Consider the following 165,884-nt stretch of genomic DNA (forward strand, 5'->3'; position numbering starts at 1 on the left):
CATTGGCATAGAGCCGCTGCCGCAGTGCATCGCCGTTCTCGATCAGGTCGAAGACCGTGAGCGAGGCGGCGGCAATCACCGGCGCCAGCGTGTTGGAGAACAGATAGGGCCGCGAGCGCTGCCTCAGCCACTCGACGACCTCGGCCCTGGCCGAGGTATAGCCGCCGGAGGCGCCGCCGAGCGCCTTGCCGAGCGTGCCGGTGATGATGTCGATGCGGCCCTCGACGCCGCAATGTTCGGCCGAGCCGCGGCCATTCTTGCCGACGAAGCCGACCGCATGGCTGTCGTCGACCATGACCATGGCGCCGTATTTGTCGGCGAGGTCGCAGACGCCTTGCAGGTTGGCGATGATGCCGTCCATCGAGAACACGCCGTCGGTGGCGATCAGCTTGAAGCGGCTGCCCTCGGCCTTCTTCAGTTCCTCCTCCAGCGCCGCCATGTCGTTGTTGGCATAGCGGAAGCGTTTGGCCTTGGAGAGCCGCACGCCGTCGATGATCGAGGCGTGGTTGAGCGCGTCGGAGATGATCGCGTCCTCTTCGCCCAGCAGCGTTTCGAACAGGCCGCCATTGGCATCGAAGCAGGAGGAATAGAGGATGGTGTCTTCCAGGCCGAGGAACGACGAGATGCGGGCCTCGAGTTGCTTATGCTCCTCCTGCGTGCCGCAGATGAAGCGCACCGAGGCCATGCCGTAGCCGTAACGGTCGAGCGCCTGTTTGCCGGCCTCGGCGAGTTCCGCGTTGTCGGCAAGGCCGAGATAGTTGTTGGCGCAGAAGTTGAGCACGCGGTCGCCCGAGGCGACCTCGATCGCGCCCGCCTGCTTCGAGGTGATGACACGCTCCGACTTGTACAGCCCGGCCGTCTTCAGGCCCTCGAGTTCAGAACGAAGATGGGACAGAAAGGCTGAAGTCATGGCGCTCTCGCTCACAGAAAACATCGCGTTCCTGACGAGTATCATGACGGCTTTCGACTTGCAGCAAATTCCAGCGCGCCGAGGAGGCCGGCGCAAAAACGACAGGGCATTTCACGGCGAGATGGCGTGAGGGATATATTGTGTCGCCGCAGGCGCGCTCACGGACATATTCCTTCGCCGCGTCAGCACCCGCCGTGCGCGAACTCACCCGTCCACATACCCGTCGATGACCGCCAGGAACGCTTCGCCGTAGCGCTCGCGTTTGCTTTCGCCGATGCCGGGGATGTCGAGCAGTTCGTCGAAGTCCCGCGGGCGCTCCTTGGCGAGCGCGATCAAGGTCGCGTCGGGGAAGACGACATAGGGCGGGACGTTCAGCTCCTTGGCGATCGAGAAGCGCTCGGCACGAAGGAGTTCGAACAGTTCGAGGTCGGAACCCGCGAGGTCGGCGCGTTCGCGTTGCGAGCCCGATTTTGCCCCCCGTGCGGCCTTGCCCGAGGTCGGACGGTCCTTGCGGAAGAACACCTGGCGTTCGCGCTTGAAGACGGCGCGCGCATCCGGCTCCAGCTTCATCGCCCCGAAGGCAGCATGATCGACGCTGATCAGCCCCGCTGCTAGCAACTGCCGGAAGACCGATTGCCAGGTACGAACAGGAAGATCCTTGCCGGCGCCGAAGACGGGCATATCGACATGGCCGAAACGCTCGGTCTTTTCGTTGACCGTGCCGATCAGTACATCGATCACGTGCCCGGTGCCGAAGCGCTCGCCGGTGCGATAAACGGCGGCAAGCGCCTTGATTGCGGCCTCCGTGCCATCCCAGGTCTCGACCGGTTTCAGGCAGGTGTCGCAATGGCCGCAGCGTCCGGGATGGGCTTCGCCGAAATGCGCAAGGATCGCCTGACGGCGGCAGCCGGCGGTCTCGCAGATCGCCAAGAGCGCGTTGAGCTTGCCGCGCTCGATGCGCTTGATGTCGTCGGCCGCCCCGCCCTCGTCGATCATCCGGCGGCGCTGCAGTACGTCGGCCATGCCATAGGCCATCCAGACGTCGGAGGGCTCGCCGTCGCGGCCGGCACGCCCGGTTTCCTGGTAATAGGCCTCTACCGATCCCGGCAGATCGAGATGGGCGACGTAGCGCACGTCGGGCTTGTCGATGCCCATGCCGAAGGCGACGGTCGCGACAAGGCAGAGGCTCTCTTCCTTGAGAAACGCGTCCTGATGCTTGTCTCTGAGCGTCCGGTCCATGCCGGCGTGATAGGGCAGTGCCCGGATACCCTGGGCATTCAGCCACTCGGCCGTATCTTCGACCTTGGCACGCGACAGGCAATAGACGATACCGGACGAACCCTTGAAGCGCGAAAGGAAGCGCAGCAATTGTTGGCGCGGCTGGTCGCGCTCGACGATTTCATAGGCGATGTTCGGCCGGTCGAAGCTGGTGGTGAAGACCTTGGCATTGGTCAGCGCCAGCCGCTCGACGATATCGTCGCGCGTGTGCGGATCGGCGGTGGCCGTGAGCGCGATGCGTGGCACGCCGGGATAACGCTCCGCCAAAAGCCCAAGCGCGCGGTACTCCGGGCGAAAATCATGGCCCCATTGCGAAACGCAATGCGCCTCGTCGATGGCAAAGAGCGCGATGCGGGCATCGCCGAGAAGATCTGCGAAGCCATCGGTGACGATCCGCTCCGGCGTCACATATAGAAGGTCGAGCGTGCCGTCGTAGATCTGTCGCCGCACGGCGATCGCCTCCTCGCGGGTCAGCGACGAGTTGAGGGCCGCGGCATTGACGCCGAGCTGCTTCAACGCCTCCACCTGGTCGCGCATCAGCGCAATCAAAGGCGAGACGACCACGCCGAGCCCAGGACGGCAGAGCGCCGGGATCTGGAAGCAGAGCGATTTTCCGGCGCCGGTCGGAAAAAGAACGACGGCATCGCCGCCACCGGTCACGTGCTCGACCACTTCCTGTTGTCTGCCGCGAAAGGCGGAATAGCCATAGACGCGCTTCAGCACATCGAGCGGCGCCGGGCCGGCGTCGTCGAAGAGATGGCTGGCAGCGCTTGCGCCGCGCTTCGCCCTTTCGACAAACTCCATCACGTCTCCTTCACGGGAATCACTGCCTGCAATCATCGCAAGATGTGACCGCAATGCCATAGCCGTCAGGGCAAATGAAGAGAACGCCGTGATAATCCCGCACCATCAGCAGGCTTTTCAAGGTCGGGGATTGAGCTTTTGCCAGCTTGACCTTGCCAACGCAGCAGTACTTTAGTGGCTCCCAAAAATCAGGAAGTCATCATGGCGAACATTTTAGCGGCGAGCGGCGGCGTCAAGCAGATCATCTGCATCAACTGGGGTACGAAGTACGGCGCTCCGTTCATCAACCGGCTTTATGCCATGGTGGCGCGCAACATCACCCCGCCCTTCACCTTCACCTGCTTCACCGACAACTTCGAAGGACTGCGTCCGGAAATTCTCTGCGAGGACCTGCCGCCGCTCAACATCGCGGACATGCCCACGAACACGCCGGGCATCTGGCAGAAGTCGCGGCTCTGGGGACCGAAGCTCGGCAATCTCCAGGGCCCGGTCCTCTTTCTCGACCTCGACATCGTCATCGTCGGATCGCTCGATTCCTTCTTCGAGGTCGGCGAACCCGACGACGTGATCCTCGCCAGAAATCAGACAACGCCCTTCGAGCGCCTCGGCCAGACCTCGCTGTTCCGCTTCCCGGTGGGCAAACTCGTGCCCCTGCAGCAGAAGTTTGGCGCCAATCCTCAGGCGATTGCCGACGAGTATCGCTTCGAGCAGCGTTTCGTCACGCGCAATGCGCCCGGTGGCGTGAAGCTCTTCCCAAGGCGCTGGGTCCTGCATTACCGGCAGGACTGCCATTGGACCTTCCCGCTCAACTATTTCTTCACACCGCGCCTGCCGGCCGATGCGCGTGTGGTGCTTTTCCCGCGCAGCCTGCTGCCGCAACATGCGATCGACGGGCAATATGGCTATCGCGGACGCGTCGACACGCCGCTTGGACATATTCGACGCCTGTTCAACGGCGACCGCCGTGAGAAGAACCCGTTCCGCTACCTGCGCCACTATATCCGCCCTGCTCCATGGGTGGCCGAACATTGGCGCGAATAGTCGGCGTTCTGTTAAGATCGGGCAGGATTTCAGCGTGGCAGCGTAAGTTTTTAGATTAACGCGCCGCCGGCCCCTTCACGCGACCGGAAAGCACCCCGAAACCCTCGATGATCGCCTCCTGGTTCTCAAGACGAGTCACTTCGAGCTGCACTTCCTGAAGCGTGCGCAGCAGTTGCGGCACCGCTTCGAGGTCGCCTTCCTCCGTCGCATGCGCAAGCTCACGCTCGAGTTCACGCCGCTGCCAGTGCAGCGCCTTGGACCGCTGGTGCAAAGCCAGAGCCTGCAGATAACCTTCGCGCGCATCCTCGGGGGCTGCAGCCGTCGTCGCGGTCCAGAGCCGCGCATAGCGGATCTGCTGGTCGATCGCGGCGAGCAGTGCGCCGAAGCCTTCCCCATCCAGTTGCTCGATCAGGCCTTCGCGCGTCAGGCGCGGCCCCTGCGCGGCAGCAGCATTCAGCACCGCCGCCCAGCAGCGCTGCAGGTCGCGATGGTCGAACTCGATCGTCGAGATTTCGTCATACTCGTCGAACAGCAGCTGCGGGTGGTTGACGATGGTGAACGCCAGCACGCTTTCGCGTAACTCTGGCGGCCTCGTTGAGCGGTCAGCTTTCAACAACTGATTAAGCTTCGAACTGGCCGCAGTCCCCGCCTCGACAATAGCGCCCTTCAACGCGTCCGCGGGCTGCATCGACCGTTTGCCCCCTACGCGGCCGCCGCCACGCTCGAATGGGCGACGCTCGCCCCCCCGCCCCGATCCCGACGATTGCAGGAAGGCGTTCAGCCGGTCGCGCATGTCCTGGCCGTAGTGGCGGCGCACGCTTTCGTCGGCGATGACGGAAGTGACCTGCTTCAGCCGCGCTTCGAGCTCGGCGCGTTTCTCAGGCGTGTCGAACGATCCACCCTGGATCTCGCGCTGCCAGACCATGTCGGCAAGGGATCGCGCATTGGCGAGCACCTTGTCGAAGGGCGCGCGACCCTCGTGGCGCACCAGATCGTCCGGATCCTTGCCGTCAGGCAGCATCGCGAAACGCACCGAGCGGCCAGGCTTCAGGTGCGGCAACGCCAGGTCGACGCCACGATTGGCGGCACGGATGCCGGCGCCATCGCCGTCGAAGCAGAGCACCGGCTGCGACGTCATCTTCCAGAGAAGGTCGAGCTGGTTTTCGGTCAATGCCGTGCCGAGCGGCGCAACCGCGTTCTCGACGCCCGCCTGGTGCAGCGCGATCACGTCCATGTAGCCTTCGACGGCGATGATCGTTCCGGCGGCATCGTCCGGCCCGGCGTCACCCAGGCGGGCGGCCCCTTGCGAGGCCCGGCGGGCGCGGGCGAAATTGTAGAGCACGTTGCCCTTGTGGAAGAGCTCGGTCTCGTTGGAGTTCAGATATTTCGCCGGCGCATCCGGAGACATCGCGCGACCGCCGAAGGCGATGACCTTTTCGCGTGACGACAGGATCGGGAACATGATGCGGTCGCGGAAACGGTCGTAGGAAACCGGCACATCGGGCCCGTGCACGACGAGACCGCAGGCTTCGATCTGCTCCTTGCCGATACCCTTGCCAGCGAGAAATTCCTTGAGCGCGTTGCGGCTGTCGGGCGCAAAGCCTAGGCGGAAGGTCTCGATCGTGCGGCCTGTCAGGCCGCGTTCGCGCAGATAGGCGCGGGCCTTGGCGCCGCCCGCGGTCTGGAGCTGATCCTCAAAAAACGCGGTCGCCAGCTCCATGACGTCGAGAAGGCTGGTGCGCTCTTTCTCGCGCCGCTCGGCCTGCGGGTCGGGCTGCGGCATGGCAACGCCCGCCATGTCGGCGATCTGCTGCACGGCCTCCGGGAAGCTCAAGCCTTCGAGATCGGTCAGGAAGCGAAAATGGTCGCCGGAGACGCCGCAGCCGAAACAATGGTACCGGCCCTTGCGATCCTCGCAGTGGAAGCTCGGCGACTTCTCCCCATGGAAGGGGCAGCAGGCCCAATAGTCGCCGCGCGAGACATTGGTCTTGCGCCGATCCCAGGTGACGCGTTTGGCGATCACGTCCGAAATCGGCACGCGATCGCGTATCTCGTCGAGAAAGGATGGTGAAAAGCGCATGAAAACCTCTGGTCGATCTTCCATATAGGCGGCAAGGCCGCTGGACGCCACAACAGTGATCCGGCTTGCCCGCTATTCACAGGACGGAAACGGGATTCACGCCCGCTTCCACAACCAAAAGACGCAATTGAGATCTTCCAAGGACCAAAAGTAGAGCTTGACTCGCCGAAGGTGAATGGCATCAATTCGGCGTCCCGAACTGGAACACCCATCATGGCCATCGCCGTCGAAGCGCTCGCGTCCAGTCCCGTCTTCTTCAGCACCGTGCTGGATTACGCCCGCGGCATGGTCTCCATGTATGGGGACAACCCGCGCCTCGCTTCGATCTTTGCCTCGCAGCAACGCTGGCTGATGGCCCAATCCGGCCCTGCCCTCCATCACGACCGCGATCCCCAAGATCTGTCGAGCGGCCTCTATAGCGGTCGTTTCATCAACTATGTCGTCGCCAACGATATCGCCAGCCGCAACACCGCGGATCGATCGCGCGTTCGAAAACGAAATCCTTGCGAACGCCGAGGAGGCGACGCCCGTCACCTATGGCCGGGCGTGCGCAGTTACTTGAACGAGCTCTTACTTGAGCAGTTCCTTCACGAGACCGGACGCCTTGGCGAAGTCCATCTGACCCGGATAGCGCTCCTTGAGCACGTTCATGCACTTGCCCATGTCGCGCAAGCCTTGCGCGCCGGTTTCCTGGATCACCGAGGCGCAGAGTTCACGCACCGTCTCTTCCGGAAGCTGGGCCGGAAGGAACTGGTTGATGATCACGATTTCCTGGCGCTCCTGCTCGGCAAGCTCCGGCCGGCCGCCCTCGTCATAGATGCGGGCCGACTCTTCGCGCTGCTTGATCATCTTGGCGAGGATCTGCAGGATGTCGTCGTCGCTGACCGGGTCCTTGCCCAGGCCACGATTGGCGATGTCCCGGTCCTTGATCGCCGCCTGGATCAGCCGCACGGTCGAGGTACGCCGTGTGTCCTTGGCTTTCAGGGCTTCCTTCAGTGCGTCAGCGAACTGGTCGCGCATGTCCATACTCCATGTCGAAACCGGCCCGCGGTGCTCTGCCCGGAACCGGCTCGAAACCATCATTGTTGTCGTCGTCTTAAACCAGTGTGACAGGCGCAATCAAACGGAATACGCAACCGCTTGAATTAAAAGGAATTTTATTTCCTGACAATTCACAGCGGCCGGTTGACCCGGATCAGCGCTTTGGCTATTTTCCCGCACCTGCACGACATCGGCATGAGAGCACTTTCCGCGGGGATTCCGCGCGTCCATGCCTGAGCACATGAAATGGCGATCGACCGCCGGGCTTTCAAGCCCCGCTTCACGCCGCAACGGGATAGGAACGATGACCGCGACACCGGCATGGACCACTGAAAAACCAACCGCACTGCTCGTTCTGGCCGACGGCACCGTGATCGAAGGCAAGGGCATCGGCGCGACTGGCAAGGTGCAGGCGGAAGTCTGCTTCAACACGGCGCTGACGGGCTATCAGGAAATCCTGACGGACCCCTCCTATCTCGGCCAGATCGTCACCTTCACCTTCCCGCACATCGGCAATATCGGCGCCAATGACGAAGACATCGAAGACCTGACGCCGGCGGCACGCCACGGCGCGGTCGGCGTCATCTTCAAGGCCGACATCACCGAGCCGTCGAACTACCGCGCCGTCAAGCACCTCGACGCCTGGCTGAAGGCCCGCGGCATCATCGGCCTCTGCGGCATCGACACCCGCGCGCTCACCGCCTGGATCCGCGAAAACGGCATGCCGAACGCCGTCATCGCCCACGACCCCGCCGGCGTCTTCGACATCGACACGCTGAAGGCCGAAGCCAAGGCCTGGAGCGGGCTTGAAGGCCTCGACCTCGCCAAGGTCGCGACCTCGGGCCAGTCCTCGCGCTGGGACGAGAAGCCCTGGGTCTGGGACGAGGGCTATTCGACGCTCGGCGAAACCGATGCCGCCTACCATATCGTCGCGCTCGACTATGGCGTGAAGCGCAACATTCTGCGCCTCTTCGCCGGCCTCAACGCCCGCGTCACCATCATGCCGGCTTCGACCAGCGCCGATGAAGTACTGGCGCAGAAGCCGGATGGCATCTTCCTGTCCAACGGCCCGGGCGACCCGGCGGCTACCGGCGAATATGCCGTGCCTGTCATCCAGAACCTGCTGAAGAGCGATATCCCGGTCTTCGGCATCTGCCTCGGCCACCAGATGCTGGCGCTTGCCCTCGGCGGCAAGACCGAGAAGATGCACCAGGGCCACCACGGCGCCAACCACCCGGTCAAGGATCACACGACGGGCAAGGTCGAGATCGTCTCGATGAATCACGGCTTCGCGGTCGATTCGAAGTCGCTGCCGGAAGGCGTTGAAGAGACTCACATTTCGCTCTTCGACGGCACGAACTGCGGCCTGCGGGTTGCCGGCAAGCCGGTGTTCTCGGTCCAGCACCACCCGGAAGCCTCGCCCGGCCCGCAGGACAGCCACTACCTCTTCCGCCGCTTCATGAACCTTGTGCGCGAGAAGAAGGGCGAGCCGGCATTGGCCGAGCGCTAAGCGCAACAAACATTCGGACAAAAGGCCCGCCTCGCGCGGGCCTTTTCTTTGGCGACAGGGCATCGGCCGATATCGCCAATCGCGTCCACCGAGGCGGGAGTACAGCTCGTCGTTTTGTCTGTCAGCCGTCGGCGAGACGGTCGGCAATGAAGTCGACAACCGCCCGGACCGACGGGAGCTGGCCGCGCCGATGCGGCATCAAAAGCGTTGTCGTGACCAGCCCCCCCTGCCAGTCGGGCAGCACCCGCACGAGGCTGCCATTGTCGATCTCGGCATGACAGAGCTTGCGCGGCAGCGCGGTGATGCCGAGCCCGGACAATGCCGCCTCGAGCAGCACACGCGATTCGTCTGCGACGAAGCGTGGCTGCGGCTTCAGCGAGATGGTGGCGTCGTCCGCGTTGCGCAGCGTCCAACCATCGCTTACGAGCGACGTGAGCAGGCCATCATGGTCGTCGACGTCAGCGGGCTCGGCAGGCGTGCCGCGTCGGGCGAGATAGCCGGGTGCGGCAACGAGCCAGATGACTTCCGAGGCGACCCGCCGCTGGACGAGACCGGAATCGGGCAAGGGCGCGAAATGATCGCGCACGGCGATATCGAAGCCTTCCTGGATCAGATCGACGAAGCGGTCGGTCGCATGCAGCACCACCCGCATCTTCGGATAGGCTAGCGCCAGCTGAGGCAGCAGCCCCGAAAGCGTCATCTGCGCAGTCGGCACCGAAGCGGTGATGCGCACCGTGCCGCTTGGTTCTGCAAGCCTGCCCTTGACCACGGCTTCAGCCGCTTCCGCCTCGATCAGCATCGCGGCCGCATGGCGATAGAAGTCCTCGCCGATCTCGGTCACCGTGAAGCGGCGGGACGTGCGGTTGATGAGCCGGACGCCAAGCATCTTCTCAAGCTCCGCCACGCGCTTGCTGAGCGTCGATTTCGGCACGTTGAGCACACGCGCAGCCGGCGCGAAGCCCCTATGGTCGACCACATGGGCGAAGATGATGAAGTCGTTGAGATTGCGCATCGCGGCTCCCGATGTCCACGCCTATGGATGACATGTCCGTATTTGGCCAAATTTCAAAAGGCCGTCCACAAATTCATCGCCCCGCATTGAAACCGAATATCCAGGGAGAGGCTGGGCCCCTTCGCAATGCTGACCCGCTGACGGATGAGGTCACGGACGTGACTTGCGGTTGACCCTTCGCCGGGCTTCGCGCATCCTCCCGTGCAACTGGAGGTGACGATGATTACAGGTCCGCCTCTCGATCCTGGAAAGCGAGGGTGGCGTCGTCGGCGACGACGAGGTTCCCGGTGCGTGAATTTCTGACAAAATTTCAATGCCTTGGCCGATCCGCCTGAATAAGATTGGCCACCGCTTGAATCGATCTGCGAACAAAAAAGCCCGCCGTTTCCGGCGGGCTTTTTGTGATGCGATTGCCAGCGCTTACTTGCAGGCGGCGCAGAAACGCTGGATGCGGCGGCAAGCCTCTTCGAGCTGAGCTTCCGAGGTTGCGTAAGAAATGCGGAAGTTCGGGCCGAGACCGAAGGCCGAACCATGCACGACGGCAACGCCTTCGGATTCGAGCAGCTCGGAGACGAAATCTTCGTCCGTCTCGATGACCTTGCCCGACGGCGCGGTCTTGCCGATCAGGCCGGCGCAGGACGGGTAGACGTAGAAGGCGCCTTCCGGCGTCGGGCACGCAATGCCCTTGGCCTGGTTCAGCATCGAGACGACCAGATCGCGGCGGCCTTCGAAGATCTTCTTGTTCTCGGGGATGAAGTCCTGCGTGCCGTTCAGCGCCTCGACGGCCGCCCACTGCGCGATCGAGGTGGCGCCCGAGGTCTGCTGACCCTGGATCATGTCCATGGCCTTGATGAGCTGAAGCGGACCGGCAGCGTAGCCGATGCGCCAGCCGGTCATGGCATAGGCCTTGGAGACGCCGTTCATCGTCAGCGTGCGGTCATAAAGGCCGGGCTCGACTTCGACCGGGGTCGCGAACTTGAAGTCGCCATAGGTCAGGTGCTCGTACATGTCGTCGGTCAGCACCCAGACATGCGGATGCTTCATCAGCACGTCCGTCAGCGCCTTCAGTTCGGCATGGCTGTAGGCAGCGCCCGACGGGTTGGACGGCGAGTTGAAGACGAACCACTTGGTCTTCGGCGTAATCGCCTTGTCCAGGTCCTCCGCCGTGAGTTTGAAGTTGTTTTCCTGGGTGGCCGAGACGAACACCGGCGTGCCGCCGCACAGCGCCACCATTTCCGGATAGGAGACCCAGTAGGGCGCCGGGATGACGACTTCATCGCCCGCGTTCAGGGTCGCCATGAACGCGTTGAAAAGAATCTGCTTTCCGCCGGTGCCGACGATCGTCTGGGCGGCGGTGTAATCAAGGTTGTTCTCGCGCTTGAACTTCTTGGCGATCGCTTCGCGCAGTTCCGGAATGCCGGAGACCGGCGTGTACTTCGTCTCGCCGCGGTTGATGGCGTCGATCGCCGCCTTCTTGATATTGTCGGGCGTATCGAAGTCCGGCTCCCCGGCGCCGAGGCCGATCACATCACGACCTTTCGCTTTCAGCTCACGGGCTTTCTGCGAAACGGCGATAGTGGCGGAAGGCTTTACACGGGAGAGGGCATCGGCAAGGAAGGCCATGGGTGAAGGTCCTGATCGTTTCGAGACGAGGTGATCGCTACGGAACGTAAAAAGCCAGGCTCCATAGCGGTTAGGTCTATGTCGAAAGACGCCCGGTCTTGCAAGCGCCGGAACGGCAAAAACGCCGGAAACGCGGGCAAAAAGCGTCACCATGACAAAGTTTCATGAGTGCGATCAGCGTTGTCGATCGCCAGTCGCGATCCCGAGGCGATCCTCGCCCACAAGTCCAGCGCCGAAAAAAGGAATTATGGCGGTCGTTTGAACGGCCACGAAACGTATCAGTCGGAAACGGTTCTTGATCGCGATTTATTCAAAAAAATCAGCGGCGTTCGGCATTTTTTGAAATGCCATAATTTGGCCATCACAACTGTCGCGGTCCGCCGCAATTCCGTCCTGCAACAGCCGGTTTCCGGGCCTTTTCTTCGATCATCCGAACACATTCGCATTACGGGGGTTATGCAATGTTTCTCGACGACGAAATCGCCTCATTGAAAACCGGGCAGAACGAAGCGCGCTGGGGCATGTATCTGGCGATCGCAGCGCTCGCCGCCTGCATCCTGATGATCATCGGCCTGATGACCCAGGCCGCGGCCGAAACTGCCGACGCCAAGCCTCAGCAGATGGCAGGTTATGTTCGCCCCAACGATATCGGCGCGGGCGCCCTGCTCTTCCCGTCGAAGGAACCCGGCTACTTCGTCGAGGCGCCGCGGCTGGCGACGGACGTGACGATCGACGTCAACGGCCCGATCATGCTCACCCGCGTGACCCAGCGCTTCGAGAACCCCAGCAAGGGCTGGGTCGAAGGCACCTATGTCTTCCCCCTGCCCGAGGATTCGGCGGTCGATACGCTGAAGATGCAGATCGGCGACCGCTTCATCGAGGGCCAGATAAAGCCGCGCCAGGAAGCCAAGGAGATCTACGAACAGGCGAAGGCCGAGGGCAAGAAGGCGGCACTGCTCGAGCAACAGCGCCCGAACATCTTCACCAACCAGGTCGCCAATATCGGCCCCGGCGAAACGGTCGTCATACAGATCGAGTACCAGAGCGCGGTCCGCCAATCGAACGGCCTCTATTCTCTCCGTTTCCCGATGGTGGTCGCGCCCCGCCATAACCCGCAGCCGATCGTTCAGACCGTCGATCTCGACAGCCGCACCGGCTATGCCGTCAACGATCCGGTCCCCAATCGCGAAAAGATCGAAGCGCCGGTTCTCGACCCCAAGCAAAACGCTAAGGTCAACCCCGTCACGCTGACGGTGAACCTGAAGGCAGGCTTCCCGCTCGGCGAAGTCAAGTCCGGCTACCACGACGTCGATATCGCCAACCTCGATGATCTCAGCCGCCGCGTCACGCTGAAGGGTGACAGCGTTCCGGCCGACCGCGATTTCGAGCTCACCTGGAATGCGATCGACGGCAAGAGCCCCTATGCCGGCCTCTTCCGCGAGACGGTCGGAAACAAGACCTACCTGCTCATCCGCTTCGACGACACGATGTCGGTGCATTTTCCTGATCTCGTCGAGGCAACGCCGGACAAGCGCGAGGATGCGATCGCCTATGTCCGCGGTCTCACCGCCGACGGCGGCACGGAAATGCTGCCCGCGCTGGAAGCTGCACTGCGTACGCAAGGGCCGGTTCAGGCCGGCGCGCTTCGCCAGGTGGTCTTCCTGACCGATGGCGCGATCGGCAATGAGGCGCAGCTCTTCGACGAGATCCAGAAAAACCGCGGCGACGCCCGCGTCTTCACCGTCGGCATCGGTTCGGCCCCGAACAGTCACTTCATGACCAAGGCCGCCGAATACGGCCGCGGCACCTTCACGCTGATCGGCTCCGAGAGCCAGGTGGCGACACGCATGGGCGAGCTCTTCACCAAGCTCGAAAGCCCCGCGATGACCGATATCTCCGCGAGCTTCGAGGCCGCATCGGCAAGCGACATCACCCCAAACCCCATGCCCGATCTCTATCGCGGCGAGCCGGTGGTGCTGACGGCCCAACTCGATGGCACCGCACCCGAAGGCAAGCTGCAGATTCTCGGCAAGGCCGGCGACCAGCCCTGGCGCGTCGAGATGGATATCGCCAAGGCCTCCATCGGCCAGGGTATCGCCAAGCTCTGGGCGCGCCGCAAGATCGATGATCTCGAGGCAAGTGCCGCTGCAATTGCCGATCCCGCCACGCTCGACAAGCGGATCGAGACCGTCGCGCTTGCCCATCACCTCGTCTCCCGCGTCACCAGCCTCGTCGCCGTCGACGCGACGCCGTCGCGTCCGGCCGGCGAGCCACAGGCCGAAACGAAGCTGCCGCTCAACCTTCCGGCCGGCTGGGACTTCGGCAAGGTCTTTGGTGAAACGCCCGCTGAGAGCGCCCCCGGGAAGGTCGACGAACGCGACGCTGCGGTCGAGAGCCGGACCAAGCTTGCCATGGTGACGGCGGACCGCATGCTGGCGGCACCAACCGCACGGGCGGCAGGCATGATCGCCGAGGCCAACAACCAAGTGACCCTGCCGCAGACGGCAACGGAAGCGGACAAGCAGATCCTGGTCGGCCTGATGCTCCTCGCCTTCGCCCTGCTCGCAGGCACGACCTTCGTCTTTTGGCGCGCGCCGATCGCCGCCGTCGTGCTTGCGGGAGTGCGCCGCCGTGGCCGCTGACAACGAAAGGCCCGAGCCAGGCCCGGGCTTTCTCGCCCGCCTCTCGGCGGTCGAGACGATCGTGCTCGCGATCATCGCGCTCATTGCCCTTGCCGGTCTCCTGCTGATCGGCAAGGGTTTCTACATGAAGGCCAAGGCCGAGGTCTCGCAGGTGCTTCTGAAACGCACTTTCGAGGCGCAATTGCACGGCAACCCGGATGGCAGGCCCTGGCCCTGGGCTGACTTCCAGACGGCGGCAGAAATCTCGGCGCCCCGGATCAATCGCTCTGCGGTCGTGCTCGAAGGCGCGAGCGGCGAAGCGCTCGCCTTCGGCCCCGCCTGGCTGACGACGACGCCCTTGCCCGGCGACGAAGGCACCTCCGTCATCGCCGCGCACCGCGACACGCATTTCCGTTGGCTGAAGGACGTCAATCCCGGCGACCTCCTGGTGCTGACGCGCAAGGACGGTCGCCGCTTCCTGTTCCGGGCCGGCGAAAGCCGCGTCGCCCGCTGGGACGAAAGCGGCATCAACGCATCGGCCACCGGCCACCATCTGGCGCTTGCCACCTGCTGGCCCTTCGATGCGATCGAACAGGGGCCGATGCGCTATATCGTCAATGCCGAACTCATCGGCGAACAACGGCCAGTGCCGCTGACGACAGGATCGATCTCGAAATAAACCGCTTTTGATCGGATGTGACTTGAACCGCTCCGTCTCCCGCTCCAGCTTGCCAGTTGAACGAATCGGCCCGGAGAAGCGCAATGCCGCGAGCGGATGCAGCAGTGTCGAAACAGGTAGGCACGCGGCGGCACACCCGATCGCTCGCGGTGCTCGTCGCTTTGGCCACGATGGCCGCCCCCTTGGGCGCTCACGCCGAAGAGACGCGCGAATTCCCGAGCCAGAACGGCACCCTGCGCGTCGAGACCTTGGCGGCCGGCCTCGAACACCCCTGGTCCGTCGAAGCGCTACCCGATGGAGGGCTGATCGTCAGCGAACGCCCCGGCCGGCTGAGGATCGTGCGCGACGGCAAGGTGTCGAAGCCGCTGAAGGGGGTACCCAAGGTCGCTGAACGTGGCCAGGGCGGCCTGCTCGACATCGCACTTGACCCTGGTTTCGCAAAGAACAGGACGCTCTATCTGACATTGGCCGCCAATGGCAAAGGCGGCTACGGCACCGCCGTCGTGCGGGCGAAACTCGCTGATGACGAGAGCGGTCTTGCCGAGGTCAAGGAACTCTTCCGGATGAGCAAGTTCACCGGCAAGGGACAGCATTTCGGTTCGCGCATTGCGATCGCGCCCGACGGCAGCCTGTATTTCGGTATCGGCGACCGCGGTGAACGCGATCGGGCGCAGGACCCGCGCGATCATGCCGGCGCCATCCTGCACATCAACGCCGATGGCAGCGTTCCCGGATCGAACCCCTATCGCGGCGGCACCGGCGGCCTGGCGGAGATCTGGTCGAAGGGTCACCGCAATCCGCAAGGGATCACCTTCGACCCGAAGGACGGCACGCTTTTGACGGTCGAGCACGGCGCGCGCGGCGGCGATGAGGTCAACAATCCGCAGGCCGGCCACAACTACGGTTGGCCGGTCATCACCTACGGCAAGGACTATTCCGGCGCCGAGATCGGCGAAGGCACGGCGAAGGACGGCCTCGATCAGCCCCTCTTCTATTGGGATCCCTCGATCGCCCCCGGCGCGCTCGCCATCTATCGCGGCAAGATGTTTCCCGAGTGGGACGGCGACCTTTTGGTTGCCGCTTTGAAGTACCAGCTTCTCGCGCGGTTGGAGCGTGACGACAACGGTGCCATCGGCGCCGAGGAACGGCTGTTCGACGGCGAGTTCGGCCGCATCCGCGACGTCGTCGTCGCGCCAGATGGCGCATTGCTGATGGTGACCGACGAGGAAAATGGCGCCGTTCTCCGCGTCTCCAAGGGCGCGACGCAATAGCAATTGAGCCCGTCGCTGCCGCCTCACGACAGTTGGCCGCGGAACTCCTTGCGGAACATGAACTTCAGTCCCGACCAGACGGCATCGACGGCGCAGACTTTCACGTCGACGAGGCCAAGCGGCAGGAAGATATCGCGCAGCACGTCCTCGCTCAGCGTCGTCGCCACCTTCGACGCCTTCTTCGGCCAGGAAATCCAGAGCATGCCGTCAGGCCGTAGCCGGGCCGCAACCTCCGGCGCGAGCCCGTCCAATACGGACCTCTGCGTCTCGAACACATGGACATAGTCGTAGCTGCGCCCGCCGGCCGGACCGAGCACGATTTCGCAAGTCGAGAAGCCGGAAAAGTCCGTGATTTCGCTGAGCCCGGGCGGAACGCCGAGAAGCAGCGCCGCCTGCCCGTCCTTCAAACCCAGCTTGCGGGCCAGCGGCGTGCCGGAATATCCGCTGTCATTCATCGCCATCTCCGACGCCCATGACGCTGACGATGAGCCTTGCCCGCCCAGAACGCAACTGCTAGACGGCGCCTGTCCGAGGAGAACCGACATGCCCCGCATTCAGGCCAATCTGCTGCTGTTGATATCAGGCGCGATCTGGGGCGCCGGCTTCGTTGCACAGTCGACGGCCATGGATGCGATCAGCCCGCTGTGGTTCATCACGCTCAGATTTGCGATCGCGACGCTGGTTGCCATGCCCTTGGCCATTTTGGAAACGAAGCGGGCGGCCGAACCGCTCAAGCTGACGACCGTGCGCAATTTCATCTTCATCGGCCTGGCACTCTTTGCCGGCGCAGCGACCCAGCAGTTCGGCCTGCTCGACACCAGCGTCACCAATTCCGGCTTCCTCACCGGGCTCTATGTCGTCTTCGTGCCCGTGCTGACGGTCATCTTCCTGCGCCGCAAGCCGCATTGGGTCATCTGGCCCGGTGCGCTGATGGCTCTCTTCGGCATCTTCCTTTTGAGCGGCGGCACCTTGTCGGCGCTGACCGGCGGTGACTACCTGACGATCCTGTGCGCCCTGTTCTGGGCGGTGCAAATGCTGCTCGTTGGCCTTTTCGCGCCCAGCAGCGGCCGGCCGATGTTGCTGTCGATGACGCAGTTCGCCGTCTGCGCAGTGCTCGGCTTGCTTTTCGCAGTGAAGATGGAGCCGCTGAGCTTTGCGGCTGTCGAAGGCGCTCTCTTCGAAATCCTCTATGCCGGCATCTTCTCGAGCGGCCTCGCCTTCATCCTGCAGGTGGTGGGCCAGCGCTATACCACGGCGCCGCAGGCCGCCATCTTCCTGTCGAGCGAGGCGCTCTTTGCTGCCCTCTTCGGTGTCCTGTTGCTCGGCGAGATCATCACCCCGATCGGCTATGCCGGCTGCGCGATCATCTTCGCGGCAATGCTTGCCGTCGAGATCATTCCCGAACTGACCAAAAATCGGCGCGCGGAAGCTGCGGCCTGAACTGGCCTCTGCGAGCGCAACCGACACTGCGCCATGAACTATATCAGCGACCGGTCCAAACGCCGGACTGGCGCTTTACTTGCTATTGTACCAGGCCACCAAATCGTTGCTTCGCCGCCAGGCGCGAAGCGGGGCGCACTCGACCGGTCCAATTCAATACCTGTAGGTTTTCTGCAAGAATCGTACGTAAGAAACGTACGACGCGAGAAGCATCAAACATATCAGAGAGTTGCGAATACCGGACGGCGCCGGCATTCGACTGGCCTCCTTGCGGCTGCATCGAAAAACAGCAAAAACCCACTCAATTTTGCGGCGTTCATTTTCAAAAAGCTGTGATTTCAACAGCTTGCGATATATCTTGAAGAAGGGGCAACAGCTGCGGAAATGACCGATTTTTGAGCAATGACAAGACGCAATACCACGCTCGAAAAGTTTTGCTTGCCAATTCAAAATAAACCCATCACTCTTACTCTGTTCGGGCAATCTGCGAACACGGGAAGATCTTGAAATAAAAGCGGGCCGGAGACGCAAAACTCCGGGCGGCCAGACCGGGAAGACGCATGAAAATGCAACTTCTCCAATGGCTGGCTGCGGTAACAGGACCCTTTCCTCAAACGTCGAGAACTGCCTGCCAACGCCCATTCGGGCAAAACTGCAATGCTGCCCGTCCGTCAAACGGGTGGAGAGAAAAGGACCTGACGCATGGCCGAAACTGGCACTGTAAAATTCTTCAACACCGACAAGGGCTTTGGTTTCATCAAGCCTGACAACGGTGGTGCAGATATCTTCGTACACATTTCCGCAGTCCAGGCCTCCGGCCTGAACGGTCTGACGGAAAACCAGAAGGTGAGCTTCGACACCGAACCGGATCGCCGCGGCAAAGGCCCGAAGGCGGTCAACCTGCAGATCGCCGGCTAACGCCGACGTCCGCTGACAGATTCAAAGTTGAAGCCCGGCAGGCTTGCCGGGTTTTTTTTGTTCAGGCTCGGTTCACAGTGGCGGCATTAACGTCCTCTCATGAAATCCGGATTGATCCGGTCCATGCGATAGGATTTGAAGCCCATGAACACGTTCATCAAAGCCGCCGTTCTTTCGATCGCCGCAGCCGCCATGATCGTCCCGACCTCCGGCGCCGCGCTGGCAGACCATCGCCATTACCACAACAATGACGATGCATGGGTGGCAGGCGCAGCGGGCCTTGCCGCTGGCGCGCTGATCGGCGGCGCGATCGCCTCGCAGCCACGTTACAACAGCGGCTACGGCGAACGCGTCTATATCGATCCGGAACCGGAATACGATTATTATGAGCCGCGCCCGGTCTATCGCCCCCGCCCGGTCTATCAGGCCCGTCCCGTTGTCGTCGATAACTACGGCGGCGGCAGCTATGGCGGCGGTTACCGCTCGCTCGAGCCCTGGACTCCGTCCTGGTACCGTTACTGCTCGCAGCGCTACCGTTCGTTCAATCCGGACAACGGCACCTTCCGCGGTTACGACGGCCGCAGCTACTTCTGCACCGCCGGCTGATCGGCGCAGAGCATCCGGAATCAAAAAGCCCATGCCTCGATCAAGGCATGGGCTTTTTTCGTGATTACAACGGCAAGCCGTCCTTCTTCAGAGCCCGCGCAGATAGGGATTGGTGCGGCGCTCCTCGCCGATCTGCCCGCCTGGACCGTGGCCGCAGATGAAGCCGACAGTGTCACCGAGCGGCAGGATCTTGTCGCGGATGGAATCGAGCAATTGCTGGTGATTGCCGCCCGGCAGGTCGGTGCGCCCGATCGAACCGTGGAAGAGGACGTCGCCGACATGGGCGAAATTCTGTGCCCGGTTGAAATAGACGACATGGCCGGGTGCGTGGCCGGGGCAATGCAGGACCTCGAAGACATGGTCGCCGAAGGAAACGGTATCGCCCTCTTCGAGCCAACGATCCGGAATGACGTTCTGGACCTTCATCGCCAGCCCAAAACGCTCGGCCTGGCTCTCGAGCCTTTCGAGCAGCGGCAGATCGTCCTTGTGCGGGCCGATGATTTCAAGCCCGAGCGCATCCTTCAATTCCTTGGCGCCGCCAGCGTGGTCGATATGGCCATGGGTGATCCAGATCGCCTTCAGCGTGATGCCGTTCTCGCGGACCGTCTGCAGGATGAGGTCGACATCGCCACCGGGATCGACGATCACGCCTTCCTTGGTCTCGCTGTCGAACAGCACCGTACAATTCTGCTCGAAATGGGTAACCGGAATGATGCCCGCCTGTAACATGTGCGCCTGCCTCTATGGGATCTGCTGCATGTTTCCTTGCATCGTCGCCGATTGAGGGACAACCCATGCAGCACTTCAAAGTTCTACAGCGATCTTAGCGCGCCCGGCGGGACGCGCGACGCTGTAAACTCTCCTATAGCGGCAATTGGCGCCGGTGACAGCGCCAATCAGCGCAGAACGGCGACTTGGCTAGTGGCGGAGGGCTGCGGTGCGGGCCATTGCACTGTGGTCATCAACAGCGCCGAAATTGCCAGTTCCGCGGCAACGACGATCCTGACCACCGGCTTGAGGCTGCGGGCAGTGAAATTGCTCTGATCCGGCTGAATGTCCTGCATCTTCGTCGCCTCTCCCGCTGCTTGTTTCTTCGGGCCTTGGGCCGCGGCAGCAGAGGAAGAATGTCACGGCGTCACATTTCGTGACGTTCCCGGGGGAACATCCGCGCGCGCGGAGGCGTTTCGCCCTCACCACTAAAGGAGAAAGATAATGTTGAAACTTACCCGCCCCCTGCTGCGAGCCACTGCGGCCGCGGGTTTTGTGCTGACGCTCGGCATACCTGCCGCCTTTGCCGCCATGACAGCAACGACAGTCACGGACCTCAACATCCGCACGGGTCCGGGCCCTCAGTATCCGACAGTCGGGCTTGCGGCCCGCGGTAGCACCGCGGTCATCGACGGCTGCATCGAAGGCAGCAAATGGTGCCGCATCGACATCAATGGCGTGCGCGGCTGGGTCTATGCGCAATATCTGACGACTGATTTCGGCGGTTCGGCCGTCGTGGTTCAGGAACGTCGCGCCGACCTCGCTATTCCCGCCGTCACCTATGAGGCGCAGCCGAACGATCCGGTGATCGTCAGCAGCGGCGATGAGTTGATCGGCCCGGTCGAAGAGATCGATCCGATCGTGCCGCCGGACACCGTGCGCACCTACGTCACGGCGAACCCTGGCGAGACCGTCTATCTCGACGGCGAAGTCGTGGTCGGCGCCGCGCTGCCGCAGACCGTCGCGGTCCGCCGCGTGCCTGACTATAACTACGACTATGTCAGCATCAACGGCCAGCCCGTGCTGGTCGAGCCGGCGACGCGACGCATCGTCTACGTCTATCGATAGGCATTTGTTTCTCCGGCGACCGAGCGGTCGCCGGAGCTTACGGCGCATGCACGAATCATCCGCTTCATTGTGCGAAGACTGAAACCGATCCTTCTCGACGCCGGCGCAAGCTTCTCTGTCTGGCGCCACGAAACGCCGCTTCCAGCTGAAATCAAACCATTTCAATGGGCTAGGATCCGGTCACCGGGGCGGTCATTTCATTCAAATTGACAATAATCCAGATTCGGCTTCAACCTATCGGTGCCGGATCATCGGCTTTAGTGGCCCGTCCACGACGAGCCACGACACGGAGGGATCAATGGAAGCATTAATGCCTATCATTACCCAATTGATCGCGGGGGCGGCCGGCGGCAACGCGGCCAGCGCAGTGTTGAAGCAGCAGGCATTTGGTGTCGTCGCACGGACCATCGTCGGCGCGATCGGCGGCCTGGGCGGAGGTTTCCTCATTCAGATGCTCGGCGGCGAAGCAGCCGCGACAGGCCTTGCCATGCAGGCCATCGGCGGCCTCGTCGGCGGCGGCGTGCTGAGCGGTATCGTCGGGCAATTCCTCGGCAAGACGGCCTGAACTGCGATTATCTCCGTAGTTAGACAAAAGGCGGCCAATGGCCGCCTTTTCTGCATTCGAACCGATTGCGGATGCCGTTACTCGGCGGCCGCGGCAACCGGGTAGACTTCCTTCATGTAGTCGTTCATCAGCGTTTCGCAGATCGTCGCCGGCGTGAAGCGATGGGGACCGATTTCGGAAACCGGCGTCACTTCGGCAGCGGACCCCGTGAGGAAGCACTCGCTGAAGCTGGACAGTTCCTCCGGCATGATCGCCCGCTCGACGACCTCGTAGCCGCGGCGCTTGGCAAGCTCGATGACCGTGCGGCGGGTGATGCCGTCGAGGAAGCAATCCGGTACCGGCGTGTGGATGACACCGTCCTTGACGAAGAAGATGTTGGCGCCCGTCGCTTCGGCCACCCGGCCGCGATAGTCGAGCATCATCGCATCCGCATAGCCCTTGGCTTCCGCCGCATGCTTGGAGATGGTGCAGATCATGTAGAGACCGGCCGCCTTGGACTTGGAAGGTGCCGTCTGAGGATCCGGGCGGCGATACTCGGCGATGTCGAGGCGAATGCCCTTCAGTTTCTCCGCCGGGTTGAAGTAACTGCCCCACTGCCAGATGGCGATGGCGACATTGATGCGGTTGTTCTGCGCCGAAACGCCCATGCTTTCGCTGCCACGCCAGGCGATCGGCCGCACATAGGCTTCGGAGAAGCCTTGGCGCTTCAGAAGCTCCACGCTTGCGGCGTCCAGCTCTTCCACCGAATAGGGAATCTTGAAGCCAAGAATGTCAGCCGAGTTATGAAGGCGCTGGTTGTGCTCGCTCAGCTTGAAGATACGTCCGCCATAGGCGCGCTCGCCCTCGAAGACCGCGCTGGCATAGTGCAGGCCGTGGGTCAGCACATGTACCTTGGCGTCCTTCCATGCGACGAATTCGCCGTTGAACCAGATCTCTCCGTCCAACTGATCAAAAGGAACCGCTGCCATGGTGTCATCCTCCGGCGCATATGCGCCATTCTTAGTTGATTATCGTCCTGCTTTCAGTTTATCGGCAAACTGATTGAGGGAAAATTCAATTTCGTGATTTTGGATTTGCGATCGGAACGGCGCGGCATATCCTCCTACAGCGCCGCGCGTCTTACGAGACGCGCAAAGGTCGCTGTAGCACTTTGAATTGCTGCATGTTTCTATCCTTAAATCGGCTACGATTTAAGGGAACATGCAGCGAGGTGTTGCCAACGCCAAATGTCTCGCTTACCGAGCAAGGACGCTAACGATGCGGTAAAAATATGTCAATAAAGCTGACGTATTTTTCCGAATGTTTCGCAAGTTGCAATCTGGCTGAAAGGAAATGACCGCGTGGCCGGCCAATCCAAAGAGAACACCCGGTATCTCACCGATGCCGCCGCCGATGATGACACGATCGATTTCGAGATCATCGAGTTGCTCTTCTTTGCCTATCGCGACTTCACCTCCGACCCGGATGCGATCCTCGAGAAGAGCGGCTTCGGGCGGGCGCATCACCGGGTCGTCCACTTCGTCGACCGCGAGCCCGGCATGACCGTCGCCGACCTCTTGGACACACTGAAGATCACCAAGCAGAGCCTCGCTCGCGTGCTCAAGCAACTGATCGACTCCGGCTATATCCGCCAGGAGACCGGCCCTGAAGACCGACGCCAGCGCATGCTCTATACGACAGAGGAAGGCAAGGCGCTGGCGCGTGCGCTGGCCGAGCCACAGTCCCGCCGCATAGCCGATGCATTGGCAAGAACGGGTCCGGGCGCGCGGGAGACGGTCAAACGCTTTCTCGCCGGAATGAAGAACGCCGCAGACTGACACGAGGCTCGCCGCCGGCAGACGGCTCGGGAGCCTGGAACCAGGGAAGCGTGGAATGACGACAAAAGCGACTGTCTCGGACGATGCGGCTCACCTTCTGGTCGTCGACGACGACCGGCGCATCCGCGATCTCCTCAACCGCTATCTGGTCGAGCAGGGATTTCGCGTGACGACCGCGTCCGACGCGGACGAAGCACGGCGCAAGCTGGTCGGCCTCGACTTCGATCTTCTGATCGTCGATGTGATGATGCCGGGCGAAAGCGGCATCTCGCTGACGAATAGCCTGCGCCAGATCAAGACCGTGCCGATCCTGATGCTGACGGCGCTGGCGGAATCGAACTCCCGCATCGAGGGCCTCGAGGCCGGCGCCGACGACTATCTGTCGAAGCCCTTCGAACCGCGCGAACTGGTGCTGCGCATCAACAATATCCTGCGCCGCAACCAGCCGGCCCAAGCGCCCAAGGTCGACCAGGTGATCTTCGGCCCCTACACCTTCTCGGTGGTGCGCAAGGAACTGAGGCGCGGCGCCGATCACATCCGGCTCACCGATCGCGAGCAGGAGATCATGACGCTGTTTTCGCAGCGCGCCGGCGAGACCATCCCGCGCCACGAACTGATCGGCGACGATGCAGAGGTCGGCGAGCGCACGATCGACGTGCAGATCAATCGCCTCCGGCGCAAGATCGAGGATGATCCGTCCAATCCGGTCTGGCTGCAGACGGTGCGCGGCATCGGCTACCGGTTGAGCGTGGACTGAAATGGCGGGCCTTCCGATGAGCGCGGCAAACCATGGCAAGCTTTGACGGCATAGAGCACGGGGCAACCGGATCGAGCGACAACGCCTGGAGGCGCTTTACCCGTTGGTTGCGCCGCCGCCTGCCGATGGGGCTATACGCCCGTTCGCTGCTGATCGTCATCATTCCGATGGTGCTCTTGCAGTCGGTCGTCGCCTTCATCTTCATGGAGCGCCACTGGCAGCTGGTAACGCAGCGCCTGTCAGCCGCCGTCACCAGCGATATCGCCGCAATCGTCGACCTCATCGACACCTTCCCCGCTGACCGCGACATCAGCGAGATCATCCGCATCGCGCGGGATCAGCTTGATCTCAGCATCTCCGTCGACCCGCCCGGCGAGCTGCCACCACCCAGGCCTAGTCCCTTCTTCGAAATCCTCGACCAGATCCTCGGCGAGGAGATTTCCAACCAGGTCCGCCGCCCCTTCTGGATCGATACGGTCGGCAACTCCAAGCTCGTCGAGATCCGCATCAAGCTCGATGACGGCCGCATCCTGCGGGTATATGCTCGGCGAAACCAGGCCTATGCCTCCAACACCCACATCTTCCTCGTCTGGATGGTGGCCGCATCGCTGGTGCTGCTGGCGATCGCAATCCTGTTCCTGCGCGGCCAAATCCGGCCGATCCTGGCGCTGACCAAGGCGGCCGAAAGCTTCGGCAAGGGCCAGAAGATCGACGACTTCGCGCCGCGCGGGGCCGACGAGATCCGCCGCGCCGGCCTTGCCTTCATCCTGATGCGCGAACGCATCGAGCGCCAGATCGAACAGCGCACCGCGATGCTGACCGGTGTCAGCCACGACCTCAGAACCATCCTCACCCGCTTCAAGCTGCAGCTGGCGCTCGCCGGCAACAATCCGGATCTCGAAAGCTTGAACCAGGATGTCGAGGACATGCAGAACATGCTGGAGGGCTACCTCGCCTTCGCCCGCAGCGAAGCCGAGGAAGATGTCGGCCAGCTGAAACTCAGCGACCTGATGACTCGGCTTGCGGCGGAGGCCGAACTGCTCGGGAAGACACTGACCACCTCGGTCGAGGGCGAAGATGAGGTTCGGGTCAGGCCAAACGCCTTTACCCGCCTCGTCGCCAATCTCGCTTCGAACGCCTATCGCTACGCCAACACGGTCAACATCGATGCGCGCCACAGCGCCAAATGGGTCACCATCACCGTCGACGATGACGGTCCGGGCATCCCTGAGCGATCGCGCGAGGACGTGTTCAAGCCGTTCTTCCGTCTCGACGAGGCGCGCAATCTCGACAGCTCCGGCACCGGCCTTGGCCTTGCGATCGCCCGCGACATCGCCCGCAGCCACGGCGGCAACGTCACCCTTGGCGACAGCCCGCTCGGCGGCCTGAGGGCAACAGTGCGCGTACCGGCTTGACCTTCACGTATTGACGGGCCACTGCTCGCCCGGGAATTGGGACCGAGGGAGAGAGCTGTGTCGAACGTTGTCGATTGGAACGACTGGGAACGACGGCTGGCCGAACTATGGGCTGCCTTCGACACCGTGGACGCCAAAACCTTCATCGCGCGTATCGAGGCGCTTGCAGCCGAATTGCCGGCGGGACACGCCATAGGCCTGTTCGAACAAGCGTCAGCGCAGGATTCGACCGGCCATGAGACGGAAGCCGAACCTCTCTATCGGCAGGCATTGGAAAACGGTCTCACGGGAATTCGCCGGCGCCGCGCCACCATCCAGCTCGCCAGCACGCTCCGCAATCTCGGCCGCGCTGGCGAAGGCGTCGCCCTGCTCACCGCGGAGCAGACCAAGCCGTCAGACGAGCTCGACGATGCGGTCGCCGCATTCCTGGCCCTGTGTCTGGTCGACGTGGGGCATGCGAAAGAAGCAGCAGCGCTTGCGCTTGGCAGCCTCTCGCGCCACCTCCCCCGCTACAACCGGTCGCTCAAACGCTACGCTGACGCGTTGCTGGCAGACGCGTAAGCGCTAGCGCTGATAGATCGACGTCAGGCCACGGCGTTCGTTGAAGCGATGCCAGGCGTCGATGCGCCGCGGATGGCGGGCGCGCATGACATCGAGCGGCGCGAGCAGTCGGCCCTTACGACCGAGGGCTTTGTCGAGGATCTCGATGATCCGCCGGTTCGGCCAGGGCTTGCGCGTGATCGTCAGTAGCGCCCGGAAGGCTTCATCCTCGCGGCCCGCGCCAAGTTGATGGGCAATCAGCCCATAGGCAAAAGCCGTGGAGCGGCTGACGCCGGCGTGGCAATGCACGAGAATGCGGCTCGAAGCATCCTCCGCCGCCGGCCGCATCGCCTCGAACACCTCGAGGACCAGATCCGGGAAATGCTGCGTGGCGGTCGGGTTTTCCTGGTCGCGCATGCGCACCACCCGGTGGCTGGCATCGGCAATAACGGGCACGTTGGCGTCAGGCAGTTCCGGATCGAGCAGAGACAGCACATGGCTTGCGCGCCAATCGCGCGCGGCATCGGCGGCGCGCCACAGGCAGGAGACCTTGACGCGTTCGGGGATCACTTCGAAGGCGATGGTCATTGGGATCACATCAATTTTTTGCCGTTGGGAACTGGCCGCTCGGTGGCAGCCAGCACGATCGCGCCGGCCTCGTCTGTAAAACCCAGCGTCAGCACTTCGGAGCGAACGGGCCCGATCTGGCGCGGTGGAAAATTGACCACGCCCAACACCTGCCGCCCGACGAGATCTTCCGGACGATAATGCACCGTGATTTGCGCCGATGACTTTTTAATGCCGATCTCTGGCCCGAAATCGATTTTCAGCTTGAAGGCCGGCTTGCGCGCTTCCGGAAAGGGTTCGGCTTCGACGATCGTGCCCACGCGAATGTCGACACGCTCGAAATCAGCAAATTCAATCGTTTCAGTCACGGCAATTCCCTTTGTGAAAAGTACTCAGTCGCCGGGCTTAAAGCATCGGGCGAGATTCCGGAAGCGCACCGGTATCGGCAGGCTCCCCGTGAAATCTTGCCTCTTCCCAGGGGCGGCGCGCGAACTGCTCGGCAAGGAAATCGACGAAGACGCGCACACGCGGCGGCAGGAAACGCCGGTGCGGATAAACCACGGTGATCGGTTCCGCCTCGGCATAATTACAATCGGTCAGAAGCGGCACCAGCAAGCCCGCCCGGATATCTCCACCGACAAGAATTTCGGAGAGCCGCACGATCCCGATGCCGGCGAGCGCGAGGTGCCTCAGCGCTTCCGTGCTGTTGGCTTCGACGGAACCACGAACACGGATCGCATGCCGGCCGTTGCCATCCTGGAACTCCCAGACGTTGAGGCGGCCATGGGCGGTAATGGCAAGGCAGACGTGCCGTTGCAGGTCATCAGGCGTCTTGGGAACGCCGTGCCTTTCGAGATATCCCGGCGCCGCACAAATGACACGACGGTTCGATGCCAGGCGCCGCGTCACCAGCGTACTGTCGCTTTGCGCCGCAACCCGTATGGCGACATCCGCGTCACCGTTCATGAGATCGACGATCGCGTCGCTGAAATCGAGCTCCAGATCGATCGCCGGGAACCGCTCGATGAAGGCCGGCAGCATGGGCACGATCAGGCGATGACCGAAGGCGCTCGGCAGGCTGACCCGCAGGCGGCCGCGCGGCTCAGCGCCCGGCTGGATCGCAAACTCAGCATCCTCGATATCGCCGAGGATGCGACGGGCCGACTCCGCATAGGCGCTGCCTTCGCTGGTGAGGCTGATGCTGCGCGTCGATCGCTGCAGCAGCCGCACGCCGAGGCGCGCCTCCAGTCGGCCGATGATCTTGCTGACGGCCGATGGTGTCATGCGCAGCCGCCGCGCCGCCGCCGAGAAATCCCCCTCCTCGACGACGGCGAGAAACACCGCCATGGCTTCCTGCCGGTCCATTTGCATCTATTCCATTTCGTCACAGATGAACGGAACTTAACATGGATTATCGCGGCCGGCGATAGGCTGTAGTTTGGACCTGGAACTCAGACAGCGGAGCCCGAGGGGTGACGGAAATGGATGAGCAGCGGAAGAATATGCCGGCGAGCTACCAGCTACATTCCTGGGCGCGACGTCAGCGCGACGCCGCGATCCGCGACATGTGTCGCCGGGCAATAGGCGCGATCTGGAGGTGCCTGTTCGACCGGCATAAAGGTCCTGGACAAGGCGCAGGCGCCTCCCCCACGCGCGTCGTCGTAGAGCGAACCTCACGCCGGCGCCGTTACGGCACCGGAGTTTCGTGAGCTCAGCCCGCCAGCTCTTCCGCGCGCTTGCGCGCGGCGGCGATCGCCTTGTCGAAAAGCGGCTGCATACCGTCGTCCGCCATCAGCACGGAGAGTGCTGCCGCTGTCGTACCGCCGGGCGAGGTCACGTTCTGGCGCAGCCGCGCCGCCTCGTCGGCGGACTGATGCAACAATTCGCCAGCGCCCGCGACGGTTTCCCGCGCGAGCCGCATGGCGAGGTCCGCCTCGAGGCCGGCCTTGCGGCCCGCCTCCGCCATGCACTCGACGAGGTAGAAGACATAGGCCGGACCGCTGCCCGAAACCGCGGTTACCGCATCGATTTCGGCTTCGGTCCGGACCCATTCGACGGGCCCGCTGACCTTCAGCAGATCGTGAACCTGGCTGCGCTGCGCTTCGCTGACGCGCGCATTGGCAAAGGCACCGGTAACGCCGCGGCCGATCATCGCCGGCGTGTTCGGCATGGCGCGAACCGTGGCGGCAGCAGCAAGGTGGGTTTCGATGAAGGCGAGCGTCTTGCCGGCGGCAACCGAGACAATGACGGTATCCGCACCGACGAGCGGCTTCAACGGCGGCAGCACGGCGTCCATCACCTGCGGCTTGACCGCGAGGAAGATCACGCCCGCCTGAACACCGGATGGCGCCTGGGCCGCATATGTCACGCCGTTGTCGGCAATGAGTTTGGCCATGGCCGGTGGCGGGCCGGGATCGACGACGAGCACGTTGGCACCCCTAACGCCGCTCTTCAGCCAGCCGGAAAGCATGGCGCCGCCCATATTGCCGGCGCCGACGAGGACGATGGGACCGGAAGCGGCATTCGCCATGATCAAGCCTCTCCAACCGTTTCGAACAGGACCGCATCGACGGCGCGCTGCGCGTCCATGCCGGACCAAACGACGAATTGAAACGCCTGATAATAGGATTCGCAAGCGTCGAGTGCGCTCGAAAGCAGAACTTCGACCTGCTGATTGGTCGGCTCGGCGCCGCCGGCGAGCAGCAGCGACTGGCGGAAGATCACCACTTCCTCCTGGCGCCACAGGTCGAAGTGGCCCATCAGCACCTGCCCGTTGATATGGGAGAGCAGGCGGATGACTTCGTTGACCCGGCTTTCCGGCACCTTGATGTCGAAGGCGCAGGCAAGGTGCAGAGCCTCGAACTCCTCCATCCAGGAGAAGGAAACGTGGTAGTCTGCCCACTTGCCTTCGACCGTCATGGCGATTTCGTCTTCGCCGGATCGCTCGAACGACCAGTCGTTATTTGCGGCCACGAACTCGATCATATCGACCGGGTTGGATTGGCGCTCGACTTCCATTTCCAAAAGGCTCATGCATCACCCTGTATAGGTGTGGCGCAGACGTGCATCATCACGCTCACAAGACGCAACGCTGCAAACCCAACACCGATTACAAACACACTATGATTGCTGAACTCACATCCATCCTGGCTGACTTACCCTGCCCGGAGCTTGCGTGGTTCGTTTCGAATCATCATTTAAAATCAGTGTATAATGGCGGAGTCAGGCTGCCAGCCCCCGGGCCGAAAAATAGCCGGGATGAATCGCGTCCACGTTGTCATTTGGATGAAGCGCGAGAGCTTAACTGACTCTGCCATAAGGGTTTTTTGGCAGTGTCCACAGGTGGAAAACTTTTCAGGTTTTATTAACCAGCCTTAACGCCGTTTCAATCGATCCAGGATTAACGACAGCAAAACGCCCGCGAAACCAGTTCGCGGGCGAAGTAAAAACGCCAAAATACCGTTATTTCGGCGGAATCGCGTTACTTGCCGGCCTCGGCGAGACGCGCTTCCAAAGCCTCAATGCGGGCGAGCAGCGCATCGTTTTCCTCGCGCGCCTTGATCGCCATTTCCTTGACCATCTCGAACTCCTCGCGCTTGACCACGTCGAGCGAGTTCAGTGCGCGTTCGGCCTGTGCGCGGAAGGCGGTCTCGACCTCGCGGCGCACGCCCTGGGCGGCACCTGCGGCATCGGTCATGATCTTGGCAAAGTCATCCAGAATGCGGTTAGCGCCTGTGCTCATCGTCGCGATCTCCATTTCAGCCATCGCCTCGCATTGCGATGCGGTCATGAATTTCAGGTAGGGTCAGCGGCGAGCGGATGCAAGGAAAATCACGTGCCAAATCACGCCGCTGTGTCCGAAGCGCCCCCATCGGCGCCTTGACCCGGCGGAAATCGCTCGCCATGTTCCGCCGAAACGACCGGCCCCTGCACGAGAAATAGGCACGAGAACATATCTTGGAAACTCTAGCGACCCGTCTCGCCATCCTTCCCTTCCCCGAAATCGACCCCGTCATCTTCCAGATCGGGCCTCTCGCCGTCCACTGGTACGGGCTCGCCTATGTCGCGGGCATCCTGATCGGCTGGTTCTATGCGCGCCGCCTGGCGATGAACAACGCGCTCTGGCGCAACGAGACGCCGGCGGTCACGCTGCAGCAACTCGACGACTTCCTGCTCTGGGCCGCCGGCGGTATCGTGCTCGGCGGCCGCATCGGCTACATCCTCTTCTACGACCTCGGCTCCGTTCTCGCCAATCCGATCCGCGCCATTGAGATCTGGAACGGCGGTATGTCGTTCCATGGCGGCTTTCTCGGCACGACGCTCGCCATGATCATCTTCGCGCGGCGCAACGGCATCGTTCTCTGGAGCCTGTTCGACATCGTCGCGGCCGTCGTCCCGATCGGCCTGTTTTTCGGCCGCATTGCCAATTTCATCAATGGCGAACTCTGGGGCCGTCTCTCTTCGATGCCCTGGGCAATCGTCTTCCCGACCGGCGGGCCCTTTGCCCGTCACCCGAGCCAGCTTTATGAAGCAGCCCTCGAGGGCCTCGTGCTGCTCGGCGTGCTTTCCTGGTTCATCTACCGTCGCCAGGCGTTGAAATCCCCGGGCCTCGTCACCGGCATCTTCGTGCTTGGCTATGCCTTGAGCCGCATTTTCGTCGAATTCTTCCGCGAACCGGACGCGCAGATCGGCTATCTTGTCGGTGGCTGGCTGACGATGGGCATGGTGCTTTCGCTGCCGATGGCGCTCGCCGGCATCTGGGCGATAACCCGGGCGCGGCGCGCAGCCGCCTGAGAGCGGATAAGGCAAGGGCGTGCGGCTTCCGGCCGCCTCCCGCTAACTGGACGAAGGCATGACGACACCACTTGCGGACAAGATCAAGGCGCTGATCAAGGCTCACGGGCCGATCAGCGTCACCGATTACTTCTCGCTTTGCCTCGCGGATCCTGAACACGGCTACTACCGGGTTCATGAACCCTTCGGCAAAGAGGGCGATTTCACCACGGCGCCGGAGATCAGCCAGCTCTTCGGAGAGATGATCGGCGTCTTTCTCGTCCACGCCTGGCAGCAACACGGCAAGCCCGAAGGCGCGGTGATCGCCGAGATCGGCCCCGGCCGCGGCACGATGATGGCCGACATGCTGCGTGTGGTGCGTCGCCTCGCACCCGAGCTCTATGCCTCCGCCAGCATGCATCTCGTCGAGACCAGCGAGCGCCTGCGCAAGATTCAGTCCGAAACCCTGGTCGCCCATGGCAACAAGGTCGAGTGGCATGCAAGCTTCGAGACTTTGCCCGATGGCTTCCTGCTGCTTGCCGCCAACGAGCTGTTCGATGCCATTCCGATCCGGCAATTCGTGCGCACCGCGCAAGGGTTCCGCGAGCGCATGGTCGGGCTTGATGCCGATGACCAACTGACCTTTGCTGCCGGCGTCGCCGGCATCGATCCGGGCCTCTTGCCGACGCCGGCGCAGGGTTTGGCCGAAGGCACGATCTTCGAGATCGCCCCTGCCCGCGATGCTGTCATGTCCGCCCTTTGCGAGCGGCTGAAGATCAGCGGCGGCACCGCCGTGATCATCGATTACGGCCATCTTGCCACCGGCTATGGCGATACGCTGCAGGCCGTTCGCGATCACGAATATGATCCGCCACTCGCCAATCCGGGCCGGGCCGATCTCACCAGCCATGTCGATTTCGAGCAGCTCGCCCGCCGCGCCAAGACCGACGACGTGCAGATCAACGGCCTTGCGCACCAGGGCGATTTCCTGGTCGGTCTCGGTCTGCTGGACCGCGCCGCGGCACTCGGTCGCGACAAGGATGCGCTCACCCAAGAGGGCATTCGCCAGGACGTGGAAAGGCTCGCCGGCGCCGGTGTCGGAAAAATGGGGGAATTGTTCAAGGTTCTCGCCGTGAGCAGCCCTCCGGTGCCGCTGTCGCCCTTCCGCAAGCCGAAGCCCTGAGCGCACAGCCTACAGCGCCGCGCGTCTTATCGGACGCGCAAAGGTCGCTGTGGCACTTTGAGTTGTTGCATGTTTTTATCCTTAAATCGGCTAGGATTTAAGGAAATATGCAGTAGCGCACGGTTCAGCCGTAAAGATAGTTCGGGAGCCAGAGAGTTATCCCGGGCCAGAGATACATGATGACCATGCAGAGCACGACGATCAGCATATAGGGCATCATGCCGGCGAAGATCTGGTTGATCGTCACATGCGGCGGCGCGACACCCTTCAGATAAAAAGCTGACATCGCGACTGGGGGCGACAGAAATGCCGCCTGCAGGTTGACGAAGACGAGAACGCCCCAAATCACCGGATCGATGTCGAAGTGCTTTAGCAGCGGCAGAAAAATCGGCACAAAGATGATGATGATCTCGGTCCACTCGAGCGGCCAGCCGAGCAGGAAGATGATCGCCTGCGAAAGAATCATGAATTGTACCGGCGTCAGATCGAGCGATAGCACCCATTGCTCGATCAGCGCCTGGCCGCCAAGTATGGCGAAGACGGCAGAAAACAAGGCCGAGCCCACGAAGAGCCAGCACACCATGGCCGTTGTCTTCGCCGTCAGGAATACCGCTTCCTTTGTGCGCTTCCAGTTGAGCGTCCGGGCCTGGAATGCGAGCAGGAAAGCCCCCGCCGCGCCGACGGCCGCAGACTCGGTCGCCGTGGTGATCCCGAAGAGGATTACGCCGAGCACGACTATGGTGAGGATGGCGAGCGGCATGACGGAGGAGATCAAAAGCTTCACCACCTGCAGCCGCTCCGCACTCATATTGCGGTAGTAGCGGACGAGCACCACCGCAGCGATCGTGGCAATCAACCAGAAGGACACGTAGAAGCTTGTCGCCGGCCCGTTGATCGCGGTCGGCGCGGCATCCGCCGCCGGTGCCCCGAGCTGTTCCAGCCCTTCCGGCGCCTCCGCCTCCGCCGATGCCTGCGGATGGATGACGACATACCACCATACGAGCGCCATCGTAAAAGCCGTCAGTGCTAGCGGGACCAAGGCAGCGCAGAAATTCTTGACGAGAGCCCAATAGGTGAGAGACCCCTCCTCGGTTTCGAGAGCCAGCGCCCTTGCCGGTGAGACTAGTGCGCGAGAGAGCCCGGCCAGCATGTTGTGCGAGTACGACGCTTGCAGGCCCCGCATCCACGCGCTGACGGGCACCTTGGTCTGCTCCGCAGGCAGCGGCGGAGCGATCTTGGGGCTGATGAGCGCCCAGCCGAGAATATAGGCGAGGTAGAGCAGCGCGAGGAAAAACCCGGGGAACATGGCAGCGGCGTAGAGCTTGACAACGGATTGTCCCGCGACTGCGGCATAGACGATGATCATCACCGAGGGCGGGATCAGAATGCCGAGGGTACCGCCCGCCGTGATCACACCCGAGGCAAGCTTCACGTCATAGCCGGCGCGTAACATCGGATTGAACGCAATCACGCCCATCAGCACGACCACCGCACCGACGAGGCCGCTGGCGATGCCCCAGAAGGTACAGACGATGAGGGTAGCGACGGCGAGCGACGCAGGCACCCGCTTGAATGCGAGCTGAATGCTGTAGAACATTTTGTCGACCAGCGCACCCCGCTCCATCACGTAGCCCATGAGCACGAACAACGGGATCGAGATGAGAACGTCATTGGTCATCGCCCCATAGGTACGCTGCACCATCAGGTCGAAGACGCGATTGTCGATCCAGTGCTCGGCCGGATTGTAGAAGGCGTAGAAGCCGAAGAGCATGCCAAGCCCCATCAGGGTAAACGCCGTCGGAAACCCCATCATGATGACCACCACGATGAGCATCAGCATCGTCAGTCCGAGGAGTGGATCGCTCACGTCTCGCCGTCTCCCCCCATTCCCCGTTGCCGCGCCGCCCTGTCGATCGCCTGCGCACGCTCGATCGCAGCCTCGCGCGTTTCCGCGTCGACATGCTCGCTGTGCTCGAGTTGCTCGGCGACGACGTCGAGCTCCTCCACATCCTTGAGCCGACTTGGCCATTCGCCGGTCCGCAGGCAAACGATGCAGCGCGTGATCTCGGCCAGCCCCTGAAGCAGGACGAAGCCGCCAGCGACCGGAATGACGGTTTTGAAATAGTAGATAGGCGGCCCCTCCGCCGTCACGGTCGAATGCTCGCCGATCCGCCAGGAAAGTGCTGCATAATCGTAGCCGGCGTAAACGAGCGCGGCGACGCCGGGCAGGAAGAAGAGGACGTAGAGGACCAGATCGAGGGCGGCTTGCGTGCGCGGCCTCATGGAGCTGTAGAGGAAGTCGCCGCGTACATGAGCATTCTGCGCCAAGGCGTATGCCCCCGCGAGCATGAACAGCGAGCCATAGAACATGTTGCTGGCATCGAATATCCAGGCCGTCGGCATGTTCAGGATGTAGCGTTTGACGACCTCTATGCAGACCATCGTCATCAGCCCGATAATCAGCCAGGCTGCGGCTTTGCCGATCCACACGCTGGTCGCATCGACCCTAAGCAGAAAATGCTGAACGTTCACGCATGCCCCCCGCTGCAAGAGGGGCGCTACAGCGGCGCGCCTTTCAAGAACGCACAGAGTTCGCTGTAACGCTTTGATTTATCGAATAGTGATCCTTCGACTGTCTCCGATGTGCGAAATGAGATGAGCCGGTCTTCCGCCTGAATCCCGTCTGATTGACGCGAAGCGGCCGTGCCTCAGAGATCCTTCGCCACGCCTTCCTGTCCGAAGTAGTGGTCGAATGCCAGCCGCCGACTGACGACGGTGTCCTGTTCCCAGCGCGTGGCCCGCTCGGCAAAAACGAGCTGGGACTGGAGCACTTCCTTGAACAGCGGGTTTTCCGCTGCCTTCTTCTTTACCACCTCGTCGTAGACCTCCAGTTGCTTCTTGAGAATTGCCTCCGGGGTCTTGTAGAACTTGACCTTGTCGACGGTCTGCATCTCCCGGTAGTCCGTGGAATAGCGATCGATCGCCTTCCAGGCCATATCCTGAGATGCCGCCTCGACGGCGTTGGTGATGATCGCCTTCATCTGATCAGGTAGGCCGTCGTACTTCGGCTTGTTGAACATCACTTCGAACTGCTCGCCATTCTGGTGGTAGCTCTGCAGCATGCAAATCTTCGATACATCCGGGAAACCGAGCACCCGGTCGGACGAGGCGTTGTTGAACTCGGCCGCGTCGATCAGGCCTCGATCGAGCGCCGCAACGATTTCGCCGGCCGGCAGCGCGTTGACCGCCGCGCCGAGGCCGGTGAAGACATCGATCGAGATGCCCACGGTACGGAACTTCAGGCCCTGAAGATCCTCGGGCTTTGCGACTGGCTTCTTGAACCAGCCAAGCGGCTGGGTCGGCATCGGCCCATAGGGGAACGAGACCACGTTGGCGCCAATGGATTCATACAGTTTTGCGAGTAGTTCCTTGCCGCCGCCGTATTTGTGCCAGGCGAGCAGCATGTTGGCATCCATGGCGAAACCCGGGCCAGAGCCCCATAGCGCGAGCGCCGCCTGCTTGCCGTAATGGTAGACGAGGACGCCGTGACCGCCGTCCAACGTTCCTTGCGATACGGCGTCGAGCAGGCCGAAGGCCGGCACCACGGCACCAGCGGGCAGCACTTCTATCTTCAAATCGCCACCGGTCATATCATTGACCTTCTTGGCGAAGTCGAGCGCGAATTCGTGAAAGATATCCTTGGATGGCCAGGTGCTTTGCCAGCGCATGCTGATCGGCCCCTGCGCCTTGACAACGCTAGGCGCGGCGACCGTTGCGACCCCCGCTATTGCCGCACCGCCCAGGAATTTGCGACGCGAAATCCGTCCCTCGATATGGGTTCTTCGCTTCATATGCTCCTCCCGAAAGCACAAGCATTTCTTGCTATATTAGATAATACTCTTATGCAGAGCCCCACGCAAAGATTGCACGCAGCGTCGCTCAAAAGCCTGCAGGTAAGGCGCCATCCCGACCTCTTGTTTTTCCGCGGGCCTCGTGCAGATGCGGGCGTCGAAGGAAGGCGTTTTCGTCAGCGCGTAGCGGCGGTGGCCGAGCGATGACTGCCCCTCGAAATCACAGGCCGCTGGCTCCCCCTATCGTTCGGGAATTGACAGCCCAGCCATCGCGGGTCAACATCGCGCCGGCAAATCAGCCGCCAGTCGCCGGGCCGGAGCGCGCCCCCAAACCCATTGAATTTATTCATAAAGCAAAGGCAAATATACCGATGCAGCATGACGCCGCGCTTTCTCCCGTGCAGAGCTCGCTTTTCGGCGAGAAGGCCGGGCCGGCAATCGCCCACGGTTATTTCACCCGCCAGGGCGGCGTTTCCGAAGGGCTCTATCGCGGCCTCAATGTCGGCCTCGGTTCGAAGGACGAAAGAGCCCATATCAACGAGAACCGCACCCGCGTCGCGGGCTGGTTCGGCGCGCCGCTGGAACGGCTGGCAACGGTTCATCAGGTCCATTCGCCCAACGCCATCGTGGTCGACGAAAGCTATGACGGTAGCCGCCCCGAGGCTGATGCGCTGGTGACGGCGACGCCCGGTATCGTGCTCGGCGTGCTCTCGGCCGATTGCGGCCCGATCCTCTTTGCCGACGCAGAAACCAAAATCATCGGCGCCGCCCATGCCGGCTGGAAGGGCGCGCTTGGCGGCGTGCTCGAGAGCACCATCGACGCGATGGTCTCGCTCGGCGCCCGGCGCGAGCGCATCGTCGCCTGCCTCGGCCCATCGATCAGCCATCGCAACTACGAAGTCGGTGCCGAATTCGTCGAGCGCTTCGTCTCGGCGAACGACAGCTACGCAACCTATTTCAGGCCGTCAGACCGCGACGGCCACGCTATGTTCGACCTGCCGGGTCTCACGATCCAGCGGTTGACCGAAGCAGGCGTAACAGCCGAAAATCTCGATATTTGTACCTATGCCGACGAGGAGCGCTTCTTCTCCTACCGTCGGACGACACACAGGCAGGAACCGGACTACGGCCGACAGATTTCCGCCATTTGCATACGGGGGACCTGACATGGCGCTTCAATTTGCCCAGGAAGAATATGCAAGCCGTCTCGAGCGGCTGACGGAGAAGATGCGCGAGGAGAAGCTCGATGCCGTGCTGCTCTTCGCCCAGGAAAGCATGTACTGGCTGACGGGCTACGATAGCTTCGGCTACTGCTTCTTCCAGACGCTGGTCGTGAAGAAGGACGGCTCGATGGTCTTGCTGACGCGCTCGGCCGACCTGCGCCAGGCACGCCACACCTCCAATATCGAGCGCATCGAGATCTGGGTGGACCGGGCCAATGCCGACCCGACCCTGGATCTCAAGAACCTCTTGAGCGAACTCGACCTGCTCGGCTGCCGCATCGGCGTCGAATACGATACGCACGGCATGACCGGCCGCGTCGCCCGCCTGCTCGACCGCCAGATCCAGACCTTCGGCGAGATAATCGACGCCTCGTACCTCGTCAGCCGTCTGCGGCTTATCAAGAGCGACGCCGAGATCGCCTATGTCGAGAAGGCGGCAAGCCTGGCCGACGATGCGCTCGCTGCCGCGCTGCCGCTGATCCGTCCCGGCGGCAACGAAGCCGACATCCTCGCCGCGATGCAGGGCAAGATTCTGGCCGGCGGCGGCGACTATCCGGCCAACGAATTCATCATCGGCTCCGGCGCCGACGCGCTGCTCTGCCGCTACAAGTCCGGGCGCCGCGTGCTCGACAGCCAGGACCAACTCACCCTCGAATGGGCCGGCGTCAGCGCCCACTATCATGCGGCGATGATGCGCACCGTCGTCATCGGCGAGCCGACCAACCGTCACCGCGAACTCTACAGCGCCTGCCGCGAAACCATCCAGGCGATCGAGATGGTGCTTCGTCCCGGCAACACCTTCGGCACCGTCTTCGACATGCATGCCAAGATCATGGACGAGCGCGGCCTCGCCCGCCACCGCCTCAACGCCTGCGGCTACTCGCTCGGCGCCCGCTTCTCGCCCTCCTGGATGGAGCACCAGATGTTCCATCTGGGCAACCCGCAGGAGATCGAGCCGAACATGTCGCTGTTCGTGCACATGATCATCATGGATTCCGACAGCGGCACCGCCATGACCCTCGGCCAGACCTATCTCACCACCACGGATACTCCGCGCGCGCTGTCGCGCTATGGCTTGGACTTCATTTCTGCTTAGGGAAATCCGCCTAGACTTGCTTTGAACTGGCAGACGACAGGAGACGTTTCAAAAACTGCCGCGAAGAAAACGGACGGTTTGAACATGCGAAAGCTCACCACGCCTACTGTTGGCCTCGGCCTCCTCGTTGCCCTGGCCGGCTGCAACAGCACCGACATGCTGACGCCGCAGGTCGACGTCGGCGCGGGAACCTTTCGCTCGCCGCCGGTGACGCAATCCGACCTCGACGCCATGTCGGCCCAGACCGCCGTCGCCCCGGTGCAGCGCGAACCCGTCAGCCAGACCACCGCCTACTCTCCTCAGCCGGCCCCTACGAACACGCCGACGGCCTATGCCAGCGGGGATGCGACCTATACCGATCCGGCCGGCACATTCGAGGCCCAGGCGAGCCGGCTTGCCGCCGGTGCAGCACCTGTCCAGAACACGATCCAGAACCAACCGACCCCGGCACAACAGACACCAGTGCAGCAGACGGCAGCCGCTGCCGAAGAGATCCAGAACCAGCCGAGCGTCGCTTCGCTGCCGAAGGCAAGTGCCGCCGCCAGCGGCACGATCCGGTTCCTGCCGATCATCGGCGCGCCGGTCCAGGCGGTCACGCCGCTCTCCAAGCAGCTTGGGGCCGAAGCGCGCGCACACGGCCTGACGATCAAGGGCTCTGGCGATGCCAGCAGCGAACATATCCTCAAGGGCTACTTCTCGACGCTGAAGGACGGCGACAAGACCACGGTCGTCTATGTCTGGGACGTGCTCGACGGCAGCGGAAACCGCCTGCACCGTATCCAGGGACAGGACTCGGTTCCCGGCGGCGGCGCGGACTTGTGGAGCGGCGTGCCGGCGGCAACCATGCAGGGAATCGCGACGAAAACCATCAATGCCTACCTCGAATGGCGGCAATCTCAGGCCGGTTGATGCAAAGTTTTTAGGATATTGGCCTTCGCGGCGCAGCATTCCCCTTGCATTCAAGTTCAGTCTCGCTAAAAAGCGGCCGATCAGCTCTGAACGGCGGCCATCCGCAAAGAATGTCCGCGATTGGAATGGCTCTCGGAATCTGCGCGGAACACACCGCTCCCGGAAAAGTACCGGACGGTGACCGCGCCAGCTCAAGGCGGTCCGTCAATGAAGGTTTTCGCAGGCAATTCGAACCGGCTGCTGGCCGAAGCGATCTGCAACTATCTCAACCTGCCTCTCGGCAAAGCGGCGGTACGCCGGTTCGCCGATCAGGAAATCTTCGTCGAGATCGGCGAAAACGTGCGCGGCGAGGATGTGTTCATCATCCAGTCGACCTCTTTCCCCACCAACGATCACCTGATGGAACTGCTCATCATGATCGACGCGGTGCGCCGCTCTTCCGCTCGCCGCATCACCGCAGTGCTTCCCTATTTCGGCTATGCCCGCCAGGATCGCAAAGCCGGTCCGCGCACGCCGATCTCCGCGAAGCTCGTTGCCAACCTGATCACCGAAGCCGGCGCCGACCGCGTGCTGACCCTTGATCTTCACGCCGGGCAGATCCAGGGCTTCTTCGACATCCCGACCGACAATCTCTATGCGATCCCGATCCTGGCTCGCGACGTCAAGGAAAACTACGACCTCAAGAACGTCATGGTCGTTTCGCCCGACGTCGGCGGCGTGGTGCGTGCCCGCGCACTCGCCAAGCGCCTCGACTGTCTGCTGGCAATCGTCGACAAGCGCCGCGACCGTCCGGGTGAATCGGAAGTCATGAACGTCATCGGCGACGTGAAGGGCAAGGACTGCCTGCTGATCGACGACATCGTCGACTCGGGTGGCACGCTCTGCAACGCGGCCGAAGCGCTCCTAAAGAACGGCGCAACCAGCGTCACGGCCTATATCACCCACGGCGTTCTCTCCGGCGGCGCGGTTGCCCGCGTCACTTCGTCGATGCTGAAGGAACTGGTCATCACCGACTCGATCCAGCCGACCACGGCCGTCCAGTCCGCCCACAACATCCGCGTGATCACCACCGCTGGCCTGCTTGGCGAAGCCATCAGCCGCACCAGCCAGGAAGAGTCGGTTTCGAGCCTCTTCGACTGAGGCCATTCCCAACTCGGCAATTCATGAACGCCGGCGCCATGCGCCGGCGTTTTTCTTTGTGGGATGCGATTACCTGCCCAGCGCCTGCACCAGCGGCTGGTCAACGAGATTGTCGATGAACCAGTTCGGATAAACCGGCGTCGGCACCGTCTCGGCATCGAGCGCCGAGATTTCCGCCTGCGTCAGAACAAGATCGGCCGAACCAAGATTGTCCTTGAGCTGGTGCGGCTTGGAGGCGCCGAGCAGCACGCTCGTCACCGCCTTCTTCGAAAGCAGCCAGGCGATCGCCACCTGTGCCACGCTTGCCCCATGCTGATCGGCGATCGCCCGCATGCGCTCCACCAGCTTGAAGCCCTGTTCCTTGTCGAAGGGCAGGATGTCGAAATCGGAATAGCGGTTGTCGGGGTCGCCGAGATTTTCGCGCGTGTATTTGCCCGAAAGAAAGCCCGAAGCGAGGGGGCTCCAGACAGTCAGCCCCAGCCCGTAGCGCTGCATCATCGGGATGACGTCACGCTCCACGTCGCGGCCGAGCAGCGAATAGTGCATCTGGCCATGGGTGAAGGGAGCGAGGCCGTTGGCCTTCTGGATCTCAAGCGCGGCCGCCACCTTCCAGGCGGACCAGTTGGAAAAGCCAATGTAGCGCACCTTGCCGGAACGCACGACCGCATCGAGCGCGAGAAGCGTTTCCTCGAGCGGCGTGTGCGGATCTTCCTTATGAACGATGTAGGCGTCGATCCAGTCGGTGCCGAGACGCTTCAGGCTCTGATCGACCGACCAGAGGATGTGGCGGCGCGAAAGGCCGGCCTGGCTGAGTGGCGTTCCGGTGCGGAAGCCGACCTTGGTGGCGATCATCACCTCGTCGCGACGGGACTTGAGCGCCTCGCCGAGGATGCGTTCCGACTGCCCGGAGGCATAGGCGTCGGCCGTATCGAAGAAGTTGATGCCGGCATCCAGCGCCTGTCCCACAAGGGCATCGGCCGCTTCGGCATCGGTCTTGTAGACGGCGCCGAGGCTGCGGTCGCCGGCGGTGAAGGTCATGGCGCCGAAAGCAAGGCGCGAGACCACCAGACCGGTGTTTCCAAGCGTCGTGTATTGCATGTCGTTCTCCATTGCTCGAAGGAAGCGGTGTGAGGAGACCATGCCAAAGTTGATTGCCACAAAAAACTACCGTCACCTTGATAGGTTTGGAAGATATGCTTCATTATCGACGGATGGCAAACGACCCTTTCAACGGACTGAGAGAATTTCTGGCGGTTGCCGAGAGCAGCAGCTTCACAGCCGCGGCAGCGACGCTCGGCGTTACGCCCAATGCGGTCAGCCAGACGATCAGGGCGCTCGAAGCCCGTCTCGGCCTCCAGCTCTTCGTGCGCACCACACGGCGCGTCGCCCTCACCGAAGCCGGTAGCGCCTTCTTGAAGCGCGTGCGCCCTGCTGCCTCCGAGATCGCCGATGCCTATGAGTTGCTCGGCGACTTTCGCGACCGGCCCATGGGCAACCTGCGGCTGACCGTGCCGCACATGGCGATCCCGCTGGTGCTGACGCCGCTCCTGCCGCGCTTCCGCCAGGCCTATCCGGACGTTTCCGTGGAAATCTCGATTCGATAACATCCGCTCCAGTTTTCTGCCGCTTATCATTCGCGAAGCATCGGCGCTCGGCACCGCTTCCATCAAACGTGTTTATGGAGACTTTGGCCGCCCTGCGATGGCCATCTGGCAGCCGCTGCTCCATAAATATGCATTCTTGCCGGTTCACGTCGCACCAGCAGCGAAAAGCAAGAACGCCACCGATTTGAAGCTGGCGATCGACGCGATCGATATCCTGCATCGCGGACAAGTCGATGGCTTCTGCATTGCCTCCAGCGACAGCGATTTCACCTCGCTCGCAAGCCGGATCCGGGAGGATGGCCTGTCCGTCTACGGCTTTGGCGAAAAGAAGGCGCCCAAACCCTACGCGAATTCATGCAACCGATTCATTTATTGCGATCTCCTTCTTGTGGAAGGTACAAAAGGCGATTGTAAATCGAGTAAGCCGGCAAAGCTGCCTCTGAAAGAAATCTTGGCGGCAATTGACGACACATTGGGCGACGACGGGTGGGCTCACCTCGGCACAGTCGGTAGCGTACTCAACAAACGAATACCGAATTTCGATCCCCGAAAACACGATTTCAAGAACCTCAAGGCGCTGATTAAGAGCATTTCGTGCCTGGAGCACCGGGAGACCAGCCGCACTTCGTTCCACGTAAGGCGGAAATGAGTTGGTGTTGGCGCGTATGGGAGCGCTATCCACGCACGACGACGCAAGCCTCGCCGCCGCCAAACAGACGCGAACGGGTGAGGAATCGCTTCTCCCGCCCGTTGTCGAGCGAGAACATCCCGCCCCGCCCCGGCACCACGTCGATGATCAGTTGCGTGTGCTTCCAGACCTCGAACTGGCTGGCGCTGATATAGACCGGCACGCCGCCGATCTCGCCGAGCTTCACGTCGTTGTCGCCGACGATGTAATCATCCGCCGGGTAGCACATCGGCGACGAGCCATCGCAGCAGCCGCCGGACTGGTGAAACAGGATATCCGGATGGTCGCGCCGGATTTCGGCAATGAAATCGAGCGCTGCGTCCGTTGCAAGCACGCGCGGTTCGTTGATCCCGATGGTTCCTGTCACCTCGGCGGACATCGCAAGCCTCCCTGCTCCCACTGCGTATCGTTTGATGTTGGTCGGCTGAGGCGCGGGTGGAGAGCACACCTCAGCCGCCGCACGAGCCAGAGGAAAGGTGGAGATTACCTTCCCTCTGGCTTTTGTTGCCCTCCCCGACGGCGGGGAAGGCAGGGTCCGATCAGAAGAAGCCGAGCGCCTTCGGGCTGTAGCTCACCAGCATGTTCTTCGTCTGCTGGTAGTGATCGAGCATCATCTTATGGGTCTCGCGGCCGATGCCGGACTGCTTGTAACCGCCGAAGGCCGCATGCGCTGGATAGGCGTGGTAGCAATTGGTCCAAACGCGGCCGGCCTGGATTTCGCGGCCGAAGCGGTAGCAACGGTTGGCATCACGGCTCCAGACACCGGCACCGAGGCCATAGAGGGTGTCGTTGGCGATCTCCAGCGCTTCTGCCTCGGTCTTGAAGGTGGTGACCGAAACCACGGGCCCGAAGATCTCCTCCTGGAAGACCCGCATTTTGTTGTGCCCGCGGAAAACCGTCGGCTTGACGTAGAAGCCTTCCGACAGTTCGCCTTCGAGCACGTTGCGGCCACCGCCGGTGAGCACTTCGGCGCCTTCTTGGCGGCCGATGTCGATGTAGGAGAGGATCTTTTCGAGCTGTTCGCTCGATGCCTGCGCGCCGATCATCGTGGCGCTGTCGAGCGGATTGCCCTGGCGGATCGCCTCGACGCGTTTCACCGCCCGCTCCATGAAGCGGTCATAGATGCTCTCCTGCACCAGCGCGCGGCTCGGGCAGGTGCAGACCTCGCCCTGGTTCAGCGCGAACATGGCAAAGCCTTCGAGCGCCTTGTCGAAGTAATCGTCATCCTCCGCGAGCACGTCGGCAAAGAAGATGTTCGGCGACTTGCCGCCGAGCTCCAGCGTCACCGGAATAAGGTTCTGGCTGGCATATTGCATGATCAGCCGGCCGGTGGTCGTTTCGCCGGTAAAGGCGATCTTGGCGATGCGCGGGCTGGTAGCGAGCGGCTTGCCGGCTTCAAGACCGAAGCCGTTGACGATGTTGAGCACGCCCGCCGGCAAGAGATCACCGACGAGATCGGCCCAGACGAGGATCGAGGCCGGCGTCTGTTCGGCCGGCTTCAGGACGACGCAATTGCCGGCGGCCAGCGCCGGAGCCAGTTTCCAGGCGGCCATCAGGATCGGGAAATTCCAGGGGATGATCTGGCCGACGACGCCGAGCGGTTCGTGGAAGTGATAGGCGACCGTGTCGTGGTCGATCTCGCCGATCGTGCCTTCCTGGGCACGAATGCAGGCGGCGAAGTAGCGGAAATGGTCGATAGCAAGCGGAATGTCGGCCGCCATGGTCTCGCGGATCGGCTTGCCGTTGTCGAAGGTTTCGGCCCGCGCCAGCAGTTCGAGATTGTCCTCCATGCGGCCCGCGATCTTCATCAGGATGTTGGAGCGCTCGGCGGCAGACGTCCGGCCCCATTTCTCTCGGACGGCGTGGGCGGCGTCGAGCGCCAGCTCGATATCGGCGACGTCCGAGCGCGCCACCTGGCAAAGCACGCCGCCGGTCACCGGCGTCGTGTTGTCGAAATAGCGTCCGGCCACCGGCTCGCGCCATTCGCCGCCGATGAAGTTGCCGTATTTCTGCCTGAACGGGCTTTCGACGATCTTCTGATGCAACATGGTCTTTCCTCCCTGAGAACCAGCAACGGGGCTGTGAGAAGGAAGGTGCGACTGAACGTGCGTCTTCGATAGTGAGGCGCAAGCACCAGCGACGCGATGTGTTTCAGAATTGAGACAGGCGGGCTTGGATACCGTGCTGCAGTGCAGCAAACTGGGCGGCAAGTCTGCGGTTGCTTCAGTCAACGTTTGCCCCTCATCCCCCTGCCGGGACCTTCTCCCCGTCGTCACGGGGAGAAGGGGCAAGCGGCATGCTCCCCATTCCCCCAAGGATCAGGGCCACCACAATCGCAAAGACCGCTCGGGGCCACGTCCCCTCTCCCCGTCTGCGGGGAGAGGGTTAGGGTGAGGGGCAGCCTTCAGATGGGTAGGAAGATCAGTTGACCTGGAGCCGCTTCATCTTGCGGTAAAGGGTGGCGCGGCTGATGCCGAGCAGCTCGGCCGCCATGGAGACGTTGCCGCTGGCACGGGAAAGAACACGCCGGAGCGCCGCGCGCTCCGCATCGGGAAGCTCGGCGGCATCACCTGACGTGTCCTCTCCAAGAAGGTCGGAGGCCGGAACCCCGGCGGCGATGCGCCGGTCGTCGAGGTCGAGCCATTGCCGTGCGGCACGCGTCGCGCCGAGCACGAGGTCGTCGCGGTCGACAGCAAGGAGCGCCGGCCCGGCTCGATCCACTGGCACCAGCACGATGCGCGCACCGGCGAAGGCACGACGGAAGAGGCCGGCCTCGATGCGCGCGGCGGCGTCACGAACCGCCTGCGACAGGATCGACATGGTGATCTCGGAGGCATCGTCACGGCAGGTTGAAATGTCGATGGCCGCCGCCAATCGCCCGCGATGATCGCGGATCGGCGCGGTCGCGCAGCTCAAGCCGATATTGCTGCTCAGGAAATGCTGATCGCGCTGGATGACGACGGCGCGCTCATCGGCGATCGCCGTGCCGATGCCGTTGGTGCCCACATTCGCCTCGCTCCAGACCGTTCCCGACCAGAGCCCGACGCCGCGAAATTCAGCGTCGTCGCCGACCGCTCCGCGCCGCTCGAGCGCCACGCCGTCATTGTCGGTGAGGAGCAGGCAGCAGCCAGCCCTGCCGACGGTCGCAAACAACCGGTCGAGTTCGATGCCGGCCTCCGCCAGCAGCTCACCGGAGCGCTCGCGGACGGAGCGAAACTCGCTGTCCGACAGCCGAAGCGGCGTACGGGCTTCCTCCGGAGCAAGCTTATGCAGGGTCATGCAGCGCCGCCACGACGCGGCCACCGATGAGCTCGCCGCCGCCGAAGACTGGTGCGCGACCCGATAGACAAGTTCCGAATGATCCCTGACGGCAGGCATCGGCTTCCTCCCTGAAAGCGTCGACCGGCGGAAGGCGGATGCGACCGATCTCCCAAACGGCGCACCTGCTTGGGCGGCACTATAGCCAACGATCTCCGCAAAGGTCCAGCCAGACGAAGGTTCGAGGGTCAGCCCCCCTCAGCGAGTTTGATCGGTGCATCACGCGGCCGATATCGACAGCGCGCCCGAATGTGATACGCGAAAGGATCAGATCGCCGCGACTCACCCCCACAACAGCCGGTTGCCGCCATGTTTCGTGACTTCTCGCCCCAGAGCCTCTTCATGGGCCTGCTGATCGCCTTCGTCGGCTTCGCCAGTTCCTTCGCCGTCGTGTTGCACGGCCTGACCGGAGTCGGCGCCAGCGAAGCACAGGCTGCCTCCGGGCTGATGGCGTTGTCGATCTCCATGGGCGTCTGCGCGATTGTCATCAGCGCCATCACGCGGCTGCCGGTCAGCATCGCCTGGTCGACGCCGGGTGCCGCACTGCTCGCGAGCGCGGGCGTCGTCGAAGGCGGCTTCAACGCTGCCGTCGGCGCCTTCCTCGTCTGTGGGCTGCTCGTCGTCGTCGCCGGCCTCTGGAAACCGCTCGGCCGCCTGGTTTCGGGCATTCCTGCCCCGCTCGCCAATGCCATGCTCGCGGGGGTGTTGCTCAGCCTCTGCTTCGCGCCGGTCAAGGCGATCGCCTTCAATCCGCTTCTCGGCTTGCCGATCCTCATCGCCTGGGCGGTCGTCGGCAGCGTCAACAAGCTCTATGCGGTGCCGGCCGCGCTCGTCGCTTTCGTACTCGTCATCGCCTTCGGCGTCGAAGTCCCGGCGGGCGCCTTCTCTACCCTGTCCTCGGCGCTGGTGCCGACCGTCGAGTTCGTGACCCCACAGTTCAATGTCGCAGCCATGGTCAGCATTGCGCTGCCGCTCTTCATCGTCACCATGGCCTCGCAGAACATCCCCGGCATCGCGGTGTTGAAGGTCAACGACTATCACCCCGCCCCCGGGCCGCTGTTTGCGACCACCGGCCTCTTTTCCATGCTGAGCGCGCCGTTCGGCGGCCACGCGGTCAATCTGGCGGCGATCACCGCCGCCATGTGCGCCGGAAGCGATTCCCATCCCGATCGCAACCGACGCTACTGGTCGGCGATCAATGCCGGCGCCTTCTACATTCTCTTCGGGCTGCTTGCCGGCGCCGTCACCACCTTCGTCAGCCTTGCGCCTTCCATCCTGATCGAGGCGGTGGCCGGCCTCGCGCTCGTCGGCGCCTTCGCCAGTTCCGCCATGGCCGCCTTCACCGAGGCAAAGACACGCGAGGCGGCCGCCATCACCTTTCTGGTGACGGCATCGGGCGTCAGTTTCGCCGGTGTTTCCGGGGCCTTCTGGGGTCTGATTGCCGGTGGGCTGATGCTGGCGCTTGCGCGTCTTACCCAGAAAAAGGCCTGAACCCGCGGCAAAGCTTGCATTTCAAGCCGATCTCGTCTATGCACCGCCCCGTCCGCGTAGACACCCTTGGAGGCAACGCGGATGAAGCCCATGTGGCTTCGGTTCATCCGCCATGTCGGATGAGCTCTCCAGATTTAGACATAGAAAGGTCTACCCATGAGCCACGCAACTTACGAGCTCAAGGCCGAGACGCGCGAACGGGTTGGTAAGGGGTCCTCCCGTGAACTTCGTCGCAACGGTCTTATCCCGGCTGTCATCTACGGTGACAAGCAGGCCCCCGTTTCCATCGCACTCTCCACCAAGGAAGTGACGATGAAGATCCACGCCGGCGGTTTCATGACCACCGTCGCGGTCATCGACGTCAACGGCGAAAAGATCCGCGTCCTGCCGAAGGACTACCAGCTGGATCCGGTCCGTGACTTCACCATGCATGTCGACTTCCTGCGCGTCTCCAAGGACAGCCAGGTTACCGTTGAAGTTCCGGTTCACTTCGAAAACGAAGAGAAGTCCCCGGGCCTGAAGGCTGGCGGCGTTCTGAACATCGTTCGCCACGAAGTCGAACTCAACGTTTCGGCCAACGACATTCCGGAATTCCTCAGCGTCGATCTCTCCGGCCTCAAGGTCGGCGATGCCGTTCACATTTCCAACATCAAGCTGCCGAAGGGCGCGACCCCGGTCATCACCGACCGCGACTTCACCATTGCAACGATCGTTGCTCCGGCCGGTGGCGTGAAGGAAGAAGCCGAAGGCGAAGCAGAAGCCTGATTGGCTTTTGGGTGACTGGCGAAAAGCCAGTCCCGCTGCACTTCATCGAAAGCCCGTCCCATTCGTTTGGGGCGGGCTTTTTGCATTGGTCCACCGGCCTGTGGCCACACAGCGCCGGCATCGCATCTCATCATTTATCACGAAGCGATTTCAGCAACATTTAAGGTTTTGATGATGTTCTTCTGTCGGGGAAACTGGGGCTCAGACTGAAGAGAATCCGAATATGAAATGCGTGGCAGCACCTTCCGAGGCGTGCATCCGATGATGCATTCCGTGGAGAACCGATTTATTGCGATTGTCTGTGGCGCAATGCTCGTTTTCATTGCCCCTCTGCTCGTTCTCTTCCTGAGTATCTCCAGCGACCGCATCGCACGCGAGCGGATTCACAACATCGAACTGCTGATGGCCGCAAGCGCCGAGGCGCTGGGCAAACCCATCTGGGACTTCGACAGCGACGGCATAAAGCACATCGCCCGATCGCTGATAAACGGCACCGATATCCTCTCTGTCACCGTCCGCGACCAGACCGGCTCGATCCTCGCCCAGATGCCGCTCGGCGGCGCTGTGCCCGGCACCAAGGACCGCATCCTCAGCCTGCCCATTTCCTATCAGTCCATGGATGGGATGAAGGAGATCGGTCGCATCGAGGTGAGAGTGCCGACGCCCGGCCTTCTGTCGCAATTCAGCAAGGACGAGCTGGCGATCCTCGCCATCCTGCTCTTCGCCGTCGCAATCGTCTTCGCCGCAGCCCTCGTCGGCAATCGCTTCACGGTGATGCGCCCGCTGATGCGCCTGACGGCGGCGATCGAGGCGACGCGCCGGCTCGGCTCACGCCACCGGGTCGACTGGACCTCCGACGACGAAATGGGCGCGCTTGCCGCCAATTTCAACGAGATGCAGGACCGGCTCGAGCGCGAAGAGACCGAACTGAAGAGTGCGCACGAACGCGTCACCGATATCTACAACCTGACGCCCGCCATGCTGTTCTCGCTCGACGTAGACGGACGCCTGCTCGCCGTCAGCGACTACTGGCTGCTGGCGACCGGTTACGATCGGGACGACGTCATCGGCCGCGACTTCGTCGATTTCATCGATCAGCACTGGCACGAAACCTATCGCAGCCATGCCAAAACGATCGCGGTCGGCGACCATGAGATCCGGGAGGTCACCGTTCCTTTCCGCAAGACGGATAGCGAGCTGATGACGGTGCTGATCCAGGAGACGAAGGCGACCGGTGAAGGCAGCCTGTCGCTCTCCGTCATGACCGATGTCACGGCGCTGAAGCAGGCGGAAAGCCGCAACCACACCCAGGCGATCACCGACCACCTCACCGGCCTGCTCAACCGCCAGGGGTTCGAAGGGGCACTCGATGACGCGATCCGGCAGGCCGACGAATGCGGCATGCAGCTTGGCTGCCTGTTCATCGATCTCGACCGCTTCAAGTGGATCAACGACAATTTCGGCCACGCGGCCGGCGACGAAGTATTGCGCCACACGGTCGAGCTCATCCATGACGCGCTGCGCCCCGGCGACATCATGGCCCGCCTCGGCGGCGACGAATTCGCCATCCTGATTTCCGACCGGGATGCGGCTGCGCTCGCAAGCGAGATCGGCGAACGCATCGTTTCGGCCCTGCGCGAGCCGATGCCGATTGCCGGCAACGAACTCCTCGTCAGTGCCAGTGTCGGCATCTCGGTCTACCCGGCCCATGCGGAAAACGCCTCCGACCTCTTGCTCAAGGCGGATATGGCCATGTATGCGCGCAAGCACGATGGCAAGAACGGCCTGCAGCTCTTTGATGCCAGCATGCTCGACGCTTCCCGCGAGCGCCATGAGATCGAACAGTGCATCGAGGCTGGGCTGAAGGACGACCACTTCGAGGCCTGGCTGCAGCCGATCGTCAGCCTTGCCGACGGGCAGATCGCCGGCTTCGAGGCGCTGATGCGCCTCAACCACCCGGAAAAGGGCCTGATGCCGCCCGGCAAGATCATCGGCATTGCCGAGGAAACCGGCACGATCGCCCGCATCGGCGACCACATCCTCGAAAAGGCGATCCGCCATCTGGCTGCGATCTCCGAGCTGGACGGCACGCAGAACACCTATCTGGCCGTCAATTTCTCGCCGCTGCAATTCGAGCTGACGCTGCCGCACAAGCTCGCCGCCCTGCTCCTGAAGCACCATATTTCGCCAAGCCGGATCGTCGTCGAGATCACCGAAGCCGTCCTCATGCTCGACAATCCGGAAGTGCACGCGGTGCTGAAGCAACTCAACGAATTCGGCTGCCGGATCGCGCTCGACGATTTCGGCACCGGCTATTCATCACTGAGCTACCTCAACCGTTTCCCGGTCGATATCGTCAAGGTCGACCAGTCCTTCACCCGTTCGCTGAGTTCCGGCACCGTCGACATCCGCCGCAAGAGCCGCATGCTGATCAAGGGCATCCGCACCATCTCGCACCAGATGGGCTGCACCGTCGTTGCCGAAGGCATCGAGACGAAGGAGCAATGGCAGCTGCTGCGCAAGCTGGGTGTCGATTGCGGCCAGGGCTATCTCTTCAGCCGGCCGATGCAGATCGACAGCATGCTGAAGATGCTGGAAAACGACTCGGAGGCAAAGACGGCGGCGGTGGCAGACAGGCGGGCATGATGTTCGCTGCCAGCGGTCGCGCTCTCCCATGGAGGTTCGGGACGCGGCAGCACCGCACGGATACCGCAAGGCATGCAGCAAAAGGAGGAAAGCACGTGAAGGCGCTGATCCCAATATTTTTCCTCGGTCTCTTCACGACCGCTGAGGCACAGACGATCAAGTTCGTCACCGAGGAGTACCCCCCTTACAATTTTTCGACCGAGAACGGTCCGAGCGGTGCTGCGGTAGATCAGGTCAAGCGGATCATGGAGCGGCTGAAACAGCCTTACACGATCGAGGTTCTGCCCTGGGCGCGGGCTTTCATGCTGGCCGAAACCGATCCTGCCTATTGCGTTTTCACCACCGGCCACGACGCCAAACGCGACAAGAAGTTTCAATGGGTCGAACCTCTGCTGGTCGATCATATGGTTATGGTTCGCCACGCCGGCTCAGACATAGCACCGGCTTCGCTGGAAGCAGCACGTCAGTACACCGTAGGCACCCAGCGCGAGGATTTTTCCGCAACCTATCTCAGGGACCACGACTTTCCGAAGATCGACTATGCCGCAAACCTCGATTCGAGCGTGAAGAAGCTGATCGCCGGACGCGTCGATCTGCTGATGACGTCAGAGAAAACCTTCCAGAGCATGCGCGCCGAGGGCAAACCGGTCGAGGCGGCGCTGGTGCTTGAAGGCAAGCTCTACGGCATCGCCTGCCACCGCGATGTATCGCGGGCAACCGTCGCCGCGATGCAGCGCGAACTGGACCGGTTGGTCGGCAACGGCACCCAGGACGAAATCTTCAAGCACTACGGCCTCACGCCGAATGCCAGCCTGCGCGCCGAGAAATAAGCGTTGACTTCCCCCGGGCACGATGATCTTGGATGGCCCCACCCCGAAATCATCGACGCGTGACGACATGCTGATCATCGTAGGGCTTGGCAATCCAGGTTCGAAATACGCCACCAACCGGCACAATATCGGCTTCATGGCGGTCGACGTCATTCACCGCCGGCACAGCTTTTCCTCCTGGTCGAAGAAGTTCAAGGCCGAGATCGCCGAAGGCGAGATCGGCGGCGAACGCGTGCTCCTGATGAAGCCGCAGACCTTCATGAACCTCTCAGGCGAAGCGGTCGGCGAGGCCATGCGCTTCTACAAGCTGCAGCCGAAGGATATTACCGTCATCTATGACGAACTCGACCTGCCGGCCGCCAAGGCGCGGCTCAAGGTCGGCGGCGGCCATGGCGGCCACAACGGCATCAAGTCGATCGATGCCCATTGCGGCAAGGAGTATCGCCGCCTGCGTCTGGGCATCGGCCATCCCGGCGTCAAGGACCTCGTTCACGCCCACGTTCTCGGCGATTTCGCCAAGGCCGACCAAGCCTGGCTGATACCGCTGCTCGACGCCATCGCCGACAATGCCGACATGCTGGTGCGCGGCGAGGATTCCCAGCTTCTGAACAAGATCGCGCTCGCGACCGGCGGCAAGCCGGAAGCGGACAAGCCCGAAACCCCGAAGAAGCAGAGCGCGCAATCGCACATCCACCAGGCGCGCAATTCAGCCCAGCCAAAGAAGCTGCCGGCGACCGGCCCGATGGCCGACATGCTGAAGAAGATGTTCGGCTCGAAGGGCGACTAGCTTCCCGTTTCCGGAGCGAGCACTAGTTTTCGCTCAGGTCGGCTTTGAAGACCGGCCTGGAGCACGCCCTATGAGCCTCCCGGTGATTGACTGGCTTCTCGCTTCGGATCCTTCGATCCGCTGGCAAGTGATGCGTGACCTGCTGGATGCCCCGGAACCTGTGTGGAGGGCCGAGCGAGCCAAGGTGGAGACCGAAGGCTGGGGCTCCAGACTGCTTTCGCATCAGGACGACGACGGCCAATGGGCGGGCGGCGCCTTCGTTCCGGCTGGTTTTGACGCGCGCGAGTGGTCCGAGCGCGGTCAACCCTAGACGGCCACGTGCTTTTCGCTGTCGCAGCTTGACTTCTTCCGCATCAAACGGATAGCCGCGAACCTGAAAGAGACCCGAACGCCTAGGCGGCTCTGTGCGCTGCCAGAAAGATCCGCACCGCCTCGGCCGCATGGGCCTGCAGAACCTCCGGCGCCGGAATGGCGCCGTCGCCGAGCAGCATGGCGTCGTTCACCGGCCCACCCATGACGAGCCAGTTGAAGAACCCGCCAGCGACCTGCACATCCTTCACCCGGATGTCGCCCTTCTCGCCATAGCGCTTGAAGGCGACGGCAAGCCGCCTGATCGAGCGCATCGGTCCGCGCTCGTGCAGCGCTTCGCCAAGCTGCGGAAAGCGCTCGACCTCGGCAATCACCAGGCGCCGCACCTGCATCAGCCGCGGCGTCATCACGATCGTCAGCAGCTGGGTGGCATAGTCGAGCAGGAATTCCTCGATCGGCTCATCGCCGTCAGGATCGGCGACCTGCTCCTGGAACTCATCGCCTGCCCCACCCGTCATGCTGCGCACGACCTCCAGAAACAACGCCTCCTTGCTCTGGAAATGGGAATAGACGGTTTGCTTCGACACTTCCGCGGTCGCCGCGATCTCATCCATGTTCGTGCCGAGAAAGCCGTGTTTCAGGAAGAGATCGCTTGCCGCCGCCACGATCCCCTTGCGGGTACGCTCCATGCGCGTCTTTGCGCCATTGCTCAATTCTGCCCCTCCGCCTTGCTGCACGTCACAAATCATCTGCCCCACACAATAGGCCAGTCGGATTGACAAATCAAACTGGACGGTACAGTCTAGTTAATGAGCCGATATCGGGAGAGGGCCATGGTGAAACCACAAGCAAGAATTCGGATTGCCGCCTGTCGCTGCGGTCAGGTTGCCTTTGAAGCCGTCGGCGAGCCGATTGTCGGCGCCGCCTGCTATTGCACCAGTTGCCGCACCGCCGGCGAGCGCTTCGAGGCCCTGCCCGAAGCGTCGCCTGTGCTGGAAGCCGACGGCTCGACGCGCTTCGCGCTCTACCGGAAGGACAGGATCCGCTGCATCCGGGGCAGCGAGCTTTTGCGCGAGCATCGGTTGACGCCCGAGGCGCCGACGCGAAGGGTGATTGCGAGTTGCTGCAACGCCGCCATGTTCCTCGAATTCAAAGGCGGCCACTGGCTGAGCGTCTACAATCAGCGTTTCGCCCCGGACGAACAGCCGCCGCTCGAAATGCGGACCATGACGAAAGATCGCAAGGCAGGCGTCGAGTTCAACGACACACTGCCGAGCTACAAGACGCATTCGGGCCGCTTCATGTGGCGGCTTTTGACCGCCTGGGCGGCCATGGGATTCAAGGCGCCCAGGATCGACTATGTGAAAGGTGAGGCCAATGGCATCTCAGGCTGAGAAGATCGAGATCGAAAACATCGTCTCGCCCGGCCACAAATACCGTGTCGACCGGGTAAAGTACGAGGCAATGCGCGAAGCCCTGCTCGCGGTCCTGCCGGCCACACCGGGGCTGACCGTCGCGGAAGCGAAGGAGCGGCTATTGCCGTTGTTGCCGCAGGACCTTTTCCCCGAGGGTGCAAAGGCCGGCTGGTGGCTGAAGGCGGTTCAGCTCGATCTCGAAGCCAAGGGCACGATCAAGCGGGAAGCAAGCAAGCCGCTTCGTCTACATAAGAAAACATAAAGCGAACCGGCGACCCCCGCCATCCTTCGTACCGGCCGCTCGTTATTCCTCGGGTTCGGTGGTGAAGAGCAGCGGAAAACCCGCTTCCTTGGCAAGATCGGTCGCCGCCTTGGCCTTGGTTTCCGCAATGTCGCGCACACAGACGACGACCACCGAAGTGCCCATCTTGTGCGCCGTCATCATCACGCGGTAGCCGGCCTCCTCGCTCATATGGAACACGGCCTTGAGCACGCCGACGACAAACTCGCGCGGCGTATAATCGTCGTTGAGCAGCATGACTTTGTAAAGTTTCGGCCGTTCGAGCTTCGGCTTGACCTTCACTTTGACTTTTCTGGCAACCTCGTTGTCACTCATCGGAACCACCCCGTTGATGACAGAAAGAACGGAAATTCCTTAAACCAGAACCGATTTAGGGACAAAATCGTGAAGCAGATCTAAATGTTACAGCGACGCGCGGCGCTATATGCGCACTATCCTACGGGCGGGCGCACCGATCAAGCAAAAGCAGGGGCGGCAGTCACCGTCGGTCAGTTGGCGGGCCAGTGCCCGACGAACATCGTCGCCGCCTCGTCATAGGAGCGGGCCCGCTCCAGTGCCGCCTCGGGCGCCTGCTTGCGCGCAAGAAGCGCATGATAGAAGCAATGCACGAAGAGCGGCGCATCGGCCCCTTCGGGCGAACCATCGGGAGCGACGTAGAGGGCTGCGCCACCCGCCCCGACAAAGGCATCGCCGTATGCCTTGCCGCCGGTTTCGCAGCAGGTGCTGAGAACGATCTTGCCGCCGAGCCTGGCATGCTCGGCAACGACCGAAGGCGGCAGGCTACCGTCGACTAGCATCGATGTGTCGATGCCTTCGCAATACTCGCCGAAGACGAAACCATTTTCGTCGCCGTGACCGCAAATGACCAGATGCTGATGCACGAACTCGCCGCCGGCGATCAAGGTCAGGAAGTCCCCGGGTGTCCCCGGCAGATGCAGCGTGACGACGGCGCTAAGGCTCTCCAGCATGGAACGGATCAGCAGGGCTTCAAGCGTGTCGCCGATATCGACGACGGCCACCGGCACGCGCGGGAACATGAATTTCTGATCGATCAATGTGGGCTCCTCAGACTTTTCGCCGCGACGGGACCGGCGGATTTCTGAGGGCATATGCGGCCCAAATACCGCGCGTTCAACGGCGCAAGCCCCTTATTTACCGTGAACGGGGTGTCCACCCTTGACCAGGAAGCGCCCTTCCCGCATAGCCACGCCAACGGAATTTAAGGATACGGACGAGACCCCATGGGCTTCAAATGCGGTATTGTCGGGCTGCCGAACGTCGGCAAGTCCACGCTCTTCAACGCACTCACCAAGACGGCGGCCGCCCAGGCAGCCAACTACCCGTTCTGCACCATCGAGCCGAACACCGGCGAAGTGGCGGTGCCGGACCCGCGCATGCGCAAGCTTGCCGACATTGCCAAGTCGAAGGAAATCATCCCGACGCGCATCTCCTTCGTCGATATCGCCGGCCTCGTGCGTGGCGCGTCGAAGGGTGAAGGCCTCGGCAACCAGTTCCTCGCCAACATCCGCGAAGTGGATGCCGTCGTGCATGTGCTGCGCTGCTTCGAGGATGACGACATCACCCACGTCGAAGGCCGCATCCACCCGGTCGCCGATGCCGAGACGATCGAGACCGAGCTGATGCTCGCCGACCTCGACAGCCTCGAGCGCCGCACCGAGCAGACCCGCAAGCGCGCCGGCGGCAAGGACAAGGACTCCATGGCGCAGTTGCCGATCATGGAAGCCTCGCTGAAGCTGCTGCAGGACGGCAAGCCGGTACGCACGCTGCTTGCCACGCTCGATGCCGAAGAGCTGCGCATCCTGCAGGGCCTCAACCTCCTGACCGCCCATCCGGTGCTCTACGTCTGCAACGTCGCCGAAAGCGATGCGGTCGACGGCAACGAACACACCCGCGCGGTTGCCGAAATGGCAAAGGCGCAGGGGGCCGAAAGCGTCGTGATCTCGGCGGCGATCGAATCCGAAGTGGCACAGCTGCCGGAAGAAGAATCCAAGGAGTTCCTGAGCGCGCTCGGCCTAGAAGAAGCCGGTCTCGACCGTCTGATCCGCGCCGGCTACAAGCTGCTCGACCTCATCACCTACTTCACCGTCGGCCCCAAGGAAACCCGCGCCTGGACGATCCAGCGCGGCACCAAGGCACCGCAGGCGGCCGGCGTCATCCACACCGACTTCGAGCGCGGATTCATCCGTGCCAACACGATCGCCTACGAGGATTACATCACGCTCGGCGGCGAAGTGGGCGCCAAGGAAGCCGGCAAGGCGCGCGACGAAGGCAAGGAATACGTCGTCCAGGACGGCGACGTCATCCACTTCCGCTTCAACACGTAAGACGTGGCGCGGCGATCTTGCGTAGCAGGCGCAAGATCAAAGAGACAAGGTGCGCTGCAACGGTGCAGCGCACGCAGAGAACTCGGTATCACGGCGCGGCATGCAACCGCGCCGTTATCGTTTCCGGTAGCAGGTCCATGACCATACGGCGCAACCGCTGCCAGAAGATGCCGATGAAGAGTACGGTCACGCCGACCACCGCGAAGGCGACGAAGACGTAGCTGTCGAGCGACGCGCCGGTCTGGCTCAGCATCGTCCACACCGCGCCCCCGAGCGACACCAGCCCCGACGTGACGAACGCACGCCGGTCGATGACCAGCCCGACCAGCATGAAGGCCGCAACGATCAGGATCGCGGCAACCGCTTGGCCGAAGCCGGCCTGACCGTCCCACCAGGTGCTGCCACCGTTCGACAGGAAAACCAGGCCCATCAGTGCGTAGAGCAATGCCGGTGCTGCGGCCAGGTGCAGCCAGAATGCCGTATCGGAGCGCGCGGTCTCACGCTGTGGATCGGAAACGTCGTAGCGCATGGCGGCCGCAAAAAGGCCCAGGGCTCCAACAAGAACAGTGAGCGCGAGAAGCATGAAATGGTCTTCGTTGGCAAGGTCGATCCCCAGGATCTTCTCGAGGGCAAGAAGGATCGCGACCACGCAGATGAGTGCGATCGATACCATCAGACCGGCCAGCGCCAGTGGTACACGATAGCGCCAGTAGAACAGGCCCAGCGGGATCGGGAACGCCGATAGGTAGGCGAGTGCAAAGATCAGCGGTTTCCAGGCATCCTCCTGCTCGCTCACGAACATCAGCGACGTCGTTCCGACCCAATGCACGAGCGCGACCGTCAGCGCCACCGACGGCAGTGCCAGCCGCTGGCGTCGCACCAGGATTTCGGCAAGAACGAGAATGACCGGCAGCGTTGCGAACGGACCACCCAGACCCCAAAGGCCGATCAGCACGACAATGACGCCGATGGTGATCAGGATATCGTGAAATCCCCGCACGAACCGCGGCTGCTCGCTGTCTTCGGCTGCACGCGCATCAAGCGCAGCGTCATGTCGCTCCGCGGCGGCATCCGGCGCCGTCGGCCCGAAGATCATGCCGCGGTCCGCAAGATAGGCTTCCAGATCTCTCACCTGGTTCGCTGAGATGATCCCTTTTTCGGCAGCGCCTGCGAGCGCTCTGTTCAGTTCGGTCACGAATGCTCCTCGATCAAGCGCCGGCGGATGCGGCAGCTAGACAGGTGGTTGCATGAACGTCCGGCATGCGCAACCTGGAAATTCAGCCCGCGCTGCCTCGCAACAGATCCGCTCAAATGGATTCCGCTTCGATAAATTATGCAGTAGGTAGACGGCAGCAAATCAGACGGGACAACTCAAGCATGCTGTATTTCGAGGATTTTTCCGAAGGGCGCCGTTTCGACTACACGCCGGTCGAGATGAAGCCGGCGGAGATGATCGCCTTCGCCAGTGAGTTCGACCAGCAGCCGATGCATCTCGATGAGGAAGCGGGAAAACGCAGCATTCTTGGCGGCCTTGCCGCGTCCGGCTGGCACACCAGCGCCGTCGGCATGCGCATGATGCTCGACGCCTTCATGGGCAATTCGACGTCTCAAGGGTCGCCCGGCATCGACTTCATGGACTGGAGGAAGCCGGTCATCGCCGGCGATATCCTCAATGGCTTCAGCCTCGTGCTCGAGGCGCGGCGGTCGAATTCGAAGCCCGATCTCGGCATCGTCAAATTCCGCAACGAAATCACCAACCAGGCGGGTGAGCCCATGGCGGTCTCCGAATGCACCGTTCTCTTTCGCTGCCGCGAGAAGGGGCAAGCCTGATGATGACGATGGAAGAATTTTACGCCGCCAGGGCCAGGACCGCCATCGGCAGCCTGACCTTCACGGCCGAAGACATCATCCGCTTCGCCCGCGACTTCGACCCGCAGCCTTTTCATCTCGATGAGGAAGCGGCACGGCATTCGCTGTTCGGCGGGCTTTGCGCATCGGGCTGGCATACCAGCGCCGGATGGATGCAATGCTTCGTCCGCTTCTGGAGGAACGAGCAGCGCCGGCTCGCCGCCGAGGGTCTGCGTGCGCCGAACCTCGGCCCCTCGCCCGGTTTTCGCGATCTCAAATGGTTGAAGCCGGTCTATGCCGGCGACACAGTCACCTATTTCGTGACCTTCCTCGAAAGCCGCTCGCTCACCTCGAAACCCGGCTGGCGGATCAACACGATCCTGTGCGAAGGCGACAACCAGCACGGCGAGGCGGTGATCCGCTTTGAGAGCAAGGTGATCGAGTTCGTGTAGCAACGAGCGCCGCCTTCGGGCGACGCACCTCCAGAGACATCTTAATTCCAGCGCGGTTTGCGCGTAAAATCAGCACCAGACAAAGCGCGGTGCCGACTGTCACTTACCCCGTGCGGGATGCCCGCCTTGCATCAAGGAAACGGGAGTGTTGGCCATGGAAAAAACCCATGTCTGTGAACTGGCGGACGCCTATCTGCGTCTTGGCGGCCATCGCCGTGTCGTGATCGACGATAACGAGACATCCGTCAGAAGTTGGGAAGACGAGCCTCCGGAAGCCGAACAGTTTTGGCAAAAGGAAGTAGAGACACTGCCACCCGCCACACAGCGTGAAGTTCAGCTGATGTTGCGGACGATCAATCGCCTCTGAAGCGATCGAAAATGATCCGGTGCGGAACGCGCGGATTTCGATCCGCAATGCCGCTATCGCCCGTCAGGATCAGTGGCCTTCGAATTCGATCAGCGTGCGGACATTGACGCCGAGCGCTTCGAGCTTCTTGCGTCCACCGAGATCGGGGAGATCGATGACGAAGCAGGCGGCGACGATATCGGCGCCCATCTGCTTCAGAAGCTTGGTGGCCGCTTCCGCCGTCCCGCCGGTCGCAATCAGATCGTCGACGAGAATCACCTTCTCGCCCGGCTTGATGGCGTCCTTGTGCATCTCCATTTCGTCGACGCCGTATTCCAGGCTGTAGGCGATGCGCACGGTGTCGTGCGGCAGCTTGCCCTTCTTGCGGATCGGAACGAAGCCGGAAGAAAGCTGGTGTGCAATCGCGCCACCGAGGATGAAACCGCGCGCTTCGATGCCGGCGATCTTGTCGATCTTGGTACCGGCGTAGGGATGCACCAGCTCATCGATCGCACGGCGGAATGCGCGCGGATTGCCGAGCAGCGTGGTGATATCGCGAAACATCACGCCCGGCTTCGGATAATCAGGAATGTTCCGGATGGCGGAGATCAGTTCCGATTGAACGGTGGTCATGGGCAAAAGGGCCTTTGCGTCTCTTGTTACCGCAAACCCATAACACCATCGGCCTCTTTGTCTATAACGGTTTCTTCTCGCGTCGTCGGCGGGAACAATTGGCCGCCCTTGGGGGTTGATGCTACTCTAATCGTGCGGTCGCCCGAAAGGCGCGCCGCGCTCTCGCATCAAACTTTAGACAGGGAAGGAAGCACCATGCGCCTGTTTGAATGCGGTTCCCTCGTCCCGGGTTGCGAATGGCACACGCGCGCCGACAACGATGCCGAAATCGTGCGCCGCGCCGTCGAGCACATGCGCGAAACGCACGGCGAGACGGTTATTCGCGAAAACATGATCGACAACATCAAGGCCCGGATCACCGACGAATCCAAGGCGGCGTAACCGTCCGGCCAAGGCGGCGTAAGCCGTCCGGCCAAGGCAGGCTAGCCGTCCTCAAGGCGGCGCTAGCCGTCCGATTAGTCCGGCTGCACCATGGCTTCGAGCCGGGCGATGAGGTTTGCCCGGTCGAGACTGAAGTTGCGCTCGATCCAGAGATTTTCGAGTTCGCTGAGGATTTCTCCCACGCGCGGGCCGGCCGGAACGCCGGCCTTCAGCACATCGCCGCCATTCAGCGGGAAGCTCGGCCGCTTCCAGGCGTCGGCGCGTGCCAGCAGCCGGCGCAGCGCAGCGGTTTCGGACAGCAGCGCCGGATCGCCTTCCGACTTGCGCCGTGCCGTTGCCAGCGCCAGCCGCAGCCCTGTGACAATCCCCTCCACTCCATGACGATAGAGCAACCGATCGAAGGCCGTATCGACGGTGGTCGCGGGGACCGCCGGCGCCTTGGCCCAGCGGCTGAAATAGGCAGCTTCCGCCTTCGACAGACGCAGACGCTCCGCCATTGCCTCCAGCCGCTCTTCGTCCGGCGGCACGATCGCGGCCAGGCGCAGAAGCGGATCCGGCGCCCAGCCAAAGGCCCGCTCGGCGGCAACGATATCCGGGATCGCGTCGATGCCCCATTTTTCCGTTTCCGGCAGAACTTCGGTCAGCACGCCTGCCTGGCGCATCCACAGCAGCGCGCGGCCGGGATCGGCGGCGGAAAGCAACTTCTTTGTTTCGGCCCAGACCCGCTCGGCCGAAAGCGTTGCAAGCTTCGAGCGCGCCCTGGCACAGGCGCGCAGGCCCTCGGCATCCGGCCTGCCGCTGCCGTAATGCGCGAAGAACCGGAAGAAACGCAGGATGCGCAGATAGTCCTCGGCAACCCGCTCTGAAGCATCGCCGATGAAGCGCAGCGTGCGCGTCTCGATGTCCGAGAGCCCGCCGACATCGTCGAACACGTCGCCGCGGTCGTTCGCGTAAAGTGCATTGATGGTGAAATCCCGCCGTTCTGCATCCGCCTTCCAGTCGCTGCCGAAGGCGACTTCCGCGCGGCGGCCATCAGTCGAAACATCACGCCGGAGCGTCGTCACCTCATAGGGCGTACCGTCGATGACGAGCGTCACGGTGCCGTGATCGATGCCTGTCGGCACCACCTTGATGCCTGCCGCCTTCGCCCGCTCGGACACTTCGTCCGGACGCCAGGTGGTCGCCATATCGATGTCGCCGGCCGGCAGACCCATCAGGCTGTTGCGTACCGCGCCGCCGACGACCCGGACCTCGCCGCCCTCGACGTTCAGGACCTCGAAAACACGGCGGAGAGAGGGCGATGAAAACCAGCCTTCGCCGGCAACGGAAGTCATGCGTAAAGCCTTTCATAAAGCATGCGGAGAATGCCGGCGGTGATACCCCAGATGTTATGGTCACCATAGGGCATTCGATAGAAATGCCGCTCCTCGCCCTGCCAATGCCCGCGACCGCGGGCGTGATTGCTGGGGTTCATCAGGAAGGACAGCGGCACCTCAAAGACGCTTTCGACCTCGTCCGGATTGGCGATCAATTCGAAGCCGGGCTTGACCACCGCCAGCACCGGGGTAATGCGGAAACCGGACATGGCCATGTAATGCGGCAGCCGACCGATGGTCTCGACGAAGCGCGGATCGAGACCGATCTCCTCCTGCGCTTCGCGAAGCGCCGCCACTTCGACGGACCGGTCTTCGGGATCGACGGCCCCGCCGGGAAAGGCGACCTGACCGGAATGCTTGCGCAGGCTCGCCGTGCGCTGGGTCAGGATGACGCTCGCATCGTCACCATCGTCGACGACGGGCACGAGGACTGCGGCATCCTTCAGATGCAGCGTCTCCAGATAGGGCACGATGCCCGGATTGAGCAGGAAATCGCCATGGTCGCGCCAGGAGGTTTCCACAGGTCCGCCCATCTGGGTAAGCGCACGTCGACGGAATTCGTCAGCGGAGAAGAGATGCCGGTTCATCGCGACAGCGCTTCCAGCTCTGCCGCCGGCATGATCGGGAAGACGGCGCCGCCCGAGCGCACGCAGAACATCTCGGTGCCATCGACTTCAAGCGTCTCACCGAGTTCGACGATGTCATACATGACGGGCCGGGAGACCAGCGCCTCCAGACGCCCGCGCACATGCAGATATGGTTTCAGCTCCCGGTTCTCACCGTGGATGACGAAGCGCAGCGGATGCTCCGGCCCGGCTTCGACCACATCGCCGACATTGGTGCGGAAGGTCAGGAGCTGGCCCTGTTCTCCTTGGGTCATGCTCATTTCGACGGCCACGAAGGGCGCATCGACGATGCGGATGCCGACCTTTTCCACAGGAGTCACGAGATAGGTGTGCCCATCCTCGTCCTTGCGCAAAACGGTGGAAAACAGCCTGACCAAGGGCTGCCGGCCGATCGGTGTGCCGAGATAGAACCAGGTGCCGTCGGCGCGGATCTCCATGTCGATGTCGCCGCAGAACGGCGGATTCCAGCGGTCCACCGGCGGCAGGCCGCGCGCCTTTTCGCCGGTCTGCCCCGCAGCACGCGCAATCAGTGCCGCCAGTCCGGCGGCATCGCCGGTTTGCTGAATTTCGGCTTCTGCCATTGTTCCGTCCCGTTTGACCCCGATTTTCAGATCGAGACCTTTGATATGTCACGAGATAGTGCGTCGGCGCCGACTTGTCAGCCGTCCGGCAGGGTCTAAATTGGAATTTGGCAACTGAAATCCCGGTATAGGGCGATTCGGTTTAACAACGGGCGACCGGGGAGTACGACCATGACTGTCATGAAGGGCGCGGCCGACGCGATCGACGAGAAGACGATTGTCGCCGCGGCCGAAAGCGCACTCGGCGAAATCGCCCGGGTGCGTGCGGAAGTCGGCAAGGTTATTTTCGGTCAGGAGAGCGTTGTCGAGCAGACCCTGCTCGCCGTTCTCTCCGGCGGCCATGCCCTGCTCGTCGGCGTTCCCGGCCTTGCCAAGACGAAGCTCGTCGCCACACTCGGCACGGTCCTCGGCCTTGATTCCAGCCGCGTGCAATTCACGCCCGACCTGATGCCCTCCGACATCCTCGGCTCGGAAGTCATGGACCAGGATGCGGCCGGCCATCGCTCGTTCCGTTTCATTCCCGGCCCGATCTTCACGCAATTGCTGATGGCCGACGAAATCAACCGCGCCTCGCCGCGCACGCAATCGGCGCTGCTGCAGGCGATGCAGGAGTATCACATCACGGTGGCCGGCGCCCGCAAGGACCTGCCGGCGCCCTTCCACGTGCTTGCCACCCAGAACCCGCTGGAGCAGGAGGGCACCTATCCACTGCCCGAGGCGCAGCTCGACCGCTTTCTGATGCAGGTCGATGTCGGCTATCCCGACCTTGCGGCCGAGCGGCAGATCCTGCTCGAGACCACAGGTGTCAGCGAAGCAACCGCTCACCCGGTCATCGATGCAGCGCGGCTGCAGCAGATCCAGGCCCTCATCCGACAGATGCCGATGGGGGAAAAGGTGGTCGACGCGATCCTGTCGCTCGTGCGCTCCGCCCGTCCGGGCAACGGCAATGCCGCGACCGACAAGAACGTTGCTTGGGGTCCCGGCCCACGCGCCGGCCAGGCACTGATGCTTTGCGCCCGCGCCCGCGCGCTTTACGACGGGCGCCTGGCGCCGTCGATCGACGACATCCTGGCGCTTGCCGAGCCCGTGCTTCAGCACCGCATGGCGCTCACTTTCGCTGCCCGCGCCGAAGGCATGACCGTGCGCGACGTCATCGCCGATCTGGTGAAACAGGCCAGAGGCTGACGAATGGCCACCGTCGGGCACATAGTCTCGCGTACTCCTGCTGGTGAAGTACTTTCCCGCGCGCAACAGCGCGCCATGCTCGTTCCCGATTGCTTGGTGGAGGCGCGGCGGATCGCCAATACCGTGATCTCTGGCTGGCATGGCCGGCGCAAGCGCGGCATCGGCGAGAATTTCTGGCAGTTCCGGCCCTATAGCGACGGCGAGAGCCTGTCGCGCATCGACTGGCGCCGCTCGGCCCGCGACGACCACACCTATGTCCGCGACCGCGAATGGGAGGCCGCGCACACCATCTGGCTGTGGGCGGATCTTTCCCCGTCGATGATGTACAAGTCGAGGCTCGGCGCCGTCTCCAAGGAGAGCCGCGCGCTCGTGCTGATGCTGGCGCTCGCCGAGATCCTCGCGCGCTCTGGCGAACGCATCGGCTGCCCCGGCATCATGGAGCCGATCTCGGCCCGCAATGCCGCCGAACGGCTGGCGACCGCAATCATGCTGAGCCCGCTTGCGGAAGGCCTCCCCAATACCGGGATGATCCGCAGCGCCAGCGATCTCGTGCTGATCGGCGATTTTCTCGATCCGGCGGAAAAGATCATGGACCGCCTCGGCCCGCTGGCACGCCGGGGTTTGCGCGGCCATGTGGTCGAGATCGCCGACCCTGCGGAAGAGGTGTTTCCCTATAGCGGCCGCACCGAATTCACCGACCCGGAGACCGGCGAGAAGTTGACGGCCGGCCGCGCCGAAGTGCTGCGCGAGGACTATCAGCGCGCCTATGTCGGCCGCCGCGACAGCCTGGGCGTGACGCTCCGCCACCTCGGCTGGACCTTCACCCCGCACAGAACCGACCGGCCCGCCTCGGAGGCGCTCGTCGCCGTGCATACCTATCTCTCCGGCATGCCGGGACGCGCGACGCACGGGGGCCAGCTATGAGCAGCTTGCCCTTCCTGTTCACCAATCCCGCCATCCTCGCCGCCCTCGTTGCCCTGCCCGTCATCTGGTGGCTGCTGCGCATGACGCCGCCAAGGCCCGCGGCCGAAGTCTTCCCGCCGCTGCGCATCCTGGCGTCCGTGATGAAGCGCGAGGAAACCCCGGCGCAAAGCCCCTGGTGGCTGACGCTGCTGCGCATGCTGATGGCCGCGGCGGTGATCCTGGCGATCGCCGATCCGGTGTTCAACCCGCGGCAGAACACGCTTTCCTCCGCTGGCCCGCTGGCGCTCGTCATCGACAACAGCTGGGCGACGGTCTCCGATTGGGATCGGCGGGTCGAGGCCGCCAATGCGCTCATCGACGATGCGGAGGCGAAGGATCTGCCGGTTTCGATCGTCTTCACGACCGATCGACAGCACGATGCGACCCCGGCTTCCGCCACCACCGCGCGAGACCGGCTGGCCGCGGCGCAGCCGCAACCGCTGCCAGCCGCGCGCGATCGGGCGCTTGCCGCCATGAAAGCCGCCCTCGCGAACTCGCCGCCTGGCACGCTTGCGTTCCTCAGTGACGGGATCGAGGCTGGGGACGGTCAGACGATGCGCCAAGTCGCGGAGATCGGCGCGGCCAACGTCCGCCGGATCGAAGGCAATGCGGAAAGCGCCATCGCGCTGACATCCGCGACCAACGAAAACGAAGGCATGCGGGTCACGGCATCGCGGCTGCCGCTTGGCGAGCCACGCGCCTATTACGTCTTTGCCCGCGACGCGCGCGGCACCGCCATTGCCGAAGGCGAACTCCGCTTCGCCTCAGGCGCCACGGCAGCGAATGCCCTGTTGAGGGCCCCCTTCGAGCTGCGCAACGATTTCGCACGTCTGACGATCGAGGGCCAGGCGACAGCCGGCGGCATCCACCTGCTCGACGATGGCAATCGCCGTCGTCGCGTGGCGCTGCTGAGCGGCGAGGTTCACCAGTCGCAGCCGCTGCTTTCACCGCTCTATTACATCAAGCGGGCGCTCGAACCTCACGCCGACCTGATCGAGCCGCGAGAGGAAGCGATCGGCAAGGCGATTGCCGAACTTCTCGCTCAAAATCCGTCGATCCTGGTCATGGCCGACGTCGGCCGGTTGCCGGACGAAAGCTATCCGCTGGTGACGCGCTGGCTGGAGAATGGCGGCATGCTCGTTCGCTTTGCCGGCCCGAGGCTGGCCGGCGCGCCTGCCGACGACCCGCTCGTCCCCGTCATGCTCAGGCAGGGCGAACGGTCCCTCGACGGCGCGCTCTCCTGGTCAGAGCCGCAGCCGCTTGCCGACTACCCATCTTCCAGCCCCTTTGCCGGTCTCGAGCATCCGCGCGATGTGCTTGTCAAACGCCAGGTTCTGGCGCAGCCGACACCGGACCTTGCCGAACGGACCTGGGCCAACCTCGCCGATGGCACGCCGCTGGTCACCACAGCCGAACGCGGACGTGGACGCATCGTGCTCTTCCACGTGAGCGCCGACCCGGGCTGGTCGAACCTGCCGATTTCAGGCTCCTTCGTCGACATGCTGCGCCGGTCCATCCAGCTTTCACGTGCCGGCGGCATTGCCGGTGACCAGACAAGCAAGGCGCAGACCCTGCCGCCCTATCGCCTGGTAAACGCCCGGGGCGAACTGACCACGGAGACGGGCAGCGCCCGGCCGCTTGAGATCGCCCCCGGAGTTGCGCCGATTGTTTCCGCAGACACACCGCCCGGCCTCTACGGCTCGGAAGAGGGTTTTGTTGCCAACAATCTTCTCCCCGACGGCGGCAGCATCGCTCCGATCAGAGGCAACCTCGTCAGCGAACGCGCGGAAGGGCTGGAAGGCGTGCGCCCGTTCTCGATCCGGCCCTATCTCTTCGGGCTCGCGCTGATGCTTTTCCTGATCGACACGTTGATCGTGCTTTCCATGGCCGGCGGCCTCACAGGATTGCGCCGCCGCGCTGCCGGTGGCGCCGCCACGGCAGCCGTGCTTGCAACCCTTGGCCTTGCCACCCTTGGTGTTGCTGCCCTGGCACCCACGATTGTTCACGCGCAGGATAGCCAGCCAAGCGACGCGCAGACACTGCAACGCCTCGACACGACCCACCTCGCCTATGTCATCACCGGCGAGGCCGAGGTCGATCGATTGTCGGAACAGGGCCTCCTGGGCCTCAGCAACTACCTGACCTATCGCACGGCTCTGGAACCGGGCGCCCCCGTTGGCGTCGATCTGGAACAGGACGAGCTGGCGTTCTACCCGATCATCTATTGGCCGGTATCCGCCACGGCGCCGATGCCGAGCAGCAGAGTGATGAGCCGGATCGACGCCTATATGCGCAACGGCGGGACCGTGCTCTTCGACACGCGCGACCAGTTCTCCTCGCTCACGCCTTCGACGGCGGGCGACAGCCCCAATGTGCAGCGCCTGCAGGAGATGCTGAACGGCCTAGACATTCCGCCGCTGGAACCGGTGCCTTCCGACCACGTGCTGACAAAGGCCTTCTACCTGCTTTCGAATTTTCCCGGGCGTTACACCGAGAGCCAGTTGTGGGTGGAAGCCGCCCCCCATGACGCCGAGGAGCAGAGCAACCGACCGGTGCGCGGCGGCGATGGCGTCACGCCGATCATGATCACCGGTAACGACTTCGCCGGCGCCTGGGCTGTCGACGCCAACGGCGCGCCGCTTCTGCCGACGGTACCGCCGGACGAAATGCAGCGCGAATATGCCTATCGGGCGGGCGTCAACATCATGATGTACATGCTGACCGGCAACTACAAGTCCGATCAGGTTCATGTGCCGGACCTCCTCCAGAGGCTTGGGCAGTGAGGGCTGATCGATGACTTATGGTTTTGCTCCGCTGCTTCCACTGGTGTTCTTCGTGCCGCTTCTGATCGTCGCGGCGCTGTTCATCGGCTACGGTCTGTGGCGAAAGATACGCGGCGCCTGGCTGCGCGCCCTCGCCTTGGCCGCACTCGCCCTGGCGATCGCCAATCCTTCCATCTTCGTCGAACTGCGTGATCCGCTCTCGACGATCGTCGCGATCGTGGTTGACCGCAGCCAGAGCCAGCAGAATGGCGACCGCACCGAGCAGACCGATCGTGCGGTCGAGGGCCTGAAGGCGCGGCTGGCGGCGATACCGCTCATCGAGCCGCGTATCGTCGAGGCCAAGACCGATCCGGCGAGCGTCTCGCCGGCGACCAACCTCTTCACCACACTTACGACAGCGCTCTCCGATGTTCCGCCAGCGCGCATCGGCGGCGCCATCTTCGTGACCGATGGCCAGATCCACGACGTGCCCGATGTCAGCCGCAAACTGGGTTTCGACGCCCCGGTTCATGGCCTGATCACCGGCAAGCCTGATGAGTTCGACCGGCGCGTCGAGCTCATCAACCCGCCGCGTTTCGGCATCGTCGGCGAAGAGCAGAAGCTCTCGTTCCGGGTTGTCGACGACGGCGCCGCACCCGGCGGGACCGCGGAAGTCAGCATCCGCCTCAACGGCAACGAAATCGCCCGGGAACGGGCCGAGCCGGGCACCGACGTTCCCTTCAGCTTCAAGGTTACGCGCGGCGGCAACAACGTGCTCGAATTTGCGGTGGATGCGGTTCCAGGCGAAGTGACCACGACCAACAACCGTGCGGTTCACGTGCTCGACGGCATTCGCGAAAATCTGCGCGTGCTGCTTGTGTCCGGCGAGCCTCATGCCGGTGAGCGTGCCTGGCGTAATCTCCTGAAATCCGACGCCGCGGTCGATCTCGTGCACTTCACCATTCTGCGCCCGCAGGAAAAGCAGGATGGTACGCCGATCAACGAACTGTCGCTGATCGCGTTCCCGACGCGTGAACTGTTCGTCGACAAGATCAACGAGTTCGACCTGATCATCCTCGATCGCTACCAGCATCGTGGCCTGCTGCCGATCCTCTACTACGACAACATCGCGCAATATGTGGAGAACGGCGGCGCGCTTCTGATTGCCGCCGGGCCGGAACACGCCGGCGACGATTCGATCGCCGCAACGCCGCTCTCGGCCGTGCTGCCGGCCGCACCCACGGGTGTGATGAACGAGAAGGCCTTCTTCCCCCGCCTGTCGGAGGAAGGGAAGAAACATCCGGTAACCCGCGGCCTCGAAGGCTCCGACAGCGAGCCGCCGCACTGGGGCCGTTGGTTCCGCACGGTCGATGTCGACAGGCCTGAGGGCAATACGGTGATGGAAGCGGCCGACGGCAAGCCGCTGCTCGTGCTCAACCGCGTCGGCAAGGGCCGCGTCGCCATGCTGCTCTCCGACCAGGGTTGGCTTTGGGCCCGCGGCTTTGAAGGCGGCGGTCCGCATGTCTCGCTCTATCGCCGCACCGCCCATTGGTTGATGCAGGAGCCCTCGCTCGAGGAAGAGGCGCTGACGGCACGCGCCCGGGGCCGCACGCTGGAAATCACCCGTCAGACGATCGACGGCGACCCGGGTCCCGTTTCGCTCGTCTCACCCTCGGGTCAAAAGCAGGACGTGAAGTTGACGGAGCGCCAGCCGGGTCTCTATTCGGCAGAACTCGCCACGACCGAGACCGGTCTGTTCGAGATGGCCAATGGTGAACTCACGGCCCTTGCCCATGTCGGCGATCCCAATGCGCCCGAGTTCAAGGCGGCGATCTCGACCGAGGACAAGTTGCGCCCGTGGGCGGAGAAGACCAAGGGACTGGTGCGGCGTCTCGCAAGCGCCGACGGGCCGCTCGATCTGCCCACGGTCCTGCCGGTCAGGGGCTCGATACGCTCGGCCGACGACCAGCGCCTCTCGATCCGCATGACCGACGAAACCGTGCTGAAGGGCATCAACTCGCTGCCGCTGTTTACCGGCCTCCTCGGGCTTGCGGCACTGCTCTTCCTGATCTCCGCCACCTGGTATCGCGAGGGACGATGACCGAACGGACCGTCGTCGTCAGCGACCTTCGCGACACACCACATTTCTTCGATGCCGTGGCCGACCGCATCTGGCGCGCCTGGTGGGAACCGCAGGGCTTTCCTCTGAGCCATATTACCTGCCTGCTGCAGGAGAGCCTCACCGAAGATGCAGAATCCCTTTGCCTGGTGGCGCACGCCGGAGATCGCTTCGTCGGCACCGCCTCGGTGATCGCCTCGGACCTCGAGGAGCGGCCGGATCTCACCCCTTGGGTGGCGGCCGTCTGGGTCGACCCGCCGTTCCGCGGCACCGGCATCGGCGGCGACATCGTGCTGAAGGCCGCCCGTGCGGCGCTCGATTCCGGCGCGGAGGCCGTGCATCTCTGCGCCCTTCCCGGCAAGCGCGCCTTCTACGAGCGCCTCGGCTGGCGGCTCGATGAAAAGGACGTGGGCGAGGATCGCCTCGACGTCTTCAGCATGCGCCGTGCGTGAAAGGTTTTCGATGTTCGAGGTAACGGACGCGCCTCCGGCCGAGGCGCTGGAAGCGATCGGCAATGGCCTCACGGCCTTCAATGCCGCCGATGTCGGCCCGTCGGAGCGGCGACCGCTCGCCATTCTCGTCGGCGGTCCCCAGGCGAAGGGGCAACGCGGTGGCTTGAACGGCCACACCGGCTGGGGCTGGCTCTTCGTGCAGTGGCTGTGGCTGCCGGAGGATCTTCGTGGCCAGGGCCTTGCCGGCAAGCTGCTTCAGGCGGCGGAAGACGAAGCTCGACGCCGCGGCTGCCACAGTGCCTGGATCGATACCTTCAACCCGCAAGCCCGGCGGGCCTACGAACGCCAGGGTTACCAGGCCTTCGGTGAACTGGTCGATTTCCCCATCGGCCGCACCCGGGTCTTCCTGAAGAAATCGCCCGCCGCCAGCTAGAGCGTCGTGCGTTCAATTGAACGCACAAAGGTCGCTGTAATCTCAGACCGCGAGCAGCAGATCGAGCGGCACGGCGGACGCCGCCGCATCGTCCCGCCAGCCGATGATACCGGCAAGGCCGGCATGCACGCCCTCGGCCATCGGCACGACGAGCACCCGCGCTGGGTCGACCGGCCCCGGAAACTCGAGCGCGGCGTAGCGCACCTTCTCGAAACCGAGTGGCTGATAATAGGGCGGGTCACCGACGAGGATCACCGCTTCCGAACCCTTCCGCCGCGCCGCCTCGACGGCGATGCGCACCAGTTCCCGGCCGATGCCCTGGTTCTTGTGCGACGGCCGGACAGCGAGTGGCCCGAGTAGATGACCTCTGACAGTGCCCGCAAACACAGGCGTCATCCTGACCGATGCGATCGTCTCGCCATAGTCGGTACAGATGAAGGAGAGCGACCGATCATGCGGCCCCTGCTCGCGGATGCGCGCGGCCGCCCGGGCAAACCGGCCGGGGCCGAAGGCTTCTTCATTGATGATTTCGATGGCTGCGTCATGGGACGCGTCTTCGGTCAGGTAGACGAGATCGTGCTTTTTCATGGGATCGAGAAACCAGGCATGCGAACAGACATAGGGATGGCTTCGCCCGAAGCGGGCGTTGGCAGCATCAGCGTCGTCGCAGGTTTCCCGAGAACATCATCAGTGCGGTTTCTTCCAACACGAAAAAAGTTGTGAGTTCGCCGATATCAGAAAAATGCCCGCTGTCAAAGTCTAAAACGCACTGTTCGGATTTCGCCATCTATCGGACGCCGCTGGAAGCGCTATCTATGAGCGCAAGGATCACGAAGGAGATTTCAATATGGGCAGGTTGGTGGACGGCGTCTGGCAGGACGTCTGGTACGATACCGTGGCAACGAACGGCCATTTCAAGCGCAGCGCTTCGCAGTTTCGCAACTGGGTGACGGCAGACGGGTCCGCGGGCCCGAGCGGCGACGGCGGCTTCAAGGCGGAGGCCGGTCGCTATCATCTCTATGTTTCGCTCGCCTGCCCCTGGGCGCACCGCACGCTGATCTTCCGCAAGCTGAAGAAGCTGGAGGACCTCATTTCCGTTTCGGTCGTCGATCCGCTGATGCTCGCCCAGGGCTGGGAGTTCAAGGACGGTGGCATCGGCACTGGCGACCATCTCTTCGGATCGAAGGCGCTGTGGCAGATCTATACCCGCGCCGATGCCCACTATTCCGGCCGCGTGACCGTACCGATTCTCTGGGACAAGCAGCAAAACACCATCGTCTCGAACGAATCCTCCGAGATCATCCGCATGTTCAATTCCGCCTTCGACGGGCTGACCGGCTCGACGACCGACTTCTACCCGGAAGAACTGCGCGCCGAAATCGATGCGTTGAATGCCGACGTCTACAACGACGTCAACAACGGGGTTTACAAGGCGGGCTTTGCCACCACGCAGGCCGCCTACGAGGAGAGCGTCACCGCGCTCTTTTCCCGGCTCGACAAGCTGGAAGAACGCCTCGCGTCGCATCGCTATCTGACCGGCAGCCGCCTCACCGAGGCCGACTGGCGCCTGTTCACCACGCTGGTGCGTTTCGATCCGGTCTATGTCGGCCACTTCAAGTGCAACATCCGCCGGATCGCCGACTATCCGAACCTGCAAGGTTACCTCCGGGAGCTTTACCAAGTCCCGGGCGTGGCCGAGACCGTCGATATGCGCCACATCAAGGAGCACTACTACCGCAGCCACACGACCATCAACCCGACCGGCGTCGTGCCAGTGGGTCCGGTGCTCGACCTCACCTCCCCGCACGGACGCGAGAGGCTGTAGACCGATTGTTCGAGCGGCTGGACCGCCTCTACCAGTGAATGTCGAAGGCAGCGCTGCCGGCGAGTTCCGCAAGCCGGCGACGCGTCGCCGGCGTGGTATCCTCCGGCAGCGCATCGAGCGTGAAGAAGCCGCTCGCGGCGATCTCCAGATCCGGTGTCTTCGGCGTGGTCTGCCTGACGCCGTCGCAGCGGTAGAAGACGACATGGTCGCGGCGGCTCGTGCGCCTGTTGTAGTAGACCTGGATGAGCACCGGCGGCGCCGTTGCCTCCAGATTTCCCTCTTCGCGCAGCTCCCGCAGCAGCCCGTTAATCGAGGCTTCGTCGCGATCGAGCCCCCCACCCGGCAGGTGCCAGCCCGGCAGATAGGAATGGCGCACGAGAAAAACCCGGCCCTCGTCATCGAAACAGGCAGCGCGCACGCCGATCGTCATGCCGCGCGCAAGGGCGTAATAGCCATGCGCGAGCCGCATCAGGAGCCGGAGATACCAGCGCCGCATCTCCGGTGGCCGTTGCTCGTTCAGTCGTCTCGTCCTTCCCATGTTTTCGGCCCGCACGCGATTCATCGGGCGACCTGATTCCCCTCGGCCGGAATATGCGCTAGACGGGGGCGATGTTCAAACTTGCCCATATCTCCGATGTCCATCTCGGGCCCCTGCCCGAATTGTCCTTAAGGGAGCTCGCGTCGAAGCGCATCACCGGTTTCGTCAACTGGCACCGCAACCGCAGCCGGCATTTCTTTACCGGCACGCTCGACACCCTGCTGGCGGATATCGAGAAGAAGGATCCTGACCATCTGGCGATGACAGGCGATCTCGTGAACCTCGCGTCTTCGCTTGAGATCAAGGCAGTGACCGAATGGCTGACGGATGCCGGCAAGCCGGAGAACATTTCCATCGTTCCGGGCAACCATGACGCCTATGTGCCGGGCGCCTACGAAAAGACCACCCGTGCCTGGTATCCCTACATGCGGGGCGACGATGCGCCGGCTCATTGGCACGACCGGCACCGTTGCTTTCCCTATATGCGGGTGCGCGGACCGGTCGCGCTGATCGGCTGCTCGACCGCTGTCGCAACGCCCCCCTTTGCCGCAAGCGGCTATTTCGGCCAGCGGCAGGCACGCGCGGCCGTCAACATGCTGCGGGCCGCCGGCGAAGCGGGCCTCTTTCGCATCGTCATGATCCACCACCCGCCGATCCGCGGCGCGGCCTCGATGCACAAGCGCATGATCGGCATCCGCCGTTTCGCCGCGACGATTTCCTCGGGCGGTGCGGAGCTCGTGATCCATGGCCACACCCATCTCAACACCGTCTACTGGCTGAAGGGCCAGAATGCACCGGTCCCGGTCGTTGGCATCGCCTCGGCCTCGCAAGGCCCGGGCGGCCACAAGCCGCCAGCAGCCTATAACCTCTTCACCATCACCGGCGAGCCGGGCAATTGGCAGCTGACGCGCGAACGCTATGCGCTGAACGGCGATGCAACGACGGTGACACTCGCCGAAACGACGCGTTTCTGAAGCCGTCAGGCGGGCCACTTCGCAGAATATTCATCGCCCGGCGAATATTTTCCCGCATTCATGCGTCATACCCCAGTCGTGCGCCGCCCGCTGGTGGTGTGCATTGTCTTCTGGCATGCTTCGTGGCTGAAGCCGCCCGACGGCGGCTCACCTCCTTTCGGAGCGTCAAGGACACGCGATCATTTTGAAACGACGCGCGGGCTTTCAAGGGCATGCGCGAAGAACGGGAGATGGCATGATGTACCGAAAGGCCCTGCTTGGCGCCCTGATTGTGGCCGGCGCAACCAGCTTCATGGCGCAGGCCGTGATGGCAGCCGGCGAAGACACCAGCGAACCGCCCAAGAAGACCAAGACGACCAGCGAATGCACGGATGGCAAGGTGTGGGACGCAAAGAAGAATGCCTGCGTCAACGCCAAGAAAAGCGACCTCAGCGACGATATCCTGTTCCAGGCCGCCCGCGAGCTCGCCTATGCCGGCCAGTATGAAAATTCCATCAAGGTACTCGGCGCGGTCAAGGACCAGAAGAGCGCCCGCGTCCTCAACTATCTCGGCTATTCCAACCGCAAGGCCGGCCGCATGGAACTCGGCATGCAGTACTACAAGCGCGCGCTCCAGGCCGACGAGAACTACATTCTCGCGCGCTCCTACATGGGCCAGGCGCTGATCGAACAGGGACACGTCGAGGAAGCACGCGTGCAGCTCGTCGAGATCCGCGATCGCGGCGGGGAGAACACCTGGGCCTACCGCGCACTGTTGCAGTCGCTTGGCGGCGTCCGCCAGTACTGACCACGCATCGGGAGCACGAGGTGGCGCTGGGCGCCACCTCGAATGCAGCGCCAAACGACAGAGCTCCGAGAGCGCAAGAGACGCACCGGGATTGGTTTTCTAGCCCTTCTTTGCGGCCACGCTGGTGCCACTTGCAATGGGCGCGTTCTCGTTCTTCTTCTCCGACCATTCCGGCGGCAGACCGAGCGCGCCGCCAGCGATGCCGCCGAGGCCGGATCCTTTGCCGAAAACAGCACAATCGGGATCGGAGGGTTTGCCGGTCACCGCATAGGCGACGCTGCTCTTGACGTTCTTCATCGAAGGCAGTTCGAAGTCGGATTTCATCGGGTCACCCGATTTTTCCAGCAACGCACTGAAATCGCCCGAAAAATCTCCGGCAAGCTCAAAGGCGTCGGCAGCCGTCGATGCGCGGGAACCATTGGTGAGGATGTTGGCACCGCGCGCCCATGTCAGCCCGGCGATCTGCTTGCCCCGCGCGTCGAAAGCCTCCGCCTCGACTGCGAGACTTCCGAGACCGATCGGAATGCGCGGAACCGGAACGGGAGCGACCGCCGAGGTGACGGTCGACACGCCCGCAACAACGGCATTTGTCGATTTGACCTTGCTGATCACGGAGCGCACGGCCATATCCGCCGGCTTCGATATCGGCACGACATCGAACTGCGCACTCAATGCCTCGCAGAGCGACCGGTCGATCGCCGTCGCCACCAGTTTCCTCTGCGGATCTCCAAGCTTGTCGAGATCGGCATTGGCCGCGAAGGTCGTCGGGATCACGTGCACCGTCTTGACGTTCTTGGTCGAGGCGGCATCCACCCGATACTTCGTCTTGGTCACCATCCCGTCGCTGGCGACGAAATCCTTGTAGGACGATAGTGATCCGGTTTCGATGACCTCAGCGCTCTGGCATGCGGCAAGGCCCACAAGCAGCGGAACCACCGCACCAATGCGCATGGCCATGGCCCCTCGCCGAAGCTGGGCGCTGCCCCATCGGCCGCCCCTGATCCGAGCGGCGTTCATTCTCTTGCTAGGATGCTGTGCGTTCATTGGCGTGTCCCCGACATCGACCTGCAGTTGTGCCATGGGGTCCAGCCAGATTCGGGCCGAACTTTGACGCGATCTCGGGGTGGCGGTGCAGTTTACGGTAACGAAGTCCTCGGTTAACGGCGGCCGGCAAGCAAAAGCTTTTTGGGAAAAGACGCTATGAAGCAGCAGAATTTGCTTCCCGTTCCGGCACTTCCCTTGCAGACTAAGGGGCAAATGTTTCATATCATCCGGCTCGTGCCTCGCACCGCGAATAAATGCACGATCCGGCACGTTTCATTTGGAAGAGCAATGCGTCCAGCGGCAGAAACGAAGGACTTCAGACGCGACTTGGTCAGTCTCCTGCCCAAATTGCGTCGGTTCGCGATGACGCTGACGCGCAACGCCAATGATGCCGACGACCTCGTCCAGGAAGCCTGCGAGCGCGCGATCACGCGCAGCCACCTGTGGAACGGAGAAGGCCGGCTGGAAAGCTGGGTCTATGCGATGACGCGCAACCTCTGGGTCGACGAGATTCGCAAGCGCAAGGTCCGCGCCGGCAGCGGCACGGTCGATGCGCTCGGCCAGGAAGAGCTCAGCATCGAGGCTTCGGCCGAAAAGGCCGTCTACGCCAACCAGTTGCAGAAGATGATCCTGTCGATGCCCGAAGGCCTGGCGAGCGTGTTCCTGCTGGTCAACGTCGAAGGCCATAGCTACCGCGAGACGGCCGACATCCTCGGCATTCCGATCGGCACTGTCATGAGCAGGCTGTCGACGGCGCGCCTCAGGCTTGCCGCCATGATCTCCGAGAATACCGAAAGGAGGGCCTGACCGTTGCAACAGACAAAGGGTCACGCACTCGAAGTTCGCCTATCCGCCTATATCGACGGTGAGATCGGCGAAGCGGAACGAAATGAACTCGACGCGCTTCTCGCCCGCGACGAAGACGCCAAGGCTTTGTTCGAAAAGCTGAAAGCCGGCAGCAGCTTCGGCGATACGGCCTTTGAGGATTTTCTGCACGACCCCGTGCCGCTGGCCCTGGTGCGACAGATCAAGCAGGGTCCCGGTGTCAGCCCCAAAACCGAACGCGTGACGGCGACAGCCGCCAACGTCAGAAACGTGCGCATCTGGCCGCGCGTGCTTGCCGCATCGGTTGCACTGATGCTGCTCGGCGGTTCGGCCGGCTTCGTCATCGGCACGGCAAACAATGTGGGCGAACCGGCCGAAGTGGCAGCGGCGCGCGGCTGGCTGGACGATATCGCCGACTACCACCGCATCTATTCGCGCCAGAAAGAGCATCTCGTCGAGGTTCCCGCCTCCGAGGCTCCCAAGATCGAGACCTGGCTTGCGTCCAGCGTCGGCGTTCCCTTCAAGATTCCGCAGCTTGGCGGCAAGGGCCTGACCTTCGCAGGCGCCCGTCTGCTGGTGGCGAACGGCAAACCCGTGGCACAGCTCGTTTACCGCAGCACTGAGGGCGAGATCTTCGCGATCTGCTTCCTCAAGAATACCACCGGCCCGCAGTCGAACGATTTTGACGAGAGCATCCGCGATGATCTCGGCATGGTCTCCTGGCAGAGAGGTGGCGCCTCCTTCGTGCTCGTCGGCCCTTCCGCCCATGTCGGGATGCAGGATATCGCCGAGGCCGCCGCCGCGACGATCTGAGTTCACGCCTTCAAAGCTTGGCTTTGCCGCAACCAACACGAAAATTCTGGAGCCGCCCCCTTGGCAACACCAGTTGCCAAGGGGGATTTCGCTGCCATGAAAAGCAGACATCGGCCGCGGTCGGCAGAAAGCATAATTCCTGCGCCCATATTTGGAGCAAGCAGAAATTTGTGTAGGCAACCAAACGGTTACACCTGCGACCACGTCGCAAAATACACTACCGCGATGGCCAAATATTGAGTCCGAATTGCAGCGTCACAGCTCCCGCAAAATTGGCAAAAATCGGCAAGAAAAAACCAAAGGTTGACATTGCAATACTTTACCTCTATCTCTGGCAAATCGATATTTGCTTGCTAAGCTTTGGTTACCGCGCATCTAGCAACTGCGCCCTGAACGAACCTTCCTTTCAAAAATCGCTATCACCATCCGCAGCGCTCCCGCGTCGCGGTCGTTCAATATGCTATGAGAGGGTTCATCATGACCACCGGCACAGTTAAATGGTTTAATTCCACCAAGGGCTTCGGCTTCATTCAGCCTGACAACGGCGGCCCGGACGCCTTCGTCCACATCTCCGCCGTCGAACGCGCTGGCATGCGCGAAATCGTCGAAGGCCAGAAGGTCTCCTACGACATGGAGCGCGACAACAAGTCGGGCAAGATGTCGGCCTGCAATCTTCAGGCGGCCTGAATCGGTATCGGCTCTCCCTTGACCACGGATGTACTGGCACTGCCGAGAGCATGATACCCATCAAGGTCAGGCAATATGCCTGGCCTTTTTTATTTCCGCGCATCGAATGCACGTTCCCGCGACTGCGTTGCACATCGGGAATGACGTGACTGCCGTCGACGCGCCTGTAAGATCGGGATCCCCCATGACAGAGACCCACACCAAATCGCGCCAGCGGGCCGAGATTGCCTTTGCCAAGGAGCAATCGCAATTCTTTGCTCGAGGCAGCGCAGTCGAGGAACTCGACGCCATCGTCCAGGCACGCGAAGAGAAGACCTCGCGCCTGCGCGAAGCACGCCTGGCGAAGGAATTGCAAGATCGTCTGGCGGGTGCTGCCGCCCCCATTTCGAAACGCGTCAGAAAAACCTGACCTTCAGTCAGGGTGACACCTCAACTGGAAGAGAGACTTGAGAAACATCAGAAACAGTGAACTCACCGACCGTCGCAGCGCCGCTGCCGATGCGAAGAAAGCGCTTCTTGAAGCCTACCGCGCGGCAAAGGAAGCCGCAGAACCGACCCAGCTCGCCCGCCAGGCCGAGCGTCAGGCAGTCGCTGCCGCCCGCGAGGAACGGCGCGCTGGTCGCGAACGGGCGAAGGCCGAGGAGCGCGAGCGTTTGCAGGCCGAGGCGGCAGAGCGCGAGGCCGCCATCGCAGCCGCTGCTAGAGCCGAGACCGAGGCACGCGAGGCCGCTGACCGGAGCCGCATTTCGCGCGTGATCGAGGACGAGGCCGCTCGCAAGGCCGAACGCGACCGGCGCTACGCCAACCGCAAGGCGCGGCAGGCATAACAGACGACCGGCGCGTCGGCATGACGCCGTCATGCCGAGCTGCGACTGCCCTGTCTCAACGATTGATCGAGAACGCCGCCCGTCCATTGAGGGCACGCGGCGTTTTTGTTGATCAGCCGCGCTTCATTTCCAGAACGCGGTTCGCCGCCGACACGATCGCTTCGAGCGAGGCGGCAACGATGTTGGTATTGATACCGGCACCGAACAGTTTTCCGCCCGGATGCTCCATCTCGACATAGGCGATGGCCGCCGCGTTGGAGCCATGCTGCAGTGAGTGCTCGGAATAGTCAGCGACCGAAAGATCGATGCCGAGGTAGATCGACAGCGCGTTGATGAAGCCGTCGATCGGGCCGGTGCCCTTGCCTTCGATGCGCTTCACCTCGCCATTGTCGGTGATCTCGGCGGCCACCACGCGCACGCCCTTGTGCTCGCCGACCGGATAGGTGTGGTGATCGACGAACTTGATGCGCGCGCCCGGCTGCTCGACATAGCGCTCGATGAAGCGCTCGTGGATGCGCCTGGAGGGCACCTCCTTGCCTTCCTCGTCGGTAATGCGCTGGATGTCTTCGCGGAACTCGACCTGGAGGTTGCGCGGCAGGTTGATGCCGTAATCCTCCTGCAGGATGTAGGCGATGCCGCCCTTGCCCGACTGCGAGTTGATGCGGATGATCGCCTCGTAGGAACGGCCGACGTCGCGCGGATCAATTGGCAGATACGGCACTTCCCAGAGCGGCTTGTTGGCCGTCTTGATCGCCTTCATGCCTTTGTTGATCGCGTCCTGGTGCGAACCAGAGAAGGCCGTATAGACCAGCTCGCCGACGTATGGATGGCGCTCCGGAATGACCATCTGGTTGGAGTATTCGTAGACTTCCTTGATCCGCTCGATGTCCGAGCAGTCGAGCTGCGGGTCGACGCCTTGCGTGAACATGTTCAGCGCCAGGGTGACGACGTCGACGTTGCCGGTGCGCTCGCCATTGCCGAACAGCGTGCCTTCGACGCGGTCGGCGCCAGCCATCAGGCCGAGCTCGGTGGCGGCAATGCCGGTGCCGCGGTCGTTGTGCGGGTGCAGCGAGATGATCAGGTTTTCGCGGTTGTCGAGGTTGCGGCACATCCATTCGATCTGGTCGGCATAGATGTTCGGCGTCGCCATCTCGACGGTCGAGGGCAGGTTCAGGATCAGCTTGTTTTCGGGAGTCGGCTTGACGATTTCGGTGACCGCATTGCAGATCTCCAGCGCCACTTCGAGTTCGGTGCCGGTAAAGCTCTCGGGCGAATACTCGAAGCGGTAGCCGCCACCGGCCTTGGCCGCCATGTCGGTGATCATCTTGGCAGCGTCGGTGGCAATCTGCTTGATGCCGGCGACGTCCTTGGCGAAGACCACGCGGCGCTGCAATTCACTGGTGGAATTGTAGAAGTGCACGATGGGCTGGTGGGCGCCTTCGAGCGCCTCGAAGGTGCGGGTGATCAACTCGGGCCGGCACTGCACCAGCACCTGCAGCGACACGTCCTTGGCGACGTTACCCTCTTCGATGCACCAGCGGGCAAAGTCGAAGTCGGTCTGCGAGGCCGAGGGGAAGCCGATCTCGATTTCCTTGAAGCCCATGTCGAGCAGCAGCTGGAACATACGGGCCTTGCGATCGTGACCCATCGGGTCGATCAGCGACTGGTTACCGTCGCGCAGGTCGACCGAGCACCAGATCGGCGCCTTGGTGATCGTCTTCGACGGCCAGGTGCGGTCGGTGAGTGCGATCTGCGGGTAAGGCTGATACTTCACCGATGCTTCCGGCATGCCGTTCTTGATGGAATGGGATTTCTGGATCATTGCAGCTTCTCTTCATCACTGAGCGCTCTGGCCGCATTGCCATAACCGATCGGGGACCGGATTGCGATGGCAAATGGAGCGGCGGGCGCGCCTTTGTCCTAAAACTCTTGTGGGGTCGAGGAGCATCCGCCGGCGTGGCTTTTCGGCCGCCGGGCGCTCCTCAGCGAACCCGGCAACCGCGAGTAAGGCCGAGAAGAAGAAGCGAGGCGAAGGCGCGCAGCGGCGCACGATTGTCATCGTGTGCAGCAGAGATCGTAGCGATCTGGTGTGCGTCGGCCTTGGTCATGGTCAAAGCCTATACACGGCTTGCCGAACCGGAGCAAGCGGCACAATGCGCGCAGGTCGCTGCAAAAGAAAAGGGCACCGCCGCGATGCAGGTGCCCTTCATATCCGTTCGGCTGAGCGAACTCAGATGTCCGCAGCCGAGGTGATGATGCGCGACACGAGACCATAGCTCTTGGCCTCTTCAGCCGACAGCCAGTAATCGCGCTCGGTGTCCTTGGCGATCTTTTCGACCGTCTGGCCGGTCGCTTCGGAGAAGATCTTGTTGAGGCGCTCGTTCATCTTGATGATTTCGCGTGCCTGGATCTCGATGTCCGAAGCCATGCCGCGGGTGCCGCCCGACGGTTGGTGAAGCAGGAAGCGGGTGTTCGGCAGGCAAAGGCGACGCTCCTTGGGAACGCCGACATAAATCAGCGCGCCGGCGGATGCGACCCAGCCGGTGCCGATCGTCCAGACCTTCGGCTTCACGAACTTGATCATGTCGTGAATGCTGTCGCCGGATTCGACGTGGCCGCCCGGCGAACTGACGAAGAGACGGATGTCCTCATCGCTGGCCGACGCAAGCGCCACGAGCTGCGAGCACACTTTCTGCGCCAGTTCCTGGGTGATCGTGCCGTAGATGAAAATCGAACGCGACTTGAAAAGGTTCGCCTCCGTTTCCTTGCCGAGCGGCAATTCGGTCTTCTTGTCGTCCTCGTCGTCGTTGTCGTACATCCGTGTTTCTCCGGCGTCTCATGAAGTCTTCAGTCAAAGTCAGATAATGCGACTCGACGCCGAAGACAATGCAACAAACCGAAGCGGCGACAAAGCGGCAAGGCGCACTTCGCTTATGGTAAAAACACCTACCGCCAAATGCCGTATAGACAGGTGGACAAAGGCCAATAGAATCAACCGCGCCAAACATTCAGAACGGGGCCATCCTCCCAGGCCTCGCCGATCAATGGGGACACGCATGAACAGACGCATCCTGATTGCTGCCGCGGCGCTGATCGCTTCCGCCGCCCCGGCCTTCGCCCACCTCAACCCGGAAGAAAACGGCTCGTTTGCGGCCGGCTTCTCGCATCCGCTCTTCGGCCTCGACCATATCCTCGTCATGGTCGCCGTCGGCCTCTGGGCCGCCCAGATTGGCGGCCGGGCACTGTGGATCGTGCCGACGGCCTTCGTCTCCATGATGGCGGTGGGCTTCGCGCTCGCCATGGCCGGCGTCGGCCTGCCCTTCGTCGAGCCGGCGATCTTGGCCTCTGTGGTCGCACTCGGCCTGCTCGTCGCGATGGCGGTGCGTCTCGACACCGCGGCATCGGCGGCCATCGTCGGCGTCTTTGCCCTCTTCCACGGCCACGCCCATGGCGGTGAGCTTGGCAGCGCCGGCGCGCTTGCCTTCTCGATCGGTTTCATCTTCGCCACCGCAGCGCTTCATGTAGCCGGCATCGGTCTCGGCATCGCCCTTCAGCGCCTTTCCGGCGGCAACGTGCTGGCGCGCATCCTCGGCGGGCTGACGGCAGTTGCGGGTGCAGCCCTGATCTTCGGCTGAGATCAGGAAACGTGCAGCACGGACGCATTATCTTTCTGAACGGCACGTCCAGTTCCGGAAAATCCACGCTGGCAAAGGCGCTCCGGGAAATCCTCCCGGAGCCCTTCTGCTACTATGCGTCAGATCAGCTTGCCGACGCCGGCTTTCGGGTGCTCAAGCGTGGCATGCACCATGGGATGCGCGGCGAACGCAACAGGTTCTTCGACGGATTTCACCGCTCGATTGCGGCTTTCGCCGAGGCCGGCAACGATCTGATCGTCGAGCATATCGTCGAGGAGAAAAGCTGGTCCGACGAGATCAGAAAACTGACAGCACATCTGGACGTCTTCTGGATCGGCGTTCATGCGCCTATCGAAGACCTTGAGCGTCGCGAGCGCGGCGATCGCACGATCGGTGAAGCCCGGTTTCACCTCAAGACGCATGCCCACTGCAACTACGACCTCGAAGTGGATACGCACGAACCAACCGATCAGGTTGCCGCGCGCATCGCTGATGCCTGGCGCCAACGCCGGGCTTTCAAGCCGTAGCGGAGACCCCGCTTTTTCCCTTACCCGCGACCGCGATAGGTCGGCACGCCCTGATCGGGCAGCCACAGGCCCTCCGGCGGCTTGCCGGTCTGCCAGAAGACGTCGATCGGGATACCGCCACGCGGGTACCAATAGGCGCCGATGCGGAGCCAGCGTGGCGAAAGCAGCGAGACCAGCCGCTGGGCGATCTCGATGGTGCAGTCCTCGTGAAAGGCGCCGTGGTTGCGGAAGGAGTGCAGGAACAGTTTCAGCGACTTCGATTCCACCAGCCACTCATCCGGCACATAGTCGATGACGATATGGGCGAAATCCGGCTGCCCGGTCATCGGGCAGAGCGAGGTGAACTCCGGCGCGGTGAAGCGCACCAGATAGTCCTTGCCCTTGTTGCCGCTCGGCACCCGCTCCAGCACCGCCTCTTCCGGGCTCTGCGGCAGGTCGACCTTCGCGCCCAATTGCGAGAGGCCAGATACGTCAGTCTTGCTCATTTGCCTGTTGCTCCGTGAGAACATCCGCGCGTGGGTTCGGTCGATACCGGCTTGCGCCCTCGCCGACCCGCCCCGTTTGCGGCCCTTAAATCAGAACTGCCTTAAGAAGGAAATCTTCTCGCAGTTCAAGCGATATCGCCCGTTTGTGTTTTCAATGGCGCGCTGACGTCGTCTTGACGCGCACGCCGTGCGCCTTCTCGCCCTCCGGCTCCACATGGATCGCTATCCTGGCGCCCGGATGCACCACACGGATCGCATCCTCGATCCGGTCGCAGATATCGTGCGCCTCGCCGACCGGCATCGCTTCCGGCACGACCATGTGGAAGTCCACAAAGATGGCCGGACCGGCCTGACGGGTCTTGAGATCGTGCACGCCGAGCGACCCCGCGGCATTGGCGGCGATCGCCTGCTTGATCGCCTCTTCCTCTTCCCCCGAAACCGCCCGGTCCATCAATCCATCGATCGAACGCGAGATCACCATCCAGCCCTGGAAGAGGATGTTGCAGGCCACGACGACGGCGAGCAGGGGGTCGAGGATCGCGTAGCCGGTCGCGATGGCAAGCACGAGGCCGACCAGAACGCCGATCGAGGTGACGACATCCGACAGGATATGGTGACCATCGGCACTCAGCGCCGGCGAGCGATGGTTGCGGCCGGCTGTGATCAGCACATAGGCCCAGATGGCGTTGACGACACCCGCGGCGAAGTTGATCGCCAGGCCCAGAGCCGGCGCTTCCATCACCACCGGCGCCATGATCGCCGGCACCGCTTCCCAGACGATCAAAAGAGCTGCAACGACGATCAGCACGCCTTCGATGACGGCTGAAAAATACTCCGCCTTATGGTGGCCAAAGGGATGGCCGGCATCCGCCGGCTTGGAAGCATAACCGATCATCAGATAGGCGATCACTGCAGCGATCACGTTGACCGTGGATTCGAGACCATCGGACAAAAGGGCCACCGAGCCGGTGAGCCACCAGGCAAGAAGCTTCAGCCCCAGCACGGCCAGAGACAGCGGAATGCCCCAAAAGGCAAGCCGCAGGACGGTTCTGTTGTCGGACGCAGACATTTTTATCATTCCCTATGCAGATGCAAACGAGTTGCAAACGCAAGCCCATTGAAACGCAAAACCGCCCGCGCGAATTTCGCGCAGGCGGTCTATCGCTAAGCATATGAGCGATTGGGCCCCGCTTGTCAAAGCTTGGTTCGGCTGGCTCCGGTTTCTCCGCAGGCAATGACCTCGAGGGCCAACAGCTTGGCTTCGATTTCGTCGCCGTCGGCAACCTTGCTACCCCGGCCAATGAAGAAGAACACGACGGCTGCGGTCGCAACCGTGATGCCAGTCAGCAGCCAAAGCAAGGCACTGAACGCATCGCCATAGGCGTGGAGGAGAACGACGTGCGATGTCTGCGGTGCAAGCAGCGCTGCGTCCGTAAGGTTGCCAGTCACGACGCGCTGGGCCATTGCAGCGGCATTCGCGCCGGCCTCCGGCCCCAGGTTCGAAGCGGTGAGCGCGGAGAGAACTGCGGTCACGATCGCGAGCGCAACCCCCTCGCCTGCCACGCGCGTGGTGCTGAAGATCCCCGTTGCCATGCCCGCGCGCTCCTTCGGCACGACGCTGACCGCAAGCCCGTCCATCAGCCCCCAGGGCAGGCTGATGCCAAGTCCGATCAGCAGCAGAGGTGCGAGCAGCACGGCCGGCTCGGAACCCACCGGAAACCGGCCTAGCCAGAAGAGCCCTGCCGCCGAGAACAGCAAGCCCGCTCCACAGATCGCTGCCGGCGTGAACCAGCGCGTCAACAGGCCTGCGGCAATTGGCAGGATCAGAAGCGGCGCAGACATCGCGATCATCATCTGGCCACCTGAGACCGCGCTCATGCCCTCGATACCGATGAAACGCACGGGAAGCAGGATGAGTAGGACGACGAAGCCATAGGCGGGAGCTGCCGCAAGCAATTGCACGCCGACGAAGCGTGGATAGCGAAAAAGCGTCAGATCGAGCATGGGCCGCGCGACCGACCGCTCGATCCGCCAGAAGGCCAGAAAGAAAAGTACGGAGGCCGCGAACATGGCGACCACGAGCGGGTGGCTCCAGCCGCTTTCCGGTGCCTGCAAAATGCCGAAGGTGAGCGCAGTCAGCGCCGCGGTGAAACTCGCAGCTCCCTTCCAGTCGAGGCCGGTGGCATCCGGATCCCACGTCTCCCGCATGAAAACCGCTCCGAGTGCCAGCGCCAGGCCAGCAAGAGCAACGACGAGCAGGAAGATCGCGGGCCACCCGAAGGCCTCGACCATCAGGCCCGAGGCGATTGGCCCGAAGGCGAGGCCGACGCCGAAGCTGGCGCCAACGAGGCTGAAGGCTCTCAGCCGCTCGTTTCCTTCGAACTCCTGGGCGAGCGAGGCCATGCCGCCGGAGAAGGCGGCGGCTGCCCCTATCCCTTGAAGCGCTCGCAACACGTCGAACCAGACGATATTGCCGGCGAATGCCAGAGCAGCTGAGAACAGCAGGAACGCGGCAAGACCGCCGAGGAAGACGCGCTTGCGACCGAAACTGTCGGCAACTGCGCCTGCCGCCATCAGCGAACTGCCGAAGGTCAGCATGAAGGCATTGGTGACCCAATTGAGCGCGATCGGATCGGCGCCGAGGCTGCGGCTGATCGCCGGCAACGCCACGGCTGGTCCCGTGAAGGTGAGCGGCATCGTGGCCGCCGCGCAGCAAACCGCGAGCAGCACGAACCGGCGTCCGCGCCCGTCTTTGAACTTTTCTCTCATATCGTCCATCCGTTGGAGCAAAGGAGATACCCACACAGACTTCCTGGAAACCTGCAGCTGGACGTCCGCCGCTTGGGCATCGATTGACGAATGCAGGATAGTTTCGCCATAATCGGCTGAGAATTGTGCCAAGAGGACAGGCATACCGGAACAGAACGCTCGAATAGGAAGTCAGCAATGGATCGCCTGAGTGGATTGACCGCCTTCGTGCGCACCGCCGATCTCGGCAGCTTCGTCGCCGCTGGGCGCGTGCTCGGCCTGTCCGCCTCCGCGGTCGGCAAGGCAGTCACTGCTCTCGAAAAGCAGCTCGGCGTGCGCCTGCTGCAGCGCTCGACCCGTAGTATCCGGCTGACCGAGGAGGGACGCCTCTTTCACGAGCGCTGCCGCCGCATTCTCGACGACCTCGACGATGCAGAAGCCTCATTGGCCGAGGCGGTGGCCGTTCCGCGCGGACGGCTGCGCGTCAGCGTGCCGATCGTCAGCTACCATCTGCTGTTACCGGTGCTGCCGGAGTTCGTGCGGCGCCATCCCGAAATCGAGCTCGACCTCGACTTCAACGACCGCATCGTCGATCTGATCGACGAGGAAGTCGACGTCGCCATCCGCAGCGGCGTCCTGCCGGATTCCCGGCTGATGACCCGGGCGCTGCGACCGTTCCAGCTTCTGCTCTGCGCCGCCCCCGCCTATCTCGATCGGCACGGCACACCCGAATGCCCGCGTGACCTCGACGGGCACCATGCGATCCGCTTCCGTTTTCCCAACAGCCGGAAGCTGCAGGAATGGCCGATCGCCATGCCCTCAGACGGACCCGGACCGCAAATCAAGACCGTGCTCTACAGCAACAACATGGAGGCGCTCAGCGGCGCCGTCCTCAGCGGGCTTGGCGTCGGCTGCCTGCCGGATTTCCTCGCGCGCCAGCCGCTCAGTGACGGCCGGCTCCGCACGGTGCTTGACGCTTATCTTGACGCTCCCGGACAGTTTCACCTCCTCTGGCCGTCAAACCGCCATCTATCGCCAAAGGTGCGTGTGTTCGTCGATTTCCTGAGCGAACGGCTTTTTGCCGATCGCTGCGAGCGCGCGCCAGCCATTCAGGCGACACGGTAGGAATAAAAAGGGCCACCTCCATGACGGAAGCGGCCCCTTGGTTCTTCAATATCGTCAAGATCTTCCCAACGTCAGCATCGCCCGAATGCGGGAATGCTCAGGCGGCCTTGATCTTGGCGCGCTTGGCAAGATGCGCCACGACGTTCTCGATCATCCGCATGCCGGCGTCGCCGCCAAGCGTCATGATCGATTCCGGGTGAAACTGCACTGCAGCCACCGGTTCCTTGGTGTGCTCGATACCCATGATCGTGCCGTCTTCGCTTTCAGCTGTAATCATGAAGTCGTTAGGCAAGCTCGACGGATCGGCGAAGATCGAGTGGTAGCGCCCGACGGTCACTTCCTTGCCGAGACCGGAGAAGACGATGCCCGGTTCCAGCACGCGGATGCGCGACGGCTTGCCGTGCATCGGGATCGCGAGTTGGCGCAGGTCCCCGCCATAGGCTTCGGCAAGCGCCTGCAGACCGAGGCAGACGCCGAAAATCGGCAGTTCGCGGGCCCGCGCCTTCTTGATCGTTGCCCTGCAGTCGAAATCTTTCGGATTGCCGGGTCCTGGCGAAAGCACGACGAGATCCGGCTTGACGCGATCGAAGATCTCTTCCGCGACCGGCGTGCGTACCGTCGTGACGGTTGCCCCAGTCTGGCGGAAATAGTTCGCGAGCGTATGAACGAAGCTGTCTTCGTGGTCGACGAGCAGGATGTTGACGCCGGCGCCGACCGCCGCAACGTCGCGGCTTGCCTTGCCGGCGTTGGCGGATTTCGCATCGCGAATGGCAGCGATCATGGCGGAGGCCTTCAGTTCGGTTTCGGCTTCTTCTTCTTCCGGGTTTGAATCGTAGAGCAGCGTCGCCCCTGCCCTGACCTCGGCGATGCCGTCCTTGATGCGGATCGTGCGCAGCGTCAGGCCCGTGTTCATGTCGCCGTTGAAGCCGACCATGCCGATCGCGCCACCATACCATGCACGCGGGCTCTTCTCATGGCTTTCGATAAAGCGCATGGCCCAAAGCTTCGGCGCACCGGTGACCGTCACCGCCCAGGCGTGACTGAGGAAGCCGTCGAAGGCATCCATATCGTCGCGCAGCCGCCCTTCGATATGGTCGACCGTGTGGATCAGGCGCGAATACATCTCGATCTGGCGGCGGCCGATGACCTTGACCGAGCCGGGCACGCAGACGCGGCTCTTGTCGTTGCGGTCGACGTCCGAGCACATGGTGAGCTCGGATTCGTCCTTCTTGGAATTCAAGAGCTTCAGTATCTGCTCGCTGTCGGCGATCGGGTCGTCGCCGCGCTTGATCGTACCCGAGATCGGGCAGGTCTCGATGCGGCGGCCGGAAACGCGAACGAACATTTCCGGCGAAGCGCCGACCAGATATTCCTGGTTTCCGAGATTGATGAAGAAGGAATAGGGCGACGGATTGATCGCCTTCAGCCGATTGGAGATTTCCGAAGGCTTGCTCTCGCAGCGCTCGAAGAACTTCTGGCCGGGCACCACTTCGAACAGATCGCCACGGCGGAAGCTCTCCTTCGCCTTGACGACGAGCTCGGCGTATTCGCCGGGGCGATGGTCGCCATGCGGCGGGATGCTGTCGACTGTCTGGAATGGTTCGCTCGCGATCTCGTCCGCCTTGCCTTCGGTCGTCTTGCCATCCTTGGCGAAATCGTAGCGGTCGATCCAGGCCTTGGCGGCATAGTGGTCGACGACGAGGATCTCGTCCGGCAGGAACAGCACCATGTCGCGCTGGTCGTCGGGACGCTTGAGCTTCAGGTCGATCGCGTCGAACTGGAAGGCGAGATCGTAGCCGAAGGCGCCATAAAGGCCGAGGCTCGCGTCCTCGGCCGAATGGAAGAGATTGGTGACGGCGCGCAGCACGCTGAACACCGTCGGCATCTTCGAGCGCTCTTCCTCGGTGAAGACGCGGTCAGGCTGATTGATCGTCAGATCGAGGCGGCGGCTGGTCGAGGCGCCGAGGGTGATGTCCGCGACTGTCTTCAGGTGCTCGGCGATGATCGACAGCAGCACTTCGCCACGGTCGTTATAGGCTTCGATCCAGAGCGCGCGGCCGAACGAGGAAATGCCGAGCGGCGGATCGACGACGGCCGTGTCCCAACGGGTGTAGCGGCCGGGATATTCATAGTTGGAGGAAAACACCGCGCCGCGGCGTTCATCGAGCTTGTCCACATAGCTCGCGATCGCCTGCGTATAGGAGGCTTCGCGTCGCCTGCGCGTCACCACGATGCCGCCTTTGGTGGTGTAGCTCTCCGCTCCGCCCTCGATAATTACCGTTGCCATTCGCCTCGCTCCGTAAAAGCCCGGTCCTTGAGCGGCCCAAACATGAAAAAAGCCGCCTCGAAATCTCCGGGCGGCTTCATCTCTCAATCACGCATGACTGGTCAAGGCCGCTTCAGCGAGCCCACCACCAGGTCGAAATGTTGCGTGCATTTTCCATGGGCGAAAGTGTTAGCGTGGGTTGATGCCTTGCGCAAGCGGGAAAGCCGCGCCGGATATCACGGATCGATCAAAAAAAGAGGCGGCTCTTGCGAGCCGCCCGACTGGAGTTGATCTGATCCTATCAGAACTTCGCCTTCGCCGTAACCAGGAAGGTGCGGCCGCGGCCCGTATCGATCGTGCTGCCTGCAATCGTGCTCGACGACGGCGTGTAGGTCTTGTCGAACAGGTTCGTCACCGTCGCCGTCACCTCGAAGCCGTTCTCGAACTTGTAGTTCGCGAAGAGGTCGACGAGGCCATAGCCCGGAACGTTCGGCGGCGTGCGGTTGATCTCGCCGACGAATGCGTTCGACACCGCATAGAGCCGCGTGCCGACCGTCAGGCGCTGGTCTTCGAGGAAGCGCGCACCGAGCGTTGCGCTGATGATGTTATCAGGCAGGTAGCTCTGGACACCGAACCCGTTCACCTGGGAAGGCAAATTGCTGTCGGTGTAGGTGTAGGCGAGATCACCGAAGACATAGCCGGCATCGTAGGCCGCCTGGAGTTCGAAGCCCTGCACCGTCGAGGTGCCGGGATTGTTGACGAAGAAGATCTGGCGACCACCACCCAGCAGCGCTGCGGTGATGTAGTTGTCGATGCGGTTGTGGAAGTAGTTCGCCTTCACACGCAGGCTGTCGCTGGGATCGAGCAGCCCGTCGAAGGTGAAGTTCGCGCCGATTTCCCAGCCCTTCGAGATTTCAGGCTCGAGGAACGGATTGGGGAAGAACGACTGGCCGGTCGTACCCGGGTGCGTGCCGCCGGCGAAGGTCTCGTTGACGGTCGGCGAACGCGAGGTCTCGGCGTAGGTCACGTAGGGCTGGAACCAGTCCGTCGGGTTGAGCGCGACCGTGACGCTCGGATTGAGACGGCCGTCGGACTTGTCGACCGTGTAGGGACCCGCCGGCAGGCCGATCGGGTTGCCTCGCACCACGGCGCCGGAACCATCGAGGCTGAAGTGATCCCACCGCAGGCCGGCCGTCAGATCGACGATACCATAGGTGAAGGTCGTGTTGCTGAAGACGCCGGTCGTGGCATTGGTGCCGCTGCCGTTGACGCCGCCAGACGGGCGCGCCGTGCTGTTGATGACGTCATAGTCGTCGCGGAAATATTCGACGCCGTAGTTCGCCCGGACGGCAACCTCACCGAGATCGAACAGCGAGGTGTTCGAGATATCGAAGCCCTTGCCCGTGTCGGTGATGCGGCGACCGGCCGCCGTGCCGCCACCGCGAACATCGGTGTCGTACTTCATCTTCAGCCGGTTCCAATAGGCATTGGCCCGGAAATCGATGAGTTCGTTGTCCGGCGTGTAGGAATAGCTGGCCGAAACGGTCTGGTTCTTCACGTTCTGGAAGTAGGAGTTCGCGAAGAAGTCGTTGTCATAGGTGATGCCGGTGAGCTTGAAGGTGTGGTCCTGATCCGGAGTCACCTCGAACTTCAACAGGCCGGAAAGCAGGTCTTCCTCGGTGTAAGGCACCGTTACGCCGTTGCCGTTGTCGTAGTTGCCGGGATCAGCCTTGCTGATGCCGCCGAGCACCGAGAAGACGTCGTTGAAACGATAGGCACCGATCAAAGATTCCGACCAGCCGGCCTCGTTGCTGCCGTAGGTGGCAGAAGCGATGCCGCCGTAGTTATTGCCGTCCTGGATCAGGTCTTCGACGTCGTAGGTCTTGAAGTTGACCGAACCGGCCAAAGCACCGCCGCCGACACCGGTGACGGCACCGCGGGTGACGTCGATCTCGGAAAGGAATGCCGGATCGAAATAGGCAAGGCCCTGGGCTTCATGGCCGGTGAAGCGGAAGTTCTGGCGCACACCGTCGATCATCATGTTGACGCGGCCGGAACCCTCGAAGCCACGGATGTTGACGGCGACGCCCGGGTTCTGCGGGTTGTTGGCGGTTGACGTGCCGGGAACGCCGCGCAGCAGGTCGTCGGTCTCGAGACCGGATTGCAGGTCGATCTGGTCGGACGTGACGACACTGACCGGGCCGGCCTTCGCATAGGGGTCAGCGGTGCGTGAGCCCTTGGCAACGATCGGCGACAGGTAGGTTTCGCCCTTCTTGGTCTCCTCGGCCTTTTTCTCTTCCGGCTTTGCCTGGTTTGTCGAACTCTGGGCGAATGCGACGGTAGCGACTGAAATTGCAAGAGTTGTCGTGCAAGCCAACAGGGCCTGGCGACGATGCCGGGTGAGCATGGACCAATCCTTTGAGGTTCGAGGCCGGGCTTGCTGTTGAGCGGCAAACTCAAGGGGCTGGCTGGGCGCGTTCTGGGCGTTGCGACATGTCGTCGCCTCATTTATGCCGCATAAAAAACATGAGTATAATTGTCAACATACAAAGATACTCCCCACAATTTGTGGGGTCGTGCCAATTCGAGGCGTTGCCGAACTGCAACGCTTTTGCCGGAGAGTTGGAGCGGACGAGGAAAAGTGCATGCCGGCCTTCCGCCCGCATCCCGCTCTAATTTATTGGAATCGGTCACGTTTATGATTTGGTCGATTCCAACCAAAACATCGCGATCTCATGAAACCAGATCCGGTTCTGCGCGTTCCCTCCGCTCAAAGCCCGCCGCGCGGGCAGTGAGAAAGGTACTGGATGCGTCGCTCTTTCCCCTTGATCCTGCTGTCACTCCTGATCCTGACGGGCGCCAGCCTGCCGAAACACGGCCCCATCCCGATAGAAAAGCCGCCGACGGATGCAGGAGCGGAAGAGGCTGTTCCCACACCCGACAAGAAGCCGGCGGCACCGGCGGACGACGGCAAGGGCGCGACGGAGAAAGGGCCGACGGCAGCCAACGGCGAACAGCCCGTTCCGCAGCCGAAGCAGGCGGATGGAGACGAGCAATCGACAAAGGACAAGAAGCCGCCGGCGGACGAAAAGGACCAGCGTGCGGACGAGAAGAAGGATGCCGAGCCAGCGCCGGCGCCAATCGTCTATCCACCGGTCGAGACGGAGAATGCTGCCGAATATGCCAAGTGCCTCGCCGACCTGAAAGCGGTTGGCGCGACGTTTGTCGAAGCCAAGCGCATCGACGACGGCAAGGGCTGCGGCATCGACAAGCCGCTGGAGGTCACCAGCATTCTGCCCGACGTTACGCTCGCGCCGAAGGGAGTGATGCGGTGCGAAACGGCGCTGGCGCTGGCACGCTGGACAAAGGAAGCCGCCCAGCCGGCTGCCGAGGTCGCCTTCGACAAGAACATCAAGATCAAGGCGCTGAACCAGGCGTCGACCTATATCTGCCGCCTGCGCAACAATGCAACATCAGGCAAGATCTCCGAACATGCCCACGGCAACGCCGTCGACATCGCGTCCTTCCGCTTGAGCGACGGAACGACGATCCCCATCCAGCCGCGCGACGAGGATGGCACGATGGACGGCGCCTTCCAGCGCGCGGTCACCGCCTCCGCCTGCCTGTATTTCAAGACTGTGCTCGATCCCGGCAGCGACGCCGCCCACGAAACCCACCTGCATCTCGACGTGATCGATCGGCGCAATGACTATCGCTATTGCCGCTAGGCGGGGATCACCTGGCCCGGTCGCCGCAACTCAGTCATTGCTATAGCCGAGGGCGACAAACTCGCCCTCGAAACGCCCGGCCACCTCTCCACCGTCAAGCAGGTCGGCAACGACAACGGCCCGCGCCCTGCCCCGCCGTTCGAGCAATCGCAGAAAGCTCGGCCACTGCCCGGCATTCGCGAGCGACGAGCGAGCCGAAAAGGCACCGGCCACCGGCTTTAGATAGTCCATGCGGTTGCTCTGGATCACCAGGCGCGCAGCCACGCCGCTTTTGCGCAACCGCACATGCAAGAGCGACCACGCCGACAGGATCGATAGCGCCGAGGCGCTGCCGCCGAACACCGTTTCGCGGTGATTGATGTTGGGTGCCAGGGGCGCCGAGAGCAGGATATGGTCTTCCGCTACCTCCTCTACATGAACCTGCATCGCCGCCGAAAGCGGGATATGGGCGTGAAGATAGGTCTGCAAATCCTGGGGCGTCATCGCGGTGTCCATTGTGTCTGCTACAGTGGCGTACGCCTTGCGTGTCGCGGAAAGGTCGCCTCCGATCAATGCACGAGACCCCATGTCCTGGCCAGTGCCGCAGGCCCGCGTTCAGTCGCCTCCGGCCAGCCTCATAACCACAAAGATACCGGTCGGCGCGCCTTGCAGGACGGCACCCCGGCTCCCAAATACAGGCATGAGGAAAATCCACCCGTTTTGCGCCCAGTCTCAAGGAAAGGTGTCATGGCATTGACGATCTACCAGCTCTCCATTCCCGCATTCATTCGCGGTCTTGGTGTGCTCACCAAACTGCTCGACAAGGCCGAGGCTCATGCGCGCGACAACGGCATCTCCCCTGATGATCTCGTCATTGCCCGGCTGGCGCCGGACATGCTGACGCTTGCCGGCCAGGTGCAGCGAGTGAGCGACACGAGCAAGGGTCTGGTCGGGCGCCTGACTTCGATCGAGGTTCCCCGTTTTCCGGACGAGGAAAAGACCCTGGACGAACTGCGTCAGCGCATCGCCAACACGGTTGCTTTTCTTGAAATTGTGCGCCCCGTCGACCTGGAGGATAGCGGCAGCCGCGAGGTCGTCCTCAACTTCCCGACCTTGAAAGTGACGCTCACGGGCGAAGAGTATCTGCTGAGATTCGTTCTGCCAAACTTCTATTTCCACCTGACGACGGCCTACGACATCCTGCGTCACAAGGGCGTCCCGATCGGCAAGGCCGACTTCCTCAGCCTCACTGCCTAACTTCCATTCTGGAAGCGAAGATAAAGGAATGCAAAACACGACAACGCCGCGCATCCCGAAGGACGCGCGGCGTTGTTTCGATCAGGCCAGTCGGTCGCTCTAGAACAGCCCCTCGATGTAACCCCGCTCGTTCAGGAAGATCTTCTCCGACGACGGCACTTTGGGAAGGCCGGGCATGGTCATGATCTCGCCGGTGATGACCACGATAAAACCGGCGCCGGCCGCAAGTCGCACCTCGCGGATCGGCACCGCATGGCCGCTCGGCGCGCCGCGCAGGTTCGGGTCGGTCGAGAAGGAATATTGTGTCTTGGCCATGCAGATCGGCAGGTGGCCATAGCCCTGGTTCTCCCAGGTGTGCAGTTGATCGCGCACCGACTTGTCGGCGATCACTTCGCTCGCGTGATAGATGTCCTTGGCGATTGTCTCGATCTTGTGGAAGAGCGGCATGTCATCCGGATAGAGCGGCGAGAACTGCGAATGGCCGCCCTCGGCCAGATCCGCCACCTTGCGCGCCAGTTCTTCGATTCCCGCCGACCCCTCGGCCCAATGCCGGCAGAGCACGGCGTCGGCACCGAGTGTCGTCACATAGTCCTTGATCGCCTGAATCTCGGCCTCGGTGTCGGAGGTGAAGTGGTTGATCGCGACGATCGCGGGAACGCCGAACTTCTTAACGTTCTGTACATGCCGGCCAAGGTTGGCGCAGCCCTTGCGCAGGGCCTCCAGGTTTTCCTTGCCGAGATCGTCCTTCTTGACGCCGCCATTCATCTTGATCGCCCTGACGGTGGCGACGATCACCGCGGCATCGGGCTTCAGCCCCGCCTTGCGGCACTTGATGTCGAAGAATTTTTCCGCACCTAGATCGGCGCCGAAGCCGGCTTCCGTCACGACATAGTCGGCGAGCTTCAGCGCCGTCGTCGTCGCGATCACCGAATTGCAGCCATGGGCGATGTTGGCGAAGGGACCGCCATGCACGAAGGCGGGATTGTTTTCCAATGTCTGCACTAGGTTCGGCTGCATCGCGTCCTTGAGCAGCACCGCCATCGCGCCATCGGCCTTGATGTCGCGCGCAAACACCGGGCTCTTGTCGCGTCGGTTGCCGACGATGATATTGCCGAGGCGCTTCTCGAGATCCTTCAGATCGGTTGCCAGGCAGAGGATGGCCATGACCTCGGATGCAACGGTGATGTCGAAACCGGTCTCGCGCGGATAACCATTCGCGACACCACCGAGCGGCCCGACAATGCTGCGCAGTGCCCGGTCGTTCATGTCCATCACGCGACGCCAGGCGATGCGGCGGATGTCGACGTTCTGCTCGTTGCCCCAGTAGATGTGATTGTCGAGCAGCGCCGCGAGCAGATTGTGCGCTGAAGTAATGGCGTGGAAATCGCCGGTGAAATGGAGGTTCATGTCCTCCATGGGCACCACCTGTGCGTAACCGCCGCCGGCGGCTCCGCCCTTGATGCCGAAGCAGGGGCCGAGCGACGCCTCGCGGATGCAGACGATCGCCTTCTTGCCGATACGGTTGAGCCCGTCGCCGAGGCCGACCGTCGTCGTCGTCTTGCCTTCGCCGGCCGGCGTCGGATTGATCGCCGTCACCAGGATCAGGTGGCCGTTTTTCTTTTCGCGCTGGCGGGCGATGAAATCGGCCCCGATCTTAGCCTTGTCGTGGCCGTAGGGCAGCAGATCTTCCGCCGGGATGCCGAGTGCCGCCCCTATCTCCAGGATCGGCTTTTTCTTCGCCGCACGCGCAATCTCGATATCGGACTTAACCTCGGTCATGACATGTCCCCTCCCCAGGGTCTCGTTTTCATCCACGCCTTTCAAGGCGCAGTTCGCGATGCCGGAGCGAGATGAGGAAACGTGTCTGCGGCTTTCGGCCCGCATCCCGCTTTAACTCAAGTAAGGTCTGCGGCAGCGCCCGGAAGTTCAGGCGCCACCTTGCCGTTCCGCCCTATCGGGCGAGGATATCGCGCATTTCGACGATGTTCGAGCGTACCCTCAGCGTATAGAAGCCCATCGTCGCCAGATGCGTCGGCATGATCCAGCCGGCCTCCTCGCCGTTGGAGATGATCAGCGGCTGGATGCGCAATGCGGCGCGCAGTTGCTTGATCGTTTCCGTCCAGATCGGCGTCAGGCCGCGCTGGGCAACGACGTTGTCGAAGTCGGCGCCGGCGGCCGACAGAATGCCGTAATAACCGTAGAGCTGGCCATAGGCGAACCAGAAGCGGTCGTCGGCGCGCGTGTCGAACCAGCCGCCATTGTGGTTTTCCGACCGTTCGCGAATGATCGCCGAGGTGTTGCCGAGATCGTTGGCAACACGGTCGAGGAATTCGACGAGGTTGTCGGAGCGGCCGTCGAAGATCGCTTCGCATTTGCCGAGCGAGATGTTGAAGGCCCTGAGGTCCTTCATCGCCGCCCGGTAGAAGCTCGGCGTCGGCGTCTTCGGGCCAAACGGGTTCAGGCCGAAATACCAGGTCTCCTCATCGAACTGGATATTGCCGCGCGCACTCTGCAGGTCGCTGTTGATGCCGGACGTGCCGCGCACGCGACCAAGCGAATCGACCAGTTCGACCGAGGTGCGGCGCACCGCCTGGTTGATGCCGCGCTGGAACGACGCCTTGTTGTCGAGCCAGGGCGTGTCGTCCCAGTCAAGCCCGAAGAAACCGAGCTTGTAGAGCAGCATCGACGATATCCACGCATTCTCGTTGACATTGTAATCGATAAGGTCGGCGGCGACATCGACGATTGCCGAGGTCTGGCACACGGTACCGGCAGGCAATTGCACCACCGCCAGCGCCTCCGGTGTCGATTCGGTCTGCGGTGCAGCCGCCGCCGCAAGGTTGGTTGCCGCCGCACCGGTCGTCGATTGGCCCGTCGTCGCACCCGGGCCGCTCTTCGGCGAGCCCGCCGGCACCTTGTGCTCGGCCAGCTTGTAACGCTCGACATAGTCAGGATCGAAGTTCGTCCAGGCCTGCGTCTGCCAGATGAAATAGCCGTAGAGGAAGATGAGGCCGAGCAGAACGATGCCGATTGGTCCTTTGATGATCCAGCTCCGCTGCCGATACCAGTTACTGGCCGCGACGAACGGCCAGAGCAGCCAGGCAACGGCGAGACCTATGCCGCGGCCGATCGCGGTAAAGACCCGCTGGAAAAACGCAACGATCGGATCGAACATGTCCTATTCCTCTCTGAGGCCGTAAAGCTTGTGGCGGAAGGCCGCCTTGTCCTTGAGATATGAACCCGTCAGCGTCGCCACAACATAGGCCTTGAAGCTTTCGCCATAGCGCTCGTAGGCGTCGTAGAAACCCTGCTTGTCGAAGACGAAGCGCGAGACGAAATCGCGGGGCACGAGCTGGGAAATCAGTCGGTTGACCAGCCACTGGTCGGGATGGGTGGGTGCTGCGCGCACCAGCATGAAGCGGTTCGCCGGTGCCACGTCCTGCATCTTGATCGTGCCGGTCGCGGCAACCATGCGGATCATCTCCTGCAGGAACGGATAGGCCCCGTCCCTCGCGACGACAGCCGCATTGCGGTGCATCCAGGTCTGCAGCCAGATCCGATCGGCATTGGCGAGATTGGCCGTCGGGTCAATTTCGTCGATCAGCCCGCGCACGATCATGTCGGCCCGGTGCTGATAGAGCCCCGACTCCTCCACCCAGGACGCCTGCGGCAACTGCAGCCGCTTGGTCGAGGCGAGGAAGTCGTAGATCCGGGCATGATCGTTGATGGCGATATAACTCACCTGCCACGGCCGCGAGCGGCGGAAGCCGGGGACCGAAGGGTCGCAGATCACGGTCGTCGTCTTGTCGTCGAGAAAGACATAGACGCCGCCGAAATGATTGGCCCAGAAGGCTTCGTGGCGGAAGACGAGCTGGTCCGGCACCAGCGCATTCTGACGGATATCGCCGGTGAGCTTGGCAAGCTCGACCATGCGGTTCAGCATCTCGTCGTCGGCCCAGGCCGTCGGCACTTTCTTCAGCCGGTCGACGAGGCCCCTGAGTTCGGCGGCCCTGCCGAGCATGTCCTCGGCCGACAGCACCCGGAAACGCACCTCGTTGATCGACAGCAGGTCGTCGATGTCGTCGACGACCGAAACCGAATCCTCGATCTCGCCGTAGAGCGCGTCCTTGATCGTGATCGCATTGATCGCGCGGCCGTTGGCGTTGAAGAATTCGTGCATCAGCGCCGCCGTATTGGAGAAGCTCGTATGCACGACCGGCAGCTCCGCCTGATCCGGTGTCATGATGATGAACCGGCGGTTGACCCGGTTCGGATCGAGATAATCACGGTCACCCAGTTCGTCAGCGATTTCGGGCGAAAACCCGGTCATGTCGATGCTGAACGCCGTCAACGCCGTCGGGCGCAGGCCGAAGCCTTCGAGTGCCTTGTTGTAACGCGCGATCAGGTGCGGCCCGGAGACATCGAGCAGCCGTCCATAGATGAGCTCGGCTTCGAGCAAGCGTTTCATCGGTCAGCTCTTCCCATCATAACCCCTGCCACCGGCCGTCGCGCTTCATCGCCTCGATCTCGCGGATCGCCTTTTCGCGCTGGCGCTCGCGGCGGATGATGTCGGTGACGGCGGCATCGTCGGATTTGTCGGTGTAGCGGAATTCGCTGTCGGCGTAGCGGTTGATCTCCTGCAGCACCATGTCGATGGTGATCGGGCCGCGTAGCGCCTCGATCATCGCTTTCTTCTCGTCGTAGCTCTTGTGCATGAACGAGCCGGCATCCCTGAACCAGTCATCCGGCAGCTCGACATCCATGGCGCGCAGCTTGATCGCGTCGGTGATGTTCTTGATCGCGCGGCCGGTAAAGCGCGGCTCGGCCTCCTTGATCATGTGCAGATAGGCGCCGACATCGGCGAGCGAGGCGAGCGCGCCCCGTTCCTTCTGGTAACGCTCCCAGACGGCGATGAGGCCATCCTCCTTCGGCCGCGCGTGCTCGGCATAGGATTGCGACACGGCCCGCTTGATCTCCTGCCCCTCGAACAATTGGTGTTCGCCGAGCGGGATCTTGTGGTTCTTGCCAACGAGCAGCGCGAAGATGTCGACATAGTCGTCTTCCGTCTGCGGCCCGTCGACCAGCCAACGGGCGCCGGCGCGCTGGCGCAGCGCATCGTCGACATTCTCGGGATAGTTGGAGAACATGCCGAAGGTGCAGTTGCCGCGCACCACCGTCGAAGCACCGGCGAAGCTCTCCATCAGCACCGCCGTCACCTCATGCTGGCCGGCGGAAGCGCGATCATCGGAGCGCTTCGCCGCCACCTGGTCGACATCGTCGATCGTGCCGAAGCCGATCGCGCGCGGGTTGATGACGTTGTTGACGAACTCCTTGCAGTTCTGGCCCGATTTGCCCTGATAGGAGGAGATCTGGTCAACGCCGAAATTCTCGTAATGGAACGCGTAGCCGGCAATCTCGCAATATTCGTTGAGCATGCCGGCGAGCATCTGGATCAGGATCGTCTTGCCGGTGCCCGGCATGCCGTCGCCGATGAAGGTGAAGAGGAAGCCGCCAAGCTCGACGAAGGGGTTCATCTGCCGGTCGAAGTCATAGGCCATCAGCATCTTGGCAAGCTTCAACGCCTGGTACTTGGCGATGTGGTTGCCGATGATCTCCTCGGGCTTCTTGAAGGTCATCACCAGGGGTTTGCGCTTCTGGCCCGGTGCGACATCGAAGCCGTTCAGCGTGAAATCGTCCTGGTCGAGCCGGATATGCACGGTCTCGAAGCTCTGCAGTCCAGTGAAACGCGCCTTGCGCGCGATCAACCCCTCGACTGCCACGCGCGAAAAGGCGCGCGCCCGGGCCGTCAGCGCCAGATCGTCAGGCGCCCCGGCAATGCCGCGGTCGAGCGCCGAGATGAGGCTCTTCAATGCATCCTGCGGCGTGTCGAACAGAAAGTCGGGCTCGACCGCATCGTCCACCGGCTCGCCCTCACCTGAAAGCGTCGAGCCGAGATAGGCGGCAAGCGTGAACGCAGCGACATAGGCAGACGCCGAAAGCAGCGCCTTGAACTGGTTGGCCTCATCTCCTCCGAGCGGCGATGTGGCGTTTTTCGCCTGCAGTTGCTCGAGGTTTGTCTGCCGCGCAAAGACGTCGGCGACGGCGAGCGCCACCTGAATACCGCGGCGCGTGCGGTAGAGCACGGCATGCTGGGCCGGCGACAGCATCGGATCGCCCTGGCGTACCGCCTGGATGGTCTTGGTCAGTTCGACCTCGCGCGTGCGCCGCTGGCCACCGGTCGAAACCGTCGAGACGAAGCGGCGGCCGGTGCCGACAAGCGTCGTCCCGGCGGATGCATCCTCGCGCTCCAGAATGATGAGCTTCGTCACCAGCCCCTGCGCCACCGCCTGATGCTTGGCGATGTCGTCCTCGTGCAGCGTCGTCAGCCCCGTATTGAGTGTCATCGTCAAACCTCGCTCACGACCTGGTTGCCGGAAATGACGTGGACCTTGTAGTCGCCGAACACCTGTTCGGCCTCGCCGGCGGCATAGAGCGCCTGATAGGCGTCGTGCGGCACCAGCGCGTGCTTCTCGTAGGAGGAGACACCCATGCGCGCCGCTTCCAGATTGGCGGTATCGATGTGGAACTCCTCCTGCGCCGGCGTCGATGACCAGAAGCCGCGTTTGGCGGGCCTTTCGGCCTTGGAGAAGACCTCCTGCACGGTCCAGGTCAGAAGCCAGGCATTCTCGGTCTTTCGCACCTTGGAGAGGATGTCGTTGATGCGCGCATTGTTCTCGGTGATCCCGGCAGAATAGAACGGGCCGAGCACGATGCGGCGCAGCTGCTTCGGATGGAGCTCGTCAAAATCCTTGTCGAGATTGGTCGCGATCGTCACCGGGGTCAGCGAATAGCTGCTGTTCTTGGAGGCGAAATCGTCGAAGCGGCTGGCGAGATCTGGATTGAGCAAACCACCAACCGGCAACGGGACCTCGACCTGCGGATTGAGCTTGCCGTCCTCGGTCACCAGCATCTCGACGATCTTCTCGGAGGAATCCTCGATCGTCGCCATGTAGACCATCGGCAGGGTATTGGCGCCGTCGAAGGCGCCCCAGCTCACGATGTAATAGGGACGCATCGTCTTGGAATTGACGGCGACGCGGATGGTCTCCGGCAAGATAAAGGGCGAGAAGATCTCACCCTTGCCGATCTGCTCCAGATAGAGCCGCTCGGCCATGCGCGTCTGCAACGCCTCGGGAAAGGCCTTCTGACGGAGGATGAAATCGACCATCTCGTCCCTCAGCGCATCGGCCGTGGGAATGTCGGCGAGGCGCTTTGCCGCCGTCTGGCGATCGTTCTCCAGTTCCAGCACGTTCTGGAACACCGGAAAACCGCTTTCGGCGCGCGAGATCCGGAACTGATCGACGAAGCCGATGCGGTTCTCCCAGCAGTCGATCGACGCCTTCAACCGGCCGAGATAGGGGACGATCACTTCGCCGACGACGGTGTTGCGATAGAGCGGCGAGTTGCGGTCGCCGAGAAAGAGCTCGAGCCCGGCGAGTGCGGCGTGGATCGACGCGAAATATTGTGCGACAGCGGATGAAGCCGCGACTTTCATGCAAATCCCCGTGGCGCGTGCCAGACGGCAAACTCGGTTCCGATCATTCGCCTGCCGATCACTGCTTCACGTAGTTGGCAGTGTTGTGCTTGTCCATGACAGCCTGGAAGCGACGGGCAAAGGCGTCGTCCGCCAGCTTCTTGCGGCGCTGGATATCCTGCGTCGAAAGCATGTTCTTTTCATGCATTTCGAGGAGATCGCCGATATGGCGCTGCGCAGCGGCACCGATGCCGGCCATCGTCTCTTCGGCGGCGGTGTCGACCTGGCTGCCGAGCGTGTTGATCTTGTGGGCGACATCCTGCTGGGCAGCCGTCTTCAAGGAGTCTTCCAGCGCCTTGTAGAGCACGATGCGCTGTTCGGTATCGATCGTCAGCTTGTTGATCAGCGTGTTCTGCGCGGCGATCTGGTTGTTGAGCGAATCGACGAAGGTCTGGAACATCGCGGTGTAGCGTTCGAGCGTCTGGCTCTCGGCGAGCAGCTCCTGTTCCTTGGCCTGCTTCTCGTTGTATTCGGTGGCAAGCGCCGAGCGTTCGCCTTCGAGCTCGGTGCGGACCTTCTGCTCCGTGGAGGCGGCAATGCGGTTTTCGATGTCGAGCAGCAGGGGGTTCAGTTCCTCGATGCGCTTCTGCACCTCTTCGAGGTTCGCCATCGTACCCTTGCGGCGCTCGATCACCTGGATCAGGCTCTGCTCCGAGGTCTTGTAGCGCTGGTCGAGGACCGACTTCTGCTCCTTGAGGATGCCGACGATCATGTCGGACTTCGACAGCAGCTCCTGCAGGTTGCCGGCAAGCGACATGTTGCGCACGCGGTCGGTGCGCATGCGCTGCATCTTCTGCTCGGAGAAGATGCCGATGAACTTCTCGTAGCCGGTATAGTTCTTCATGCTCTCGAATTCGGAGCCGAAGACATTGGTCGCATCTTCAAGGCCGATGATCAGGTCGGCAATGTTGGCTTCCATCACCTTCTGCTGGTTGATCACATCCTGGATGCGGGCGTTCTCGATGTCGAAGTTGACGTCGCCGAGCTCGGCCTTTGCGAATTGCTCCAGCACGACACCGGATTGCTCGAGCTTGCCGCGCATCTGTTCGACGACGCCTTTCGTCTTCTCGATCTCCGCGTCAAAATTCTGAAGAGTCGCCATGTCCTGCCCCTCGATCCATCGTGGCGCGATCCGCCAGCCCAGCCGAATTATTCAGCCTTCGATTGCAGTTATATAAAGGGTGTTTATGGAAAGAGAACAAGCCTTCCGCAGCGGCTTTTTTCGATCAAGCGTTGCAGCGAAGTGCTTGAGATATCGAAGGCATTGCCTATTTGGCGGCCGGCGGCGCCTTGAGATAGGCGATCACGTCGGCAATGTCCTGAGGTTTCTTGAGACCGGGAAAAGTCATCTTGGTGCCGCCGACCATCGCCTTGGGGCTCAAGAGATATTCGCTCAGCGTCGCCTCGTCCCAAACGTGCCCCTCGGCGCCGAAGGTCTTCATCGCCTCGGAATAGTTGTAGTCGGCAACCGACGCCACCGGCCGGCCGACCACGCCCATCAGGCTCGGGCCGACGCGATTGACCGGCTCGCTGGCGGTGTGACAGGCCGCGCACTTGCGGAACACCGCGGCACCCGCCGTCGCGTCGCCGCCGGCGTGGGCAGCCGGAGCTGCGACACCAAGACAGAGGAAAAGACTGGAAAGCAGGCGCCGCATCGAAAACCTCTTGCTGACAGGACCCGACGAGAATGGCACCGCGACCAAGGCGGCCGCAAGCGGCCAGTCGGTCGCACTCACTCGCAACGCATCAGGTCGTCCCAATGGCGCCGGCAATAGGAGACGTATTTCTCGTTGCCGCCGACATCGACCTGGGCACCCTCGCGCACCACCTTGCCCGTACCATCGAGACGCACGACCATCGTCGCCTTGCGGCCGCAATGGCAGATGGTGCGCACCTCGCGCAACTCGTCGGCGAGCGCCAGCAGCGCCATCGAGCCCGGAAACAACTTGCCCTGAAAATCCGTACGTAGGCCATAGGCCATGACCGGAATGCCGATCCGGTCGGCGACGCGCGCGAGTTGCCAGACCTGCGCCTCGTTGAGGAACTGCGCCTCGTCGACGAAGACGCAGGCGATCTCGCCGGCACCATCGGAATGAAGCGTTTCGATCAGCGTATAGATGTCGTCATCGCCATGGAACGGAATGGCGTCGGAGGCAAGACCGATGCGCGAGGAGATGCGGCCTACCCCTGCCCGGTCGTCATGCGCAGCGATCAGCATCACCACACGCATGCCGCGCTCCTGGTAGTTGTAGGAGGCCTGCAACAGCATCGTGCTCTTGCCCGCGTTCATCGTCGCATAGCTGAAATAGAGTTTGGCCATCTTCACCGCGTCCGGTTTCCGTCTCCCGGGTAATGACGAGCCTTGTCCCGGAAGGCCAGAGCGTGTTTGCGGCACCCACAGTTTTTCGCCGGACTAGACCATTTCGTGGACAATGCGACATTCAGCGTCGCATCGTGCACCCCCTCAGCATATTGACGCAATACACTTCCTTCGACATCAAAGCGCTTGAATTCGCTATCCAATGGTGTTTGGCTAAAACAATAATAGAGGCAGGGGAACGACAACGATGAAAAAACGACTCTCTCTCAAACTGATGCTGGCGGGCGCCGTTTCGGTCGTCGCCCTCGCCGCTGGACAGGCTGCAGCTGCCGAGCCGGAAAGCTGTGGTACCGTCCGTTTCTCCGACGTCGGTTGGACGGACATCACTGCAACCACCGCGACCGTTTCCACCGTCCTCAAGGGCCTCGGCTACCAGACCGACATCAAGGTTCTCTCGGTTCCGGTCACCTACACCTCGCTCAAGAACAAGGACATCGACGTGTTCCTCGGCAACTGGATGCCGACCCAGGAAAACGACGTTCGCCCCTATCTCGACGACAAGTCGGTCGAATCCTTCGGGCCGAACCTGGTCGGCGCCAAGTACACGCTGGCGACCAACGCCAAGGGCGCTGAGCTCGGCATCAAGGATTTCAAGGATATCGCCACCAAGAAGGACGCGCTTGAAGGCAAGATCTACGGCATCGAGCCCGGCAATGACGGCAACCGCCTGATCATCGACATGGTCGACAAGGACACCTTCGGCCTCAAGGGCTTCGAGGTGGTCGAATCCTCCGAACAGGGCATGCTGGCGCAGGTGTCCCGCGCCGAAAAGGATGGCTCGCCGATCGTCTTCCTCGGATGGGAACCGCATCCGATGAACGCCAACTTCAAGCTGACCTATCTTTCGGGCGGCGACGACATCTTCGGCGCCAACTTTGGCGGCGCGGAAGTCTTCACCAACGTGCGCGCCGGCTACACCACCGAGTGCCCGAACGTCGGCAAGCTGCTCACCAACCTCAAGTTCTCGCTCCAGATGGAAAACGAGATCATGGGCAAGATCCTGAACGACGGGCAGGAGCCGGACAAGGCTGCCGAGGAATGGCTGAAGGCCAATCCGACGGTCGTCGATCCGTGGCTTGCCGGTGTGACCGCCAAGGACGGCGGCGATGGCCTGGCCGCGGTCAAGGCCGCTCTTGGCCTCTGATCGGCATCGAGGCGGGGAAAAACCCCGCCTTTTTTCACCGCGTCACGCGCTCCTTTTGACCTGACGAGACGGATTTACCTTCGTGGAATATCTGACCGATAACCGCATCCCCATTGGCGGCTGGGCCAAGGCATTCGTCGACTGGCTGACGACGAATTTCGAGCTGTTCTTCGACCAGCTCGCTCGCTTCCTCTCCGGCGTTGTCGCCGTGCTGCTCTGGATTCTCCAGACCCCGCACCCGCTGATCGTCGTTGCCGTAATCACGGCGGCTGCCTGGTGGTTCCGTCGCTCGATCGGCGTAACGCTGTTCACCGGCCTTGGCCTGCTGCTGATCATCAACCAGGGCTACTGGAAGGAAACGACGGAAACGTTGGCTCTGGTGCTCGCCGCCAGCTTCGTCAGCATGGCCGTCGGCGTTCCGCTCGGCATTGCCGCTGCCCGTCGCGCCTGGATCTATGCCATCATGCGGCCGATCCTCGACCTGATGCAGACGATCCCGACCTTCGTTTACCTGATCCCTGCGCTGATCCTCTTCGGTCTCGGCATGGTTCCCGGCCTTATCGCCACCGTGATCTTCGCGATCCCTGCGCCGATCCGCCTGACCCGCCTCGGCATCATCTCGACGCCGCCGTCGCTGGTCGAGGCCGCCCAGGCCTTCGGCGCAACGCCCGGCCAGGTGCTGCGCAAGGTGGAATTGCCCTTCGCCATGCCTCAGATCATGGCCGGCCTCACCCAGACGATCATGCTGTCGCTGTCGATGGTGGTTATCGCCGCCCTCGTCGGCGCCAACGGCCTTGGCGTTCCGGTCTTGCGAGCCCTGAACTCGGTGAATGTCGCCAAGGGCTTCGAAGCCGGCCTCTGCATCGTCATCCTGGCGATCATCCTCGACCGCCTTTTCCGCTCGTCCGACGAAGGAGAAGGCGCATGACCACCGCCGTCGTATTCAAGAATGTCGATATCATCTTCGGCAACAACCCGCAGATCGCGCTGCAGATGGTCGACCAGGGCAAGACCCGCGACGAGATCGGTGCCGAAACCGGCCTCGTGCTCGGCGTCGCAGGCGCCTCGCTCGAAATCACCGAGGGCGAGATCCTTGTGCTGATGGGGCTTTCGGGCTCCGGCAAGTCGACGCTGCTTCGCGCCGTCAACGGCCTTGCGCCGGTGGTGCGCGGCGACGTCGAGGTGAAGACCTCGAACGGGCCGCTCAATCCCTACCGGACCAATGCGAAATCGCTGCGCGACTTTCGCATGCACACGGTCTCGATGGTGTTCCAGCAGTTTGCTCTGCTACCCTGGCGCACAGTTGCCGACAATGTCGGCTTCGGCCTCGAGCTTGCCGGCATGCCGGACGCCGAGCGCAAGGCGCGTGTCGGCGAACAGCTCGACCTCGTCAACCTGACGAAATGGGCGGGGCGCAAGGTCAATGAGCTTTCGGGCGGCATGCAGCAGCGCGTCGGCCTCGCCCGCGCCTTTGCCACCGGCGCACCGATCCTGTTGATGGACGAGCCGTTCTCGGCCCTCGACCCGCTGATCCGCACCCGACTGCAGGACGAACTGCTCGAGTTCCAGCGGCGGCTGAAGAAGACCATCATCTTCGTCAGCCACGACCTCGACGAGGCGTTCCGCATCGGCAACCGCATCGCCATCATGGAAGGCGGACGCATCATCCAGTGCGGCACGCCGCAGGATATCGTCAAGAATCCGGCCAACCAGTATGTCGCGGATTTCGTTCAGCACATGAACCCGATCACCATGCTGATGGCGAAGGACGTGATGCAGACCGGCGTCCAGCGCGGCGCGACCGTTGCCGGCGTTACCGCCACGGCCAAGCCGACGACACCGCTCGTCGACATTCTCGACGCCATGTCCCGCCAGCCGGGCAGCATCGGGGTCGTCGACAACGGCTCCGTCGTCGGCACCATCGACGCCCAGGACATCGTTCAGGGATTGACGCGGCACCGCAACAAAAGTTGACGAAGCCGCTCATCAAGCCAATAAAAGCCCGGAGCGTCGTTCCGGGCTTTTTTCGTCACAGCATGTTTCCTTAAAACGTAGCCGATTTCAGGATAAAAACATGCAGCCATTCAAAGTGCTACGGCGACCTTTGCGCGTCTGATAAGACGCGGCGCTGTAGGCATTGATGGCATGGCAGGAAAGGTTCAAAGACATGAGCGACAAGCCGAGCGTATTGCGCGACACCGATGACGAGGCCCGCACCCTCGCCCGCACGCTTCTGCGCGGCGCGCGCAGCGCTTCGCTCGCGGCGATCGAACCCGAGAGCGGCGGCTTTCCCTTCGTCAGCCGCGTTCTTGTCGGCATGGATGTCGACGGCGTACCCGTCATCCTGATCTCGAAGCTGTCCACCCACACCCAGGCGCTGCTCGCCGATATCAGGGCCTCGTTGCTGACCGGCGAGCCCGGCAAGGGCGATCCGCTCGCCCATCCCCGCCTCACGGTGCAATGCACCGCCGAACAGGTCGCTCGCGACAGTGAAACCCATGTGCGCATCCGCGAGCGATTCGTTCGCCGTCACCCCAAGTCGAAACTCTACGTCGATTTCCCCGATTTCGGCTTCTTCCGGCTGAAGCCCTTGCGCGCCAGCCTCAACGGCGGTTTCGGTCGCGCCTATGTCTTGACCGCGGAAGATCTGCTGATCGACACGCCCGCCATCGCTTCGCTCGCCGCCACGGAAGCCAGCGCAATCGAGCACATGAACGCGGATCATTCGGACGCCGTGCAGCACTATGCGGTCAAGCTTTGCAATGCGCCGGAAGGCAATTGGAAGATCGTCGGGATCGACGCCGCCGGCCTCGATCTTGCAGATGGCGATCGGCTGAAACGCCTTGAATTCCCGGCACCTATCGAAGACAGTTCCAATTTACGGGCAATTTTGCGTGAACTTTACGGTTAATCGCGGGATAGCTACCCCCATTTCTTGCAGTGGGTGGTTGCCCTTTTATGCATCACGACTAATTATCGTGCTTCGTCAACCATAACTACGTGTGATGTACTTTTCGCATGGAGCACGCAATGCAGCCACTTTCGCCTGAAAAACACGATGAAGCCGAGGTAGCAGCCGGTTTCCTCTCGGCCATGGCAAACCCTAAGCGCCTTCTCATCCTCGATTCCCTCGTCAAGGAAGAGATGGCAGTCGGCGCATTGGCCAACAAGGTTGGGCTGAGCCAGTCGGCTCTCTCCCAGCATCTTTCGAAGCTCCGTGCCCAGAATCTCGTCAGCACCCGCCGCGATGCGCAGACGATCTATTATTCGAGCTCATCCGACGCAGTCATGCGGATTCTAGGCACGCTCAACCAAATCTACGGCGACGAACAGATCGTCACCGCAGAAAAGACTCCGGTCCGCAAGTCGGCCTGATATTCGGTTCGCTCTGCGGACCCGTTCGAACAGCCCCACACGAGAAATCGCGCGGGGCTTATTCTTTTCCGGGGCATCGGCAACAAGCAAAGGCGTCAGCCGCGCCTCGGCCGTTTACCGGGCCTTGAGACTTCGGCGGCACCATGCGCCGCAGCAGGGTCGGCCGGAGCAACGGACACAAGGGAATGCGTGACAAGGTCCGTTGGGGTATTGCCGGAACCGGCACAATCGCAAACAGTTTTGCATCGGATTTCCGCTTCGCGGGTAATGCGACGCTTGTCGCGGTCTCATCCCGCAGCGCTTCGAACGCCGCGGCTTTCGCCACACGCTTCGGCGGAATCCGCAGCTCTCACGATATCGGCGCGCTCGCCGCCGCCCCCGACATCGACGCGGTCTACATCGCCTCGCCCAATGCGCTCCATCGCGACCATGCCGCCCTCTTCCTCGCGGCCGGCAAGGCGGTGCTGGTCGAGAAGCCGCTGACGACATCGGTCGCCGACGCGCGCGCCCTTGAAGACGCAGCCGCCATCAGCGGCACCTTCGCGATGGAAGCGCTGTGGACCTGCTTCCTGCCGGCAATCGCCGAGGTTCGCGCACTCCTGCGTGCAGGGAGACTCGGAACCATCCGCCATGTCCGGGCGGAACTTGCCTATGAGAAACCGTTCGACGCGAACAGCCGCTTCTTCGATCCGGCCCTGGGCGGCGGTTCCCTGCTCGATCTCGGCATCTATCCGATCGCACTTTGCCTGAACCTCTTCGGCCAGCCGAAGTCCATTGGCGGCACTTGGAGAAGCGCCCCCACCGGCGTCGATGTCTCGGCAGACGCCAGGCTGGCCTATGACGGCTTTGATGCTGACCTGAGGTGCGGTTTCGATCGAAACGGCCACAATCGCTTCGTCATCGACGGCGATCGCGGTACGCTCGTCATCGACGCGCCGTTCCTGAAGGCAAGCCGCCTGTTCGTCGCCACCAGCGCCCCGGCACGCAACCTGCTGACATCGACGGGGGAAGCGTTCTTCAGGGCTGCGCGGCGGATCCCCCTGCCCGGTCTCAAACGCTTCGACCATGCGTTTCCCGGCAACGGCCTGCAATTCGAGATCGAGGCCGCCAGCGCGGCCATCCTGGACGGCCGGCGCGAGCATGCGCTGATGCCGCTTTCACGCAGTATCGAAGCTCTGGAAATTATCGAGACGATCCGCGCCAAGGCACCCGTGGCCTGAACGCCTGCCCTTACGCGGGCAGCGCCTTCGGAAAACGCCTAGAGATCGAGCGGACGATAGTCCCGCCAGCCGCTGTTGAGCGCGAGCACGACCTCGGTCAGATGCCGCGCCGTCGCACCGGAGAAGAATGGCGTTTCGCCCTGCGCAATCGCATCCGCCTGGACTGCGATCCCCCGCACGAAATCGATCTGCGACGGAAAGGCCGGAAGCGCCGGCGCTGACGATTTCTTGGGGTAGCGCACCCTCATACCGGGGTAGAGCCGGATGGGCAGCTTGCGCCCCATCTTCCATTCCAGCCAGTCGAGACCGCGATGCATCAACGAGCGCTTGGCGCCGACCGCTTCGACATGAACGGGCGAGCGATTGTCCCAGAGATCCCGCACCACGATCGTGCCCTTGTCGCCGATAACAGTCAGCGACCGGTCGCGCGGTGCCGCCAGGCCGCAGGTGACGCGCGCCGTCACGCCCGAGCGGAACTTCAGGCAACCCACCGAGAAATCAGGGCCGAGCGTCAGCGTCTCGGTTCCCGGGCCTTTGTCCGGAAAGGTCAGGGCCGAAATGGCGCTGACCTCGGCGACCGGCCCGAAGAGCGAGACGAGCCAGCTTGCGGCGTAGCCCGCGTGCTCGAGCGTGCAGCCAACCTCGAACTCGTGCACGCCCGGCCAGCGGGCGCCCGAGCGGCTGCGCCAAGCGCGCCAGTTCGCCTTGAAGACCGGCCCATCCTCCATCTCGGCATAGACCAGACGTGGCGTGCCGATGGTCCCAGCCGCAAGCAGGCTCGCACAGAGCGCCTGCGCATCGCTAAGGCCATTGGCCGGCGCGCCGGCAAGCACCAGAGCACGCTCGCGGGCAAGCGCGACCAGTTCGCTCGCCTCCTCCACGGTCATCGCCAGCGGCTTCTCGCAATAGACGTGCTTGCCGGCGGTGAGAGCGGCGCGGTTGACCGCGTAATGGCTTTCCGGCGTCGTCAGATTGACGACGATCGAGACGGTAGGATCGGCGAGCACCGCATCCAGCGAGGCATAGGGCGAAACCTTCCAGTAGCGCGCAAAGGCGTCGAGACGCACCGCGTCGCGATCCCAGACGCCGACAAGCCGGAGCTGCGGATGATTGGCAAGCGTCGTCATGTAATAGTCGGCGACGAAGCCGGTTCCGACAAAGGCTATTCCGGTCACGCTTTCAGTCTCCTAGCGCAATTCCAGGAAAAGTGTGAAACGGTTTTCCGTCCGGAATTGCGTAATTTCAAACAGTTAGAGTATTTCACTGTTTCAATGAAATAGTGAAATACTCTAGCGCGCATCGGCAAGGAACGAGGCAACATAGGCGAGCGGCGCATTCCAGTTGATGGCGATTTCATTGGATCCATAGGCTTCGATGTCGTCGGCATAACACGTCTGCGGCGCACATCCCTTCAGGTGTTGCCGTGCGACGTCATCGACGAAGGTGGAATTCGGACCGCCGGCGAGAGAGCCAACCGGCGGGTTCGGCAGTTGCGGGTCCCGCTGGTGCGCATACCAGCGACTGTGCTGGTTCTTGGGCGCGCGGGTGCCATAGCCTGTGACGTAGGACAGTGCCATGGCATTGCGGCCGAGAATGTAATCCATGCCCTCGCGCGCACCATCGAGAAAGCTCTTCTCGCCGGAGAGATCGAAAGCGGCCGACAACACGATGATGTTCTGCAGCATCAGCTGGTTCGATCCCCAGTCGTAGCGTCTGCCCTCGGGTCGGTAGACGAGCCCGAAGGGCTCTGTTTGCTGCACCGACAGAAAATGCCGCGCTGCCGCAAGCACCGCGTTTCGGATCAGTTCACGCTCGTCGTCCGGCAAGCCCGTACCATAAAGGGCCAGTTGCAGTCGCGCGAAGCCGGCGACGTTGCGCCAATCGAAGGCGCCGCCGGGAGACAGCGTATCCGCCGCCCAAAGCGGCGACGCCCGCAGCACGTCGAGATAGGCCTCGTCACTGGTCGTCAGATAGAGCTCGGTCGCCGCCCAGAAGAGTTCGTCCGAAATGCTGTCGTCGTCGTAGTCGCCACCACCGCCAAGTCCGTCCGACTTCGGCGCAAGGAGTGCGGGATTGGCATTGGCGGCCATCCAGGCCTTGCGCGCAGCCGCGAGCAGACGTGCCGAGAACGTCGGATTCTGATCGGCGAAAAGCCGGGCGCCTTGAGCCGCGACGGCTGCGACATCGAGCGTTGCGGCAGTCGACGGACGGTAAAGCGCCCGCGGCTGCGGATCGTCGCTCGGCAGCATCGGCGGCGCGGTCCAGGTGGTGTCGTGGACCTTGTGGTGCACCATGCCGGCGAGCGGCTCGCCATCCGGAACCATCATGCGCAACAGGAACTCGAGCTCCCACCGCGCCTCGTCGAGAATGTCGGGCATGCCGTTGCCGTTTTCGGGAATGCGAGAGAGACCGTCGCGCGTCACCGGCGAACCCGCGGCGTAGACACGCCCGCGTTCGTAGGCGGCAAGCAGTTGCGCGGCGGACAGGGCGCCGGTCACCGCGTATTTGCCGTGGTCGCCTGCGTCGTACCAGCCGCCGGAAACGTCCAGTCGATAGGAACAGGACCAGCCACCGTAAAGCGCCACGGCCTGCTTGCTGTCGAGGCATGGGACTGCCGTATCGCCCTGGTTCGGCGCCACGCCGACATGGCCTGCGGACCGGGCGTAGGCCTTGCCGGCGATCGCTGCCTCGATCTCGATGCCGCTACGCTGGGGATAGAACCAGGAAAGCGCATCGACGCGCAGACGGTCATAGAGATTGTCGCCGATCGAGAAGCGGTCACTCGCCCAATCGCCGGACACAAGACGATAGCCATCGCCGGCCGTCGCGAAGGGTGAGAAATCCGCGACCTGCGTTTCGACGCCCGCCGTCGGATCGAAACCGCTTGGTTGCGTCTTGCCCTTGCCGACGACCTTGTCCTTGGCGTCGAGCAGCTGGAAATCGATGGGGCGCTTCACATCGGCAATGAAGGTCGCGCGCTTCGGACCGTCGGTGAAGTAGCCGAGCTGGTTTGCTCGAATGACGGGCCCCTCGGTGGCCCGCTTCGCCGCCTGCGACACCGCACCGGTCGCGACCAGCGATACATCGTCAAGACAGATGCGACCGGCCTCCGCACCCCCGAGCAGCAGCACCAGTTGGGCCTCATCCGGTTCGGTTGCTTCGAACTCCACGGAGAACGGGCTGCCGCCCGGCGACCCCACCGTCGTAAACTCGGCAACGACGGTCCAGGGATCTGCGGCCCGCTGCACCCTGACAGCGATCGCCCGCGCCGGCTTGGCGGCAATCCTCAGCGACAGGCGATAGATGCGCCCGGGCACCAGCGTCAATCCATTGACGCCGACGATCTGGCTCCAGACTTCTCCACCGCCCTGGACCTCCACGCAGAGCAGCCCACCCTCCCGCTGGAGGGTCAACCCGTCGCTCGCCCAGAACGTGTCCTGCCCCTTTTCAAAGCGACCGTCGGCGATCAGTCCGGCAGCGACTGCCGGAGCTGGCAGGAAGAGCGCCGCAATTGCCGCGTGTACTATCCCGAACCTCGACACGTCCCAGCTCCCGATTGGTCAGGCCGGGCCGCGGGGGGCGCATCCCCATTCACGGGCGGCCATGGGCCCGGCAAGGCATGGCAACGCAGCGTTGCCGCAAACAAGTTAAGCTAGAGAAAATTTCCAGCCAGAAGACAAAAAATCGCCACCCCACAGGCTCTCTGTGCGGGGCTTCCGAGGCTTGACGCGTCCCGGCGCGCTGATAGTTTGACCAAAGGGTAAAAATTGCGGGCGGCGAGCGCCTGACGAAGAACTGACCGAGGAGAACTGCAATGTCGAACCGTCTCAACACCCCGAATGATCTGCGCGCCTTCTGGATGCCGTTCACCGCCAACCGGCAGTTCAAGAAGGAACCGCGCCTGTTCGTCGGCGCCAAGGACATGCACTACACGACCCATGACGGTCGGACGGTTCTGGACGGAACGGCAGGTCTGTGGTGCGTCAACGCCGGCCATTGTCGCCCGAAGATCACCGAGGCGATCCGCGAGCAGGCGGGCGAGCTCGACTATGCGCCGGCCTTCCAGCTCGGCCACCCCAAGGCCTTCGAGCTCGCAAACCGCCTGGTGGATATCGCGCCCGAAGGCATGAACCATGTTCTCTATACCAACTCCGGTTCGGAATCGGTCGATACGGCGCTGAAGGTCGCGCTCGCCTACCACCGCGCCAAGGGCGACGGCTCGCGCTTCCGCCTGATCGGCCGCGAGCGCGGCTATCACGGCGTCAACTTCGGCGGCATCTCGGTCGGCGGCATCGTCTCCAACCGCAAGATGTTCGGCACGCTTCTGACCGGCGTCGACCACATGCCGCACACGCACCTGCCGGCGCAGAACGCCTTTACCCGCGGCGAACCGGAACATGGCGGCGATCTCGCGACCGAGCTCGAACGCATCGTCACGCTGCACGACGCCTCGACCATCGCCGCCGTCATCGTCGAACCGGTGGCCGGCTCCACCGGCGTGCTGATCCCGCCGAAGGGCTACCTGCAGAAACTCCGCGACATCTGCACCAAACACGGCATCCTGTTGATCTTCGATGAAGTCATCACCGGGTTCGGCCGCCTCGGCACGCCGTTTGCCGCGCAGTATTTCGACGTCAAGCCCGACATCATCACCACGGCGAAGGGCCTGACCAACGGCGTCATCCCGATGGGCGCCGTCTTCGTCACCTCCGAGATCCATGATGCCTTCATGAATGGCCCGGAGCACATGATCGAGTTCTTCCACGGCTACACCTATTCCGGCAACCCGATCGCCTGCGCCGCCGCGCTTGGCACGCTCGACACCTACAAGGAAGAAGGCCTGCTCACCCGCGCCGCCGAACTCGCCCCTTACTGGGAAGAGGGCCTGCACTCGCTGAAGGACTGCCCGAATGTCATCGACATCCGCAATCTCGGCCTGATCGGCGCGATCGAACTGCAGCCGATCGCCGGCGAACCAACCAAGCGCGCCTTCTCGGCTTTCCTCAAGGCCTATGAGAGCGGCCTCTTGATCCGCACCACCGGCGACATCGTCGCCCTGTCGCCGCCGCTGATCATCACCAAGGCGCAGATCGACGAACTCTTCGGCAAGCTGCGCGCCGTTCTCAACAGCAACATCTGAGCAGGCTGACCGCCAACGATCTTGACCCTTTCCCCGGCGACGGGGGAAGGGTTACTGTTATCTGCCACATCGAACCTGGGCGCGATCGCACCGGGCGCCAAAGAAAACTGGAGTTGGCTCATGTCCGAAGCGCTGGAACGTTACATCGATCAGGGCGTCGGGCGCGAACCGGCAGACATCGTGTTGAAGGGTGGGCGCTTCTTCGACCTCGTGACCGGCGAACTCGTCGCCTCCGACATCGCGATATCAGGTGACCGCATCGTCGGCACCTTCGGCAACTACGACGGACGCGAGGAAATCGACATTTCCGGCCGCATCGTCGTGCCCGGCTTCATCGACACGCATTTGCACATCGAATCTTCGCTCGTGACACCGCATGAATTCGACCGCTGCGTCCTGCCGCTCGGCATCACGACCGTCGTCTGCGACCCGCACGAGATCGCAAACGTGCTCGGTACCGAAGGCATCCAGTTCTTCCTCGATTCGGCGCTCGAAACGATCATGGACATCCGCGTCCAGCTCTCGTCCTGCGTGCCGGCGACACATCTGGAGACGTCGGGCGCCGATCTGCCAATCGAAAGGCTTCTGCCTTTCCGCCACCATCCAAAAGTCATCGGCCTCGCCGAGTTCATGAATTTCCCCGGCGTCGTGCACAAGGACCCGGTCTGCCTCGCCAAGCTCGACGCCTTTCAGGGCGCGCATATCGACGGCCACGCGCCGCTGCTGTCAGGCAAGGACCTGAACGGCTACCTCGCCGCCGGCATCCGCACCGACCATGAATGCACCTCGGCTGAGGAGGCGATGGAGAAGATCCGCAAGGGCATGCATATTCTGGTGCGCGAAGGCTCGGTCTCGAAGGACCTGCATGCGCTCATGCCCATCATCACCGAGCGCCTGTCGCCCTATCTGGCGCTCTGCACCGACGACCGCAATCCCCTTGATATCGCCGAACAGGGCCATCTCGACCACATGATCCGCACGGCGATCGCCGCCGGCGTCGAGCCGTTGGCGATCTACCGCGCCGCCTCGATCTCGGCCGCCCGCGCTTTCGGGCTGCGCGACCGCGGGCTGGTCGCGCCCGGTTGGCGCGCCGACCTCGTGGTGATCGACACATTGAAGAACTGCAAGGCCGAGACGGTGTTTTCCGGCGGCCGCCGGGTGACCGATGCGCTGTTTGCGACCCGAAACCCGGTTGACCCCGTCGGCCTCGACAGCGTCAAAGCCGGCCATGTCCATGCCAGTGCCTTCGGCATCCCCGTCTCGGATGGCGATACGTCGGTCATCGGCGTGCTCCCCGGTAAGATCATCACCGAACACCGCCGCTACCGCCTGCCGGCCGTCGGCAACCAGACCGGCCTCGACCTCGGCCGCGATATCATCAAGGTCGCGGTGATCGAGCGCCACGGCGTCAACGGCAACCACGCCAACGGTTTCGTCCAGGGTTTTGGGCTGAAGAAGGGCGCGATCGCCTCGACCGTCGGTCATGACAGCCACAACATCTGCGTCGTCGGCGTCAATGACGAGGACATGGCGATCGCCGCCAACCGGCTCGGCGAGATCAAGGGCGGCTTCGTGGTGGTCGAGGACGGCAAGGTGACCGGAGAGATCGCGCTTCCGGTCGCGGGTCTGATGAGCCTCGAACCTTACGAGTCCGTCCGCGATACGCTGCATCACCTGCGCCACGCCGCTTTCGCCCTTGGCGCGACGCTGGAGGAACCCTTCCTGCAACTCGCCTTCCTGCCGCTGCCGGTCATCCCGCACCTGAAAATCTCCGACCGCGGACTGGTCGATGTCGACAAGTTCATGCTGATCGGGTGAGTTCCATCCCTGCCCGCGGGATCCTCAGTTGTCTGCCACGGCCGGCGACAGTTCCTTGCGGAAATAGACGACCCGCTCCGTCTCCTCGAAGCCAAGCGCCATGTGCAGGCTCTGGCTCCTGAGATTGTCGGTCGCCGTGTCGGAAGCGAGTTCCTGGCATCCTTGCGATGTTGCCCAGCGTTCCACCGCCGTGATCAGCGCACGCGCGACGCCGCGACGACGATATCCGGGCAACACATAAATCCCTTCGAGAAAGGCCACGGGCGAGGTTTCGCAGCCGTTGACATAGTCTCGGCGGATCGACGCCTCGGCAAAACCGGCGGCAACACCAGCCTCGTCCTCGCAGAGGAACGACGCATAGCGATCGGTCTCGGCAAGAGAGGACTCGACTTCCGCGCGGTGCTCCGCTTCCGGCGTATCCGGCCAGAGCGCCAGACGCATCTCGACCCAGCGGCCGATGGTTTCGCCATCCATCAACAATACGCGCATCAGAGCTTCCCGCAGAAGGCCGATAATCCGTCAATCTGGATGCTACCCGCTCCGAGGCGCGCCGGATATCCGGGCAAATCCAGGGGCTCGACGACAGCGGGGACCAGAAACGCCTGCGGTTCGCGGGTGAGATTGAAGACGAAGAGCAAGCGCTCGCCATCTTTTTCGCGAACGAAGGCCAAGAGATCGCTGTTGCTATCGAGGAAATGCATCGCGCCATCGTAAAGAACCGGTCGCGATTTGCGGAAGGCGAGCGTCGCGCGGTAGTGGCCAAGCACCGTATCCGCGCCTTCGGCCATGGCATCCACGGCCAGGCGGCGGTGTTCAGCCGGAACCGGCAGCCAGGGCTTGCCGCCGGTAAAGCCGGCATTGGCCGCCGCCTCTTCCCAGACCATCGGCGTCCGGCAGCCATCGCGACCCTTGTAGGAGGGCCAGAAGCGGATGCCATAGGGGTCGCGCAGGTCCTCGAAAGCGAGTTCCGCCTCCGGAAGTCCCAGCTCCTCGCCCTGATAGAGACAGATCGACCCGCGTAGGCTCGAAAGCAGCGTGATGGCGAGCCGCGCCACCCTCTCCCGCTCTGCTTCGTTCCGAGCGAAGCGGCTGACGTGGCGCGTCACGTCGTGGTTGGAGAAAGCCCAGCAGACCCAGCCGTCGGTGACGGCCTTCTGGAAATTCTCGACGCAGCGGCGGATATGGGCCGCGGTGAAGTCCGGACCGAGCAGGTCGAAGGTGTAGCACATGTTGAGCTTGTCGCCGCCGCCGGTATAGGCAGCCACGGTCTTCAACGAGCGGGCGCCGTCGCCCACCTCGCCGACCGTCATGCGGCCCTCGTAGCGGTCGAGCAGCGCCCGGAACCGCCTCAGGAAAGCGATGTTTTCCGGCTGGCTCTTGTCGTAGAGATGGTCCTGCATGCCATAGGGGTTGACGTCGGGAGCGTCGTTGCTGGTGGCGTCCGGATCGGGAACGAGCGGCGGGTTGTCGCGCAGATACCGGTCGTGAAAATAGAAGTTCACCGTGTCGAGGCGGAACCCGTCGACGCCGCGATCGAGCCAGAAGCGGGCGGCATCGAGCACCGCGTCCTGTACCGCCGGATTGTGGAAGTTGAGGTCCGGCTGCGAGCCGAGGAAATTGTGCATGTAGTACTGCTTGCGCACCCCGTCCCACTCCCAGGCGAGGCCGCCGAAGATCGACAGCCAGTTGTTGGGCGCAGTGCCATCCGGCTTCGGATCGGCCCAGACATACCAGTCGGCTTTCCCGTTCGTCCGGCTCGAGCGGCTCTCAGCGAACCAGGGGTGGCGATCGGAGGTGTGGGAAATCACCTGGTCGATGATCACCTTGAGGCCGAGACGGTGGGCCTCACCAAGCATCTCGTCGAAATCCGAGAGCGTGCCGAACATCGGATCAACGTCGCAGTAGTCCGATACGTCATAGCCCATGTCGGCCTGTGGCGAAGTGAAGAACGGCGACAGCCAGATCGCGTCGACGCCAAGCGAGGCGATATGCGGCAGCCGCCGGGTAACGCCCTTGAGATCGCCGATGCCGTCGCCGTCGGTGTCCTGAAAGGAGCGCGGATAGACCTGGTAGATCACCGCGCCGCGCCACCAATCGTCATTCGATGCCTGCCGAGACGTCATGAAATGCCCCTTGAAGACCGATGCTCCACGCCAGAGCGGGATGATGAGGAACCAAGGTGTATCGCCGCCCGGCGCGGGAGTAAACGCCGTTCCTTCCTCTCGGTCCGCCGCGAGCCCTTCACCAGAAACAATCTCTTGCCGAGATCGGCTGAGCCCCTTATCCCGTCTCAGGCGAAATCTTGTGAGGAGGAAAGTCGTTGGCCGGGAAGATGCTTGCGATCGGGGAGTGCATGGTCGAGCTCATGCAGGCGGAAGGCGGGCTGCTGCGTAAAGGTTATGCCGGCGACACCTTCAACGCCGCCTATTATGCGCGGCTGTTCATGCCTGATGACTGGACCGTCGGCTATTGCTCCGCGGTCGGCACCGACACGGTTTCCGACGAGATGCTGGCCTTCATGGCGGAAAAGGCGATCGACACGTCAGCCGTGCGCCGGATCGAGAGCCGCTCGGCCGGGCTCTACATGATCCATCTGAAGGACGGCGAGCGCAGCTTCTCCTACTGGCGTTCGCACTCGGCAGCCAAGCTGCTCGCCGACGATGCCGATCATCTGAGAAGCGCGATCGAGGGCTCCGACCTGATCCTCTATTCCGGCATCACGCTGGCGATCCTTGCACCCGACGCGGTCGAAACGCTGCTGTCGGAACTGCGCCGTGCGAAAGCGGCCGGCAGCCAAGTGGTCTTCGACCCGAACATCCGCCCGCGCCTCTGGGACGACGCCGAGCGCATGCGCCGGACGCTGACCGATGGCGCCCGCGCCGCAACCCTCGTCATGCCGAGCTTCGACGACGAGGTCACGCATTTCGGCGACGCCTCCATCGAGGCGACGATCGCGCGTTACAGGGGCCTTGGCGCCACCAATGTCGTCGTCAAAGATGGCGAGAAGGGCGTGACGCTCGCCTTCGGCGATGCGCCGATTGAGCACGTACCGGCAACACCGGTCGAACGCGTCGTCGACACCACCAGCGCCGGCGACAGCTTCAATGGCGCCTTCGTCGCCCGCCTTGTTGCAGGCGACACGCCGGCTGAAGCCGCCGCCTTTGCGGCAAGCGTCGCCGCCGGCGTCATCGGTCATCATGGGGCACTCGTCGCCCGGGAGAAGCTGCCCGTGGCGTAGGTGGCAGAAGGAAGGGCCTAACGGCGCTTCTCAGGCTGCTGATTAAGATATTTCTGATTGTTGTAAGCTTGCCGGAAAAACCTTTGCGCCAGCCAGAATCTCCGTCATTCCTGTGCTTGTCACAGGTATCTAGCCGGCCCAAGTCCTTACGCTCAAGTCCTTGGGCTGAAGGGTCTCTGACCCGACGGACGTCGGGTCGCTGGATCCCCGCCACGGGGGCGAGGATGAGGGGAGATTGGGGTCGCGCTATCGCCAGAAAACCATCTTCAAGGTTTGTAGCAGTCTGGGAAGCGCCTATCGGCGCTTCTTCGCCTTGGATTCGTAAGGGTTGTCGCCCGCGCGGAAATGCATGCGGATCGGCACGCCCGGCAGGTCGAAATCGTTGCGCAGGCCGTTGATCAGGTAGCGCACGTAGGATTCCGGCAGCGCGTCGGGACGCGTGCAGGAGATCATGAAGCCCGGCGGGCGGGCCTTCACCTGGGTCATGTATTTGAGCTTCAGGCGGCGACCGGACACGGCCGGTGGCGGATGCTGAACCGTCTGCGATTCCAGCCAGCGGTTGAGCCGCGCGGTGGAGATGCGGCGGTTCCAGGTCTTGTCCGTTTCGATGATGGCCTGCATCAGTCGGTCGAGACCGTAACCGGTGTGGCCGGAAATCGGCACGGCACGGATGCCGCGGGCCTGCGGCAGGAGCCGCTCGGTCTTTTCGCGGAGGTCGGCGAGCACCGCCTGCCAGTCCTCGACCAGATCCCACTTGTTGAAGGCGAGCACCGCCGCGCGCCCCTCGCGCAGCACGAGATCGACGATCTGCAGGTCCTGCTTCTCGAAGGGAATGGTCGCGTCAAAGACGATGACAACCGTTTCGGCAAAGCGAATGGCGCGCAGCGCGTCGGCGACCGAGAGCTTCTCCAGCTTCTCCTGCACCTTCGCCTTGCGGCGCATGCCGGCGGTGTCGAACATCTTGATGGTACGGCCGCGCCAGTCCCATTCGACCGAGATGGAATCGCGGGTGATGCCGGCTTCCGGCCCGGTCAAAAGTCGGTCTTCGCCGAGGAAGCGGTTGATCAGCGTCGACTTGCCGGCGTTCGGACGACCGACGATCGCCACGCGCAATGGCTTGGTCTCGTCATAGGCTGTCTCCGCCTCTTCCTCTTCGCCCTCTTCGTCTTTGAACGTCGGGCGCAGATCGATATCGGTTTCGGCCACGTCGTCTTCCGGCGGATAGGCACGCTCTTCGCCGATCGCAGCGACGATCGCGTCACGTAGGTCGAGCATGCCCTGGCCGTGTTCTGCCGAGATCGGGCAGGGTTCGCCAAGGCCGAGCGTAAACGCATCGTAGAAGCCGCCATCGGAGCCGCGCGCCTCGGACTTATTGGCCACCAGCACCACCGGCTTGCCGCGTCGGCGCAGCATTTCGGCCAAGGTTTCGTCGGCCGGCGTCAGGCCGCCCTTGGCGTCGACCAGGAACAGCGAAAGATCCGCCTCGTCGATCGCGGCCTCCGTCTGCGCCCACATGCGGCCTTGCAGTGTGTCCGGACCCGATTGCTCGAGACCGGCCGTGTCGATGATGCGGAAGCGCAGGTCGATCAGCTTTGCCTCGCCCGGCCGCCGGTCACGGGTCACGCCCGGCGTATCGTCGACGAGCGCCAGCTTCTTGCCGACCAGGCGATTGAACAAGGTGGACTTGCCGACATTGGGACGCCCGACGATGGCGACGGTGAAGCTCATGGATCTATCCGTTTCCGCTTGGAGCGCCGCAGCCGATGGGCGGGCCGCGCTCGTAATTTCGTTCTGTGCCGCATTCAGGCGGCTCGCGAGCGTTTCCGTAGAGGAACTGCCCCATCTGATTGTTTGCCTGCAATTCGCAACGCAAAACCGCTGCGCACTTTTGCTGGAACTGCTTGTCTGCCTTCCGCAGTTCCGGACGCAAAACCGCTACGCACTTTTGCTGGAACTGCTTTAAATGCTTTAGCGCACAACCCCAAGATCGAGATCGATTTTGGGATCATGCGCTGATTCGAAAGGGTCGTGCACCCTGTGCCCATCCACGTGGAATGGGCGGAAACCTTAGGCCTTGCCGCTGGCCGTGATCACGTCGAGCAGCATCTGGGCGCGACCGGTGATGTTGCGCGGGCTCTGCGTGTCGTCGACGATCTGCTGGAACCAGGTCTTCGCCTTGGCGTAGTCGCCGGCCTTGTAGGCCGAGAGACCAAGCGCTTCGCGCGCCGAGTGGCGCATATTGTTCTGCGGCGTCGCAAGCTGCTCGACTTCAGCCGAAACCTGATCGTAGCTGCCGGTATCGACGAGCAGATAGGCCGCACGCAGTCGCGCCGCTTCCTGAATGGCAGCCGGAACGCTGCCGTCCTTGCCGATGGCGGAGAATGCCTTCACCGCCGCATCGGTGTCGCCCTTCTGGGCCTGAAGCGTTGCAGCGCGCAGACGAGCCAGCACCGGATAGGCGCCGTAGCCGTCCTTCTCAAGCGCGTTCAAGGCAGCGAGCGCCTCGTCCGTCTTGTTTTCCTTCGCCAGATTGAGCGCCTGCAGGAAGGCGTCGCCCGACTTCGAGGAAGCTCCCTCCTGCCAATACTCGAACCCGACCTTGCCGATGGTGCCGAGAACGATAAGCACGGCGATCGCCGCGATGAGACCGCCGAAACGAGCCCAGATGCTCTTCATCTGGTCGGAACGCAGTTCCTCATTGACCTCGCGGATAAAGCTGTCGTCTTGGTTCGCCATCTACTGCCCCGGCCTTGCCTGCCCACTGGTACGCCATTCCAACCGTCATCGACGGGAACAGCACAATCTCAAACTGTTCGAGCATGCGCGACGCGTTCTAGCGCACGCATCGCGCTCTCATGGATTTTGCGCCTTCTACCCGATTTTGCGGCGCTTGTAAGGGGGCCGACGTTATTTAGAGCGCCCAGGGTCGACACGAAGTCACCTCCGTCGCTCTAAATTTTTTGTTACGCGCAAGTCGGGACGCAAGACCGCTGCGCACTTTTGCTGGAATTGCCTAGCCCATCACTACGGGGGCAACCCCGATCAGCCACTCGTGAAGCTTCCAGACGAAGAGCCCGTAGGCGACGAGACTGATGACGATGGCCAGCACGTCGTTCGTCGATGACTTGAACACCGGCAGCACGCGCTCCCCTGCCCGCTCGCGGCGCTTCAATGAGATGCGCAGGATCACCGCCCAGGCGAGAAACGAGCCGAAAAGCAGGACCGAGGACGTCTCACCATTCGCCAGTAGGTGCGCCAAAGCCCAGGTCTTGATCGACAGGATCTGCGGATGCTTGACCGCCACCGCAATTCGGCCCGCCGGCAGGAAGCCTGCAGCGAGGAAGACGAAGGCGAAGAGCATCAGGAGCAGCGCTATGTGGCGCAGGAACACCGGCGGATTGTAGAGCATGCCCGTTTCGCCGCGCGCCTGGCCGAAACCATAGATGATCAGACAGAGGCCGATGAGGCTGAGGATCGCATAGATCCCCATCCAGGTGCCCTTGCCGCGACTCTCGATGATGCCGGCGCGAAAGCCGGGCGCAACCACGCGGATGAGATGCACGCCGAGAAAGATGATGATGCCGAGAACGAGTATCGCCATGGGGCCACCGCTTTGTTCGAGATATATCGGAGATAGCGTCGCGTGCCGGATCTGGCGCGCTTGAGTCGCTGTAGCTCTTTGATTTTCTATGCCATTCGCCCTTGGACTGATTCCAGTCCAGGTTGCTATGGAGTAGCCTTGATGGCGTCTTTTTTCCAGCCCGATCAAAGGATTGCCGCAATTTCGAACCATCTGCGACAAAAATTCATCGCTGCAGTTGATCATGATCCGAACATTTCTCGCCTTTTCCCTTGTCCTGGTTCCGGCGCTTGCGCGGGCCGAACCGGCGACGCCGGCCACCGTCCCCGCCGCTGACCGGCAGCTGGTCATCGTCTCCTTCGACGGTGCCCATGACAACTCGCTTTGGGAAAAGAGCTTGGCGATGGCCAAGCGCACCGGCGCGCATTTCACCTATTTCCTGTCCTGCACCTTCCTGATGACCCGGGCCGACGGCAAGGAGATCTACAGGCCGCCGGGCCAGAAGCCCGGCCGCTCCAATGTCGGCTTCGCCCAGAGCCGCGAGGAGATTGCAGCACGTGCCGGCCATATCTGGCAGGCCCATCTTGATGGTCACGACATCGCCAGCCACGCCTGCGGTCATTTCGACGGCAAGGGCTGGAGCAAGGCCGACTGGCAGAGCGAATTCTCGACCTTCAATACCGCGCTCGCCGACGCCTGGAAGAAGGCCGGCAAGCCAGAAGCGGAGCCCCAGGGTTGGGCTGAGTTCGCCAAGACCGGCGTCAAAGGCTTCCGTGCCCCCTATCTATCGCTGAGCGACGGCCTGCTGCCGGCGCTGAAGGCGGACAACTTCACCTATGACGCAAGCCTGGTCACCAAAGGACCGGGCTGGCCGACGACGAAGGACGGTCTGCCGCGCTTCGGCTTGCCGTTGATCCCCGAGGGACCGTCGCAGCGCCCTGTCATCGGCATGGACTACAATCTCTTCGTCCGCCACTCGATGGGTGTCGAGAACAAGAAGGACAGCGCCCGCTTCGAGGAGCGCACCTACGAGGCCTACCGGAAAGCCTTCGACCGCGAATATGGCGGCGACCGCATTCCCCTGCAGCTCGGCTTCCACTTCGTCGAAATGAACGGCGGCGCCTACTGGCGTGCGCTCGATCGACTGCTCTCGGAAGTCTGCGGAAAACCCGACGTTGCCTGTGTCAGCTATGCCCAGGCCTTGCCTGTCATCGAGCAGGCAAAAAAGAAGGCGGGTCGCTCCGCCTTCTGATTGCCGTAGAGAGCGCCGGCCTTAGGCCGGCTGCGCGTCTTCTGCAGCGCCGCGCTCCAGATAGCGCTGGTCAATTTCCGGCAGCGGTTCGTCGGAGATTGCCGCCTCAAAGGCTCTCAGGCGCTTGTGGATCGACAGCAGCTCGATGATCGTCGACCAGTAATTCACCAGATATTGGAACGAGTTGCTGACTTCGCCGAAGGCCGTGGCGATCTGCTGCCAGATACCCATCGTGATCTTCCCGGCGACGAATGTCGGGATCAGGATGAAGTTCAGGAAAATCGCATCGAGCTGGCCATAGGAATAGCGCGCGATGTTGAAATATAGATAGTGCCAATACATGCGGAAGTAGTTTCGGCGAACGTTGCCGAAAAGCTCCCTCACCGTGACCGGTTGCGCGCGATCCTCATTGTCCTCGCCGTAGACCAGTTCCTTGCGGTAAGCTGCCTCAACGCGCTGGTTCTTGAAGTTCAGCCCCGGCAGCTTGATACCGGCGAGCGCCAGCAGCGCCGTGCCGAACACCGACCACACGATCGCCAGCCAGAAGAGCGCGTGCGGGACTGCGCCGATGATCGGAAGGTCGGAGACGTGCTGCGACATGTTGAACAGCAAAGGCAGGAACACCACCAGCGTCATCACCGAATTGATCAAGGTAACGCCGAGCCCTTCGAGAATATTGGCGAAGCGCATCGTGTCTTCCTGCACACGCTGCGACGCCCCCTCGATGTGGCGCAGCTTGTCCCACTTCGACATGTAGAAATCGTTCATGGCGGTGCGCCAACGGAACACATAGTGGTTGGTGAAGAACGCGGTGACGACGTTCAACGTGACGCCGACGAAACCGATTTCAAGGAAGCGCAGTTGCAGCGTGTAGAACTGAGTGGTGGTAATGCCGGGCTTTCCGGCAAGCGCATCCTGCAAGAGATCGAAGAACGGACCACGCCAATTGTTGAGCGCCACTGACGCCTGCACAGCGAAGTAAGCGATGAAGATGATAAAGGCCGAGCCCCAGATCGACCAGTTCGCCCAAGGGTGATCCTTGGCGATGATCTTCCAGGCACCGCCGAATATCGCCACGAAGATGGTGAAGTAGAGATAGAACCAGAGATTGTCCGGGGTGAAGAAGTACGCAAGGCCGATCGGTGGCTTTTCGCCCGGGGCCAATGGCGGCAGGCCAACCGCGGCGCCGATTTGCGGGCCGACCGTGTACCAGACGAGAATGCAGATAATCGACCAGAGGGCACCGGAGGTGAAGAACAGCTTCGGCTTCGGAAAGAAGGAATGGAACAAAGGGTCTACTCACGTTTCGGTAAGGCGATGTGTCACCGCTCTAAGCGCCGAAACTAGGGCAAAGCGCCGTCGTCAACAATCGGATAATATAAACGTTACTGTTATTTCATCCGGGCAAACCACGGCGAACAAGACCTTTTTCCGCCGCAGCCCATGGCATCCGTCAGCCCCTTAGCGCTGCCGAAATCCGCTTCAACTCGACGACGATGACGCCGCCGCAGAGGAAGAGCACGGCTGCCGCAATCAAGGTTGGCGCGGCAAAGCTGCCGGTCCGCCCCGCCAGCCAACCGGCGACCAGAGGACCGATAATCTGACCGATGCCGAAGGCGGCGGTCATCAGCGCAAGCGCCTTGCGCGGGCTTTCCGGCGCGAGCTGCCGGCCGATCTGCAGCCCGTAAGCCGTGATCATCATGAAGGTCGCCCCAAGCATCAGCCCGCCGGCAAGCGGCGCATAGGGCAAGGGCAGGCTGACCGTCAGAACCAGCCCGACCGCCTCGACCAGAAGGCCGATTGCGTAGACGCCGGCAAGGCCGAAGCGCGGCACGGCAAAGCGCCAGAGATAGACGGACAGTGCGGCGGCAAGGCCCGTCAGCAACCAGGCGAGAAACTCGATGCCGTGGCCGCCGCTTGGGTCACGCGCCATGGCGACGAGGAAGGTGGCAGTGATCACGTAACCGAAGCCGAAGAGTGCGTAGGTGAACGTCACCACCGTGAGCGGTCGCGTCCAGCGAAGCGGCTTCTCGCGCACCGTGCCCGCACCGGACGAAGGAACGCCGGGCAGAAGTGCTGCGACGACAATGGTCCCGATCAATCCAACCAGCGCCCCGGTGAACCAGTCGGCCATGGAGGTCGTCAGGCCGGCATGGCCCGCAAGCGGGTTTGCCCAGACGCAGAGCGACGAAAATGCGATGCCGAGGCCGACGCCGCCGAAATGGACGGCCGGCACATGCTCCGATCGTGCAAGCAGGCCATGGCCAAGCACGATGCCGGAGATGAAGATCATCGCAAAGGCGCTGGCAAGGCCGGCCAGGAACCGGATGAGCGCCAGCGCGGCGACAGAGGACGACAGCCCCATGGCCGCCAGCAGAGCCGTCGTGGCGATGAGCGATAGAAGACCGATCCGGCGCTCGTGCCCGTGCGCCCAGCCATAGGCGGCGAGAATGGCACCGGCGAGATAGCCGACGAAATTGGCCGAGGCGATGAGGCCGGCATCGCCGGGCGAGAGACCAAGATCGGTCATCATCGCCGGCAGGATCGGCGTGTACGAGAATCGGCCGAACCCCATGGCGACGGCCATGGCAATGGCGCCGGCGGTTGCCGTGGCGGAGATATTGGCCTGAAGCGGTCTGTCGAGCGTGGTCATGTCAGTTTATTGCACCGCAACACGACGCGCCACAAACGACAATAATTGAAGGACCTATTGAAGAAATCGAACGATCGCCGATTTCAATGGGTTAGAGGAGCGATGACGGCCGCGGCCCGCAATCGCATCCCTGATCTAGCCGGGCAGCGTCACGACCAACGGCCCGCCGCGCGTGACGACGACGGTGTGCTCGTATTGCACCGTTGGCGCCCTTGGATCGCTGTAGAGCGTCCAATCGTCGTTGCCGCCTTCGGCCCATTGCGCGCCCATCGACAGGAAGGGTTCGACGGTGAAGACCATGCCGTCCGTCATCCGGCGCCGTTCGCGTGGATCAGGCCAGGTGGCGATCTCGGTCGGCTCCTCGTGCAGCGAGCGGCCGATGCCGTGGCTGGCGAGGTTGGTGACGAGCGAATAGCGGTTCTTGCGGGCGAAGTCGCCGATCGCGTTGCCGATGGCCGCCAGCGGCTGGTCGGGACGCACCTGCTTGAGGCCCACCCACATCGCCCGCTTGCCGTCGCGGCAAAGCCGGTCGATCGCGGCCGTGACCGGTGGCACCGGGAACGAGGCGCCGGTATCGGCGAAGATGCCGTCCTTCTCGGCCGAGACGTCGATATTGACGAGGTCGCCCGCCTGGATCACCCGGCTGCCGGGAATGCCGTGGGCGATTTCCTCGTTGACGCTGATGCAGGTGGCGCCGGGAAACTTGTAGCAGAGCTCAGGCGCCGAGCGCGCGCCGGCCTCTTCCAGCACCTTGCGGCCGATCGCGTCCAGTTCCGCCGTGGTGATGCCGGGCTCCAGCGCCTCGCCCATCGCCTGCAAGGCATTGGCGCAGATGCGGCCGATTTCCTTCAGCCGCAGCAGATCTTCTTCGTTGTTGAGGGTCATCCGTGTCTCGCTTTCGCGCTCACATGTAGCGTGTCGCTATACGTTATGCCAGCGCCGAACGGGACGGTCGGCAATCGAACACTGAACCCGGCGTTTGAGGTCAGACGGCGGCCCGTGCCGCCGCCTTCTCTTCCGCCAGCGCCGTGCGCACCAGCGGCGCCACCCTGGTGCCGTAGAGCTCGATGCCGCGCATGATCTGGTCATGCGGCATCGGCCCGATCGCCATCTGCAGCAGGAAACGATCGTTGCGGAACAGCTTCCAGTTCTCGACGATCTTTTCCGCCACCGTCTCCGGGTCGCCAAGGAAGAGGTTCCCGTTCGGGCTGCGTGCCTGCTCGAAATGCGCCCGGTTGGTCGGTCCCCAGCCGCGCTCGCGGCCGATGCGGTTCATCACCTCTGCCTGCGGTCCGTAGAACTGGTCTGCGGCGAGGTCCGTCGTGTCGGCAATGAAGCCGTGCACGTTGATGCTGGTTTTCAGCTTGGTCGCATCCTGGCCGGCCCGGCGCGCGGCCTCGCGGTAGAGATCGAAGAGCGGCGCAAAACGGCGCGGCTCGCCGCCGATGATGGCGAGCGCCACCGGCAAGCCGAGTGCTCCTGCCCGCGCCACCGATTGCGGCGTGCCGCCAACGGCGATCCAGAGCGGCAGCACCTCCTGCAGCGGCCGCGGATAGACGCCGCGATCATGGATCGCCGGCCGCATCTCGCCCGACCAGGTGACCTTCTCGCTGTCGCGCAGCGCCATCAGCAGATCGAGCTTCTCGGCAAAGAGCTGGTCGTAATCGTTGAGAGACTGACCGAAGAGCGGGAAGGATTCGATGAAGGAGCCGCGACCGGCCATGATCTCGGCGCGGCCATTGGAGATCAGATCCAGCGTCGAAAACTGCTGGAAGACGCGCACCGGATCGTCCGAGCTCAGCACCGTCACGGCGCTGGTCAGCCGGATGTTTTTCGTCTTTGCGGCGGCAGCGGCCAGAATGACCGAGGGTACCGAGGCCGCATAGTCAGGGCGGTGATGCTCGCCAAGACCGAAAACGTCGAGGCCGACCTGATCGGCAAGCTCGATCTCTTCGAGAAGGTTCTTGAGGCGCCGCTGCCCCTCTTTGCCCTTGTCTGCCGCATTCGGATCGACATCCGCAAATGTATAAAGCCCGAGTTCCATGATGCCCGTCCTATTTCTGTTGTGACAACAGATAGTTGCCGCGCGCGTGGGCAGCAAATGCTCATCCGGGAAACGCTGTGTTTCCCGGATGAGCATGAATGGAGCCTGTGTCGGATGATTGGCAGGGACCGGATGATGCGGGCGAAAACCGCCCAGTCCTGGTTCTCAGCTCAGCGTGCGCTTGACGGCGTTGCGCCAGCCCCTGAGCTTGGCCTTTCGCGTCTTCTCGTCCATGGCCGGCTCGAAGCGATGGTCACGCGCCCAGGACTGGGCGAACGCCTCCTGCTTCGGCCAGACGCCAGCACGGCTGCCGGCAAGCCAGGCGACGCCGAGCGCGGTGGTCTCGAGAATGACGGGCCGGTCGACCGGCGCGTCGAGCAGATCGGACAGCCGCTGCATCGTCCAGTCGGAGGCGACCATGCCGCCATCGACGCGCAGTACCGTTTCCTTGCCGTTGTTGCGCCAGTCCTTGTGCATCGCCTCGAGCAGGTCGCGCGTCTGGTAGCAGACGGCTTCGAGCGCGGCGCGGGCAAACTCGGCGGGGCCGGTGTTGCGGGTCATGCCGAAGATCGCGCCGCGCGCATCCGGATCCCAGTGCGGCGCGCCAAGCCCTGTGAAGGCCGGCACCAGGTAGACTTCCTGCGTCGGATCGGCGCTCTCGGCGAGCGTCCCGGTATCGGGTGCCGCCTTGATCACCTTCAGGCCGTCGCGCAGCCATTGCACGGCAGCACCGGCAACGAAGATCGAACCTTCCAGCGCATAGGTCGTTTCGCCGTCGAGCCTATAGGCAATGGTGGTGAGCAGCCGGTTCTTCGACCGCACCATGTCCTTGCCGGTGTTGAGCAGCGCGAAGCAGCCGGTGCCATAGGTGGATTTCAGCATGCCCGGCTTGAAGCAGGCCTGGCCGATCGTCGCCGCCTGCTGGTCGCCGGCAACGCCAAGGATCGGGATGGCGGCGCCGAAGATTGCCGGGTCGGTGACGCCGAAATCGGCGGCGCAGTCCTTGACCTCCGGCAGCATGGCGCGCGGCACTTTCAGGATCTTCAGCAATTCGTCGTCCCAGGCATTCTCCGAGATGTTGTAGAGGAGCGTGCGCGAGGCGTTGGTGGCATCGGTCACGAAGGACTTGCCGCCGGTCAGCCGCCAGATGAGAAAGGTGTCGATCGTGCCGAAGCAGAGCTCACCCTTGGAAGCGCGCGCCTGGGCCCTGTCGACGTTGGTCAGCAGCCAGTTGAGCTTGGTGCCGGAGAAATAGGGATCGAGCAGCAGGCCGGTCTTCCTGGTGAAGGTCTTTTCCAGCCCCTGCTTCTTCAGCCTGTCGCAATAGGACGCAGTGCGGCGGTCCTGCCAGACGATGGCATTGTGGATCGGATTGCCGGTTTCGCGATCCCATACGACGACCGTCTCGCGCTGATTGGTGATGCCGATGCCGTCAAGGTCGCCGGCGGTGATGCCCGCCTTGGCGATCGCTTCCTGGACCGTTGAAAGGACCGTCTGCCAGATTTCCTCGGGATCGTGCTCGACCCAGCCGGATTTGGGGAAGTGCTGCTTGAATTCCTTCTGGCTGGCGCCAGCGATCTGCTGCTGACCGTCGAAGACGATCGCCCGGCTTGAGGTCGTACCCTGATCGATCGCGAGAATATATCCGCCCATATGCCCCTCCCCGGCCACACGCATGTTTATTCACCCGTCCTCAAGGGCGGGATCTCATTTCGAAAACTTCAATACGATGGCAAAACGAATGTCAAACGAAAACAAAACGCAACCGATCGGCTTCGCTGGCCCCCGCGGCAACTCTGCGGCCCGGAGCTCAAAAACACAATTGTCAGTGCGCCCGTTTTACGCGTAGGCTGGCGCTGTTGCGCCGCAACAAAGCAGCCCGCAGCGCCACGAAGGGAGAGAGCAACAATGACGAAAACAGCGGTCATCACCGGTTCGACGAGCGGAATCGGGCTTGCGATCGCCAAGGCTTTCGCCAAGGGCGGCGCCAACATCGTGCTGAACGGCTTCGGCAGCCCGGATGAGATCAGACAAGCGACGGACGACGTCAGCGCGCTGACGAGCGGAACGGTGCTTTATCACGGCGCCGACATGACGAAACCCGCCGAGATCGCTGATCTGATCGCGACCGCAACCGAGCACTTCGGCAGCGTCGATATCCTCGTCAACAATGCCGGCATCCAATATGTCGAGAAGGTCGAGGATTTCCCGATCGAGCAATGGGATCGTATTATCGCGATCAACCTTTCCTCCTCCTTCCACACGATCCGCGCCGCCATTCCCGGCATGAAGGCGAAAGGCTGGGGCCGCATCATCAACATCGCTTCCGCCCATGGCCTCGTCGCTTCGCCATTCAAGGCGGCCTATGTCGCCGCCAAGCACGGCGTCCTCGGCCTGACCAAGACCGTCGCTCTCGAAGTCGCCGAAAACGGTATCACCGCAAATTCGATCTGCCCGGGCTACGTGCTGACGCCGCTCGTCGAAAAGCAGATCCCCGATCAGGCACGCACCCGCGGCATCACCGAACAGCAGGTCATCAACGACGTGATGCTGAAGGGCCAGCCGACCAAGAAGTTCATCACCGTCGAACAGGTGGCAGCGCTTGCCGTCTATCTCGCCGGCGACGATGCCGCCCAGATCACCGGCACGCATGTGTCGATGGACGGCGGCTGGACGGCACAGTAGCCACACGCACGGACACAGCCAAAAATTTCTACGGCCCTTTGCTTTTCTGCATAACCACCTAAGATCAAAGTGATTTCAGGCAATATGCAGCAGCAGGGAATGAGTGGCATGCCCCAGCCAAACGGAAGCATTAGCTTCATCCTCAACGATCGCGAGGTCGCGCTTTCCGACATCGCACCGGCCGCGACCCTGCTCGATTACCTGAGGTTGGAGCGTCGGTTGACCGGCACCAAGGAAGGTTGTGCGGAGGGCGACTGCGGCGCTTGCACCGTGCTCGTCGGAAGGCTTGCCGGCGACAGGCTCGTCTATGAAGCCGTCAACGCGTGCATCCGTTTCCTCGGCTCGCTGCAGGCAACCCATGTCGTCACCGTCGAGCATCTTGCCGGCCAGGACGGGACGCTGCATCCGGTGCAGCAGGCGATGGTCGATTTCCACGGATCGCAATGCGGCTTCTGCACGCCCGGCTTCGTCATGTCGCTCTATGGCCTGTGGCTCGCAAACGACGATCCCAGCCGCGCTGATATCGAAAAGGCGCTGCAGGGCAACCTCTGTCGTTGCACCGGCTATGAGCCGATCGTGCGCGCCGCGGAAGCGGCGGCAAAGGCGCGCCCCTCCGAAATCTTCGACCCGATCACGCGAGAACGCGAAACGATCACCGCCCGGCTGAAGGCACTGGCGCCGACCGAGACGATCACCATTCGCCAGGGCGACACCTGTCTGATCGTGCCTGCGGACGGCGACGGCCTGGCGACAGCGCTTGCCGACAATCCGGGGGCGACCGTGGTTGGCGGTTCTACCGATGTCGGCCTCTGGGTGACCAAGCAGATGCGGCCGATCAACCCGGCCATCTTCATCAACGGCATTGCCGAGTTGCAGCGCATCGAGGAGACGGAGCCGGGTCTGACGATCGGTGCCGGCGTTAGCTACACGATGGCCTATGCCGCGCTTGGCAAAGCCTTTCCCGGCCTCGGCCCGCTGATCGACCGGATCGGCGGCGAGCAGGTGCGCAACATGGGCACGATCGGCGGCAACATCGCCAACGGCTCGCCGATCGGCGACAGCCCGCCGCCCTTGATCGTGCTCGACGCCACCGTGACGCTGCGCTCGACGGAGGGTCGCCGGACGCTGCCGCTCGAAGAATTCTTCATCGCCTATGGCAAACAGGACCGTAAGCCGGGCGAATTCGTCGAAAGCATCTTCGTGCCAAGTCTTCCGGCCGGCGATCTCTTTGCCGCCTACAAGATCTCAAAACGCCGCGACGAGGACATTTCCGCCCTGCTCGGCGCCTTCCGCCTGTCGGTAGACGGCGGAGTGGTCCGCTCCGCCCGCATCGCCTTCGGCGGCATGGCCGGCACGCCGAAGCGCGCCACGAATGTGGAAACGGCGCTGATCGGCAAGCCCTGGACCGAGGAGACGGTTCGCGCAGCACAAGTCGCCTTCGAGACCGACTACCAGCCGCTCACCGACTGGCGGGCGACAAGCGACTACCGCATGCTAGCGGCGAAAAACCTCTTGATGCGTTTCTTCCTGGAAAGCGGTGGCGAGCCCGCGCAACTGGTGCGCTACGCCGCGGGAGACAGATGATCATGGACAAGTCCACCTTCGAGGAACGCAAGGCAATCCGGGGCGAGATGCACGCGGCGCAGCGCCACGACAGCGCCCACAAACATGTCGCCGGCACCGCCGACTATATCGACGACATGCCGGAACCCGTGGGCACGTTGCATGGCGCACTCGGCATGACCGACCGGGCGCACGCGGAGATCACCGCGATGGACCTCTCGGCCGTCGCCGCCGTACCCGGCGTCGTCTGCGTGCTCACCGCCAAGGACATGCCGCATTCCAACGACATCAGCCCGAGCCACCTGCATGACGAGCCAGTGCTTGCCGATGGTCTCGTGCAGTTTCATGGACAACCCGCCTTTGCGGTGATCGCCGAGACCCGCGACATCGCCCGCCGGGCGGCACGGCTGGCGAAAATCACCTATCGCGACCTGCCGCATTTCACCGACATCCTAGACTCGCTCGCCCATGGCGGCGAACTGGTGACGCAGCCGCTGAGCCTGCAGCGCGGCGACGCCGAGGCGGAGCTGGAAAGAGCGCCACGCCGGCTCAAAGGGCAAATGCGCGTCGGCGGCCAGGAGCACTTCTACCTCGAAGGCCATATCGCGCTCGCCATTCCCGGCGAGGACGACGAGGTCACCGTCTGGTCCTCGACCCAGCATCCGAGCGAGATCCAGCACATGGTCTCGCATGTGCTCGGCGTGCCCTCAAATGCGGTGACGGTGAACGTCCGCCGCATGGGCGGCGGCTTCGGAGGCAAGGAAACGCAAGGGAATCAGTTCGCAGCGCTTGCGGCGGTTGCGGCGAAGAAGCTCAACCGCGCCGTGAAATTCCGCCCGGACCGGGACGAGGATATGACGGCAACCGGCAAGCGCCATGACTTCCTCGTCGACTACGACGTCGGTTACGACGACGACGGCCGCATCCATGCGGTTCATGCCAACTATGCGGCGCGCTGTGGCTTTTCGTCGGACCTCTCCGGCCCCGTCACCGACCGGGCACTCTTCCATGCCGACAGCTCCTATTTCTACCCACATGTGAAGCTCACCTCGCAGCCGCTGAAGACCAACACGGTCTCGAACACCGCCTATCGCGGTTTCGGCGGGCCTCAAGGCATGCTCGGCGGCGAACGCATCCTCGAGGAAATCGCCTACCAGCTCGGCAAGGATCCGCTCGAAATCCGCAAGCTGAACTTCTATGGCGAGAGCGGCTCGGGCCGGGACGTCACGCCCTACCACCAGAAGGTCGAAGACAACATCATTGCCCGCATCGTCGCCGAGCTTGAGGAGAGCGCCGACTATCAGGCACGCCGTCAGGCAATCCTCGACTTCAACAAGACGAGCCGCATCATCCGCAAGGGCATCGCGCTAACGCCAGTGAAGTTCGGCATCTCCTTCACCATGACCGCCTTCAATCAGGCGGGGGCTCTGGTGCACATCTACCAGGACGGCTCGATCCACCTGAACCATGGCGGCACCGAGATGGGCCAGGGCCTCTACATCAAGGTGGCGCAGGTGATCGCCGACAGTTTCCAGGTCGACCTCGACCGGGTGCGCATCACCGCGACAACCACCGGCAAGGTGCCGAACACCTCTGCGACCGCCGCCTCCTCGGGCTCGGACTTGAACGGCATGGCGGCTCATGACGCCGCGCGCCAGATCAAGGAGCGGCTGGTCGCCTTCGCCTGCGAGCGCTGGCAGACGACGCCTGATCATGTCAGCTTCGTGCCCAACCATGTGAAGATCGGTGAAGAGCTGGTGCCTTTCCCCGAATTCATCAAGCAGGCCTATATGGGCCGCATCCAGCTGTCGGCGGCCGGCTATTACAAGACGCCGAAGATCCACTGGGACCGTGCCAGCGGCCGCGGCACACCCTTCTACTATTTCGCCTATGGCGCTTCGGTTTCGGAAGTGTCTGTCGATACGCTGACCGGCGAATACATGGTCGACCGTGTCGACGTGCTGCACGATGTCGGCCGTTCGTTGAACCCGGCGATCGACATCGGCCAGATCGAGGGCGGCTTCGTGCAAGGGATGGGCTGGCTAACGACGGAGGAACTGTGGTGGGACGACAAGGGCCGGCTTCGCACCCACGCCCCCTCCACCTACAAGATCCCGCTCGCTTCCGACCGGCCGAAGATCTTCAATGTGAAGCTCGCCGAATGGTCGAGCAATACCGAGAAGACCATCGGCCGCTCCAAGGCGGTAGGAGAGCCGCCCTTCATGCTGCCGATCTCGGTTCTGGAGGCGCTTTCCATGGCAGTCGCCAGTGTCGCGGATTATCGCGAGTGCCCGCGGCTCGATGCCCCGGCAACACCGGAGCGTGTGCTGATGGCCGTCGAGCGTCTGCGAGATCGCTGACGGCCATCAAGATTTGCCTCAAATCCGCGGCAACTCATTGATGCTGAGCAGGCGACGGGCGTTGGCCATCGCCTCCTCGTCGTCGCTATGCGGGCTATGGACATCCATGAAACCCATATCTCTCTTCATGTGGTCGGAGAGAGCGTTGACATCCAGCATCGGCTTGGGGGCAACGAGGCCGCCGAACAGGGCAGCCGTGAGCCGTATGACCGGCTCGATTGAAAGAAATGGTTTTCTTTCAGTACGTTCGAATGTGTCGCAACTCATTTCAGCACCTGTTCGTCTTGGGAAGTTGACTTGGAGGATGCCGTGGAGGAGGATCGAAATCCAATCGAACATCCGTCTGCATGCATCAAGAGAACTTATCCATGAAGATGTCGAAGCAGTTTCCGCTGAATGCGCTGCGGGTCTTCGAAGCGGTCGCCAGGCTCGGCAGTTTCACCAAGGCCGGCGAAGAACTGGGCATGACCCAGACCGCCGTCAGCTACCAGATCAAGTTGATCGAGGAGAATGTCGGCGAACCGCTTTTCCTGCGGCGCCCGCGTCAGATCTCGCTGACCGACGTCGGCCAGCGGCTGGCACCGCGTGTGACCGAAGCCTTCGAGATGCTGCAGGAAGCCGTCTCCAATGCCCGCGGCGATATCGACAGCGCGCTCCTCATCAGTTCGACCCCGACCTTCGCCTCGCAATGGCTTGCCCGCAACATCGGCAGCTTCCAGCTTGCCCATCCCAACATCGCCGTGCGGCTGACGACGAGCGACTCGCTCACCGATTTTAGCCGCGAGCCCGCGGACCTCGCGATCCGCTCCGGCGGGGGCGTCTGGCCCGGCCTCGACACCCATCCGCTCATGCGCGTCGAGTTCAGCCCGATGCTGAGCCCGGCGCTCGCCGAGACCATCGGCGGCGTACACGAACCACGCGACCTCTTGAAGCTTCGCATCATCGATGCCGGCGATCCCTGGTGGCCGATGTGGTTCAAGGCCGCCGGGGTCGACGATCCCGATCTCGAGGGACGGCCGCACAGCCGGCTTGGCGCACAGACCTTCGAGGCACGCGCAGCCGTCGCCGGCCAGGGCGTCGCCATCCTGACGCCGGAATTCTATCCGGATGATGTCGCGCTCGGCCGGCTCTACCAGCCCTTTGATCTGCGCTGCAGCGACGGCTGCGACTACTGGCTTGCCTATCCGCACGCGCGCCGCAACACGCCCAAGATCCGGATTTTCCGCGACTGGATCCTCGGCGAGCTTTGTCCGCCGAGCTTCCTGCACGCAAATAGCGCTTGACGAGAGCCCTGCCCCCTTTTCCCCTCCGTCGTTTTTGCGCAAGGTGCAGCGATAGAGACAAAAGGGGATCTGAATGTACGAGTTCGCCATTGCCTGGGAATGGCTGGCCTTTGCCGTCCGCTGGCTGCACGTGATCACGGCCATCGCCTGGATCGGCTCATCCTTCTATTTCATCGCGCTCGACCTCGGCCTCACGAAGCGCGACCACCTGCCGGTCGGCGCCTATGGCGAGGAGTGGCAGGTGCATGGCGGCGGCTTCTACCACATCCAGAAATACCTGGTGGCGCCGGCCTCGATGCCTGAGCATCTCACCTGGTTCAAATGGGAATCCTACATGACGTGGCTCTCGGGCTTCGCCATGCTCTGTCTCGTCTATTACGGCGGCGCCGATCTTTTCCTGATCGACCGCCATGTGCTCGATATCTCCGCAACCACAGCGATCCTGATCTCGCTTGCCTCGCTCGGCATCGGCTGGATCTTCTACGATCTGCTCTGCAAGTCGCCGATCGGCGGCAACACCTGGGGGCTGATGGCGCTGCTCTATGTGGCGCTCGTCGTCATGGCCTGGGGCTACACGCAGGTCTTCACCGGCCGCGCCGCCTTCCTGCATCTTGGCGCGTTTACCGCGACGATCATGTCGGCCAACGTCTTCTTTATCATCATCCCCAACCAGAAGATCGTCGTCGCCGATCTCATCGCCGGGCGCACGCCGGATCCGAAGCTCGGCGCCCAGGCGAAACAGCGCTCGCTGCACAACAACTACCTGACGCTGCCGGTCATCTTCTTCATGCTGTCGAACCACTATCCGCTGGCCTTCGCGACGGCTTTCAACTGGATCATCGCCGCACTCGTCTTCCTGATGGGCGTCACCATCCGCCACTGGTTCAACACCACCCATGCCCGCAAGGGCAAGCCAACCTGGACCTGGCTCGTCACGGCGCTTCTCTTCATCCTGATCATGTGGCTTTCGACCGTGCCGAAGGTGCTGACCGGCGGCGAGAAGGCCGAGGTCGCACCGGTCTTTTCGCGCTTCGCCGCGAACGCGCACTTCCCCGCCGTCAAGGACACGGTCTCGACCCGTTGTTCCATGTGCCATGCGGCCGAGCCGGTTTATGAGGGCATCACCCAGGCGCCGAAGGGCGTTGTGCTGGAAAGCGACGCGGAGATTGCCGCACATGCCCGCGAAATCTATATCCAGGCCGGGCGCAGCCATGCGATGCCGCCCGGAAATGTAACGGACATGACGACGGACGAGCGCCAGCTGCTGACAGCCTGGTTCGAAAGTGCCGTCGAGGAAGGCAAGACACAATGACCACCACCCTCATCCGCGGCCGACTGCTGAGCTTCCACCGCGCGCCAACGTCGATCGACGACAGCGCCGCCTATGGCTATGAGAGCGACGGCGCACTTCTGGTCGAGGGTGGCCAGATCCTTGCGAGTGGCGCTTACGCCGTGGTGAAGACAAGCGCGCCTGAAGGTGTGGCGGAAATCGATCATCGCCCGCACCTGATCGTGCCCGGCTTCATCGACACGCACCTGCATTTCCCGCAGATGCAGGTGATGGCCTCCTATGCCGCCAATCTGCTCGAATGGCTGAACACCTACACCTTCCCGGAGGAGTGCCGTTTCGTCGAAACCGCCCATGCCGAGCGGATCGCGAAGCGCTTCTTCGACGAGATGGTCCGCCATGGCACGACGACGGCGACGGCCTATTGCTCGGTGCACAAGGCGTCCGCCGACGCTTTCTTCGCCGAAGCGCTGCGCCGTGACATGCGCATGGTCGCCGGCAAGGTGATGATGGACCGCAACGCCCCTCAAGGCCTGCTCGACACGCCGCAGATGGGCTATGACGAAACCCGCGCCGTCATCCGCGACTGGCACGGCAAGGGCCGCAACCATGTGGCCATTACCCCGCGCTTCGCCATCACCTCGACGCCGGAACAGATGGACGTCGCCAAATCGCTGGTGCACGAGTTCCCCGATTTACACGTGCAGACACATCTTTCGGAAAACCGCGACGAGATCGCCTTTACCTGCGAGCTCTATCCGGAAGCCAAGGACTATACCGACGTCTACGCCCGCTACGGCCTGCTCGGGCCGAAAAGCCTGTTCGGCCACTGCATCCATCTTTCGGATCGCGAGGCGGACGCGATGAGCGAGACCGGCTCGGTCGCCGTCTTCTGCCCGACCTCCAACCTCTTCCTCGGCTCCGGCCTCTTTCCGCTTCGGGCGCTTACCCGTAGGGACAAGCCTGTGCGCACCTCGGTCGCCTCCGACATCGGCGGCGGCACCAGCTATTCGATGTTGAAGACGCTCGACGAGGCCTACAAGATCCTGCAACTACAGGGCGAGCGGCTGACCCCCTTCGACAGCTTCTTCATGATGACGCGCGGCAATGCCGAGGCGCTGTCGCTCGTCGACAGGATCGGCACGCTCGAAGCCGGAACCGATGCCGACTTCATCGTGCTCGACATGGCGGCGACGCCGGCGATGGCGCTTCGGGCCGAAGTGGTCAATTCGCTCGCCGACGAGCTTTTCCTGCTGCAGACCATGGGCGACGACCGCGCGATCGTCGAAACCTATGTCGCCGGCAAGCCGGCGAAATCGGCACTCGCCGCCGCGTGACCGCGCAAATCCAGAGAGGTCAAGAAAATTGACCTCTCTGCGTTCTGGCTATTAACAAGCCTCCGGCAAACATGGTAATGGCTCGTTCAATCTCCGTTGGACGAAGGCCGTTTTCATGACGCAAATCCTCGAAATCAGCGATCTCAAGGCGCTCGCCAAACGTCGCGTGCCGAAGCTCTTCTTCGACTACGCCGACAGCGGCGCCTGGACCGAAGGCACCTATCGCGCCAACGAGGAGGATTTCGCCAAGGTCAAGTTGCGCCAGCGGGTGCTGGTCGACATGACCGACCGGTCGCTCGAAACGACGATGATCGGTCAAAAGGTTTCGATGCCGGTGGCGCTTGCCCCAACCGGCCTCACCGGCATGCAACACGCCGATGGCGAGATGCTGGCGGCCCAGGCCGCCGAAGCCTTTGGTGTCCCCTTCACGCTCTCGACCATGAGCATCTGCTCGATCGAGGACGTCGCCTCGGTCACCACCAAGCCCTTCTGGTTCCAGCTTTACGTCATGCGCGAGCGCGAATTCGTGCTGAACCTTATCGACCGCGCCAAGGCGGCGAAGTGCTCGGCGCTGGTGCTGACGCTCGACCTGCAGATCCTCGGCCAGCGTCACAAGGACCTGCGCAACGGCCTCTCCGCGCCGCCGAAGATGACGCCGAAGCATCTCTGGCAGATGGCGACGCGCCCCGGCTGGTGCATGAAGATGCTCGGCACCAAGCGCCGCACCTTCCGCAACATCGTCGGCCACGCAAAGAGCGTTACCGATCTTTCTTCGCTCGGCGCCTGGACGGCGGAACAGTTCGACCCGCAGCTTTCGTGGAAGGACGTCGAGTGGATCAAGGAGCGTTGGGGCGGACCGCTGATCCTCAAGGGCATTCTCGATCCCGAAGACGCCAAGATGGCGGCGGCGACCGGTGCCGATGCGATTATCGTCTCCAACCATGGCGGCCGCCAGCTCGACGGCGCCCACTCCTCCATCAGCATGCTGCCGCGCATCGTCGATGCGGTTGGCCACCAGATCGAAGTGCATCTCGACGGCGGCATCCGCTCCGGCCAGGATGTGCTGAAGGCCGTCGCCATGGGCGCCAAGGGCACCTATATCGGCCGCCCCTTCCTCTATGGCCTCGGCGCCATGGGCAAGGACGGGGTGACCAAGGCGTTGGAAATCATCCGCAAGGAGATGGACATCACCATGGCGCTCTGCGGCAAACGCAACATCAACGACGTCGACCGCAGCATCCTGGCGGAATAGGCCACGGCATCAGCCACTCCCGCCCTCATTCCTGTGCTTGTCACAGGAATCTAGCCAGCCCAAGTCCTTGGGCTGAAAGGTCTTTTGACCCGACAGACTTCGGGTCGCTGGATCCCCGCCACAAGGGCGAGGATGAGGGAGCTTGGAGTGGCCCTTCCGGCAAAACGCGAAGCGAGCGCAAGACCCCTGCGCGCTCAGCTCCCCCGATAGGTCGAATACCCATAGGGCGAAAGCAGCAGCGGCACGTGATAGTGGCTCGCCGGATCGGCAATGCCGAAGCGCAAGGGGATTCGGTCGAGGAAGGCCGGTTCCGGCAGCGTCGTGCCTGACCGGCGCAGGTAGTCGCCGGCGTGGAAGACCAGCTCGTAATTGCCGGCCATGAAGCCGACGCCTTCGACCATCGGCCCGTCGACACGGCCGTCGCTGTTGGTGTGGACGGTCCGGATCAGCTGTCGCTCTTCGCCCTCCAGCCAATAGAGATCGATGCGCAGGCCTTCGGCCGGCTTGCCGAGCGCGGTGTCGAGTACATGGGTCGTCAGGCGGCCGGTGCTGCTCATGGTATCCTCTTTTCTGCTACTGCATGTTTCCTTTAATCGTAGCCGATTAAAGGACAAAAACATGCAGTGAATCAAAGTGCTACAGCGACCTTTGCGCGTCTGATAAGACGCGCGGCGCTGTAGGGCGACATGCGCGCGGCGAACCGCACGCACTTCTCATCATGCCGCTAGACTGGGCTCGAAATGACGAAGGACTCGTCGTAGAAATACTCTTCGAGGTTGTTGCCCGGCCCATCGCGATCGACGATCAGGAAATCGCTGACGGCGCCGATCGACATCAACGGGTGATGCCAGACGTTGCGGCCGTAATTGACCCCTTGCTTGCCGCTCGCCTGGAATACCCGCGGCGTGCCCGGACGCCCGTTCTCGTCTTCGGCGACGACGACGAGCCAGGGGCGATCGTCGAGCGGTGAAAAGCTCTGGCTGCCGAGAGGGTGGCGCTCCATCATCGTCACCGCATAGGGAAAAGCGCGGGGCTGACCGCGGAAGATGTTGATGATGACATTGGCGCCGTCGCCGATCACATCGGCGCGCGCCAGCCCGTGGAAACGTTCCGTGTTGCCGCCGTTGATGTAGCGCATCGTCGCCGGATCGGCTTCGATGATGGTTCCGAAGGGTGCAAAGGCGTCGCGCGTCAGCGGTTCGATCGTAAGCAGGCGCGACATCAGGCGTTAACCTCCTGCATTGGCGCGCGTGCGAAGTCCGGTTCGATGGCCTCCCCCATGTGCGAGGACGCGTATCGAACGGTTTTGTCAGGCATTTTCGTCTCCAGGAAGCATCGACTGCAGCCGCAGGCGGGCGATTTTCTCCACCTGCGCGCAAGCGGTTTCAAATTCCTCTTCGGGCGAATTGTCAATGCGGCTTTCGAAGGAGGCGAGAATCTGACCCTTGGTGAGCCCCTTCACGGCGATGATGAAGGGGAAGCCGAATTTCTTCGTGTAGGCATCGTTCAGCGCCGTGAAGCGCTGATGTTCCTCGGGCGTCAACCGATCGAGGCCAGCAGACGCCTGCTCGGCGGTCGAGTCTGCCGTAAGCTTGCCCGCGATCGCCAGCTTTCCGGCGAGATCCGGGTGGGCGCGCAGCACTTGCAGCTTTTCGCGCGGCAACGCCGCACGAAAAGCCTGGCAGAGCGCCGAATGCACGTTGCCCGCCATCAAACCCGCCGCCGCGGCGCGATCGTAAGCGCGTTCGGCCACCCAGGGCGAATGCTCGAACACGCCGCCGAAACGGGCGACGAAGGCGTCGCGGTCGGACATCAGAGCGTCCCTTCCGGCTTGTGGTGCTGGTACCAGTGGTTGGCGATGTCGATGCGCCTGGGCACCCAGACCTTATCGTGCGACATCACGTAATCGATGAACCGGGCAAGGGCTGCGGCGCGGCCAGGGCGGCCGACGAGCCGGCAGTGCAGGCCGATGTTCATCATCTTGGCATCGCCCTGACGGCCTTCCTCATAGAGCACGTCGAAGCTGTCCTTGAGATAGGTGAAGAACTGGTCGCCGGAGTTGAAGCCCTGGTTGGTGGCAAAACGCATGTCGTTGGTATCGAGCGTATAGGGGATGATCAGATGCGGCTTGTCGGCCGGCAGCCCCGGCAACCAATAGGGCAGTTCGTCGGCGTAGCTGTCGCAGGAATAGAGGAAGCCGCCCTCCTCCAGCACCAGCTTCAGCGTATTGGCCGAAGGCTTGCCCTGGTAGATGCCGAGCGGGCGCTCGCCGGTCAGTTCCGTATGCAGACGGACGACTTCGCGGATATGCTCGCGCTCGACCTCCTCCGGAAAATCCTTGTATTCCAGCCAGCGCAGGCCGTGGCTGGCGATTTCCCAGCCGGCTTCCTTCATGGCCGCAACCGCTTCCGGATTGCGCGCCATGGCGAGCGTCACGCCGTAGACCGTCAGCGGAACGTTACGGCTCGTGAACATGCGCCACAGCCGCCAGAAACCGGAGCGTGCGCCATATTCGTAGATCGATTCCATGTTGAGATTACGCTGTCCCTGCCAGGGCTGCGCGCCGACGATCTCGGACAGCAGACATTCGGACGCCGCGTCGCCATCGAGAATGCAGCTCTCGCCGCCCTCCTCGTAGTTCAGCACGAACTGCACGGCAATGCGCGCATCGCCCGGCCAGTTTGCCTTCGGCGGATTGCGGCCGTAGCCAACGAGGTCGCGCGGATACTTAGTCTCAGACATCAAATCACCCTTCGATTTTTCCAGAACGGTATCACCGCCGACCGGATTGTCGATACCGAAATCTACCCGCGAAGGGTTGCTGGGCGACGAGTTCGGAATGAGACGAAGGCTGAATTCTGCGCTCTCACTAGCGATGCGCCATCAATGCCGCGACGATGAGCGGCAAGGGCCGGATCGATCCCGAACCAAGAGAGGGATCGGCGGCAACGCGCTTGGCGCGCTCGGCGCGCGCATTCGTGGAGATCTTGCCGAGCGGGTGCTGCGAATGCACGCGCAGGGGCGCGCCGGTCTCTTGCTCGACGAAGAGGGCAAGGCTGCCGATGGCAAGCGGCGTCGCCAGGCATGGCTCGAACAGGTCGCGAAGCGGCGCCTCGACCTGGCGTATCGCGTCCGACGCGAGCGGGCCAGTCAACATCATGTGAAAGCGGTACTCGTCCATCACATGAGGATCGCCCCAGCGGTGCAGGTTGGAAAACTGCGGTGCGGTCAGCCGATCCGGATCGGAGCGCTCGATCTCGTCTTCGCTGAGTGGCGCACGAAAAGCATCGAACTCCTGAACGATATTGGCGGCCAGCAGATGCATCGCGGTGCTCGGGACCTGCGGCATCAGGCCAAAGCACCGGCCGATGCGGGCGACCTCCAGGCGATCGATTTCGAACGGTGTCTGCGCGCCGGCAAAATGCATCAGCGCCTTCAGGAGCTGTGATTCCGTCATATCCGGATGCAGACGAAACGGCGACATCATCACCGCATGGAAACCGAAGCGGCGCGGTACGGCCGTATGGTAGGCGATGTCGGCAGAGCTCAGGCCCGCAACCGAAGGCAGTTCCGTCGGTTCGCCGGAATAGACGTTGCGCCCAAGCCAGCTTGCGGCAACCGCGGAAAGCGGGTCGGCCATCGGCGGCGTAAAACAAATGGCGTAGCGCATGTCTGGCTCCGGTATCCGTTCGAGCGGGATGAGGAAAAATGCCTGCGGTTTTCCGCCCCGCTCCAATGAGATCGATCACGCTTATGAGTGCCGATCCGGCTCGGGATCATCGTGATCTATTGGCCGCGTCTTAGGTGATTTGCGTGACAGATTGACGAAGTGGATCCTGCAAAACCACGCGATCCCGCCGGCTTGCGCCGGATTTTCGGAACCATCCAGCCCAACGGCCGTTCCCTCAAGGTAACAATCAAGGATGGAGAAGAAGCGTGAGCTATCACAACGCAAACCTGCAGGATGCCCGGATCAAGGAAACCCTGATCGGAAGCGACAAGGTTGAAGGCACGAAGGTCTATGGCTCCGACAACAAGCACATCGGCTCGATCGAGCGCGTGATCATCGAAAAACGCAGCGGTCGCGTTGCCTACGCCGTGCTCGGTTTCGGCGGTTTCCTCGGCCTCGGCGAAGACCACTATCCGCTGCCCTGGGCGAAGTTGACCTATGACGAAAACCTCGGCGGCTATCGCACCGACGTGACGCGCGATCAAGTCGAGCGCGCACCGAAATATCGCGGCAACGAGGAATACAACTGGAACGAGGAAAACGGCCGTCGCGTCTACGACTACTACGGCGTACCGCCCTACTGGATGTAAGGTCGGACTTTCGAATGTCTGAATATTCGAGGCTCCGCCAGCGGCGGGGCCTTTCCTATGCCCGATCCTAGAGCGCCGTGCGTTCAAGTGAACGCACAAAGGACGCTCTAGCACTTTGAATCTAGAGCATCTTTCCGCTTCCAGTGATTCCACTTGAGAGCGGGATGCTCTAGAGATGCTTCTCGCGAAGCGCCGCAATGTGGTTCCGGCACAGGAAGGATTCCGGCAGATCGAGCGTCGGGAGACCGGCGATCTCGTCGACAACGAAGCGCGCCAACCGATGCGCAATCCCGAAGCTCACCTTGAAGCCGCCGGTCAGCACGGAAATGTTCGAATGATCAGGGTGCCGCCCGACCATGGGTTCGCGCCCCGCCGACTTTGGCCTGAGCCCGGCCCAGCGCTCGACCACCTCCGCATCCGCCAGACACGGCGCCAGCAACGTGGCGCGTCGAAGGAGATCGTCGAGCTGTTCGTCCGTGGACAGTGGATCGGCAAAGCTGTTCTCGCTGGTGCTGCCGATCGCCACATGGCCATCGTCATGAGCGATGATGTAGACGCCATCGGTGAAAATAACCGGCAGGCCTGGATCGACATCCGCCCTCAAGAGCGCGGCCTGGCCCTTGACCGCCGTGCCGCTCGTCGCTTTCAGCGGCCCCGACACAGCATCGATCAGCGGGAAACTGCCGATGCCGGCAGCGATGATGCAATGGTCGAAGCTGAGCCGGCTGCCATCGTCACGCTCGGCCCTGCCGTGCGCCGGAAGGATGGCGCGCACGCCCGAGCCTTCATCGATCTGAACATTCTGCAACTGCAACAGGGCGGCACGCAGGGCCGACAGCGTGCGGCGCGGCGACACCCGCGCGGCCAGCGTATCGAAAACGACGCCATGCGCCGTTGCCTCCGTGCCTGGCCAACCCTTCGGGCCTTCCTCCTGGACATGCCAGAAGAATTGCCGGTCGCCCGCGCGCCATTGCTGTCGTGCGTCCTGTTCATGCCGGAGCGCAATGTCGCGTAAGTGCGGCTTGGCGAGCGGCATCAGCCGCCCGGTGCGGCGATAGCCGGTCGACACCCCCGCCTCGGCTTCGAGCTGCGCGATCTCCTCTTCGAGGGACACCAGCGCTTCGAACTGGAATTGCTTCTTGGCATTCCAGCGGTCGGGCATATGCGGCATGAGCGCGCCCAGTGGGCCGCCGCTCGCGCCGGCACCGATGGCCTGTTGCTCGACGAGCCGCACCGTCATGCCCTTGCGCGCGGCGGAAAGGGCGGCCCACAGCCCCATGATACCGCCGCCGACGACCAAAAGCTCGCTCATCGATTGACCTTCTCCGGCCGGCGGATTATCGCCTTTGCCATGACAGGACCAGCAGACCCGATCGACCCGCCAGCGCACCAAAACCTTGATTGGCACGAGGGCGATATGCCCTATTCCCGGGAGTTTGGCGATCACTTTTATTGCCGCACCGATGGGCGGCTGGAATGCGGTCACGTCTTCCTTTCGGGCAACGGCCTGCCGGAGCGCTGGGTCGGTACGGGCACCTTCCGCATCGGCGAACTGGGCTTCGGCACCGGGCTCAATTTCTGCGAGACATGGCGCCAGTGGAAGGCAACCGCTGGAGCCGGCGACCGCCTGCATTTCGTCTCATTCGAGCGATTTCCCATGGCCGCCGACGAGATTTCCCGTGCGCTCAGCCACTGGCCGGAAATCGATGCGGAACGGATGGCCCTGATCTCCCGCTGGCCGGCAGACCCCGACGGTGACGTCCGCATCGACTTTGGCGACGGCGTCACCCTCACGGTCGTCTGCGGTCCGGCGCTCGAAGGTGTCGCCCGCACCGAACATCCGTTCGACGCCTGGTATCTCGACGGTTTCGCCCCCTCGCGCAATCCCGACATGTGGTCGGAAGAGCTGATGCGGCACGTCTTCGAAAAAACCGCGCCCAGCGGTAGCTTCGCGACCTATGCGGCCGCCGGTTTCGTCCGCCGCAATCTTCAGGCCGCCGGCTTCGTCGTCGAAAAACGCAAGGGTTTCGCCGGCAAGCGCGAGATGCTGCGGGGCGACCGCCCCTACTGTATGTCTCCCTAAATCGACCTCGATTTAAGGACAAAGACATGCAGAAAATCAAAGTGCTACAGCGACCTTTGCGCGTCTGATAAGACGCGCGGCGCTGTAGGCGCTCCCCCCGATTTCGATGTGTCTTGAACGGTTGCGCCATCGCACTGCGAAAATGCGTCAGCGGAAACGATTTACTCCACAAGAGAACTGAACTGTCGCAAATGGCGGGCCATCGCCGCCGAGAATCTGCGACACAACCCCATCGGCAACACGGTGGGTCCTTCATGAACGACGATCAGTTTCCCGATGCAGCAACCGGTGATGCGGCCTCGACCCCGCTGGAGCGGCGACGCAGGCCAGGTGGCCGCGGCGCTGAGCGGACCCGCAAGTCCACAGGCGGAAAATATCTCAATCTTGTCAATACGCTGGCAAAGTCCACGGTGCTTTCGGAAGATGCGCTCGAAGCGATCCATGACGCGTCGCTGACCATCCTCGAAGAGATCGGCATGGACATCATCCTGCCGGAAGCACGCGACCGGATGAAGGCCGTCGGCGCCGACGTGACGCCCGGCACCGACCGAGTGCGCTTCGACCGCGGGCTGATCATGGACATGATCGCCTCCGTGCCTCCGGCCTTCACGATGCATGCCCGCAACCCCGCGCGCAACGTCGCGATCGGCGGCAACAATCTCGTCTTCGCCCAGATCGCCAGCGCGCCCTTCGTCGCCGATCGTGACGGCGGTCGCCGCACCGGCAACCACGAAGACTTCCGCAAGCTGGTGAAACTCGCACAGTCCTACGACATCGTGCACACGACCGGCGGCTATCCGGTCGAGCCGGTCGATCTGCATGCCTCAGTCCGCCATCTCGACTGCCTCTCCGACATGGTGAAGCTCACCGACAAGGTCTTCCACGCCTATTCGCTTGGGAAGCAGCGCAACACCGACGGTATCGAGATCGCCCGCATCGGCCGCGGCATCTCCATGGAGCAGATGGAGCGCGAGCCTTCGCTGTTCACCATCATCAACACCTCCTCTCCGCTCCGCCTCGACGGACCGATGCTGCAGGGCATCATCGAGATGTCCTCGCGCAACCAGGTGGTGGTGGTCACGCCCTTCACATTGGCCGGCGCGATGGCACCGGTGACGATCGCCGGCGCGCTGGTCCAGCAGAACGCCGAGGCACTGTGCGGCATCGCCTTCACCCAGATGGTCAGGCGCGGCGCACCCGTCATGTATGGCGGTTTCACCTCGAACGTCGACATGAAGACCGGCGCACCCGCCTTCGGCACGCCGGAATACATGAAGGCGGTGGTCGCCGGCGGCCAGCTCGCCCGCCGCTACAACATCCCCTACCGCACCTCGAACACCAATGCCGCCAACACGCTCGACGCGCAGGCCGCCTACGAGTCCGCCATGTCGCTCTGGGCGCTGACGCAGGGCGGCGGCAACTTCGTCATGCACGCGGCCGGCTGGACCGAGGGCGGGCTCACGGCCTCCTTCGAGAAGTTCATTCTCGACGTCGACATGTTGCAGATGGTGGCGGAATATTTGACGCCGCTCGATGTCAGCGAGGATGCCCTCGGCCTCGACGCCGTGCGCGACGTCGGCCCCGGCGGCCATTACTTCGGGACGCTGCACACGCTGCAGCGCTACGAGACCGCCTTCTATTCGCCTATCCTGTCCGACTGGCGCAACTTCGAGACCTGGACAGAAGCCGGACGGCCGACCACCTACGATCATGCCAACCGGATCTTCAAGCAGAAGCTCAACGAATATGAGCGCCCGCCGCTCGATCCGGCGATCGAAGAGGAACTTGATGCCTTTGTCGCCAGACGTAAGACAGAGGGCGGCGTCCCGACGGACTTCTGACGGAGCGCCGCGTTGGCTGATTGCACGAGCAGCCGCTAGTATGGAGGCGAGCCCTACAAGCCGGGCTCAGGGAAAGACGGCAGCCCGCGCCGTAGCGATCAATTGCTCCGTCGTTGCAGCGACACAATTGCGGTCAATCTCAGCGACCGTCCGCTCCCTCACATGCGCGGAGAGCTGTTTTCTGAAATCGCCGAGCGTCCTTGGGGCGGCGCAGATCACCAGGCTGTCGAAAGCGTGGTCGGCCGCGTAACTTTCCAGCCTTTCAGCAACGTCGGCGACGAAGCGCTGCTGCTCCTCGCGAACGGGATCGCTCTTGTATTCCATGGCGGAGCGGCCGTGCCCGTCGGACGAGTGCGCTCTGCCCGGCTTATCCGCCATGATGTCCTGAACGCGTTTCGGTTCGGTGTGAAAGGTTTCCTCGTCCGGCCGCTGGCGTTCCTCCTTCAAGAGGTTCACGCCCTTGACGATGCGCGCGGTGTTGCCGTCCGCGACCAGTATCCATGTCCGGTTCTGCACGATTGTCTCCCAGTGAAAGGTGTTGATCGTGGCGGGCCGAAAAGGCCCTGGAAGGAAACGCGCGAGGCTCGGTTCGGTTCCATCAAAACGCCGCTCAGCAGCATTTGTTTCGGCCTGTAGCGGCGGTTACATCCGCGCGACATAGGCCTCGAAGCTGCGCTCCGCTGTCACCTCGTAACGCTCGCGCTCGACGTGAACGGAGCTGATCCTGTCGACGCGAAAATCGCGGAAATCCGACCTCAGCTCGCACCAGCCCGTCAGCAGCCAGAAGTGGCCGAAGACGCTGAGACCGAGCGGCCAGATGATCCGCTCGGAGTGCTCGTTCTTGAGGCTGTCATAGCTGAGGCGAAGCTTGCGCCGCTCCGCGATCGCCTGGCGCAGATCGCCCAGCAGTGCCGGCGGTTCCGGCTGGAGCGCCGAGCGGAAGGCGCGAAGTGGCGCCGCCATCAGCCGCTGCCGGTGTTCGGGAGGCAAGCCGTGGGCGATCTTCTCCATCGCCTCGCGCGCCGATCGCGCAAGTCGCCCGTCGCCCAGCATCTGCACGGCCCTGGCACCGAAGGCGAGCGCTTCGAGCTGCTCGAAGGTGAAGGCGAGCGGCGGCGCGTCGAAGGCCCCGCGCAGCAGATAGCCGACACCACGCTCGCCATCGATTGGCGCACCGGAAGCGATCAGATGCTCCATGTCGCGATAGATCGTCCGCTGCGCGACCTCCATCTTCTCGGCGATCTCCCGCGCCGTCATCGCCCGGCCGGTCGCGCGCAGGAGCTGGATAATGCGAAACAGCCGGTCGGCGGGTCTCATCCGTGGTCTCCCTTCGCCATTCTCTCCCACGTTTGAAAGGGCTATAGCGACCGTCCGGCAGGCACAAGCATGCCGGTGTCGACTATGGCCATAAGGCTGTCAGTTGCCCTATGCTAAATCAAGCTCCAACAGACATGGAGCATGAACATGACCAGCGACCACATCCTTGAGCTTGCCGTTTGCATCGTTCTCGACAAACCCGCGGCGACAGCCACGCGCCGCCGGGCGATGCAGGCCGTTTCCCGCTATCCCGGGTTCGTCTCCTGGCGCGCCGTCGATTCCTGCGAGACCTCGGGCATGTTTGCGGACCTGGTCGAATGGGAGACGCTTGAGGCCGCCCAATCGGCCGGTGAGCGCGTTCGGGTCGATCCGGAGTTTGCGCCTTACGCGGCGACGATCAGCGCGGTAATGCTGGTGCAGCATTTTACCGACGGCCAGAAGATCTGAGCGGCCAGAGAAACGAGCGAAGGACTGCCGAGCGATGGCCGAACCACTGAAGAACCTGCTGCACTCCGGCGTCGTCACGGACATTGCCGACCGGATCGCCCGCAGCACCAGCGCCTTCGATCGGGAGAAATTCCTGCGGCTCGCAAGCGACGGCCTCGAAACGCTGGAACTGATGCAGCGTTCGCTCAAGATCCGTGATGCGCTGGTCGAAACACTGCCGCAGCCGTTCCCTGAAGCGGCCGCCATTCTTGCGGCCTGCCTGCCCCGAGACGATGCGTCCGGTCTCAGCGGCTGGGCATTGCTCCCCCTCAGCCAGTACGTTGCCTTGCGCGGCCTTGGGGAGTTCGACCTGTCGCTGTCGCTGCTGCGTGCACTGACGCCGCATTTCACCGCCGAGTTCGGCATTCGCGTCTTCATCGATCGCGATCAGGAGCGCGCTCTTGCGACGATCCGCTCCTGGACCCAAGACGCCAACCATCACGTCCGCCGGCTGGCGAGCGAAGGCACGCGCCCGCGCCTACCCTGGGCCATGCGGCTGCCGAAACTCATCCGCGATCCGAATCCAATCCTGCCGATGCTGACGGCCCTGATCGATGACCCCGAGGACTATGTGCGCCGCTCGGTTGCCAACAGCCTCAACGACATCGCCAAGGACCATGCGGATCTGGTGGTGGCTTTCGTCGCGGGGCATATCGGCGACGCATCACCGGAGCGCCGCCAGTTGCTGCGCCATGCCTCGCGCACGCTCCTGAAGCAGGGCCACCCGGACGCGCTTGGCAATTTCGGCTTCGCGCCCCCGGCTGGCATCAATGCCAGGTTCACGCTCGACCGCTCCGAGATCGTGCTCGGCGAAAGCGTCGGCCTGCGCCTGGCCGTCAGTCATGACGCCGAGACGAGCCAGAAGGTGATGATCGATTACGCCGTGCATCACCGCAAGGCGAACGGCGCGACATCGCCGAAAGTGTTCAAATGGACCTCGGCGACGCTTGAGCCCGGCGGCTCGATCGAGATCGAAAAACGGCATGCGATCCGACCGATCACCACCCGACGTTACTATCCGGGCGCGCACCGCGTCGTCATTCTCGTCAACGGCCAGGAAGCGGCTGAAGCCGGCTTTGATCTCGCGCTGGAGTAGATCTCATTTCGCACCTGCGAAAAGATGCACCTTGACTTTTTCGCCCAAAACGACGACATGGTGCCCAGCGTCACCTTCAGGCCGCCGCGTGAGCGCGCCCTCGGCACCACAGAAAGCCGTGAAGAAGGAAAAGCGCACCCATACGCCGCAAGCGGCGACAGCACAGGCGCTTGACGACTTTTTTCTTAACCCACAAGTTCCCAATTCACGCGGGGTTCTTGACGCCAAACGACACCGGAACAGCAAGGATGCGGTTCCGGCGAATGCGTTTGGCGCCCCCAAAAGGTATATGCATTTGTCCACCTTTAAAGATCTCGGCCTCTCCGAGCACATTCTGGAGACCCTGTCCGCCAACGGCTTCGAAAAACCGACGCCGATCCAGGCGCAGGCAATTCCTCAGGTGCTGAAGGGCAACGATCTCATCGGTCTCGCCCAGACCGGCACCGGCAAGACGGCCGCCTTCGGCCTGCCGATGATCGAAAAGCTCGTTGCCGAAGGCAAGCGCCCCGATCCGCGCAACATCCGCGCCCTCGTACTGGCCCCGACTCGCGAACTGGTCAACCAGATCGCTGCCAACCTCAAGCTCTTCGTCAAGAAGTCTCCGCTGAAGATCGGCGTTGTCGTCGGTGGCGTCTCGATCAACAAGCAGACCGAACAGCTCGCCCGCGGCGTCGACATCCTGGTCGCAACGCCGGGCCGCCTGCTCGATCTCGTCAACCGCAAGGCCGTGACGCTGACGCAAGGGCGCTACCTCGTGCTCGACGAAGCCGACCAGATGCTCGACCTCGGCTTCATCCACGACCTGCGCAAGATTTCCAAGCTCGTGCCGAAGAACCGCCAGACGCTGCTGTTCTCGGCCACCATGCCGAAGCAGATTGCCGAGCTTGCCGGCGAGTACCTGACCAACCCGATCAAGGTTGAAGTCACACCTCCGGGCAAGGCCGCCGACAAGGTCGAACAGTATGTTCACTTCGTTCCCGGCAAGGACCTGAAGACGACCATCCTCAAGAAGACGCTGACCGACAATCCGGACGGCCTGTCGCTGATCTTCAGCCGCACCAAGCATGGTGCCGAGAAGCTGATGAAGCACCTCGACCACGTGGGCTTCAAGGCCGCCTCGATCCACGGCAACAAGAGCCAGGGCCAGCGCGAGCGGGCACTGAAGGCCTTCCGTGACGGCGAGATCCGCGTGCTGGTCGCAACCGACGTCGCCGCCCGCGGCATCGACATCCCCGGCGTCACCCACGTCTACAACTACGACCTGCCGGAAGTGCCTGATGCCTATGTTCACCGCATCGGCCGCACCGCGCGCGCCGGCCGCGACGGCATCGCGATTGCCTTCTGCGCTCCGGACGAAATCCGCCTGCTTCGCGACATCGAGAAGCTGATGGGCATCAACATTGCTGTTGCCAGCGGCGAAGCGCCGGCCGACCAGGCCCGCCCCTCCAAGAGCCGCAGCGGCCGCGGCAATAACGGCGCCGGCCACCGCAAGGGCAATGGCGGCGGCCAGCACCAGAACGGCGGCCGTCCTCCACGCCGTGAGCGTCCGGCCGGAGAGCCGGTTGCCGCCACCAGCGGCTTTACCGGTGACGACCTGCTGCGCGACGAGCGCCGTCCGCAGCGTCAGGAGCGTCGCGATCATGGCCATCCGCAAAACGACGGCCGTGGCGAAGGCAACCGCAATCACGAAGGCAAGAAGCACCACGGACGTCCCGGCCAGAAGCAGGGCGACCGTCGCGACCGCAACCATGGCGGCCGCACCGAAAACCGTGGTGGTGGCGAGCGTCGCGAAGGCGGCCAGGGCCAGCGTCGTGGCAACGGCGGCAACCGCGGCCACCAGGGCTGATTTCTAAAAATCGCTGAAATGAACGGCGGGCCTAAGCGACCCGCCGTTTTTTTATGCCCGCTGCTTGCGGTTGGTAAGATAAACGCCCGCGACGGCGATCACCGTTCCGATGACCATCGGCAGCGTCAGCGCTTCGCCGAAGAAGAGCCACGCCTGCACTGCGGCAAGCGGCGGCACGAGATAGATGAGCGAGGCTGCGCGCGACACCTGGCCGCGGCGGATGAGATAGAGCAGCAGCGCAATCGCGCCCATCGAAAGCCCTAGGACCGACCAGGCGAGTGCGAGCACGACCTGGAGGTTCCAGGTGACGTGCAGATCTTCCAGCAGCAGCGCCAGCGGGATCGTCACGATCAGCGCGCCGAGATATTGCAGTGCTGCGATGCTGCGGATGTCGCCGCTCTGGAGATGGCGCTTCTGATAGAGCGTGCCATAGGTGACGGCGGCCATGCCGAGCACGTTGACGATGACAGGCAGGAGGTGGATCGGCGTCGCGCCGGTATCTATCGCCAGCACCTTCGGCAGCACGGCTAGCGCAATGCCGAAGAAACCGAGCACCAGTCCGAGCTTCTGTTGGGTCGTCAGCTTTTCGTCGATCACGAAGGCCGCCGCGACGGCAGTCATCAACGGCTGCAGGCCGGCAATGATGCCGGAGATACCGGCGGGAACACCCTCACCGATCGCCCACCAGACGGCGCCGAGATAGAGCCCGTGCAAAAACATGCCTGACACCACGGCATGGCCGGCCACCGACCAGGACTTTGGCCACCGGGCGCCGGTGACGATGCAAAACAGGATGAAGAGCGCGATCGCCAGCGTGTAGCGCAAAACCAGAAAGGTCAGCGGATCCGCGTAGGCAGCCGCATATTTCGCGACGACCCAGCCGGTCGACCAGAGCAGAACGAAGATGGCGGGAGCCAGGCGGGCGAGCATGATGGGCCTATCGGATAACGGCGGCAGAGCGGCGGCGTACAGCCCGCTCAACGGAAGGCGGCCTCAAGTCGCTGAATACTCTGATCTACCGGATGATTTCGAGCCTAATCATTGCGATTTAGGCATTGAGGCAAGTAGACGCGACCACACTGATGGTCAAAGCAATTTTTCTGATGGCAAGCATCAGCCAATCGGAACCATCAGCCGGAGCGAGGAAAGCGACAGCGAAACGAAGCCCGGATCATATTCCTCGCGATAGTGCAGCACGGTGGTATCGGCAGCGTGTCCCTCAGCCGCCATCCAGTCGAACATTCTCTGATAGTGGGCAAAGGCGTCGCCGCTTTCCGGATGATGCAAGGCGGTGACAAAACGCATGGCCGGCAGGTCGACATGCCCGGGATGAACCGTTGTCTCGGCCTTGTCGGAGATGTAGCCGACAAGATAGCGGAAGCCGTCCGGGCGGTCGTTCCAGGAAAGGCCGACCAATGCCGCATGATCCCCCGGGTGAAGATGTTGATGGTGCCCCTGCATCTCGGCGATCAGCCGGCGCACGGCTCCATCGGCCGCCTCACCAAAAGTGCCTTCCCAAAACGAGCCGGCTATACGCTGGGCCGGTCTTTCGACGATTTCGAACGCCATGACCACCTCATCAAACGAAGGTCCTGCAATTTTTGGCCTGTCACACGAAGGCCAATCGCAGGAGTAGAACGGAATTTGCCTCAAAGCAGTTCCACGAAGGCGCGGGCCGCGTGGCTGAACTGCCTCTCGCGATGGGTCAAGAGTTCGAAATTGCGCTCCGCCAGTTCAAACGGCAACTCGACCAGCCGGCCGCTATCAACGAAGGGCTGGGCGGCGAGCCGGGACACGGCCGTGACGAAAGGACCGCTTTCGACCGCCGTCAGCACCGCTTCGTTCGAAGGCAGCTCGAGCTCGATCTTCAACCCGTCAAGCTCCGCTCCATAATCCCCCATCGATTGCAGGAACATTGCCCGCGTGCCGGAGCCCTCTTCACGCAGCACCCAGCGCGCGGCAAGCAGCATCTCCAGGTTGACCGGGGCGCCAATAATCGGATGCATGGGCGAAGCATAGACCGCGATGCGATCGACCGCGACGCGGCGGTGGTCGAGCTTGGCACCATCGACCCGCCCTTCGACGAAGCCGAGCTGCACCGTCCCCTCCTCTACCGCCTCGGCAACGACGGCGGTGTTGCGCACGGTGAGTTTCACGTCGACCTGCGGATAGTCGTGGGTGAAGCGCGCCAGACGCGCCGGCAGCCAGTAGCTCGCAACCGTCTGGCTAGCGGCAATCGACAGTTCGCCGCGGCGAAGCTGGGAAAGATCGTTGAGGCAGGCCGCCGCGGCCATCGCCCGAGCGAGAACCGCCCTCGCCTCCGGCAGGAACGTCTTGCCCGCGTCCGTCAGTGCCAGACCACGGCCGACGCGATCGAACAGACGCACGTCGTGCTGGGTTTCGAGCGCCGCGATGGCAGCACTTGCGGCCGACTGGGTGACGTTCATCGCCTCGGCGGCTTTCGTCATGTGCAGGCGCTCGGCGACCGCGACGAAGATTCTAAGTTGATCGAGTGTCATGGCAAATCAATCGCAAAAATCGATCAGAATGACAAGAATAATCCGTTAGACTGATTCATGGATCGGCGTAGGTTGCCCGCCATGTCCAGATCGCATCCCACATTTCGCTCCGCATTTTGCTCCGCCTCCTCCCGCCTGACCTGCATTCTTCCGGGCCTTTTCCTCTGCTGCCTCGTCGCGCTCGCGGCCATCGGCCTTGAATGGATCGAGTGGCGCTGGACGGGCCGGGCATGGCTGGAGGCCCTCGTTCTTGCCATTCTGCTTGGCACCCTCGTCCGCACGATCTGGACGCCCAGCGCCCGCTTCCTCTCCGGCATCCATTTCTCCGCCAAGGTTCTGCTGGAGACCGCAATCGTCCTGATCGGCGCCATGCTGAGCTTCGATGCGCTCGCCGAAAGCGGGCCGACCCTGCTTGTCACCATCGTCGCCATGGTTGTCATGTCGATCGCCACCGGCTACCTGATCGCACGGCTGCTCGGCCTGCCGAAGCGGCTCGCGACCTTGATCGCCTGCGGCAACGCCATCTGCGGCAATTCCGCCATCGCCGCCGTCGCTCCGGCAATCGGCGCCCGCGGCGAAGAGGTTGCCGCCGCCATTTCCTTTACCGCCATTCTCGGCATCGCCGTCGTCCTGTCTCTACCCTTCGTCGGCGGCTGGCTCGGCATGACTCCGCAGGGCTACGGCGTCTTTGCCGGCATGACCGTCTATGCCGTGCCGCAGGTTCTCGCCGCTGCCAGCCCTTTCAGTTCGCTCTCGGTTCAGGTCGGCACGCTCGTCAAGCTCGTGCGCGTGCTGATGCTCGGCCCCGTCGTCTTCTGTTTCTCGCTGATCGGCGGCCGCGATGCTGAACCTGAAGCCGCACCGAGCGAACGCCGCACAGTGGGATCGCGCCTCACTCCTGTCGCCCACTTCGTCCCCTGGTTCATCCTCGGTTTCCTGGTCGTCGCCATTGCCCGCAATAGCGGCGTAGTCCCCGACCCGGTCGCGACAGGCGCCGTGAAGGTCTCCACCTGGCTGACCGTCATCGCCATGGCCGCTCTCGGCCTCGAGGTCGACGTCCGCACGCTCGCCAATGCCGGCCCGCGCGCCAGTGCCGCTGCCCTGCTCTCGCTTCTCGTGCTCTGCATCCTGTCAGCGCTCGCGATCCCTTGCCTGGGCCTCGGCTAGCACCGAAAATCCGCGCCCAATTTTAGAGCATATGCATATTTTGCAGCCGCTCGGCCGCCACACCTTTCGGCGGCCGGATCCCGCTGCCGGGTTGTTGGGCAGTTTTCCCCGTGAATGGGCGAGAAGATCGATGCCAATTTTCTTTTCCGGCGACTGAGCACGCTTCTTGCATTGCAACCAGCGTTGTACTCAAATGGTCAAAAATAAGGGGACCACGCCTTTGGCATTTGACGAAATGATGAATGCGGACAGCAGTCCGCGCCAGCCATATTCGACCTATCATGAATGGTATGCCAGCCAGGACAAAAATCGGCTCATAGCCAAATCCAGGGAAGCCGAGAACATATTCCGGAAAACCGGCATCACCTTCGCGGTCTACGGACACGCAGACTCATCCGAAAAGCTCATCCCCTTCGACCTCATCCCCCGCATCATTTCCGGCCGCGAATGGCGCAAGCTCGCCCAAGGCATCGAACAGCGGGTCATCGCGCTCAACGCCTTTCTCGACGACATCTACCACAAGCAGGAAATCATCCGCGCCGGACGCGTGCCGCGAGAGCTGATCGAGAAGAACGTCGCCTTCCTGCCGCAGATGATCGGCTTCAGGCCGCCGGGCGGCGTCTACACCCATATCGTCGGCACCGACATCGTGAGAACAGGTGAAGATCAGTTCTACGTGCTCGAGGACAATGCGCGCACGCCATCCGGTGTCAGCTACATGCTGGAAAACCGGGAGACGATGATGCAGATGTTCCCCGAACTCTTCCATCAGAACCGCGTGCGCCCGGTGGAGAACTACCCAAATCTCTTGCGCCAGAGCCTGGCGTCGCTGGCACCCCCCGGCTGCAGCGGCAAGCCGCGCGTCGCCGTGCTCACGCCCGGTATCTACAACTCCGCCTACTATGAACATGCCTTCCTCGCCGACATGATGGGCGTCGAACTGGTCGAGGGTTCGGATCTGCGCGTCATCGACGGCAAGGTGAAGATGCGCACCACCCGCGGCTACGAGGCGATCGACGTGCTCTACCGCCGGGTCGACGACGACTTCCTCGACCCCCTCACCTTCCGGCCGGATTCGGCGCTTGGCATTCCCGGCATCATGGATGTCTACCGCGCCGGCAACATCACAATTGCCAATGCGCCCGGCACCGGGATTTCCGACGACAAGGCGATCTATTCCTATATGCCCGAGATCGTCGAGTTCTATACCGGCCGCAAGCCACTGCTTGAAAACGTGCCGACCTGGCGCTGTTCCGAGCCACAGAGCCTGAAATACGTGCTCGAACATCTGGAAGAGCTGGTGGTCAAGGAGGTGCACGGATCCGGCGGTTACGGCATGCTGGTCGGCCCGACCGCCAGCAAGAAGGAGCGCGCCTTCTTTGCCGAAAAGCTGAAGAGCCGCCCGACCAACTACATCGCCCAGCCGACGCTTTCGCTTTCCACCGTGCCGATCCTCGTCAACAAGGGTATCGCACCCCGGCACGTCGACCTTCGCCCCTATGTCCTCGTCTCCGACAAGGTGCAGATCATTCCCGGCGGCCTGACGCGCGTCGCCCTCAAGGCTGGTTCGCTCGTCGTGAACTCCAGCCAGGGCGGCGGGACCAAGGACACCTGGGTGCTGGAGGACTGAGACCATGTTGGGAAGAACTGCAAACGGTCTCTACTGGATGTTCCGCTACATCGAACGCGCCGAAAACAGCGCCCGACTGATCGATGCCGGTCTGCGCATGGCGCTGACCCGCAGCGAAGCGACGGAGGGCGACTGGGACGGCGTGCTGCAAAGTGCGGGCGTGCGCGAACTCTACGACGAGGTGCACGAGACACTGACGAGCATCGACGCGATCGATTTCCTTTTGCGCGACCGCGCCAATCCGTCGAGCGTGATGTCGTGCATCGAGGCGGGACGCCACAATGCGCGCATGGTCCGCACGGCGCTGACGCGCGAGACCTGGGAAGCGACGAACGAATGCTACCTCGAAATGAAGACGATCCTCTCCAGGAAGGCCCGTCCGACCGACATGCCCGAGATCATCGACACGATCAAGCGCCGCGCCGGCCTCATCCGTGGTGCCTTCCACGGCACGATGCTCCGGAACGAGATCTTCAACTTCTCGCGCATCGGCACTTTCATCGAGCGAGCCGACAACACCGCCCGCATCCTCGACGTGAAATACTACGTGCTCCTGCCGGCAGTCGCCGCCGTCGGCTCGTCGATGGACAATGTTCAGTGGGAATCGATCCTGCGCTCGGTCTCGGCCCACCGCGCCTATGGCTGGGTCTATGATGCCGAGCTCCGCCCCGCCAACATCGCCGACTTCCTGATTTCCAACGGCCGCATGCCGCGCTCGCTTGCCTATTGCTACGAGAAGATCGCCAGTAATCTCGGTTACCTCGAACGAGAATATGGCGAGCGCCACGCCGCCCACGACACGGCCGACCGCACGCTCGCGTCGCTGCGCAGCCAGTCGATCAAGGACATCATGGATGTGGGCCTGCACGAGTATCTCGAAGACTTCATCAGCCACAACAACCGTCTGGGACAGGAAATCTCCGACGGTTACCGGTTCAACTGAGCTCGGGAGGATGGCATGCACCTGAAGATCAGCCACACGACCGAATACCACTATGACGAACCCGTGCAATACGCGCTGCAGCGCCTGCGGTTGACGCCACTGACCCAGGCCGGCCAGACCGTTCTCGGCTGGGATACCCTTGTCGATGGCGCGGCAATCGAAGTGAGCTACGACGACCACTTCGGCAACCGGGTTCATCTCGTCAGCGTCGACGGCGACCGCGACGCGATCCGCATCACCGCCTCCGGCGAGGTCCATACGGAGGACCGCGCCGGCGTCTTCGGGCCGCACCAGTCCTACGTACCGCTCTGGCTCTATGCCCGCGAAACGCCTTTGACCAAGGCCGGCAAGCTGATCCGCGAACTCGCAAAATCCGCCGAAGGCGACACCGACCTTGCCCGCATGCATGCGCTGATGGAGACAATCTACAAGGCGGTGGAATACAAGCCCGGCGAGACCCACGCGGAGACGACGGCCGAGGATGCGCTCGAAAGCGGCAGCGGCGTCTGCCAGGACCACGCCCACATCCTGATCGCAGCGGCGCGCTCGCTCGACCTGCCGGCGCGCTACATCTCGGGCTATCTGATGATGGAAGGCCAGCCGGATCAGACGGCAAGCCACGCTTGGGCCGAAGTGCATCTGAACGGGCTCGGCTGGGTCGGCTTCGACGCCGCCAACAAGATCTGCCCCGACGATCGCTACGTTCGCATTGCTTCCGGCCTCTGCTACCGCGACGCCGCGCCGATCTCCGGCCTGATCCATGGCGAGGCCAAGGAGACGCTGAAAGTTTCGGTCACCGTCGAGCAAAAGCAGCAAAGCCAGAGTCAGAGCCAGTCACAAAGCCAGTAGCCTCTGCGCCAGTAACCTCTTCGATGCGGCGCCATCGACGCCCCATCGAAAGCTGGATCGCCCGGCATGAAAGCCGCAGACGCCCGCCCGGTCGTTTGTATTTCTAGCGCGAGGCGCTCGCCTGCAGGATGCGGCAGAGCGAAACCAGTCCGCCGTCATAGCCGCCACTGACCACGTCGCGGCAACGCTTGATGAGCTTGACCCGTTCGGCGCTCGACAGCTTGTTGAACGCCGTGAGCGAGGCGCCTGGAGAAACTGCGCCACCGGAACCAACACCTGCACCGCCACCGCCCGCACTGCTGCTGCTTCCGCCGGAACTGCCTGTGCCGGTCCCAAGCCCCAGGCCCACCCCGACATCGACACCGTTGTCGCCACCGCCGGTATTGACGTCGAGGCCGGCAGTCAGGCCACGTCGGCCACCAACACTGGCGTCAACGGAAGAGTTGAGCCCGTTGTCACCGCCGAGACCGATATCGGCATCCGCGTTGATGCCATTGCTGGCACCGACGCTCGCCTGCGCATCGGCGTTGACGCCGCGCGAACCGCCGACCGTGGCATTGGCGGCGGCGTTGACGCCGTTGGCACCGCCCAGCGACGCGTCGACGTCGGCATTCACGCCGTCCGATCCTCCGAGCCCCACACTGGTGTTCAGCCCGTTCGCTGCGCCGACGGACAGCCCGACACCGAGACCATCGCGCTCCGCGCTTTGGCCAAATGCCGGCGCGGATAACGCCACCGTCGCAAGAAGACCCAGCGACAACGCAAGCACATTCTTCCGCATGATCGTCCTCCTTCTCAAGCGTAGGGCCGGAATGACCCAGGCTAGAGGAGACGTCGGAAGATCAAGTCTCGTTGCGCTGACTCTACCGGAAGCCAAACGTTTCGGAGGTTGTAGATAATACAAACCGAAGACGTGCAAAGATTGCGCTTCTTTTTGAAACGACTGGCCGGAGCGCGAATGGAAATGCCGCACCGACGAGCGGTGCGGCATTGCACGCCAGCAAACAGAAAAGTCAGTGGCTGTCGCGGTTCATCGGGATTTCCAAGCCGCGCGGGCCGACGAGGAAGTCGAGATCCGCCCCCGTATCGGCCTGCATGACCGTCTTGACGTAGAGACCGCCATAGCCGCCGGCAAGCGGCTTGACCGGCGACACCCAGGCCGCACGACGACGGGCGAGTTCCTCGTCCGAAATGTCGAGGTGAATGGTGCGGGCCGGCACGTCGACGGCGATCATGTCGCCGTTCTCGACCAGCGCCAGCGGGCCACCATCGGCCGCTTCCGGTGCCGTGTGCAGGATGACCGTGCCATAGGCCGTGCCGGACATACGCGCGTCCGAAATGCGGATCATGTCGGTGATGCCCTTCTTCAGCACCTTCGGCGGCAGGCCCATATTGCCGACCTCGGCCATGCCCGGATAACCCTTCGGGCCACAATATTTCAGCACCATCACGCAGGTCTCGTCGATGTCGAGATCGTCGCGGTTGATGCGGGCGTGATAGTCCTCGATGCTCTCGAAGACGACCGCGCGGCCCTTGTGCTGCATCAGATGCGGCGAAGCGGCCGATGGCTTCAACACGCAGCCCTTCGGTGCCAGGTTGCCACGCAGAACAGCGATGCCGCCCGACTGCGTCAAGGCCTTTTCGCGCGGCACGATGACGTCGTCATTGTAGTTGGTGACGTCCTTGACGTCGTTCCAGATCGTGTCGCCTGTGACGGTCAAGGCATCCTTGTGCAGGAGACCCATTTCGCCGACCGCCTTGATCACGACCGGGAGACCGCCGGCGTAGTAGAACTCCTCCATCAGGTATTTGCCCGACGGCTGGAGGTTGACGATCGTCGGGACGTCGCGGCCGAGGCGATCCCAGTCGTCGAGGCTGAGATCGACGCCGATGCGGCCGGCAAGCGCCAGGAGGTGCAGCACGGCGTTGGTCGAGCCGCCGACGGCGCCGTTGACGCGGATGGCATTCTCAAAGGCTTCCTTCGTCAGAATGTCGGACGGCTTCAGGTCCTCCTTCACCATGTCGACGATGCGGCGGCCGGAGAGCTGGGAGATCACTCGACGGCGTGCGTCGACGGCAGGAATGGCCGCGTTGCCGGGCAGCGTCATGCCGAGCGCTTCGGCCATCGAGGCCATGGTGGAAGCCGTGCCCATGGTCATGCAGCTTCCGGCCGAACGGGCCATGCCCTGCTCCGCGTCCATGAATTCTGCCAGCGACATCTCGCCGGACTTCACCATCTCGGAGAACTGCCAGATCGCCGTACCGGAGCCAACATCCTTGCCGCGCCACTTGCCGTTCAGCATCGGGCCGCCGGAGACGAGAATAACCGGGATATCGACGCTGGCAGCCCCCATCAGCAGGCTCGGCGTGGTCTTGTCGCAGCCGCCGAGCAGCACGACGCCATCGACCGGATTGCCGCGGATCGCCTCTTCGACGTCCATCGCTGCAAGGTTGCGGAACATCATCGCCGTCGGACGTAGCGTGCTCTCGCCGACGGAGAACACCGGAAACTCGACCGGGAAACCGCCGGCCTCATAGACGCCACGCTTCACCCGCTCGGCGAGATCACGCAGATGCGCGTTGCACGGCGTCAGCTCCGACCAGGTGTTACAGATGCCGATGATCGGCCGTCCATCGAACGTATCGGCCGGCAGGCCCTGGTTCTTCATCCAGGAGCGATGCATGATGGCATTCTTGCCGGTGCCGCCGAACCAATCCTGCGAACGCAGCTTGCGCGGCCATTCAGCTTTCTTCTTCATCTTATCCTTCCTTGGGCGGCCCGCGCAGTCACGCGGGCCTGTGACGGCGCCCGTTAAGCGAGCGTGTAGGCCGTCTTGACTGTGGTGTAGAACTCGGCGGCGTAGCGACCCTGCTCGCGCGACCCGTGGGACGAGCCCTTGCGGCCGCCAAAGGGCACGTGGAAATCGACGCCGGCGGTCGGCAGGTTGACCATGACCATGCCGGCCTCGGCATTGCGCTTGAAATGGGTCGCATGTTTCAGGCTGGTGGTGGCGATCCCGGAGGACAGGCCGAAGGGGGTGTCGTTGGCCACCGCGAGCGCCTCGTCGTAGTCCCGGACGCGGATGACGGACGCCACCGGCCCGAAGATCCCTTCCCGCGAAATGCGCATCTGATTGGTCGCCTCGGTGAACAGCGCTGGCTGCAGGTAGAAGCCGGGCGTGTCGCGCTTCAGCAGCTCGCCGCCAAAGGCGAGCTTCGCGCCCTCCTGTTTGCCGATGGCGATATAGTCGGTGTCCTGGTTGAGCTGGCCCTCATCGACCACCGGGCCGATATGGGTGCCGGCCTTCAGCGCGTCGTCGATCGTCAGCCCCTTGATCCGTTCGCCCAT

General features: G+C 62.8%; 160 protein-coding genes and 1 pseudogene. 83 read left to right on the forward strand and 78 right to left on the reverse strand.

The annotated features are described in order from the left end of the window. On the reverse strand, nucleotides 1-910 hold a 910-nt coding region (locus BLU35_RS18070; RefSeq protein WP_093233953.1), incomplete at its 3' end, for a glycine C-acetyltransferase. Nucleotides 911-1,114: 204 nt separating this feature from the next. Next, on the reverse strand, nucleotides 1,115-2,992 hold the full coding sequence (gene recQ, locus BLU35_RS18075; protein ID WP_058326563.1) for a DNA helicase RecQ: 1,878 nt from the start codon (nucleotides 2,990-2,992) through the stop codon (nucleotides 1,115-1,117). 201 nt (nucleotides 2,993-3,193) lie between these two features. On the opposite strand from recQ, the gene BLU35_RS18080 reads away from it, so the two are divergent. Further along, nucleotides 3,194-4,033 carry a glycosyl transferase gene (locus tag BLU35_RS18080; protein WP_093233955.1) on the forward strand — a complete coding sequence of 280 codons (840 nt, stop codon included), beginning with the start codon at nucleotides 3,194-3,196 and terminating at the stop codon, nucleotides 4,031-4,033. A gap of 55 nt (nucleotides 4,034-4,088) precedes the next feature. Here BLU35_RS18080 and dnaG read toward each other — a convergent pair whose 3' ends face one another. Together dnaG and BLU35_RS18095 are read right to left on the reverse strand one after the other, a co-directional pair. Further along, nucleotides 4,089-6,113: a DNA primase gene (gene dnaG / locus BLU35_RS18085; protein WP_057253182.1), complete on the reverse strand. Its 2,025-nt coding sequence runs from the start codon at nucleotides 6,111-6,113 to the stop codon at nucleotides 4,089-4,091. Nucleotides 6,114-6,683: 570 nt separating this feature from the next. Then, complete coding sequence (locus BLU35_RS18095) at nucleotides 6,684-7,133, reverse strand: GatB/YqeY domain-containing protein (RefSeq protein ID WP_057254340.1); 450 nt, start codon at nucleotides 7,131-7,133, stop codon at nucleotides 6,684-6,686. Nucleotides 7,134-7,458: 325 nt separating this feature from the next. Between BLU35_RS18095 and carA the strand changes: the two genes are divergently transcribed. Continuing rightward, a complete protein-coding gene (gene carA / locus BLU35_RS18100) occupies nucleotides 7,459-8,664 on the forward strand; it encodes a glutamine-hydrolyzing carbamoyl-phosphate synthase small subunit (RefSeq protein ID WP_093233957.1) in 1,206 nt (401 codons plus the stop codon). Between the two features lie 121 nt (nucleotides 8,665-8,785). Here the strand turns inward: carA and BLU35_RS18105 are convergent, their stop codons facing one another. Both BLU35_RS18105 and BLU35_RS18110 read right to left on the reverse strand, forming a co-directional pair. Further along, nucleotides 8,786-9,676, reverse strand: coding sequence for a LysR substrate-binding domain-containing protein (locus tag BLU35_RS18105; RefSeq protein ID WP_093233958.1), 891 nt, complete (start codon nucleotides 9,674-9,676; stop codon nucleotides 8,786-8,788). Nucleotides 9,677-10,096: 420 nt separating this feature from the next. Next, nucleotides 10,097-11,299: a pyridoxal phosphate-dependent aminotransferase gene (locus tag BLU35_RS18110; protein ID WP_057253175.1), complete on the reverse strand. Its 1,203-nt coding sequence runs from the start codon at nucleotides 11,297-11,299 to the stop codon at nucleotides 10,097-10,099. Nucleotides 11,300-11,479: 180 nt separating this feature from the next. Here BLU35_RS18110 and BLU35_RS35020 point away from each other — a divergent pair, with 180 nt between their 5' ends. From BLU35_RS35020 to BLU35_RS18125, 4 genes are all read left to right on the forward strand, one after another. Then, a complete protein-coding gene (locus BLU35_RS35020; protein WP_143032948.1) occupies nucleotides 11,480-11,791 on the forward strand; it encodes a hypothetical protein in 312 nt (103 codons plus the stop codon). Further along, the gene (locus BLU35_RS18115; RefSeq protein WP_093233959.1) at nucleotides 11,761-13,941 is read left to right on the forward strand and encodes a VIT domain-containing protein; all 2,181 of its coding nucleotides are present in this window, start codon (nucleotides 11,761-11,763) and stop codon (nucleotides 13,939-13,941) included. Before BLU35_RS35020 ends, BLU35_RS18115 begins: the two co-directional genes overlap by 31 nt. After that, entirely contained in the window at nucleotides 13,913-14,599 is a 687-nt protein-coding gene (locus BLU35_RS18120; RefSeq protein WP_093233960.1) for a class GN sortase, read from the forward strand. Before BLU35_RS18115 ends, BLU35_RS18120 begins: the two co-directional genes overlap by 29 nt. Before the next feature lie 170 nt (nucleotides 14,600-14,769). Next, on the forward strand, nucleotides 14,770-15,870 hold the full coding sequence (locus BLU35_RS18125; RefSeq protein ID WP_286161554.1) for a PQQ-dependent sugar dehydrogenase: 1,101 nt from the start codon (nucleotides 14,770-14,772) through the stop codon (nucleotides 15,868-15,870). A gap of 23 nt (nucleotides 15,871-15,893) precedes the next feature. On the opposite strand, the gene BLU35_RS18130 is transcribed toward BLU35_RS18125, so the two are convergent. Beyond that, the gene (locus tag BLU35_RS18130) at nucleotides 15,894-16,325 is read right to left on the reverse strand and encodes a hypothetical protein (RefSeq protein ID WP_093233962.1); all 432 of its coding nucleotides are present in this window, start codon (nucleotides 16,323-16,325) and stop codon (nucleotides 15,894-15,896) included. Between the two features lie 88 nt (nucleotides 16,326-16,413). On the opposite strand from BLU35_RS18130, the gene BLU35_RS18135 reads away from it, so the two are divergent. The 3 genes from BLU35_RS18135 to BLU35_RS18145 all read left to right on the forward strand — a co-directional run bounded on the left by BLU35_RS18135 (nucleotide 16,414) and on the right by BLU35_RS18145 (nucleotide 18,834). Then, nucleotides 16,414-17,310, forward strand: a complete 897-nt coding sequence (locus BLU35_RS18135; protein WP_093233963.1) for a DMT family transporter — start codon at nucleotides 16,414-16,416, stop codon at nucleotides 17,308-17,310. 702 nt (nucleotides 17,311-18,012) lie between these two features. Next, complete coding sequence (locus BLU35_RS18140) at nucleotides 18,013-18,228, forward strand: cold-shock protein (RefSeq protein ID WP_057253168.1); 216 nt, start codon at nucleotides 18,013-18,015, stop codon at nucleotides 18,226-18,228. Between the two features lie 144 nt (nucleotides 18,229-18,372). Further along, on the forward strand, nucleotides 18,373-18,834 hold the full coding sequence (locus tag BLU35_RS18145; protein ID WP_093233964.1) for a BA14K family protein: 462 nt from the start codon (nucleotides 18,373-18,375) through the stop codon (nucleotides 18,832-18,834). Between the two features lie 87 nt (nucleotides 18,835-18,921). Here the strand turns inward: BLU35_RS18145 and BLU35_RS18150 are convergent, their stop codons facing one another. After that, entirely contained in the window at nucleotides 18,922-19,563 is a 642-nt protein-coding gene (locus tag BLU35_RS18150) for an MBL fold metallo-hydrolase (RefSeq protein ID WP_057253164.1), read from the reverse strand. Nucleotides 19,564-19,730: 167 nt separating this feature from the next. Continuing rightward, nucleotides 19,731-19,898 (reverse strand): hypothetical protein, encoded by a 168-nt coding sequence (locus tag BLU35_RS35670; protein WP_176907303.1) that lies wholly within the window; start codon nucleotides 19,896-19,898, stop codon nucleotides 19,731-19,733. A gap of 148 nt (nucleotides 19,899-20,046) precedes the next feature. Here BLU35_RS35670 and BLU35_RS18155 point away from each other — a divergent pair, with 148 nt between their 5' ends. Further along, on the forward strand, nucleotides 20,047-20,670 hold the full coding sequence (locus tag BLU35_RS18155) for a DUF1236 domain-containing protein (protein ID WP_093233965.1): 624 nt from the start codon (nucleotides 20,047-20,049) through the stop codon (nucleotides 20,668-20,670). A gap of 298 nt (nucleotides 20,671-20,968) precedes the next feature. After that, nucleotides 20,969-21,235 (forward strand): hypothetical protein, encoded by a 267-nt coding sequence (locus tag BLU35_RS18160; RefSeq protein ID WP_034788698.1) that lies wholly within the window; start codon nucleotides 20,969-20,971, stop codon nucleotides 21,233-21,235. Nucleotides 21,236-21,312: 77 nt separating this feature from the next. On the opposite strand, the gene BLU35_RS18165 is transcribed toward BLU35_RS18160, so the two are convergent. Beyond that, nucleotides 21,313-22,203 (reverse strand): branched-chain amino acid aminotransferase, encoded by an 891-nt coding sequence (locus BLU35_RS18165; RefSeq protein ID WP_057253160.1) that lies wholly within the window; start codon nucleotides 22,201-22,203, stop codon nucleotides 21,313-21,315. 372 nt (nucleotides 22,204-22,575) lie between these two features. On the opposite strand from BLU35_RS18165, the gene BLU35_RS18170 reads away from it, so the two are divergent. From BLU35_RS18170 to BLU35_RS18185, 4 genes are read left to right on the forward strand one after another with little or no spacing between them, the layout of a single operon-like run. Further along, nucleotides 22,576-23,052 (forward strand): MarR family winged helix-turn-helix transcriptional regulator, encoded by a 477-nt coding sequence (locus tag BLU35_RS18170; protein ID WP_057253158.1) that lies wholly within the window; start codon nucleotides 22,576-22,578, stop codon nucleotides 23,050-23,052. A 55-nt stretch (nucleotides 23,053-23,107) separates the two neighbouring features. Continuing rightward, entirely contained in the window at nucleotides 23,108-23,809 is a 702-nt protein-coding gene (locus tag BLU35_RS18175; protein ID WP_057253157.1) for a response regulator, read from the forward strand. A 32-nt stretch (nucleotides 23,810-23,841) separates the two neighbouring features. Next, complete coding sequence (locus BLU35_RS18180; RefSeq protein ID WP_057253155.1) at nucleotides 23,842-25,224, forward strand: ATP-binding protein; 1,383 nt, start codon at nucleotides 23,842-23,844, stop codon at nucleotides 25,222-25,224. A 57-nt stretch (nucleotides 25,225-25,281) separates the two neighbouring features. After that, nucleotides 25,282-25,785 carry a tetratricopeptide repeat protein gene (locus BLU35_RS18185; RefSeq protein ID WP_093233966.1) on the forward strand — a complete coding sequence of 168 codons (504 nt, stop codon included), beginning with the start codon at nucleotides 25,282-25,284 and terminating at the stop codon, nucleotides 25,783-25,785. 3 nt (nucleotides 25,786-25,788) lie between these two features. Here BLU35_RS18185 and BLU35_RS18190 read toward each other — a convergent pair whose 3' ends face one another. The 6 genes from BLU35_RS18190 to BLU35_RS18215 form a co-directional block, all read right to left on the reverse strand. Next, the gene (locus BLU35_RS18190; protein WP_057253152.1) at nucleotides 25,789-26,352 is read right to left on the reverse strand and encodes a protein-tyrosine phosphatase family protein; all 564 of its coding nucleotides are present in this window, start codon (nucleotides 26,350-26,352) and stop codon (nucleotides 25,789-25,791) included. Nucleotides 26,353-26,357: 5 nt separating this feature from the next. Beyond that, entirely contained in the window at nucleotides 26,358-26,699 is a 342-nt protein-coding gene (locus BLU35_RS18195) for a tRNA-binding protein (RefSeq protein WP_093233967.1), read from the reverse strand. A gap of 37 nt (nucleotides 26,700-26,736) precedes the next feature. Further along, a complete protein-coding gene (locus tag BLU35_RS18200; protein ID WP_082616010.1) occupies nucleotides 26,737-27,696 on the reverse strand; it encodes a LysR family transcriptional regulator in 960 nt (319 codons plus the stop codon). A 346-nt stretch (nucleotides 27,697-28,042) separates the two neighbouring features. Further along, nucleotides 28,043-28,861: a pyrroline-5-carboxylate reductase gene (proC, locus tag BLU35_RS18205; protein WP_093233968.1), complete on the reverse strand. Its 819-nt coding sequence runs from the start codon at nucleotides 28,859-28,861 to the stop codon at nucleotides 28,043-28,045. A gap of 2 nt (nucleotides 28,862-28,863) precedes the next feature. Beyond that, nucleotides 28,864-29,364: a type III secretion system chaperone family protein gene (locus BLU35_RS18210; RefSeq protein ID WP_043618087.1), complete on the reverse strand. Its 501-nt coding sequence runs from the start codon at nucleotides 29,362-29,364 to the stop codon at nucleotides 28,864-28,866. A 448-nt stretch (nucleotides 29,365-29,812) separates the two neighbouring features. After that, nucleotides 29,813-30,073 (reverse strand): accessory factor UbiK family protein, encoded by a 261-nt coding sequence (locus tag BLU35_RS18215; RefSeq protein WP_057254338.1) that lies wholly within the window; start codon nucleotides 30,071-30,073, stop codon nucleotides 29,813-29,815. A gap of 215 nt (nucleotides 30,074-30,288) precedes the next feature. Here BLU35_RS18215 and lgt point away from each other — a divergent pair, with 215 nt between their 5' ends. After that, nucleotides 30,289-31,125 (forward strand): prolipoprotein diacylglyceryl transferase, encoded by an 837-nt coding sequence (gene lgt, locus BLU35_RS18220; protein ID WP_057253148.1) that lies wholly within the window; start codon nucleotides 30,289-30,291, stop codon nucleotides 31,123-31,125. Between the two features lie 58 nt (nucleotides 31,126-31,183). After that, on the forward strand, nucleotides 31,184-32,287 hold the full coding sequence (locus BLU35_RS18225; protein WP_093233969.1) for a class I SAM-dependent methyltransferase: 1,104 nt from the start codon (nucleotides 31,184-31,186) through the stop codon (nucleotides 32,285-32,287). A 124-nt stretch (nucleotides 32,288-32,411) separates the two neighbouring features. On the opposite strand, the gene BLU35_RS18235 is transcribed toward BLU35_RS18225, so the two are convergent. The 3 genes from BLU35_RS18235 to BLU35_RS18245 form a co-directional block, all read right to left on the reverse strand. Beyond that, nucleotides 32,412-34,154 carry a TRAP transporter large permease gene (locus tag BLU35_RS18235; protein WP_057253144.1) on the reverse strand — a complete coding sequence of 581 codons (1,743 nt, stop codon included), beginning with the start codon at nucleotides 34,152-34,154 and terminating at the stop codon, nucleotides 32,412-32,414. Continuing rightward, the gene (locus tag BLU35_RS18240) at nucleotides 34,151-34,819 is read right to left on the reverse strand and encodes a TRAP transporter small permease subunit (protein WP_093233970.1); all 669 of its coding nucleotides are present in this window, start codon (nucleotides 34,817-34,819) and stop codon (nucleotides 34,151-34,153) included. The genes BLU35_RS18235 and BLU35_RS18240 overlap by 4 nt, the downstream gene beginning before the upstream one ends. Nucleotides 34,820-34,995: 176 nt before the next feature. Beyond that, on the reverse strand, nucleotides 34,996-36,138 hold the full coding sequence (locus BLU35_RS18245) for a TRAP transporter substrate-binding protein (protein ID WP_093233971.1): 1,143 nt from the start codon (nucleotides 36,136-36,138) through the stop codon (nucleotides 34,996-34,998). A 371-nt stretch (nucleotides 36,139-36,509) separates the two neighbouring features. Between BLU35_RS18245 and pgeF the strand changes: the two genes are divergently transcribed. From pgeF to BLU35_RS18265, 4 genes are all read left to right on the forward strand, one after another. Continuing rightward, on the forward strand, nucleotides 36,510-37,304 hold the full coding sequence (pgeF, locus tag BLU35_RS18250; RefSeq protein ID WP_093233972.1) for a peptidoglycan editing factor PgeF: 795 nt from the start codon (nucleotides 36,510-36,512) through the stop codon (nucleotides 37,302-37,304). A gap of 1 nt (nucleotide 37,305) precedes the next feature. Beyond that, on the forward strand, nucleotides 37,306-38,457 hold the full coding sequence (locus tag BLU35_RS18255) for a M24 family metallopeptidase (protein WP_093233973.1): 1,152 nt from the start codon (nucleotides 37,306-37,308) through the stop codon (nucleotides 38,455-38,457). Between the two features lie 84 nt (nucleotides 38,458-38,541). Then, nucleotides 38,542-39,366 (forward strand): hypothetical protein, encoded by an 825-nt coding sequence (locus BLU35_RS18260; RefSeq protein ID WP_093234027.1) that lies wholly within the window; start codon nucleotides 38,542-38,544, stop codon nucleotides 39,364-39,366. Between the two features lie 207 nt (nucleotides 39,367-39,573). Next, nucleotides 39,574-40,506: a ribose-phosphate pyrophosphokinase gene (locus tag BLU35_RS18265; protein ID WP_057253136.1), complete on the forward strand. Its 933-nt coding sequence runs from the start codon at nucleotides 39,574-39,576 to the stop codon at nucleotides 40,504-40,506. A 69-nt stretch (nucleotides 40,507-40,575) separates the two neighbouring features. Here BLU35_RS18265 and BLU35_RS18270 read toward each other — a convergent pair whose 3' ends face one another. Continuing rightward, the gene (locus tag BLU35_RS18270) at nucleotides 40,576-41,604 is read right to left on the reverse strand and encodes an aldo/keto reductase (protein ID WP_093233974.1); all 1,029 of its coding nucleotides are present in this window, start codon (nucleotides 41,602-41,604) and stop codon (nucleotides 40,576-40,578) included. A 113-nt stretch (nucleotides 41,605-41,717) separates the two neighbouring features. Between BLU35_RS18270 and BLU35_RS18275 the strand changes: the two genes are divergently transcribed. Then, entirely contained in the window at nucleotides 41,718-42,110 is a 393-nt protein-coding gene (locus BLU35_RS18275; protein WP_093233975.1) for a LysR family transcriptional regulator, read from the forward strand. A gap of 28 nt (nucleotides 42,111-42,138) precedes the next feature. Continuing rightward, nucleotides 42,139-42,759, forward strand: a complete 621-nt coding sequence (locus BLU35_RS18280) for an NYN domain-containing protein (RefSeq protein WP_286161555.1) — start codon at nucleotides 42,139-42,141, stop codon at nucleotides 42,757-42,759. A 25-nt stretch (nucleotides 42,760-42,784) separates the two neighbouring features. Here BLU35_RS18280 and BLU35_RS18285 read toward each other — a convergent pair whose 3' ends face one another. The 3 genes from BLU35_RS18285 to BLU35_RS18295 form a co-directional block, all read right to left on the reverse strand. Next, entirely contained in the window at nucleotides 42,785-43,177 is a 393-nt protein-coding gene (locus tag BLU35_RS18285; RefSeq protein ID WP_093233977.1) for a DUF779 domain-containing protein, read from the reverse strand. A 160-nt stretch (nucleotides 43,178-43,337) separates the two neighbouring features. Then, nucleotides 43,338-44,846, reverse strand: a complete 1,509-nt coding sequence (gene adh / locus BLU35_RS18290) for an aldehyde dehydrogenase (RefSeq protein WP_057253130.1) — start codon at nucleotides 44,844-44,846, stop codon at nucleotides 43,338-43,340. 373 nt (nucleotides 44,847-45,219) lie between these two features. Beyond that, a complete protein-coding gene (locus BLU35_RS18295) occupies nucleotides 45,220-46,176 on the reverse strand; it encodes a helix-turn-helix domain-containing protein (protein WP_058326546.1) in 957 nt (318 codons plus the stop codon). A gap of 249 nt (nucleotides 46,177-46,425) precedes the next feature. Between BLU35_RS18295 and BLU35_RS18300 the strand changes: the two genes are divergently transcribed. The 6 genes and pseudogenes from BLU35_RS18300 to BLU35_RS18325 form a co-directional block, all read left to right on the forward strand. Next, nucleotides 46,426-47,607: a benzoate/H(+) symporter BenE family transporter gene (locus BLU35_RS18300; RefSeq protein ID WP_057253126.1), complete on the forward strand. Its 1,182-nt coding sequence runs from the start codon at nucleotides 46,426-46,428 to the stop codon at nucleotides 47,605-47,607. Between the two features lie 156 nt (nucleotides 47,608-47,763). Continuing rightward, nucleotides 47,764-48,372, forward strand: coding sequence for a 50S ribosomal protein L25/general stress protein Ctc (locus BLU35_RS18305; RefSeq protein WP_058321130.1), 609 nt, complete (start codon nucleotides 47,764-47,766; stop codon nucleotides 48,370-48,372). 261 nt (nucleotides 48,373-48,633) lie between these two features. Next, entirely contained in the window at nucleotides 48,634-51,018 is a 2,385-nt protein-coding gene (locus BLU35_RS18310; protein WP_093234028.1) for a putative bifunctional diguanylate cyclase/phosphodiesterase, read from the forward strand. 95 nt (nucleotides 51,019-51,113) lie between these two features. After that, entirely contained in the window at nucleotides 51,114-51,848 is a 735-nt protein-coding gene (locus BLU35_RS18315) for a substrate-binding periplasmic protein (protein ID WP_093233978.1), read from the forward strand. A 67-nt stretch (nucleotides 51,849-51,915) separates the two neighbouring features. After that, on the forward strand, nucleotides 51,916-52,635 hold the full coding sequence (pth, locus tag BLU35_RS18320) for an aminoacyl-tRNA hydrolase (RefSeq protein WP_093234029.1): 720 nt from the start codon (nucleotides 51,916-51,918) through the stop codon (nucleotides 52,633-52,635). A gap of 70 nt (nucleotides 52,636-52,705) precedes the next feature. Further along, nucleotides 52,706-52,942: pseudogene (locus BLU35_RS18325) on the forward strand (squalene cyclase); the annotation flags it as partial. Between the two features lie 85 nt (nucleotides 52,943-53,027). Here the strand turns inward: BLU35_RS18325 and BLU35_RS18330 are convergent. Beyond that, on the reverse strand, nucleotides 53,028-53,657 hold the full coding sequence (locus tag BLU35_RS18330; protein WP_286161550.1) for a TetR/AcrR family transcriptional regulator: 630 nt from the start codon (nucleotides 53,655-53,657) through the stop codon (nucleotides 53,028-53,030). A gap of 120 nt (nucleotides 53,658-53,777) precedes the next feature. On the opposite strand from BLU35_RS18330, the gene BLU35_RS18335 reads away from it, so the two are divergent. Both BLU35_RS18335 and BLU35_RS18340 read left to right on the forward strand, forming a co-directional pair. Continuing rightward, entirely contained in the window at nucleotides 53,778-54,338 is a 561-nt protein-coding gene (locus tag BLU35_RS18335) for a GFA family protein (protein WP_113737070.1), read from the forward strand. After that, entirely contained in the window at nucleotides 54,322-54,621 is a 300-nt protein-coding gene (locus tag BLU35_RS18340) for a DUF6958 family protein (RefSeq protein ID WP_058326543.1), read from the forward strand. Before BLU35_RS18335 ends, BLU35_RS18340 begins: the two co-directional genes overlap by 17 nt. A 42-nt stretch (nucleotides 54,622-54,663) precedes the next feature. On the opposite strand, the gene clpS is transcribed toward BLU35_RS18340, so the two are convergent. Together clpS and BLU35_RS18350 are read right to left on the reverse strand one after the other, a co-directional pair. Then, nucleotides 54,664-54,975, reverse strand: coding sequence for an ATP-dependent Clp protease adapter ClpS (gene clpS / locus BLU35_RS18345; RefSeq protein WP_057253114.1), 312 nt, complete (start codon nucleotides 54,973-54,975; stop codon nucleotides 54,664-54,666). Between the two features lie 173 nt (nucleotides 54,976-55,148). Further along, complete coding sequence (locus BLU35_RS18350; protein ID WP_093233980.1) at nucleotides 55,149-55,715, reverse strand: hypothetical protein; 567 nt, start codon at nucleotides 55,713-55,715, stop codon at nucleotides 55,149-55,151. 186 nt (nucleotides 55,716-55,901) lie between these two features. Between BLU35_RS18350 and ychF the strand changes: the two genes are divergently transcribed. Further along, a complete protein-coding gene (gene ychF / locus BLU35_RS18355; protein ID WP_093233981.1) occupies nucleotides 55,902-57,005 on the forward strand; it encodes a redox-regulated ATPase YchF in 1,104 nt (367 codons plus the stop codon). A gap of 88 nt (nucleotides 57,006-57,093) precedes the next feature. Here the strand turns inward: ychF and BLU35_RS18360 are convergent, their stop codons facing one another. Then, nucleotides 57,094-58,200 carry a hypothetical protein gene (locus BLU35_RS18360; protein WP_286161551.1) on the reverse strand — a complete coding sequence of 369 codons (1,107 nt, stop codon included), beginning with the start codon at nucleotides 58,198-58,200 and terminating at the stop codon, nucleotides 57,094-57,096. Nucleotides 58,201-58,382: 182 nt separating this feature from the next. Between BLU35_RS18360 and BLU35_RS18365 the strand changes: the two genes are divergently transcribed. From BLU35_RS18365 to BLU35_RS18375, 3 genes are all read left to right on the forward strand, one after another. Beyond that, the gene (locus BLU35_RS18365; RefSeq protein WP_093233982.1) at nucleotides 58,383-58,835 is read left to right on the forward strand and encodes a MaoC family dehydratase; all 453 of its coding nucleotides are present in this window, start codon (nucleotides 58,383-58,385) and stop codon (nucleotides 58,833-58,835) included. Continuing rightward, nucleotides 58,835-59,305 (forward strand): MaoC family dehydratase, encoded by a 471-nt coding sequence (locus BLU35_RS18370; protein WP_082616006.1) that lies wholly within the window; start codon nucleotides 58,835-58,837, stop codon nucleotides 59,303-59,305. The genes BLU35_RS18365 and BLU35_RS18370 overlap by 1 nt, the downstream gene beginning before the upstream one ends. A gap of 154 nt (nucleotides 59,306-59,459) precedes the next feature. Continuing rightward, a complete protein-coding gene (locus BLU35_RS18375; RefSeq protein ID WP_057253108.1) occupies nucleotides 59,460-59,672 on the forward strand; it encodes a hypothetical protein in 213 nt (70 codons plus the stop codon). 69 nt (nucleotides 59,673-59,741) lie between these two features. Here the strand turns inward: BLU35_RS18375 and BLU35_RS18380 are convergent, their stop codons facing one another. Further along, on the reverse strand, nucleotides 59,742-60,284 hold the full coding sequence (locus tag BLU35_RS18380) for an adenine phosphoribosyltransferase (RefSeq protein ID WP_057253106.1): 543 nt from the start codon (nucleotides 60,282-60,284) through the stop codon (nucleotides 59,742-59,744). A gap of 195 nt (nucleotides 60,285-60,479) precedes the next feature. Here BLU35_RS18380 and BLU35_RS18385 point away from each other — a divergent pair, with 195 nt between their 5' ends. Beyond that, nucleotides 60,480-60,665: a DUF1059 domain-containing protein gene (locus BLU35_RS18385; protein WP_057253104.1), complete on the forward strand. Its 186-nt coding sequence runs from the start codon at nucleotides 60,480-60,482 to the stop codon at nucleotides 60,663-60,665. Nucleotides 60,666-60,739: 74 nt separating this feature from the next. Here BLU35_RS18385 and BLU35_RS18390 read toward each other — a convergent pair whose 3' ends face one another. The 3 genes from BLU35_RS18390 to BLU35_RS18400 are packed head-to-tail and all read right to left on the reverse strand — an operon-like array spanning nucleotide 60,740 to nucleotide 63,248. After that, nucleotides 60,740-61,999 carry a CCA tRNA nucleotidyltransferase gene (locus BLU35_RS18390; protein ID WP_093233983.1) on the reverse strand — a complete coding sequence of 420 codons (1,260 nt, stop codon included), beginning with the start codon at nucleotides 61,997-61,999 and terminating at the stop codon, nucleotides 60,740-60,742. Further along, nucleotides 61,996-62,628: a CoA pyrophosphatase gene (locus BLU35_RS18395; RefSeq protein WP_093233984.1), complete on the reverse strand. Its 633-nt coding sequence runs from the start codon at nucleotides 62,626-62,628 to the stop codon at nucleotides 61,996-61,998. The genes BLU35_RS18390 and BLU35_RS18395 overlap by 4 nt, the downstream gene beginning before the upstream one ends. Then, on the reverse strand, nucleotides 62,625-63,248 hold the full coding sequence (locus BLU35_RS18400; protein WP_093233985.1) for a DUF1285 domain-containing protein: 624 nt from the start codon (nucleotides 63,246-63,248) through the stop codon (nucleotides 62,625-62,627). The genes BLU35_RS18395 and BLU35_RS18400 overlap by 4 nt, the downstream gene beginning before the upstream one ends. A 171-nt stretch (nucleotides 63,249-63,419) precedes the next feature. Here BLU35_RS18400 and BLU35_RS18405 point away from each other — a divergent pair, with 171 nt between their 5' ends. The 6 genes from BLU35_RS18405 to BLU35_RS18430 are packed head-to-tail and all read left to right on the forward strand — an operon-like array spanning nucleotide 63,420 to nucleotide 71,162. After that, the gene (locus BLU35_RS18405; protein ID WP_093233986.1) at nucleotides 63,420-64,433 is read left to right on the forward strand and encodes an AAA family ATPase; all 1,014 of its coding nucleotides are present in this window, start codon (nucleotides 63,420-63,422) and stop codon (nucleotides 64,431-64,433) included. Nucleotides 64,434-64,436: 3 nt separating this feature from the next. Continuing rightward, the gene (locus BLU35_RS18410; RefSeq protein ID WP_058326538.1) at nucleotides 64,437-65,357 is read left to right on the forward strand and encodes a DUF58 domain-containing protein; all 921 of its coding nucleotides are present in this window, start codon (nucleotides 64,437-64,439) and stop codon (nucleotides 65,355-65,357) included. Next, the gene (locus BLU35_RS18415) at nucleotides 65,354-68,179 is read left to right on the forward strand and encodes a DUF4159 domain-containing protein (RefSeq protein WP_093233987.1); all 2,826 of its coding nucleotides are present in this window, start codon (nucleotides 65,354-65,356) and stop codon (nucleotides 68,177-68,179) included. The genes BLU35_RS18410 and BLU35_RS18415 overlap by 4 nt, the downstream gene beginning before the upstream one ends. 10 nt (nucleotides 68,180-68,189) lie before the next feature. Further along, complete coding sequence (locus BLU35_RS18420) at nucleotides 68,190-70,259, forward strand: hypothetical protein (protein ID WP_093233988.1); 2,070 nt, start codon at nucleotides 68,190-68,192, stop codon at nucleotides 70,257-70,259. Next, the gene (locus BLU35_RS18425; protein WP_057253089.1) at nucleotides 70,256-70,729 is read left to right on the forward strand and encodes a GNAT family N-acetyltransferase; all 474 of its coding nucleotides are present in this window, start codon (nucleotides 70,256-70,258) and stop codon (nucleotides 70,727-70,729) included. Before BLU35_RS18420 ends, BLU35_RS18425 begins: the two co-directional genes overlap by 4 nt. A 10-nt stretch (nucleotides 70,730-70,739) precedes the next feature. Continuing rightward, on the forward strand, nucleotides 70,740-71,162 hold the full coding sequence (locus tag BLU35_RS18430) for a GNAT family N-acetyltransferase (protein WP_093233989.1): 423 nt from the start codon (nucleotides 70,740-70,742) through the stop codon (nucleotides 71,160-71,162). Between the two features lie 42 nt (nucleotides 71,163-71,204). Here the strand turns inward: BLU35_RS18430 and BLU35_RS18435 are convergent, their stop codons facing one another. Next, nucleotides 71,205-71,750: a GNAT family N-acetyltransferase gene (locus tag BLU35_RS18435; RefSeq protein ID WP_093233990.1), complete on the reverse strand. Its 546-nt coding sequence runs from the start codon at nucleotides 71,748-71,750 to the stop codon at nucleotides 71,205-71,207. Between the two features lie 259 nt (nucleotides 71,751-72,009). Between BLU35_RS18435 and BLU35_RS18440 the strand changes: the two genes are divergently transcribed. Next, nucleotides 72,010-72,987 carry a glutathione S-transferase family protein gene (locus BLU35_RS18440; RefSeq protein ID WP_057253083.1) on the forward strand — a complete coding sequence of 326 codons (978 nt, stop codon included), beginning with the start codon at nucleotides 72,010-72,012 and terminating at the stop codon, nucleotides 72,985-72,987. A 28-nt stretch (nucleotides 72,988-73,015) separates the two neighbouring features. On the opposite strand, the gene BLU35_RS18445 is transcribed toward BLU35_RS18440, so the two are convergent. After that, the gene (locus tag BLU35_RS18445) at nucleotides 73,016-73,525 is read right to left on the reverse strand and encodes an NUDIX domain-containing protein (protein ID WP_093234033.1); all 510 of its coding nucleotides are present in this window, start codon (nucleotides 73,523-73,525) and stop codon (nucleotides 73,016-73,018) included. Nucleotides 73,526-73,596: 71 nt separating this feature from the next. Here BLU35_RS18445 and BLU35_RS18450 point away from each other — a divergent pair, with 71 nt between their 5' ends. Both BLU35_RS18450 and BLU35_RS18455 read left to right on the forward strand, forming a co-directional pair. Continuing rightward, nucleotides 73,597-74,499, forward strand: coding sequence for a metallophosphoesterase family protein (locus BLU35_RS18450; protein WP_093233991.1), 903 nt, complete (start codon nucleotides 73,597-73,599; stop codon nucleotides 74,497-74,499). 235 nt (nucleotides 74,500-74,734) lie between these two features. Continuing rightward, the gene (locus BLU35_RS18455) at nucleotides 74,735-75,286 is read left to right on the forward strand and encodes a tetratricopeptide repeat protein (RefSeq protein ID WP_057253080.1); all 552 of its coding nucleotides are present in this window, start codon (nucleotides 74,735-74,737) and stop codon (nucleotides 75,284-75,286) included. Nucleotides 75,287-75,385: 99 nt separating this feature from the next. On the opposite strand, the gene BLU35_RS18460 is transcribed toward BLU35_RS18455, so the two are convergent. Beyond that, nucleotides 75,386-76,243, reverse strand: coding sequence for a DUF3313 domain-containing protein (locus BLU35_RS18460; RefSeq protein ID WP_176907307.1), 858 nt, complete (start codon nucleotides 76,241-76,243; stop codon nucleotides 75,386-75,388). Between the two features lie 375 nt (nucleotides 76,244-76,618). Between BLU35_RS18460 and BLU35_RS18465 the strand changes: the two genes are divergently transcribed. The 5 genes from BLU35_RS18465 to BLU35_RS18485 all read left to right on the forward strand — a co-directional run bounded on the left by BLU35_RS18465 (nucleotide 76,619) and on the right by BLU35_RS18485 (nucleotide 79,482). Beyond that, a complete protein-coding gene (locus BLU35_RS18465) occupies nucleotides 76,619-77,137 on the forward strand; it encodes an RNA polymerase sigma factor (RefSeq protein WP_058326532.1) in 519 nt (172 codons plus the stop codon). A 3-nt stretch (nucleotides 77,138-77,140) separates the two neighbouring features. After that, complete coding sequence (locus BLU35_RS18470) at nucleotides 77,141-77,968, forward strand: anti-sigma factor family protein (protein WP_093233993.1); 828 nt, start codon at nucleotides 77,141-77,143, stop codon at nucleotides 77,966-77,968. A 477-nt stretch (nucleotides 77,969-78,445) separates the two neighbouring features. Beyond that, entirely contained in the window at nucleotides 78,446-78,655 is a 210-nt protein-coding gene (locus tag BLU35_RS18475; RefSeq protein ID WP_053248201.1) for a cold-shock protein, read from the forward strand. Nucleotides 78,656-78,839: 184 nt separating this feature from the next. After that, complete coding sequence (locus BLU35_RS18480; RefSeq protein WP_057253071.1) at nucleotides 78,840-79,064, forward strand: hypothetical protein; 225 nt, start codon at nucleotides 78,840-78,842, stop codon at nucleotides 79,062-79,064. Between the two features lie 37 nt (nucleotides 79,065-79,101). Continuing rightward, nucleotides 79,102-79,482 (forward strand): DUF6481 family protein, encoded by a 381-nt coding sequence (locus BLU35_RS18485; RefSeq protein ID WP_057253069.1) that lies wholly within the window; start codon nucleotides 79,102-79,104, stop codon nucleotides 79,480-79,482. Nucleotides 79,483-79,594: 112 nt separating this feature from the next. Here the strand turns inward: BLU35_RS18485 and leuA are convergent, their stop codons facing one another. Together leuA and BLU35_RS18500 are read right to left on the reverse strand one after the other, a co-directional pair. Next, nucleotides 79,595-81,304 carry a 2-isopropylmalate synthase gene (gene leuA / locus BLU35_RS18490; RefSeq protein WP_057253066.1) on the reverse strand — a complete coding sequence of 570 codons (1,710 nt, stop codon included), beginning with the start codon at nucleotides 81,302-81,304 and terminating at the stop codon, nucleotides 79,595-79,597. Between the two features lie 408 nt (nucleotides 81,305-81,712). Then, entirely contained in the window at nucleotides 81,713-82,300 is a 588-nt protein-coding gene (locus BLU35_RS18500; RefSeq protein ID WP_057253064.1) for an ATP-dependent Clp protease proteolytic subunit, read from the reverse strand. A 238-nt stretch (nucleotides 82,301-82,538) separates the two neighbouring features. Between BLU35_RS18500 and BLU35_RS18505 the strand changes: the two genes are divergently transcribed. Then, complete coding sequence (locus BLU35_RS18505) at nucleotides 82,539-83,117, forward strand: HupE/UreJ family protein (protein ID WP_093233994.1); 579 nt, start codon at nucleotides 82,539-82,541, stop codon at nucleotides 83,115-83,117. 11 nt (nucleotides 83,118-83,128) lie between these two features. Beyond that, nucleotides 83,129-83,644, forward strand: coding sequence for a chloramphenicol phosphotransferase CPT family protein (locus BLU35_RS36690; RefSeq protein WP_162727965.1), 516 nt, complete (start codon nucleotides 83,129-83,131; stop codon nucleotides 83,642-83,644). Between the two features lie 20 nt (nucleotides 83,645-83,664). On the opposite strand, the gene queF is transcribed toward BLU35_RS36690, so the two are convergent. The 3 genes from queF to BLU35_RS18525 form a co-directional block, all read right to left on the reverse strand. Further along, the gene (queF, locus tag BLU35_RS18515; protein WP_057253061.1) at nucleotides 83,665-84,129 is read right to left on the reverse strand and encodes a preQ(1) synthase; all 465 of its coding nucleotides are present in this window, start codon (nucleotides 84,127-84,129) and stop codon (nucleotides 83,665-83,667) included. Between the two features lie 151 nt (nucleotides 84,130-84,280). Continuing rightward, nucleotides 84,281-85,198 carry a cation diffusion facilitator family transporter gene (locus BLU35_RS18520; RefSeq protein ID WP_058326530.1) on the reverse strand — a complete coding sequence of 306 codons (918 nt, stop codon included), beginning with the start codon at nucleotides 85,196-85,198 and terminating at the stop codon, nucleotides 84,281-84,283. Between the two features lie 125 nt (nucleotides 85,199-85,323). Further along, nucleotides 85,324-86,898, reverse strand: coding sequence for an MFS transporter (locus tag BLU35_RS18525; RefSeq protein ID WP_176907309.1), 1,575 nt, complete (start codon nucleotides 86,896-86,898; stop codon nucleotides 85,324-85,326). 177 nt (nucleotides 86,899-87,075) lie between these two features. On the opposite strand from BLU35_RS18525, the gene BLU35_RS18530 reads away from it, so the two are divergent. After that, a complete protein-coding gene (locus BLU35_RS18530) occupies nucleotides 87,076-88,002 on the forward strand; it encodes a LysR family transcriptional regulator (RefSeq protein WP_093233997.1) in 927 nt (308 codons plus the stop codon). A gap of 97 nt (nucleotides 88,003-88,099) precedes the next feature. On the opposite strand, the gene BLU35_RS18535 is transcribed toward BLU35_RS18530, so the two are convergent. The 3 genes from BLU35_RS18535 to BLU35_RS18540 form a co-directional block, all read right to left on the reverse strand. Beyond that, nucleotides 88,100-90,289, reverse strand: a complete 2,190-nt coding sequence (locus BLU35_RS18535; RefSeq protein ID WP_093233998.1) for an anthranilate synthase — start codon at nucleotides 90,287-90,289, stop codon at nucleotides 88,100-88,102. Nucleotides 90,290-90,401: 112 nt separating this feature from the next. Beyond that, complete coding sequence (trpLE, locus tag BLU35_RS35945; protein WP_192494823.1) at nucleotides 90,402-90,446, reverse strand: trpE operon leader peptide TrpLE; 45 nt, start codon at nucleotides 90,444-90,446, stop codon at nucleotides 90,402-90,404. Nucleotides 90,447-90,569: 123 nt separating this feature from the next. Next, on the reverse strand, nucleotides 90,570-92,675 hold the full coding sequence (locus BLU35_RS18540) for a TonB-dependent receptor domain-containing protein (RefSeq protein ID WP_176907311.1): 2,106 nt from the start codon (nucleotides 92,673-92,675) through the stop codon (nucleotides 90,570-90,572). A 400-nt stretch (nucleotides 92,676-93,075) separates the two neighbouring features. On the opposite strand from BLU35_RS18540, the gene BLU35_RS18545 reads away from it, so the two are divergent. Continuing rightward, complete coding sequence (locus BLU35_RS18545; protein ID WP_093234000.1) at nucleotides 93,076-93,996, forward strand: extensin-like domain-containing protein; 921 nt, start codon at nucleotides 93,076-93,078, stop codon at nucleotides 93,994-93,996. 30 nt (nucleotides 93,997-94,026) lie between these two features. Here BLU35_RS18545 and BLU35_RS18550 read toward each other — a convergent pair whose 3' ends face one another. Further along, complete coding sequence (locus BLU35_RS18550) at nucleotides 94,027-94,479, reverse strand: thioesterase domain-containing protein (protein ID WP_058321197.1); 453 nt, start codon at nucleotides 94,477-94,479, stop codon at nucleotides 94,027-94,029. A 243-nt stretch (nucleotides 94,480-94,722) separates the two neighbouring features. Between BLU35_RS18550 and BLU35_RS18555 the strand changes: the two genes are divergently transcribed. Continuing rightward, nucleotides 94,723-95,232: a DUF1993 domain-containing protein gene (locus BLU35_RS18555; protein WP_093234001.1), complete on the forward strand. Its 510-nt coding sequence runs from the start codon at nucleotides 94,723-94,725 to the stop codon at nucleotides 95,230-95,232. A 99-nt stretch (nucleotides 95,233-95,331) separates the two neighbouring features. On the opposite strand, the gene BLU35_RS18560 is transcribed toward BLU35_RS18555, so the two are convergent. The 8 genes from BLU35_RS18560 to BLU35_RS18595 all read right to left on the reverse strand — a co-directional run bounded on the left by BLU35_RS18560 (nucleotide 95,332) and on the right by BLU35_RS18595 (nucleotide 105,146). Beyond that, nucleotides 95,332-97,011 carry a formate--tetrahydrofolate ligase gene (locus BLU35_RS18560; protein ID WP_058321158.1) on the reverse strand — a complete coding sequence of 560 codons (1,680 nt, stop codon included), beginning with the start codon at nucleotides 97,009-97,011 and terminating at the stop codon, nucleotides 95,332-95,334. A gap of 172 nt (nucleotides 97,012-97,183) precedes the next feature. After that, nucleotides 97,184-98,407: a DUF2333 family protein gene (locus BLU35_RS18565; protein WP_093234002.1), complete on the reverse strand. Its 1,224-nt coding sequence runs from the start codon at nucleotides 98,405-98,407 to the stop codon at nucleotides 97,184-97,186. Nucleotides 98,408-98,410: 3 nt separating this feature from the next. After that, complete coding sequence (locus BLU35_RS18570) at nucleotides 98,411-99,700, reverse strand: DUF6638 family protein (RefSeq protein WP_093234003.1); 1,290 nt, start codon at nucleotides 99,698-99,700, stop codon at nucleotides 98,411-98,413. Between the two features lie 16 nt (nucleotides 99,701-99,716). Next, nucleotides 99,717-101,636: an AAA family ATPase gene (locus tag BLU35_RS18575; protein ID WP_093234004.1), complete on the reverse strand. Its 1,920-nt coding sequence runs from the start codon at nucleotides 101,634-101,636 to the stop codon at nucleotides 99,717-99,719. A 2-nt stretch (nucleotides 101,637-101,638) separates the two neighbouring features. Then, on the reverse strand, nucleotides 101,639-102,787 hold the full coding sequence (locus tag BLU35_RS18580) for a hypothetical protein (RefSeq protein ID WP_093234005.1): 1,149 nt from the start codon (nucleotides 102,785-102,787) through the stop codon (nucleotides 101,639-101,641). A 58-nt stretch (nucleotides 102,788-102,845) separates the two neighbouring features. After that, entirely contained in the window at nucleotides 102,846-103,928 is a 1,083-nt protein-coding gene (locus tag BLU35_RS18585) for a coiled-coil domain-containing protein (protein ID WP_093234006.1), read from the reverse strand. 166 nt (nucleotides 103,929-104,094) lie between these two features. Then, nucleotides 104,095-104,481 (reverse strand): c-type cytochrome, encoded by a 387-nt coding sequence (locus BLU35_RS18590; protein ID WP_057254321.1) that lies wholly within the window; start codon nucleotides 104,479-104,481, stop codon nucleotides 104,095-104,097. Nucleotides 104,482-104,558: 77 nt separating this feature from the next. Beyond that, nucleotides 104,559-105,146, reverse strand: a complete 588-nt coding sequence (locus tag BLU35_RS18595) for a thymidine kinase (protein ID WP_058321163.1) — start codon at nucleotides 105,144-105,146, stop codon at nucleotides 104,559-104,561. Nucleotides 105,147-105,393: 247 nt separating this feature from the next. Here BLU35_RS18595 and BLU35_RS18600 point away from each other — a divergent pair, with 247 nt between their 5' ends. The 6 genes from BLU35_RS18600 to BLU35_RS18625 all read left to right on the forward strand — a co-directional run bounded on the left by BLU35_RS18600 (nucleotide 105,394) and on the right by BLU35_RS18625 (nucleotide 110,945). Further along, nucleotides 105,394-106,350, forward strand: a complete 957-nt coding sequence (locus BLU35_RS18600; protein WP_057253031.1) for a choline ABC transporter substrate-binding protein — start codon at nucleotides 105,394-105,396, stop codon at nucleotides 106,348-106,350. A gap of 82 nt (nucleotides 106,351-106,432) precedes the next feature. Continuing rightward, complete coding sequence (gene choW / locus BLU35_RS18605; RefSeq protein ID WP_057253029.1) at nucleotides 106,433-107,278, forward strand: choline ABC transporter permease subunit; 846 nt, start codon at nucleotides 106,433-106,435, stop codon at nucleotides 107,276-107,278. Continuing rightward, a complete protein-coding gene (choV, locus tag BLU35_RS18610; protein ID WP_057253027.1) occupies nucleotides 107,275-108,324 on the forward strand; it encodes a choline ABC transporter ATP-binding protein in 1,050 nt (349 codons plus the stop codon). Before choW ends, choV begins: the two co-directional genes overlap by 4 nt. Nucleotides 108,325-108,517: 193 nt before the next feature. Further along, on the forward strand, nucleotides 108,518-109,261 hold the full coding sequence (locus BLU35_RS18615) for a HugZ family pyridoxamine 5'-phosphate oxidase (protein ID WP_058321164.1): 744 nt from the start codon (nucleotides 108,518-108,520) through the stop codon (nucleotides 109,259-109,261). Nucleotides 109,262-109,380: 119 nt separating this feature from the next. Continuing rightward, complete coding sequence (locus BLU35_RS18620; protein WP_058321165.1) at nucleotides 109,381-109,725, forward strand: ArsR/SmtB family transcription factor; 345 nt, start codon at nucleotides 109,381-109,383, stop codon at nucleotides 109,723-109,725. 185 nt (nucleotides 109,726-109,910) lie between these two features. Next, nucleotides 109,911-110,945: a Gfo/Idh/MocA family protein gene (locus BLU35_RS18625; RefSeq protein WP_058326523.1), complete on the forward strand. Its 1,035-nt coding sequence runs from the start codon at nucleotides 109,911-109,913 to the stop codon at nucleotides 110,943-110,945. Nucleotides 110,946-110,983: 38 nt separating this feature from the next. Here the strand turns inward: BLU35_RS18625 and BLU35_RS18630 are convergent, their stop codons facing one another. Both BLU35_RS18630 and BLU35_RS18635 read right to left on the reverse strand, forming a co-directional pair. After that, nucleotides 110,984-112,072, reverse strand: a complete 1,089-nt coding sequence (locus tag BLU35_RS18630; protein WP_286161556.1) for a Gfo/Idh/MocA family protein — start codon at nucleotides 112,070-112,072, stop codon at nucleotides 110,984-110,986. Between the two features lie 162 nt (nucleotides 112,073-112,234). After that, nucleotides 112,235-114,487, reverse strand: coding sequence for a glycoside hydrolase family 9 protein (locus tag BLU35_RS18635; protein WP_093234008.1), 2,253 nt, complete (start codon nucleotides 114,485-114,487; stop codon nucleotides 112,235-112,237). Between the two features lie 272 nt (nucleotides 114,488-114,759). On the opposite strand from BLU35_RS18635, the gene aptA reads away from it, so the two are divergent. Continuing rightward, nucleotides 114,760-116,085: an omega-aminotransferase AptA gene (gene aptA, locus BLU35_RS18640; protein ID WP_093234009.1), complete on the forward strand. Its 1,326-nt coding sequence runs from the start codon at nucleotides 114,760-114,762 to the stop codon at nucleotides 116,083-116,085. A 120-nt stretch (nucleotides 116,086-116,205) separates the two neighbouring features. Next, nucleotides 116,206-117,903 (forward strand): adenine deaminase, encoded by a 1,698-nt coding sequence (gene ade, locus BLU35_RS18645; protein WP_093234010.1) that lies wholly within the window; start codon nucleotides 116,206-116,208, stop codon nucleotides 117,901-117,903. Nucleotides 117,904-117,927: 24 nt separating this feature from the next. Here the strand turns inward: ade and aac(6') are convergent, their stop codons facing one another. Next, nucleotides 117,928-118,392 carry an aminoglycoside 6'-N-acetyltransferase gene (gene aac(6'), locus BLU35_RS18650; RefSeq protein WP_057253013.1) on the reverse strand — a complete coding sequence of 155 codons (465 nt, stop codon included), beginning with the start codon at nucleotides 118,390-118,392 and terminating at the stop codon, nucleotides 117,928-117,930. Next, nucleotides 118,392-120,026 carry a beta-galactosidase BglA gene (bglA, locus tag BLU35_RS18655; RefSeq protein WP_093234011.1) on the reverse strand — a complete coding sequence of 545 codons (1,635 nt, stop codon included), beginning with the start codon at nucleotides 120,024-120,026 and terminating at the stop codon, nucleotides 118,392-118,394. The genes aac(6') and bglA overlap by 1 nt, the downstream gene beginning before the upstream one ends. 197 nt (nucleotides 120,027-120,223) lie before the next feature. Here bglA and BLU35_RS18660 point away from each other — a divergent pair, with 197 nt between their 5' ends. After that, nucleotides 120,224-121,141, forward strand: coding sequence for a sugar kinase (locus BLU35_RS18660; protein ID WP_057253009.1), 918 nt, complete (start codon nucleotides 120,224-120,226; stop codon nucleotides 121,139-121,141). Nucleotides 121,142-121,435: 294 nt separating this feature from the next. On the opposite strand, the gene der is transcribed toward BLU35_RS18660, so the two are convergent. Beyond that, a complete protein-coding gene (der, locus tag BLU35_RS18665; protein WP_057253007.1) occupies nucleotides 121,436-122,869 on the reverse strand; it encodes a ribosome biogenesis GTPase Der in 1,434 nt (477 codons plus the stop codon). On the opposite strand from der, the gene BLU35_RS35035 reads away from it, so the two are divergent. After that, nucleotides 122,850-123,104 (forward strand): hypothetical protein, encoded by a 255-nt coding sequence (locus BLU35_RS35035; protein ID WP_143032950.1) that lies wholly within the window; start codon nucleotides 122,850-122,852, stop codon nucleotides 123,102-123,104. The two genes, der and BLU35_RS35035, sit on opposite strands and share 20 nt — an antisense overlap. A gap of 104 nt (nucleotides 123,105-123,208) precedes the next feature. Here BLU35_RS35035 and BLU35_RS18675 read toward each other — a convergent pair whose 3' ends face one another. Continuing rightward, complete coding sequence (locus BLU35_RS18675; RefSeq protein WP_057253003.1) at nucleotides 123,209-123,877, reverse strand: tetratricopeptide repeat protein; 669 nt, start codon at nucleotides 123,875-123,877, stop codon at nucleotides 123,209-123,211. 277 nt (nucleotides 123,878-124,154) lie between these two features. Further along, a complete protein-coding gene (locus BLU35_RS18680; protein WP_093234012.1) occupies nucleotides 124,155-124,742 on the reverse strand; it encodes an NnrU family protein in 588 nt (195 codons plus the stop codon). Nucleotides 124,743-124,965: 223 nt separating this feature from the next. On the opposite strand from BLU35_RS18680, the gene BLU35_RS18685 reads away from it, so the two are divergent. Beyond that, nucleotides 124,966-125,973: a polysaccharide deacetylase family protein gene (locus BLU35_RS18685; protein WP_082616096.1), complete on the forward strand. Its 1,008-nt coding sequence runs from the start codon at nucleotides 124,966-124,968 to the stop codon at nucleotides 125,971-125,973. A 21-nt stretch (nucleotides 125,974-125,994) separates the two neighbouring features. On the opposite strand, the gene sbmA is transcribed toward BLU35_RS18685, so the two are convergent. From sbmA to glpK, 5 genes are all read right to left on the reverse strand, one after another. Beyond that, nucleotides 125,995-127,263, reverse strand: coding sequence for a peptide antibiotic transporter SbmA (gene sbmA / locus BLU35_RS18690; RefSeq protein WP_058321173.1), 1,269 nt, complete (start codon nucleotides 127,261-127,263; stop codon nucleotides 125,995-125,997). 163 nt (nucleotides 127,264-127,426) lie between these two features. Continuing rightward, complete coding sequence (locus BLU35_RS18695) at nucleotides 127,427-128,626, reverse strand: MFS transporter (protein ID WP_176907314.1); 1,200 nt, start codon at nucleotides 128,624-128,626, stop codon at nucleotides 127,427-127,429. Nucleotides 128,627-128,761: 135 nt separating this feature from the next. After that, entirely contained in the window at nucleotides 128,762-129,511 is a 750-nt protein-coding gene (gene map, locus BLU35_RS18700) for a type I methionyl aminopeptidase (RefSeq protein ID WP_057252997.1), read from the reverse strand. A 100-nt stretch (nucleotides 129,512-129,611) separates the two neighbouring features. Further along, nucleotides 129,612-130,670, reverse strand: coding sequence for an LLM class flavin-dependent oxidoreductase (locus BLU35_RS18705; RefSeq protein WP_093234013.1), 1,059 nt, complete (start codon nucleotides 130,668-130,670; stop codon nucleotides 129,612-129,614). 165 nt (nucleotides 130,671-130,835) lie between these two features. Next, nucleotides 130,836-132,323, reverse strand: coding sequence for a glycerol kinase GlpK (gene glpK, locus BLU35_RS18710; protein WP_057252993.1), 1,488 nt, complete (start codon nucleotides 132,321-132,323; stop codon nucleotides 130,836-130,838). Nucleotides 132,324-132,578: 255 nt separating this feature from the next. On the opposite strand from glpK, the gene BLU35_RS18715 reads away from it, so the two are divergent. From BLU35_RS18715 to xdhB, 3 genes are all read left to right on the forward strand, one after another. Beyond that, the gene (locus BLU35_RS18715) at nucleotides 132,579-133,355 is read left to right on the forward strand and encodes a 3-hydroxybutyrate dehydrogenase (RefSeq protein WP_057252991.1); all 777 of its coding nucleotides are present in this window, start codon (nucleotides 132,579-132,581) and stop codon (nucleotides 133,353-133,355) included. A gap of 108 nt (nucleotides 133,356-133,463) precedes the next feature. Then, nucleotides 133,464-134,939, forward strand: a complete 1,476-nt coding sequence (gene xdhA / locus BLU35_RS18720; protein WP_057254312.1) for a xanthine dehydrogenase small subunit — start codon at nucleotides 133,464-133,466, stop codon at nucleotides 134,937-134,939. Between the two features lie 2 nt (nucleotides 134,940-134,941). Further along, nucleotides 134,942-137,278 (forward strand): xanthine dehydrogenase molybdopterin binding subunit, encoded by a 2,337-nt coding sequence (xdhB, locus tag BLU35_RS18725; protein WP_058321175.1) that lies wholly within the window; start codon nucleotides 134,942-134,944, stop codon nucleotides 137,276-137,278. An 18-nt stretch (nucleotides 137,279-137,296) separates the two neighbouring features. Here xdhB and BLU35_RS18730 read toward each other — a convergent pair whose 3' ends face one another. Further along, a complete protein-coding gene (locus BLU35_RS18730; RefSeq protein WP_058321176.1) occupies nucleotides 137,297-137,617 on the reverse strand; it encodes a hypothetical protein in 321 nt (106 codons plus the stop codon). A gap of 29 nt (nucleotides 137,618-137,646) precedes the next feature. On the opposite strand from BLU35_RS18730, the gene BLU35_RS18735 reads away from it, so the two are divergent. From BLU35_RS18735 to BLU35_RS18750, 4 genes are all read left to right on the forward strand, one after another. Next, nucleotides 137,647-138,561, forward strand: coding sequence for a LysR substrate-binding domain-containing protein (locus BLU35_RS18735; protein ID WP_057252987.1), 915 nt, complete (start codon nucleotides 137,647-137,649; stop codon nucleotides 138,559-138,561). A gap of 73 nt (nucleotides 138,562-138,634) precedes the next feature. Beyond that, a complete protein-coding gene (gene puuD, locus BLU35_RS18740; protein ID WP_057252985.1) occupies nucleotides 138,635-139,873 on the forward strand; it encodes a urate hydroxylase PuuD in 1,239 nt (412 codons plus the stop codon). Further along, complete coding sequence (guaD, locus tag BLU35_RS18745; protein WP_093234015.1) at nucleotides 139,870-141,186, forward strand: guanine deaminase; 1,317 nt, start codon at nucleotides 139,870-139,872, stop codon at nucleotides 141,184-141,186. Before puuD ends, guaD begins: the two co-directional genes overlap by 4 nt. Nucleotides 141,187-141,301: 115 nt before the next feature. Next, a complete protein-coding gene (locus tag BLU35_RS18750) occupies nucleotides 141,302-142,438 on the forward strand; it encodes an alpha-hydroxy acid oxidase (protein WP_057252982.1) in 1,137 nt (378 codons plus the stop codon). 194 nt (nucleotides 142,439-142,632) lie between these two features. On the opposite strand, the gene uraH is transcribed toward BLU35_RS18750, so the two are convergent. From uraH to BLU35_RS18780, 5 genes are all read right to left on the reverse strand, one after another. After that, nucleotides 142,633-142,995 carry a hydroxyisourate hydrolase gene (gene uraH, locus BLU35_RS18755; RefSeq protein WP_057252980.1) on the reverse strand — a complete coding sequence of 121 codons (363 nt, stop codon included), beginning with the start codon at nucleotides 142,993-142,995 and terminating at the stop codon, nucleotides 142,633-142,635. A 167-nt stretch (nucleotides 142,996-143,162) separates the two neighbouring features. Further along, a complete protein-coding gene (locus BLU35_RS18765; protein WP_093234016.1) occupies nucleotides 143,163-143,660 on the reverse strand; it encodes an ureidoglycolate lyase in 498 nt (165 codons plus the stop codon). 87 nt (nucleotides 143,661-143,747) lie between these two features. Next, the gene (uraD, locus tag BLU35_RS18770; protein ID WP_057252976.1) at nucleotides 143,748-144,251 is read right to left on the reverse strand and encodes a 2-oxo-4-hydroxy-4-carboxy-5-ureidoimidazoline decarboxylase; all 504 of its coding nucleotides are present in this window, start codon (nucleotides 144,249-144,251) and stop codon (nucleotides 143,748-143,750) included. Next, nucleotides 144,251-145,180, reverse strand: coding sequence for an allantoinase PuuE (gene puuE / locus BLU35_RS18775; RefSeq protein ID WP_093234017.1), 930 nt, complete (start codon nucleotides 145,178-145,180; stop codon nucleotides 144,251-144,253). Before puuE ends, uraD begins: the two co-directional genes overlap by 1 nt. 127 nt (nucleotides 145,181-145,307) lie before the next feature. Then, complete coding sequence (locus tag BLU35_RS18780) at nucleotides 145,308-146,108, reverse strand: DUF1045 domain-containing protein (RefSeq protein ID WP_058321181.1); 801 nt, start codon at nucleotides 146,106-146,108, stop codon at nucleotides 145,308-145,310. Between the two features lie 266 nt (nucleotides 146,109-146,374). On the opposite strand from BLU35_RS18780, the gene BLU35_RS18785 reads away from it, so the two are divergent. Beyond that, nucleotides 146,375-146,758: a PRC-barrel domain-containing protein gene (locus BLU35_RS18785; RefSeq protein ID WP_093234018.1), complete on the forward strand. Its 384-nt coding sequence runs from the start codon at nucleotides 146,375-146,377 to the stop codon at nucleotides 146,756-146,758. A gap of 169 nt (nucleotides 146,759-146,927) precedes the next feature. On the opposite strand, the gene BLU35_RS18790 is transcribed toward BLU35_RS18785, so the two are convergent. After that, nucleotides 146,928-148,070, reverse strand: a complete 1,143-nt coding sequence (locus BLU35_RS18790) for an NAD(P)/FAD-dependent oxidoreductase (RefSeq protein ID WP_093234019.1) — start codon at nucleotides 148,068-148,070, stop codon at nucleotides 146,928-146,930. A gap of 39 nt (nucleotides 148,071-148,109) precedes the next feature. Between BLU35_RS18790 and mnmC2 the strand changes: the two genes are divergently transcribed. After that, nucleotides 148,110-148,841 carry a tRNA (5-methylaminomethyl-2-thiouridine)(34)-methyltransferase MnmC2 gene (gene mnmC2 / locus BLU35_RS18795; protein ID WP_093234036.1) on the forward strand — a complete coding sequence of 244 codons (732 nt, stop codon included), beginning with the start codon at nucleotides 148,110-148,112 and terminating at the stop codon, nucleotides 148,839-148,841. Between the two features lie 254 nt (nucleotides 148,842-149,095). Beyond that, nucleotides 149,096-150,682 (forward strand): trimethylamine methyltransferase family protein, encoded by a 1,587-nt coding sequence (locus BLU35_RS18800; protein WP_093234020.1) that lies wholly within the window; start codon nucleotides 149,096-149,098, stop codon nucleotides 150,680-150,682. A gap of 66 nt (nucleotides 150,683-150,748) precedes the next feature. Here BLU35_RS18800 and BLU35_RS18805 read toward each other — a convergent pair whose 3' ends face one another. Both BLU35_RS18805 and BLU35_RS18810 read right to left on the reverse strand, forming a co-directional pair. After that, nucleotides 150,749-151,198 (reverse strand): host attachment protein, encoded by a 450-nt coding sequence (locus BLU35_RS18805; protein WP_057252966.1) that lies wholly within the window; start codon nucleotides 151,196-151,198, stop codon nucleotides 150,749-150,751. Nucleotides 151,199-151,324: 126 nt separating this feature from the next. Beyond that, a complete protein-coding gene (locus tag BLU35_RS18810; protein WP_058321186.1) occupies nucleotides 151,325-151,999 on the reverse strand; it encodes a helix-turn-helix transcriptional regulator in 675 nt (224 codons plus the stop codon). Between the two features lie 147 nt (nucleotides 152,000-152,146). On the opposite strand from BLU35_RS18810, the gene BLU35_RS18815 reads away from it, so the two are divergent. The 3 genes from BLU35_RS18815 (at nucleotide 152,147) to BLU35_RS18825 (ending at nucleotide 155,427) form a co-directional block, all read left to right on the forward strand. Beyond that, nucleotides 152,147-152,446 (forward strand): hypothetical protein, encoded by a 300-nt coding sequence (locus BLU35_RS18815; protein WP_057252963.1) that lies wholly within the window; start codon nucleotides 152,147-152,149, stop codon nucleotides 152,444-152,446. Nucleotides 152,447-152,480: 34 nt separating this feature from the next. Beyond that, nucleotides 152,481-153,581, forward strand: a complete 1,101-nt coding sequence (locus tag BLU35_RS18820) for a DNA alkylation repair protein (RefSeq protein WP_093234021.1) — start codon at nucleotides 152,481-152,483, stop codon at nucleotides 153,579-153,581. Nucleotides 153,582-153,876: 295 nt separating this feature from the next. Further along, complete coding sequence (locus BLU35_RS18825; RefSeq protein ID WP_093234037.1) at nucleotides 153,877-155,427, forward strand: DEAD/DEAH box helicase; 1,551 nt, start codon at nucleotides 153,877-153,879, stop codon at nucleotides 155,425-155,427. Between the two features lie 51 nt (nucleotides 155,428-155,478). Here the strand turns inward: BLU35_RS18825 and BLU35_RS18830 are convergent, their stop codons facing one another. The 3 genes from BLU35_RS18830 to BLU35_RS18840 form a co-directional block, all read right to left on the reverse strand. Next, nucleotides 155,479-156,357 carry a DMT family transporter gene (locus BLU35_RS18830; RefSeq protein ID WP_058321187.1) on the reverse strand — a complete coding sequence of 293 codons (879 nt, stop codon included), beginning with the start codon at nucleotides 156,355-156,357 and terminating at the stop codon, nucleotides 155,479-155,481. A gap of 183 nt (nucleotides 156,358-156,540) precedes the next feature. Next, entirely contained in the window at nucleotides 156,541-156,996 is a 456-nt protein-coding gene (locus BLU35_RS18835; protein WP_113511358.1) for a GyrI-like domain-containing protein, read from the reverse strand. An 80-nt stretch (nucleotides 156,997-157,076) separates the two neighbouring features. Further along, a complete protein-coding gene (locus BLU35_RS18840) occupies nucleotides 157,077-157,946 on the reverse strand; it encodes a LysR family transcriptional regulator (protein ID WP_093234023.1) in 870 nt (289 codons plus the stop codon). Between the two features lie 81 nt (nucleotides 157,947-158,027). Between BLU35_RS18840 and BLU35_RS18845 the strand changes: the two genes are divergently transcribed. The 4 genes from BLU35_RS18845 (at nucleotide 158,028) to BLU35_RS18860 (ending at nucleotide 162,535) form a co-directional block, all read left to right on the forward strand. Further along, on the forward strand, nucleotides 158,028-159,113 hold the full coding sequence (locus BLU35_RS18845) for a YeiH family protein (RefSeq protein WP_199536446.1): 1,086 nt from the start codon (nucleotides 158,028-158,030) through the stop codon (nucleotides 159,111-159,113). A gap of 235 nt (nucleotides 159,114-159,348) precedes the next feature. Next, entirely contained in the window at nucleotides 159,349-160,743 is a 1,395-nt protein-coding gene (locus BLU35_RS18850; RefSeq protein WP_058326564.1) for a circularly permuted type 2 ATP-grasp protein, read from the forward strand. Between the two features lie 4 nt (nucleotides 160,744-160,747). Beyond that, the gene (locus BLU35_RS18855) at nucleotides 160,748-161,686 is read left to right on the forward strand and encodes an alpha-E domain-containing protein (RefSeq protein WP_057252951.1); all 939 of its coding nucleotides are present in this window, start codon (nucleotides 160,748-160,750) and stop codon (nucleotides 161,684-161,686) included. Nucleotides 161,687-161,701: 15 nt separating this feature from the next. Beyond that, nucleotides 161,702-162,535, forward strand: a complete 834-nt coding sequence (locus BLU35_RS18860) for a transglutaminase family protein (protein ID WP_057252949.1) — start codon at nucleotides 161,702-161,704, stop codon at nucleotides 162,533-162,535. Nucleotides 162,536-162,638: 103 nt separating this feature from the next. Here BLU35_RS18860 and BLU35_RS18865 read toward each other — a convergent pair whose 3' ends face one another. The 3 genes from BLU35_RS18865 to BLU35_RS18875 all read right to left on the reverse strand — a co-directional run. Then, the gene (locus tag BLU35_RS18865) at nucleotides 162,639-163,316 is read right to left on the reverse strand and encodes a hypothetical protein (protein WP_093234025.1); all 678 of its coding nucleotides are present in this window, start codon (nucleotides 163,314-163,316) and stop codon (nucleotides 162,639-162,641) included. Nucleotides 163,317-163,548: 232 nt separating this feature from the next. Then, nucleotides 163,549-165,294 (reverse strand): L-arabinonate dehydratase, encoded by a 1,746-nt coding sequence (gene araD / locus BLU35_RS18870; RefSeq protein ID WP_093234026.1) that lies wholly within the window; start codon nucleotides 165,292-165,294, stop codon nucleotides 163,549-163,551. 53 nt (nucleotides 165,295-165,347) lie between these two features. Next, nucleotides 165,348-165,884, reverse strand: a 537-nt coding sequence (locus BLU35_RS18875; RefSeq protein WP_143032951.1) for an aldehyde dehydrogenase family protein, incomplete at its 5' end; no start/stop codon positions are given.

Source organism: Sinorhizobium sp. NFACC03 (assembly GCF_900103435.1).
In the GTDB taxonomy this organism is placed as follows: domain Bacteria; phylum Pseudomonadota; class Alphaproteobacteria; order Rhizobiales; family Rhizobiaceae; genus Ensifer.

Bases quoted from the DNA above. Each gene is read 5' to 3' on its own strand.
- BLU35_RS18780 (WP_058321181.1), bottom strand. From the start codon at position 146,108: ATGCGCTACGCCATTTGTTTTACGCCGCCGATGGCCGACCCGCTTTCC.
- BLU35_RS18560 (WP_058321158.1), bottom strand. From the start codon at position 97,011: ATGACCGAGGTTAAGTCCGATATCGAGATTGCGCGTGCGGCGAAGAAA.
- BLU35_RS18255 (WP_093233973.1), top strand. From the start codon at position 37,306: ATGGCGCTTCAATTTGCCCAGGAAGAATATGCAAGCCGTCTCGAGCGG.
- BLU35_RS18695 (WP_176907314.1), bottom strand. From the start codon at position 128,626: ATGACCACGCTCGACAGACCGCTTCAGGCCAATATCTCCGCCACGGCA.
- puuD (WP_057252985.1), top strand. From the start codon at position 138,635: ATGTACGAGTTCGCCATTGCCTGGGAATGGCTGGCCTTTGCCGTCCGC.
- BLU35_RS18200 (WP_082616010.1), bottom strand. From the start codon at position 27,696: ATGGACCGGCAGGAAGCCATGGCGGTGTTTCTCGCCGTCGTCGAGGAG.
- BLU35_RS18520 (WP_058326530.1), bottom strand. From the start codon at position 85,198: ATGTCTGCGTCCGACAACAGAACCGTCCTGCGGCTTGCCTTTTGGGGC.
- BLU35_RS18165 (WP_057253160.1), bottom strand. From the start codon at position 22,203: ATGGCAGCGGTTCCTTTTGATCAGTTGGACGGAGAGATCTGGTTCAAC.
- BLU35_RS18455 (WP_057253080.1), top strand. From the start codon at position 74,735: ATGATGTACCGAAAGGCCCTGCTTGGCGCCCTGATTGTGGCCGGCGCA.
- BLU35_RS18445 (WP_093234033.1), bottom strand. From the start codon at position 73,525: ATGGGAAGGACGAGACGACTGAACGAGCAACGGCCACCGGAGATGCGG.
- BLU35_RS18860 (WP_057252949.1), top strand. From the start codon at position 161,702: ATGCACCTGAAGATCAGCCACACGACCGAATACCACTATGACGAACCC.
- BLU35_RS18750 (WP_057252982.1), top strand. From the start codon at position 141,302: ATGACGCAAATCCTCGAAATCAGCGATCTCAAGGCGCTCGCCAAACGT.
- BLU35_RS18845 (WP_199536446.1), top strand. From the start codon at position 158,028: ATGTCCAGATCGCATCCCACATTTCGCTCCGCATTTTGCTCCGCCTCC.
- BLU35_RS18790 (WP_093234019.1), bottom strand. From the start codon at position 148,070: ATGAGCGAGCTTTTGGTCGTCGGCGGCGGTATCATGGGGCTGTGGGCC.
- BLU35_RS18160 (WP_034788698.1), top strand. From the start codon at position 20,969: ATGGAAGCATTAATGCCTATCATTACCCAATTGATCGCGGGGGCGGCC.
- recQ (WP_058326563.1), bottom strand. From the start codon at position 2,992: ATGGAGTTTGTCGAAAGGGCGAAGCGCGGCGCAAGCGCTGCCAGCCAT.
- bglA (WP_093234011.1), bottom strand. From the start codon at position 120,026: ATGACGTCTCGGCAGGCATCGAATGACGATTGGTGGCGCGGCGCGGTG.
- BLU35_RS18380 (WP_057253106.1), bottom strand. From the start codon at position 60,284: ATGACCACCGTTCAATCGGAACTGATCTCCGCCATCCGGAACATTCCT.
- BLU35_RS18145 (WP_093233964.1), top strand. From the start codon at position 18,373: ATGAACACGTTCATCAAAGCCGCCGTTCTTTCGATCGCCGCAGCCGCC.
- BLU35_RS18505 (WP_093233994.1), top strand. From the start codon at position 82,539: ATGAACAGACGCATCCTGATTGCTGCCGCGGCGCTGATCGCTTCCGCC.
- BLU35_RS18675 (WP_057253003.1), bottom strand. From the start codon at position 123,877: ATGGCGAACCAAGACGACAGCTTTATCCGCGAGGTCAATGAGGAACTG.
- BLU35_RS18190 (WP_057253152.1), bottom strand. From the start codon at position 26,352: ATGACCATCGCCTTCGAAGTGATCCCCGAACGCGTCAAGGTCTCCTGC.
- xdhB (WP_058321175.1), top strand. From the start codon at position 134,942: ATGGACAAGTCCACCTTCGAGGAACGCAAGGCAATCCGGGGCGAGATG.
- uraD (WP_057252976.1), bottom strand. From the start codon at position 144,251: ATGTCCGACCGCGACGCCTTCGTCGCCCGTTTCGGCGGCGTGTTCGAG.
- BLU35_RS18480 (WP_057253071.1), top strand. From the start codon at position 78,840: ATGACAGAGACCCACACCAAATCGCGCCAGCGGGCCGAGATTGCCTTT.
- map (WP_057252997.1), bottom strand. From the start codon at position 129,511: ATGACCCTCAACAACGAAGAAGATCTGCTGCGGCTGAAGGAAATCGGC.
- BLU35_RS18285 (WP_093233977.1), bottom strand. From the start codon at position 43,177: ATGTCCGCCGAGGTGACAGGAACCATCGGGATCAACGAACCGCGCGTG.
- BLU35_RS18680 (WP_093234012.1), bottom strand. From the start codon at position 124,742: ATGGCGATACTCGTTCTCGGCATCATCATCTTTCTCGGCGTGCATCTC.
- BLU35_RS18715 (WP_057252991.1), top strand. From the start codon at position 132,579: ATGACGAAAACAGCGGTCATCACCGGTTCGACGAGCGGAATCGGGCTT.
- BLU35_RS18820 (WP_093234021.1), top strand. From the start codon at position 152,481: ATGGCCGAACCACTGAAGAACCTGCTGCACTCCGGCGTCGTCACGGAC.
- BLU35_RS18435 (WP_093233990.1), bottom strand. From the start codon at position 71,750: ATGAAAAAGCACGATCTCGTCTACCTGACCGAAGACGCGTCCCATGAC.
- BLU35_RS18590 (WP_057254321.1), bottom strand. From the start codon at position 104,481: ATGCGGCGCCTGCTTTCCAGTCTTTTCCTCTGTCTTGGTGTCGCAGCT.
- BLU35_RS18705 (WP_093234013.1), bottom strand. From the start codon at position 130,670: ATGGAACTCGGGCTTTATACATTTGCGGATGTCGATCCGAATGCGGCA.
- queF (WP_057253061.1), bottom strand. From the start codon at position 84,129: ATGAGCAAGACTGACGTATCTGGCCTCTCGCAATTGGGCGCGAAGGTC.
- BLU35_RS18150 (WP_057253164.1), bottom strand. From the start codon at position 19,563: ATGTTACAGGCGGGCATCATTCCGGTTACCCATTTCGAGCAGAATTGT.
- xdhA (WP_057254312.1), top strand. From the start codon at position 133,464: ATGCCCCAGCCAAACGGAAGCATTAGCTTCATCCTCAACGATCGCGAG.
- BLU35_RS18730 (WP_058321176.1), bottom strand. From the start codon at position 137,617: ATGTTCGATTGGATTTCGATCCTCCTCCACGGCATCCTCCAAGTCAAC.
- BLU35_RS18555 (WP_093234001.1), top strand. From the start codon at position 94,723: ATGGCATTGACGATCTACCAGCTCTCCATTCCCGCATTCATTCGCGGT.
- BLU35_RS18385 (WP_057253104.1), top strand. From the start codon at position 60,480: ATGCGCCTGTTTGAATGCGGTTCCCTCGTCCCGGGTTGCGAATGGCAC.
- BLU35_RS18275 (WP_093233975.1), top strand. From the start codon at position 41,718: ATGGCAAACGACCCTTTCAACGGACTGAGAGAATTTCTGGCGGTTGCC.
- BLU35_RS18420 (WP_093233988.1), top strand. From the start codon at position 68,190: ATGACTTATGGTTTTGCTCCGCTGCTTCCACTGGTGTTCTTCGTGCCG.
- BLU35_RS18570 (WP_093234003.1), bottom strand. From the start codon at position 99,700: ATGAAACGCTTGCTCGAAGCCGAGCTCATCTATGGACGGCTGCTCGAT.
- puuE (WP_093234017.1), bottom strand. From the start codon at position 145,180: ATGTCTGAGACTAAGTATCCGCGCGACCTCGTTGGCTACGGCCGCAAT.
- BLU35_RS18135 (WP_093233963.1), top strand. From the start codon at position 16,414: ATGCCCCGCATTCAGGCCAATCTGCTGCTGTTGATATCAGGCGCGATC.
- BLU35_RS18475 (WP_053248201.1), top strand. From the start codon at position 78,446: ATGACCACCGGCACAGTTAAATGGTTTAATTCCACCAAGGGCTTCGGC.
- BLU35_RS18125 (WP_286161554.1), top strand. From the start codon at position 14,770: ATGGCCGCCCCCTTGGGCGCTCACGCCGAAGAGACGCGCGAATTCCCG.
- BLU35_RS18110 (WP_057253175.1), bottom strand. From the start codon at position 11,299: ATGGCCTTCCTTGCCGATGCCCTCTCCCGTGTAAAGCCTTCCGCCACT.
- pth (WP_093234029.1), top strand. From the start codon at position 51,916: ATGCTGATCATCGTAGGGCTTGGCAATCCAGGTTCGAAATACGCCACC.
- BLU35_RS18305 (WP_058321130.1), top strand. From the start codon at position 47,764: ATGAGCCACGCAACTTACGAGCTCAAGGCCGAGACGCGCGAACGGGTT.
- BLU35_RS18080 (WP_093233955.1), top strand. From the start codon at position 3,194: ATGGCGAACATTTTAGCGGCGAGCGGCGGCGTCAAGCAGATCATCTGC.
- BLU35_RS18600 (WP_057253031.1), top strand. From the start codon at position 105,394: ATGAAAAAACGACTCTCTCTCAAACTGATGCTGGCGGGCGCCGTTTCG.
- BLU35_RS18175 (WP_057253157.1), top strand. From the start codon at position 23,108: ATGACGACAAAAGCGACTGTCTCGGACGATGCGGCTCACCTTCTGGTC.
- BLU35_RS18265 (WP_057253136.1), top strand. From the start codon at position 39,574: ATGAAGGTTTTCGCAGGCAATTCGAACCGGCTGCTGGCCGAAGCGATC.
- BLU35_RS35035 (WP_143032950.1), top strand. From the start codon at position 122,850: ATGGCGACGGTGAAGCTCATGGATCTATCCGTTTCCGCTTGGAGCGCC.
- ade (WP_093234010.1), top strand. From the start codon at position 116,206: ATGTCCGAAGCGCTGGAACGTTACATCGATCAGGGCGTCGGGCGCGAA.
- pgeF (WP_093233972.1), top strand. From the start codon at position 36,510: ATGCAGCATGACGCCGCGCTTTCTCCCGTGCAGAGCTCGCTTTTCGGC.
- BLU35_RS18595 (WP_058321163.1), bottom strand. From the start codon at position 105,146: ATGGCCAAACTCTATTTCAGCTATGCGACGATGAACGCGGGCAAGAGC.
- BLU35_RS18830 (WP_058321187.1), bottom strand. From the start codon at position 156,357: ATGCTCGCCCGCCTGGCTCCCGCCATCTTCGTTCTGCTCTGGTCGACC.
- BLU35_RS35670 (WP_176907303.1), bottom strand. From the start codon at position 19,898: ATGCAGGACATTCAGCCGGATCAGAGCAATTTCACTGCCCGCAGCCTC.
- BLU35_RS18855 (WP_057252951.1), top strand. From the start codon at position 160,748: ATGTTGGGAAGAACTGCAAACGGTCTCTACTGGATGTTCCGCTACATC.
- BLU35_RS18580 (WP_093234005.1), bottom strand. From the start codon at position 102,787: ATGAAAGTCGCGGCTTCATCCGCTGTCGCACAATATTTCGCGTCGATC.
- BLU35_RS18105 (WP_093233958.1), bottom strand. From the start codon at position 9,676: ATGCGCAATCTCAACGACTTCATCATCTTCGCCCATGTGGTCGACCAT.
- BLU35_RS18620 (WP_058321165.1), top strand. From the start codon at position 109,381: ATGCAGCCACTTTCGCCTGAAAAACACGATGAAGCCGAGGTAGCAGCC.
- BLU35_RS18405 (WP_093233986.1), top strand. From the start codon at position 63,420: ATGACTGTCATGAAGGGCGCGGCCGACGCGATCGACGAGAAGACGATT.
- clpS (WP_057253114.1), bottom strand. From the start codon at position 54,975: ATGAGTGACAACGAGGTTGCCAGAAAAGTCAAAGTGAAGGTCAAGCCG.
- BLU35_RS18585 (WP_093234006.1), bottom strand. From the start codon at position 103,928: ATGGCGACTCTTCAGAATTTTGACGCGGAGATCGAGAAGACGAAAGGC.
- BLU35_RS18685 (WP_082616096.1), top strand. From the start codon at position 124,966: ATGATCCGAACATTTCTCGCCTTTTCCCTTGTCCTGGTTCCGGCGCTT.
- BLU35_RS18310 (WP_093234028.1), top strand. From the start codon at position 48,634: ATGATGCATTCCGTGGAGAACCGATTTATTGCGATTGTCTGTGGCGCA.
- BLU35_RS18225 (WP_093233969.1), top strand. From the start codon at position 31,184: ATGACGACACCACTTGCGGACAAGATCAAGGCGCTGATCAAGGCTCAC.
- BLU35_RS18450 (WP_093233991.1), top strand. From the start codon at position 73,597: ATGTTCAAACTTGCCCATATCTCCGATGTCCATCTCGGGCCCCTGCCC.
- BLU35_RS18415 (WP_093233987.1), top strand. From the start codon at position 65,354: ATGAGCAGCTTGCCCTTCCTGTTCACCAATCCCGCCATCCTCGCCGCC.
- BLU35_RS18550 (WP_058321197.1), bottom strand. From the start codon at position 94,479: ATGACGCCCCAGGATTTGCAGACCTATCTTCACGCCCATATCCCGCTT.
- adh (WP_057253130.1), bottom strand. From the start codon at position 44,846: ATGTTGCATCAGAAGATCGTCGAAAGCCCGTTCAGGCAGAAATACGGC.
- der (WP_057253007.1), bottom strand. From the start codon at position 122,869: ATGAGCTTCACCGTCGCCATCGTCGGGCGTCCCAATGTCGGCAAGTCC.
- BLU35_RS18210 (WP_043618087.1), bottom strand. From the start codon at position 29,364: ATGAGCCTTTTGGAAATGGAAGTCGAGCGCCAATCCAACCCGGTCGAT.
- BLU35_RS18400 (WP_093233985.1), bottom strand. From the start codon at position 63,248: ATGGCAGAAGCCGAAATTCAGCAAACCGGCGATGCCGCCGGACTGGCG.
- BLU35_RS18615 (WP_058321164.1), top strand. From the start codon at position 108,518: ATGAGCGACAAGCCGAGCGTATTGCGCGACACCGATGACGAGGCCCGC.
- BLU35_RS18130 (WP_093233962.1), bottom strand. From the start codon at position 16,325: ATGAATGACAGCGGATATTCCGGCACGCCGCTGGCCCGCAAGCTGGGT.
- BLU35_RS18465 (WP_058326532.1), top strand. From the start codon at position 76,619: ATGCGTCCAGCGGCAGAAACGAAGGACTTCAGACGCGACTTGGTCAGT.
- BLU35_RS18395 (WP_093233984.1), bottom strand. From the start codon at position 62,628: ATGAACCGGCATCTCTTCTCCGCTGACGAATTCCGTCGACGTGCGCTT.
- BLU35_RS18630 (WP_286161556.1), bottom strand. From the start codon at position 112,072: ATGACGACGCTTGCCAATCATCCGCAGCTCCGGCTTGTCGGCGTCTGG.
- glpK (WP_057252993.1), bottom strand. From the start codon at position 132,323: ATGGGCGGATATATTCTCGCGATCGATCAGGGTACGACCTCAAGCCGG.
- BLU35_RS18525 (WP_176907309.1), bottom strand. From the start codon at position 86,898: ATGAGAGAAAAGTTCAAAGACGGGCGCGGACGCCGGTTCGTGCTGCTC.
- ychF (WP_093233981.1), top strand. From the start codon at position 55,902: ATGGGCTTCAAATGCGGTATTGTCGGGCTGCCGAACGTCGGCAAGTCC.
- BLU35_RS18425 (WP_057253089.1), top strand. From the start codon at position 70,256: ATGACCGAACGGACCGTCGTCGTCAGCGACCTTCGCGACACACCACAT.
- BLU35_RS18300 (WP_057253126.1), top strand. From the start codon at position 46,426: ATGTTTCGTGACTTCTCGCCCCAGAGCCTCTTCATGGGCCTGCTGATC.
- dnaG (WP_057253182.1), bottom strand. From the start codon at position 6,113: ATGCGCTTTTCACCATCCTTTCTCGACGAGATACGCGATCGCGTGCCG.
- uraH (WP_057252980.1), bottom strand. From the start codon at position 142,995: ATGAGCAGCACCGGCCGCCTGACGACCCATGTACTCGACACCGCGCTC.
- leuA (WP_057253066.1), bottom strand. From the start codon at position 81,304: ATGATCCAGAAATCCCATTCCATCAAGAACGGCATGCCGGAAGCATCG.
- BLU35_RS18835 (WP_113511358.1), bottom strand. From the start codon at position 156,996: ATGGCGTTCGAAATCGTCGAAAGACCGGCCCAGCGTATAGCCGGCTCG.
- BLU35_RS18500 (WP_057253064.1), bottom strand. From the start codon at position 82,300: ATGTACGACAACGACGACGAGGACGACAAGAAGACCGAATTGCCGCTC.
- BLU35_RS18370 (WP_082616006.1), top strand. From the start codon at position 58,835: ATGATGACGATGGAAGAATTTTACGCCGCCAGGGCCAGGACCGCCATC.
- BLU35_RS18095 (WP_057254340.1), bottom strand. From the start codon at position 7,133: ATGCGCGACCAGTTCGCTGACGCACTGAAGGAAGCCCTGAAAGCCAAG.
- BLU35_RS18545 (WP_093234000.1), top strand. From the start codon at position 93,076: ATGCGTCGCTCTTTCCCCTTGATCCTGCTGTCACTCCTGATCCTGACG.
- BLU35_RS18245 (WP_093233971.1), bottom strand. From the start codon at position 36,138: ATGAAGCGAAGAACCCATATCGAGGGACGGATTTCGCGTCGCAAATTC.
- BLU35_RS18460 (WP_176907307.1), bottom strand. From the start codon at position 76,243: ATGGCCATGCGCATTGGTGCGGTGGTTCCGCTGCTTGTGGGCCTTGCC.
- BLU35_RS18295 (WP_058326546.1), bottom strand. From the start codon at position 46,176: ATGCCTGCCGTCAGGGATCATTCGGAACTTGTCTATCGGGTCGCGCAC.
- BLU35_RS18335 (WP_113737070.1), top strand. From the start codon at position 53,778: ATGGTGAAACCACAAGCAAGAATTCGGATTGCCGCCTGTCGCTGCGGT.
- BLU35_RS18625 (WP_058326523.1), top strand. From the start codon at position 109,911: ATGCGTGACAAGGTCCGTTGGGGTATTGCCGGAACCGGCACAATCGCA.
- BLU35_RS18850 (WP_058326564.1), top strand. From the start codon at position 159,349: ATGATGAATGCGGACAGCAGTCCGCGCCAGCCATATTCGACCTATCAT.
- BLU35_RS18180 (WP_057253155.1), top strand. From the start codon at position 23,842: ATGGCAAGCTTTGACGGCATAGAGCACGGGGCAACCGGATCGAGCGAC.
- BLU35_RS18575 (WP_093234004.1), bottom strand. From the start codon at position 101,636: ATGACACTCAATACGGGGCTGACGACGCTGCACGAGGACGACATCGCC.
- choV (WP_057253027.1), top strand. From the start codon at position 107,275: ATGACCACCGCCGTCGTATTCAAGAATGTCGATATCATCTTCGGCAAC.
- BLU35_RS18765 (WP_093234016.1), bottom strand. From the start codon at position 143,660: ATGTCGCGCCTGCTTACGATCGAACCGCTGACGCGCGACGCCTTTGCA.
- BLU35_RS18815 (WP_057252963.1), top strand. From the start codon at position 152,147: ATGACCAGCGACCACATCCTTGAGCTTGCCGTTTGCATCGTTCTCGAC.
- BLU35_RS18430 (WP_093233989.1), top strand. From the start codon at position 70,740: ATGTTCGAGGTAACGGACGCGCCTCCGGCCGAGGCGCTGGAAGCGATC.
- BLU35_RS18840 (WP_093234023.1), bottom strand. From the start codon at position 157,946: ATGACACTCGATCAACTTAGAATCTTCGTCGCGGTCGCCGAGCGCCTG.
- BLU35_RS18340 (WP_058326543.1), top strand. From the start codon at position 54,322: ATGGCATCTCAGGCTGAGAAGATCGAGATCGAAAACATCGTCTCGCCC.
- araD (WP_093234026.1), bottom strand. From the start codon at position 165,294: ATGAAGAAGAAAGCTGAATGGCCGCGCAAGCTGCGTTCGCAGGATTGG.
- proC (WP_093233968.1), bottom strand. From the start codon at position 28,861: ATGGCGAATGCCGCTTCCGGTCCCATCGTCCTCGTCGGCGCCGGCAAT.
- BLU35_RS18375 (WP_057253108.1), top strand. From the start codon at position 59,460: ATGGAAAAAACCCATGTCTGTGAACTGGCGGACGCCTATCTGCGTCTT.
- BLU35_RS18800 (WP_093234020.1), top strand. From the start codon at position 149,096: ATGAACGACGATCAGTTTCCCGATGCAGCAACCGGTGATGCGGCCTCG.
- BLU35_RS18565 (WP_093234002.1), bottom strand. From the start codon at position 98,407: ATGTTCGATCCGATCGTTGCGTTTTTCCAGCGGGTCTTTACCGCGATC.
- BLU35_RS18365 (WP_093233982.1), top strand. From the start codon at position 58,383: ATGCTGTATTTCGAGGATTTTTCCGAAGGGCGCCGTTTCGACTACACG.
- BLU35_RS18540 (WP_176907311.1), bottom strand. From the start codon at position 92,675: ATGCTCACCCGGCATCGTCGCCAGGCCCTGTTGGCTTGCACGACAACT.
- BLU35_RS18140 (WP_057253168.1), top strand. From the start codon at position 18,013: ATGGCCGAAACTGGCACTGTAAAATTCTTCAACACCGACAAGGGCTTT.
- BLU35_RS18390 (WP_093233983.1), bottom strand. From the start codon at position 61,999: ATGACTTCCGTTGCCGGCGAAGGCTGGTTTTCATCGCCCTCTCTCCGC.
- BLU35_RS18440 (WP_057253083.1), top strand. From the start codon at position 72,010: ATGGGCAGGTTGGTGGACGGCGTCTGGCAGGACGTCTGGTACGATACC.
- BLU35_RS18215 (WP_057254338.1), bottom strand. From the start codon at position 30,073: ATGAGCACAGGCGCTAACCGCATTCTGGATGACTTTGCCAAGATCATG.
- BLU35_RS18260 (WP_093234027.1), top strand. From the start codon at position 38,542: ATGCGAAAGCTCACCACGCCTACTGTTGGCCTCGGCCTCCTCGTTGCC.
- BLU35_RS18410 (WP_058326538.1), top strand. From the start codon at position 64,437: ATGGCCACCGTCGGGCACATAGTCTCGCGTACTCCTGCTGGTGAAGTA.
- BLU35_RS18155 (WP_093233965.1), top strand. From the start codon at position 20,047: ATGTTGAAACTTACCCGCCCCCTGCTGCGAGCCACTGCGGCCGCGGGT.
- guaD (WP_093234015.1), top strand. From the start codon at position 139,870: ATGACCACCACCCTCATCCGCGGCCGACTGCTGAGCTTCCACCGCGCG.
- BLU35_RS18530 (WP_093233997.1), top strand. From the start codon at position 87,076: ATGGATCGCCTGAGTGGATTGACCGCCTTCGTGCGCACCGCCGATCTC.
- BLU35_RS18535 (WP_093233998.1), bottom strand. From the start codon at position 90,289: ATGGCAACGGTAATTATCGAGGGCGGAGCGGAGAGCTACACCACCAAA.
- mnmC2 (WP_093234036.1), top strand. From the start codon at position 148,110: ATGACAGGACCAGCAGACCCGATCGACCCGCCAGCGCACCAAAACCTT.
- carA (WP_093233957.1), top strand. From the start codon at position 7,459: ATGACCGCGACACCGGCATGGACCACTGAAAAACCAACCGCACTGCTC.
- BLU35_RS18865 (WP_093234025.1), bottom strand. From the start codon at position 163,316: ATGCGGAAGAATGTGCTTGCGTTGTCGCTGGGTCTTCTTGCGACGGTG.
- BLU35_RS18735 (WP_057252987.1), top strand. From the start codon at position 137,647: ATGAAGATGTCGAAGCAGTTTCCGCTGAATGCGCTGCGGGTCTTCGAA.
- aptA (WP_093234009.1), top strand. From the start codon at position 114,760: ATGTCGAACCGTCTCAACACCCCGAATGATCTGCGCGCCTTCTGGATG.
- BLU35_RS18270 (WP_093233974.1), bottom strand. From the start codon at position 41,604: ATGCAATACACGACGCTTGGAAACACCGGTCTGGTGGTCTCGCGCCTT.
- BLU35_RS18115 (WP_093233959.1), top strand. From the start codon at position 11,761: ATGTTTCTCGACGACGAAATCGCCTCATTGAAAACCGGGCAGAACGAA.
- BLU35_RS18810 (WP_058321186.1), bottom strand. From the start codon at position 151,999: ATGAGACCCGCCGACCGGCTGTTTCGCATTATCCAGCTCCTGCGCGCG.